This is a genomic window from Arthrobacter sp. TJ-270, from assembly GCF_058269075.1.
On record NZ_JBZCNB010000006.1, the window covers coordinates 1 to 224,048 of the forward strand.

General features: G+C 64.1%; 218 protein-coding genes, 2 tRNA genes, 1 rRNA gene and 3 riboswitches (1 of these 224 running past the window's edge). Of the genes, 121 read left to right on the forward strand and 100 right to left on the reverse strand.

Annotated elements, in window-relative coordinates; genetic code table 11:
- Nucleotides 1-218 precede the first annotated feature (218 nt).
- The 4 genes from rrf to AC4D2M_RS11845 all read left to right on the forward strand — a co-directional run bounded on the left by rrf (nt 219) and on the right by AC4D2M_RS11845 (nt 2,951).
- Nucleotides 219-335, forward strand: a 5S ribosomal RNA gene (gene rrf / locus AC4D2M_RS11830).
- Between the two features lie 82 nt (nt 336-417).
- Nucleotides 418-900, forward strand: a complete 483-nt coding sequence (locus tag AC4D2M_RS11835) for an SRPBCC family protein (protein ID WP_490892082.1) — start codon at nt 418-420, stop codon at nt 898-900.
- Nucleotides 897-2,288 (forward strand): FAD-binding oxidoreductase, encoded by a 1,392-nt coding sequence (locus AC4D2M_RS11840; protein WP_490892083.1) that lies wholly within the window; start codon nt 897-899, stop codon nt 2,286-2,288. The genes AC4D2M_RS11835 and AC4D2M_RS11840 overlap by 4 nt, the downstream gene beginning before the upstream one ends.
- 120 nt (nt 2,289-2,408) lie before the next feature.
- On the forward strand, nt 2,409-2,951 hold the full coding sequence (locus tag AC4D2M_RS11845) for a hypothetical protein (protein WP_490892084.1): 543 nt from the start codon (nt 2,409-2,411) through the stop codon (nt 2,949-2,951).
- 109 nt (nt 2,952-3,060) lie between these two features.
- Here AC4D2M_RS11845 and AC4D2M_RS11850 read toward each other — a convergent pair whose 3' ends face one another.
- The 4 genes from AC4D2M_RS11850 to otsA all read right to left on the reverse strand — a co-directional run bounded on the left by AC4D2M_RS11850 (nt 3,061) and on the right by otsA (nt 7,979).
- Nucleotides 3,061-4,419 carry a DUF4032 domain-containing protein gene (locus AC4D2M_RS11850; protein WP_490892085.1) on the reverse strand — a complete coding sequence of 453 codons (1,359 nt, stop codon included), beginning with the start codon at nt 4,417-4,419 and terminating at the stop codon, nt 3,061-3,063.
- A 109-nt stretch (nt 4,420-4,528) separates the two neighbouring features.
- Nucleotides 4,529-5,617, reverse strand: coding sequence for an ABC transporter ATP-binding protein (locus AC4D2M_RS11855; protein ID WP_490892086.1), 1,089 nt, complete (start codon nt 5,615-5,617; stop codon nt 4,529-4,531).
- 138 nt (nt 5,618-5,755) lie between these two features.
- Nucleotides 5,756-6,541 (reverse strand): trehalose-phosphatase, encoded by a 786-nt coding sequence (gene otsB / locus AC4D2M_RS11860; protein ID WP_490892087.1) that lies wholly within the window; start codon nt 6,539-6,541, stop codon nt 5,756-5,758.
- Nucleotides 6,534-7,979, reverse strand: a complete 1,446-nt coding sequence (gene otsA, locus AC4D2M_RS11865; RefSeq protein WP_490892088.1) for an alpha,alpha-trehalose-phosphate synthase (UDP-forming) — start codon at nt 7,977-7,979, stop codon at nt 6,534-6,536. Before otsA ends, otsB begins: the two co-directional genes overlap by 8 nt.
- Before the next feature lie 133 nt (nt 7,980-8,112).
- Here otsA and AC4D2M_RS11870 point away from each other — a divergent pair, with 133 nt between their 5' ends.
- Nucleotides 8,113-8,952 (forward strand): DsbA family protein, encoded by an 840-nt coding sequence (locus AC4D2M_RS11870; protein ID WP_490892089.1) that lies wholly within the window; start codon nt 8,113-8,115, stop codon nt 8,950-8,952.
- Between the two features lie 108 nt (nt 8,953-9,060).
- A tRNA-Thr gene (locus tag AC4D2M_RS11875) sits at nt 9,061-9,137 on the forward strand.
- Nucleotides 9,138-9,215: 78 nt separating this feature from the next.
- Here AC4D2M_RS11875 and AC4D2M_RS11880 read toward each other — a convergent pair.
- Nucleotides 9,216-9,494 (reverse strand): DUF3040 domain-containing protein, encoded by a 279-nt coding sequence (locus AC4D2M_RS11880; protein WP_490892090.1) that lies wholly within the window; start codon nt 9,492-9,494, stop codon nt 9,216-9,218.
- Nucleotides 9,495-9,852: 358 nt separating this feature from the next.
- Nucleotides 9,853-9,949: riboswitch (SAM riboswitch) on the forward strand.
- A gap of 10 nt (nt 9,950-9,959) precedes the next feature.
- Here AC4D2M_RS11880 and AC4D2M_RS11885 point away from each other — a divergent pair.
- A complete protein-coding gene (locus AC4D2M_RS11885; RefSeq protein ID WP_490892091.1) occupies nt 9,960-11,198 on the forward strand; it encodes a cobalamin-independent methionine synthase II family protein in 1,239 nt (412 codons plus the stop codon).
- A gap of 101 nt (nt 11,199-11,299) precedes the next feature.
- On the opposite strand, the gene AC4D2M_RS11890 is transcribed toward AC4D2M_RS11885, so the two are convergent.
- The 10 genes from AC4D2M_RS11890 to AC4D2M_RS11935 all read right to left on the reverse strand — a co-directional run bounded on the left by AC4D2M_RS11890 (nt 11,300) and on the right by AC4D2M_RS11935 (nt 18,270).
- Complete coding sequence (locus AC4D2M_RS11890) at nt 11,300-12,193, reverse strand: HNH endonuclease (protein ID WP_490892092.1); 894 nt, start codon at nt 12,191-12,193, stop codon at nt 11,300-11,302.
- Nucleotides 12,194-12,288: 95 nt separating this feature from the next.
- Nucleotides 12,289-12,888, reverse strand: a complete 600-nt coding sequence (locus tag AC4D2M_RS11895) for a uracil-DNA glycosylase family protein (protein WP_490892093.1) — start codon at nt 12,886-12,888, stop codon at nt 12,289-12,291.
- Between the two features lie 148 nt (nt 12,889-13,036).
- Complete coding sequence (locus tag AC4D2M_RS11900; RefSeq protein WP_490892094.1) at nt 13,037-13,933, reverse strand: DNA/RNA non-specific endonuclease; 897 nt, start codon at nt 13,931-13,933, stop codon at nt 13,037-13,039.
- A gap of 59 nt (nt 13,934-13,992) precedes the next feature.
- Nucleotides 13,993-14,304, reverse strand: a complete 312-nt coding sequence (locus AC4D2M_RS11905) for a hypothetical protein (protein ID WP_490892095.1) — start codon at nt 14,302-14,304, stop codon at nt 13,993-13,995.
- 58 nt (nt 14,305-14,362) lie between these two features.
- Nucleotides 14,363-14,974, reverse strand: a complete 612-nt coding sequence (locus tag AC4D2M_RS11910) for a hypothetical protein (protein WP_490892096.1) — start codon at nt 14,972-14,974, stop codon at nt 14,363-14,365.
- Nucleotides 14,971-15,417 (reverse strand): hypothetical protein, encoded by a 447-nt coding sequence (locus AC4D2M_RS11915; protein WP_490892097.1) that lies wholly within the window; start codon nt 15,415-15,417, stop codon nt 14,971-14,973. Before AC4D2M_RS11915 ends, AC4D2M_RS11910 begins: the two co-directional genes overlap by 4 nt.
- A gap of 76 nt (nt 15,418-15,493) precedes the next feature.
- The gene (locus tag AC4D2M_RS11920; protein ID WP_490892098.1) at nt 15,494-15,835 is read right to left on the reverse strand and encodes a hypothetical protein; all 342 of its coding nucleotides are present in this window, start codon (nt 15,833-15,835) and stop codon (nt 15,494-15,496) included.
- A gap of 42 nt (nt 15,836-15,877) precedes the next feature.
- Entirely contained in the window at nt 15,878-16,297 is a 420-nt protein-coding gene (locus tag AC4D2M_RS11925) for a hypothetical protein (RefSeq protein ID WP_490892099.1), read from the reverse strand.
- Nucleotides 16,298-16,417: 120 nt separating this feature from the next.
- Entirely contained in the window at nt 16,418-17,269 is an 852-nt protein-coding gene (locus tag AC4D2M_RS11930) for an NAD-dependent epimerase/dehydratase family protein (protein ID WP_490892100.1), read from the reverse strand.
- Nucleotides 17,266-18,270: an aldo/keto reductase family protein gene (locus tag AC4D2M_RS11935; protein ID WP_490892101.1), complete on the reverse strand. Its 1,005-nt coding sequence runs from the start codon at nt 18,268-18,270 to the stop codon at nt 17,266-17,268. The genes AC4D2M_RS11930 and AC4D2M_RS11935 overlap by 4 nt, the downstream gene beginning before the upstream one ends.
- A 111-nt stretch (nt 18,271-18,381) precedes the next feature.
- Here AC4D2M_RS11935 and AC4D2M_RS11940 point away from each other — a divergent pair, with 111 nt between their 5' ends.
- Entirely contained in the window at nt 18,382-19,455 is a 1,074-nt protein-coding gene (locus AC4D2M_RS11940) for a lipid II:glycine glycyltransferase FemX (RefSeq protein ID WP_490892102.1), read from the forward strand.
- A 55-nt stretch (nt 19,456-19,510) separates the two neighbouring features.
- A complete protein-coding gene (locus tag AC4D2M_RS11945; RefSeq protein WP_490892103.1) occupies nt 19,511-21,118 on the forward strand; it encodes a threonine/serine exporter family protein in 1,608 nt (535 codons plus the stop codon).
- 6 nt (nt 21,119-21,124) lie between these two features.
- Here AC4D2M_RS11945 and AC4D2M_RS11950 read toward each other — a convergent pair whose 3' ends face one another.
- Nucleotides 21,125-21,862: a uracil-DNA glycosylase gene (locus tag AC4D2M_RS11950; RefSeq protein ID WP_490892104.1), complete on the reverse strand. Its 738-nt coding sequence runs from the start codon at nt 21,860-21,862 to the stop codon at nt 21,125-21,127.
- Between the two features lie 127 nt (nt 21,863-21,989).
- Between AC4D2M_RS11950 and AC4D2M_RS11955 the strand changes: the two genes are divergently transcribed.
- From AC4D2M_RS11955 to groL, 4 genes are all read left to right on the forward strand, one after another.
- Nucleotides 21,990-22,295, forward strand: a complete 306-nt coding sequence (locus tag AC4D2M_RS11955; RefSeq protein ID WP_490892302.1) for a DUF3263 domain-containing protein — start codon at nt 21,990-21,992, stop codon at nt 22,293-22,295.
- Nucleotides 22,296-22,332: 37 nt separating this feature from the next.
- Nucleotides 22,333-23,016 (forward strand): LytR C-terminal domain-containing protein, encoded by a 684-nt coding sequence (locus AC4D2M_RS11960; protein ID WP_490892105.1) that lies wholly within the window; start codon nt 22,333-22,335, stop codon nt 23,014-23,016.
- Nucleotides 23,017-23,140: 124 nt separating this feature from the next.
- Nucleotides 23,141-23,347, forward strand: a complete 207-nt coding sequence (locus tag AC4D2M_RS11965; protein ID WP_490892106.1) for a cold-shock protein — start codon at nt 23,141-23,143, stop codon at nt 23,345-23,347.
- Between the two features lie 301 nt (nt 23,348-23,648).
- The gene (groL, locus tag AC4D2M_RS11970) at nt 23,649-25,283 is read left to right on the forward strand and encodes a chaperonin GroEL (RefSeq protein WP_490892107.1); all 1,635 of its coding nucleotides are present in this window, start codon (nt 23,649-23,651) and stop codon (nt 25,281-25,283) included.
- Nucleotides 25,284-25,383: 100 nt separating this feature from the next.
- On the opposite strand, the gene AC4D2M_RS11975 is transcribed toward groL, so the two are convergent.
- The 6 genes from AC4D2M_RS11975 to AC4D2M_RS12000 all read right to left on the reverse strand — a co-directional run bounded on the left by AC4D2M_RS11975 (nt 25,384) and on the right by AC4D2M_RS12000 (nt 32,471).
- Nucleotides 25,384-25,674 (reverse strand): WXG100 family type VII secretion target, encoded by a 291-nt coding sequence (locus tag AC4D2M_RS11975; RefSeq protein WP_490892108.1) that lies wholly within the window; start codon nt 25,672-25,674, stop codon nt 25,384-25,386.
- A 173-nt stretch (nt 25,675-25,847) separates the two neighbouring features.
- On the reverse strand, nt 25,848-27,242 hold the full coding sequence (locus AC4D2M_RS11980) for a sensor histidine kinase (RefSeq protein WP_490892109.1): 1,395 nt from the start codon (nt 27,240-27,242) through the stop codon (nt 25,848-25,850).
- Nucleotides 27,243-27,313: 71 nt separating this feature from the next.
- The gene (locus AC4D2M_RS11985) at nt 27,314-28,024 is read right to left on the reverse strand and encodes a response regulator transcription factor (RefSeq protein ID WP_490892110.1); all 711 of its coding nucleotides are present in this window, start codon (nt 28,022-28,024) and stop codon (nt 27,314-27,316) included.
- Between the two features lie 61 nt (nt 28,025-28,085).
- Entirely contained in the window at nt 28,086-29,729 is a 1,644-nt protein-coding gene (locus tag AC4D2M_RS11990; protein WP_490892111.1) for a DNA repair helicase XPB, read from the reverse strand.
- Complete coding sequence (locus AC4D2M_RS11995; RefSeq protein ID WP_490892112.1) at nt 29,722-32,112, reverse strand: helicase-associated domain-containing protein; 2,391 nt, start codon at nt 32,110-32,112, stop codon at nt 29,722-29,724. The genes AC4D2M_RS11990 and AC4D2M_RS11995 overlap by 8 nt, the downstream gene beginning before the upstream one ends.
- 83 nt (nt 32,113-32,195) lie before the next feature.
- Entirely contained in the window at nt 32,196-32,471 is a 276-nt protein-coding gene (locus AC4D2M_RS12000) for a hypothetical protein (RefSeq protein WP_490892113.1), read from the reverse strand.
- A gap of 180 nt (nt 32,472-32,651) precedes the next feature.
- Here AC4D2M_RS12000 and AC4D2M_RS12005 point away from each other — a divergent pair, with 180 nt between their 5' ends.
- Genes AC4D2M_RS12005 through AC4D2M_RS12015 form a run of 3 tightly spaced genes read left to right on the forward strand, consistent with a single transcriptional unit; the run spans nt 32,652 to nt 34,909 of the window.
- Nucleotides 32,652-33,035, forward strand: a complete 384-nt coding sequence (locus AC4D2M_RS12005; protein WP_309070157.1) for a cold-shock protein — start codon at nt 32,652-32,654, stop codon at nt 33,033-33,035.
- A 5-nt stretch (nt 33,036-33,040) separates the two neighbouring features.
- Nucleotides 33,041-33,589: a DUF3027 domain-containing protein gene (locus tag AC4D2M_RS12010; protein WP_490892114.1), complete on the forward strand. Its 549-nt coding sequence runs from the start codon at nt 33,041-33,043 to the stop codon at nt 33,587-33,589.
- 33 nt (nt 33,590-33,622) lie between these two features.
- A complete protein-coding gene (locus AC4D2M_RS12015; RefSeq protein WP_490892115.1) occupies nt 33,623-34,909 on the forward strand; it encodes an MFS transporter in 1,287 nt (428 codons plus the stop codon).
- Here the strand turns inward: AC4D2M_RS12015 and serC are convergent.
- Nucleotides 34,906-36,033, reverse strand: a complete 1,128-nt coding sequence (gene serC / locus AC4D2M_RS12020; RefSeq protein ID WP_490892116.1) for a phosphoserine transaminase — start codon at nt 36,031-36,033, stop codon at nt 34,906-34,908. The genes AC4D2M_RS12015 and serC overlap by 4 nt on opposite strands.
- A 239-nt stretch (nt 36,034-36,272) precedes the next feature.
- Between serC and AC4D2M_RS12025 the strand changes: the two genes are divergently transcribed.
- The 8 genes from AC4D2M_RS12025 (at nt 36,273) to AC4D2M_RS12060 (ending at nt 43,158) form a co-directional block, all read left to right on the forward strand.
- Nucleotides 36,273-36,977, forward strand: coding sequence for an iron-dependent transcriptional repressor DtxR (locus tag AC4D2M_RS12025; protein ID WP_490892117.1), 705 nt, complete (start codon nt 36,273-36,275; stop codon nt 36,975-36,977).
- 122 nt (nt 36,978-37,099) lie between these two features.
- Nucleotides 37,100-37,288: riboswitch (cyclic di-AMP (ydaO/yuaA leader) on the forward strand.
- A gap of 4 nt (nt 37,289-37,292) precedes the next feature.
- A complete protein-coding gene (locus AC4D2M_RS12030) occupies nt 37,293-38,324 on the forward strand; it encodes a M23 family metallopeptidase (RefSeq protein WP_490892118.1) in 1,032 nt (343 codons plus the stop codon).
- A 152-nt stretch (nt 38,325-38,476) separates the two neighbouring features.
- Nucleotides 38,477-38,628: riboswitch (cyclic di-AMP (ydaO/yuaA leader) on the forward strand.
- Between the two features lie 5 nt (nt 38,629-38,633).
- Entirely contained in the window at nt 38,634-39,440 is an 807-nt protein-coding gene (locus tag AC4D2M_RS12035; RefSeq protein WP_490892119.1) for an NlpC/P60 family protein, read from the forward strand.
- A gap of 27 nt (nt 39,441-39,467) precedes the next feature.
- Nucleotides 39,468-40,292, forward strand: coding sequence for an NlpC/P60 family protein (locus AC4D2M_RS12040; RefSeq protein ID WP_490892120.1), 825 nt, complete (start codon nt 39,468-39,470; stop codon nt 40,290-40,292).
- Between the two features lie 203 nt (nt 40,293-40,495).
- Nucleotides 40,496-40,996: an HNH endonuclease gene (locus tag AC4D2M_RS12045; RefSeq protein ID WP_490892121.1), complete on the forward strand. Its 501-nt coding sequence runs from the start codon at nt 40,496-40,498 to the stop codon at nt 40,994-40,996.
- Entirely contained in the window at nt 40,993-41,610 is a 618-nt protein-coding gene (mobA, locus tag AC4D2M_RS12050) for a molybdenum cofactor guanylyltransferase (protein ID WP_490892122.1), read from the forward strand. Before AC4D2M_RS12045 ends, mobA begins: the two co-directional genes overlap by 4 nt.
- 13 nt (nt 41,611-41,623) lie before the next feature.
- Complete coding sequence (locus AC4D2M_RS12055; protein WP_490892123.1) at nt 41,624-41,908, forward strand: DUF6457 domain-containing protein; 285 nt, start codon at nt 41,624-41,626, stop codon at nt 41,906-41,908.
- On the forward strand, nt 41,905-43,158 hold the full coding sequence (locus AC4D2M_RS12060) for a molybdopterin molybdotransferase MoeA (RefSeq protein ID WP_490892124.1): 1,254 nt from the start codon (nt 41,905-41,907) through the stop codon (nt 43,156-43,158). The genes AC4D2M_RS12055 and AC4D2M_RS12060 overlap by 4 nt, the downstream gene beginning before the upstream one ends.
- A gap of 39 nt (nt 43,159-43,197) precedes the next feature.
- Here the strand turns inward: AC4D2M_RS12060 and AC4D2M_RS12065 are convergent, their stop codons facing one another.
- On the reverse strand, nt 43,198-45,555 hold the full coding sequence (locus AC4D2M_RS12065) for an FdhF/YdeP family oxidoreductase (RefSeq protein WP_490892125.1): 2,358 nt from the start codon (nt 45,553-45,555) through the stop codon (nt 43,198-43,200).
- A 150-nt stretch (nt 45,556-45,705) separates the two neighbouring features.
- Here AC4D2M_RS12065 and fdhD point away from each other — a divergent pair, with 150 nt between their 5' ends.
- From fdhD to AC4D2M_RS12080, 3 genes are read left to right on the forward strand one after another with little or no spacing between them, the layout of a single operon-like run.
- Entirely contained in the window at nt 45,706-46,536 is an 831-nt protein-coding gene (fdhD, locus tag AC4D2M_RS12070) for a formate dehydrogenase accessory sulfurtransferase FdhD (protein ID WP_490892126.1), read from the forward strand.
- A gap of 29 nt (nt 46,537-46,565) precedes the next feature.
- Nucleotides 46,566-47,639 (forward strand): LLM class flavin-dependent oxidoreductase, encoded by a 1,074-nt coding sequence (locus AC4D2M_RS12075; protein WP_490892127.1) that lies wholly within the window; start codon nt 46,566-46,568, stop codon nt 47,637-47,639.
- A gap of 27 nt (nt 47,640-47,666) precedes the next feature.
- Nucleotides 47,667-49,586, forward strand: coding sequence for an ABC transporter ATP-binding protein (locus AC4D2M_RS12080; protein ID WP_490892128.1), 1,920 nt, complete (start codon nt 47,667-47,669; stop codon nt 49,584-49,586).
- Between the two features lie 27 nt (nt 49,587-49,613).
- Here the strand turns inward: AC4D2M_RS12080 and yczE are convergent, their stop codons facing one another.
- The 3 genes from yczE to AC4D2M_RS12095 all read right to left on the reverse strand — a co-directional run bounded on the left by yczE (nt 49,614) and on the right by AC4D2M_RS12095 (nt 51,060).
- A complete protein-coding gene (gene yczE / locus AC4D2M_RS12085) occupies nt 49,614-50,255 on the reverse strand; it encodes a membrane protein YczE (protein ID WP_490892129.1) in 642 nt (213 codons plus the stop codon).
- A gap of 82 nt (nt 50,256-50,337) precedes the next feature.
- A tRNA-Arg gene (locus AC4D2M_RS12090) sits at nt 50,338-50,411 on the reverse strand.
- 52 nt (nt 50,412-50,463) lie between these two features.
- On the reverse strand, nt 50,464-51,060 hold the full coding sequence (locus AC4D2M_RS12095) for a hypothetical protein (RefSeq protein ID WP_490892130.1): 597 nt from the start codon (nt 51,058-51,060) through the stop codon (nt 50,464-50,466).
- Between the two features lie 159 nt (nt 51,061-51,219).
- Between AC4D2M_RS12095 and AC4D2M_RS12100 the strand changes: the two genes are divergently transcribed.
- From AC4D2M_RS12100 to sucD, 4 genes are all read left to right on the forward strand, one after another.
- A complete protein-coding gene (locus AC4D2M_RS12100; protein WP_490892131.1) occupies nt 51,220-52,764 on the forward strand; it encodes an alanine/glycine:cation symporter family protein in 1,545 nt (514 codons plus the stop codon).
- Nucleotides 52,765-52,932: 168 nt separating this feature from the next.
- Nucleotides 52,933-55,377 carry a DNA helicase PcrA gene (gene pcrA / locus AC4D2M_RS12105; protein WP_490892132.1) on the forward strand — a complete coding sequence of 815 codons (2,445 nt, stop codon included), beginning with the start codon at nt 52,933-52,935 and terminating at the stop codon, nt 55,375-55,377.
- Between the two features lie 264 nt (nt 55,378-55,641).
- A complete protein-coding gene (gene sucC / locus AC4D2M_RS12110; protein ID WP_490892133.1) occupies nt 55,642-56,811 on the forward strand; it encodes an ADP-forming succinate--CoA ligase subunit beta in 1,170 nt (389 codons plus the stop codon).
- A 31-nt stretch (nt 56,812-56,842) separates the two neighbouring features.
- On the forward strand, nt 56,843-57,745 hold the full coding sequence (sucD, locus tag AC4D2M_RS12115) for a succinate--CoA ligase subunit alpha (protein WP_490892134.1): 903 nt from the start codon (nt 56,843-56,845) through the stop codon (nt 57,743-57,745).
- Nucleotides 57,746-57,877: 132 nt separating this feature from the next.
- Here the strand turns inward: sucD and AC4D2M_RS12120 are convergent, their stop codons facing one another.
- The 5 genes from AC4D2M_RS12120 to AC4D2M_RS12140 form a co-directional block, all read right to left on the reverse strand.
- Nucleotides 57,878-58,066: a DUF1918 domain-containing protein gene (locus AC4D2M_RS12120; protein ID WP_490892135.1), complete on the reverse strand. Its 189-nt coding sequence runs from the start codon at nt 58,064-58,066 to the stop codon at nt 57,878-57,880.
- 130 nt (nt 58,067-58,196) lie between these two features.
- Nucleotides 58,197-58,985: an IclR family transcriptional regulator gene (locus AC4D2M_RS12125; protein ID WP_490892136.1), complete on the reverse strand. Its 789-nt coding sequence runs from the start codon at nt 58,983-58,985 to the stop codon at nt 58,197-58,199.
- A 99-nt stretch (nt 58,986-59,084) separates the two neighbouring features.
- Nucleotides 59,085-60,788, reverse strand: coding sequence for a BCCT family transporter (locus AC4D2M_RS12130; RefSeq protein WP_490892137.1), 1,704 nt, complete (start codon nt 60,786-60,788; stop codon nt 59,085-59,087).
- Nucleotides 60,785-61,573, reverse strand: coding sequence for a creatininase (locus AC4D2M_RS12135; RefSeq protein ID WP_490892138.1), 789 nt, complete (start codon nt 61,571-61,573; stop codon nt 60,785-60,787). The genes AC4D2M_RS12130 and AC4D2M_RS12135 overlap by 4 nt, the downstream gene beginning before the upstream one ends.
- 87 nt (nt 61,574-61,660) lie before the next feature.
- Nucleotides 61,661-62,911: a M24 family metallopeptidase gene (locus tag AC4D2M_RS12140; protein ID WP_490892139.1), complete on the reverse strand. Its 1,251-nt coding sequence runs from the start codon at nt 62,909-62,911 to the stop codon at nt 61,661-61,663.
- Between the two features lie 188 nt (nt 62,912-63,099).
- Between AC4D2M_RS12140 and AC4D2M_RS12145 the strand changes: the two genes are divergently transcribed.
- From AC4D2M_RS12145 to AC4D2M_RS12160, 4 genes are all read left to right on the forward strand, one after another.
- Nucleotides 63,100-63,723 (forward strand): TetR/AcrR family transcriptional regulator, encoded by a 624-nt coding sequence (locus tag AC4D2M_RS12145; protein ID WP_490892140.1) that lies wholly within the window; start codon nt 63,100-63,102, stop codon nt 63,721-63,723.
- A complete protein-coding gene (locus tag AC4D2M_RS12150; protein ID WP_490892141.1) occupies nt 63,720-65,285 on the forward strand; it encodes an MDR family MFS transporter in 1,566 nt (521 codons plus the stop codon). Before AC4D2M_RS12145 ends, AC4D2M_RS12150 begins: the two co-directional genes overlap by 4 nt.
- Nucleotides 65,286-65,326: 41 nt before the next feature.
- Nucleotides 65,327-65,773 carry an SRPBCC family protein gene (locus AC4D2M_RS12155; RefSeq protein WP_490892142.1) on the forward strand — a complete coding sequence of 149 codons (447 nt, stop codon included), beginning with the start codon at nt 65,327-65,329 and terminating at the stop codon, nt 65,771-65,773.
- Between the two features lie 229 nt (nt 65,774-66,002).
- Nucleotides 66,003-66,740 carry a sigma-70 family RNA polymerase sigma factor gene (locus AC4D2M_RS12160; protein WP_490892143.1) on the forward strand — a complete coding sequence of 246 codons (738 nt, stop codon included), beginning with the start codon at nt 66,003-66,005 and terminating at the stop codon, nt 66,738-66,740.
- Between the two features lie 5 nt (nt 66,741-66,745).
- On the opposite strand, the gene AC4D2M_RS12165 is transcribed toward AC4D2M_RS12160, so the two are convergent.
- Nucleotides 66,746-67,711, reverse strand: coding sequence for a glycosyltransferase family 9 protein (locus tag AC4D2M_RS12165; RefSeq protein WP_490892144.1), 966 nt, complete (start codon nt 67,709-67,711; stop codon nt 66,746-66,748).
- A 118-nt stretch (nt 67,712-67,829) separates the two neighbouring features.
- Here AC4D2M_RS12165 and AC4D2M_RS12170 point away from each other — a divergent pair, with 118 nt between their 5' ends.
- From AC4D2M_RS12170 to AC4D2M_RS12200, 7 genes are read left to right on the forward strand one after another with little or no spacing between them, the layout of a single operon-like run.
- Nucleotides 67,830-68,354: a D-glycero-alpha-D-manno-heptose-1,7-bisphosphate 7-phosphatase gene (locus tag AC4D2M_RS12170; RefSeq protein WP_490892145.1), complete on the forward strand. Its 525-nt coding sequence runs from the start codon at nt 67,830-67,832 to the stop codon at nt 68,352-68,354.
- Nucleotides 68,351-69,412: a glycosyltransferase family 9 protein gene (locus AC4D2M_RS12175; RefSeq protein ID WP_490892146.1), complete on the forward strand. Its 1,062-nt coding sequence runs from the start codon at nt 68,351-68,353 to the stop codon at nt 69,410-69,412. The genes AC4D2M_RS12170 and AC4D2M_RS12175 overlap by 4 nt, the downstream gene beginning before the upstream one ends.
- Nucleotides 69,409-70,410, forward strand: coding sequence for a glycosyltransferase (locus AC4D2M_RS12180; RefSeq protein ID WP_490892147.1), 1,002 nt, complete (start codon nt 69,409-69,411; stop codon nt 70,408-70,410). Before AC4D2M_RS12175 ends, AC4D2M_RS12180 begins: the two co-directional genes overlap by 4 nt.
- A complete protein-coding gene (locus AC4D2M_RS12185; RefSeq protein WP_490892148.1) occupies nt 70,407-71,723 on the forward strand; it encodes a glycosyltransferase in 1,317 nt (438 codons plus the stop codon). The genes AC4D2M_RS12180 and AC4D2M_RS12185 overlap by 4 nt, the downstream gene beginning before the upstream one ends.
- Entirely contained in the window at nt 71,720-72,412 is a 693-nt protein-coding gene (locus AC4D2M_RS12190) for a D-sedoheptulose-7-phosphate isomerase (RefSeq protein WP_490892149.1), read from the forward strand. Before AC4D2M_RS12185 ends, AC4D2M_RS12190 begins: the two co-directional genes overlap by 4 nt.
- Nucleotides 72,409-73,809 (forward strand): PfkB family carbohydrate kinase, encoded by a 1,401-nt coding sequence (locus AC4D2M_RS12195; protein WP_490892150.1) that lies wholly within the window; start codon nt 72,409-72,411, stop codon nt 73,807-73,809. Before AC4D2M_RS12190 ends, AC4D2M_RS12195 begins: the two co-directional genes overlap by 4 nt.
- Nucleotides 73,810-73,836: 27 nt before the next feature.
- Nucleotides 73,837-74,550 (forward strand): SDR family oxidoreductase, encoded by a 714-nt coding sequence (locus tag AC4D2M_RS12200; protein ID WP_490892151.1) that lies wholly within the window; start codon nt 73,837-73,839, stop codon nt 74,548-74,550.
- Here AC4D2M_RS12200 and AC4D2M_RS12205 read toward each other — a convergent pair.
- Nucleotides 74,516-75,694: a glycosyltransferase family 9 protein gene (locus tag AC4D2M_RS12205; RefSeq protein WP_490892152.1), complete on the reverse strand. Its 1,179-nt coding sequence runs from the start codon at nt 75,692-75,694 to the stop codon at nt 74,516-74,518. The genes AC4D2M_RS12200 and AC4D2M_RS12205 overlap by 35 nt on opposite strands.
- Nucleotides 75,695-75,717: 23 nt before the next feature.
- Complete coding sequence (locus tag AC4D2M_RS12210; RefSeq protein WP_490892153.1) at nt 75,718-75,915, reverse strand: YegP family protein; 198 nt, start codon at nt 75,913-75,915, stop codon at nt 75,718-75,720.
- A 163-nt stretch (nt 75,916-76,078) separates the two neighbouring features.
- On the opposite strand from AC4D2M_RS12210, the gene AC4D2M_RS12215 reads away from it, so the two are divergent.
- From AC4D2M_RS12215 to rfaE2, 7 genes are all read left to right on the forward strand, one after another.
- On the forward strand, nt 76,079-76,318 hold the full coding sequence (locus AC4D2M_RS12215) for a hypothetical protein (RefSeq protein WP_490892154.1): 240 nt from the start codon (nt 76,079-76,081) through the stop codon (nt 76,316-76,318).
- 6 nt (nt 76,319-76,324) lie between these two features.
- Nucleotides 76,325-76,669, forward strand: coding sequence for a DUF8129 domain-containing protein (locus AC4D2M_RS12220; protein WP_490892155.1), 345 nt, complete (start codon nt 76,325-76,327; stop codon nt 76,667-76,669).
- 16 nt (nt 76,670-76,685) lie between these two features.
- The gene (locus AC4D2M_RS12225; protein ID WP_490892156.1) at nt 76,686-76,910 is read left to right on the forward strand and encodes a hypothetical protein; all 225 of its coding nucleotides are present in this window, start codon (nt 76,686-76,688) and stop codon (nt 76,908-76,910) included.
- 30 nt (nt 76,911-76,940) lie between these two features.
- Entirely contained in the window at nt 76,941-77,876 is a 936-nt protein-coding gene (locus tag AC4D2M_RS12230; RefSeq protein WP_490892157.1) for an NAD(P)/FAD-dependent oxidoreductase, read from the forward strand.
- Between the two features lie 99 nt (nt 77,877-77,975).
- Complete coding sequence (locus AC4D2M_RS12235) at nt 77,976-78,899, forward strand: Rieske (2Fe-2S) protein (protein WP_490892158.1); 924 nt, start codon at nt 77,976-77,978, stop codon at nt 78,897-78,899.
- 104 nt (nt 78,900-79,003) lie between these two features.
- Nucleotides 79,004-80,416, forward strand: a complete 1,413-nt coding sequence (locus tag AC4D2M_RS12240) for an aldehyde dehydrogenase family protein (RefSeq protein ID WP_490892159.1) — start codon at nt 79,004-79,006, stop codon at nt 80,414-80,416.
- Entirely contained in the window at nt 80,413-81,936 is a 1,524-nt protein-coding gene (gene rfaE2, locus AC4D2M_RS12245) for a D-glycero-beta-D-manno-heptose 1-phosphate adenylyltransferase (protein ID WP_490892160.1), read from the forward strand. The genes AC4D2M_RS12240 and rfaE2 overlap by 4 nt, the downstream gene beginning before the upstream one ends.
- Before the next feature lie 7 nt (nt 81,937-81,943).
- Here rfaE2 and AC4D2M_RS12250 read toward each other — a convergent pair whose 3' ends face one another.
- The gene (locus tag AC4D2M_RS12250) at nt 81,944-83,038 is read right to left on the reverse strand and encodes a VIT1/CCC1 transporter family protein (protein WP_490892161.1); all 1,095 of its coding nucleotides are present in this window, start codon (nt 83,036-83,038) and stop codon (nt 81,944-81,946) included.
- 228 nt (nt 83,039-83,266) lie between these two features.
- On the opposite strand from AC4D2M_RS12250, the gene AC4D2M_RS12255 reads away from it, so the two are divergent.
- The 3 genes from AC4D2M_RS12255 to AC4D2M_RS12265 are packed head-to-tail and all read left to right on the forward strand — an operon-like array spanning nt 83,267 to nt 85,249.
- The gene (locus AC4D2M_RS12255; RefSeq protein WP_490892162.1) at nt 83,267-83,668 is read left to right on the forward strand and encodes a YidH family protein; all 402 of its coding nucleotides are present in this window, start codon (nt 83,267-83,269) and stop codon (nt 83,666-83,668) included.
- 1 nt (nt 83,669) lies between these two features.
- Nucleotides 83,670-83,996 carry a DUF202 domain-containing protein gene (locus AC4D2M_RS12260; protein ID WP_490892163.1) on the forward strand — a complete coding sequence of 109 codons (327 nt, stop codon included), beginning with the start codon at nt 83,670-83,672 and terminating at the stop codon, nt 83,994-83,996.
- A gap of 59 nt (nt 83,997-84,055) precedes the next feature.
- Nucleotides 84,056-85,249: an AI-2E family transporter gene (locus AC4D2M_RS12265; RefSeq protein ID WP_490892164.1), complete on the forward strand. Its 1,194-nt coding sequence runs from the start codon at nt 84,056-84,058 to the stop codon at nt 85,247-85,249.
- Between the two features lie 64 nt (nt 85,250-85,313).
- Here AC4D2M_RS12265 and AC4D2M_RS12270 read toward each other — a convergent pair whose 3' ends face one another.
- Nucleotides 85,314-86,846 (reverse strand): sodium:solute symporter family protein, encoded by a 1,533-nt coding sequence (locus AC4D2M_RS12270; RefSeq protein WP_490892165.1) that lies wholly within the window; start codon nt 86,844-86,846, stop codon nt 85,314-85,316.
- A 140-nt stretch (nt 86,847-86,986) separates the two neighbouring features.
- Here AC4D2M_RS12270 and AC4D2M_RS12275 point away from each other — a divergent pair, with 140 nt between their 5' ends.
- The 5 genes from AC4D2M_RS12275 to AC4D2M_RS12295 all read left to right on the forward strand — a co-directional run bounded on the left by AC4D2M_RS12275 (nt 86,987) and on the right by AC4D2M_RS12295 (nt 91,919).
- Nucleotides 86,987-87,565, forward strand: a complete 579-nt coding sequence (locus AC4D2M_RS12275; RefSeq protein ID WP_490892166.1) for a helix-turn-helix domain-containing protein — start codon at nt 86,987-86,989, stop codon at nt 87,563-87,565.
- Between the two features lie 122 nt (nt 87,566-87,687).
- Nucleotides 87,688-88,095, forward strand: coding sequence for a VOC family protein (locus AC4D2M_RS12280; protein WP_490892167.1), 408 nt, complete (start codon nt 87,688-87,690; stop codon nt 88,093-88,095).
- Between the two features lie 116 nt (nt 88,096-88,211).
- Nucleotides 88,212-89,195, forward strand: a complete 984-nt coding sequence (gene speB / locus AC4D2M_RS12285; protein WP_490892168.1) for an agmatinase — start codon at nt 88,212-88,214, stop codon at nt 89,193-89,195.
- On the forward strand, nt 89,195-90,877 hold the full coding sequence (locus tag AC4D2M_RS12290; RefSeq protein ID WP_490892169.1) for a thiamine pyrophosphate-binding protein: 1,683 nt from the start codon (nt 89,195-89,197) through the stop codon (nt 90,875-90,877). The genes speB and AC4D2M_RS12290 overlap by 1 nt, the downstream gene beginning before the upstream one ends.
- A 34-nt stretch (nt 90,878-90,911) precedes the next feature.
- Nucleotides 90,912-91,919 (forward strand): nitronate monooxygenase, encoded by a 1,008-nt coding sequence (locus AC4D2M_RS12295; RefSeq protein WP_490892170.1) that lies wholly within the window; start codon nt 90,912-90,914, stop codon nt 91,917-91,919.
- A gap of 18 nt (nt 91,920-91,937) precedes the next feature.
- On the opposite strand, the gene AC4D2M_RS12300 is transcribed toward AC4D2M_RS12295, so the two are convergent.
- Together AC4D2M_RS12300 and AC4D2M_RS12305 are read right to left on the reverse strand one after the other, a co-directional pair.
- The gene (locus tag AC4D2M_RS12300) at nt 91,938-92,945 is read right to left on the reverse strand and encodes a LacI family DNA-binding transcriptional regulator (RefSeq protein WP_490892171.1); all 1,008 of its coding nucleotides are present in this window, start codon (nt 92,943-92,945) and stop codon (nt 91,938-91,940) included.
- 104 nt (nt 92,946-93,049) lie between these two features.
- Nucleotides 93,050-94,531 (reverse strand): family 43 glycosylhydrolase, encoded by a 1,482-nt coding sequence (locus AC4D2M_RS12305; RefSeq protein WP_490892172.1) that lies wholly within the window; start codon nt 94,529-94,531, stop codon nt 93,050-93,052.
- 291 nt (nt 94,532-94,822) lie between these two features.
- On the opposite strand from AC4D2M_RS12305, the gene AC4D2M_RS12310 reads away from it, so the two are divergent.
- From AC4D2M_RS12310 to AC4D2M_RS12345, 8 genes are all read left to right on the forward strand, one after another.
- Nucleotides 94,823-96,163 carry an ABC transporter substrate-binding protein gene (locus AC4D2M_RS12310; protein ID WP_490892173.1) on the forward strand — a complete coding sequence of 447 codons (1,341 nt, stop codon included), beginning with the start codon at nt 94,823-94,825 and terminating at the stop codon, nt 96,161-96,163.
- Between the two features lie 130 nt (nt 96,164-96,293).
- Nucleotides 96,294-97,193 (forward strand): carbohydrate ABC transporter permease, encoded by a 900-nt coding sequence (locus AC4D2M_RS12315; protein ID WP_490892174.1) that lies wholly within the window; start codon nt 96,294-96,296, stop codon nt 97,191-97,193.
- 11 nt (nt 97,194-97,204) lie between these two features.
- Nucleotides 97,205-98,158 carry a carbohydrate ABC transporter permease gene (locus AC4D2M_RS12320; RefSeq protein WP_490892175.1) on the forward strand — a complete coding sequence of 318 codons (954 nt, stop codon included), beginning with the start codon at nt 97,205-97,207 and terminating at the stop codon, nt 98,156-98,158.
- A 3-nt stretch (nt 98,159-98,161) separates the two neighbouring features.
- Nucleotides 98,162-99,478, forward strand: a complete 1,317-nt coding sequence (locus AC4D2M_RS12325) for an arabinan endo-1,5-alpha-L-arabinosidase (RefSeq protein WP_490892176.1) — start codon at nt 98,162-98,164, stop codon at nt 99,476-99,478.
- Nucleotides 99,479-99,492: 14 nt separating this feature from the next.
- The gene (locus AC4D2M_RS12330; protein WP_490892177.1) at nt 99,493-100,176 is read left to right on the forward strand and encodes a YesL family protein; all 684 of its coding nucleotides are present in this window, start codon (nt 99,493-99,495) and stop codon (nt 100,174-100,176) included.
- 128 nt (nt 100,177-100,304) lie between these two features.
- Nucleotides 100,305-101,807, forward strand: coding sequence for an arabinosylfuranosidase ArfA (arfA, locus tag AC4D2M_RS12335; RefSeq protein WP_490892303.1), 1,503 nt, complete (start codon nt 100,305-100,307; stop codon nt 101,805-101,807).
- The gene (locus tag AC4D2M_RS12340) at nt 101,807-102,799 is read left to right on the forward strand and encodes an arabinan endo-1,5-alpha-L-arabinosidase (protein ID WP_490892178.1); all 993 of its coding nucleotides are present in this window, start codon (nt 101,807-101,809) and stop codon (nt 102,797-102,799) included. The genes arfA (AC4D2M_RS12335) and AC4D2M_RS12340 overlap by 1 nt, the downstream gene beginning before the upstream one ends.
- A 9-nt stretch (nt 102,800-102,808) precedes the next feature.
- Nucleotides 102,809-104,710: a glycoside hydrolase family 127 protein gene (locus AC4D2M_RS12345; RefSeq protein ID WP_490892179.1), complete on the forward strand. Its 1,902-nt coding sequence runs from the start codon at nt 102,809-102,811 to the stop codon at nt 104,708-104,710.
- 63 nt (nt 104,711-104,773) lie between these two features.
- Here the strand turns inward: AC4D2M_RS12345 and AC4D2M_RS12350 are convergent, their stop codons facing one another.
- Nucleotides 104,774-106,435 (reverse strand): catalase, encoded by a 1,662-nt coding sequence (locus AC4D2M_RS12350; RefSeq protein WP_490892180.1) that lies wholly within the window; start codon nt 106,433-106,435, stop codon nt 104,774-104,776.
- Nucleotides 106,436-106,584: 149 nt separating this feature from the next.
- Here AC4D2M_RS12350 and AC4D2M_RS12355 point away from each other — a divergent pair, with 149 nt between their 5' ends.
- The 3 genes from AC4D2M_RS12355 to AC4D2M_RS12365 all read left to right on the forward strand — a co-directional run bounded on the left by AC4D2M_RS12355 (nt 106,585) and on the right by AC4D2M_RS12365 (nt 108,652).
- On the forward strand, nt 106,585-106,788 hold the full coding sequence (locus AC4D2M_RS12355; protein ID WP_490892181.1) for a hypervirulence associated TUDOR domain-containing protein: 204 nt from the start codon (nt 106,585-106,587) through the stop codon (nt 106,786-106,788).
- A gap of 74 nt (nt 106,789-106,862) precedes the next feature.
- Nucleotides 106,863-107,489 (forward strand): FMN reductase, encoded by a 627-nt coding sequence (locus tag AC4D2M_RS12360; protein ID WP_490892182.1) that lies wholly within the window; start codon nt 106,863-106,865, stop codon nt 107,487-107,489.
- A gap of 74 nt (nt 107,490-107,563) precedes the next feature.
- Entirely contained in the window at nt 107,564-108,652 is a 1,089-nt protein-coding gene (locus tag AC4D2M_RS12365; protein WP_490892183.1) for an NAD(P)/FAD-dependent oxidoreductase, read from the forward strand.
- Nucleotides 108,653-108,661: 9 nt separating this feature from the next.
- On the opposite strand, the gene AC4D2M_RS12370 is transcribed toward AC4D2M_RS12365, so the two are convergent.
- The 3 genes from AC4D2M_RS12370 to AC4D2M_RS12380 are packed head-to-tail and all read right to left on the reverse strand — an operon-like array spanning nt 108,662 to nt 111,599.
- A complete protein-coding gene (locus tag AC4D2M_RS12370; RefSeq protein ID WP_490892184.1) occupies nt 108,662-109,783 on the reverse strand; it encodes an FAD-dependent oxidoreductase in 1,122 nt (373 codons plus the stop codon).
- Nucleotides 109,776-110,462: a class I SAM-dependent methyltransferase gene (locus AC4D2M_RS12375; RefSeq protein ID WP_490892185.1), complete on the reverse strand. Its 687-nt coding sequence runs from the start codon at nt 110,460-110,462 to the stop codon at nt 109,776-109,778. Before AC4D2M_RS12375 ends, AC4D2M_RS12370 begins: the two co-directional genes overlap by 8 nt.
- Entirely contained in the window at nt 110,463-111,599 is a 1,137-nt protein-coding gene (locus AC4D2M_RS12380) for a type III polyketide synthase (RefSeq protein ID WP_490892186.1), read from the reverse strand.
- 184 nt (nt 111,600-111,783) lie between these two features.
- On the opposite strand from AC4D2M_RS12380, the gene AC4D2M_RS12385 reads away from it, so the two are divergent.
- From AC4D2M_RS12385 to AC4D2M_RS12400, 4 genes are all read left to right on the forward strand, one after another.
- On the forward strand, nt 111,784-111,975 hold the full coding sequence (locus AC4D2M_RS12385; RefSeq protein WP_490892187.1) for a hypothetical protein: 192 nt from the start codon (nt 111,784-111,786) through the stop codon (nt 111,973-111,975).
- Between the two features lie 16 nt (nt 111,976-111,991).
- Nucleotides 111,992-112,765: a hypothetical protein gene (locus AC4D2M_RS12390; RefSeq protein WP_490892188.1), complete on the forward strand. Its 774-nt coding sequence runs from the start codon at nt 111,992-111,994 to the stop codon at nt 112,763-112,765.
- A 76-nt stretch (nt 112,766-112,841) separates the two neighbouring features.
- Nucleotides 112,842-113,498 (forward strand): hypothetical protein, encoded by a 657-nt coding sequence (locus AC4D2M_RS12395; RefSeq protein WP_490892189.1) that lies wholly within the window; start codon nt 112,842-112,844, stop codon nt 113,496-113,498.
- A 63-nt stretch (nt 113,499-113,561) separates the two neighbouring features.
- Nucleotides 113,562-115,976, forward strand: a complete 2,415-nt coding sequence (locus AC4D2M_RS12400; protein ID WP_490892190.1) for a Tex family protein — start codon at nt 113,562-113,564, stop codon at nt 115,974-115,976.
- Nucleotides 115,977-116,080: 104 nt separating this feature from the next.
- Here the strand turns inward: AC4D2M_RS12400 and AC4D2M_RS12405 are convergent, their stop codons facing one another.
- Nucleotides 116,081-116,827 (reverse strand): transglycosylase family protein, encoded by a 747-nt coding sequence (locus AC4D2M_RS12405; RefSeq protein ID WP_490892191.1) that lies wholly within the window; start codon nt 116,825-116,827, stop codon nt 116,081-116,083.
- A 355-nt stretch (nt 116,828-117,182) separates the two neighbouring features.
- Between AC4D2M_RS12405 and AC4D2M_RS12410 the strand changes: the two genes are divergently transcribed.
- A complete protein-coding gene (locus AC4D2M_RS12410) occupies nt 117,183-117,614 on the forward strand; it encodes an acyl-CoA thioesterase (RefSeq protein ID WP_490892192.1) in 432 nt (143 codons plus the stop codon).
- 80 nt (nt 117,615-117,694) lie between these two features.
- On the opposite strand, the gene fdhA is transcribed toward AC4D2M_RS12410, so the two are convergent.
- Nucleotides 117,695-118,912: a formaldehyde dehydrogenase, glutathione-independent gene (gene fdhA / locus AC4D2M_RS12415; RefSeq protein WP_490892193.1), complete on the reverse strand. Its 1,218-nt coding sequence runs from the start codon at nt 118,910-118,912 to the stop codon at nt 117,695-117,697.
- 199 nt (nt 118,913-119,111) lie between these two features.
- Nucleotides 119,112-119,573 (reverse strand): DUF4383 domain-containing protein, encoded by a 462-nt coding sequence (locus AC4D2M_RS12420; RefSeq protein WP_490892194.1) that lies wholly within the window; start codon nt 119,571-119,573, stop codon nt 119,112-119,114.
- A 150-nt stretch (nt 119,574-119,723) separates the two neighbouring features.
- Between AC4D2M_RS12420 and AC4D2M_RS12425 the strand changes: the two genes are divergently transcribed.
- From AC4D2M_RS12425 to AC4D2M_RS12465, 9 genes are all read left to right on the forward strand, one after another.
- A complete protein-coding gene (locus tag AC4D2M_RS12425; protein ID WP_490892195.1) occupies nt 119,724-120,482 on the forward strand; it encodes an SDR family NAD(P)-dependent oxidoreductase in 759 nt (252 codons plus the stop codon).
- A gap of 6 nt (nt 120,483-120,488) precedes the next feature.
- Nucleotides 120,489-120,782, forward strand: coding sequence for a DUF503 domain-containing protein (locus tag AC4D2M_RS12430; RefSeq protein ID WP_490892196.1), 294 nt, complete (start codon nt 120,489-120,491; stop codon nt 120,780-120,782).
- Nucleotides 120,783-120,844: 62 nt separating this feature from the next.
- On the forward strand, nt 120,845-121,105 hold the full coding sequence (locus AC4D2M_RS12435) for a DUF1508 domain-containing protein (RefSeq protein WP_490892197.1): 261 nt from the start codon (nt 120,845-120,847) through the stop codon (nt 121,103-121,105).
- Between the two features lie 24 nt (nt 121,106-121,129).
- Nucleotides 121,130-121,855: a triose-phosphate isomerase family protein gene (locus AC4D2M_RS12440; protein ID WP_490892198.1), complete on the forward strand. Its 726-nt coding sequence runs from the start codon at nt 121,130-121,132 to the stop codon at nt 121,853-121,855.
- A gap of 27 nt (nt 121,856-121,882) precedes the next feature.
- On the forward strand, nt 121,883-122,932 hold the full coding sequence (locus AC4D2M_RS12445; protein ID WP_490892199.1) for a nucleoside hydrolase: 1,050 nt from the start codon (nt 121,883-121,885) through the stop codon (nt 122,930-122,932).
- A gap of 92 nt (nt 122,933-123,024) precedes the next feature.
- Nucleotides 123,025-123,882: an ECF transporter S component gene (locus tag AC4D2M_RS12450; RefSeq protein WP_490892200.1), complete on the forward strand. Its 858-nt coding sequence runs from the start codon at nt 123,025-123,027 to the stop codon at nt 123,880-123,882.
- A 3-nt stretch (nt 123,883-123,885) separates the two neighbouring features.
- Nucleotides 123,886-124,641, forward strand: a complete 756-nt coding sequence (locus tag AC4D2M_RS12455) for an energy-coupling factor transporter transmembrane component T (protein ID WP_490892201.1) — start codon at nt 123,886-123,888, stop codon at nt 124,639-124,641.
- The gene (locus AC4D2M_RS12460) at nt 124,638-126,140 is read left to right on the forward strand and encodes an ABC transporter ATP-binding protein (protein ID WP_490892202.1); all 1,503 of its coding nucleotides are present in this window, start codon (nt 124,638-124,640) and stop codon (nt 126,138-126,140) included. The genes AC4D2M_RS12455 and AC4D2M_RS12460 overlap by 4 nt, the downstream gene beginning before the upstream one ends.
- Before the next feature lie 127 nt (nt 126,141-126,267).
- On the forward strand, nt 126,268-126,753 hold the full coding sequence (locus AC4D2M_RS12465; RefSeq protein ID WP_490892203.1) for an ester cyclase: 486 nt from the start codon (nt 126,268-126,270) through the stop codon (nt 126,751-126,753).
- Between the two features lie 182 nt (nt 126,754-126,935).
- Here the strand turns inward: AC4D2M_RS12465 and AC4D2M_RS12470 are convergent, their stop codons facing one another.
- The 3 genes from AC4D2M_RS12470 to AC4D2M_RS12480 all read right to left on the reverse strand — a co-directional run bounded on the left by AC4D2M_RS12470 (nt 126,936) and on the right by AC4D2M_RS12480 (nt 130,118).
- Nucleotides 126,936-127,211 carry a hypothetical protein gene (locus AC4D2M_RS12470; RefSeq protein ID WP_490892204.1) on the reverse strand — a complete coding sequence of 92 codons (276 nt, stop codon included), beginning with the start codon at nt 127,209-127,211 and terminating at the stop codon, nt 126,936-126,938.
- 190 nt (nt 127,212-127,401) lie between these two features.
- Nucleotides 127,402-128,817, reverse strand: coding sequence for a ferredoxin reductase (locus AC4D2M_RS12475; RefSeq protein ID WP_490892205.1), 1,416 nt, complete (start codon nt 128,815-128,817; stop codon nt 127,402-127,404).
- Nucleotides 128,814-130,118, reverse strand: a complete 1,305-nt coding sequence (locus AC4D2M_RS12480; protein WP_490892206.1) for an aromatic ring-hydroxylating oxygenase subunit alpha — start codon at nt 130,116-130,118, stop codon at nt 128,814-128,816. The genes AC4D2M_RS12475 and AC4D2M_RS12480 overlap by 4 nt, the downstream gene beginning before the upstream one ends.
- 162 nt (nt 130,119-130,280) lie before the next feature.
- On the opposite strand from AC4D2M_RS12480, the gene AC4D2M_RS12485 reads away from it, so the two are divergent.
- From AC4D2M_RS12485 to AC4D2M_RS12505, 5 genes are all read left to right on the forward strand, one after another.
- Nucleotides 130,281-131,213: a LysR family transcriptional regulator gene (locus AC4D2M_RS12485; RefSeq protein WP_490892207.1), complete on the forward strand. Its 933-nt coding sequence runs from the start codon at nt 130,281-130,283 to the stop codon at nt 131,211-131,213.
- A 191-nt stretch (nt 131,214-131,404) separates the two neighbouring features.
- Nucleotides 131,405-131,920, forward strand: a complete 516-nt coding sequence (locus AC4D2M_RS12490; RefSeq protein ID WP_490892208.1) for a hypothetical protein — start codon at nt 131,405-131,407, stop codon at nt 131,918-131,920.
- Nucleotides 131,921-132,019: 99 nt separating this feature from the next.
- On the forward strand, nt 132,020-133,618 hold the full coding sequence (locus AC4D2M_RS12495; RefSeq protein ID WP_490892209.1) for an AAA family ATPase: 1,599 nt from the start codon (nt 132,020-132,022) through the stop codon (nt 133,616-133,618).
- The gene (locus AC4D2M_RS12500) at nt 133,557-134,648 is read left to right on the forward strand and encodes an NAD-dependent epimerase/dehydratase family protein (RefSeq protein WP_490892210.1); all 1,092 of its coding nucleotides are present in this window, start codon (nt 133,557-133,559) and stop codon (nt 134,646-134,648) included. The genes AC4D2M_RS12495 and AC4D2M_RS12500 overlap by 62 nt, the downstream gene beginning before the upstream one ends.
- A gap of 30 nt (nt 134,649-134,678) precedes the next feature.
- Nucleotides 134,679-135,062, forward strand: a complete 384-nt coding sequence (locus AC4D2M_RS12505; RefSeq protein ID WP_490892211.1) for a VOC family protein — start codon at nt 134,679-134,681, stop codon at nt 135,060-135,062.
- A 161-nt stretch (nt 135,063-135,223) separates the two neighbouring features.
- Here the strand turns inward: AC4D2M_RS12505 and betT are convergent, their stop codons facing one another.
- The 6 genes from betT to AC4D2M_RS12535 all read right to left on the reverse strand — a co-directional run bounded on the left by betT (nt 135,224) and on the right by AC4D2M_RS12535 (nt 145,781).
- Nucleotides 135,224-137,356: a choline BCCT transporter BetT gene (betT, locus tag AC4D2M_RS12510; protein ID WP_490892212.1), complete on the reverse strand. Its 2,133-nt coding sequence runs from the start codon at nt 137,354-137,356 to the stop codon at nt 135,224-135,226.
- A 472-nt stretch (nt 137,357-137,828) separates the two neighbouring features.
- The gene (locus AC4D2M_RS12515; RefSeq protein WP_490892213.1) at nt 137,829-139,463 is read right to left on the reverse strand and encodes a GMC family oxidoreductase; all 1,635 of its coding nucleotides are present in this window, start codon (nt 139,461-139,463) and stop codon (nt 137,829-137,831) included.
- Entirely contained in the window at nt 139,464-140,981 is a 1,518-nt protein-coding gene (locus AC4D2M_RS12520; RefSeq protein ID WP_490892214.1) for an aldehyde dehydrogenase family protein, read from the reverse strand.
- Between the two features lie 98 nt (nt 140,982-141,079).
- Nucleotides 141,080-141,706, reverse strand: coding sequence for a TetR/AcrR family transcriptional regulator (locus AC4D2M_RS12525; RefSeq protein WP_490892215.1), 627 nt, complete (start codon nt 141,704-141,706; stop codon nt 141,080-141,082).
- Nucleotides 141,707-141,752: 46 nt separating this feature from the next.
- Complete coding sequence (locus AC4D2M_RS12530) at nt 141,753-142,460, reverse strand: hypothetical protein (RefSeq protein WP_490892216.1); 708 nt, start codon at nt 142,458-142,460, stop codon at nt 141,753-141,755.
- A gap of 72 nt (nt 142,461-142,532) precedes the next feature.
- Entirely contained in the window at nt 142,533-145,781 is a 3,249-nt protein-coding gene (locus AC4D2M_RS12535) for a DEAD/DEAH box helicase (protein WP_490892217.1), read from the reverse strand.
- A 38-nt stretch (nt 145,782-145,819) separates the two neighbouring features.
- Between AC4D2M_RS12535 and AC4D2M_RS12540 the strand changes: the two genes are divergently transcribed.
- Entirely contained in the window at nt 145,820-146,344 is a 525-nt protein-coding gene (locus tag AC4D2M_RS12540; protein WP_490892218.1) for a DUF488 domain-containing protein, read from the forward strand.
- Here AC4D2M_RS12540 and AC4D2M_RS12545 read toward each other — a convergent pair.
- On the reverse strand, nt 146,341-146,829 hold the full coding sequence (locus AC4D2M_RS12545; RefSeq protein ID WP_490892219.1) for a MarR family winged helix-turn-helix transcriptional regulator: 489 nt from the start codon (nt 146,827-146,829) through the stop codon (nt 146,341-146,343). The two genes, AC4D2M_RS12540 and AC4D2M_RS12545, sit on opposite strands and share 4 nt — an antisense overlap.
- 46 nt (nt 146,830-146,875) lie before the next feature.
- Between AC4D2M_RS12545 and AC4D2M_RS12550 the strand changes: the two genes are divergently transcribed.
- On the forward strand, nt 146,876-147,796 hold the full coding sequence (locus tag AC4D2M_RS12550) for an EamA family transporter (protein WP_490892220.1): 921 nt from the start codon (nt 146,876-146,878) through the stop codon (nt 147,794-147,796).
- A gap of 37 nt (nt 147,797-147,833) precedes the next feature.
- A complete protein-coding gene (locus AC4D2M_RS12555; RefSeq protein ID WP_490892221.1) occupies nt 147,834-148,292 on the forward strand; it encodes a DUF3817 domain-containing protein in 459 nt (152 codons plus the stop codon).
- Nucleotides 148,293-148,302: 10 nt separating this feature from the next.
- Here the strand turns inward: AC4D2M_RS12555 and AC4D2M_RS12560 are convergent, their stop codons facing one another.
- Entirely contained in the window at nt 148,303-149,652 is a 1,350-nt protein-coding gene (locus AC4D2M_RS12560; RefSeq protein WP_490892222.1) for a DUF2254 domain-containing protein, read from the reverse strand.
- 69 nt (nt 149,653-149,721) lie between these two features.
- On the opposite strand from AC4D2M_RS12560, the gene AC4D2M_RS12565 reads away from it, so the two are divergent.
- Nucleotides 149,722-150,018, forward strand: a complete 297-nt coding sequence (locus AC4D2M_RS12565; protein WP_490892223.1) for a hypothetical protein — start codon at nt 149,722-149,724, stop codon at nt 150,016-150,018.
- A gap of 3 nt (nt 150,019-150,021) precedes the next feature.
- Here the strand turns inward: AC4D2M_RS12565 and AC4D2M_RS12570 are convergent, their stop codons facing one another.
- Both AC4D2M_RS12570 and AC4D2M_RS12575 read right to left on the reverse strand, forming a co-directional pair.
- Nucleotides 150,022-150,525 (reverse strand): MarR family winged helix-turn-helix transcriptional regulator, encoded by a 504-nt coding sequence (locus AC4D2M_RS12570; protein ID WP_490892224.1) that lies wholly within the window; start codon nt 150,523-150,525, stop codon nt 150,022-150,024.
- A 41-nt stretch (nt 150,526-150,566) separates the two neighbouring features.
- Complete coding sequence (locus AC4D2M_RS12575; protein ID WP_490892225.1) at nt 150,567-151,073, reverse strand: MarR family winged helix-turn-helix transcriptional regulator; 507 nt, start codon at nt 151,071-151,073, stop codon at nt 150,567-150,569.
- A gap of 187 nt (nt 151,074-151,260) precedes the next feature.
- Here AC4D2M_RS12575 and AC4D2M_RS12580 point away from each other — a divergent pair, with 187 nt between their 5' ends.
- Together AC4D2M_RS12580 and AC4D2M_RS12585 are read left to right on the forward strand one after the other, a co-directional pair.
- A complete protein-coding gene (locus tag AC4D2M_RS12580; protein ID WP_490892226.1) occupies nt 151,261-151,596 on the forward strand; it encodes a hypothetical protein in 336 nt (111 codons plus the stop codon).
- A 29-nt stretch (nt 151,597-151,625) separates the two neighbouring features.
- Nucleotides 151,626-152,474: a serine/threonine-protein kinase gene (locus AC4D2M_RS12585; RefSeq protein ID WP_490892227.1), complete on the forward strand. Its 849-nt coding sequence runs from the start codon at nt 151,626-151,628 to the stop codon at nt 152,472-152,474.
- 44 nt (nt 152,475-152,518) lie between these two features.
- On the opposite strand, the gene AC4D2M_RS12590 is transcribed toward AC4D2M_RS12585, so the two are convergent.
- From AC4D2M_RS12590 to AC4D2M_RS12600, 3 genes are all read right to left on the reverse strand, one after another.
- The gene (locus tag AC4D2M_RS12590; RefSeq protein ID WP_490892228.1) at nt 152,519-153,583 is read right to left on the reverse strand and encodes a spore photoproduct lyase family protein; all 1,065 of its coding nucleotides are present in this window, start codon (nt 153,581-153,583) and stop codon (nt 152,519-152,521) included.
- A gap of 98 nt (nt 153,584-153,681) precedes the next feature.
- Nucleotides 153,682-154,521: a glucose 1-dehydrogenase gene (locus AC4D2M_RS12595; protein ID WP_490892229.1), complete on the reverse strand. Its 840-nt coding sequence runs from the start codon at nt 154,519-154,521 to the stop codon at nt 153,682-153,684.
- A 158-nt stretch (nt 154,522-154,679) separates the two neighbouring features.
- Complete coding sequence (locus AC4D2M_RS12600) at nt 154,680-155,219, reverse strand: hypothetical protein (protein ID WP_490892230.1); 540 nt, start codon at nt 155,217-155,219, stop codon at nt 154,680-154,682.
- A 135-nt stretch (nt 155,220-155,354) separates the two neighbouring features.
- Between AC4D2M_RS12600 and AC4D2M_RS12605 the strand changes: the two genes are divergently transcribed.
- The 7 genes from AC4D2M_RS12605 (at nt 155,355) to AC4D2M_RS12635 (ending at nt 161,417) form a co-directional block, all read left to right on the forward strand.
- Nucleotides 155,355-156,089, forward strand: coding sequence for a glutamine amidotransferase (locus tag AC4D2M_RS12605; protein ID WP_490892231.1), 735 nt, complete (start codon nt 155,355-155,357; stop codon nt 156,087-156,089).
- 183 nt (nt 156,090-156,272) lie between these two features.
- Nucleotides 156,273-157,481 carry a glycerophosphodiester phosphodiesterase family protein gene (locus tag AC4D2M_RS12610; protein ID WP_490892232.1) on the forward strand — a complete coding sequence of 403 codons (1,209 nt, stop codon included), beginning with the start codon at nt 156,273-156,275 and terminating at the stop codon, nt 157,479-157,481.
- 125 nt (nt 157,482-157,606) lie between these two features.
- Nucleotides 157,607-158,281, forward strand: a complete 675-nt coding sequence (locus AC4D2M_RS12615) for a haloacid dehalogenase type II (protein ID WP_490892233.1) — start codon at nt 157,607-157,609, stop codon at nt 158,279-158,281.
- A 124-nt stretch (nt 158,282-158,405) separates the two neighbouring features.
- A complete protein-coding gene (locus AC4D2M_RS12620; RefSeq protein ID WP_490892234.1) occupies nt 158,406-159,314 on the forward strand; it encodes a nuclease-related domain-containing protein in 909 nt (302 codons plus the stop codon).
- Nucleotides 159,315-159,390: 76 nt separating this feature from the next.
- On the forward strand, nt 159,391-159,726 hold the full coding sequence (locus AC4D2M_RS12625; protein ID WP_490892235.1) for a putative quinol monooxygenase: 336 nt from the start codon (nt 159,391-159,393) through the stop codon (nt 159,724-159,726).
- Complete coding sequence (locus AC4D2M_RS12630) at nt 159,719-160,942, forward strand: NAD(P)/FAD-dependent oxidoreductase (protein WP_490892236.1); 1,224 nt, start codon at nt 159,719-159,721, stop codon at nt 160,940-160,942. The genes AC4D2M_RS12625 and AC4D2M_RS12630 overlap by 8 nt, the downstream gene beginning before the upstream one ends.
- A 40-nt stretch (nt 160,943-160,982) precedes the next feature.
- Complete coding sequence (locus AC4D2M_RS12635; RefSeq protein WP_490892237.1) at nt 160,983-161,417, forward strand: SRPBCC family protein; 435 nt, start codon at nt 160,983-160,985, stop codon at nt 161,415-161,417.
- Between the two features lie 9 nt (nt 161,418-161,426).
- Here AC4D2M_RS12635 and AC4D2M_RS12640 read toward each other — a convergent pair whose 3' ends face one another.
- Both AC4D2M_RS12640 and AC4D2M_RS12645 read right to left on the reverse strand, forming a co-directional pair.
- Nucleotides 161,427-162,095 (reverse strand): class I SAM-dependent methyltransferase, encoded by a 669-nt coding sequence (locus AC4D2M_RS12640; protein WP_490892238.1) that lies wholly within the window; start codon nt 162,093-162,095, stop codon nt 161,427-161,429.
- A complete protein-coding gene (locus AC4D2M_RS12645; protein WP_490892239.1) occupies nt 162,095-163,108 on the reverse strand; it encodes an NAD(P)/FAD-dependent oxidoreductase in 1,014 nt (337 codons plus the stop codon). Before AC4D2M_RS12645 ends, AC4D2M_RS12640 begins: the two co-directional genes overlap by 1 nt.
- Nucleotides 163,109-163,173: 65 nt before the next feature.
- On the opposite strand from AC4D2M_RS12645, the gene AC4D2M_RS12650 reads away from it, so the two are divergent.
- Complete coding sequence (locus tag AC4D2M_RS12650) at nt 163,174-163,755, forward strand: helix-turn-helix domain-containing protein (protein ID WP_490892240.1); 582 nt, start codon at nt 163,174-163,176, stop codon at nt 163,753-163,755.
- A gap of 66 nt (nt 163,756-163,821) precedes the next feature.
- A complete protein-coding gene (locus AC4D2M_RS12655) occupies nt 163,822-164,475 on the forward strand; it encodes a GntR family transcriptional regulator (protein ID WP_490892241.1) in 654 nt (217 codons plus the stop codon).
- 20 nt (nt 164,476-164,495) lie between these two features.
- Here the strand turns inward: AC4D2M_RS12655 and AC4D2M_RS12660 are convergent, their stop codons facing one another.
- The 5 genes from AC4D2M_RS12660 to AC4D2M_RS12680 all read right to left on the reverse strand — a co-directional run bounded on the left by AC4D2M_RS12660 (nt 164,496) and on the right by AC4D2M_RS12680 (nt 169,574).
- Nucleotides 164,496-165,236, reverse strand: coding sequence for a maleate cis-trans isomerase family protein (locus AC4D2M_RS12660; protein ID WP_490892242.1), 741 nt, complete (start codon nt 165,234-165,236; stop codon nt 164,496-164,498).
- On the reverse strand, nt 165,229-166,653 hold the full coding sequence (locus AC4D2M_RS12665; protein WP_490892243.1) for a dihydroorotase: 1,425 nt from the start codon (nt 166,651-166,653) through the stop codon (nt 165,229-165,231). The genes AC4D2M_RS12660 and AC4D2M_RS12665 overlap by 8 nt, the downstream gene beginning before the upstream one ends.
- The gene (locus AC4D2M_RS12670; protein ID WP_490892244.1) at nt 166,650-167,426 is read right to left on the reverse strand and encodes an aspartate/glutamate racemase family protein; all 777 of its coding nucleotides are present in this window, start codon (nt 167,424-167,426) and stop codon (nt 166,650-166,652) included. The genes AC4D2M_RS12665 and AC4D2M_RS12670 overlap by 4 nt, the downstream gene beginning before the upstream one ends.
- Before the next feature lie 9 nt (nt 167,427-167,435).
- Nucleotides 167,436-168,806 carry an MFS transporter gene (locus AC4D2M_RS12675; RefSeq protein WP_490892245.1) on the reverse strand — a complete coding sequence of 457 codons (1,371 nt, stop codon included), beginning with the start codon at nt 168,804-168,806 and terminating at the stop codon, nt 167,436-167,438.
- A gap of 231 nt (nt 168,807-169,037) precedes the next feature.
- Nucleotides 169,038-169,574 carry a GNAT family N-acetyltransferase gene (locus tag AC4D2M_RS12680; protein WP_490892246.1) on the reverse strand — a complete coding sequence of 179 codons (537 nt, stop codon included), beginning with the start codon at nt 169,572-169,574 and terminating at the stop codon, nt 169,038-169,040.
- A 111-nt stretch (nt 169,575-169,685) separates the two neighbouring features.
- On the opposite strand from AC4D2M_RS12680, the gene AC4D2M_RS12685 reads away from it, so the two are divergent.
- On the forward strand, nt 169,686-170,690 hold the full coding sequence (locus AC4D2M_RS12685) for a copper resistance D family protein (protein WP_490892247.1): 1,005 nt from the start codon (nt 169,686-169,688) through the stop codon (nt 170,688-170,690).
- A gap of 13 nt (nt 170,691-170,703) precedes the next feature.
- Here AC4D2M_RS12685 and AC4D2M_RS12690 read toward each other — a convergent pair whose 3' ends face one another.
- The 3 genes from AC4D2M_RS12690 to AC4D2M_RS12700 form a co-directional block, all read right to left on the reverse strand.
- Entirely contained in the window at nt 170,704-171,366 is a 663-nt protein-coding gene (locus AC4D2M_RS12690) for a class I SAM-dependent methyltransferase (RefSeq protein ID WP_490892248.1), read from the reverse strand.
- Nucleotides 171,367-171,472: 106 nt separating this feature from the next.
- Nucleotides 171,473-171,736: a hypothetical protein gene (locus AC4D2M_RS12695; RefSeq protein ID WP_490892249.1), complete on the reverse strand. Its 264-nt coding sequence runs from the start codon at nt 171,734-171,736 to the stop codon at nt 171,473-171,475.
- A 111-nt stretch (nt 171,737-171,847) separates the two neighbouring features.
- On the reverse strand, nt 171,848-175,429 hold the full coding sequence (locus tag AC4D2M_RS12700; protein ID WP_490892250.1) for a proline dehydrogenase family protein: 3,582 nt from the start codon (nt 175,427-175,429) through the stop codon (nt 171,848-171,850).
- A gap of 265 nt (nt 175,430-175,694) precedes the next feature.
- Here AC4D2M_RS12700 and AC4D2M_RS12705 point away from each other — a divergent pair, with 265 nt between their 5' ends.
- Nucleotides 175,695-176,621 (forward strand): LysR family transcriptional regulator, encoded by a 927-nt coding sequence (locus AC4D2M_RS12705; RefSeq protein WP_490892251.1) that lies wholly within the window; start codon nt 175,695-175,697, stop codon nt 176,619-176,621.
- A gap of 34 nt (nt 176,622-176,655) precedes the next feature.
- Here the strand turns inward: AC4D2M_RS12705 and AC4D2M_RS12710 are convergent, their stop codons facing one another.
- Nucleotides 176,656-177,699, reverse strand: coding sequence for a matrixin family metalloprotease (locus AC4D2M_RS12710; protein WP_490892252.1), 1,044 nt, complete (start codon nt 177,697-177,699; stop codon nt 176,656-176,658).
- 204 nt (nt 177,700-177,903) lie between these two features.
- On the opposite strand from AC4D2M_RS12710, the gene AC4D2M_RS12715 reads away from it, so the two are divergent.
- Nucleotides 177,904-178,554, forward strand: coding sequence for an SDR family oxidoreductase (locus AC4D2M_RS12715; RefSeq protein ID WP_490892253.1), 651 nt, complete (start codon nt 177,904-177,906; stop codon nt 178,552-178,554).
- 64 nt (nt 178,555-178,618) lie between these two features.
- Here AC4D2M_RS12715 and AC4D2M_RS12720 read toward each other — a convergent pair whose 3' ends face one another.
- The 5 genes from AC4D2M_RS12720 to AC4D2M_RS12740 all read right to left on the reverse strand — a co-directional run bounded on the left by AC4D2M_RS12720 (nt 178,619) and on the right by AC4D2M_RS12740 (nt 185,669).
- Nucleotides 178,619-182,152, reverse strand: a complete 3,534-nt coding sequence (locus AC4D2M_RS12720; RefSeq protein ID WP_490892254.1) for a TM0106 family RecB-like putative nuclease — start codon at nt 182,150-182,152, stop codon at nt 178,619-178,621.
- 103 nt (nt 182,153-182,255) lie between these two features.
- Complete coding sequence (locus AC4D2M_RS12725) at nt 182,256-182,978, reverse strand: endonuclease/exonuclease/phosphatase family protein (protein ID WP_490892304.1); 723 nt, start codon at nt 182,976-182,978, stop codon at nt 182,256-182,258.
- 44 nt (nt 182,979-183,022) lie between these two features.
- Nucleotides 183,023-184,174 carry an alcohol dehydrogenase catalytic domain-containing protein gene (locus AC4D2M_RS12730; protein ID WP_490892255.1) on the reverse strand — a complete coding sequence of 384 codons (1,152 nt, stop codon included), beginning with the start codon at nt 184,172-184,174 and terminating at the stop codon, nt 183,023-183,025.
- A 20-nt stretch (nt 184,175-184,194) separates the two neighbouring features.
- Nucleotides 184,195-184,968: a maleylpyruvate isomerase family mycothiol-dependent enzyme gene (locus AC4D2M_RS12735; protein WP_490892256.1), complete on the reverse strand. Its 774-nt coding sequence runs from the start codon at nt 184,966-184,968 to the stop codon at nt 184,195-184,197.
- On the reverse strand, nt 184,965-185,669 hold the full coding sequence (locus tag AC4D2M_RS12740) for an HAD family hydrolase (protein WP_490892257.1): 705 nt from the start codon (nt 185,667-185,669) through the stop codon (nt 184,965-184,967). The genes AC4D2M_RS12735 and AC4D2M_RS12740 overlap by 4 nt, the downstream gene beginning before the upstream one ends.
- A gap of 110 nt (nt 185,670-185,779) precedes the next feature.
- Here AC4D2M_RS12740 and AC4D2M_RS12745 point away from each other — a divergent pair, with 110 nt between their 5' ends.
- Complete coding sequence (locus AC4D2M_RS12745) at nt 185,780-186,142, forward strand: hypothetical protein (protein ID WP_490892258.1); 363 nt, start codon at nt 185,780-185,782, stop codon at nt 186,140-186,142.
- On the opposite strand, the gene AC4D2M_RS12750 is transcribed toward AC4D2M_RS12745, so the two are convergent.
- A complete protein-coding gene (locus AC4D2M_RS12750; RefSeq protein ID WP_490892259.1) occupies nt 186,139-186,735 on the reverse strand; it encodes a TetR/AcrR family transcriptional regulator in 597 nt (198 codons plus the stop codon). The two genes, AC4D2M_RS12745 and AC4D2M_RS12750, sit on opposite strands and share 4 nt — an antisense overlap.
- 54 nt (nt 186,736-186,789) lie before the next feature.
- Between AC4D2M_RS12750 and AC4D2M_RS12755 the strand changes: the two genes are divergently transcribed.
- Entirely contained in the window at nt 186,790-187,932 is a 1,143-nt protein-coding gene (locus AC4D2M_RS12755; protein ID WP_490892260.1) for an MFS transporter, read from the forward strand.
- A gap of 15 nt (nt 187,933-187,947) precedes the next feature.
- Here the strand turns inward: AC4D2M_RS12755 and AC4D2M_RS12760 are convergent, their stop codons facing one another.
- The 9 genes from AC4D2M_RS12760 to AC4D2M_RS12800 form a co-directional block, all read right to left on the reverse strand.
- Complete coding sequence (locus tag AC4D2M_RS12760; RefSeq protein ID WP_490892261.1) at nt 187,948-188,604, reverse strand: response regulator; 657 nt, start codon at nt 188,602-188,604, stop codon at nt 187,948-187,950.
- Nucleotides 188,601-189,722, reverse strand: a complete 1,122-nt coding sequence (locus AC4D2M_RS12765) for a sensor histidine kinase (RefSeq protein ID WP_490892262.1) — start codon at nt 189,720-189,722, stop codon at nt 188,601-188,603. Before AC4D2M_RS12765 ends, AC4D2M_RS12760 begins: the two co-directional genes overlap by 4 nt.
- Complete coding sequence (locus AC4D2M_RS12770) at nt 189,719-190,462, reverse strand: DUF2306 domain-containing protein (protein WP_490892263.1); 744 nt, start codon at nt 190,460-190,462, stop codon at nt 189,719-189,721. Before AC4D2M_RS12770 ends, AC4D2M_RS12765 begins: the two co-directional genes overlap by 4 nt.
- Complete coding sequence (locus tag AC4D2M_RS12775; protein ID WP_490892264.1) at nt 190,416-191,411, reverse strand: ornithine cyclodeaminase family protein; 996 nt, start codon at nt 191,409-191,411, stop codon at nt 190,416-190,418. Before AC4D2M_RS12775 ends, AC4D2M_RS12770 begins: the two co-directional genes overlap by 47 nt.
- Nucleotides 191,412-191,859: 448 nt before the next feature.
- Nucleotides 191,860-192,582, reverse strand: coding sequence for an SDR family NAD(P)-dependent oxidoreductase (locus AC4D2M_RS12780; protein WP_490892265.1), 723 nt, complete (start codon nt 192,580-192,582; stop codon nt 191,860-191,862).
- Nucleotides 192,583-192,599: 17 nt separating this feature from the next.
- A complete protein-coding gene (locus AC4D2M_RS12785) occupies nt 192,600-193,364 on the reverse strand; it encodes an SDR family NAD(P)-dependent oxidoreductase (RefSeq protein WP_490892266.1) in 765 nt (254 codons plus the stop codon).
- Nucleotides 193,357-194,739, reverse strand: coding sequence for an MFS transporter (locus AC4D2M_RS12790; RefSeq protein ID WP_490892267.1), 1,383 nt, complete (start codon nt 194,737-194,739; stop codon nt 193,357-193,359). The genes AC4D2M_RS12785 and AC4D2M_RS12790 overlap by 8 nt, the downstream gene beginning before the upstream one ends.
- The gene (locus AC4D2M_RS12795; RefSeq protein WP_490892268.1) at nt 194,736-195,626 is read right to left on the reverse strand and encodes a polysaccharide deacetylase family protein; all 891 of its coding nucleotides are present in this window, start codon (nt 195,624-195,626) and stop codon (nt 194,736-194,738) included. The genes AC4D2M_RS12790 and AC4D2M_RS12795 overlap by 4 nt, the downstream gene beginning before the upstream one ends.
- Before the next feature lie 34 nt (nt 195,627-195,660).
- Nucleotides 195,661-196,686, reverse strand: coding sequence for an asparaginase (locus tag AC4D2M_RS12800; protein ID WP_490892269.1), 1,026 nt, complete (start codon nt 196,684-196,686; stop codon nt 195,661-195,663).
- A gap of 179 nt (nt 196,687-196,865) precedes the next feature.
- On the opposite strand from AC4D2M_RS12800, the gene AC4D2M_RS12805 reads away from it, so the two are divergent.
- Nucleotides 196,866-197,948, forward strand: a complete 1,083-nt coding sequence (locus tag AC4D2M_RS12805; RefSeq protein WP_490892270.1) for a LacI family DNA-binding transcriptional regulator — start codon at nt 196,866-196,868, stop codon at nt 197,946-197,948.
- 9 nt (nt 197,949-197,957) lie between these two features.
- Here the strand turns inward: AC4D2M_RS12805 and AC4D2M_RS12810 are convergent, their stop codons facing one another.
- From AC4D2M_RS12810 to pxpA, 5 genes are read right to left on the reverse strand one after another with little or no spacing between them, the layout of a single operon-like run.
- Complete coding sequence (locus AC4D2M_RS12810; protein WP_490892271.1) at nt 197,958-198,938, reverse strand: 5-oxoprolinase subunit C family protein; 981 nt, start codon at nt 198,936-198,938, stop codon at nt 197,958-197,960.
- Nucleotides 198,928-199,830, reverse strand: coding sequence for a 5-oxoprolinase subunit B family protein (locus AC4D2M_RS12815; protein WP_490892272.1), 903 nt, complete (start codon nt 199,828-199,830; stop codon nt 198,928-198,930). Before AC4D2M_RS12815 ends, AC4D2M_RS12810 begins: the two co-directional genes overlap by 11 nt.
- Nucleotides 199,827-201,185: an acetyl-CoA carboxylase biotin carboxylase subunit gene (locus AC4D2M_RS12820; protein WP_490892273.1), complete on the reverse strand. Its 1,359-nt coding sequence runs from the start codon at nt 201,183-201,185 to the stop codon at nt 199,827-199,829. The genes AC4D2M_RS12815 and AC4D2M_RS12820 overlap by 4 nt, the downstream gene beginning before the upstream one ends.
- On the reverse strand, nt 201,182-201,421 hold the full coding sequence (locus tag AC4D2M_RS12825) for an acetyl-CoA carboxylase (protein ID WP_490892274.1): 240 nt from the start codon (nt 201,419-201,421) through the stop codon (nt 201,182-201,184). Before AC4D2M_RS12825 ends, AC4D2M_RS12820 begins: the two co-directional genes overlap by 4 nt.
- 44 nt (nt 201,422-201,465) lie before the next feature.
- Nucleotides 201,466-202,227, reverse strand: coding sequence for a 5-oxoprolinase subunit PxpA (gene pxpA, locus AC4D2M_RS12830; RefSeq protein WP_490892275.1), 762 nt, complete (start codon nt 202,225-202,227; stop codon nt 201,466-201,468).
- 95 nt (nt 202,228-202,322) lie between these two features.
- Between pxpA and AC4D2M_RS12835 the strand changes: the two genes are divergently transcribed.
- Entirely contained in the window at nt 202,323-203,807 is a 1,485-nt protein-coding gene (locus AC4D2M_RS12835) for a PucR family transcriptional regulator (protein WP_490892276.1), read from the forward strand.
- A 19-nt stretch (nt 203,808-203,826) separates the two neighbouring features.
- Here the strand turns inward: AC4D2M_RS12835 and AC4D2M_RS12840 are convergent, their stop codons facing one another.
- From AC4D2M_RS12840 to AC4D2M_RS12870, 7 genes are all read right to left on the reverse strand, one after another.
- The gene (locus tag AC4D2M_RS12840; protein ID WP_490892277.1) at nt 203,827-204,183 is read right to left on the reverse strand and encodes a hypothetical protein; all 357 of its coding nucleotides are present in this window, start codon (nt 204,181-204,183) and stop codon (nt 203,827-203,829) included.
- Between the two features lie 31 nt (nt 204,184-204,214).
- Nucleotides 204,215-205,498: a multidrug effflux MFS transporter gene (locus AC4D2M_RS12845; protein ID WP_490892278.1), complete on the reverse strand. Its 1,284-nt coding sequence runs from the start codon at nt 205,496-205,498 to the stop codon at nt 204,215-204,217.
- 95 nt (nt 205,499-205,593) lie between these two features.
- Nucleotides 205,594-206,544, reverse strand: coding sequence for a 3-hydroxyacyl-CoA dehydrogenase family protein (locus tag AC4D2M_RS12850; RefSeq protein ID WP_490892279.1), 951 nt, complete (start codon nt 206,542-206,544; stop codon nt 205,594-205,596).
- A gap of 4 nt (nt 206,545-206,548) precedes the next feature.
- Complete coding sequence (locus tag AC4D2M_RS12855) at nt 206,549-207,016, reverse strand: ribose-5-phosphate isomerase (RefSeq protein ID WP_490892280.1); 468 nt, start codon at nt 207,014-207,016, stop codon at nt 206,549-206,551.
- Nucleotides 207,009-208,748: a dihydroxyacetone kinase subunit DhaL gene (gene dhaL / locus AC4D2M_RS12860; RefSeq protein ID WP_490892281.1), complete on the reverse strand. Its 1,740-nt coding sequence runs from the start codon at nt 208,746-208,748 to the stop codon at nt 207,009-207,011. Before dhaL ends, AC4D2M_RS12855 begins: the two co-directional genes overlap by 8 nt.
- Nucleotides 208,749-208,806: 58 nt before the next feature.
- Nucleotides 208,807-209,802, reverse strand: coding sequence for a sugar phosphate isomerase/epimerase family protein (locus AC4D2M_RS12865; RefSeq protein ID WP_490892282.1), 996 nt, complete (start codon nt 209,800-209,802; stop codon nt 208,807-208,809).
- An 83-nt stretch (nt 209,803-209,885) separates the two neighbouring features.
- Nucleotides 209,886-210,908, reverse strand: coding sequence for a LacI family DNA-binding transcriptional regulator (locus AC4D2M_RS12870; protein WP_490892283.1), 1,023 nt, complete (start codon nt 210,906-210,908; stop codon nt 209,886-209,888).
- Between the two features lie 190 nt (nt 210,909-211,098).
- Here AC4D2M_RS12870 and AC4D2M_RS12875 point away from each other — a divergent pair, with 190 nt between their 5' ends.
- The 12 genes from AC4D2M_RS12875 to AC4D2M_RS12930 all read left to right on the forward strand — a co-directional run.
- Nucleotides 211,099-212,418, forward strand: a complete 1,320-nt coding sequence (locus AC4D2M_RS12875) for an ABC transporter substrate-binding protein (protein ID WP_490892284.1) — start codon at nt 211,099-211,101, stop codon at nt 212,416-212,418.
- Nucleotides 212,419-213,336 (forward strand): carbohydrate ABC transporter permease, encoded by a 918-nt coding sequence (locus tag AC4D2M_RS12880; RefSeq protein ID WP_490892285.1) that lies wholly within the window; start codon nt 212,419-212,421, stop codon nt 213,334-213,336.
- Nucleotides 213,336-214,232 (forward strand): carbohydrate ABC transporter permease, encoded by an 897-nt coding sequence (locus AC4D2M_RS12885; protein WP_490892286.1) that lies wholly within the window; start codon nt 213,336-213,338, stop codon nt 214,230-214,232. The genes AC4D2M_RS12880 and AC4D2M_RS12885 overlap by 1 nt, the downstream gene beginning before the upstream one ends.
- 25 nt (nt 214,233-214,257) lie before the next feature.
- Nucleotides 214,258-215,442, forward strand: a complete 1,185-nt coding sequence (locus AC4D2M_RS12890; RefSeq protein ID WP_490892287.1) for a Gfo/Idh/MocA family protein — start codon at nt 214,258-214,260, stop codon at nt 215,440-215,442.
- Between the two features lie 17 nt (nt 215,443-215,459).
- Nucleotides 215,460-216,464 carry a sugar phosphate isomerase/epimerase family protein gene (locus tag AC4D2M_RS12895; RefSeq protein WP_490892288.1) on the forward strand — a complete coding sequence of 335 codons (1,005 nt, stop codon included), beginning with the start codon at nt 215,460-215,462 and terminating at the stop codon, nt 216,462-216,464.
- A gap of 24 nt (nt 216,465-216,488) precedes the next feature.
- A complete protein-coding gene (locus AC4D2M_RS12900) occupies nt 216,489-217,184 on the forward strand; it encodes a ThuA domain-containing protein (RefSeq protein ID WP_490892289.1) in 696 nt (231 codons plus the stop codon).
- Nucleotides 217,169-218,275, forward strand: coding sequence for a Gfo/Idh/MocA family protein (locus AC4D2M_RS12905; RefSeq protein ID WP_490892290.1), 1,107 nt, complete (start codon nt 217,169-217,171; stop codon nt 218,273-218,275). The genes AC4D2M_RS12900 and AC4D2M_RS12905 overlap by 16 nt, the downstream gene beginning before the upstream one ends.
- 133 nt (nt 218,276-218,408) lie before the next feature.
- Complete coding sequence (locus AC4D2M_RS12910; protein WP_490892291.1) at nt 218,409-219,767, forward strand: ABC transporter substrate-binding protein; 1,359 nt, start codon at nt 218,409-218,411, stop codon at nt 219,765-219,767.
- A 74-nt stretch (nt 219,768-219,841) separates the two neighbouring features.
- Nucleotides 219,842-220,780, forward strand: a complete 939-nt coding sequence (locus tag AC4D2M_RS12915; RefSeq protein WP_490892292.1) for a carbohydrate ABC transporter permease — start codon at nt 219,842-219,844, stop codon at nt 220,778-220,780.
- Complete coding sequence (locus AC4D2M_RS12920; RefSeq protein WP_490892293.1) at nt 220,780-221,709, forward strand: carbohydrate ABC transporter permease; 930 nt, start codon at nt 220,780-220,782, stop codon at nt 221,707-221,709. The genes AC4D2M_RS12915 and AC4D2M_RS12920 overlap by 1 nt, the downstream gene beginning before the upstream one ends.
- 45 nt (nt 221,710-221,754) lie before the next feature.
- Nucleotides 221,755-223,296, forward strand: a complete 1,542-nt coding sequence (gene arfA, locus AC4D2M_RS12925; protein WP_490892294.1) for an arabinosylfuranosidase ArfA — start codon at nt 221,755-221,757, stop codon at nt 223,294-223,296.
- Between the two features lie 61 nt (nt 223,297-223,357).
- A protein-coding gene (locus AC4D2M_RS12930) for an aldo/keto reductase (protein WP_490892295.1) crosses the window boundary here: on the forward strand, nt 223,358-224,048 show its 5' portion. The gene runs 203 nt beyond the window's last position; the window shows 691 of its 894 coding nt (coding positions 1-691); it begins with the start codon at nt 223,358-223,360; its stop codon lies off the right edge, out of view.

Consider the following 224,048-nt stretch of genomic DNA (forward strand, 5'->3'; position numbering starts at 1 on the left):
TTGACACCACAAAACACATGAAATGCTACGCGTCCACTATGCGGTTCCCAACCAACAACCCCGCACCCCTTGTTCACCTTTGCTGCCTCCGGGCGGTAAGGGAGTGAAGGGGTGCAGGCCAGGTACGGCACCACCATTTACAACTGCATAAGCACCACCAAGTTGTAACCACTAGTTTTCCCGCCCCCCACATCCGACGGGGGAGAGGGTAAAAGGGTTACGGCGGTCATAGCGTGGGGGAAACGCCCGGTCCCATTCCGAACCCGGAAGCTAAGACCCACAGCGCCGATGGTACTGCACCCGAGAGAGTGTGGGAGAGTAGGACACCGCCGGACAACACTCAAGGCAAGGGCCTCACCAGGATGGTGAGGCCCTTCCCGTTTAACCACACCCCACCAACCACACTAAAGTCGCACTATGGACAGCCTCTTTTCCCATGGCGACGCCGGCCCGGCCGACGCTGCTTCCAGTACCCCTCCTGAGTCACTCAAAGCCGAGGTGACTGTTCCCCAGACTGCGGACGATTCCTTCGCCGGTTTCACTGATGGGATCCACCTATGGTGGCCTGCAGACCAGACCCGCTTCGGAGAGGGAACCCACCCGGAGTTCACTGACGGCGAGCTCGTCGAGGAGGACGCTTCCGGAAACTCTTCTTTGTGGGCAACCCTCCTTGAAACGCCGTCGGTGACAGATCTACAGCTTGCGTGGCACCATCAGGGCAATGCCAATCTCTCGAGCCATGTCGGAGTGTCGTTCACTTCCGACGGCGCGGGCACGCGCGTCAGCGTCGTCCATGATGGCTGGGCCACCGGGGAGCTCGGTCATGAACAGTTCGCTGCCGCTCCCAAATGGTCGGCCGTGCTGGCGTCCTACAGACGCTTCATGGGAGGCTCGGCATGACAGCAGACGCCGATCGTCCCAAGGCTCCTACCCTGGTCACAGAACTTGTCGCCAAGATGGAACGGTCCCGGGTGCTGACCGACGGTGACGCTCTCAGAAGCTACTCGCGCGACCAGGGCCCCGTAGCGGAGCCCGCCGAGCCGGCCGTCGTCGTGCTGGCGGAGAGCACCGCGGAGGTGCAGCACGTTATGCGGTGTGCACAGCGATGGGGTGTTCCTGTCGTCGCGAGGGGGACAGGCACCAGCCTTTCGGGCGGTGCGCATGCCGTGCCGGGGTGCATCGTGCTCAGCCTCGAACGAATGAACCGCATTCTTGAGGTACGCCCGCAGGACGAGCTCGCCGTCGTCGAGCCTGGAGTAATTAATGCTGACCTCAATATCGCCGTCGCGCCACACGGCCTGATGTACGCACCTGATCCAGCGAGCCATACGATCTCCACGCTGGGCGGCAACGTCGCAACGAATGCAGGCGGCCTGCGCTGCGCGAAGTACGGGGTGACCCGCGATTCCGTACTGGCCCTCGACGTCGTGCTGGCCGACGGCACGCTCATTCACACCGGACACGCGACCTTCAAAGGGGTAGCCGGATACGACCTGACCGCCCTCTTCGTGGGGTCCGAGGGGACGCTGGGCATCGTCGTCGGAATCACGGTGCGCCTGAAGTACCTCCCCGTCGAAACGCGTACCCTCGCTGCCTTCTTCCCAGACCTCCCGGCAGCAGCCGCCGGCGTCCTGGCCATCGGCGCGGCGCGCGTTCAGCCGGCCATCCTGGAACTCCTCGACGGCAACACACTGCGCATCCTTGATACAGCATTCAATTCGAACCTCGCTGCCAGAGGTGGTGCTCTCCTGCTCGTTCAGACCGACGGTTTCGGTGCGGAGGCGGAAGCCGTCGTCGTGCGCAAGGTGCTTGCCCAGGCGGGTGCCACGGTGGAGGCGGAAGACGATACGGAAGCGGGGATGCTCCTCGACCTGCGCCGTAATGCCAGGGGTGACGGCGTCGACGACGACTTCCGGGTCGGTGAGGACGTGGCTGTCCCGCGCTCCCAGCTCGTCCACTACGCTGCCGAACTCGAGCGGATCGCGCGCGAGCACCGTGTGCGTCTCCGTCTCGTTGCCCACGCCGGAGACGGAAACCTTCACCCCACATTCTGGGTCTCTCGAGAGGAGAGCGAGTCAGGGGTCGAGAGACTTCACAGGGCACTGGACGAATCGGTGCGGGTTGCTCTGGCGCTCGGTGGAACCATCACCGGGGAACACGGAGTCGGGCAGTACAAACTGCGGTGGCTCCCCTGGGAGCAGGGCCCGGAGGTTCTGGACCTGCAACGGCGGATCAGAGAGGTGTTCGACCCCGCCGGAATCCTCAACCCGGGCAAGGCGATACCCTGACAGGCAACCATGGGCGACGGCGGCTCCTACCGACTACGGTTGTGTCCTGCGGATAGACTGAAATCAGCCAGCGCCGCGGCAGGGGCCAGTGGCGTCACACCTGAGAAATGGGGAAATACCGTGTCAGACAACACCACCGGTCAGCCGGGCCAGAACGGCGGCCAGGACGACTCCTCCCGCTACCCGGCCGGACAGCAGTGGCAGCAGCCGACGTCGTCGAACGAGCCCCAGGGCCAGCAGCCCCCCGGCTACGGGCAGCCCTACGGCCAGCAGTCTCCCTCTGGTTACGGGCAGGCACAGGGTTCGCCCTACGCGACGCCGGGTGGATACGGCGGCGGTTACGGCCAGCCGGCAGAGAACCCCGGGAAGACCCTCGGCATCGTTGGGCTGATCTGCGCCATCATCTGGCCCATCTCCATTGTCGGCCTGATCATTTCCATCATCGCAATGGTGAAGTCGCGGAAGGCCGGGATGGGCAACGGTTTCGCCCTCGCCGGCATCATCATCGGCGCGATCGGAGTCATCACAGGCATCATCGCCATCATCGGCCTGATCGCGCTCATTCCTTTCTCGCAGGAAGTAATCGAGTTCTGCCAATCCGCGGGTCCCGGTGTTCACGAGTTCCAAGGTCAGCAGATTGACTGCAGCCAGCTGAACCCGTAGCGAGCACGGACCAAGTCAGCGATACTTCAAAGAAAAAGCGTCCGCGGATCGGGGCACAAGCCCTGAACCGCGGACGCTTTTCTCTTGTGTTGTTAGAGCGAGAGCCGGTCTAACTTCCTTCCTGCGCCCCGCCGCTGATGATGTTCAGCGTATTGGTGTCGGCGGTCAGCATAATCGCGGCTTCGTCGCGACGGTGCCGCAGGACGGAGTCAAGATAGGACTGCACGGCTTCGGCGAGCGGAACGTTGCGGTCCTGCTTCTCGGACATGTACCAGCGGTGCTCCAGCACCTCGTGAACCACCTCCGCAGGCTCAAGCTTCCCGCCCAGCTCTCGGGGGACCGCGCGGACGATCGGTTCGAAGACGTGGGAGAACCACTGGTGCGCGCTGATCTCCTCGTCCAGGTCGGGGGAGTTGTCTGCCCGGTACGCGTCCATGTCGTTGAGCAGGCGCCGCGCCTGGTTTTCCTGCGCGTCGATGCCGGTGAGGCGGATGAGGCGGCGGCTGTGGTGCCCGGCGTCGACCACTTTCGGCTGCAGCTGGATCTGGGAAGTCTCGGAGACGGTCTTGATCGCGTACTCCTCGACGTCGAATCCGAGCTCGTTCAGGCGACGGATTCTGGCATTGACGCGCCAGCGTTCGACCAGCTCGAAGGACTCCTGCTCCGTAAGCTCGGTCCACAGGCGGCGGTAGCTGTCCATGATGAGCTCACTGGTAGCCAGCGGATCCACCTTCTCCTCGATGAGCCCGCCCTCGGCGAGGTCCATCAGCTCACCGGCGATGTTGACGCGTGCAATCTCAAGGTCGTATTCACGCTGGCCCGTGGACAGCTCGGGGTACAACTCGCCGGTCTCGGCGTCCACAAGGTAGGCGGCGAAAGCCCCGGCGTCGCGCCTGAAGAGGGTGTTGGACAGCGACACGTCGCCCCAGTAGAAACCGATCAGGTGAAGACGGACAAGGAGCAGCGCCTGGGCGTCGATCAGTCGCGTCAGGGTGTCCTTCCGCAGCATCTGGGAGAACAGTGCGCGATACGGCATAGAGAACTTCAAGTGGCGCGTTACCAGGACTGGATTCAGTTCCTCGCCATCGAGCGTCTTCCGGCCGGAGATGACGGCCACCGGCTCCACGCACGGTACATCCAGGCGCTGTAGCTTGCGGAGCATGTGGTACTCGTGCCGGGCGATGTGCTCACTGGTCTCCTTCACGGCGATCACGGATCCACCCAGATGTGCGAAACGCACGATGTGCCGGGAGATGCCTCGAGGAAGCGCGGCGAGGTACTCAGAGGGCCATTCTTCAAGCGCGAGGTGCCACGGCAGGTCGAGCAACTCGGGGTCGGTCGCCGCTGCGGTGATGTTGAGCGATCCCAGCGAGCCTTCGTCGAGTGCGCTGCGGGTCCGGGGCAACTTGCCGGGCTGATCGTAGTCCGTTGGCTCGTGATGCCAGTTGGCCTGGTTCGAATCAGTCATGGTGATTTTATCTGTCCTAAAAACGACGGTGGCCCCTTTCGGTTGAGTTTACCGTCAACCGAAAGGGGCCATCGCGGGATGTTTACCGAACCGCTAAGAGGGCGGGATGTTACACGTGGTCAGCCAGGCGGAGCCCGTCCTTGGTGTCGAACAGGTGCGTGTGACCCTTCACCGGCCGCACGTACACGGTGTCGCCCTTCCTCGGAGGGCGGCGTCCGTCGACGCGTGCCACGATGTCGTGATCCTGGCCGTTGAGCGAGGTGTGTCCGTAAAGGTATGCGTCAGCGCCGAGTTCCTCGACGACGTCAACCTCAACCCGCAAGCCTTCACCGGCGCCGACGAGGCCCAGGTCTTCGGGACGGACACCCAGAGTCACGGTGCTGCCGTGTGCGTTGCCCAGGACATCGCGGGGAATCGGGTAGGTGGTGTCACCGAACTGTACGCCGGCCTCCGTGGTGGGCAGCTCGAGCAGGTTCATGGCCGGGGAGCCGATGAAGCCGGCAACGAAGACATTCTTCGGGCGCTCGTACAGGTTGCGCGGGGTGTCGACCTGCTGGAGGATGCCGTCCTTCAGGACTGCGACACGGTCACCCATGGTCATGGCCTCAACCTGATCGTGGGTGACGTACACGGTGGTGACACCGAGGCGGCGGGTCAGCGAAGCGATCTGCGTACGGGTCTGAACGCGGAGCTTGGCGTCGAGGTTCGACAGCGGCTCATCCATGAGGAAGACCTGCGGGTTACGCACGATTGCGCGGCCCATTGCAACACGCTGGCGCTGACCGCCGGAGAGAGCCTTTGGCTTGCGGTCGAGGTAGTCCTCGAGGTCGAGAAGCTTCGCGGCTTCGCGGACCCGCTGGGCACGCTCTTCCTTGGCGATGCCCGCAATCTTCAGCGCGAAGCCCATGTTGTCGGCAACGGACATGTGAGGGTACAGCGCGTAGTTCTGGAAAACCATCGCGATGTCGCGGTCTTTCGGGGGAACGTCGGTGACGTCGCGGTCACCGATGAGGATGCGGCCGGAGTTGACGTCTTCCAGGCCGGCCAGCATGCGGAGTGAGGTGGACTTTCCGCAACCGGAGGGTCCGACGAGAACGAGGAATTCGCCGTCTGCGATCTCGATGTTGAGCTTGTCTACAGCGGGCTTTTCAGTGCCCGGGTACAGGCGCGTAGCCTGGTCAAACGTTACCGTTGCCATTTTTTCTTATCCTTTTCACGGGCAGGTACGTGCCCGACGATCCGTAGTGAATGGAAATATTCAATTGGAGCGATTCAGTTCGCAGGCCGAGTTCGACCTACCGTGAACTGGGTCACAAGAAGAGAGTATGGCACGAAGTCAGGCAGAGGCGCCAGCACCGCGTAACGTGACCAACTCCTGCAGCACCTCAACGAGCTGTTCCGGAGAGGTGATCCGGTAGGGCGCAGCCGTCTGCCCGTCGCCGACCTTGATACCGACATCCGGTGCGGTGAGGATGTTGAAGGCATGCTCGTCGGTGACATCATCACCGGCAAAAACGACGGCGGTGGCGCCCGTCAACTCGCGCAGTGACCGCAAGCCTTTGCCCTTGTCAGCCTGCACAACGGACAGCTCAAGGACATTCTTGCCGTGGCTCAGGTGGACACCTTCCAACGAGGACAGTTCGGTGCGCGCAACCGAAGCAGCTGACTCGGCCGTCTCGGCATCAGCGGTCCTGGTATGGAGAACGACGCCGGCCGGTTTCAGTTCCAGCAGCGTGCCGGGGTGGGCATCGACAACCTTCCGAATGGCATCGGTGGCATTTCGGAGTATCTCGGCTTGTGAAGGAGTCAGCTCGAGTGGCGCACCGTCGGGGCCGGTCCAGGTTTCGGCGCCGTGGCTGCCGATGAGCAGGGTTTCCGGTTCGGGGGAGGCAACCAGGCGCAGGCTGTCCAGCGCGCGCCCGGAGATGAGCGCCGTCGTCGTGCGTGGAAGTTGCGCCAGTTCACGCAGAGCTGCCGCAGATCCGGGCAGTGCGCGGGCATCCTCCGCACGGTCAACCAACGGCGACATGGTGCCGTCGAAGTCGAGGGCGATCAGCAGCGTGTCCGTGGCGGCCGCCGTCGCCAGCGCGGAAAGCAGTTCTGGGCTCAGCGATTCAGACAAGGAGTTCCTCCCGGGTGCCGTTCTGCAGTTCGGAGAGGAACGCCTTTGACCAGCGTTCGACGTCGTTCTGCAGCACTTGGCGCCGCATGGTCCGCATGCGGCGGCTTGCCTCGGACGGGGTCATCTCGAGCGCGGCGAGAATGGCACTCTTGAGCCCGTCGATATCGTGTGGGTTAACCAGAATGGCCTGACGCAGCGTGTCTGCCGCCCCGGCGAACTCGCTGAGCACCAGTGCACCGCGGTTGCCCGTCCGCGCCGCGACGTACTCTTTCGCGACCAGGTTCATGCCGTCGCGCAGCGCGGTCACAAGCATGACGTCGGCAGCCAGGTACAGCGCGACCATCTCCTCCACGGGGTAGCTGTGGTGGAGGTAGCGGATGGCTGTGTTGGCGATGGTGTCGTAGGTGCCGTTGATGCGTCCGACGGCGCCTTCCACCTCTTCGCGGAGCAGCCGATACTGTTCCACCCGTTCCCGGCTGGGGCTTGCCACCTGAATGAGCGCAGCGTCCTCGACCTGGACCATGTCGTCGGCGAGGAGTTCCTCGTATGCTTTCAGGCGGTGACCGATGCCCTTGGTGTAGTCGAGGCGGTCAACACCGAGCAGAATGTGCTTGGGATTCCCGAGTTCACGGCGGATTTCCTGGGAGCGTTCGATGATGTCCGGGCGGTTCGCCAGGTCGACGATGCGCTGCACGTCGATGGAGATCGGGAAGGCCTCGGCCCGCGATACGTAGTCAGGTGCACCGTCCGCGCCCTTCACCTGCACCTGCTGCTGACGGACCGCGAGCCCAAGGAAGCGGCGCACGCAGCGCAGGAAGTTGCTGGCATCGCTCGGCCGTTGGAAGCCGATCAGGTCGGCGCCGAGCAGGCCTTCGATGACCTGGCGGCGCCACGGGAGTTGCGCATAGATCTCCAGCGGAGGGAAAGGAATGTGGTTGAAGAAACCGATCTTCAGATCCGGTCGGGCTTCGCGGAGGAGCTTGGGAACGAGCTGGAGTTGGTAATCCTGCACCCACACGGTGGCGCCTTCGGCTGCTACGGCTGCGGTCGCCGCTGCAAAGCGCTCGTTGACCTTCCGGTATGAATCCCACCAGTGGCGGTGGAACTCGGGCGGTGCTATGACGTCGTGGTACAGCGGCCAGAGCGTGGCGTTCGAAAAGCCTTCATAGTAGAACTCGACTTCATCTTCGCTCAGGGGGACGGGAACGAGCCGGATGTCAGTGTGGTCGAAGGCTTCGAGGGTCTCGTCAGCAGCACCATGCCACCCCACCCACGCGCCGTCGGCCTTCTCCATGACGGGAGCCAGCGCGGTGACCAGCCCGCCGGGTGACCGCCGCCAGGTGCCGTTGCCGTCGTCGTCGGTCACGCGATCAACCGGAAGCCGGTTGGACACGACAATGAACTCGAACTCACCGTACGTTGTGTCACCTGATTGCATACTGTCTCCCTGACGATGGTAGGCCTACTTATGACTTTAGCTGGTTGGGCGGCGCGGCCGCGCGGCGGGGAAGCGCTCAGCTACGTCGCCTAAAGTGGGTCGAAGACGGAACCGATGTGAACAACGAGGACTGATGACGCCCAGTAATCCCAGACCCAGCAAGGCCCAGCGGAAGTCGGAGGCGCGGCAGGAGATGGAGACGCGGCAGCAGCGGGCATCCTTCCTCATCAAGTGGGGAGTTGTGGCGGCCGTCGTTGCCATTCTCGTGATCGTCGGTCTCATCGTCGCCGGGAACATGCGCAACGAGGTCCCCGATGCAGGTCCGGCCCCTGAACATGGCAACGAGTACGGCGGGATCGCACTGACGTCCACGACCGAGCTTGCGCCCACCACCGTGGACACCGTCGACGTCGCCACACTGCCGGAGGAAGCGCCCAGCCCAGCGGGGCCGCCGCCCGGTGTGGCTGCGACCAGTGCTGACGAGCCGGTGCAGATAGTGGCCTACATCGACGTGAACTGCGTGCACTGTGCCAACTTCGAGCGCACTCACGCGGAGCAGATACAAACCTGGCTCGATGAGGGCGCCATCACTTTCGAGTACCGGAACGTTGCGTACCTCGACCCCAACTCGCAGACGGACTATTCCTCCCGGGGTGCTGCCGCCCTTGCCTGCGTTGCGGATAGCTCGCCGCCGGCCTACTGGGACTTCTCAACGGCACTGTTCGGTAATTTCGAGAACGGCGAACTGTCCGATGCGGAACTCGCGGAGATGGCCACAACTGCCGGTGCCGGGGACATCACGGCCTGCCTCGATGACAATACTTTCCGACCGTGGGTGAAATTCGGAACCCAGGCAGCCGAAACCTACGGGGTCAACGGCACTCCCACTGTGTTCGTCGACGGTGAGGAGGTACCGGACGCGGTGAGCGACTTTGCAACGGTCACCCGGGAGAAGGTCGAAGCCAGGAACTGAGAATTTCCAAGCCCACTGATTTCCCGCCGACCGCGGCGCTGGGCTAATCTTGTGTAGCGCCGTTGGAAGTTCATTTACGACGACGGCGCCTGCTGGCTCAGCCAGTCCGCCTCCTTAGCTCAGTTGGCCAGAGCACCTGTCTTGTAAACAGGGGGTCGCCGGTTCGAATCCGGCAGGGGGCTCCACTAAGAAGGCTGGTTGACTGCCGCAACACCGCTAGCTCCGCGAGGCCTCGTTGCCGGCCGACAGACCTAACCGGGACATTAGGGGAAGCGGCGCGTGCTCCAACCGCTGAAGAAGAGGTAAGCTCCCGCGCCTGCTGCGAGGAAACCCAGGACACCGAGAATGGTCAGCTGCATGCTGATTCCAGCGATGATTAGTCCGAAGCCGGCCAGGATGGTCAGCAGCCCATAAACTTCGCGCGCGCCGATACGCTTGGATGGTCCCGCGTCTTGTAACTTGTGGGCCAGATCGGGGTCCTCTGCCGCGAGCTCCTCTTCGAGCTCCCGTAGGCGTCTACGCTCTTCATCCGATAGCGGCATCAACGGCCTTCTTGTCCCTGGTCTTGCGGAGCTTCACCGACAGGGAACGGCGCGTAACAGCGACGGACCCGGCGATGACTTTCATAATGCTTGCTCTGTATCCAGTATGGTCCTTGCCCGGGGGAGAGCACAGAGCGACCTATGGATCTCGAAAGTGGGAATTGGTCAGGCTTTAGCAGCGCTCATCCCATTCACCGCTCTAAGCTTCGTGGGATGCTTCGTTTCGGTTCATGACGGGGTGTTTTTGGGTGGGGGCTGACAGTGCCACCATGATGGTGGGAGCCTCTTCTGTTGGTGCTCGGCCTGTGGCCGTGGAGAGGGCGTGCCTGCGTCACCGGTGGATTTAGAGCCCTAAACCCCACCATCCAGAGCAGCTGAGAGACCTGCCTCCCTGACGCTGCAGCTTCCCCCGGACCTCCCATCCGGAACGGTGCTAATGGCAGGACCGATGGAAGGAACAGCACCATGACAACTGACCGCATTCACACCAGCCACGCCGGTTCCCTGCCGCGCACACCGGAACTGATCGCCGCCAACGCCGCCAGAACCCTCGCTGAGGATGGCTTCACCCTGCAGCGAACCCCGGAATTCGAGGGCCTGCTCACCTCCGCCGTGGTGGACCTCGTCCAGTGGCAGAAGGACCTCGGAATTACCATCCCGGGGGATGGCGAGTACGGCAAGGCCATGTCGAATGCCGTGGACTACGGCGCCTGGTGGACCTACAGCTTCCAGCGTACCGCCGGTCTTGAACTGACGGACTACAACCCGATCCTCGCCGATGCCGTGCGCAGCGAACCCGGCGCGATCAAACTGACGTCGTTCGCGGATCGGCGCGACTGGACTCGCTTCGCAGCAGCGTATCAGGACCCTGAGAGCGGAATCCAGCTTGGCAAAAACGCCACGGCGTTCCCCTCCGCTACCGGTCCAATTTCATACATCGGCCAGGATGCACTGGCCTCGGACATAGCGAACCTCAAGGTAGGCCTTGACGCGGCGAACGTCCGAACGGGGTTCATCACCGCACTTTCGCCGGGGTCGGCGAGCAGGATCGGCAACGATTACTACGCCAGCGAGGAAGAGTTCATCTATGCATGGGCCGACGTGCTGCGCGAGGAATACCGGGCCATCGTCGACGCCGGTCTCATCGTCCAGATCGATGACCCCTCCCTCGCTGAGAACTGGGATCAGATCAACCCCGAACCCAGCGTCGAGGACTACCAGCGCTTCACCCGCATTCGGGTGGAGGCCCTCAACTACGCACTGCGGGGCCTGCCGGAGGACCAGGTCCGAGTGCACGTGTGCTGGGGATCCTGGCATGGTCCGCACACGACGGATCTAGAGTTCCGGCACATATTGGACCTTGTGCTGAGCATCAACGCCGGGTCGTACTCCTTCGAGGCCGCGAACGCGCGCCACGAACACGAGTGGGCCCTTTGGCAGGACACCACGCTGCCGGACGGAAAACTCATAGTGCCCGGTGTCGTCTCCCATGCGACGAACGTGGTTGAACACCCTGAGCTGGTCGCGCAGCGCATCGAACGCTTCGCGAGCTTGGTAGGGCGCGAGAATGTCATCGCCTCGACCGACTGCGGCCTCGGAGGGCGACTCCACCCGCAGATCGCCACAGCCAAGCTTGAAGCTTTGGGCCGCGGGGCGCAGATCGCCTCAAACAAGTTGTTCGGCCGTTCAGCGACGCTGATCTAACCGTACAAAACACCCTAGGGAACTCTGAGCGGGACGACACGTCGTTGATGTGTCGTCCCGCTGCATGTCGTCTGGGGCGGCGGATGCCGGTCCGGAATCGTTCATTCTGTAACAGAGCGAGCTTGGGCGATCCTTAGTGCAGCGTCCTGCGCTCGCTGTTGCTCCGCGGTGACGACCACTCCCGGCAAATGCCCCGCGGTCGCGATCATGGCGCGCAGCTCGGCAAGGGTATACGGGGTGGGGCGTCTACTGTGAGCCATGTAGTGGCAGTTCGGGCACAACGGGACCAGATCGGTGATCGGGTCGATCTCATAGTCGGGCCCAAGTAAGGAGGCCGGCACCGTGTGGTGGACGTGAATGAATCCGGCGCCCTCAGCGCCATACTTGGCCTCGTAATCGAAACCGCAGGCATGACAGTTCGGCCCGTGATGGGCGATCGCGACGGCTCTCGTTTCGGGACTGCGCTCGTACCGGTTGGTCGGAACGCGAATCAACGCGGCCTCCGGATATGAGCCCGGGAGCGGGTCCAGGGTATTCGCGCTCGGAGACGCACCGTCCAGAACATGTTCTGCCCAGACCGCCCTCATTGCCGCCTCCGCGTTGGACTGGATCTGCTTGCCCGAGGTGATTGCTGTCTTCCAATCGATGTTGGGAATCCGAGCCACCAGTTCATCCATGCGCAGCTGTTCGCCCTCGGGCAGGAGAAGGTCGAACTGCACGCCGACATGCAGGCGGGGGCTGTCACTGTTCGGATCGGAAAGTGTCACCGCTGACGGTTGATCAATCGTGAATCCGTGCCCGATCAAACCTCGCTGGTTGGGCCTACCCCCATGCACGAACAACCAGGTTTCAGTACCAACAGGCAAGGGCTTCCCGATGACGAGCGGCCAGCGCTCCACATGCCACCCGGAACGCCGCACCTCTGCAACTATCGTTGGATAGAACCCACCCCAGTTCCCCCTATCCGGGTCCCAGCCCAGAAGTACTGCCGTCATGAGGTCAGTGTGTCACTCAGGCGGCAGACTTGCGACGGCGCTGCGTTCCTGGCGGTTGACGGCGCAGGCGGGCGCTTCGGATGAGGTGACGTTTGTCAGCCGACCAGACGCTTTGCGCGTTCGACGGCCTTTCTAAGCTCGTCCTGCTTTGCCTTGCGGGACAATGACTGCGGGCCGACACCCGGGGCCTTGATTACGGTGACCCGGGGGACCCGGTCTTGTAGATGCTTGTCCCAGGTCTGCTGTACGGCATCACTGCAGAGCAGGACAACCTCCAGTCGCGGCAGAAGGCGCAGCACAGAGCCCAACGCCTTTGCGCCTGCCGTCCGGTTGTCAGCATTGGGGTTCGACACGAGGAAGGGAACCATGTTCCACATCAGGACGCCTTCGTGTAGACCGGCGGAATCGCGCTCGATCCAGCATCGCTCTGCGGCGCTGTCGGGGTTGTCGACGGACACGAAACCTGTTCCGCTTTCGGAGAGCACTTCCTCCTGCGGGCGGTCCAGCACGAAGAGAACGCGTGCCTGGTCTCCGGCGTCAGCCGGGTCGAAGTGGGGAATGGGTGTTGATCTGATGGCTGCGTAGCTGGCTCGCCATTGCTCCAGGCTCTGAACGTGCGGTGCAGTCGCCAACATGGATTTGCGGTTCTCGAGGACCGCATCGTCGGCCAGGGCTTGCGGGTGGTCGAGGTACATACCTCCACTGTATCCGGTGCGTTCGCTTCGTCTTACGGCTTTCTCGGACCAATCAGCCTGAATGACACCCTATCGCCACGATTATGCTCAGAGGAAGCGTTGGGATGTGCGCCGATTCACATGGCGGCGGTGTCCTACTGTTCCGGCTTCAGCCTTGCAGGTCGAAGTCCAGGTCGAGGCACTCCGGAGTGGACAGCTCCCTCCACACCGACGTGATGACCGCTGTTGGCAGCTCAGCCGAAATAGGCATGCGGTCCGCCTTTACAAGCTGTGCCATCCTCAGCCCGGTGAGAGCGGCGATGTCTCGGATAGGCACCTGAAAGGTGCGGAAGGGGCCCAGCGGCGGAGCCTCGTCCAGAGCTCCGGGTAGCTCGACGTCCGGCAGATCCTGCAGTTGAGGGGTCTGATCCACGACGTAACCCGTAGCGGCAAGCGAGCCCTCGAAGAGGAAGGCAGCGACCTTGAAGTAACGAAGCGGTATCTCAGTTCCCCGATACACCGGATCACGGTCACTGAAGATGGGCCCAGTAAAAACAACAAGGCGCCGAGCATTGCCGGCGGCGTTCTCCAACAGATAGGTTTCAAGCCCAAGCCACAACTCAAGACCCTGATTGAACCCGGCAGCCTGCGGGGCGGCGTTCGTGTAGAAGAAGGTATCGGTATTCGCTTGCTCCGCTTCTGCTCGGGTCTTGCCCCAAACAGCTGACGCGCGACGCGCCAGGTGCCCCCGGTCAATGTCATTCCGGGCGTAGACTCTCTCGCCGGTCTGCAGGTCAGCGCTCAATCGAGGATCCATGCGCCAGCCAATGCCCGAACGGTCGAGGTTCATCAGCGTGGCGCCATCGATACCGAGTCCGGCGACAGCTGCCAGGCGCTTGTCGGGTCGCATCAGCACCGAGAAGTGCGTGTAGGGGAGCAGGACGGTTTCGGAGCCCGTCAGCGAGGGCAGCAGCACCTCAAAACCGAGGAACTCCTCATCGAAGCCGAGGCGACCGGCGAGGTCCCCGGCCGTCAGCGGCTGCGGTTCAGGCAAAAGAGCATCCATTGCCGGAACATATCAGTAACAGGTGACCGGGCGGTGAACGCAGTCCGTCGGGGAAGATATCAGGCCGCCCGGACCCAGCTGATGCTGTGTCCCCAACCGCCATGATCCACATCGATCAGCTCGCCGTTATGGTCGCAGCACATATCCACCGGCTCGCCGTAGCCCTCGCAGTCACGGTCGGTGCAGCGCTCGGACAGTATGCCGGCGTACTCATTGGCGAACTCGAGTTCCCACTGATCGACCTGGCACAGGGCCCATGCATCACCCTCCGCAGCGAGGCTGCGGAGTTCCTCTATGGTGTATCGGCGACCCTTCTCGGGGTGGCGGACGGTGCTTGTGGAGATGCTTGTGGAGATGCTTGATGTGTTCATGCGACCAAGGTACTTCGTGCCACTGACATTCTTGCGGGACGACCCCGGTGAGTCTGAATCAGCCACGGTCCGCTGGCTGCAGGGCCGACCGAACGGCCACCATGTTGTCCCCGTATTTGGCGTCATAAGCGTCCTGGAGAGTGCCGTCGTCGTACACCACCGTGACAAACACGTAGCCGTTCTCAACCCACGAGCTGAGTATCTCGGCGCCCTCCGTCTCGTGGAGGTCCCGCTGCAGCGCTTCCAGCTCAGTGGCCTCGCCTGCTCCGCCGTTCGCAGGTTCCGTGCGCGGATCGATGTCCGCCGGAGGGTCGTACAGGGCCAGTGGAACCGGCGGCCGCGTGAGGGCGAAAGCCTCCCCATCCCACGTCCCGTGAACGGCGTAGGTACCCCATCTCACATCGCCCGACCTCTCCCAATGCTCGACGGCGTCCCAGTCCCATCCGATGATTTCCGGCCCGGAACACTGTGGAGGATAGGACTCCATGACGGGTCCGAGACAGAGCATCACGGGCCCGGCTTCATCCGAAATCACCAGGCCCTGCCCAATCAGTTCCTCGGAAGCCGGCGGCAGCGGCTCTTCACTCGCGTTCTCGCCCGGCACTGCCACCGCGCCACAACCCGTGAGCAACAGCAACGCCGCCATCATGCTGACCGCGAGATTCCTCACCAGACTGTTTCCAGATCCGCATGAACTGCAGCAAGCAGCCGTTCCCTGTCATCCAGCAGGTCAACTGGCCGTTCGCCATGGAGTGAGCCGTTCGGTACACAGAACCACTGCAGAATATGGCGGTCTTTCCAGCCACCGTCCAGGCCGATCTGGGCCACTTCGGCGACTATCGACCGGATCGCGTGCGCTTCCATGTCGAACTGGAACCCCGGGTACAGGACACGTCCGGCCTTGGTCGCCACACCAAGAATCTTCCGCTCGGCGGCGAGGCAACCTGCCGGCGGGAAATGCGGACCAAGGAGCGCATCGACCTCCGCTCCACTCAGCAGGCCGAACTCCACCTCGATCGCGACCCATCTGGCACACGCAGCCCTAATGGACCGCGAAACCGCGTCCTGATAAGCAGTCGCATCACGTACGTCCCGGGGAGAGCCGCCTCTCATAGGGAAAAGGTACTGCGACCGTCCGGTCAATAGAACACTTGATGGACAATCGAAACCTAAACGCTACCTCCGGCGTTTACGACGAGGGCGCGCACGCCTCATTCAGGGCGTTCACCGAATCGGCCGGCACCTGGTCTCCAGCCTCCGCGATGTCGCGCAACGGGTCTGTGATCTCGGCAGGAAGCCCGGCTGTTCCGGCTGCGTCAACCAGTCCTGCAAGCAGATCCTGGTCTTCAGCGCTGATGTTTCCGTCCCTCACCAGGGAGCACACCTGTGATCGGACTTCTTCCGCGGCGGCGCCAGCCACCTGGGATGCCGCATCGCCGGCTATCCCGCCCGCAGTTTCCTCAATCTGGTTGCAGCCCACGAGCAGGGCACTGAAAGGCACGAGCAGGCATAGCGCAGCGATTTTTTTCACGGTTTCAGTCTACCGGCGCGCATCCGGTCGGGAGCGCGGGGATTAACGGTCCAGGTCCTCCGGCTCGAACTGACTCAGCGGCGATCCGCCGAAGTTGGCGACGTCGTCGCTTGCGTCCACTTCCTCATCGCTCATCGGGTCGCCGAAATCGACATCCGCAGCGGCTTCACCGATGGTCGGCTCTTCCGGCGGCACCTGCTCGTCACCCCGGCGGAAGCGCGCCTCCTCCGTCTCGTCGCGCAGGCTCTGGTCGCTTTCCTCAAGACCGACGCCGACTCCGGGTTCATCCTGGAGCAGCGGATCCTGCTGCCAGTTCTCCGGATCATTCTCGGCAGCAGAGGGGTAATTGTCCGGCCGGCCGTCCTGCACGGGGTCGAGAGCCTCGGGTGCGATTGACTCGTTGGCGGCGTCCGGCTCTTCGCCTACTACGTTCAGTTCCTCATCGGGGAGATTCTCAGTCATGACCGGTCCTTTCGACGATTGCTTTTGGAGCGGCGCTCCGTAATCAGTAAGCCTACTGAGCATTTTCGGTGGAGGCTAGCTGCGGTGGTGCTTCCCGCTGTCTGGAAGCACCACTCCGACCTATCCGCCTGCGTGGTCCCGCCAGCTGTGCTTGGGCTCGAATCCCAGGAGGCGCCGCGCCTTGTCTATCGACAGAAGGGTCTCGTGCTCGCTGACCTCCTTGACGACCTCGACGTCGGGGAATACCTCCGCTGCCAGAGACGCGCTCGAACGGCTCATCACCGTATCGGACGCCGCGATGATGAACCTGTCGAAGCCATCCTGAGCAGTCTCAAGGGCTCGTAACACGGCCTGAGCGCCGTCCCGTCCGTCGATGTACCCCCACAGGTTCCACTTTCGGAGGAGCGGATCCGAATCGAACGAGGGGAACGCCGCATAGTCCTCCGGGTCCATGACGTTGGAGAACCGCAGGGCCGTAATACTCAGCGTCGGGTCCCAGCGGGTGAGCTGGATGGCCATCTGCTCCTCGAGGTGCTTGACGAGCGAGTAGGTGCTCTCCGGTCGGGCGTCATACTCCTCATCGACCGGGATGTACGGAGGGTCCTCCTCAAAGGGAAGCCCGAGAACGGTCTCGCTGGAGGCGTACACGATCCGTTGAATTCCGGCCCTCCTGCAGGCCTGGAATACGTTGTACGTCGCCAGCATGTTGTTACGGAAAGTGGCGGCATCGGCCTGCAAGCCGGGAGCGGGGATTGCGGCGAGATGAACGACGGCATCGAAGCCGGAGCGCTCACCGTCCACTCCGATGAAGGCGTCCACGACGTCGCCGTAGTTGGTCAGGTCAATCGAGAGGAATCCCGGTCCGCGCTCGCCGTGCAGGTCGAAGCCATGGACTTGGTGTCCGGCCTCCCGCAGCCCGGTAACCACGCTGCGTCCAAGCTTGCCGGTGGATCCGGTGACCGCGAGCCTCATGCCTGGCGAGTTTCGGGGGAGGTTGTCTTGGCGGGGTCCGTTTCGGCAAGGTCTCCGATCGCCTCATCGATCTGTTTCATGAGCGCGGGCTCAAGCCTGACACCCGCGGCTGCAACGTTCGATTCGACCTGTTCCGGACGCGAAGCACCGATGATCGCCGACGCGACGTTGGGGTTCTGCAGCACCCATGCGATGGCAAGCTGCGCCATGCTGAGGCCGGCCTCGTCGGCTAGGGGCTGAAGCTTCTGCACACCGGTGAGCACCTCGTCCGACATCCAGCGCTTGATCATGTCCGCGCCGCCCTTGTCATCGGCAGCCCTCGAACCGTCCTCGGGTGCCTGGCCCGGCTTGTACTTTCCGGTCAGGACACCCTGGGCCACAGGCGACCACACAATCTGGGAGATTCCGAGTTCCTCCGAGGTCGGCACCACCTTTTCCTCGATGACCCGCCAGAGCATGGAGTACTGGGGCTGATTGGAAATGAGCTGGAAGCCCAGTTCCCTGGCAAGGGCATGCCCATCCCGCAGTTGCTCCGCCGTCCACTCACTTACGCCGATGTAGAGCGCCTTGCCCTGCCTCACAACGTCGGCGAACGCCTGCATCGTTTCTTCCAGGGGTGTTTCGAAGTCATACCGGTGGGCCTGGTATAGATCCACATAGTCCGTCTGCAGCCGCTGAAGGGAACCGTCGATCGACTCCAGGATGTGCTTGCGGGACAGGCCGGTGTCATTGTGGCCCTTGGGGCCGGTTGGCCCGTAGACCTTGGTGAAAATCTCCAGCGACTGCCTGCGCTCACCCTTGAGGGCCTCGCCAAGCACGGTCTCAGCCGCGGTGTTCGCGTATACGTCTGCTGTGTCGAACGTGCTGATGCCTGTGTCGAGCGCCGCGCGCACGCACTGGGTGGCGACGTCGTTCTCCACCTGGGAACCGTGCGTCAGCCAGTTTCCGTAGGTGATTTCCGAGATCTTGAGTCCGCTGTTTCCGAGGTATCTGAATTCCATAGTTTCGATGCTATCCATCCTCTTCCCCAGCGGTATAGGGCGCAGTCAGCTCCCTGGGGACAAACGGCTACACTGAATCGACGCCTGCCGACCAGTTTGTGATTGAGGACCATGGGTACGTTTACTGCGCGATTTGCCACTGAGGAAGAACGCAAGAACTGGGATTCCCTGGTCCTAACCAACCCCAACGGCGGCAATCTGCTGCAGTCTGCCGCTTTTGCCGAGGTGAAGTCCCACCATGGCTGGAAACCGCTGTTCCTTGTCTTTGAATCCGCGGAATACAACACGTACAACCTCGTCCTCGAGAAGGAAGTTCCGCTGCTCGGAAGCCTCTGGTACCTGATCAAAGGCCCCGATGTCGCTGCTCCCGAAGACGTTCCGGCAGTGCTGGACGCCTGCAAAGAGTTCGTCCGGAACTCCAGCTTGTCGGTCTTCGCAGTAAAAATTGAGCCCGACATCGTGGACAACGAGAACGTCCGCTTACTCTTCCGCCGCGCAGGCCTCGTCAAGTCCTTCAACCTGCAGCCGAACGACCACACCGCCATCCTCGATACCACTCCGGAACCCAATCAGCTGCTGCGCAACCTGCATTCCCGCGGCCGCAATGCTGTCCGGCGTGCCGAGCGCGAAGGTGTTACTGTCCAGCAGATGGAACCCACGGACGAAAACTTCCGGACGATGTACCGCCTCATGGCACACATCGAGGACAGGTCAGCGGCACGCCTCCGCTCGTTCGAGTACTACCGGCGCTTCTGGTCGAACTTTGTCTCCGCAGGGCAGGGCCGCCTGTACTTCGTACATGAGGCCGGCGAACCCTCGGTCGGCGCATTCGTGATCAACTACGGCCGCAAGGGCACGTACAAGGATGGCGGCTCCAAACCGGGGCGCTCGCAGTACGGAGATTCACATCTCCTGCAGTGGAAGGCGATCAATGACCTCAAGACCGAGCACAATATTGTTGAATACGACTTCTGTGGAACGCCGCCAAGCGATCAGCTGAAGGACAAAAGCCACCAGCACCACGGGCTCGGCCTCTTCAAGACGAGTTTCACGAAGTCCGTCACGGACTTCGTGGGCTGCTATGACCTGGTACTCAGCCCCATGAAGTACCGTGCATGGCAGAAGCTGGGCGAGCGGGTCATGCGTCAGATCTACTGGCGGCGCACACATCAACCGTTCTACTAAATCGCAATAAAACCCGGGCGCGAAGCGAGCTCGCGTCATGAAAGGTGCATAAGAAGTGGCAGACAAGACCGGTGCCAGCAAGCGCCGGAGCCCGGATACCAACCCCTCTCCGGTGGCCGAACAGCTGCCCGTTGTGAGGCCTCCGGTAACGCCGGGAAAGGCCAAGTCGAAGATTGCAAGGAAAGCCGGTGCTCCCGCCCAGCCCCCTGCAAATCCGACCCACGCTCTGCCGATCACCCCGCAGAACGCGCGTCCTGACCGTTCGCAGCTCGCGGCCCGCAAGATGTTGCGACGCCTGGTCCAGGGAGAGGCGCCGCCTACCCAGGCAATGAACCTCGTCGAGCGGCTCGCAGGCAGCCCCTACGCGAACCCCACCATTCAGGCGGGCGGGCCCGACGTCGGCGCCCGCCGCACGCTCGATTTCGCCCTCAGCCTCGCAGAGACGATGTTCCGGTACGGCGCAGGAGCGCTCGAGGTGGAGACGAGCATCATTGCCGTGACCGCCGCGTTCGGACTCGACAACATCGAAGTGGACATCACCAATCAGTCGGTTGTGCTGAACTACTCAGCCAAGGACCAGACGCCCACCACCGTCCTCCGGGTGGTGCGGTCCTGGACCAACAACTATGCCGGGCTGACGCGTGTCCATCAGCTGGTGACGGATATCGTCGACGGCGGCGTCGACCGTTCCGAAGCGATCCGGCGGCTGGACGAGATCACCCACCGACCCAAGCCGTTCCCGCGCTGGATGGTAACGGCCGCTTTCGGCGTCTTCGCGGCGGCGATCGTCGCCTTCATCGGCGGCGGTCCGCTGGGATCCCTCATCTCGTTCGCAAGCTGCATCGGCGTCGACCTGTTCTCACGGCAGTTGGGGCGCTGGAGGGTGCCCGAGTTCTTCGCGACGGCGACATCGGCGGCGCTGGTCACGCTGATCGCGATGCTGATGTGGTGGCTGAATGCGCCGATCTCGCCAGCCCTGGTAGTGGTCGGCGGCATCCTGCTGCTGCTGCCGACAGGACGGCTGGTCTCCGCTACCCAGGACGCTATCAACGGCTTTCCAGTCACCGCAGCAGGTCGGTTCCTTTCCGCTTTCTTTGTTTTCGCGGGCCTCGTGTCCGGCATCTCCGTGGCGCTTGTGCTGGGAAACCTCATCGGCATCCCGGAACTCGATGTGACGTCGTCGGATGGTTCGCTGTATCCGTTGCCTGTGGTTGCGGTACTCGTCTTCATAGCGGTCGCGATGATCTGTGTCGCCGAGCAGACGGACATGTCACTCGTTGTCCCTACCTCGCTCATCGCAACGGCAGGGTTCCTGCTCTACTCGCTGGTTGTCAGTCTCGGCGTCGGCTACAGGCTGGCACCGGCCATAGCGGCTGTGCTGATCGGCATGCTTGCCAGAGTGGTTGCCCTTCGGATGGGCGCTCCGCAGCTTGTGGTCGCGGTGCCTGCCGTGATGTTTCTCTACCCGGGACTCACAATCTTCCGGTCGATGTATGACCTCACGATCGAAACTGACCTGTCCGGCGCCGGTGCTATCGGGTTGTTCAACGCACTCACGATCATCCTCGCCATTGCCGGAGGCGTGGTCCTCGGTGACAATCTGGCACGGCCCTTGACCAAGAATCTGAGCAGCAATGAACGGCGTCGCAACCGCCGCCGCTGACTGTGACTAGCTGCGCAGCCAGTTCACAGGTTCGGCGCCCTGTTGCGCGAGGAGCACGTTCGCACGGCTGAAGGGCCGGGAACCAAAGAAGCCGCGGGAAGCGGACAGCGGGCTTGGGTGGGCGGACTCAATGAGCGGCGTGGAGCCGAGCAGCGGTTTGAGCTGTGCGGCCTCGCGGCCCCAGAGGATGGCTACGAGCGGCTGGTCGCGCGCAACCAGCGCCCGGACCGCGGCGTCAGTGACGGCGTTCCAGCCCAGCTTTCGGTGGGATCCTGTTTCTCCCGCGCGCACAGTGAGAACCCGGTTGAGCAGGAAGACTCCCTCGTCTGCCCAGCCGGATAGATCACCGTGGGTTGGAGCCGGGGCCTCAAGGTCCGCGGCGAGTTCCTTGTAGATATTCACGAGACTGCGCGGCAACTTGGTCTGACGGGTCACTGAGAACGCGAGCCCAACTGAGTGGCCGGGCGTGGGATAGGGATCCTGGCCCACGATGATGACCTTCACATGGCTCAGTGGATAGGTGAAGGTCCGCAGGATGTGGTTCGGGCCCGGCAGCACCTGAACTCCATTCCGCTGTTCGAGTGCCAACGCCCGGGCCAGTTCGTGAACCTGCGGCTGGACCGGTCTCAGAGCCTCAGCCCAATCCGTTGCCATGACGTCGTGGAGCGTTGCCGGAGCTGCGAACGGCAGAGCCGCCCCGGGCACCGGCGGGAAGGGCAGGGTGGGGGCGCCGTCGTCGTTCATGGCTCCATCTTGACCGGTTTCGGCACGCGGCCTCTACAGCCTGTACAAATGACAACGGTGTGATTCGGCACTACCATGGACGAAGTAGATCGCGCGGAAACGGTGGATTGGACGGTGCGTCGTGGGGATGCAGGGCCCGGTAGCGCAGACGAATCGTGAAGGCTCCACAGAAGCCCGGGTACCCGGTCTCGGTGAGCGCGAACAGCGCATGCTTGAGCTCGAGAGGCAGTGGTGGAAGTATTCGGGCGCCAAGGAGCAGGCTATTCGGGAGATGTTCGATCTCTCCGCCACGCACTACTACCAGATTCTCAACGCTCTCATCGATACCGAGGCCGCCCTTGCTCACGATCCGATGCTCGTGAAGAGATTGCGTAGACTACGTACAACCCGCCAACGAGCCCGTTCTGCGCGCCGTCTTGGCGTTGACGTCTAGCACTCACGCCACTCTCGAGCCAAGGATCCACCGCCACATGACCCAATATCCCCGCGACGAATTCGACCGGGTCCCAGAATCCGCCGCTCGGCAGGGAGTCCACCGTGAGCGCCGGGTGCCGCCTAAGTCAAGCGGCCTGGCCTTGAAGATTGTCGCAGGGCTCCTGGTGTTGGCGGTTGGGTTGGCCGCGTATTTCCTTTTCCCGCGCCTGGGTATCGGACAGGTCAGCGCGGCGACTTCCGAGACCAGCAGTTCCGCCCCGGAGCCGTCTGTTTCGGCCGAGGATGCAGCGAGCGAGAGGTCAGACGAAGATTCCAGTGCGGAGCCGACGCCCACGGACTTCGGGTCTCCGAGCGCGGAGCCGACGCCGACGGACTTCGGGTCTCCCAGCACTGAACCCACCCCGGAAGGAGAGCCGACCGCGGAAGAGACTGAATCGGAGGGTGTCGTCGATCGCGAGCAGCCGGTCGCCGTACTGAACGCAACGACGGTCGCCGGGCTGGCGAGCACCGCGGCTGGACGCCTGCAGGGCGACGGCTGGAACGTGACCCAGATCGGCAACTGGTCCGGTCAGCAGCTGCAGGGGTCGGTCGTCTTCTACAACGGCGAAGAACAGCGCGCCACGGCTGAGGCGCTTGCGGGCACCCTGGGAATCGGCATAGTGCAGGGCGATGCCGGGTTCGGCAATATCACCGTGGTGGTTGGTCCGGGTTTCCAGTAGGCATCCGGTTAAGGATCAATAACATTCATTGTGTTCTGCATCACCGGTCAGATGTTCTGGGATTAGATGTATCTCAGCCCCGCCACCACCAGCTAAGCGGGGATCTACATAGTGGGAGAACAACATGGCGCAGGGAACCGTGAAATGGTTCAACGCTGAAAAGGGATATGGCTTCATCACCGTCGATGAAGACGGGGCGGATGTCTTCGTGCACTGGTCGGCAATCGAGATGGAGGGCTACCGCGCACTCGACGAGGGCCAGCGGGTTGAATTCGAGATCGGTGAAGGACAGAAGGGGCCGCAGGCTGAGGCGGTGCGCCTCGCATCCTGAGCCGACCCACACAGTACCCGAACGACGACGGCGCGCTTCTCCCTGTTAGGGGCGGCGCGCCGTCGTCGTTGTTTTCTCTCAGGTGAAACAGCTTGCACTCGCGGGGTGTGAGTGCTAATTATTGAGTTAGCACTCAGGTGCGACGACTGCTAAGGCGCCGCCCCATGAGTGAACCAGGCAACCTCTGTGTTGAGGGCCGGTTCGGGAGGTACAGAGATCTTCCCGGATCTGCTCGTCCGTCGCGGGCATCACAGACCGGTAGCAGCATACGCATGACCGTCCCGAAAGGACCTACGCCGTTATGGCCAAGATCATTTCTTTTGATGAAGAGGCACGCCGCGGCCTCGAGCGCGGGTTGAACACCCTCGCTGACGCAGTCAAGGTTACGCTGGGCCCCCGCGGTCGCAACGTTGTCCTTGAGAAGAAGTGGGGCGCTCCCACGATCACCAACGATGGTGTATCCATCGCCAAGGAAATCGAACTCGACGATCCGTTCGAGAAGATCGGCGCCGAGCTGGTCAAGGAAGTTGCCAAGAAGACTGACGACGTCGCAGGTGACGGAACCACCACCGCCACCGTCCTCGCCCAGGCACTCGTCAAGGAAGGCCTGCGCAACGTAGCCGCCGGTGCTGACCCGCTGAGCCTCAAGCGCGGCATCGAGAAGGCAGTTGACGCCGTCACCGCCGAGCTCCTCGCTTCCGCCAAGGAAATCGAGACGAAGGAAGAGATCGCAGCCACGGCTTCGATCTCCGCCGGTGACCAGCAGATCGGTGACCTCATTGCCGAAGCCCTCGACAAGGTTGGCAAGGAAGGCGTCATCACCGTCGAGGAGTCGAACACCTTCGGCCTCGAGCTTGAGCTCACCGAGGGTATGCGCTTCGACAAGGGCTACATCTCCGGCTACTTCGTCACTGACGCAGAGCGCCAGGAGACGGTCCTCGAAGACCCCTATATCCTGATCGTCAACTCGAAGATCTCCAACGTCAAGGACCTCGTTGCTGTCCTCGAGAAGGTCATGCAGTCCGGTAAGCCGCTGCTGATCATCGCTGAAGACATTGAGGGTGAAGCACTGGCTACCCTCGTGGTCAACAAGATCCGCGGCACCTTCAAGTCCGTTGCCGTCAAGGCTCCGGGCTTCGGCGACCGCCGCAAGGCCCAGTTGGCTGACATCGCTATCCTCACCGGTGGCCAGGTCATCGCCGAAGAAGTTGGCCTCAAGCTGGAGAGCGCCACACTGGACCTCCTGGGTCAGGCACGCAAGGTTGTTGTCACCAAGGACGAGACCACAATCGTCGAGGGTGCAGGCAATGCCGAGGAAATCGCCGGTCGCGTTGCACAAATCCGCGCCGAGATCGAGAACTCCGATTCCGACTACGACCGCGAGAAGCTGCAGGAGCGCCTGGCCAAGCTGGCCGGTGGCGTTGCAGTCATCAAGGCGGGCGCAGCAACCGAGGTTGAGCTCAAGGAACGCAAGCACCGCATCGAGGACGCCGTACGCAACGCGAAGGCTGCTGTTGAAGAAGGCATCGTAGCCGGTGGTGGTGTGGCCCTGATTCAGGCCGGCGCCAAGGCATTCGCCAACCTCAACCTGGAAGGGGACGAGGCAACCGGTGCAAACATCGTTCGCATCGCCATCGACGCCCCCCTCAAGCAGATCGCTTTCAACGCAGGCCTCGAGCCCGGCGTCGTTATCGAGAAGGTTCGCGGACTGCCCGCAGGCCACGGCCTCAACGCCGCAACCGGCGACTACGAGGACCTCCTGGCTGCCGGTGTGAACGACCCTGTGAAGGTTACCCGCTCTGCTTTGCAGAACGCTGCCTCCATCGCGGGTCTGTTCCTCACCACCGAAGCTGTTGTCGCGGACAAGCCTGAGAAGGCAGCTCCCGCAGGCGGCGGCGACGAGATGGGCGGCATGGGCGGTATGGGCGGCTTCTAAGCCTCCCGCCTCACCGGCCGCTCCAAAGCGCAAAGACAGGCAGAAGGCCGTTCACCCCTCACGGGTGAGCGGCCTTCTGCCTTTCAGGTTGCTGAAGGGGCTAGTGCATGAACATGCGGGCGTTGCTGAGCTCAGCCTGCGTGTACTGCTCTGTTGCCACGCCGAGCGCCTGGTTGATGCTGGTCAACGACTCCTCAACCCTGGCCTGGGTAGCACGCCAGTCCGTCACCAGCTGCTGGAAGTTCTGCGATGCCTGGCCCTGCCACTCCGACTCAAGGGACCGCAGGCCCGACTGCATGGCGTTCACCTCCGCCTGAAGCCGCGCAATAGTGTTCTGCACATCTGCACTCTTGGCCGCCAATGAATCCGTGTTGACGTTGAAATAGGTCACCTGTTCCTCCTGTGTTTTCTCCTAACGGGATGCCCTTGCGCTCCTGACGCTAGAGCGCGGGGGCAGGCCGGCGGAGCCGGAAGAAGCCGAATGTGGGTAACCAGCACCCGCCCGGCTGGCTGTGGAGGAAAGGCCTGCGGTACTACAGAAGCACTGAAGTCGCGCCCGAAGAATCAGTCGTCCGCCGGAGGAACGCTCTCGGCGTCGAGCGGCAGTCTGATCGACAGGGTTGCTCCACCCCCGGGAGTCTCTTCGAGCCGCACGCTTCCGTCGTGCTGTGCAACGAGGGCGGCGACAATCGCGAGGCCCAGACCCGTGCCGCCGGTTTCCCGGTAGCGCGAAGAATCCGCCCGGTAGAAGCGCTCAAAAACGCGTGCGGCATCTTCCTCGGAGATTCCGGGGCCGTGGTCGCGAACCTCAAGCACGGAATCGCTCCTGCCGTGGATGACCGGAGCGACGCCGACCGCAACCTCGATCGATGATCCTTCGGGCGTATAGCGCAGCGCATTGGTCATCAGGTTCCCGACGACCTGGCGTAGACGGGCCTCGTCGCCGACCGTCGGGGCATGCCGGGCGGACCCGCCGTCGAGCCCTATCACCCTGATGGTCCGCTCAGGTGCGATGGCGCGCGCGTCCATGGCGGCGTCGTTTCCCAGCACGAGCAGATCAAGGGGCTGGGACTCCAGCGGCCGCTGCTCATCGATGCGCGCCAGGGTCAGCAGGTCCTCGACCAGCTGCCCCATGCGCTTGGCTTCACTTTCAATGCGACCCATGGCGGCCTTGACGTCGTCGTCATTCTGGAGGGCACCGTGGCGGTAAAGCTCCGAGAACCCGCGGATGGTGACCAGAGGCGTGCGCAGTTCATGCGAGGCGTCCGCAACGAAACGGCGCATCTTCCGCTCAGATTCCATCCTGGCGGCGAATGCCGACTCGATATGAGCGAGCATCGCGTTGAGGGAGCGGGAGAGCCTACCCACTTCCGTGGCGGGGCGCTCAACTTCGACGCGCCGTGAAAGGTCTCCGCCGGCGATTGCGGCCGCCGTTCGTTCCACCCGGCTGAGCGGTCGGAACTGCCGGGTGACAGCGAGGTAGGCGACGATCGAGGCCGCGGCGATCGAAAAGAGTCCGACCGTGAAGATGATGCGGCCCGCCTCGGAGACGGTGTCGTTCACTGTGGACATCGGGGTGGCAACAGCAACGGAGCTGTCGTCCTCGACCAGCGGGAAGACAATCACGCGCCACTCGCTCTCATTCCTGCTCCCGGGAACGGTGAAGCCCTTCTGGTCGAGTCTCTCAACATCCTCCCGGTCAAGGCGAGGAAGTGCGGGAACCTCTGAAAGGCCGGAGGGGTGGGTGGAGCGGACTGTGTCACCGTCAGCATCGAGCCATACGCCGTAGAAGCGGAACAGGTTCTGGCTGGTGTCGCTGCCCATGGCGCCGATGCTGTTGGTCACCGACTGGGCGTTAGCTTCGATGTCCTGGTCCATTTGAATGACCAAGCTGTTCCTCAGGAGTGACATTGTCACGATGCCCGTGATGGCAACGGTGAACACCATGAGCAGGGTCATGATGGCAATCAGCTGCGTGCGGAGTGAGGCAGATTTCCAACGACGAATCACAGCGGGTACGGAGCGGATTGCTAGCGCTTGTCAGCGGTGCGCAGTAGGTAACCGACCCCGCGCTTGGTCTGGATGAGCGCCGGGGCGTCCGGGTTCTTGTCGATCTTGCGCCGCAGGTAGGAGATGTAGGACTCAACGATGGAGGCGTCCCCGTTGAAATCGTATTCCCACACATGGTCGAGGATCTGCGCCTTCGAGAGCACGCGGTTGGGATTCATCATCAGGTATCGCAGGAGCTTGAACTCGGTGGGGGAGAGGTCGATGACCTGGCCGCCGCGGCGCACCTCGTGGGCGTCATCGTCCAGTTCAAGGTCATCGACGCGGATGACTGCGCCGTCGTCGTCGTGAGGCTGCGTGCGTCGGAGGACCGCGCGGATGCGGGCGACCACCTCGTCCAGGCTGAAGGGTTTGGTGACGTAGTCATCGCCGCCCACGGTGAGGCCGGTGACCTTGTCATCGGTGTCATCACGTGCGGTCAGGAAGACCACGGGGAAGTGTCGCCCGGCGGCGCGGAGCCGACGGGTGACGGTGAAGCCGTCCATGTCCGGCAGCATCACGTCGAGCACGGCGAGGTCGGGGTTATGGGTCTCGGCAGCGGCGAGGGCCTCGCGCCCGTTCGCGGCGGCGACCACGTCGAATCCCGCGAACCGCAGCGAGGTGGAAAGCAGTTCCCGGATGTTCGGCTCGTCGTCAACTACAAGCAGCTTGGCTTCAGGTCCTGATTTGTTCACGATTCCCAGTCTGCTCCCAGTTGCTGGGAGTTTTCTGGATGTTTCCCGAAAGCGAACGAGGTCAGCCCTTCGGTATGTCTGCCGCGTCCATGATCGTGTAGGCGTAGCCCTGCTCCGCCAGGAAGCGCTGCCGTTTGGCGGCGAAGTCCTGGTCCAGCGTGTCGCGAGCGACGACGGTGTAGAACCGCGCTGCCCGGCCGTCACCCTTGGGGCGCAGCAGCCGGCCCAGGCGCTGGGCCTCCTCCTGGCGGGATCCGAACGAGCCCGATACCTGGATAGCCACTGAGGCCTCCGGCAGGTCGATCGAGAAGTTGGCCACCTTCGATACCACCAGGGTGTGCAGTTCCCCGGAGCGGAAGGCACTGAACAGCCGCTGGCGCTCCTTCACCGACGTTTCGCCCTTGATGATCGGAGCGTCCAGCCGCGCACCGAGCTCGTCGAGCTGGTCGATGTACTGACCGATGACCAGGAGCTGCTCGCCCTTGTGGGAGGCGACCAGCCTCTCCACCACTGAGGTCTTTGTCTCGGAGGTGGCGCAGAGGCGGTATTTGTCGCCGTCGTCGGCCATTGCGTACGCAACCCTCTCATCGCGGGGCAGGTCCACGCGAACCTCGACGCAGTCCGCGGGTGCTATGTAGCCCTGAGCCTCGATGTCCTTCCACGGTGCGTCGTAGCGCTTCGGCCCAATGAGGGAGAACACCTCGCCCTCGCGGCCGTCCTCGCGTACCAGGGTCGCGGTGAGGCCAAGGCGCCGGCGGGCCTGCAGGTCGGCGGTCATGCGGAAAATGGGGGCGGGAAGCAGGTGCACCTCGTCATAGACGATGAGGCCCCAGTCGTTCGCGTCGAGCAGTTCGAGGTGTGGGTAGAGCCCGCCGCGGCGCAGGGTCAGGACCTGGTAGGTGGCGATCGTGACCGGCCGGACTTCCTTGACGGATCCGGAGTACTCACCGATCTCGTCCTCCGTCAGCGATGTCCGCTTGAGCAGCTCGTCCTTCCACTGCCGGGCGGAGACGGTGTTGGTCACGAGGATGAGCGTGGTGGTGGAGCTCGTGGCCATGGCAGCCGCGCCGACGAGCGTCTTCCCCGCGCCGCAGGGCAGCACGACGACGCCCGAGCCGCCCGCCCAGAAGTTCTCCGTAGCCACCTTCTGATAGGGGCGCAGGGCCCAACCGTCCTCATTCAGCACGATGGGATGCGGCGTCCCGTCAACGTAGCCCGCGAAATCCTCCGCTGGCCATCCCAGCTTGAGAAGGAGCTGTTTCAGCTGCCCACGCTGCGAGGAATGCACCACCACCGTCTCACCGTCGATACGCGGACCGAGGAGGGGCTCGATCTTCTTCGCGTGCAGTACTTCCTCGAGGACAGGGTAGTCATTGGTGCGCAGCACGAGGCCGTGCTGCGCGTCCTTCTCCAGGCGGAGACGCCCGTACCGCGACATGGTCTCCTCGATGTCGACGAGGAGGGCATGCGGCACCGGGAAGCGTGAGTACTTCAGCAGTGTGTCCAGCACCTGCTCGGCGTCCAGCCCGGCAGCCCGGGCATTCCACAGGCCGAGCGGCGTGAGCCGGTAGCTGTGCATATGTTCGGGCGCCCGCTCCAGCTCCGCGAAAGCGGCAATGGCATGCCGGGCCTCGGTGGCCTGCTCGTGATCGACCTCCAGCAGGATCGTCTTGTCGCTCTGGACAATAAGCGGGCCATCAGGCATCCGTTGAAGCCCCTTCCACAGTTTCCACATCCATAATCCGGTGCACGGAGATCACGCGCTCGGTTTCCTTCTCCGGGTCGAAGACCCGTACGCGCCCGGCATGAACCGACAGTGGAACAAAGACCTGACGGGTGGAATTCCCGGAGCTGTCCGCAAAGCCCATCCGGACGGCCTGCTTGGTCCGGATAGCCGTTCGCAGCGTCTCCAGACCGATCATCGCTTCGCTTTCCGCTCCTGCTCCCGGGCCCGGCCGCGCGCCGCCGCGCAGTACCTTCATCTGCGCTTCGACGTCCCCTTCCGTGAGTACCCACGGGTTGGTTCGCACCGCGGACGACGCCGGCGCGGAGCCGCCTGCCGCCCGGGAGGCAGGCCTCTGCGCAGTTCCTCCCTCCAGCGCGGGAGAGTAACCGAGCTCACGAAGCGCGGTCGCGAGTTCTGTCGGCGTGGCCTGTGCCGTCACCACTGTCGGCGCAAGGCGGACGAGTCCCAGCGCCGCGGCCGCCGGATCCGAGAGGAGCGCGGTGAGCGCGGCGTCGTCGTCGCTGCGCACATAACTGGAGGCGGGGCCGACGCGCAGCGAACCATAACGTGAGGCGGTGTCCTCAATGAGGTAGCGCAGCGGTTGCGGAACGTCAGTGGCTGAGTGCTTCTGGAGGAAGGAGAGGATGCCCGCGGCGTCCTGGCCGTCGTCGAGCGCCCGGCGCACGGACTGGGCGGAAAAACGGTACACGGTTGCCGGGCCCTGCCCTTCGGCGGAAGCGAGCAGGGCCAGCTCTTGTGCCACGTGTGGTTCGAGGTAGCCCGGCGCCACGGCCGTCAGGTCGGCCTGCAGCATGAAGTGTGTGAGCGGTTCCGGCAGCGCATCGCGAAGGACCGCGACGGCGTCGTCGAACCGTTCCTCGGCGACCGCTCCTCCCAACTCGGTCAGGGCACCGGAGCCCAGCAGGCCCAGATGCCCCATCTCCTCGACCATGCCCGGAACCAGCCGTGTGAAGCGCCGCCGCAGGCGAGGTTGCTGCCAGGTGAGGCGCTCGATCAGGGAAGGAGCGTCGAGGACGCACGTGCGGCCGGCGTCGTGCCCGGCTTCCGTTGACAGCGCTAACGCAGCTGACAGCGTACGACGGCGGACAGCAGGCGCATCCGTGCGCGTCGCCTCCGAGGACAGGGCATTGACGGTACTGCCGGCGGGCAGCTGCCCGCCCACCAGTGAGGGGGCGCGTTCGGCGTCGAGCCAGGCACGCGCCAGGCGCAGCCACTGTTCGTGGCGTTCCGACAGGTGCCAGAAGCCGTCGGCCGTGACCATCCACCGCGAACTGTCCGGATCCAGCACGATGAGCCGGGCCAGCGCCGCCAGCTCGAGCAGCCATGCCACTTGTTCACGGTCAATCCGGAGGGTATCAGCGAGCCGCCGGATCTCGCGGACGCCTACTCCGCCGGTGCGGAGGGTTGCGATGGGCTCTGACTGCACAGAGGTCAGAAGCTCGGTGATAAGCCGAAGGGTCTCCGCGATCGCACCGAAGGCGGCGTTGTCCCGAAGGGTGGAGCGTACGGAGGTCAGCTGGGGAACCGGCGGCGAAACCGGCAGGGACGGAATCACCAGGCCGCCGCGCGCCGCTATTCCGACCTCCCGGGGCAGTTCCACATGGTTGGCGTCGAGGCGGATGAGCAAGCCACTCCCAAGCAGCCACTCGAGCGGGGATGCGGCGCCCGGTGCACCGGCTTTTGCCGAACCGACGGGAGAAGCCGCGAGCTTCTGCAGGAGCTCCCGCGTTTTATCCGGCGCAAGGTCCAGCACCGCATCCCAGGATTGCCTGAGTATCACTGCGAGGTCTTTTGCCGGATCCGCCGTGGACGCGGGCGGGCCTGCAGGAAGCGGGATGCCCGCGGCGCGCAGGGATTCAACTCCGGATCTGATGCGCTCGCCGTACTCCGGGTATTGCTGAGCCAGTGTTGCCAGCGGACGTCCCAGACCGGCGGGATAGGGTCCGAGCGCCTCGTGCAGGGTCTCCAGCGGGAAGTAGGACCTGCGGCTCTTCACCACTGGTCCGACTCTCAGGAGCGCCAGCTCCTGCAGTTGGGTGAGATACGGCTCAAGGGTCTTGGCGCTCATGGAAGCGATCGCCGCCTTCAGGCTTGCCGCCGTGCTTCCGGTGGGAGCATCGAGGTCCGTGCTGAGGACCACCGCCTCAAGCACCATCAGTTGCGGGGAACTCAGCCCTTCGAGTGCCCGCTGCACGCTAACCCGCGTTGAGGCGCGTGCCGCGAGGGCCGCGAAATCCGGTACGGGAGGGAGCACCACATCCGGGCGTGCGGCCATGAGCTTTCGGAGTTCGGCGTCACTACGGGAGGCCAGATCCTCGGCGAGGGCACGGATGGCGGACACCACATTAACGTTACTCGCACCGCGTGGCGACGCCGTTACGGCATCCTGGTGACTCAGCGGCGAGCCTGCACGTTCGAGGGACTTCAGCTGCGGCCGCGCGAGATGACGCTGACAACCACGTTGACGATCATCAGCAGGAAGCCGAGCGGGAGGCAGAAGTAGGCCGCCGTCATGAAGCCCGGCCACGGGTCCGCTCCCGCCCAGGCGGACAGGAGCACCACCACAAGGGAAAGGAGGCCAATAACTGCAAGAACAACGGCGGCAATCAGCAGGACAAGCCGCGCACGCTGGGTCCGTCCGGAACCGCGGACAGGGCCGGCGCCGTCGTTCGCCGGAACAGAGGGAGGATTGTGCGTCATGATGCTCCTAGCGTACAAGGGCGCTCCCCGCCCATTCCGCGCTCCGGTGCCGGGTATCCTACTAAGGCAGACTTTTTCCCTGCGTGTGCCTTGGCTGACTGGCAACTTCTCGATTGCGATCGATCACCGTTGCGAAGCACGGCCGGTATACGCCAAGCAGTTCGAGAACGAGGTAATTACGTGCCTATCGGCAAGGTCAAGTGGTTCGACTCTGAGAAGGGTTTCGGCTTTCTGGCGACGGATGACGGCAAGGAAGTCTTCCTGCATGCCTCGGCACTCCCCGCCGGAGTGACCGAGGTCAAGGTAGGCGCCCGGCTGGAGTTCGGCGTCGCGGACGGACGCAAGGGCCTCCAGGCGCTGTCCGCACGCATTCTTGACGCGCAGCCCTCCGTTGCCAAGGCAACGCGCAAGAAGGCGGAAGACATGGCCGTGATCACCGAAGACCTGATCCGTTTGCTGGATGATGTCTCCAACGGACTGCGTCGCGGCCGGTACCCCGACAAATCTCACTCCGCAAAGGTTGCCGCAGTGCTGCGCGCCGTCGCGGATGACCTGGACGTTTAAGTCCCATGACTGAATCCCCGGCGTCGACGGAAACAGCGGAAGCAGGACCAGCTGAATCAGCGGTCCCGGCAGTCCCCGCTGTTCCCGCGGCCAAGCGCAGGCCCATCCGGAAGCCGTCCAAGCCGGATGCTGTGCTGGCTGCGGCGGTGGAGACCGCGCGCAACGGTGTGCTCGAAATTGCAGGGGACACTCCAGTGGGGGAGCACCTGGGCGCTTTCCCCGAAGCCGAGCGACTGGTCACGCATCGTTTCGTCGCGAATGTTCCCGGCTACGTGGGCTGGCACTGGTTCGCCACCCTCGCGAGGATTCCCCGCGGCAAGGACGTGACCATCTGCGAAGTAGGCCTGCTGCCCTCGGAAGAAGCGCTCCTGGCTCCGGACTGGGTTCCGTGGTCCGAACGCGTGCGCCCGGAGGACACCCCCGACAACGTTGGAACCGAGGAGGACGCCGCGCCGGTTCCGAGTACCGACGTCACCGTTGACGGCGAAGCCGCGGACGAGCACGCCCCGGATGAAGACCCAAGCACCCCCGGAGACGACTCCCCGGTTGCCTAGGGTGGAAAGAACCGCAGGAAGGAGCCTTGCCTGATGGGCATGTTCCGATCCCTGCACATCCACAACTACCGGCTCTGGTTCATCGGTGCACTCATCTCCAATGTGGGTACGTGGATGCAGCGCACCGCCCAGGACTGGCTGGTCTACGACATCCTTACGGACCAGGACGCCGCGGCGATGGGAATCGTCATGGCCCTGCAGTTGGGTCCCCAGCTCTTCATCGCCCCGTGGGCAGGGCTGATCGCTGATTCAGTCGATCGCCGCAAGTTGCTGATCGGAACACAGAGCGCCATGGCGGTGCTCGGCGTCGGCCTCGGTATCCTCGTGGTGCTTGGGTTGGCGGAACTCTGGCATGTCTACGCGTTCGCGCTCGCACTGGGTCTTGTCTCCGCAATTGACGCTCCCGCCCGCCAGGCCTTCGTCTCCGAATTGGTGCGCGACGAATACCTGCCCAACGCCGTAGCCCTCAACAGTGCTTCCTTCAACGGTGCACGGATGTTCGGGCCCGCCATCGCCGGACTGCTCACGGTCGCCGTCGGCCCGGGCTGGGTGTTCCTGATCAACGCCGTGACGTTCGGCGCGATGATCTTTGTCCTTGGAACCATCCGCCGAAGTGAACTGCGCGTCCTCAACCGCTCCGCGCCCGGACGCGGCAAAATCCGGGCGGGGTTTCGCTACGTGCGGCAGCGCCCGGACCTCATGATGGTGATGTTCGCGATCTTCGTCGTCGGGACCTTCGGCCTAAACTTCGCGGTGTACATCGCCGCAATGGCGCGCACCGAGTTCAACACAGGCGCCGGAATCTTCGGCACGCTGTCCTCGATCATGGCGGTCGGTTCGGTGGCCGGCGCCCTGCTCTCCGCGCGGCGGGAACGGCCGCGCCTCAGATTCGTCTTCGGGGCGGCGGGAGCGTTCGGTCTGGCGTGCATGCTGGCGGCGCTCGCGCCCACCGTCTGGCTCTTCGGCGTCGCGCTGGTCCCTGTGGGGCTCTTCGCGCTCACCCTGATGACCAGCGCCAACGCGTACGTTCAGACGACTACCGTGCAGGAGATGCGCGGGCGGGTGATGGCTCTGTACTTTGCGATTTTCCTCGGCGGAACGCCCATTGGGGCGCCCATTGTGGGGTGGGTGACCAACGCCTTCGGTCCACGGTGGGGGCTTGTGGTGGCCGCCGTGTCAGGCTTCATCGCCGCTATTGCCGGGCTGGTCTGGGTGTGGCGGTCTCACCACGTCACCGTGCGGCTGGTTCACTCCGCCCCACGGCGGCTCAGGTTGACCCTGGCCGCCACGGCGCGAAACACGGCGGAGCGGAACGGCTAGGAGCGTTCCACCACGTAGTCGATGCACTGCAGCAACGCCGACACGTCGGCGGGCTCGATCGCCACGAAGGTTGCGATGCGCAGCTGGTTGCGGCCTAGCTTCCGGTACGGCTCGACGTCGACAATCCCGTTCGCCCGCAGGGTCTTCGCCACAGCTGAGGCGTCAACGGTGTCATCGAAGTCGACGGTGGCGATGACGTTGGAACGGTGGTCCGGATTCTGCACAAACGGGGTGGCAACGGCGGAGGCGTCTGCCCAGCTGTATACGCGGCCCGCGGAATCGGCGGTGCGCTTCGCGGCGAAGTCGAGGCCGCCGTTGCCGTTGAGCCATTCGATCTGCGCGTTCAGCGTGACAAGAGTGGCAAGCGACGGGGTGTTGTACGTCTGATTGAGCCGCGAATTGTCAATGGCTGTCTGGAGGTCGAGGAAATCTGGGATCCAGCGACCCGATGCCTTGATTGCAGCTGCCCGTTCCAGCGCTGCGGGGGAGAACAGGCCAAGCCAGAGACCGCCGTCGGACGCGAAGTTCTTCTGCGGAGCGAAGTAGTAGACGTCTGCCTGGGAGACGTCCACCGCAAGCCCGCCTGCCGCGGAGGTCGCGTCGATGGCAACGAGCGCGCCGTCGTCTGCTCCGCTCACGCGTTCAACGGGCGCCGCCACACCGGTGGAGGTCTCATTCTGTGGCCAGGCGTAGAAGTCGACGCCGGACTCGGCGGTGGGAGCCGGTCGTGAACCGGGCTCGGAGGTGATCACTGTGGACTCCCCGAGGAAGGGTGCCTTGGACGTTGCCGCAGCGAATTTGGACCCGAACTCACCGAAGGAGAGGTGCTGTGCGCGGGATTCGACGAGGCCGAACGAGGCGACATCCCAGAATGCAGTGGATCCGCCGACACCGAGGACAACCTCGTAGCCCTCAGGAGCGCCGAAGAAATCCATCAGGCCGGACCGCACCGATCCGACCAGGTTCTTTACGGGGGCCTGACGGTGAGAGGTTCCGAGCAGTGCGCTACCTGCACTCTTGAGAGCGTCCAGCTGCTCCGGACGGATCTTGGAGGGACCCGCGCCGAACCGTCCATCCTGCGGCAGCAGCTCGGCGGGGATGCGGATATCGGCGGAAGTGCTCATGGTTGCTCCAGGACGTTTACTTGTGATGTGGGGTCGCAGACCATTCTGCCCCAGCGATTCCGTCGCGGGTGCATTATGACCGCTCGGTTCGGTGGCAAACGACAACCGTCAAACGGGCCAACTAAATGGGTTAACCTTGTGGGGCGTAGGGATGACGACGGCGGCCCACCTTCCAGGGACTGCAGGCAACCGCTGCATCAACGCTCAATCCGCACCAGTGCCAAGGAGCTGAACCCCGCATGACGGACCTCATCGACACTACCGAGATGTACCTGCGGACCATCCTTGAGCTCGAGGAAGAAAACATCGTGGCCCTGCGTGCGCGCATCGCAGAGCGCCTTCGCCACTCAGGACCCACGGTGTCTCAGACGGTGGGCCGGATGGAACGCGACGGGCTGGTTGTGGTGACCGGCGATCGTCACCTTGAACTGACCGAACTCGGACGTCGGCGGGCCACCGAGGTGATGCGCAAGCACCGGCTGGCTGAACGACTGCTCTCCGATGTCATCGGTCTTGACTGGGCCTATGTCCACGACGAGGCGTGCCGGTGGGAACACGTCATGAGTGAGCGGGTCGAACGGCGCCTCTACGAATTGCTTGGAAAGCCGACGGAGTCGCCCTACGGCAATCCCATTCCCGGGCTTGAAGCGATCGGCGGAACGCCCTCCGAAACCGTGACCCTCGGTGTGTGTACCCTCAGCGAAGCCCTGGCGACGAATATCGCCGGGTCAGCTGTGACTCTTATCCGTCTGGCTGAACCTATCCAGGTCGATCCGGAACTGCTCACGCAGTTGGATGAGGGTGGCCTGCGACCCGGAGCGTCCATGACCCTGCAGGCGGCGGGGGATTACGTGTCCGTTCGGGTGCCTGGTGTGGAGGGCGCACTGGAACTGCCGCCGGAAGTCGCCTCACACGTTTTCGTGGCGGTTCATCCCCAGTCTTGACGAAATGAGGGGAAAGCTCTGGATTGCCTAAGGTTATCCACAGTTTGGTAACGAAACGATTACGCTCGACCTCACCGGTTTTATAGTTGATACCTGGCGCTGATACTCCAGCGTTACCTGGTTCGCATGCCTAACCCTGTCAGCGAACGCAGTGTTGAACAGATGACAGGGGCGGAGGACCCACCACCGGTTATGGCTCGCCATGGCCCTGGGGTGAAGTGCCGGGTGCTGCCATAACGGAAGTATCCCGAACCGAGTTTTCTCATACTCGAACCCGACAGCTAACTTCGCAGGCGAAAATGAGAAAGGGTCTCCTTGTCGAACACTGCTTCGGGGCGCCGCCGTGCAGGCACCCCGGTTGCTGAAGCACGGCCCCGCGACGCCCACAGGCGTCACCGCGCCGAGCGAACCGCCCACCTCACAGCCCGCCACGTCGCTGTGCCCCACCTCACAGCGCCCCACGTCGCTGCTGTGCCGGTCACGTCAGCTGTCCAGGAGTTCAAGACCCCGACGGCGGCGGTTGCTGCGTGCCCAGCTGCGCCGATGTCCCGGCGCGAGGCCCGCAACGTCTCCGAAGCCCCGGCACAATCCGCGCCTGGGGCCCAGTCCACTAATGGCCTCCGTCCCCGGGACGCGCAGCGGATCGAACGACGACGCCGCGCCGTCACCGTACGCCGGGATATTTCCCTGGCAGGGCTTAGCCAGAAGGTTGCCATTGCCGCCGCTGCATCCGGAATGGTCCTCACCGTCGCGCTGCCCACAACCGCAGCGGTTGCGCCTTCCGACGCACTGGCCGTTTCCGCTCCGGCTGAGCAGGACGAACCACAGCGGGTTCAGGCCGCCGCGGGTGCGGATGTCTCGTTCCACCGGGCTGGGCTGCACGGGAAGTTCGACCCCGACGCAAAGCTCGCCGAAATGGTCTCCGCTTCGGGCAGTGACATCGTGACCGCAGAATCCAAAGGTTCCCTCTCCGCGCCACTGGACGGCGGAGTAATGAGCTCGCCCTTCGGTACCCGAATCAGCCCCATCACCGGCACCGGTGAGCTCCACACGGGGCAGGATATGAGCGAAGCCTGCGGAACGGCCGTGAAGGCTGCAGCGGCCGGCACAGTGACCTTCGCAGGGTGGCACGCGCACGGCGGCGGCAATCGCGTCGTCGTGCAGCACGCCAACGGCCTTGAGACCACCTACAACCATCTGTCAGCGATGGACGTGACAGTCGGTCAGGTTGTTGACCGCGGCGAAGCTATCGCATGGGTGGGATCCACCGGTGCTTCTACCGGATGCCACCTGCATTTCGAGGTCCTTGTAGACGGCAAGAACGTCGACCCGCTCGGTTGGCTTTGAACGGTTTCAATATCGTCGTAACCGGGAACACACCGTTCCGTGATCGGAATGTGACATACCTCAATTTCTGGGGTAGCGTTCAACTCGTGCCGGATCGCAGGGGGTTCGGCACTCTCGCGCAGATCGCCTAGCTCTGCCACTGCACGAGGTCCGTTCGTAAATCGCATGGCAGGGGCGGGGGAACCAATTGCGGGCTTCTTTTCAGAAGTCCTTGGGGTTAAGTCGCAGGATTTGAGACGATCCGCGGCCGGGTGACTCCCATCCGAATCCGACAGCTCACCTCGCAGGCGTAGGGAGAGGCAATTTAACGTGTCAAACAGCTCTGCGCTGGGCCGCCACCGTGCGGTGCCGGTTCATACCAACTCGCTCGCAGCCATCTCGAAGGCTGTATCTTCGAACGCAGGTTCCGTAGGACGCCAGGCAGCGGTCATTGTGGCAGCTTCAGGCTTGGTCCTGACAGCCGGACTTCCGGCCCACGGCGCATCCGACGCCCAGCGTTCGGCCCAGGCTGTCAAGACGCTCAGCGCAGTCGCCGTTCAGCCCACCGCAGTCAGCGCTTCTGCTGATGCGGCTGTCACCTTCGAGCGTGCGGCCGTCGAGGCCGTAGCTGCTCCGGTTGTCGAAGCCGTCGAGGACGCTCCTGTCGCAGTGCAGACTGAGGTTGTTGAGGCCGCCCCGGTCCCGGTCGTCGAGACCGTTGTCGAGGTCGCAACGCCGGCCGTCCAAGTTGCGGCAGCAGCTCCGGCCCAGGCAAAGGTAGAGACCGCCGCCGTTGAGACTCCCGCTCCTGTCAAGGCACCCAGCGCCAGTGGCGTCGGTGCAGCGCTGGTCGGCTCGGCCTACTCCCAGATCGGTGTCGCACAGGATTGCACCGCGATGGTTGAGAAGGCCCTCCGCTCAATCGGCAAGTCCGTAGGCGACATCGCTCCGAGCGACTTCTTCGCCTTTGGATCCGTCGTTCCCACTCCCGCTCCCGGTGACCTCGTGGTCTCCGGTGGTCACGTCGCGATCTACGTCGGCAACGGCCAGGTCATCAGCGGTGGCCTGAACGGTATGAACACCGGTCTTCACAGCCTGTCCGATCTCTCTGGCTACAGCTTCGTCCGCGTCAGCTAAGAACCAGAAAACCTGGAGCTCACACATATGACCCCGAACACCCGTGCCATCGCGCGCCACCGCGCCGAAGTGCAGCGATCAGCCCCTCTCTCCACCATTGCGCGCGCCGTCAGCGACAACGCCGGGGGCGTAGGCCGCCAGGCAGCCGTCATCGCCGCAGCATCCGGACTGGTTCTTACCACCGGCGTCGCTGCAAACGCGGTGGAACTGCCATCGGAGCGCAACACCGTCACCACCACGCTCGAGGTTCAGCCCGCCACGGCGCCGGTCCAGGCACCTGCGGACGCTGAGATATCCTTCAACAAGGCGGCCGTCAAGGCTGTCGCCGCTCCTGAGGTGGTTGCCCCTGTAATTCAGCCGCAGGCGGAAACGATTGAGATCGCTCCCGCTGTGGCACCGCTTGTCGAGGCAGAGCCCGCGGTAATCGAGCCCGCAGTAGCAGTGGAAACAACGGCCACTGTCGCCGCGCAGCCAGCCGTCGCCAAGACGCCTGCCCCCGCAGCGGCACCCCAGGCGTCCTCGGGCGTAGCCGCTACCATCGCTTCTGCCGCGAAGGCGCAGCTCGGAGTGACCCAGGACTGCACCCGCCTCGCCAGCAACGCCCTCGCCGCTGCAGGCATCAACTTCCACGGGTGGCCGGCCGGTTACCTCTCCCTCGGCCGCACGGTCAGCGCCGCAGAAGCCATTCCCGGTGACCTCATTTACTATGCCGACGGCGGGATGGGACTGGCCCACATCGCTGTTTACATCGGCGGCGGCCAGGCCGTCCATGGCGGATTCAACGGCAACCAGACCGTCATCGCGCCTTCCGAACTCGGATCGGGCCCTGTGTTCATCCGTGTCGGCGGCTAATCCTCCGACAGATTCGTAAATGCCCCTCACCGTCTCCGGCGAGGGGCTTTTTCGTGCCCGTCCGCCGGGAAAAAGCGGGTGTGGCGATTGACGAACCATAAGCGGAACGGCTTACTCTTGCACTGTTAATCCGAAGTACCTTCGCTTTAGCTTCAGGGATTTCACGGAATCTCCTGGACAATGGTCGGCAAAGAGGAATGTGCATGCGCACTCTCGTTCTTAATGCTGGATATGAACCACTGGCGGTGGTCACCTTCCGCCGGGCGCTGGTCCTTGTTCTCACAGGGAAAGCCAGCGTCGTCGCGGAAGGGGAGGACCCGGTGGTTGGTCCTAACGAAGTCCTGTCCAGACCATCTGTCATTCTGCTTAACCGGTATGTGAAGATCCCCTACCGCAACAGCACGGTAGCAACGCGACGCGGCGTCCTCCGGCGTGATAATCATCTGTGCGCCTACTGCGGCAAGGCCGCATCCACAATCGACCATGTGGTCCCGCGCTCGCGCGGGGGAGAGGACAGCTGGGAGAACCTCGTCGCCTGCTGCCTGAAATGCAACAACGCGAAGGGGGACAAGACTCTCGGCTCCCTCGGCTGGTCGCTCCGTGTTGTGCCCAGGCCTCCCCGCGGGACTTCCTGGCAGATCCGGGAACTTGAGAAGCCCTCGCCACAGTGGAGCGAGTTCCTGCCCGCCGACAACGCGGCGTGAGCAGCCCGACCGCGGACCCGAGCGCCGCCGAGGAGCTGATGTTTGACGCCGTGGTGCTCAGCGGTGGCAGATCGTCCAGGTTGGGCGGGGTTCCAAAGTCTTCCCTGCGGGTCGACGGCACATCGCTGCTGGTACGTACCTGTGACGCGCTCGCTGCGGCCCGGCGTCTTGTCGTAGTGGGCGGTCCCTCGCCCGACCTGCCGGCAAGGGCGGAGCTGATCCGGGAGGATCCACCGTTCGGTGGGCCGGCGGCGGCGGTGCGCGCCGCCGTCGTGCATTTGGAAGACAATCCCCCGCCCTGGGTGCTGGTGTTCGCATGCGACATGCCGCGCATCAGCGACGCGCTGCCCGCACTTGCCTCGGGCGCCCTCGCAACCGGGTTATCGGTATTGGCGCACGACGGCGGCAGGGACCAGCCGCTCGCGGCTCTGTATCGCTGGACTGACCTCGCGAGTGCTGTCGACCGGCAGGAAGTAAGAAACCTGTCTATGCGCGCCCTCCTTGCTAGGGTGACATGGAGTCCAGTCGAGGTTCCCGCAGGCTCAACCATCGACATCGATACGTGGTCCGACGCCCGGCAATTCGGGGTGGAGGAGCCAGACGCGGGCAAATAGCGAGAGGTTCACCATGGAGGATCGGGATCGCCTGCTCAGGCAGTGGAGCGAAAAGCTTCTGGAAATGTTCGAACTTGAGGGTACGGAGGTGGACGTCGATGCCGTTCTCGCCCTGGCGGGCCAGGCTGCGCACTCCGTGGTCCGTCCAGCGGCTCCGCTGACCACTTTCATTGCCGGTTATGCGGCAGGAATGGCAGTTGGATACGGCCAGGCGGACAGCGCCACAGCCATGAGGTCGGCGATGCAGGCCGCACACTCCGCCTGTCCGCCCATCGCCGAGGCGGAGGACCGCCGGTGAGCGGTCCCGGGCGCAACGTAACCTGGCAGGAAGCACGGCAGCTCGCGTACGAATCCGCCATCCCGAAGACCGCGCAGACCGTGAACCTTTCGGATGCTCTTGGCCAGACCCTGGCGGAACCCGTTGTGGCGCTGCAGCCTATCCCGCATTACGCATCCTCGGCGATGGATGGCTGGGCGCTGAATGGTGAGCCGCCCTGGACGCTGATTACGCCCGTTCAGAAGGACGAGAGTCCCTGGCACCGCGCACATGAACACAAGAAGTCCGGGTACGCCACACTGGAACCCGGCCAGGCAACGTTCATCCTCACCGGCGGCGTTGTCCCGCCGGGGGCAACCGGAATCCTGCGTACCGAACACGGAGCAGTCCGCGACGGTGTGTTGACCCGGAACGAACGTGCGCGTCCCGACGAACCCGCGGTGAATGAACACCTCCGGCCGGCGGGCGAGGAGGCAGACGAAGGAACCGAGACCATCGCAGCCGGCTCGGTGCTCAATCCGGCACAGATCGCCCTCGCCGCCGTTTGCGGATGGGACAACCTCCCAGTACTTCGCGCCCCGCGCGTCTCCCTTCTGCTGACCGGCGACGAGGTCATCGAAGCGGGACTGCCTGAGCCCGGCCAGGTCCGCGACACCTTTGGTCCGCAGCTGCCCGGCCTCGTCTCGATGCTGGGTGGCCACGTGGATACCGTGGCCCGCGCACGCGACGATCTTGACGATGTCGTCGCCGCGATCAGCGCGGAAGCATTGGACGAACTTTCGCTGGCGCGTGCGTCGGGCGATGTTCTGATCAGTACCGGCGGCACCGGGGCGTCCGACGCCGACCACATCCGCCGCGCGCTGACCGTGCTGGAAGCCGAATTCATCATCGACGGCATTGCGATGCGGCCCGGACACCCTACCCTTCTGGCGAGACTGCCGGACGGGCGCTTCTTCGTCGGCCTGCCAGGAAACCCACTGGCCGCGATGATGGCCCTCCTGACGGTCGGCGGACCCCTCCTCGCCGGCCTGCGCGGGGCCGCCTTCCCGGAATCGCGCTCGATCCTGGTCGGTGAGGCATTCGAGCCGCTGTCCGGACGCACCCGGCTGGTGCCCTACCGTCACGAGAGCGGCCGAGGAATGCCGACGGTCCACCACCGTTCGGGCATGCTGCGCGGACTGGCCGACGCCGACGGTGTCCTCGTTATCCCGGAGCAGGGCTGTGAACCGGACGAGAAGATAACCGTGCTGCCCCTCCCGTGGTTCAGTTAGCTGGAAACCAGTAGCCGAAGCACGGGAGGCGGCCCCCGATCAGACGGTTGACGGCATATTTTCCTGCGCGTTTTCCTCGCTGCTGCCGCCGGCCGGGCCATCCGTTGCAGGTTCCAGCCGGACAATGACGCCCTTGGAGACAGGTGTGTTGCTGCCCTTGACGGTGTCGTCGAGCGGCACCAGGACGTTCCCCTCCGGGTAGTACACGGCGGCGCAGCCCCGGGCAGTCGGATAGGACACAGCGCGGAACTTGCGCAGAACGCGGTCCTTGCCGTCCGCGTATTCGCCATGGACGTCCACCAGATCGCCGTCCTTGAAGCCGAATTCCGCAAGGTCCTCCGGGTTAACGAACACTACATGGCGGCCTTTCTTAATTCCGCGGTACCGGTCGTTGTAACCGTAAATGGTGGTGTTGAACTGGTCATGCGAGCGCATGGTCTGCAGGATCAGGCGCCCAGGCGGGCAGTCCATCGGATCCAGTTCATTGACCGTGAGCAGCGCCTTGCCGCTCGGAGTGTTGAACTTCCGCGAGTCGCGGGGCCCGTTCGCCAGCAGGAAGCCATCCTTCTCGCGGATGCGCCGGTTGTAGTTCTCGCAGCCCGGCACAACATGGGCGATGTGGTCGCGGATGCGGTCGTAGTCGTCTTCAAAGCCCTGCCAGTCAGCGGCAACGCGGTCGCCAAGAGCGGCCCGCGCCAGGCGGCTTACGATGGCGACCTCGGAGAGCAGCCCGGGCGCTACCGGTTCAACCCTGCCCTCGGAGGAGTGAACAGCGCTGACGGTGTCCTCAACCGAAACGAACTGCGGGCCGGTTGCCTGAATATCGATTTCGGTGCGGCCAAGCGTCGGCAGAATCAGGGCTTCCTCACCGACCACAGTGTGTGAACGGTTGAGTTTCGTGGATACCTGCACGTTCATCTCGAGGTTCTGCATGGCCGCTTCCGTCGCCGCGGTATCTGACATCGCGGCCACAAAGTTCCCGCCGAGTGCCATGAAGAACTTGATATCACCGTCGCGCATTCCCCTGACGGCGGCCACCGCGTCGACACCGTGCTCGCGCGGGGGCTCGAACCGGAATTCCTTTCCGAGCGCGTCGAGGAACGCTGGCGGCATCTGCTCCCAGATGCCCATGGTGCGGTCGCCCTGCACATTGGAGTGCCCACGAATCGGGGAGGCCCCCGCGCCCGGCCGGCCGATGTTGCCGCGCAGCAGGAGCAGGTTGATCATCTCCTTGATGGTGCCGACGCCGTTCTTCTGCTGGGTGACGCCCATCGCCCAGGTGATGATGACCTTCTTGGATTTGATGTACCGGTCGGCGAGCTCGTCGATCTCCTCCGAACGCAGCCCGGTTGCCTCGAGCACCGTCTGCTCATCCAGCTTCGCCAGATGTTCGCGCAGCTCGTCCAGCCCCTCGGTGTACTGAGCGATGAAATCGTGGTCCAGCACGGTACCGGGATTCCGGTCCTCAGCTTCAAGCACACGCTTGGACAGAGCCTGAAGCAAAGCCATGTCCCCACCGGCGCGGATCTGCAGGAACTGATCTGCGAGGTCGGTTCCACGGCCGACCACGCCCTTGGGCTTCTGGGGGTTCTTGAACCGGCGCAGGCCTGCCTCCGGCAAAGGATTGACGGCCACGATCTGGCCACCGTTCTCCTTCTGCTTCTCCATTGCGCTCAGCATGCGGGGATGGTTGGTGCCGGGGTTCTGCCCGATCACAATCATCAGATCGCAGTTGAGATAGTCGTTGTAGGCAACGGTCGCCTTGCCGATCCCGATGGTCTCGCCCATTGCGACGCCGGACGATTCGTGGCACATGTTCGAGCAGTCGGGCAAATTGTTGGTGCCCAGTCCGCGGATGAACAGCTGGTAGATGAATGCTGCTTCGTTCGAAGCACGGCCACTGGTATAGAACGCGGCTTCATCCGGGGACGCGAGGCTCTTGAGCTTCTCGGAAACGATGGTGATCGCCTCATCCCAACTGATCGGCCGGTAGTGGTCCTCGCCGGCGGTCTTGTACACAGGCTCGGTGAGCCGACCCTGCATGCCTAGCCAGAATTCGGAACGCCCGCGCAGCTCGCTGATCGAATGCTCGGCCCAGAACTCCGACGAAACCGTCACCGGGGTGGCTTCCCACGTGACTGCCTTGGCGCCGTTCTCGCAGTACTCGAAGGTGCTGCGGTGGTCGGAGGGGTCCGGCCATGCGCAGCTCATGCAGTCGAATCCCTGCTTCTGGTTCATCCTGAGCAGGGTGCGCGCGCTCCGATCGAGGCCCATATGTTTGATTGCCGGCTGCATCGAGTGATAGACGCCCGGCAGCCCGGCGGCCCAGTCCTTGGGCTTACCAACATCGAGATCGTTCTCGTCGGCTTCCTCGACGGGAGGGTTTGAGCGAGTCATCGCGCATCCTTTCTAGGCCGCTTCTCAGCGTTGAGTGGTCCTACGTGACCATTGTCGCTCAGAAGCCACGCACGGTATACCGGATGTGCCGGTGGCTGGGCGGCGAGCGGTGAACTAGGCTCGACCCAAACTTATTCGGAAGGCACGTCGATGACGCGAGTGATGGATCGGCGCAAAATCATGCGCTACAGGCTTGACGGCCCGGTCACCCAGAGGGAGGACCGGCTGGCCGGTGAGGAACCGCTGGAGATCCGGCTGGGCGGCCGCGCCTTCAGCGTCACCATGCGTACACCCGGAGACGACTTCGACCTCGTGGCAGGCTTCCTCGTGTCCGAGGGAGTGGTCGCCAAACAGGGTGAGGTACTGGCGCTCCGCTACTGCGCGGGCGTTGATGAGGAGGGTCGGCAGACGTTCAACGTGGTGGAGGCGCAGCTCCGGCCGGACGTTGCCCTGCCGGACGCGTCGATGGATCGCCATGTCTACACGTCCAGTTCGTGCGGCATCTGTGGAACGGCCTCGATCGATGCGGTCCGGAAGTCGGCCCGTTTTGACGTGCACGACGACGGCGGCACGGTGGACCTCGCGGTCCTTGCCTCCCTGCCGGATCGGTTGCGGACAAGCCAGAAGCTCTTCGACCGCACGGGGGGTGTCCACGCCGCCGGCCTGTTCTCGCGCGAGGGCGAGCTCCTGTGCCTCCGCGAGGACGTGGGCCGTCATAACGCAGTGGACAAGGTGGTCGGCTGGGCGCTGCGCGCCGATCTGCTGCCGCTGCGGGGAATGATCCTGCAGGTCTCGGGCCGGGCCTCGTTCGAACTGGTTCAGAAGGCCCACCTCGCAGGGATACCGACTCTCGCGGCGGTGAGCGCGCCGTCGTCGTTGGCTGCTGATCTGGCGGAAGAATCCGGGATCACGCTTGTCGGCTTCAGCCGCGGGCAGACACTGAATTGCTACACCCACCCGCATCGCATTAATACGGAATAGGGGCACCGCGGCCGGGGTTGCACTCCAGTATGGAACTCGGCATCTTCAGCTTCGGCGATATTCACCCAAACCCCGTCACAGGCGCCAGGGTTTCGCCCGAACAGCGAATGGCCGACCTCCTGGAGCGCGCGCGGCTCGCCGATGAGGTAGGCCTGCACTATTTCGGTATCGGGGAGCACCACCGCCCTGACTATGCGGTGTCCTCAGTGGTCCCCGTGCTTGCGGCTGCAGCGGCTCAGACCCGGACGATTCACGTCGGATCAGCGGTAACGGTGCTCAGCACCGAGGATCCGGTACGCGTATTCCAGCAGTTCGCCACCCTCGACCTGCTCTCCGGCGGACGGGCGGAACTGACAGCGGGACGTGGATCCTTCATTGAGTCCTACCCCCTCTTTGGTGCCGCACTCGAGGATTACGACGAACTTTACGAGGAAAAGATCGACCTGCTGCTGCGTATCGACGCCGAGGAGCGGGTTACCTGGTCCGGGCGGTTCCGGCCGCCCCTCCAGGATGCGCTGATCCTGCCCCGGCCGACCCGCGCGCACCTGGACATCTGGATCGCAACGGGTGGCACGCCGTCGTCGTCGGTCCGCGCTGCGCGGCTCGGAAAGCCGGTTATCTACGCGCTGCTGGGCGGCGCCGTCGGCAATTTCGCGCAGCACGCCGCCCTGTACCGCGAAGAGTTCAGCGCAGCCGGGGGAGGCGCGCCGCGGGTCGGGGTAAGCGGCGTGGGGCTGGTGCTCCGCAACGGAGCGAAGGAGACGTTCCGTCCGCACTGGCTCGACAGCATGACGCGTATCTCGGCCGAGCGCGGCTTCCCCAGACCGAGCGGGGTCACCTACAACATGCAAACGGCACGGACCGGTGCGCTTTACGTTGGTACGCCGGAGGAGGTGGCGGAGAAGATCGTCCTGACGCACGCCGCTATGGGCCACGACCGGCACATCCTCCAGCTCGATTTCTCATCCGTTCCACAGGAACAGGTTCTGGAATCAATCGAGCTGCTGGGAACCGAGGTATTGCCGCTTGTTAATGACGCCCTCGGCGTACAACTCCGCGACGATCCGGCACCCCGGACGGAAAGTGTCAGTCGCGGGACCTAAGCTTGGAATCCACTACGGGAGGCATCCATGAGCATGGAAGGCGCGGCCTGGAGTTCCCTATACCGGATCTCCTCCGCCAAGAACGGCAACAACAAATTTTCCAAGGAAACGCTGAAGCGGATCCTTTCCTTCGCCGTACCCTACAAGTTCAAGCTGGTGCTGTTCATCGCGCTGTCCGTGGTGTCTGCGTTCCTGGCGGTCGCCACACCCGTTCTGGCCGGACAGGTAGTCAACGCCATCATCGCCGAAGAGGCAGCCAGCACTATCGTGTGGCTCGCAGTCGTCATTGCGATCGTCGCCGTTGCTGACACCCTCGTGGGATTGCTGACCCGCTGGTATTCAGCGCGGATCGGCGAGGGAGTGATCCTGGATCTGCGCACCGCGGTCTTCGACCACGTGCAGAAGATGCCGATCGCATTCTTCACCCGTACCCGTACGGGCGCACTCGTGAGCAGACTCAACAATGACGTGATCGGTGCGCAGCAGGCGTTCAGCGGCACGCTGTCCGGGGTGGTCAGCAACCTCGTGGCTTTGATCCTCACCCTGATAGTCATGCTGAGCACGTCGGTGCTGGTCACGGTGCTCGCGATCATCATGCTGCCCATCTTCCTGTTGCCCGCACGCAGGATGGGCAGCAGGCTGGCGTCGCTTCGGCGCGAGGCCGCTGACTACAACTCCACCATGAGCACGCAGATGACCGAGCGGTTCTCGGCCCCCGGCGCCACCCTCGTGAAGCTGTTCGGCCGCCCCGACGAGGAGTCTGAGGAGTTCCGCGTGCGCGCTGCCCGGGTCAGGGATATCGGTGTCCGGACAGCAATGCTGCAGTTCGTATTCTTCTCCGCGCTGATGCTTGTTTCCGCGCTCGCCCTCGCCCTGGTGTACGGGTTGGGCGGCACCCTGGCGCTCAGGGGCGCACTGGACACCGGTGAAGTGGTAACGCTGGCCCTGCTGCTCACGCGCCTGTACGCGCCGCTGACCTCGCTTGCGAACGCGCGCGTTGAAATCATGAGTGCTCTGGTGAGCTTCGAGCGGGTATTCGAGGTGCTCGACCTCGACCCGCTCATCAAAGAGAAGCCGAACGCAGAGACTATTCCTGGCGGTCCGGTGGCAGTCGAGTTCGACGACATCCGCTTCGGCTACCCGTCGGCGGACCGCGTCTCGCTGGCCTCGCTGGAAGAGGTATCGACACTGGATACCCGCGGCGGTGAGGAAGTGCTGCACGGCATCAGCTTCCGTATCGAGCCAGGTCAGACCATGGCCCTGGTAGGCACCTCCGGTGCCGGCAAATCGACCATTGCACAGTTGCTGGCCCGGCTGTATGACGTCGACGCCGGGTCGGTCCGGATCGGTGGGAAGGACGTCCGCGATGTGACGTTCGAATCTCTGCGGCACACCCTGGGCATGGTGACGCAGGACGGACACCTCTTCCATGAAACCATTGCCTCCAACCTCAGGCTGGCACGCCCCGATGCATCCGACGGTGAGGTCTGGGACGCGGTTCGCCGCGCCCGCCTGGAAACGCTGATCCGCTCCCTGCCTGACCAGCTGGACACGATGGTGGGGGAGCGCGGGTACCGGCTGTCCGGCGGTGAGAGGCAGCGGATGACCATCGCACGACTCCTCCTCGCACAACCGCGTGTCGTCATCCTCGACGAAGCCACCGCAGCACTGGACTCAACCTCGGAAGCGGCAGTCCAGGCGGCGCTCACCGAGGCACTGGAAGGACGCACGGCGCTGGTGATCGCCCACAGGCTGTCCACCATCCGCAGCGCGGACCAGATCCTTGTAGTCGAAGACGGACGCATTGCCGAGCGCGGTACGCATGAGGAATTGCTTGCCGAGGGTGGGCGGTACGCCGAACTGCACCGCACCCAGTTCGCCGTGCAGAAAGCCGTTGCACCGGACGAGCCTGCCGAAGCCCTGTCGGTCTCCGGACCCGGAGCCTGATACACCGTCCCTTCCGGAACGGCGGGGCTACGGCGTCACACCGGATGGCGATGCACGGCCGCCGAGCCGTGGTTCGCCCGGTTCCTCCGGCACCTGGAGGCGAGGCAGTGTCAGGTTGACGAGCGGCCCCACGAACAGCGCAAACGCCACGGTGCCCACGCCCACGGTGCCGCCCAGAACCCAGCCGATGGCGAGGACCGAGACCTCTATGCCTGTACGCACGGCCCAGATGGGCCAGCCCCAGCGCCTATGAATTCCGGTCATGAGCCCGTCACGCGGGCCGGGGCCCATGCGCGCGCCGATATAAAGGCCCGTGGCAACCGCGAGAAGAACCAGCCCGCCGGTGAACAGGAGAATCTGCACCCAGAGGACCGTCTGCTGCGGGATCACTGCCAGGCCAACCTCCGCGCTCGGTCCGACCAGCAGGACATTCAGCACGGTTCCCGATCCGGGTTTCTGGCGGATCGGAATCCATAGGAGCAGTACCACCAGCCCGATGAGGTTGGTGGTCAGACCGAACGGGACGCCGCTCTGGACGGACACACCCTGCCCCAGCACATCCCACGGAGATACACCGATCCCGGCGCGAATCATCATGCCGATGGAGAACCCGTAAAGGAACAGGCCAACGAGGAGCTGCACGATGCGGCGCACCCAGAGAAGAGACATTCTCCAAGTATCGGCTACGTCCGCGTCCTGATGCAGCGGGAAAGACAGTGCAATGGGCAGGGGTAACCATGTGGACCAAATGTGCCCCTGGCCGGAATCGAACCGACGACCTTCCCTTTAGGAGAGGGACGCTCTATCCTACTGAGCTACAGAGGCGGGCACTGCGGATCACTAACAGTGCCGCAGGCGGTACCAGCTTACAGTCTTCCTAGCTCCCCGACCGCACACTACGGGGCAGCAGGACCGCGACCAGGCCAGCGAGGCAGCTCGCGGCGAACAGCACCCACCGCGCAACCGTGAGGGTGGACGCGAGGGCCACCGAACCGGCGTCGGGTCCGGCAAGAACGGAGTCGATCGCAACGTTCTCCCACAGGTCCACCACCACAAACAGAAGCACAGGGCTCCATAGCACCCAGCGGAGCCACCGCCGCGAGACGTTGAGCTGCACCAGCAGGAGCCATGCCAAGCCGAAGAGCAATGGGAACAGTGTGCCCGCAGTCTTGTGCACGTAGCTCAACTGGCCGAGCGCAGCGGGGTCCATCGCCGAACGCAACTGGTCGATGTACGCCGCATCGTAGCCACCGATGAGCATGTCGGGCATGCTGAGCCCGCCGGACAGCTGCGTCATCTGCGAGAGCGTGAGCAAATGGAAGTACCAGAACAGGAAGAGCGCCGCCGCAACCGCCGGTATGAGGATGAGGTTGCCGTTGTGGCGGGGCGAGACGTCCGGTTGGCTGGATGAAGCGGGCATACCGGCTGCCGCCGTCCCGTGCTTGCGCGCGATCTGTGCCCTCGTTTTGCCCATGGCTCAATGGTAGACGGTCACCATGCACCAACACTTCCTGAAAATCCAGTCAGGATTTGGTATCAATTTGATATCGATGAGCGCACACCGTGTGCTGTGATTGCAATCACAGCACGAACCGGGTTTCTTTAACGGATGGCAATCAACCAAATACTACCCATGACTTCCGTGGCCGATGAGGTGGGATGGCTCGCAGCCATCGAAGACTCTATCGATGCGGTCTTCGAACCGATCGCTACCTGGTTCGCCGCCGTCGTCTTCGTCCCGATCACAATCGGCGAAGTAAGTTTCCCAGTGGTGGTCGCGTGGCTGATCGCCGCGGCCGTCATCTTCACCATCTACTTCGGCTTCATCCAGTTTCGTGGACTGAAGGTTTCCTACGAAGTTGTCCGCGGGCGGTACTCGTCCAAGGATGATCCGGGGGAGGTCCCGCACTTCCAAGCTTTGACCTCGGCGCTGTCCGGCACGGTCGGGCTGGGAAATATCGCCGGTGTCGGCGCAGCAATGGCGCTGGGCGGACCCGGTGCAACCTTCTGGATGATCCTCGCGGGACTTCTCGGAATGTGCACCAAGTTCGCGGAGTGCACCTTGGGCGTCAAGTACCGCGAGGTCCACGAGGACGGCACCGTATCCGGTGGCCCGTTCAAGTACCTGCCGGTGGCCTTCACGAAGTTCGGTAAGTGGCCCGCAAAGATCCTGACCGGAATCTTCGCCGTCGCCATCCTCTTCTTCGGTGTAGCAGGCGGCAACATGTTCCAGGCCAACCAGACTTTCGCGCAGGTACAGGAGGTGACCGGCGGTGAGGATGGTTTCCTCGGAAGCGCAGGCGCAGCCCTGATCTTCGGCCTCGTCCTTGCCGGCCTTGTTGGCCTGGTGATCCTGGGCGGCATCAAGTCCATCGGTGCCACCACCAGCAAGCTTGTTCCGGCCATGGGTATCGTCTACGTCACCGCCTGCCTTTTCGTCATCATCGTGAATATCGATCAGGTCCCGGCGGCGTTCGGAGCGATCATCGCAGGCGCCTTCGCACCCGCGGGAATGGCGGGCGGCATCGTCGGTGTCATGGTCGTCGGTTTCCAGCGCGCTGCGTTCTCAAACGAGGCCGGCCTCGGCTCCGCTGCAATCGCTCACTCCGCGGTGAAGACCCGCCGTCCCGTGAGTGAGGGTTTCGTGGCGATGTTCGAGCCACTCGTGGACACCGTCATTATCTGCACCATGACCGCACTGACCATCGTCATCGCGAACGCTCCCAGCCTGCAGGCCGGGATCGATCAGGTGCAGGCCGGCGAAGGCGCCCCGGATGGCGTCATCCTGACCTCGGATGCCTTCGCGACTGTCATCGACTGGTTCCCGATCGTACTTGCCATAGCCGTAGCGCTCTTCGCGTTCTCGACCTTGATCACGTGGTCCTACTACGGTCTGAAGGCCTGGGAGTACCTCTTCGGTCGCGGCAAGGCTTCTGAGGTTCTCTACAAGGTCATCTTCCTGTTCTTCACCGTTACCGGAACCGTGCTGACCTTCGGGCAGGTGCTCAGCTTCGCGGACTCCGCGCTGTTCGTCTGCGCCTTCGTGAACCTGCTCGGTGTGTACATGCTCCTGCCTGTGATCAAGCGGGAGATGAAGGACTACCTGGCTGACCGCAAGAGCGGGAAGCTCCTGGACCTGGGCATTGAGCCCGAGGACCGGAGATCCACCGCGAAGTAAGCGGCTCCTCATCCCCACCGGTGCCCGCCGGATCCTTTGATCCGGCGGGCACTGCCATGTCCACCCCCCTCCGCACGCCCGTCCCAGCCCCCGGCCGGCGGAGGAAAAAGACCAGCACGACGACGGCGGACATGTTCTGTCCGTGCCAGCACCTAGACTTAAAGCACCATGGACTTGCTTTTCGATCCGCACCTCAGCACCCCTTCCGCAGGCAGGCGCGGCGCGCCGTCGTCGTCCTCTCCTGACGCCACGGAGCATCCACGCCGTGGCGGCCATGTCGATGAAGGCCGCGCCCTTGAGCTGCTCGAGGGGTTGAATCCGCAGCAGGAGGAAGCGGTCAAGCACAGTGGCTCGCCCCTGCTGATTGTGGCCGGAGCGGGCTCGGGAAAGACGCGCGTACTCAGCCACCGAATCGCGTATCTGATGGCCACCGGCCGGTCACATCCCGGTCAGATTCTCGCGATCACCTTCACCAACAAGGCTGCTGAGGAAATGCGCGAGCGGATCGAGGGGTTGGTGGGCGATGTCGCGAAGCGCATGTGGATCTCCACGTTCCACTCCTCGTGCGTACGCATTCTGCGCCGTGAGGCAACGTCCATCGGTTTGAACTCCAATTTCTCCATCTACGATTCCGCGGACACTCTTCGGCTCATCACGCTGGTGGCCAAGGGGCTGGACCTGGACCCCAAGCGCTTCGCACCCAAGGCCATCCAGCACAAGATCTCGGCGCTGAAAAACGAGCTGGTTGACGAGGAAGAGTATGCTTCCACAGCCAACTACTCCGATCCTTTCGAGCAGGCGGTCGCAGAGGTCTACAAGGGGTACGCACAGCGTCTTCGCCAGGCCAACGCTATGGACTTCGATGACCTGATCGCACAGACCGTCTTCATGTTCCGTGCCTTCCCCGGCGTGGCCGACTACTACCGGCGGCGCTTCCGCCACGTCCTCGTGGACGAGTACCAGGACACCAACCATGCCCAGTACGCGCTGGTCCGGGAGATCGTGGGCGTCGCGGGAGAAACCGTGGAGGAGCCCGCAGAGCTGACGGTCGTGGGTGATTCAGATCAGTCCATCTACGCATTCCGCGGTGCGGACGTGCGGAACATCGTGGAGTTCGAGAAGGACTACCCCAACGCACGCACCATCCTGCTGGAGCAGAACTACCGCTCCACCCAGAACATCCTCAACGCGGCCAATGCAGTCATCTCCCGCAACCCCAACCGACCGGAGAAACGGTTGTGGACGGCTGAGGGCAACGGCGAGAAGATCATTGGCTACGTCGGCGAAAATGAACATGAAGAAGCACGGTTCATCGCGGACGAGATCGACCGGCTCCAGGACGAGGAGAACCTGCGGCCCGGAGACGTCGCCGTGTTCTACCGAACCAACGCCCAATCGCGCTCCATAGAGGAAATACTGATGCGCGTCGGTCTGCCGTACAAGGTGGTCGGCGGTACACGCTTCTATGAGCGCAAAGAGATCAAGGACGCGCTTGCGTACCTGCGTGTGCTGGTAAACCAGGACGACGTCGTCAACCTCCGCCGTATCCTCAACGAACCAAAGCGGGGAATCGGTGACCGCGCGGAGTACGCCATTGCGGCGCTCGCCGAACGCGATCGCGTGAGTTTCATGGAGGCACTTCGCCGGGCCGACGAAGCACCCGGCATGGCGACGCGCTCCGTCAATGCGGTTGCCTCGTTCGTGAAGCTCATCGATGATCTCGCGGAGGTGTCAGCAGGGTCCGGCGCGTCCGCGGCGCTGGAGGCGGTCCTCGAGCAGACGGGATACCTCGCGCAGCTGCGGACCAGCACCGACCCGCAGGATGAGTCGCGCGTGGAGAACCTTGCGGAGCTCGTTGCGGTGGTTCGTGAATATGAGATCGACAACCCCGAAGGGACCCTGGGCGACTTCCTGGAACAGGTGTCCCTGGTGGCTGACGCTGACCAGATCCCGGACGCCCCGGCCGGTGCGGGCGAGGACGTGGAGAAGGCCGTGGAGGAAGCGCGGAAGCAGGGCGTCGTTACCCTCATGACCCTGCACACCGCCAAGGGCCTCGAGTTCCCGGTGGTCTTCCTGACCGGCATGGAACAGGGGATCTTCCCGCACCAGCGCTCCGCTACAGACCCCAAGGAACTCGCGGAGGAGCGCCGGTTGGCCTACGTCGGGCTGACCCGTGCCCGGAAGCGGCTGTACATCACGCGCTCCGAGGTCCGGAGCCTCTGGGGACAGAGCCAGTACAACCCGGCCAGCCAATTTGTCGGAGAGGTCCCTGAAGACCTGATCCACTGGAAACGGGAGGGCGCCGCGAAACCGGCCTGGACCAGCACCCAAAGCATCAGCGGGCCCCGGTTCAGCGGCTCCTACTGGGGCGCCGGCGCGGCCTCCGGCAACGAGTCAGGACGCGGGCTTCCGGGGAAAGCCGCAGGTAGGGTGCAGCCCCAGAAAGAAGTCGTCGCTGTCGCTGCGGGAGACAAGGTCAACCACACCACGTTCGGCAACGGCACGGTTCTTGCGGTCGAAGGCGGCGGGGACAAGATGGTCGCCAAAGTGCGGTTCGACATCGGGGAAAAGCGGCTCCTGCTCCGTTACGCTCCGCTGACCAAAGTCGGGTAGCAGGGGGTGCAGCCAGCACCGGTGGAGCGTTGCGGCGTGCCTGGATAAGCGCCGCCGTCGTGGGTGTGTGGGGTGTGCGCACGGCAGGGCTGGCCGCCCTGCGCCGTAATTGCGGCGCGGAACGGTAACCGAAAGGGTTACTTTTCTACAACTCATAGAACTGTGTGCTTACTCACGAAACCGGTAGTCTGTGAAAGGCGTTCCGAGCCAAGGGGCTAGAGTTCCCTGTGTAAACCTACTTCGACGTAGAAGGACACTAGATAAGTGGACCTGTTTGAATATCAGGCGCGCGATCTATTTGAGGCTCACGGCGTTCCCGTGCTTGCCGGCATCGTGGCGCAGACCCCGGAAGAAGCAAAAGCAGCAGCCGAGAAGATTGGCGGCGTTGTCGTCGTCAAGGCGCAGGTCAAGGTTGGCGGCCGCGGCAAGGCTGGCGGCGTAAAGGTAGCCAAGACCCCGGATGAGGCTTACGAGCACGCATCCGCGATCCTCGGCATGGATATCAAGGGCCACACAGTCCACAAGGTGATGATTGCGCAGGGCGCAGACATCGCTGAGGAGTACTACTTCTCGGTGCTGCTGGACCGGTCCAACCGCAACTACCTTGCCATGTGCTCCGTTGAGGGCGGCGTGGAGATCGAACAGCTCGCGGTCGAGCGCCCCGAAGCGCTGGCACGGATCGCGGTTGATCCCGCGGTTGGTATTGACCGCGCCAAGGCTGACGAGATCATCGATGCCGCCGGGTTTGCTCCGGAACTCCGCGAAGGTGTCGCCAACACCATCCTGAAGCTGTGGGATGTGTTTACGAAGGAAGACGCCACCCTGGTTGAGGTGAACCCGCTGGTCAAGACCGGTTCGGGCGAGATCCTCGCTCTCGACGGCAAGGTCACGATCGACGAGAACGCTGGCTTCCGCCAGAAGGGCCACGCTGACCTCGAGGATAAGGACGAAACCGATCCTCTGGAGGCCAAGGCCAAGGAAAACGACCTCAACTACGTCAAGCTCGACGGCGAAGTAGGCATCATCGGTAACGGTGCCGGGCTCGTGATGTCCACCCTCGACGTCGTCGCCTACGCAGGTGAGGCGCACGGCAACGTGAAGCCCGCCAACTTCCTCGACATCGGCGGCGGCGCTTCTGCCGAGGTCATGGCTGCGGGCCTCGACGTGATCCTGAACGACAGCCAGGTCAAGAGCGTCTTCGTGAACGTCTTCGGCGGCATCACCGCATGTGATGCGGTAGCCAACGGCATTGTGAAGGCTTTGGAGATCCTTGGCGACAAGGAGAATAAGCCTCTCGTGGTCCGTCTCGACGGCAACAACGTCGAGGAGGGCCGCCGCATCCTCGCTGATGCCAACCATCCGATGGTCACCATCGCCGACACCATGGACGAAGGCGCCGACAAGGCTGCCGAGCTGGCCTACGCCGCTCGCTGACCGGTCGCGACCACAGGACTAAGGAACACACATGTCTATCTTTCTGAACAAAGACTCCAAGGTGATTGTCCAGGGCATCACCGGCGGCGAGGGCACCAAGCACACCGCACTGATGCTGAAGGCCGGCACCCAGGTTGTCGGTGGCGTCAACGCCCGCAAGGCCGGCACCACCGTCACCCACGGTGACGTGGAGCTGCCCGTTTTCGGCACCGTGAAGGAAGCGATCGCCGAAACCGGCGCTGACGTTTCCATCGTTTTCGTCCCGCCGGCGTTCACCAAGGACGCCGTTGTTGAGGCGATCGACGCCGGAATCGGCCTCGTCGTCATCATCACCGAGGGCGTACCAGTACAGGACTCCGCGGAATTCTGGGCGCTGGCGAAGTCCCGCGTGGACGCCGACGGCAAGCAGGTTACCCGCCTGATCGGGCCCAACTGCCCCGGCATCATCACCCCCGGCGAATCGCTGGTCGGTATCACTCCGGCCAACATCACTGGCAAGGGCGGGGTGGGCCTGGTTTCCAAGTCCGGCACCCTGACCTACCAGATGATGTACGAACTGCGCGATCTCGGTTTCTCCACGGCGATCGGCATCGGCGGTGACCCGGTGATCGGAACCACCCACATCGACGCACTCGAGGCGTTCGAAGCGGATCCGGAGACCAAGGCGATCGTGATGATCGGCGAAATCGGCGGCGACGCCGAAGAGCGCGCGGCCGAATTCATCAAGGCGAACGTAACCAAGCCGGTTGTCGGCTACGTTGCAGGCTTCACTGCACCCGAGGGCAAGACAATGGGCCACGCAGGTGCAATTGTGTCCGGTTCCGCCGGCACTGCCCAGGCGAAGAAGGAGGCCCTCGAGGCCGCCGGCGTCAAGGTGGGGAAGACCCCGTCCGAGACCGCTCGCCTGCTGCGCGAGGTTTACGAGACGCTCTAAGGGCTTGACCCGTAAAGAACCTTCACGACGGCGGCCGTCACCTTTCCCTGGAAAGGTGACGGCCGCCGTCGTTGTCTGGGTCTCTGCCCCGCCTACTTCATCCTCGCTCCAACGCGAAGCAGCCGGGACCGGTTATGTATCGGTGGAGCGAATCTCCGTGCCGGGACCGGGAAAGACCAGTCCCTGGGATCCGTTCGACCAACGGACCAGGTACGGCGGGGCTCCGCCCTCACCACGGGTCTCCAGTACCTCACCCTCCCGTTCGGCGTCATCCACGTGGACGCCGTGGACAAGGATGCGGTCGCCGATTGATGCCTTCATTTGCCAGCCTCCTCACGTGTGCGGATACCCCTAGTATCCGCTTCCGACCGGACGCTGTCTGCGGCTTGCGGGCAAGTGATGCGTTGCAGCGCTATGCCCGTGCTCACCGCCGGGCAGCGGGCACACCGGCTCACTGGGAGGCCCGGCCTCCGAGTCTCCGCGTCACGTCTTTTGCCGCCAGAACGCAAGCGGACACCAGAGCGCCGAGCTGATCCCGGTCCACCCGGAAGCGGGGCGCCGAAATCAGAACTGCAGCCGCTACGTTTCCCCGGTGGTCGTGAACCGGGACGGCGATCCCGACCTCCTCGGCGGAGGTTTCACCGTAGTTCACCGCATAGCCTTGACGGTGCACGTCCCGCAACCGCGCGAGGTACGCGTCGAGGCTGGCTTTGTCCGGGGAGGGGTGGACAACCGTCTGGCTGAGCAGCAACTGCCGAACGCGGTCCTCCTCCTCAAGCGCAAGGAATACCTGGACACTGGCGCTGTATGCGGTGCCGTAACTGGTACCGAGCGGCGAGGTGTGCTTGACGTTGTTTTTGCTGACAACCTGCTCCACCGTGATCGACTCAGTTCCGTTCCATAACACCAGCGCTGATGTTTCACCGGTTTCTCCGGTCAACTCGCTCAGGACAGGGTGGGCGACTTTCCGGACGTCCAGATCCGCCAGAAGGGGACCGGCGAGCGTGATGATTCCCAGTCCGAGCCGGAAGCGGCGCGAGAGCGGGTCACGTTCGACGATATTTTCGTTCTCCAGGCTCGCCAAAATTCGCGAAACCGTGCTTTTGTGCAGGCCTACCTGCACCGCAATCTCAGTTACGCCCTGTAGCGGCTCTTCTATGCTGAAGCACCGCAGCACGTCGATCACGTTGGAAATGACGGAGGCGCCCTTGCTGTCCCTGGTTTCTGGTTGTGCTGTCATGATGTCTTTCATCATCCCCTATCAGTTACTTCTTCGACGGAAATGCCAATGGCGTCACCCATCTGGGTGACGCCGTCGGCCACAGGGACAGTGACGCATCTAGTTCAGATGTGAACTGCTGTCAGAGGCTACGAGTGCAGGCGCTTTAGCTTCTTCCTGCCGGGACTTCGCCAGAGAAGGTGGAACCGTCATGGTTTCAGTGCGGCGAAGCCGCTTGATGAAGTTGATGACCATGATGATCAGGATGAAGGCCAGCGGGAAGGCGCCGATAATGGTGCCGGTCTGCACCGTCCCGATGACCGAAACTCCGCCGAGGACCAGCAGGGCTACGGTGACCGATGCAATAGCTGCCACGAGCAGCACCCGGAACCACTTGCTGGGGCTCTTTGAGGAAGCAACGAACCCTGAGAGGGCGTGCACTCCGGAGTCCAGTGACGTGATGTAGTAGGTGGCCACCAAAATTGTGGAGACGACCATCAGGATCGTTCCGACAACCGGCACAAAATCGAGCATCGCGAACAGGCCGCTTTCGGTGCTTTCCGCGATCTGACCCGAGATGGCACCGTTGTTGGCGTTGTCGTAAAAGTGGGCTGCACCACCCAGCACGCCGATCCACACCATCACGATGACGGAGGGGATGACGGTGACACCAATGACGAACTCCCGGATGGTCCTGCCCTTGGAGATCCGGGCAATGAACGGGCCAACGAAGGCGGAGAACGCGATCACCCAGCACCAGATGAATACGGTCCACCACCCATTCCAGCTGTCCTGCCAGCTGCCGATGCCCGCACTTGCGACATCGGACTCCGCCCAGAAGCTCATGGCGACGAAATTCTGGAAGTACACGCCGAAGGTCTGCAGCACGGAGGACAGCAGGTAGACAGCAGGACCGAAGAGCAGGACCGAACCGACCAGCACGATGCTCAGGACCGAGTTCACCTCGCTGATGCGCTTCATGCCCTTGCTGATGCCGAAGTACACCGAAATCGCCGTGAAAACGGCGAAGACAGCGACAACCGCGATCCAGACCGGCATGCCACCGCTTATGTTCGTGAAGGACGTCAGGCCGAAAGTGAACTGGAGCGTGGCGAATCCGAACGAGGTGGCCAGGCCGAGCACGCAGGCCAGGATAGCGAGCACCTCGACGGCCACCCCGATGCTCCTGCGCGACTTCACGGGGAAGAAGTCGACGACGGTGTCGCGGAAGGTGAGTTTCTTGCCGAGGTTGAAGTGTGAGTAGGCCAGGCAGATTGCGACGATGCAGTACATCGCCCATGCGGTGAGCCCCCAGTGGAAGTAGGACCACGCCATGGCGCCGTCCTGCGCGACAACGGCGTCGCTCCCGCTGAACAGCGGGCTCTCCTCCTTGAGCATGATCGGCTCAGCAACGGACCAGAAAATCAGCCCGATGCCCTGTCCGCAGGCGAAAAGCATTGAGTACCAGGCGAACTTGCTGTAATCCGGCTTGGCGCCTGCGCCGCCCAGACGGATATGTCCGAAACGACCGAAGGCAAGCCAGGCACAGATCCCGAGCGCAAGGACCGAGAAGAGCACGAAGAACCAGGTGAAGTATTCAGTGACGAAGGTCCGGGCGGTGCCGATGGCTCCCGCCGCGGCGTCGGGGGCGGCGATGGTTCCAACGAGGATAGCGACCACGAGAACCGCTGCCAGCCATTTGATGACAGTGTCATCCACCGCCCTTCGCTTCTTCTGGGCGGGGGTCTCCACCTCCTCTTCGGTATCGGTTTGGACGCCCTCGTTCGGCGCCGTGGTGACCGCCGCTTGCCTGTTCCAGATCATCTTTGATCGCTCCTGAACTCATGGGTAATAGCGCCGGCCATGCTGCTCGACGCCCTTTTTAGTAGGATTTCTCCCTTTTCCGCTGAGGCATTGGCGGCAGAAGATAGGCATCCGGAGCCGGGAGTGAGCTCTGGACGTACCGGAAGGAGGTCATAGTTCGGCAGGACGGCTGGAGGGAAATCCTCGACCCTGCCCATATCGACCCGTTCCGGGTAAAGGTGCAACATCAGGGATGTTTCAAGCACACCGCCGTGCTCTACATCCCATCCGCTGAACCCTTCCGGATACAGCTCGCCGATCGTTTCCTCGTCGACGAAGTCCCAGTACGACAGCAGCATGACGCGGCGGTCATCCATGCCGGCGAGCTGCAGTTCGCGGACAGCCAGGTCCACTCCCTCATACAGGAACTGGTAGTTCTCAAAATGCCCGTTGACGAACACGATCCTGCGGGCTCCGTGGCGTGCCAGTTCCAGGGTGAGCGACTTCGCGATGGCGGCAACGGTGGCGCCGTCGAGGCTCGTAGTCCCTGGAAGATGGTTCCCGCCGCCCGAGCGCTGCTGGGACTTGTAGCCGTACATGATGGGCGCCGCGACGAGCGCACCGATCTGTTCGGCGACCGCACCCGCCATCGCCCGCGACAGCAGTACGTCCACGTTCAGCGGCATATGCGGTCCATGCTGTTCAACCGCGCCGGCGGGGATGAGAATGATCCCGTCCTCGGCGCTGATCTTCTCGGAGTAGGTGAAAGCGTCGAGTTCTTCCATATACACGGTGGTGCGCGCCATGTGCGGTCTCCTGCTAGTGGGCAAAATCTGAAAAGAACGACGGCGGCGCTTGCGCCGGATGCGGGCGCCGCCGTCGTACCTGCTTGCTCAGGCCTCGATGATGTTGTGCTCGGGCCCGAAGGGGAAGCCGGTGATGTTCTCGGCCCCGTCTTCCCCGATAACGAGGATGTCGTGCTCGCGGTAGCCGCCGGCGCCGGGCTGACCATCGGCCACGGTGATCATGGGCTCCATGGACACAACCATGCCGGGTTCGAGAACGGTATCGATGTCTTCGCGCAGTTCGAGGCCTGCCTCGCGTCCGTAGTAGTGGGAGAGGACGCCGAAGGAGTGGCCGTAGCCGAAGGTGCGGTTGGCGAGCAGGCCATGCCCGATGTAGATCTCATTCAGCTCGGCGGCAATGTCCTTGCAGACAGCGCCGGGTTTGATGAGTTCGAGTCCCCGCCGGTGCACCTCGACGTTGATGTTCCACAGCTCCAGGCTGCGCTCGTCCGGCTGGCCGAGGAACAGTGTGCGCTCCAGGGCGGTGTAGTAGCCGCTGGTCATCGGGAAGCAGTTGAGCGACAAGATGTCACCGCGCTGCAGCTCGCGCGTGGTGGCCCAGTTGTGGGCGCCGTCCGTGTTGATGCCGGACTGGAACCACACCCAGGTGTCGCGTACCTCCCGGTGGGGGAAGGTGCGGGCGATTTCGTGCACCATGGCCTCGGTACCGATGAGCGCGACCTCGTACTCGGAGATGCCCTCCCGGATGGCAGCCTTGATCGCCTCGCCGCCCAGATCGCCGATCCGGGCCCCGTGCCTGATGACCTCGATTTCTTCCGCGGACTTGATCATGCGCTGGCGCATGGCGTCCTGGGACACGTCGAGCAGTTCCGCACCGTCGAATGCCGCCTGGATGCGTTCGCGGGTCATCGTCGGCAGGGCGTCATCCTCGACTCCGAGTCGACGGGCCGTGACGCCACGCTGGCGAAGTGCCTCCTGCAGTCCGAAGTAGAAGTTGTCGCGCTTCCAGTCGGTGTAGACGATGTTCTCGCCATAGCTGGTGCGCCACGGCATACCGGCGTCGATATTGGCGGTGACCGTGACCGAGGCATCGGCGGTGACAACCAGAGCGTAATTACGGCCGAACGTCGTGTAGAGGAAGTCCGAGTAGTACTTGATGCCGTGATAGCTCGTGAGGATGACGGCGTCGAGCTCCTTAGCCGCCATGATCCGGCGCAGTCCGGCAAGGCGGCGTTCGAACTCGGCGTCCGAGAACGTCAGGGCCTGCTTGGTGCCATTGTGCAGGACCTTCAGGCGATCGAGGTCCGCGACATTGATGACAGACGGGCTCAGGGTCATGATTTCTCCTTTGAAATGTGGGGAGTTGGAAGCAATATGGGGAGTCATGTCTGGGTTGCATTCAGTGCAACCCTGTTGCACCAGCGTAGATGTGGTTCGGGTCACAGTCAAGCGCCTCCTGGAAACGGGACTTGCACCCCTGCAAGATTGCAGTTGTGCAAGTCCGGTGAAACTGGCAGAATAGTTTGGTGAGTCAACTAATTTCCCTACGGGAACGCAAGCGCACCGAGACCTGGGCAGCCCTGCACGACGCCGCCACGCGCCTCACGCTGGAGAAGGGTCCGGAGGCTGTCACGGTCGAGCGGATTGCCGCCGAGGCGAATGTCTCCCCGCGAACGTTCTTCAACTACTTCAGCACCAAGGAAGACGCGATCCTCGGGCTGCAGGAACCGAGCATCGATGAGGGACTGCTTGAACAGTTCTCTCCGGAACACGACCTCATCCAACAGGTATCGCGGCTGTTGATCGCCGGCGTGCATTCCGCAGAGGGCGGGGAGCAGGACGCCAGCCGGCGCACCGAAGTGCTCACCGCGTATCCGGTCCTGCGCCAGCGCCGGTACGCCTATTTTCTTCGCGTGGAGCAACTGGTGCGCGAGGTGGTGGCCGCCGCGCTGATCGGCTCCGGACGATGGCAGGCCGCGCTGAGCCGCTATTCCGCCGAAGATGTTGCGCGCATGATCGTCCTCGTGGCCGGAGCGCCGACCCGGTACGCGTTCCAGCAGTCAGCGGATACGCCCAAGATTGAAAACCAGTTTTCCGCACTCGACGGCGCCACTGTGCTGCTCCGAGAGGTTTTGGAGGAGATCCGATGACCAGCACCGTCCCACGCAAGGAAACAGGTTTGCTGCTCCTGTTTGTCGGCCTGATGCTTTCGATGCTCCTTGCAGCCCTGAACCAGATGATTCTCAGCACGGCACTGCCCACGATCGTCGGTGAGCTCAACGGCGTCGATCAGATGCTCTGGGTCATTACCGCGTACATCCTCGCAGCGACTATCGTGATGCCCATTTACGGCAAGCTCGGAGACCTGCTCGGCCGGAAAAACCTACTGCTGCTCGCGATTGCCATCTTCATGGCGGGATCGATTGTCGGCGGCCTCGCACCGAATATGGAGTGGCTGATCGCCGGACGCGCGGTTCAGGGCCTGGGTGGCGGCGGGCTGATGATTCTCTCCCAGGCCATCATTGCGGACGTCGTTCCTGCCCGGGAGCGGGGCAAGTACATGGGCGCCATGGGCGGCGTGTTTGCCTTCGCCTCGGTGGCGGGCCCGTTGCTGGGCGGCTGGTTCACGGAGGGTCCAGGCTGGCGCTGGATGTTCTGGATCAACATGCCCCTGGGTCTTGCGGCGGTGCTCGTGGTCTTCTTCTTCCTCCACCTTCCGGCGCGTGAGCGGGCGCACCCGCACGTCGACGCCGCCGGCATGGTGCTGCTTGCCATTGCGACGACGTCACTGGTTCTGGTCGGTACGTGGGGCGGCACGGAGTATCCGTGGTTGTCGGCGCCGATCCTCGGGCTGATTGTTCTCGCCGTCGTGACGGCAGTGCTGTTCGTCGCGGTGGAGCGGCGCGCAAAGGAGCCGATCCTGCCGATGAACCTGTTCCGTGAACGCAACTTTGTCCTCACCACCGCGGGCGGACTGCTGATCGGCGTGACCATGTTCGGTGCCATCGGCTACCTGCCTACTTACCTGCAGATGGTGACGGGTGCGAGCGCCACCAACGCCGGACTGCTCATGATCCCCATGATGGGCGCGCTGATCGTGACCTCCACCGGCTCGGGGTTTCTGGTCAGCAGAACCGGCCGCTACAAGTGGATGCCGATCGTGGGCTCCGTCGGCGTCACAGTGGCGCTGTTGCTGCTTTCAACCATTTCACCGACGACGCCGGTCTGGCAGATCTGCGTCTTCATCGCAATCATGGGTGCCGGGCTGGGCCTGAGCATGCAGATCCTGGTGCTGATCGTCCAGAACACTTTCCCGAACCGCGTGGTCGGCACGGCGACGGCCTCCAACAACTATTTCCGGCAGATCGGTGCAACTCTTGGATCGGCAGTTGTCGGCAGCCTCTTCACTGCGCGGGTGGCGGAGTTGCTGAGGGAGCGGCTGCCTGCGGGCGGGTCGGCACTTGAGGGAGGCGCGAATTCGCTCACCCCGGAACTGGTCAGCGCGTTGCCGGAAGCTCTGCAGTCACCCATCATCCAGTCCTACAACGACGCCCTCACGCCGCTGTTCCTCTACATGGCTCCGCTTGGCGTGATTGCAGCAATTCTGCTCGCGTTCGTCCATGAGAAGGCGCTGTCCACCGTCATCGAACGGGACACCCGGGTAGAGCGTGAGGCGGGTATTCCTCCCGAGTCAGTCGAGACGAATCGCTGAGCCGGCGCAGCAGGGGCGGTCGCAGCAGGGACAATGATGGCATGGCTAACCCGTACCTGATCCGCCGCGAGCGGTTCATCCCCGCCCCTCCCTCCGCGATTTTCGACGTGCTCGTCACGCCGGCACTGCACAGCGTCATCGACGGTTCAGGGACGGTTACGGGCGAGCAGCCAAACGGGCCGCAGCGGCTCTCCGCCGGCGCCCGCTTCGGGATGGACATGAGAATCGGGGCGCCCTACAAGATACTCAACACCGTCGTCGAGTTCGAAGAGGGAAAGCGGATCGCGTGGCGCCACTTCGCCCGCCATATCTGGCGCTACACCCTGCGGGAGCACGACGGCGGCACGCTTGTCATAGAGGAATGGGACGCGCGCGGTGTGCCCGGCAGGGCGGTTCTGAAGCTCCTCGGGTTCACGAGGAAACATCCAGCGTCCATTGAGCGCACCCTCGAGAACCTTGAGAAGTACGTTGCGGAGCGGCACCCATAGAGTGTCGAAGAGAAGTAGTCAATACCTTAGCCGAGAAACGATTAGAAGATTTCTTGGATAACAATCCGATAAACGCGTTGCCCTAACAGCATGCTTATGTTCTTCTGAAGAGAACCGCCCCACGTCTTCTTCAAGAGGTGAAAGTATGCGCGCTGCCGCCCGTACACGGAGTATCAACACCCGCGATGTCCCAACGAAATCGCGGTGCCAGGGCAGGCTACAGGCGGCGATGCAGGAAGAAATCGCGCTGGAACACCTCCATATCGCTGAGGGAATCGCGAGGGGATATTCCCCGTTCGCCAAGGATGCTGCTGATGTCCGTCAGGTTGCCTATGAGGGCCTGATGAAGGCGGCAAGACGCTTCGACCCGGGACTCGGTATCGACTTCGCTGCCTACGCCGTTCCAACAATCAGGGGCGAAGTGAAGCGGTATCTGCGGGACTGCTGCTGGATGGTCCGGCCGCCTCGCGAACTCCAGGACCTGAAGTCAGCGGCCGTGAAGGCGGAATCGGAGCTTGCGCAACGCCTGGGTCGCGAGCCGTCCCTGAGGGAATTGTCCGAGCATCTTGAGAAGGATCCGGCGATTGTGGGTGAAGCTTTGAGCTGTCGCGGAAGCCAACGCCCCGAATCGCTCGACACTTCTGCGGAGGGACAGGTATGGGCGGAGATCCTGCCCGCTGACGATGACCAGTATGCCCGCAGCGATGACGTGCTTACCCTGCGTGCCGCTGTCCGTGAGCTCTCGACGCCGGAGAAGGAACTGCTGTACCGGCGGTACTTCCACGAGGAGTCCCAGGACCGGATCGCCCGTCGGCTGGGGATGACCCAGATGCAGGTCTCGCGTCTGCTGTCCCGAACACTGGTGAAACTGCAGAAACGACTTCTTGATGAGGGCGGTGCTCGGGGCGCGGAAGCAGCGGGTGCGATTCGGATGGCCGCAACGGACAAGATGGCCCGCATCGCCTGAATGTCCTACCGGGGAATGCCCAGCTCCGCAGCCGCGCGCAGTACGTCCTCAGGTGTCACCGCAAGAATTGCCGGATCAGGGTCGCTCGCGAAGGTTTCACCGCGGCGCACGGACTCGTCCGTGAGCACAAGGTGCGGCCCGGGAGGCGGCCCCCATTCGGATACGGGAGCGGGCCCGAACAGCACCACGGACGGCCGGGCATATGCCGAGGCAAGGTGTGCGGCACCCGTATCGGCCGAGATAACAAGCGCAGCGGAGGAAACCAGGGCCGCGAACTCGAGCAGCCCGAGCCGTCCGGCCACAACATTCTCGCCGGGAAGCCCGGCAGTCTGAGCGACGGCTTCGGCACGGGCCCGTTCGCCCGCACTGCCGGTCAGCAGCACCCGATGCCCCGCGGACGAGAGCGCACGGGCGACCTCCGCGAACCGCTTGACCGGCCAGAGACGGCTTCCGTAGGCGGCGCCCACATGAATCACGACGGCGCCCGCCGCCGGGCTCGCGACCGGCGGCTGTAACAGGCGGTAATCCAGTGGATCCGCCTCGATGCCGTGCTCCGTGACGAGGCGGGCCCACCGGTATCTTTCATGCACTCCGTCTTCCCAGTCCGGCCCGAACCAGCCCGGAGCGCGGTGCCCGATCCGACGGGCAGCATCCAGCGCTTCAAGCCTGCCGCGGCTTTCCGGACCGTTCCCATGCAGGTTCACGGCGACGTCGACCCTGCCCGGGCGCAGGGCCAGCGGCTCATCAAGCCCGGAGGTGGGCAGCAGCGCGTCCACAGCTCCGGTCAGCCGGACAATCGGCTCCAGCCAGGACTGGGCGGCATACAGGATGCGGTGCTCCGGGAACGCGCGGCGCAATCCCCGCAGCGCAGGCACCGCAACCAGCAGGTCGCCCAGTTTCAGTGCGCGAAGCGCCAGTACCTCGGGGCGTCCGTCCGGCTCGAGCGCTTCCACGGCGGTGTCAGGCAACATGGGAATATCCTGCCAGAAGGCATTGGCCGCGCGGGGCGGAAGCGTGAACCGGGAACCTCAAGCGAACTTCTCCGCTGAGAAGTGTTTAGGTTCCCTCTTCGCAGGGAACAGTGCCTGTATGAGAAGCGAGCCCAAAGCCGTTCTCCTCGACAGAGACGGCACCATCGTGGTGGACGTGCCGTATAACGGCGACCCGGACCGCGTTGTGGCCATGCCCGGCGCGGAAGAAGTGCTCAACACCCTTCGTGCTGCGGGCGTGTCGCTGGGCGTGCTCACCAACCAGTCGGGAATCGCGCGGGGGCTGCTCACCGCCGCCCAGGTGGAGGCGGTGAATCAGCGCGTCGAAAACGTCCTCGGTCCGTTCGACCTTTGGGAAATCTGCCCACATGGGCCCGACGACGGCTGCAGCTGCCGCAAGCCCGCACCCGGCATGATTCTGCGAGCGTGCGGGAAGCTTGGCCTGCACCCGTCCGAGGTCGCCTTCATCGGGGACATCGGCTCCGACGTTGAGGCAGCTGCCGCTGCCGGAGCAACAGGTGTTCTGGTTCCCACACCGGTCACCCGGCAGGAAGAGATCGACGCCGCACCGCTCGTTGCGCACAGCCTTGCTGAAGCAGTCGCACTGCTCCGGGGGGCCACATGACGGGCCGCATCCTCGTGGCCCGTCTGGACAGCGTGGGCGACGTGCTCCTGTCCGGACCGGCTGTCCGGGCGGTAGCAGCAAGCCATCCCGCCGGCGTCGTCATGTTGTGCGGCCCCCAGGGGGCGCCTGGGGCGAGGATGCTCCCGGGAGTGTCCGACGTGATCGTCTGGGACTGTCCATGGATCACAGCGCCGGCGCCGGGCGTCACCGAGCAGCACCTGTCGACCCTGAAGGACGACGTAAGAGCTGCGGGTGTCACCGAGGCCGTCATCCTGACCTCGTTTCACCAGTCGCCGCTGCCGCTGGCGTTGCTGCTGCGGCTGGCCGGTGTCCGGCACATCACCGGCGCCTCCGTCGACTATGCGGGCAGCCTGCTCGATGTCCGGTTGAAACCCGGCGAGGATTTTCCCGAGGACCAGCCGGAGGCTGAGCGTGCGCTGCGGATTGCCGCTGCCGCCGGTCATCACCTGCCCGACGACGACGACGGCCGGCTCCGCGTATGCGATATCCCCGACGTGACACAGCTGGTGGGTGCCGAGCCATACATCGTTCTGCACCCTGGTGCCGCGGTCCCTGCCCGTGCCTGGCCGCCCCTGCATCATGCTGCGCTCGCCGAATTGCTCACGGGCGGCGGGTACCGCGTGGTAGTGACCGGAGGAAACAGCGAGCGTGAACTGACGGCCACTGTGGCCGGTCCTGACGGCATCAACCTCGGCGGGCAGACCGACCTTCCCACCATGGCCGGCGTACTCGCCGGAGCTGACGCCGTCGTCGTCGGAAATACCGGCCCGGCGCATCTGGCTGCAGCGGTGGGCACACCGGTGGTCAGCCTGTTCTCGCCCGTGGTGCCGGCGGTCCGGTGGGCGCCGTACCGTGTGCCGGTCGAGCTGCTCGGGGAGCAGAACGCGCCCTGCAGGTTGACCCGGGCCCGCGAATGTCCCGTTCCCGGGCACCCCTGCCTCGCCAACGTAAGCCCCGAGGAGGTCTTCGCCGCCGTGCTGCGGCTGACCTCGGGTGTCCCGTCCCTGGCCAGCAGGAGAGAAACGAGGAACGCATGAGAATACTGCTCTGGCACGTGCACGGCGGGTGGACCGATGCCTTTGTGCGCGGACCACACGAATACCTGTTGCCCACCACGCCGGAGGGCGGCCCGTGGGGGCTGGGCCGGGCAGGCCGGGACTGGCCCGCCTCCGTCCGCGAAGTGGCGCCGGAGGACCTGCGCGAGTGGAACCCCGACGTCGTCGTCCTGCAGCGGCTTGGAGAGCTCGAGGAGGTGGAGCGGCTGCTCGGCCGCCGGCCCGGCCGCGACATTCCGGCGGTCTTCCTCGAGCACAACACCCCCAAGGGCGACATCCTGACAACGCTGCATCCGCTGGCTGGGCAGAGCGAAATCCCCATCGTTCATGTCACCCACTTCAACCAGCTCTTCTGGGACAACGGCATGGCGCCCACCATGGTCGTGGAACACGGCATCGTGGACCCGGGCCCGCTCTACACCGGCGAGATTGCGCACGCCGCGGTGGTGGTCAACGAGCCGGTGCGGCGCGGACGGGTGACCGGAACCGATCTCCTTGCACGGTTCACGCGGGTTGCTCCCCTCGACATCTTCGGCATGGGAACCGCGGATCTGCCCAACGCACTCGGTTTGGGAGCCGACGAGCTCACCGTATGCGGTGACCTCCCGACGCCGACGCTTCACGCGGAGCTCGCCCGTCGCCGGCTGTACATCCACCCGCTGCGGTGGACTTCGCTGGGACTGGCGCTGCTGGAGGCCATGCATCTGGCGATGCCCGTGGTTGTGCTGGCCACCACTGAAGCGTCGCGCGCGGTGCCGCCGGAGGCAGGCGCCATTTCCACCGACGTCGACGAACTCTGCGCCGCGGTCCGGTTGCTGGTCGAGGATCCGGAGGTGGCCCGCGCGCGTGGAGAGGTGGCGCGGCAGGTAGTGCTCGAGCGCTACGGACTACCGGGGTTCCTTCAAGCGTGGGACGAGGTTCTGGGCCGGGCCACGGAGCGTATGCGCGTCCTTGCAGTTTCTGAGAGGAGACCACAATGAGGATTTCCATGGTGTCGGAGCATGCGAGCCCGCTCGCCGCGCTCGGCGGAGTGGACGCCGGAGGACAGAATGTGCACGTCGCTGCGCTGTCGCTGGCGCTCGCCCGGCGCGGACACAGCATCACCGTCTATACCCGGCGGGACAGCACGGACCTGCCCGAACGGGTGCAGGCGGCGCCCGGTCTCGAGGTTGTCCACGTTGACGCCGGCCCGCCCGCCGCCATTTCCAAGGACGAGCTGCTGCCTTACATGCGGGCGCTCGCCGACGGTATTGCGGCGGACTGGGGCTCCCGCCCGCCGGACCTCGTGCACGGCCACTTCTGGATGTCGGGACTTGCGGCACTCGATGCGGCCCGGCGGGAAGACTCGGGCTACGCCGTCCCGGTGGTTCAGACCTTCCACGCGCTGGGGACCGTCAAGCGGCGGCATCAGGGCAAGGAGGACACCAGTCCGCCGGAGCGCGCCTGGTTGGAACCGTCCGTGGGCCGGCAGGTGGACCGCGTGATCGCGACCTGTTCGGATGAGGTGTTCGAGCTGAAGGCGATGGGCGTCGAGGGTACCCGGGTATCGGTGGCGCCATGCGGGGTGGACCTCACGCTGTTCGGCGCAAACGGTCCTGTTGCACCACGTCACCGGGCACATCGGATCATGACCGTCGGACGTTTGGTTCCCCGCAAGGGCGTGGACCTGGTGATCCGCGCCCTACGGATACTCGCGGACAGCGGAGTGTTCGACGTCGAACTGGTCATCGCGGGCGGCGGAGGTGACGCCAAGCGCCTCGAAGAAGATCCGGAAGCCAGGCGGTTGATGGCACTGGCAACGGAACTGGGCGTCGCGGATCGGGTAATTCTGGAGGGCCAGGTGCCCCGCGAACGGATGCCGGAGCTGCTTCGCAGCGCTGACGCCGTGGTCTGTGCACCCTGGTACGAGCCGTTCGGGATTGTCCCGCTCGAAGCTATGGCCTGCGGTGTTCCGGTGATCGCCGCTGCCGTGGGAGGCCTCATCGACACCGTCGTCGACGGGCAGACGGGACTCCACGTGCCGCCGCGGGATGCGGGTGCGCTCGCCGATGCCGTCCGCCAGGTCATTGAAAACCCCGAGGCTGCAAAGGAGCTTGGGAAGGCGGGACTGGCGCGGGTCCACGCCCGCTACTCCTGGGACCGCATCGCTGCTGACACCGAAAAGGCCTACCAGCTCACCCTCAACCAGGCTGGCGGGAGCCCGCGGTCCGGCCGCAGCGCTTCCCGGTTGGCCCAGGCTGCAACTCTGCCGTCCAGTTCACATCTGCAAAGCACAGGAAGGAGCGCACGATGAGCGCTGAACACCTTGCCACCGTCCGGGCCGGGCGCAGGCAGCCGCTGATCGCAGTTCCGCCGCATCCCCCTTCGGCGCCGCCCGACGCAGCCGGATCCGGGGCCCTCGATGCGGTAATAGGACACCTGGAGCAGGTACTCCCCGCAGTTGAGTCCCTCATGGCTTCTGCCGCCCACCTTGCCGAATGGGGTGTGGACCTCGCCGAACGCCTTATGGCGGGTCAGCGACTGCTCGCCGCGGGCAATGGAGGCTCGGCCGCTGAAGCCCAGCACCTTACGGCGGAGCTGGTGGGCAGGTTCGACGGAGACCGTGAAGCATTCTCCGCGATCTCCCTGCACGCTGAGTCCTCGTCTGTGACGGCGATCGCCAATGACTATGGATACGAGAACATGTTCGCCCGTCAGGTGCAGGGCCACGGCCGGGAGGGAGACATCCTGCTGCTGCTGAGCACCAGCGGCAGCAGCCCGAATCTCCTGCGCGCCGCCGAAGCCGCACGCACGATCGGTGTCACGAGCTGGGCTCTCACAGGCCCCGGCCCGAACCCGCTCACCGCGCTTTGCGATGACCATGTGGCCGTGAACGCCCGGTCGGCCAACGCGCAGGAGGGCCACCTCATTGCCCTCCACGCGATCTGCCGGGCATTCGACGCTGAAGTAGCACGCTGCCGGGCGACGGAGGCGGGATCATGAAGATTGTCGTAGTGGGCGACGTTCTCCTCGACGTCGACCTGTCCGGGGAAGCCAGCCGACTGAGCCCCGACGCGCCCGTCCCCGTGGTCGACGTGGCTGCCGCGAAGCGCCGCGCCGGTGGTGCCGGCCTGGTTGCACGCATGCTGCAGCAGGATGTGCAGGAGCGTGGGCAGGGAACAGCGCTTGAACTCGTCACTGTGCTCTCCGACGACGACGCCGCTTCCACCCTGCGCGAAGAGCTCGCCGGCATAACGCTCGTGACCGGCCCCTCCGGTGCGCCGACTCCGGTCAAGACGCGGATCCGGGCTGGGAGTCACCCGGTTGTGCGGTTCGACGAAGGATGCGGGGAAGCGCCGGTGCCGCCGGTGACAGGGGACATGCTGCGTGCGGTGGAGACGGCCGACGTCGTGCTGGTCTCCGACTACGGGCGGGGGCTTGCCGTGAACGACCAACTGCGGGAGGTGCTGGGGCGGGTCGCCGGTCGCATCCCGGTTGTCTGGGATCCCCACCCGTCAGGGCCGGACCCCGTGCCGGGAGTGGCCGCCGTGACCCCCAACCTCAGCGAGGCGTTGAAGGCGGTCGGAGCATCGCCGGGTGGCAGGACCGACGTCGTGCGTGCGGCAGCGGACGCCGCCGCCTTGCTGGAGCGGAGGTGGAAGAGCAGGGCGGTCATCGTGACTCTGGGGGAGCGGGGCGCCCTGGTCCACCGTCAGGGTGAGGGCGCCGAGTTGCCGCACCTGGTTCCGGCTCCCGCGATCGTCGCGACGGACCCCTGTGGCGCCGGTGACCGTTTCTGTTCGGCGCTTGCGCTCGCACTCGGCGCGGGCGCGGGTTTGGAAGAGGCAACCCACTCGGCCGTCCAGCAAGCGGCCGGGTTCCTCGGCCGGGGCGGGGTGTCAGCCCTCGGGGAGGATCCGGAACCGACGCAGCTGCACGGCCGCGCTGTCGATGCGCTCCGCGTTGTCCGTGAAACCCGGGAGGCCGGCGGCACGGTGGTGGCAACAGGGGGATGCTTCGACCTGCTGCACGCCGGCCATGCGCGCACGCTCTCTGCCGCGCGGCGGCTGGGGGACTGCCTGATCGTCTGCCTGAACTCGGATGACTCGGTCCGCCGGCTGAAAGGCCCGCAGCGCCCCATCATGGGCGAGGAGGACCGGGCAGAACTGCTCTCCGCGCTCGAATGCGTCGACGCCGTATTCGTCTTCGGCGAGGACACGCCGGAAGGGGCGCTCGCGACCCTGCGTCCCGACATCTGGGTCAAGGGCGGCGACTACTCCGCCGCCCAGCTCCCCGAATCCGCACTCGTGCGGTCCTGGGGCGGGCAGACCGTCACCGTCCCGTATATCCCTGCACGTTCAACCACGTCCCTGGCCGCGGCCCTCGCCGAGGTCGGGTAACCCAGCAAAGGACACTGAGAGGATCACATGACTACTTCTACGAACACCTTCACCTTCAACCCCGGCCGCGTACTGGTCACGGGCGGAGCGTCCGGGCTGGGCGCCGCGGTCGTGGCCCGCGTGCTCGACGCCGGCGGTACGCCCGTCGTGCTGGACCGGGACAACAGCCGCGTATCCGGCGTGAAAGCGCTGGAGGTCGACGTCGCAGACCGGGAGGCAGTGACGGCGGCTGTGCAGCAGGCGGCTGACATGCTCGGCGGCCTGGACGCCGTCGTCACCGCCGCCGGCATCGACCGGTGCGGACGGCTCGAGGATGTAGCCGCGGCGGAGTGGGAGAAGGTGCTGGCGGTCAACCTCACCGGAACGGTGTCCACCGTGCGCGCCGCGCTGCCGTACCTGAAGACCAGCCACGGGCGGGTGGTAACCATCGCCTCGACGTTGGGCATCCGTGCGGTCGCCGATGCCACGGCCTACTGCGCTTCGAAGTTCGGCGTGGTTGGTTTCAGCCATGCGCTGGCTGCGGAGATGGCGGGCGAGGTCGGAGTCACCACCATGATCCCCGGTGGCATGGAGACCAGGTTCTTCGACGACCGCGATGAGAAGTACAAGCCGCAGGACAACTCAAGGCTCAACGACCCCACCCGGGTAGCTGACGCAATTCTCTTCGCGCTGTCACAGCCGCGTGGCTGCGAGGTTCGGCAGATGCTTATCTGCCACGAAGAAGAGGGGTCGTGGCCGTAAGGTCCCTGACGTCCTCGTACACCGCGTCGGGCTGGATCTGCTGGACTTGCGAGTCATCATGCTCGCAACGTTCCGCGGTCCAGCCCACCTGCGTTACGTCCACCCCGCATGCGGGGCACTCCGTGGTCCACGCCAGGTGCACGCGGTGCAGCATGCGTCCCATAGCCCCGGCGCTGATCACGTTACCCGCCCAATAGATCCCCACCGTGGGCGTACCGACCGCCTGAGCGAGGTGCCTCGGCCCGCTGTCATTGCCGACGACGACGGTCGCCGCCGAGAGTACGCCCGCCAGTTCGCTGAGGGACAGCTGCCCCGCGAGCGAACGGATCCGAGCTTCGCTTTGCCCGGCCTGGGCTGTCCCGGCCTGCGCCTGTGCGCGCCGGACGATGTCGGCCGCGAGCGGTGCGTCGCCGTCGTCGCCGACAAGCACCACATCGCTGCCGTCCCGCGCTGCCCGCGCGGCGATGGTGGCAAAGGACGACGACGGCCAGCGCCTGCGCGGATCCGTGGCACCCGGATGAATCACCAGCAGGGGCCGGATTCCGGCGCCGGTAAGCGAACGCCCCACAACCGCTTCTTCTTCGGTGACTGCGAACTGCGGTTCGAGGCAGACCGGGGCAGCACCGGCGAGGCCCACCACTTCGAGCGCTCGCAGAAATTCGTTCTGGTAGTAGACGTAGGGCAGGCTGCGTTCCAGTTCCACGGCGTCCGGTGTTCTGGTGCCGATGGTATGCCTTGCGCCGAGCTTGAGGAGGAACGGATTGGAGTTCCGGCCGCCACCGTGAACCTGGACGGCAAGGTCGAACTCGCGGGAGCGCATGGCTGTGAAGAAGTCGGCAGTTGCTCTACCGTCCTCGGGACCGGGACGCACCCCTGAGGCGTAGGGGAGCGCCTCCACCCCGGACACCGGCCCGGGTCTGTTTCGGAGGAGTTCGGCGTGGAGCGGGACTCCCAGGAGGGTGATCGACGCTTCCGGATATGCTGCGGCCAGGGCGCTCATCGCGGGGTAGGCGAAGAGCAGGTCGCCCAGACCTCCGCCGCGCAGGACGGCGATGCGCTCGACGTTCTGGAACCTTTCCATGAGGGGGCCGACCCCTGTGCCCATCGCCGCAGATTGCCGGTTCGCTGCCAGGCTGTTGGCCATTGTCACCTCAGAATCGGGAGTTGTTACTCGCTGTCGTCACCGTCGGTCAGGTCCTTGATCAGCGCAGTGGATGCGCAGTCGCGGATGCCGTTGATACCGGACACGGCTGTCGGCTTGTCGTCGTAAGACTCGCTCGTCATCAGGGTTGCGCCGTCGTCTCCGGTCAACCGGAACCGGTAGCTGGTCTCATCATCCAGGTAGAGCTCGAACTTGCCCGCCATGTCAGGACTCCTTCGTCAGACTGAGTGGTTTGTGCTGTCCGTAGATTATCAGTGCGCTTACCAAGACGGCGGTCCACAATGATCGACAAGATGAAGATAGTAAGCATACTGTTTATTGGTGAGGGGTAATCCGCCCCACGGTTCGAGCGGAAGGAGACCGATCATGGCAAAGCACAAGCTGTGGGCAATGGCAGCTGCGGCAGGTATCAGCGCCGTGCTGCTGGCCGGGTGTGATGATCCGGGCGGGGGAGACACTCCGGGAGAGGTCGAAGACACCGAATTCGACGACAACGTCGGAATCGACACCGACCTCGAGGACAACTCCGTCGGGGAAGATGAGCTCGAGGGTGACACGGGCGAAGAGGGACAGCCCGACGACGTAGCTACTGAACCTTCGGAGTGATAACCCATGACACAGAGCGACTCGCCACGGCACGAAGATCTTCCCCTGCCGGATTATGACCACCTCCCGCTGGGTACCCTGCCCACCCGCATCAATGGACTGGACGAACCGGCCGTAGCCCAGCTGCTCGAGTATGAGCGTGCGCACGGGGACCGGCTTCCGGTTGTTCAGGTTCTCGAGCACCGGTTGGACGCTCTACGCAACGGCGCCGAGCCAAGTGGGCCCGAGAACCCGGACACCCCGGAAAGAACCAGTAACAGGGGCGGATCGCCCGTAAGCCCGGCAACCTCCGGACCGCCGGTGAATCCGCCTTCCCAGGGTGACCCAAGCAACCCGGCTCAGCCACGCTGAGCCAGGAGGAAAAGCCATGACCGCAGACAACCAGGAACCCGGCGAGGCTGACCCCGCCGAGACGCAGGAAAAAACCGTCGAAGAGATCGCTGAGGACGTAAGGTCCGAGATCCGGCTCGGCCATGTGGAGGACGACGTCACCCATGTCCTCGAGGAGCGGCTCGAAGAGGCTGGGGTGCACCTGCGCCCGGAGAAGGTGGACGAACTTGCGGAAGACATCGAAAATGACGTCTCCACGTAGGCGCCTGCCCCTGACTGGGAGGCGCCCGGCGTGAACACATCAGACACTTACGACGTCGTTATCATCGGAGGCGGTGCGGCCGGCCTGAGTGCCGCCCTCCTTCTGGGTAGGGCGCGGCGCCGGGTCGCCGTCGTTGACTCCGGGAAGCCCCGCAATGTTCGCGCGGAACACATTCATGGGTATCTCACCCGTGATGGTATCCCGCCGGCGAAGTTCCTCGAGCTGGCGCGGGAGGACGTGCGACGCTACGGCGTTGAGCTGATCGATGCCACGGTGGAGGAGGTCCACCCGGATCGACGGGTCTGCCTTGCGAACGGTCGCGTCCTGAACGCCCGACAGGTCATTCTGGCTTCCGGGCTGACGGATGTTCTGCCCGAGGTGGAAGGTGCCGACGCGCGCTGGGGCACGGACCTGTTCCAGTGTCCGTACTGCCACGGTTGGGAGCACCGGGACCGGACGCTGGCTGTGCTCGGAACTGCGGAGTCCTCGGTACAGCAGACGCTGCTCGTCCGGCAATTCTCGAGCGACGTCACGCTGTTCACCCATGAGATGGATCCCCTCGACGGCGACGCGGCAGCGTCCCTGGCATCAAGCGGCGTGAAGGTAGTTGAGGGTCGCGTGCGGGCGCTGGTCGCAGCAAGTGAGTCCCTGACCGGCGTGCGCCTGGAGGACGGTCAACTCGTGCCGTGCGATGCCTTGTTCTATGAACCCGGCTCAACCGTTGACACGTCGATCGTGCGCGTCCCGGACTGCCAGACGATGGAAAACGGCTGCGTCACCACCGACGACTCCGGCCGCACCACCGTCGAGGGAGTGTGGGCCGTAGGCAATGCAGCCGATCCGGCAGCCCAGGTGATCGTTGCTGCCGGTGACGCGTACCGGGTGGCAGTAGCCGTGAACGCCGAACTGATTGAGGCCGACGTCGACGAGGCTCGGCGTGAGCTCGCAGGGAGCTCTGCAGAATAGGGGTGCTTGCGTCTTCCCCTTCCGCGTGAGCTGGGCTAGCGTCGGACTATTCACTGCCCCACCGTCTTACTGACCCACCGTCCGAAAGGAGTGGTCGTCATGGACATGGCTACCATCAACACTTCGCTTGATCACGTCATAGGGCGCGTGGAACGCGCTGAGTTCCTCGATGCCCCAGCCAACAAAGTTGCGGGCCTCGTAGGTAAATGGCTGAAGCCCGGCCCCATCAAAAACCTGCTCAGCGGCACCGGGACCGGGCATCCCGCCCACCCCATCCTGATCCTGGTACCGCTCGGATCATGGGCATCCGCCTTCTTCCTGGATTTCATCGGCGGGAAGGACACCGGTACTGCCACGGCAGCGCGACGCCTGATCGTTCTGGGAAACCTCAGCGCACTGCCCGCAGCCCTGACCGGGCTCAGCGACTGGGCCGACACCCAGGGCGCAGAGCGCAGGGTAGGGCTCGTCCATGCAGGCCTGAACGTGGCTGCCGTGGGCGTCTTCTCGGCCAGTGCGGTTGCGCGTGCCGCGAACGCCAGAGGGGTAGGGGTTTTGACGGCAGCCGTGGGCATGGGTCTGGTGTCGGCGTCCGGATGGCTCGGTGGGCACCTTGCCTATGCCCGTGGCGTGGGAACCGACACGACGGCCTTCGAGGTGCCGCCGTCGGACTGGACCGATGTAGCCGCTGTGGAGGACATCAGCGACAAGCCCATGCGCGTCGACGCCGGTGGAGTGGCCGTGCTGGTTATCCGCCACGCGGGTGAACTGCGGGCCATTTCCGACCGCTGCACGCACCGCGGGGGACCCCTGCACGAGGGAACCATCGAGGACGGGTGCGTGGAGTGCCCCTGGCACGGAAGCCGTTTCCGCCTGACAGACGGCCAGATCGACCGGGGCCCTGCCACCAGGCCCCAGCGTACCTTCGAGGTCCGAACCCAGGACGGACGGATCCAGATCCGGCCCGCGTCCGACCCCGGCAGCCTCCGGACAGAACCCGTGACGGGGAGCGCGGGCAGCTCCTGATCGAAGGCGGATCGCCCAAAACAGGTTCCGCAGAAGCTGTGTGAACCGCTGCTCGGATGGGTACTCCTCTGGCACGAAGCGATTCGCCAGCCAGAAGGAGCGCAATGACGAGCGAGCCCCAGACCATGATCCGCGGCAGTGCCGCCGAGTCGGACCTGACCATCTGCGATCCCCGGGATGGCAGCGCCGTGGGGACCGTGGAATCGGCCGGACGGGAGCAGGTTGCGCTCGCCGTCCAGCTGGCCAGATCGGTGCAGCCTGAGTGGGCCGCGCTGGCTCCCGCTGACCGGGCAGGCATGGTCCGTACCGCAGCGAAAGCCCTGCGGGAGGGTGCTGATTCCCTTGCAGAGCTGAACAGCAGGGAGACCGGGCGTCCCCGTGAGGAGGCGCTGGCCGGTATCGAGGCAGGGGCTGCGACGCTCGAACAGTACGCGGAGCTCGGGCCGCTTCATCGCGGGCACAGTCTCCGTGGCTCCGCCCTTGCCTCCGACTACACCGTTACCGAGCCGAGAGGGGTGGCGGCACTCCTCACACCGTGGAATGATCCTGTGGCAGTTGCTTGCGGTCTACTGGGGGCTGCGCTGGTTACCGGCAATACCGTCCTGCACAAGCCGAGCGAACGGTGTCCGCACCTTGGCCTGCTGCTGGGGAAACTGCTCTCGCCGTGTTTCCCGGCTGGAGTCCTGACCACCCTTACCGGAGGACCCGATGTCGGGGCCATGCTCACCACGGAAGAGGGCATCGACGTCTACGCGCATGTGGGGTCAAGCGCTGCCGGGGCGCGCATCGCCCGCGCAGCTGTACTTACCGGAGCCCACGTGATCCGGGAGAACGGCGGCAATGATCCCCTGTTGATTGACCGCGACGTCGACCCGGTCTGGGCAGCAGAGCAAGCCGCCATAGGGGCATTCAGCAACAGCGGTCAGATATGCACTGCCGTGGAACGCATCTACGTTCACGACGCGATCGCAGACGAATTCTGCGACGCGCTGGCGGCGGAAGCCGGTCGGCGCAATGAGTCCGGCAGTTTCGCCCCGCTTGTTGACCGCCGCATGCGCGACGCCGTGGATTCCCAGGTTCAGGCCGCCGTCGGAATGGGAGCCGAAGCCGTGGAAGGCGGCGCAATCCCGGACGGGCCGGGAGCGCACTACCCGGCGACCGTCCTGGTGAACTGCACCGAGGAGATGGATGTCATGGCGGAGGAGACCTTCGGCCCGGTGGCGCCGGTTACGCGCGTGGGCAGTTTTGACGAAGGGCTCAGGCTCGCCGCGGCCGGTCGGTACGGCCTGGCCGCGAATGTCCTGACCGGAAGCATCACCAACGCGCAGAAGGCTGTCGCAGCGCTGAAAGTGGGTACGGTGAAGGTCAACGCCGTCTTTGGTGGCGCTCCCGGCGGATCAGCGCAGCCGCGCGGCGAGAGCGGAGAAGGATTCGGCTACGGACCGGAACTGCTGGACGAGTTCTCCACGGTGAAGGTGGTGCACATCGAGGCACCCGGGAAGTCTTCCCGGTCATGAGCGGGTTGCAGGAGACCCGAGGTCTGACCGAGTGGGTGCCCGTTGAACTGGCCCGCGTTGCACCGGTCGTCACGGTGGTCGGGGACGTAATCCTGGACGGTTGGTGGACCGGCAGCATCGAGCGGTTCTGCCGTGAGGCTCCCGCACCCGTGGTGGACGTGCGTCGACGCGAGTACGCACCGGGCGGCGCGGCGAACACTGCCATGAACCTCGCTGCTCTCGGCGCACGGGTGCGTCTGGTGGGCCTCGTGGGAACCGACGACGCCGGGGCGCGCCTGCGTGCGCTGCTTGACGACGCCGGCGTGGACACTACGGGACTTGTAACCGCGGATGGATTCAGGACAACTACGAAGAATCGGATCATCGGTGGCGATCAGGTGATGCTGCGGCTTGATGATCAGGACGGGGCGCCACCGGAGGAGTCGGTCGCCGCACTGGCCGCGGCGATTCCGGTGGCGCTGCAGGGTAGCAGCGCCGTCGTTGTCTGTGACTACGGCACCGGGGCACTGGGGTCTTCCGTACGCCAGGCGCTGCGGGGCAACGCCGGCGGGATGCTGACCGTCGTCGACGCTCACAATCCGCGGCCGTGGTCCGAACTCAAGCCCGGCATTGTCACGCCCAATGCGCAGGAGGCGGCGCGTCTGCTGGGCACGGGCTTCCCATCGGCTGCCGACGACCGCGCCGCGCTCGTCACCGAACGCCGCGAGGAGCTTTTCGCGGCGACGGGAGCGAGCGCCGTAGTCGTCACGCTTGATCGGGACGGCACGGTCCTGCTCTCGGGGAAGGGGCAGGCGCACCGAACCTGGGCGCGGCCCGCGTCGGAGAAACAGGCATCGGGGGCGGGGGACACCTTCGTGGCGTGCCTGACGGCGGCGCGGGCGGCGGGCATGCCCATGACGGCGTCGCTGGACCTTGCGCAGGCTGCGGCCGACGTTGTGGTCGGACGGCCGGGGACCTCCGTGTGTTCCACCGCGGACCTGGCGCAGTACCTCGGCGGCCTCTCGTCGGCGATCCTGCCGCTTGATGAGCTGCTGCAGCAAGTGGCGGGGGAGCGTGAGCACGGCCGGCGGATTGTGCTGACGAACGGGTGCTTTGACGTGCTGCACCGCGGGCATACCCGCTACCTGACGCAGGCCAAACAGCTGGGCGATGTCCTGGTTGTGGCCCTGAACGGTGACGAGTCGGTGCGGCGCCTGAAGGGGCCGGACCGGCCGATCAATGCCCTGTCCGACCGCGCCGGTGTTATCGCGGCACTGAGCTGTGTGGACTACGTGACGGCCTTCGACACTGACACCCCGGTGCCGCTGATTGAGGCACTGCGCCCGGATATCTACGCCAAGGGCGGTGACTACTCCTCGCAGATGCTCGAGGAAGCGCCGGTGGTGGAGCGCTGCGGAGGAGTTGTGCGCATCCTCGACTACGTTCCCGAGCGGTCGACGACGGCGATGGTCGAGAGGATCCGGAGCGCTCCGGCAGAGTCGGCGACTGAGCATCCGGCTGCGCCGACGGCTGTGCCATGAGCCGCCGCTAGGCGACCGAGACGCCGAACACCAACCCCAGCAGGTAGGTCGCCGCAGCGGCCCCCAGGCCGATGGCGAGCTGGCGCAGCGCGCGCTTGAGCGGGGAAGCGCCGGAGAGCAGGCCGACGACGGCGCCGGTCGCCAGCAGCGCCAGCCCCACCAGGGTGCAGGCGGTCACAACCGCGGCAATCCCGGTGAGACCGAAGAGATACGGCAGGACAGGAATCACCGCACCCGATGCGAAGAAGCAGAAGCTGGCGGCGGCGGCGCCCATGGCGGTGCCGATGCTCTCGTAGTCCTCCCGGGTTTCCTTGCGCTCCGGTTGCAGGGACAGGCTAGGGTCGCAGTCGCAGGTGAACTGCCCCATGCGTTCAGCGGCCCGGTGCTCGGCCGCCTCCGGGGACATTCCCCGCGCGCGGTAGACCAGGACCAGTTCGTTGGCGTTGATATCGAGTTCCTTGGCTGCCGTCAGGGTGACCTGCGTGGGGCGCGACGCCGTCAGCAGTTCCCGTTGGGAACGCACCGATACGTACTCGCCCGCGCCCATCGACAGTGCACCTGCGAGGAGCCCGGCGATCCCGCTGAACAGCACGAACGCACTGGAGACTCCCGTTGCGCCGATACCCATGACGAGGGCGAGGTTGCTCACCAGGCCGTCATTGGCGCCGAACACTGCTGCCCGGAAATTGCCGGAGAGCCGGTTGCGCCCACGTGTCGCGAGGCCCCTCACGACCTCCTCGTGGATCTGTTCATCGGCGGCCATCGCATTGGTCGCGAACGGATCGGCTGCATAGGGGGAACGGCCCTCGGCGCGCTGGGCCAGGGCAAGCACGAAGACCGAGCCGAAGCGCCGGGCGAGGAAGCCCAGGATCCGGTTCCGCAGCGAGGGGCGCTGGGGTTTGCCGACGTCGTCGCCGAGGAGGGAGAGCCAGTGCTGTTCGTGCCGGCCTTCCGCCTGCGCGAGCGCGAGCAGGATTTCCTTCTCTTCACCGCCGCGCTTGCGTGCCAGATAGCGGTAGGTCGCGGCCTCCGCCCGTTCGTCGGCCAGATACTGCCGCCAACGCTTGATATCGGCGGGTGTTCGGGTTCCTTCGGGGGTCAAAGCCGGCTCCTGATTTCACACGGCCAGGGCTGATTCGGAGCTCCGGCCATTAACTGATGCATGGCCGAAGGTCTCGTTCGCCGCCAGTGCGGTGGATTGCCGGGCATCATCGCTGATTGCCAGTATGTCGACAGGCCGCGGAGCGCAAGCACTCCGGAACTACTCCCCTTCGCAATCATCCATGGTACCCGCATCGGGCGGTCCCGTCGCACTGGCTAGGATGAAGCGGTGGATTATGCAGGGAACGACAACGACGACGGTGGCCGGCGCGGCCTGGCCCGGCGCGTTCTGCGCGGCGGCAGTGAACCGGACCCTCGGTTCACGCTCGCCAATGAGCGAACCTTCCTGGCGTGGATCCGCACGTCGCTTGCACTCATGGCCGGCGGCATCGCCGTAGAGGCGTTCACCACCGACATCTTTCTTCCACAGGTCCGGACCACCCTCGCGGTTCTTCTGCTGCTGCTCGCCATGATCATCTCGTCGGTGGCATGCTTCCGGTGGCTCAACGTGGAACGGGCCATGCGCCATGGCACGCCCCTGCCGCTTCCGTTCCTGGCGCCTCTGCTGGCGCTCGGCGGGTCGGTGGTTGCCGCCGTCGTCGTTGTTTTTGTTCTGGTGCGGGGAGCCTAGAATGACCGCCCTGGGCCGGGACCCCGGACTGCAGCCGGAGCGGACGGCGCTTGCCTGGGGCAGAACCATGACCGCACTGGTCGGAGCGAGTCTGCTGTTCCTGCGCTGGGTCCCCGGGCATGGCCTGTTTGCCGTGGTCCTGGTCCTCGCGGCATTGGGGGCGGCGCTCGGAATTTACCTCAGCCAGCGACGCCGGTACGCAAGAGGCGTCGCCGGGGTTTCACGGGGCAGAGTGGATGCGGACGTCGTCGCGGTGATGTGCACATCGTCGGCGGTCCTCGCGATGGGCGCCTTGGGAGTTTACACCGTGCTGTTCCTGCCGCTCTAGGAGCGTGCACGTAGGGTAGAAGCGAAAACCCGCCGAATAACAGCAAGGAAGAAGCGCCCGTGGAGTACCGTCGCGACACCAGTGCAACACAGAACCAGGCGAGCCCGTGGAGAGACAGTCTTGGCCGGGCGAGCCTCCGCGCCGCTCAGCTCCTGTTGCTCCTCACAGCGCTGGTGGTGGCAATCTACGGATTGATCCAAATTCGCCTCGTAGTCATTCCGCTGCTGCTGGCGCTCATCCTGGCGGCCGCGATCAGTCCACTGGTCAATATGCTGCGGCACAAGGGCTGGCCGGGCGCGCTCGCAACGGCTTTCGCCTTCCTGCTGCTGCTGGGTGTCCTGGGTGGCGTGGTCACCGGAATCGTCTTCGCGGTTCGCGGCCAGTTTGATGAGCTGGTAGCGAGCGCCAACGAGGGATTCGATCAGGTCTATGACTTCATCCGGACCGGACCGTTGCCGATCGATGAGGCCCAGATCGCGGAGGCCCGACAGGCGGTGGTGGACTTCGCCACCAGCGCCACGGCAGGGTCCACCGCGCTCTCAGGCCTTACTGCGGCGGGTACGTTCCTCACCGGGGCCCTGCTGATGGCGGTCATTCTCTTCTTCTTCCTCAAGGACGGAGAGAAAATCTGGGCATTCATGCTGCGTGGATTCCGTGGCGAGCGGCTTCACAAGGCCCGTTTAGTGGGGTTCCGAAGCCTGGATGTTCTGGGCGGTTATGTACGCGGGACAGCCATCATTGCACTGGTCGATTCAATTTTCATCGGCCTTGCCCTGTTTATCCTCGGCGTGCCCCTGGCGCTCCCACTCGCCGTCATCGTCTTCGTCGGTGCCTTCGTCCCACTGGTGGGCGCCACTGTTGCCGGTGTACTCGCAGCACTGGTAGCACTGGTGGCCAACGGGCCGTTCGTGGCGCTGATGGTGATCCTCGCCGTCGTCGTGGTCAATCAGCTGGAAGGGAACTTTCTGCAGCCGGTGGTGATGGGGCGTTCGCTGAGCATCCATCCGCTGGTGATCCTGATTGCGCTGACCGCCGGCACCATCCTGGCGGGAATCATCGGCGCCATTCTCGCGGTGCCGGTAGCCGCGGTGGTCTGGGCCGCGATCAAGGTGTGGACCGGAGAGGACGATGGCGACGACGAACCCGAAGCCGTCGAGGGGGAGTCGGAGCCTGAAACCGCCCAGGATGAAACCAAGGCCGGCAACACCGCCGCATCCCGGGCTGTCACGGAGGGGTCCCCCGAGACCCGCTGAGTGCGCAGATAACCACGGAATGACGTCGCCGGAAGGCGGTTATCTGCGCACTCAGCGGCTTGTCTCAGCGCACGGCGGTAGCAGGTCCCTCGAGGGGGACCTCTTCCTGGACCTCGCCTGCCACACGCTTGTTCCACGCCGTCATGACTGCGGGGTCCGTCGGTCTGGTGGCAAGCGATACCACGACGTAGCACACAGCGGAGCTGATCAGCCCGAAGTAGATCGGCTCGTTCGCGTACACCCCGTCGCCGATTGCGAAGCCTGCATAGACGGCGAGGGTGCCGAGGGTGACCACTGAGCCCACGACCATGGACACCGCGGCGCCCGGGCCCGTTCCGCGCTTCCACACGAGGCCGCCGAGGATTGCGACCAGGAGGCCGCCGACCAGGATGTCGTACGCGATGGTGAGGGCGATGACGACGTCGTTCAGCACAATCGCGATGCCCACCGCCAGGATGCCAAGACCGAGCACCCACAGGCGGTTGCCCGCAACATCGTGCTCGGGGTCGGACCCCTTGCCGCCTTCCGCCGCGACCGTTGCGCCGCCGCGCAGACCGTGGTGCCGCCAGCCGCGGACGAAGGGAACGACGTCGGAACTTGCCACTGTGGCCGCGGCAATCAGCGCACCCGAAGCAGTGGACATCATCGCTGCGACCGCGGCGGCGAGGACCAGGCCGCCGGCTCCGATCGGAAGCACGTCAAGGGCGACCTGGGCGTAGACGTCATCGGTGTTTTCGAGGACCGGGAGCAGTACGCTGGCGGCCATGCCGATCATGGCGCCCGCGATGCCGTAGAGGATGCAGTAGATTCCCGCGGTGGTGCCGCCCCACCGGGCTACGCCCGGCGTTCTGGACGTGAAGACGCGCTGCCAGATGTCCTGTCCGATGAGCAGCCCGAGGGTGTAGACCACGAAGTAGGTGATGATGGACTGCGCACCGATGCCGGTGATGCTGAAGAACTCTTCTCCGGCGCGCTCACGAATACCGTCGAATCCACCGGCAGCCGAGAGTGAGAAAGGGAGCATGAGTGCGAAGACGCCGATCGTCTTGATGACGAACTGCGCCATGTCGGCCAGAGTGATGGACCACATGCCGCCGACAGTCGAGTAAATCAGCACAATGATTCCGCCGAGCGCGATGGCCAGCCACCGTTCCAGGCCGAACAGTACGACGAAGATGGTGGCGTAGGCTCCGGTCGAGGTTGCGCACAGCACCACCGTGTAGGCGAGCATGACAAACCCGGCGATCTTGGTTGCCTCATGCCCGTACCGCAGCGTCAGCATCTGGGAGACAGTGTAGATTTTCAGCTTTTGGATGGTGGGCGCGAAGAAGAGGCTGAGCACCAGGACTCCGGTGCCGATAGCTACAACGAGCCACATACCGGAAATCCCGAACCGGTATCCCAACCCGACACCGCCCACGGTGGACGCGCCGCCGAGGACGACTGCCGCCATCGTGCCGGTATAGAGCACCGGCCCCAGCCGTCGGCCGGCCACCAGGTAGTCACTGGTATTTTTGGTGCGCGACTTGCCCCACCAGCCGAACGCGAGCATCGAGGCCAGATAGACCACCACGATGGTGATATTGACGAATTCCATGGATCTCCTGAAGACGGAAAATTTCACCTATAGACAACAGATGTTGTCCTATACGCTATCTGTGACGGAACTAACAGGTCAACTGTGACGATGCTGATGCCGTCGGTATGCTCAAAGACCAGCCCCCGGAAGGACTCCACATGAAGGCTTTGCCAGTAGAACCAAGCAATGCGCCGGTGGCTATTGGCTCACGGATCCGATCAGCCCGTCAGGCGCAGCGGATGACGATCGAGCAGGTGGCCGATTCAACCGGCCTCACCAAGGGGTTCCTCAGCAGGGTTGAACGGGATCTGACGTCACCTTCGGTTGCGTCGCTGGTCACGCTGTGCCAGGTGTTGTCCATCTCCATCGGGGATCTCTTCACCGTGCCTGAAACACACCTCACCAAACTCAACGAAGCTCCGAAGATCAGCCTTGGCGGCGAAGGGATCAATGAACGGCTCATGACCGCACGCTCGGAGCGGCGCCTTCAAATGATCCGTGCCGTGATCGAGCCGTATGGGAAGGGGGAAGCGGACCTGTACTCCGTGGACTGCGAAGTCGAAACCCTGCACATCGTGGCCGGCCGCTTCGAACTGATCTTCTCCAATGACCGGTACGAGATGGAAGCGGGGGATACGATCACCTTCCCCGGACGGGAACCGCACACCTGGCTGAACCCGTCCGGTGAGGAAGCCATAGTCCTGTGGACGCTGGTTCCAGCGGCCTCCCGAAGCTAGGGTAAGCCATAAGCATGCTTTGTATGTTGGGAAAATCCTCCAATTCGAGAAGCGATGGGCTATACGTCATGAGAGCCGTCGCGGTAGCGTGAGCCCCACCCCTTCGACGGTCAGGATCACTCATGGACTGGACGCTGGAAGTTGTCATTGTGCCGGTTAGCGACATCTCACGCTCGATCGGGTTCTACCGCGACAAGCTGGGATTCGTTCAGGATTTCGAGACCAACACCGGCGGCATGCACTTCACGCAGCTCACCCCGCCCGGTTCCGGCTGCTCCATCGTGTTCGGCAACGGGCCGGGCATGGGCGCGATGCAGCCGGGAACGCTCAAAGGCCTGCAGTTGGTGGTTTCCGATATCAACGAGGCGCGGGATGCGTTGCTGGGCCGCGGCGTCGATGTCAGTGACATCACCGTTTTTGACAAGCGCGACGGCGGCACCTTCTTCGGCTTCGATGACCCCGACGGTAACTCCTGGGCTGTGCAGCAGATCAAGGCCCGAGCTAAAAAGCCACTGATCCCGCGCTACTAGACCGTTCTGCCTTGACTGAGACGCTCGCCACAAATTAGCCTTGCGCTAAACAGATGATGCCTATTGGGCAACTTATGCAGCAACGACGGCATGAGTGTGGAGCGAGGGAGATGTACATGGAAGAGCTGCGCGTCACGGCAGGGGGCCACCTTGGGCCGATCGATTCGGCCCGGATCCCGCGCTACGCAGGTGCCGCTACCTTTGCCCGGCTCCCGAGGATCGACCAGGTGGAGAAGGCGGATATCGCCGTCGTGGGTGTGCCGTTCGATTCCGGCGTTTCCTACCGGCCGGGCGCCCGGTTCGGCGCCAACCATGTCCGCGAGGCATCGCGCCTGCTGCGTCCCTACAACCCTGCGATGGACATCTCGCCCTTCGAGCGGGTGCAGGTCGCTGACGCCGGCGACATGGCGGTCAACCCCTTCAATATCAATGAAGCCATTGAGACGGTCCAGCAGAATGCGCTGGACCTAACGCGCGACGGCGCCAGCCTGGTCACGCTCGGCGGCGACCACACGATTGCGTTGCCGCTGCTGCGTGCCGCATCCGAGCGTGCCGCGGAGCCGGTTGCGCTGCTGCACTTTGATGCACACCTCGACACCTGGGACACCTACTTCGGTGCCGAGTACACCCACGGCACGCCGTTCCGGCGGGCTGTTGAGGAAGGAATCCTGGACACCGAAGCCATCTCGCACGTCGGGACGCGCGGACCGCTGTACGGGGTAAAGGACCTGGAGGATGACCGGCGCTTCGGCTTCGGCATCGTCACTTCCTCGGACGTCTTCCGCCAGGGCGTCGACGAGATCGTTGCCAAGCTCCGCGACCGGATCGGCAACCGGCCCCTCTACGTCTCCATCGACATCGACGTGCTGGACCCCGCTCACGCGCCGGGCACCGGCACTCCCGAGGCCGGGGGCATCACCAGCAGGGAGCTCCTTGAAATCCTCCGCGGTCTGCGCGGGATGAACCTGGTGGGCGCCGACGTCGTCGAAGTTGCTCCCGCCTACGATCATGCCGAGCTCACCGGCGTGGCGGCATCGCATGTGGCCTACGATCTGGTGAGCCTGATGGCCGACAAGATTTCCACGCGAAAGGACAGCTAATGCAGTCCGTTGACAGCGACGCCACAGTTCCCCCGCAGCCGCTTTCAGGGCAGCGCAATGGCGGTGACCTGGTGGTCGAAACCCTGAGCGCGCTCGGCGCGACGACGGTATTCGGCATTCCCGGCCAGCACGCGCTGGGCCTGTTCGACGCGCTGTCCCGCTCCGACCTCCAGTTCGTGTCCTCCCGGGTGGAGAACAACTCGGCGTTCGCCGCCGACGGGTTCTCGCGTGCAACCGGTGAAGTGGGCGTGCTCTTCCTCTCCACCGGTCCCGGTGCGCTCACCTCGCTCGCCGGACTGCAGGAGGCCTACGCCACCGGTGTACCGATGGTTGTCATCGCCAGCCAGATCCCACTGGAGGGACTGGGCGCGCGCCGTAAAGGCATGCTGCACCAGCTCGACGACCAGAAGGCATCCGCCGCCAACGTCACCAAGAGCCAGCGGCTGATCCAGCACGCCTCCGGCATCCCGTCGGCAATCCAGGACGCGTGGACCGAAGCCGTCTCCTCGCCCCAGGGGCCCGTCTGGATAGAGGTTCCGCAGAACGTCCTGCTGGATGCCGTCGTCGTTCCCCAGGTCGAGGACGCACTGGCCGAGCCGTTCGACAATCCGCCGCGCGTGGAACTGGTCCGCGAGGCGGTCAAGTGGCTCTCGGAAGCGAAGCGGCCGGCGATCGTGGCCGGCGGCGGTGCCCGCCGCGGAAAGGCCGAGAAGTGGCTGCTCTCACTGGCGGAAAAGCTCGACGCGCCGGTCATGTGCTCACCCGGCGGCAACGGCGCGTTCCCCTGGAACCACGAACTGTCACTTCAGTCGTGGGCTGAGGACCGCTATGTCACCGAGGTCCTGGAGGACGCGGATGTGCTGCTGGTCATCGGGTCCTCCCTCGGCGAGGTGACCTCCAACTACTTCACCCTGGAGCCACGCGGGCGCATCATTCAGATTGACGCCGAACCGAGGGTTCTCGAATCCAACCGGCCGGCCCTGGGTATCCGGGCCGACGCCGGGCAAGCACTCGCAGCGCTGGATGAAGCCCTGGAACCCGTCGAGCGCCGCACCGGCGACTACGATCCCCGGAAGCTCGTGGCTGAGACCCTCGCCAAGGTGCAGGCCCGGCTCGATTCACAGGATCTCGGCAAGGAACGCACCTTCATGGCCGACATCCGCGCGGCCGCGCCCGATGACATGCAGACCTTCTGGGACATGACCATCGCCGCATACTGGGCCTGGAGCTGCTGGGATTCGAGGGATGGGGAGTTCCACTCCGCGCAGGGGGCCGGCGGACTCGGCTTCGGCTTCCCCGGAGCCATCGGCGGCGCGGTCGGCCTGGCGTCGAAGGGCCTGCCGGCGCGTGTGCTCGCGGTGTCCGGGGACGGTTCCGCCATGTACTCGATCGCTGAACTGGCCACCGCACGCCAGCACGACCTGCCGGTCACCTGGCTGATTGTCGACGACGGCGGTTACGGCATCCTCCGCGAATACATGGAAGGCGCGTTCGGCAAGGCCACCGCAACCGAGCTCACCCGGCCGGACTTCGTGAAACTGGCCGAATCCTTCGGCGTTCCCGCGGTTCGCGTGGCACCCGAAAACGTGCGGGAGGCGCTCGAGGCGAGCTTCGCCGCGGAGGGGCCCAACGTCGTCGTAGTCGAGACCCTGTTGAAGCTCTTCGCTCCCACGCACCTGTAGGTTTGGAGGAACCCGCGACCATGGAGGAGCCGCCGTGTTCGACCTGCGCGAGCTGGACAGGCCCATCATCGGAGCGCCCATGGCGGGCGGCCCGACGACGCCGGAGCTTGCCGCCGCCGTGAGCAACGCAGGCGGCCTCGGATTCCTAGCCGCCGGGTACCGGACGCCGGAGGACCTCGAGGCGCAGCTGCGCGGTACGGCCGCGCTGACCAGCGGTCCCGTGGGAGTGAACCTGTTTGTGCCCGATGCGTTCCAGCCGGAACCGGCACTGCTCGATGCCTACCTTGACTCCCTGCGCCCCGAGGCCGCCGTGCTCGGAGTGCAAGTGGGCGAACCCCGCGCCGACGAAGACGGCTGGGACGCCAAGCTTGAAATCGTCTTGGACGCCAGGCCCGCGGCGGTCTCCTTCACGTTCGGGTGTCCGGACGCTCCGGTTCTTGCCAGCATGGCCGCTGCCGGGATCCTGCCGATAGTCACAGTGACCAATCCCGCCGAGGCGGAGTTAGCTGCAGCCGCTGGGGCACGAGCGCTCGCGGTCCAGGGGCCGAGCGCCGGCGGGCATCGCGGAACCTTTGACCAGCGGGCGGTGCCGATTGATCAGGCGCTTGAGGACACACTGGCCGCTATCCGTTCGACCGCGGCGGTGCCGTTCGCGGCGGGCGGGGGAGTGTCCGGTTCCAACGACGTCGTACGGCTGCGGAAGGCTGGCGCCGATGCGGTTCAGGTGGGTACCGCACTCCTCCTCGCGGACGAAGCGGGCACCAATCCGGTGCACCGGGCGGCGCTGAGCGGGGGTTTGTTTCCGGGGACCTCGCTCACCCGGGCCTATACGGGACGGTACGCTCGCGGGCTTACGAACCGGTTCATTCTCGAGCATCGGGACGCGCCGGCGGGATACCCGCACCTGCACCATGCAACGGCGCCGCTGCGGAAGGCCGCCGTCGCCCAGGGCAATGCCGACGTCGCGCACCTCTGGGCTGGGAGCGGATTCGCCTTGGCACGGACGGGACCCGCGGACGCCATCATCGAATCGCTGGCGTAAGTCGCGTACAACCAGCGCTCAGGCTGCCGTCGACTCCCTGGCCACCACTTCGAACTGCGTCAGGATCTCGCGCGGTGCGGGGCCCGAAGGGTTCTTGATGCGCTCCATGAGCACCTTGATCGCGGTCTCGGCGATCTCTTCACGTCCGGGATTGACGCTGCTGAGTGTGGGAATGGAGTAGCGGGTCTCGTCGAGGTCGTCGAATCCGATCACCGCCACGTCATCGGGGATGCGGCGCCCGGCTTCCTGCAGCACCCGCATGGCGCCCTGCGCGAGCGTGTCATTGAAGCCGAAGACGGCGTCAAACTCCACGCCGCGGTCCAGCAGGTCGTGCATCGCTTCGGCGCCGTTGGCACGGTGCCAGGTTCCGACATAGGCGACCAACTCGTCGTCGTACTCCATTCCGCGCGCCTCCAGCGCCTCGCGGTAGCCCTTGAGGCGGAGCCCGGCAGAACCAATGATCTCACCCTCATGGGCGCCGACGACGGCGATGCGCCGCCGCCCGGTATCCAGCAGGTGTTCCGTTGCGGCGCGGGCGCCTTCGATGTTCTGCATGGTCACGTGGTCACAGTTGCCGGAGAAGATCCGCTCGCCGAGCAGCACGATGGGCACCTCCGCGGTGACCAGCGAGGCATCCTCTTCACCCAGGCCGAGCGGGCTGAAGATCAGTCCGTCCGACATACGTAGGCGCGGGCTCTTGAGCACCTCCAGTTCGCGGTCGCGCTCGCCGCTGGTCTGCTCGATGAGCACCACCAGGCCGCGCGCCTCTGCGGCTCTGATCACGGCGTCGGCCAGCTCGGCAAAATACGGCAGGCGTAGCTGGGGCACGGCGAGCGTGATGGCGCCGGTATGTCCGGAACGCAGGCTCCGTGCGGTGAGGTTGGGGCGGTACCCCAACTCGGCGATGGCCTTCTCCACGCGCTCGCGTGTTGACGGCCGAACGTTGGGGTGGTGGTTGATGACGTTGGACACCGTCTTGAACGACACCCCGGCCACCTGGGCCACATCATGCAGGGTCGCCGCCATTGCTAGTGTCCTTTTCGTGTTGGAACCGGTGGGACACGCGATAATGTGTCCCACCGGCAGAATACCGCGTTGCCGTGCTTCGGTCGCACGGCAGTGCGTTGGGGCTAGCGGCCGCTCGCGCCCGGTGTCCGCACTTCAACCGCCACGGGTTCGGTTGTTGCGGTTCCGTGGGCGTTGGAGAAGACAGCCCGGACCAGCAAACCGTCCTGCTCAGCGGTGAGCTTCTTCAGCGTCAGCTGTGACCGCCGCAGGCCGTCGCCGGCGTTGATGGTGGCCGGCTGATCAGTCACGCGCTGCCAGGTGGCGCCGTCGTCCGAGGAGATCTCCCACTGCGCCACCGGCGCCGGAGTGCCCGTTGCCTCCGCGCGGAAGGTCACCTTACCGCCGACGACGGCGGCATCCGGCTGGGGAGCCTGCGTCACCTTGGGTAGCTCAACCGTTTGGTTGAACTCGGGCCAACCGTCAACCCAGTTGATCTTCTGAAGGCCCAGGGTGGGGAAGTACGGGATCTCCTCGTTGGCGCCGTCGTAATAGTGGAAGGCGAGATAGTCGCCGAAGACGGACTGGCCGCCCGGACCGGTGATGGCGCCGTGGGCGTCCAGCACGACCGTGCCGCCGCCACCGAACATGTCCCGGCCGTCCTTGTCGAGGTACGGGCCCGTGACCGACTCTGACCGGCCAACGGCGATTTTGTACGTTGAGTCGCCGCCGCGGCAGCAGGAGTCGAAGGAGACAAAGAGGTAATAGTAGTCGCCGTTCTTGGTGATGTACGGGGCCTCAATGGGGTTGCCCCACATGAACCGGTCAGCGATGTTCACGGTCTGGGACTGCCAGTTCTCCATGGGCTTTCCGCTGGGCCACTCGATCGGGACCAGGAAGATGCCGTACCAGAAGGAGCCGATGGCCATGTAGGGCTTGCCGTCCTCGCCCTCGACGATGCCGGCGTCGATCGCGTTGAAGGTCTTGCCCGGGTTGTTGGGGTCCAGCCCGGTCGCCGGGGAGGAGATCACCAGCCCCTGGTCCACCCATTCGTAATCGGGATCGTCGGGATCGAGCGTGGTGTTCGTGGCCAGCGCGGTGAGGGAGTTGCTGGTGCCGAACTGGGACGCGGAGTAGTACAGGTAATACGTGCCGTCGTTCTCGTAGATTTCGGGTGCCCAGAGGTTGTCAGGGAGGACGCCGCCGGCGAAGTGTTCGTCGATCCAGCCGGGGATCTCGTCCCAGACCGTGCCGGTGTACTCCCAGGTGGTGCCTTCATCGTGGGAGGACCAGATCTGGATTGTTCCGCCGTTCTCCCGGTTGATTCGGCCGGTGGAGTAGACGTACCAGGTGCCGTCGTCGTCAATGATGAGGGCCGGGTCATGGATGGGGGAGGTCTCTCCCACCACGGACTTGCCGCCGGGCAGGTCCTCGGTGAACGGAGTGCCCTGCCCGGTCCAGGTCTGAGGAGCGTTCTTGGTGGTGTCGGCCAGGACCGCCGGTGCGGTGGCTGTCCCGGTCAGGATCAGCCCAACACTCATTCCGAGTGCTGCGGTTGCTTTGGTAATGCGTTGGCGGAGCTGGCTTTGTGGTGATCGTGACGTCATTATCACGGTCCTTTCGGTCAGGATGCGCTGCAGAATTACAACGTTGAAAATATGACACGTGGTTCGGTGGGCGTCAAGGGTTGAATTTTGGTGGCCCTGCCACCGGGGTGGAGCAAGGGCGAGGGTGCAGATTTCCACGCGGACGCTCTGGCATTTTCAGAAAGGCCCATTGACGGACGGGTGTGATTTGTGTCATTCTCGTTTTCAACGTTGTAATCAACGTTGTAAGTGCAGCGTTGCTACCAGTTTGGACTGGTATCCCCTCATACCCCTAACCGGAAGGACCACGTGATGATGAAGTCACGTACCATCAGCAAGACCATCGCAGCAGCAGCGGTCGCAAGCTTCCTGCTCAGCGGATGCGCCGCTGCCGCGGGCGGCGGAGAAGACGGCGAAAAAACCCTCACCTTCATGTACCGCGGTGGGCCTGATGACAAGAAGGCCTACGAGCAGGCAGTCTCCCAATTCGAGAAGGACAACGGCGTTGAGGTCAACATGATCCTGACCACCGCCGACCAGTACAGCACCAAGCTCAAGGCAGCCATCTCCGGCCGGCAGATCCCTGATGTTTTCTACATCAGCCCGGGTGAAGTGCAGGCCTATGTGAAGAACGGCATCATCAAGGACATCACCGAGAACGTCGAGGGCTCAGAGAATATCGATCTCGACAACATCTGGGATTACGGTGTGGACAGCTACCGCTTCGACGGGGAACTCAGCGGCCAGGGCGCCATCTACGCGTTGCCCAAGGACATTGGACCGTTCTCGTTCGGCTACAACAAGACCATGTTCGAGGAAGCAGGCATCCCCCTTCCCGATCCCGATGAGCCCTACACCATGGAAGAGTTCGTCGATGTTTCCAAGCAGCTCACCAAGGACACCGACGGTGACGGCAAGCTGGACCAGTGGGGCACCGGCCTTAACGTGGTCTGGAACCTCCCGGCGTTCGTATGGTCCAACGGTGGCGACTGGCTGAACGAGGACCGCACCAAGGTCACCATCGACACCCCTGAATTCATCGAAGCACTCCAGTGGTTCGCGGACCTGCAGAACGTGCACGAAGTGACTCCGTCCGCAGGCGAAGCACAGACCCTCGATACCTACCAGCGGTGGATGAAGGGCGAGATCGGCTTCTTCCCCGTGGGACCGTGGGACCTCTCCACCTATGAGGAACTTCCCTTCGAGTACGACCTGATTCCTTACCCGGTCGGCGCGACGGGCGAACCCGCCACCTACACCGGAACCCTCGGCATCGCGGTATCCAACGCCAGCAAGCACCCTGAGGAAGCGGCGAAGCTCGCCACCTACCTCTCGGCGAATGAGGAAGCACAGCAGACCCTCACCGACGCCGGCGTCCAGATCCCCAACCTTGAGGACATGGCCGAGGAGTGGGCGAGCGACGACACCACCATGCCCGCCAACAAGGAGGAATTCCTCGAGGTTGTCCGTGAATACGGGCGCCCGCTTCCGAGTGAACTCACCTACAACGCCGAGTGGTATGACGAATTCTTCACCAACATCCAGCCCGTTCTGGATGGCAAGAAGACAGCGGCCGAGTACGTGAAGGAAGCGCAGCCCAAGATGCAGCAGTTCCTCGACGCGGCCAACCAGCAGGCAGGCATCGGTGGCTAGCTTCCGGGCACACCGGACCAACCGCTGACCAGACCGGGTGCCGCGGCCGCGCGAAGACCGGCCGCGGCACCCTTCCAGCCAGGCTCCTGCCGGGCGACCCCACACGTGCTTGAATCAACGAGGATTTCAGATGTCCACCACCACGCGCCGATCCCGGCTCCACCGGCAGGAACACCTGACTGCGCTGGCGTTCGTTGCCCTGCCGGTCATCGGGTTCCTGCTGTTCACCCTCTACCCGATGCTGTTTTCCATCTACGCTTCCTTCACCGACTGGAACGGGCTCACGGCTCCGGTGTTCAGCGGCCTCAATAACTACATCGCCATGTTTCAGGACCCCTACTTCCTGAAAGCCATGTACAACACCTTCTTTCTGATGATCGGGATCCCGATCGGGCTGGTGATCTCACTGGCCCTGGCGCTGGCCATGAACCGGAAAATGCATGGCACCACCTTCTTCCGCACCGTGTACTACGTCCCCGTGATCTCCTCCATCGCTGCAGTAGCCATCCTGTGGCAGTGGGCCTTCAACGGTGACTTCGGCCTGATCAATCAGATCTTCGCGCTCGTCGGCATCGACGGACCCAACTGGCTGCAGGACACCTCCACGGTCAAGCCCGCTCTGATCATCATGGCCATCTGGAAGGGCCTCGGCTTCTCGATGCTGCTCTATCTGGCCGCCCTGCAATCCGTGCCGCGCCACCTCTACGAAGCAGCAGCCCTCGACGGTGCCGGTGCCTGGAAGCAGTTCCGCCACATCACCGTTCCCATGGTCCGTCCGGTCACCTTCTTCCTGGTGGTCACGAGTGTCATCGCCGGATCCCAGGTGTTCGTCGAAATCAACATCATGACCCCGACCGGCGGCCCTGAGTTCTCCTCGGCCACTATCGTTTGGTACATCTGGCAAAAGGCCTTCGACAACCTGCAGATGGGTTACGCATCAGCCATGTCGGTCGTGCTCGGCCTCATGGTGTTCCTCATTACCTTCATCCAGTTCCGGCTGAACCGCCGCAACCAGTTCTCGATTGATTGAGGCAGGTCACCATGTCCTCCCAACGCGTCCTCCCCACCGCGCCGCCGCTCAAGCCCGAGCAAGGCCTCCCGGACGGCAAGTCCGCCCGCAACCGGCCGGCGTCGCCCAAGACCCGCGGTCTCTCACCTTCGGAGCGCCGGCACCGACTGATCAACGTCATCGTGACGATTGTGCTCTCGCTTGGCGCCATCGTGATGGTTGCTCCTCTGCTCTGGACGTTCTCCACGTCACTGAAAACCCGCGAAGGCGTCTTCGCACTGCCGCCGCAGTGGATTCCCGATCCCTTCGTCTGGGAGAACTACCTGCGGATCTGGTCAGCTGGACCTCTGCTCAGCGGTATCCAGAACAGCCTCATCGTGGCGTGCACCGTCACCATCCTCGGAACACTGTTCTCCGCTCTGGCGGCCTTCGCTTTTGCGAAGATGCGCATGCCGTACAAGAACGTGGTGTTCCTGAGTCTGCTCGCAGCGCTCATGGTGCCGTTCCCAACCCTGATGATTCCGCAGTTCACGATGTTCGCGTCCATTGGCTGGGTGGACACCCTGCTTCCGCTGATCGTGCCCTTCGTCTTCGGCAACATCATCATGATCTTCTTTCTGCGCCAGTACCTGACCTCGGTGCCGGATTCGATCATCGAAGCGGCAAGGATCGACGGCGCTTCCTACCTGCAGATCTTCTTCCGCCTCATCTTCCCGGTCATCAAACCCGCGATCGCCGCGCAGTTCATCCTCTGGTTCATGGCCGTCTGGAATGACTACCTGGCGCCGATCATCTACCTGAACTCGCCCGAGGTGCAGACCCTGCAGCTGGTCATCGCGAACTTCAACGCCCAGTACGCCATTCAGACCGACTACCCGCTCATCATGGCTGCGTCATTCGTCGCGCTGCTTCCCGTGCTGATCGTGTTCATCGTGTTCCAGCGGCAGATCATCGAATCCATCGCGCTCACCGGTTCGAAGGGCTGACCGATGTCTCTTCTGGAAAACCTGAAGCCCGCTCCCACTACCGGACCGGAGACCTGGGGGCCCCGCCACGCCCATGACCCCACCGTGGTGAGGGACGACGACGGCACCTACTACATGTTCTCCACCGACGCCGTCGCCAACTTCCACGACATCCCGGCCGGAGTGCACGTGCGCTCCTCCTCGGACCTCATCGAATGGACGTACCGCGGCACCGCGCTCGACGGTGTGCCGGCCGCGGCGTTCGAGTGGAGCGGTGCGAAGGGACTCTGGGCGCCGGAGGTTGTGCGCTGGCCGGCGCCGGCAGGGGAGGCCCGGTGGCACATGTACTACTCGGCCTCCACCTTCGGCTCCAGCACTTCGGCCATTGGCCTGGCTGTGGCAGGAAGCCCTGCGGGGCCCTGGGAAGACCGCGGCCTCGTGGTTCGCACACGCTCCGGACGGGACACGCAAAATGCGATCGACGCCGCGGTCACCTTCGACCGGCACGGCGACCCTTGGCTGACCTACGGTTCCTTCTTCTCGGGTATCCACACTCTGCGCCTCGACGCGGAAACCGGGCTGGCACTGACGGAGGGCGACCTCGGCACATGTATTGCCCGCCGGCATACCGACGTCGACCGGGCCATTGAGGGGGCCTTCGTCCAGTACCGCCAGGAGGATGACCGTTACGTCCTTTTCGTCTCCTACGACTCCCTGTTCAACACCTACAACGTGCGGGTTGCTCTAGCCGACGAGATTACCGGGCCCTACCGTGATGCGAACGGCGCCGAAATGACCGATATTGACGCCGCTCCGCACAGCGTGGGTACCAAAATTCTGGGCAGCTACCGGTTCGACGGCGACACCGCCTGGCTCGCGCCGGGCCACAACTCTGTCCTCACCGTGCCCGCCGATGAGCGAAAGGGCGAGCAGCAGTTCATGGTGCACCACGTCCGCTTCGCCGAGGATCCCACCCAGCACATGGTGCAGCTACGGCGGGTCTTCACCACCGCGAACGGTTGGCCGGTCGTCTCGCCGCAGCCCTACGCCGGGCCGGAGCGGGAAACTCTTCCGGAGCCTACGGAGATCAGCGGCACCTGGCGCGTGGTGCGCTTCGCCCCGGAGTCGACCGAACTGGTCGAAGCCCAGGCCATGACCGTGAAGGACCTCCGTGGCGCCACCTCCGACGGTGAACCCCGCCAGGTGCGCCTCACTGTGGCCGGAACCGGATTGGACGCTGTGGTCTTCGGCTCCTGGGACTTCTCCCGGAACCGGGCCGCACTGTCCTTCAGTGGAATCGACCAGTTCGGCGTTGTCTATGCCGGAACCCAGGGACCCTGACGATGGGCACAGGCATGGATAACAGCACCCCGGGATGGGCAGGACGCCTCATGGACTGGCTGCGGTTCGTCATGCAGCTGGTACTCCTGAATCTCCTCTTCCTCGCCGGGACCCTGGCCGGGCTGGTGGTCTTCGGGATCTTTCCGAGCGCCGTCGCGACCACCGTGCTGCTCGCACGGCTCCGCGCGGGAGACCCGGGCGACCGGCTGATCAGCGACTTCGTGACCGCCTACCGCGCCCAGTTCCTTCATGCCAACAAGGTGGGCAGCCTGTTCATGATCGCGGGACTGCTGGCTCTGCTGAACGCGGTAACCCTCCCCGGCGCGACGGCAGGCCTGCAGGTCGCGCTCAGCGCGCTCGCCGTCGTCGTCTCCGCAGCGGTGGCAGTGTCGGCGGGTGCCGCCGTCGTTGTTTGCTCCCGCCACCGTGATTCGGTGCGGCGGACCTGGCGCTACGCGCTGGTGCTTCCGCTGGCATCGCCGGGAATGACGCTGGCCTGGCTGGTGTCGATCGCCGGTGTCGCGATCCTGCTCAGCGGCGTCAGCGCGCTGCTGCCGCTGGTCGGTGCCTCACTGCCGCTGCTGGTTTCCAGCCTCGTCATCGGCCACCGGCTGGACACACTTGCCCAGAACGACGGCGGTGCCTCCGGGCGCCGAACCCGCCCGGGGAGGTCACGTCAGCTGACCCCAGCCATCTAGCCTTCCGTCCTGCCACCCGCTCTACCTACATCCCAGACCACTGCATAGATAAGGAATCACCCGTGACCACCACCACTACGCCCGACTCGACGGCGGCCACGACGCCCGCCGGAGGCACCGACCTTCCCGTGGAGGCGCCGACCACCATCCGCATTGACCGGTCAGCAGTCGTTGCGCCGATCAGCCGGCGAATTTTCGGCTCCTTCGTTGAGCACCTCGGCCGCTGCGTGTATGACGGCATCTACGAACCCGGCCACCCGACCGCCAACGAGGACGGCTTCCGCATGGACGTCATCGAACTCGTCCGCGAACTCGGCTCCACCACCATCCGCTACCCCGGCGGCAACTTCGTATCCGGCTACCGCTGGGAAGACGGCGTCGGCCCCCGCGACCAGCGCCCCGTCCGCCGCGATTTGGCGTGGCACTCCCTCGAAACCAACCAGGTTGGCCTCGAGGAGTTCGCCCGCTGGTGCAAGCTCACCGACTCCGAGCTGATGATGGCCGTGAACCTGGGCACCCGCGGCATTGAAGCGGCGCTTGACCTGCTCGAATACGCCAACCACCCCTCCGGAACCGCGCTGAGCGACCAGCGCATCGCCAACGGCGCCAAGGAACCGTACAACATCCGCATGTGGTGCCTCGGCAACGAGATGGACGGTCCCTGGCAGATTGGCCACATGTCCGCCGAGGACTACGGCAAGATCGCCGCCCGGACCGCCTCCGCTATGAAGACGGCGGACAAGGACCTCGAGCTGGTGGTCTGTGGCTCCTCCGGCTCTTCCATGCCGACCTTCGGCGAGTGGGAGCGCGTAGTCCTCGAGCAGAGCTACGACTACGTGGATTACATCTCCTGCCATGCCTACTACCAGGAGCGGAACGGGGACCTCGATTCCTACCTCGCGTCCTCGCTGGACATGCAGTACTTCATCGAGACCGTGGTCGCCACCGCTGATCATGTGAAGCACAAGTTGAAGAGCAACAAGACGATCAAGCTCTCCTTCGACGAGTGGAACATCTGGTACCTCGACGAGCACCAGGCATCGGACGAGGTCAATGACGAGTGGCGCGTTGCCCCGCGCCAGCTCGAGGACACGTACTCTGTCGCCGACGCGGTGGTCTTCGGCAATCTGCTGATCACGCTGCTGAAGAACCACGACCGGGTAGCCTCGGCGTCGCTCGCGCAATTGGTCAACGTGATCGCCCCGATCATGACCGAGCCCGGCGGCGACACCTGGCGGCAGACAACCTTCTTCCCCTTCTCCGTCACTTCGCGGCTGGCGAAGGGCGAGGTGCTGCGCCCGCAGATCGACGCCGGTACCTACTCGACGAAGGTCTACGGCGACGCGCCGCTGATTGACGCGGTCGCAACGGTTGACGCCGGTAACGCGGCGCTGTTCCTCGTCAACCGCAGCCAGACCGATACCATCGACGTTTCGATCGATGTAAGCCAGCTGGGCGTTGAGCTCATCAACGAGGCTGTCACCCTGCATGATGAGGACGTCTACGCCAAGAACACGCTTGAGGACCAGAACCGGGTGGGCCTGAAGCAGCTCCAGGGCGCAGTGCTCGACGGCGGCATCCTCACCGTGTCGCTGCCCCCGGTTTCCTGGTCAGCGATCGCGCTCGGCTAGTGAAGGTTCGCGCAGCGGCACGGCCCGCCATCCTGATCACCCTCGTGCTCGGGATGGCGGGCTGTGCCGCGCCGCCTGCGGGGGAGCAGGAGGTGACCGGCGACTACTTCACCCACGACCCGGCGCTGGTGGCCGGGTCAGGAGATGGCGACTGGTTTGTCTACTCCACCGGCGACGGCCAGACCGCGGACGGCAACATCCAGGTCCGCCGCTCCGAGGACGGCGAGCACTGGGAATACGCGGGAGAAGTGTGGCAGGAAAAGCCGGAATGGCTGTCGGAGGCGGTTCCCGGCGTCGACAATCTGTGGGCCCCGGAACTCTACGAGCATGACGGCACCTGGTACCTCTACTACTCCGCGTCCACGTTCGGAAGCAACACCTCGGTGATCGCGCTGGCGACGAACACCACCCTCGACCCCGATGACCCCGCCTACGAGTGGGTCGACCAGGGGGAGGTTATCTCCTCGGAGGGGAAGAACTTCAACGCGATCGACGCCGGCATTGTCGAGGACGAGGACGGCACACCCTGGATGAGCTTCGGCTCCTTCTGGGGAGGGCTGCAGATAGTTGAACTCGAATGGCCGTCCGGACTCCTCGCCGATCCCGCGGCTGAACCGGTAACCATCGCTGACCGGCAGAGCCCACCCAACGCAATCGAAGCGCCCTACCTCGTTGCACGGGATGGCTATTACTACCTCTTCGTCTCGAAGGACTTCTGCTGCAAGGGTCTTGAGAGCGCCTACAACATGGCGGTGGGACGGTCCACTGACATCGAAGGCCCCTACGTGGACCGCGACGGCGTGCCCATGCTCGACGACGGCGGCACTCCGCTGCTGGCGAGCGACGGACCGCGCGTGGGCCCGGGCGGGCAGTCGGTGTCCGGCGACATGCTGGCCTTCCACTACTACGATGAAGCACTCGACGGCGCGTTCCGGCTCGGCCTGGTCCCACTGAACTGGGAAGACGGCTGGCCCACGGCGCGCTGGGACTAGGAACAGCCCATGAGACCCGAAACCGCTCAAGTTGCACCGGCCGCGCCGCGCTCAACGGACCGGCTGGCCCTGAGCCCCCTTGGCTTCGACGCTGTCACCTTCGCGCCGGACGGCATGCTCGGTTCCTGGCAGCGGATCAACCGCAGGGCGAGCCTCCAGCACTGCATCGCGCGGCTCGAGGAGTCGGGTGCGCTGCCGAACATGCGGGCGGCGGCAGCGCGCGAGCCGGGTAAGTTTAGGGGCTTCCACTTCGCTGACTCCGACATCTACAAGGTGCTCGAAGCCATCGGCTGGGAGGCCGGCCGCAGCGACATCCCGGAACTGCTGCCGTTCGTCGACGAGACCGTTGACCTGCTTGCCCGGGCACAGCAGGATGACGGCTACCTCAACTCCTTCTACGCCGAAACACCCGACCGGCAGTTCTCGGACCTCCGGTGGGGACACGAGCTGTACTGCCTTGGGCACCTGCTGCAGGCCGGTATTGCCTGGGCGCGAACCACCGGTCGGACGGATCTGCTGGACATCGGGATCCGCTTTGCGGAACTCGTGGAGCGTACGTTCCCGGCAGACGGCCGGCCGCCGGTGTGCGGGCACCCCGAGATCGAGACGGCGCTCGTGGAGTTGTACCGGCACATGGGCGATACGCGCTGGCTGGACCTTGCGCGCCGCATGGTGGACGCCCGCGGGCACCAGAGCGTCGGCGAGGACCGTTTCGGTTACCACTACTTCCAGGACCACACGCCGGTCCGCGACGTTCCAGGCGCCACCGGACACGTGGTGCGCCAACTCTACCTGGCCGCCGGAATTGCCGACCTCTACACCGAAGACGGCGACGAGGACCTGCTCGCGGCGCTGAAGCGCATCTGGTCCGACGTGCACCTGCGCAAGATGTACATCACCGGCGGCCTCGGGTCCCGGCACCGTGACGAAGCATTCGGTGATCCCTTTGAACTGCCGCCGGACCGCGCGTACTCGGAGACCTGTGCCGCCATCTCCAGTGTCCAGTTCAACTGGCGGATGCTGCTGATCACGGGTGAGGCGCGGTACGCGGACGAGCTCGAGCGCGCCCTATACAACGCGGTTGCGGGTTCCACCTCACCGGCCGGAACAGACTACTTCTACTCCAACCCGCTGCACGTCCGGACCGAGCGCGACGGCGAACACGAGCAGGCGCCAGCACGCCGGGCACCCTGGTATGACTGTGCCTGCTGCCCGCCGAACCTTGCCCGGTTGCTTTCGTCGCTGCACGCCTACGCGGCAACAACCGACGACGACGGCGGACTCCAGCTCCACCTCTTCGAATCCGCCGATATCCGGCTTCCGCAGGCGTCCGTGTCCGTCGCGACAGGATACCCGTTCGACGGCCGCGTTCGTCTCGAGATCTCGGGTTCCCTGCCCTCGCTGGCACTGCGGATACCGGCCTGGGCCGAACGCCATGCGCTGTCGGTTAACGGAACGGAGCACCACGTGGTGCCGGTGGACGGCTACCTTCGGCTGTCCGACGTCGGACCCGGAACCGTAGAGCTGGTGCTGGACATGCCGGCCCGGCTCCATGCCCCGCACCCGCACCTTGACGCCGCGCGGGGATGCGTGGCCGTGACGCGGGGACCGATCGTGTACGCGCTGGAGCAGACTGACCTGCCGAACGGCGTCGTGCTTGAGGATGTGGTGCTTGAAACCTCAGGTGAGCCCGAAGTGGGTGCCGCCGCGGCGCTGGTCCCCGGCGATGTCAGCGTCCCGAAGGTGAGCGTCAGCGCGACGGTGCGGCCGCCGTCGTCGTCGGAGCCGTATCCGGTGGTGGGCACGTCCGCTCCTGAACAGACCGGGTCCTTCGCCGTCGACCTGGTGCCGTACTTCCGGTGGGGCAACCGCGGCCCGGGCGGCATGCGCGTCTGGATCCCGACGCTCTAACCAAGCTATAGCGAGCGCAGGAGGCGTCGCCATGATGCCGACGCCTCCTGTGCTGGAACCGAACTAGCGAGTCACCACCACGTGCTCGTTGGGCACGCAGTGAGTCATCGTCAGGCCTTCTACGTTGCGCGGTCCGTTGTTGCCCAGAATCTTCAGCCGGGCCAGTTCCTCCTCGGACAGCGTCTGGCTGGCGAGCGGCGGCAGGTCCTTCACCTCGTCCAGCCCGATCCCGAGGCCTTCCCCGACGCGGGCGCCGAGCTCGTCATCGACGAGGTAGAAGTGCCACAGCATGCGTTCCTGGACCGCACGGTCAGCCTGCCCGATGAGCGTCACGAAGTTGCCGACGAGGTCATCCTTCTCCCACTGCTCGAGCAGCTGGTAGCGCTGGCCGGCCTGCAGATAGTCGTTGGTCAGCGGGATGCGCTGGCGGGTCAGGCGCCCGGTGATCTCGGGGCCCTGCTCGTCGTGCGTGGGGTAATGACCCTCGCGAAGCCCGCCGGTGACGGAGGGTTCGTAGTTGACGTGCGGGTTCTGCCCCGGGCCCAGGTCCGTCCCATAGGACATCTGGCCGCCGCGCTGGTTGGTTGCGATCGGCGCGTTCTTCGGCGAGTTCACCGGCAGCTGCAGGTAGTTCGGGCCCACGCGGTAGCGCTGGGTGTCGCTGTAGCTGAAGGTCCGGCCCACGAGCATCTTGTCATCGGAAAAGTCCAGCCCATCAACGAGGACGCCGGTGCCGAAGGAGATCTGCTCGTTCTCGTTGTGGTGATCGGACACGTTCCGGTTCAGGGTCATGGTGCCCACAAGCTTCGGCTCGAAATCCTGTTCCGGCCAGGTCTTCGTGTCATCGAGCGGATCGAAGTCGAGTTCGGGATGGTCGCCGTCATCCATCAACTGCACGTACAGGTCCCACTTCGGGTAATCCCCGCGCTCGATGGCCTCGTAGAGGTCCTTGGACGCGTGTCCGAGGTCGGTCGCCTGGATGTTGGCGGCGTCCTCCTCGGTCAGGCTCTTCACGCCCTGGTGAGGCTGCCACGTGTACTTAACGAGCTTCGTATCACCGTCCGCGTTGACCCACTTGTAGGTATTGACCCCGAAGCCCTGCATATGGCGGTAGTCCGCGGGGATGCCGCGCGGGCTGAAGAGGTTCATCAGCATGTGCATTGACTCCGGTGTCTGCGACATGAAGTCGAAGATGCGCCCGGGTTCCTGGCGGAACGTGATGGGGTCCGGCTTGAGGGAGTGGATGACGTCGGGGAACTTGATGGCGTCGCGGATGAAGAACACGGCGAGGTTGTTGCCGACGAGGTCCCAGTTGCCGTCCTCCGTGTAGAACTTCACCGCGAACCCGCGTGGGTCACGGGCGGCCTCGGACGAGTCACGGCCGCCGATGACCGTGGAGAAGCGGATGGCGACGTCGGTCTTCTTGCCGGGCTCGGAGAACAGCTTCGCCCGTGTGTACGTCGCGATCGGCTCGTCCCCCCACTTGCCGGTTGCCTCGAATTCACCGAACGCCACCGCACCACGGGCGTGGACTACCCGTTCAGGGATGCGCTCCCGGTCGAAATGACTGATTTTCTCAAGGAACTGGTAGTTCTCGAGGGTGGCCGGTCCCCGAGCGCCGACCGTGCGCGAATTCTGGTTGTCATAGACCTGATGGCCCTGACGGTTCGTCAGGATGGCGCGGTCATCATCCTCGGCGGGCGGCTGGCTGGCGACATCTGTCATGGGTCTCTCCTCGCAGCGGGCTATCAGAGCGCGACCTCCTTCGCGGGAAGCCGGAAAACCAGCGTAGCGACTATTCGACCCCGAGGGCAGCCACCCTTTTGGGCAGTTCAGGGGTGGTGTACGCCGGACGCGGATGACAGGCTGGGGTCATGGCATACAGCAAGGGAACCAAGGTCAGCTGGAATACGTCCCAGGGAAAGACGTCCGGCACGGTGGTTGAGAAGAAGGACAAAGAGTTCACTTTCGAGGGCCAGAAGTTCAACGCATCGAAGGACGAGCCGTACTACATCGTCGAGAGCGAGAAGACGGGAAAGAAGGCCGCCCACAAGGAAAGCGCACTCGACAAGCAGTGACGGGAATGTTTTGCGGGGTTTGCCGGTTCAACTAGATGCAAACGCATGAATAGTAGCGAACTGGAGGACCGGCAATGGAAACACGCCGTGTAGTAGTGGTGTCTGGCGGTATGGGGTCGCCGTCGTCGAGCCGAATGCTGGCGGACCAGCTTGGCGAGGCAGCGCGCCGTGAACTCGAACGTGCCGATGTGAACGCCGAGCTCACCACCATTGAGCTTCGTGAGCTGGCCGTGGACATCGCAAACAACATGGTTACAGGTTTCGCTCCCCCTGCGCTCGCCGACGCCCTGCAGTTCGTTGCGGATGCGGACGCGCTCATCGTTGTCAGCCCCGTCTTCTCCGGCTCCTACAGCGGTCTGCTGAAGTCCTTCTTCGACGTTCTCGACAACACCGCATTGGACGGCATGCCCGTGCTCATCGCGGCGACCGGCGGCAGTGTCCGCCACTCGCTCATGCTCGACCACGCCATGCGCCCGCTGTTCAGCTACCTCCGCGCCCGCGTTGTGTCCACCGGCGTCTACGCCGGGCCCGAGGACTGGGGGATCGGATCCAACGGTGCGCCCGCCCTGGACCAGCGCATCAGCCGCGCCGCCGGTGAACTCGCCGGCATGATCGAAGGCACGACGACGCCGCGCCGCCCCCGTGGCCTGCAAGCGTCCCCGCCGTTTGAGGAACTCCTCGCACAGGTGCAGGGCCGCTAGCTTCCGCCGGTGCCCGCGGGCGCAAACAGCGGTGCGGGCTGCGCCGGGGGCCGCATACGTGTTTTGCTGGGACCATGACACGTGTCGCAGTGGTAGGTGCAGGGATTGTCGGGCTCTCTACAGCCCATGCTCTCCAGAAGGCGGGCGCGGACGTAACCGTCTATGAGTCCGGGACGCCGGGTTCAGGACAGTCAGCCGGGGAGTCGCGGATTTTCCGGCATGCCCACGATGACGTCCGGCTGGCCGCGTTCGTCAGCCACAGCCGCGCACTCTGGCGTGAGTGGGAGGACGAGTTCGGCGTGGAGCTGGTGTCCGATGCCGGTGCGGTAGCAATCGGCGACAGCGTGGAGGACAAGCTCCGCGTTCTCAGCGACCTTCCACACATCCGCGTGGCGCTGCTGGCCCCTGGACAACTCGCACCTGCGTTGCCGATCCTTGCGGACTTCTCAGGCAAGGCCATGCTCGACGTCGACGGCGGCGCGATCCACACCCACGCAACTTTCCGGGCACTTACCGGAAAGCTGGAAAATGCTCTCGTGGCGGACCACGTGCTGGCCGTGCAGCACACCCCCGATGGAGATGTGGAGATCCGTACCGGGACCCGCGTCGACCGGTTCGATCATGTGGTCCTGTGCGCCGGCCGCGGCACGGCTGCTTTGGCACGCGGCGCGGGACTGGACATCCCCGTTGAACTTGCCGCGCACGCCCGCGTGACCTTCCGGGTGCGCGATGACGCCGGGGTTCCGCTGCCCACCTTCCAGGACAGCAGCGGGGTGTTCGGGGAGACCGGTGTTTACGCGGCGCCCTCCGCCGATGACCGTTCCTACTCGGTTGGCCTCAGCGAAACCACGGAGGTGCGCCAGGACGGGAGCGTCGTCGACCCGACTGCCCTGGAGTCGCTCGCGGCCCGGGCATCAGCGTACGTGCGGCACGCGCTGCCCGGCCTGGATCCGGAGCCGGCCGGCTACGTCCACTGCTGGGTGACGCGCCTGCCGTGGGGTGACGACGGCGTCGGCGTCTGGTCGGTGGGGAATCTCAGCGCCGTAGCGGGTCACAACCTCTTCAAACAGGCGCCGGCACTGGGGGAGGCACTGGCAGAAACCGCACTGTCCGGCGTCGTGCCCGATATTCTGCGGCCGGAATCGCAGCTCGGCAAATCCTGAGAGGCGCCCCTAGTGCATGGTGAAGGTGCGGGCCACGGCGTCGTGCACGGTCGGCACCCCGGCAATCCTGCCCATGATGCGATTCCGCACCGACAACACCGCGGAGGGCAGGGGACGGCCCAGGATCATGTTGATGTGTGCCTGCCGCGAGGCCGCCAGCGCCGCGCGGCGCCGCTCCTCGTTGAAGCGGCGAAGCCCCAGCCCGACGTCGGTACCCGCCAGCGAGGCCACCACCAGCGGAACAAGCTGCGCGGCGTCGAGCCATCCCAGGTTCATGCCCTGCCCGCCGATGGGCGACACCTCGTGCGCGGCGTCCCCGATCAGCGCGATACGCCCCTGCACGAACCGGTCGGCGACCCTGCGGCGTACCGTGAAAGAGCTGAGCATCGTGTTGTTCCGGGTATCCACCGGGACGCCCGTCCGGTCGGCCACCAGACCCGCAATCGCCTCAGCTGTGGGGTGCTCCACCTGGAACGGCATCCGCACCACCCAGCGTCGGACCCCGCCGGGCAGCGGGAAGGACTCCACGATGCCGGCGGGCTCCAGATAGAGTGCAGCGGTGCTCCCGTCGCCGGTGCTGTCCGGAAAATCACCCATGACGTAGGCGTCGGGATACGGGCGGACGCTCGCGCCGATCCCGGCAGCGCTGCGCACCGTGCTCCGGGCCCCATCCGCGCCGATCAGGAGCGCAGAACGGTGGGTGCCGGTCCCGGTAACGGTCAAAACTTCATTCCCGACGTCGTGGACCGCCTCAACCGTCTCACCCCGGCGCAGGGCAGCGGGCGCCAGTTCAGCCAGCCGCTCCGACAGGATGCGCTCGGTCTGCTCCTGCGGTATCGCGAGGACGTAGCGGTGCATGCCCGGCAACCGGGCGAAGGAGAGCTCCGCCACCGTCCGTCCGCGGCTGCGTGCAACGCCGCCCGGAATCTGCACTCCCGAGGCGATCAACGTATTCGCAACCCCTGCCTGCTCCAGCGCCGCAAGGGCCGGCGGGTGGATGCCGATCGCGCGCGAGTGGGAGCTGCGCTCGGCACGCCGCTCCAGGACTTCCACCTCAACGCTCGCCTGCGCCAGCAGGATCGCGGTGAACAGCCCCACCGGCCCGCCGCCGACTATCAGGACATCAGGCACGGTGCACCAGCAGGTTGCGGAACGGGACCTGCCGCTCAACGCGCCAGTTTCCGGGCACGACGGCGCGCAGCTCCTTCGCAAGGTAGCTTCGCCGAATGGAGGTCAGCCCGTCCTCCCGGATGTAGGAGCCTCGCAGCGGCAGGGTGGCCACCGCGAACAGCGCGAACCCGAGCCGGGTCCGCTCGATGTCGCTGTGCAGGGCAAGCCGGGTGCTCAGCCGCTCCGAGTCGCTGAGCAGCCCGCGCAGTTCCTCGGGGGAGAGGTGGTGGAGAACATGGTTGGAGGTGACGACGTCGAACTGTGCGCCCTCCTTGACCAGCTCGGAACTGAAGGCTTGCCGGAAGGTGAGTCCCGGCGTCGTCGGCTGGCTGCTTGCGAAGGCCTGCGCGCGTTCGTCCGGGTCAATCGCGGTAATCTCCAGCGCGTATCCGTCACGGGCGGCCCAACGAACGAAAGCGCGGGGCACGTCGCCGCCGCCGGAGCCGATGTCCAGCAGCGTGTTGGAGCGCGACGTCGACAGCACGGGCCGGATGTACCGCACCCAGGTGCGGTGCCAGCCGGCAACCGAGCGGTTGACGAGCCCGAACTGGGCGTAGGTGCGGTTGAGCGTAGCAGGATGGCAGTCCGGCTTGTCCATCTCCTCGGTTGCGGTGAGGTCGCGGTGGGCGAGGAAGGCCATTCAGGCTGCTGTCTTGGTGAAGAGCGCTGTTTCCACCGTGAGCCCGGGACCGAAGGCCATGGAGCAGATGCGCTCATCGGCCTGTCCGCCGGGCTGGTCGAGGATGTGCTTGAGGACGAACATCACGGTGGCGCTGCTCATGTTCCCGTAGTTACGGAGGGTTTCGCGGGCGGGGATCAGCTGGTCGTCGCTGAGCTTCAGCTTGGCCTGCACCTTGTCCAGGATGCTGCGGCCGCCCGGGTGGATGGCCCAGTGCTCGATGTCCCGGTACTCGAGCCCGATGAGGTCATCGTCCCGCTCCAGCAGCGGAGCCAGTGCACCGACGATGTGCTCGTCGATGATGTGTGGAACGTAGGTGCCGAGGACCATTTCGAAACCCTCGTCGCCGATGTTCCACGCCATCGACTCCTCGCCGACCGGGGTGAGCGTGGTCTCGAAGAAGTCGAGGCTGAGCACGCTGCCTTCGGGGTGCGGGAGGTCGGTGCGGGCGCTGATGACGGCGGCCGCAGCGCCGTCGGCGAAGAGGGAGGTACCCACAATGGTGTCGGGGTTGTTCGAGGACCGCACATGCAGGGAGCACAGTTCTGCGCTGACCACGAGGACCACGGCCTTGGGGTCGGCCTCGCAGAAGGACTTCGCTGCCCGCAGGGCGGGGAACGCCGCGTAGCAGCCCATGAAGCCGAGGTGGAAACGCTGCACTGATGGGTCAAGCCCCAACGCCCGGACAATCTTGTAGTCCGGTCCCGGGTTGAAGAACCCGGTACAGGACACCGTCACCACGTGCGTGACGTCAGCCGCTTCGACGCCCTCTGCCGCATCGAGCGCCTTCTGCGCGGCCTCGATGAACAGCTTGGTGCTTTGTTCGGCGTAGACCTCGTTGCGGGCTTTCGTGCCGGGGCTGAGGATCGTCATGGTCGCCGAATCGAAGAACAGCGGAGTCTCACTGTGCCGTTCGAGGGTCAGTTCATCCACCGCCGTGTACCGGGTGTCAATGCCGGACGAATCGAACGCCGCGGTGACCAGCCGCTGGCCGAGCCGGTTGAGCCCGGGCTGCGCAGCGAAGACGTCCCGCACCTGGGACTGCACCATGACGGTAGTCGGTACGGCGGTTTCGAGGGACCTCATCAGCACTGTCATAGTTCATTGTTAGGTGAGCGAGTAACCGAACACAATACGAAGCAGGCTGAGGATCGTTGTGACGCCTGCCCGTTGTGCCTACCAGCGCTCGCAGCACGTGGGGGTAGCGTGAAGGTATGGCACTGCACCAGAGCGTACGACGACGACGCTCCTGCCCGGCGCGAATCCTGCAACTCAGTGGGATGTGGGTGGCCTCAACCGTCCTGCTGGCCGGCTGCAGCACAACACCCGCGGACAGTGGCACGGCGGCTTCAGCATCTGCGGAAGCATCGTCCTCGGCAACCCCGTCTCCCGCCGCCTCTTCAACTGCGTCCTCGACCCCGTCTCCGTCTCCTTCTCCGTCACCGTCAACGACGCCCACGCCGGAACCTGTTGAGCTTCCCCGCGGCGGAATGGAACTTTTTCCGGACTACCGGCTCGTCGGGTTCAGCGGACACCCCTATTCGGAAGCCCTCGGCAGGCTCGGCATCGGCGCGATCGATGAGCGGGTTGCCGAGATCGACGCACTGGGGACGGAACTGGCCGGCGGACGGAAGGTGATGCCGGTGCTGGAACTGATTGCCGTGGTCGTGCAGGCTGACCCGGGCGCCGACGGTGCATACCGGACCCGCGCATCCGACGACATCATCAGCGAATACCTTGAAGCCGCCCGCCGCCATGACGGGATGCTGCTGCTGAACGTCCAGCCCGGGCGGGCGAGCATGGCCGATGAAGTGCGGGCGCTCGAGAAGTGGCTGGTGGAGCCCGACGTCGGCGTGGCCATCGATCCCGAGTGGGATATCACGGCGGAGCAGCTTCCCGGCCATTCCTACGGGCACACCACCGGGGAGGAGATCAACGAGATAGCGGCGTATATCGATGCCCTCGTGAGGGAGAAGAATCTCCCGCAGAAGGCGCTGGTGTTCCACCAGGTGGCTCCCGGCGTCGTCTCCAATGTGGCCGCGATCGAGGAGTACCCGGGCATCGCGGTGATTCGGAGCGTTGACGGCATTGGCGCTCCGAATTCGAAGATCGAGACCTACAACCTCCTGATGGAGGACATACCGCCCACGGTCCATGCCGGTTTCAAGCTCTTCTTCGAGGAGGACGTGGTGCTCGGCCCGCTCATGACACCTCCGGAGATTCTGGCGCTGACGCCTCAGCCCGAGTACGTCCTCTACGAGTAGATCCTGCCTGTAAGACCCATCCGGAAACGCTGTGTCGCCGAACACAGGTAAACGGGTCTTACGAGGATGGTGGAACATGGCGGTTCGGCGGGCGGCACTTGCTGGAGGGGCGATGATCGCTGCGCTCCTGACCAGCGGATGCATGGCCGTCGAGGAGAACCCGCTCGACGTCAACTCACCCCGATCACAGGAGAGCGTCACCCAGAAGAGCGTCAGCAACCAGCTGGCCACAACGGACTTCGGCGATGACCCCCTGAACCTCGCGGAGAACGGCGCCACCCTCTGCTACACCCAGCCCGACATCGGCTACCAGGAATTCACGGTCCTGGTCCATAACGAGGCGCTCGAAACCTTCACGCTGGACGACGTTACTCTCCAGGACCCAGTAGACCTCACCCTCGTGAGCGCCGAGGTGTCCACGGCCAACCGGGACGGTCACCACAAGGCCCACGGCGACGACGACGGCGGCGCTCATGGCACGCACAGCGCCGAACCCGCACCTGCAGCTCCTTCCGCCAAGGCCGAGCCCGCCGGCCCGGTCGAGCCTGTCCCCGCAGAGGGCTACAACATCACCACGCACGAGTACGTGAACCTCGTGGTCGCCGTTTCAATCGCGGAGGGCGCCGACGTCGGCACTGCGCAGGGTGTCACGGTCGCGTACTCAACCGGTGGCGAGGAATTCACAGGGACGCACCCGCTGGTGGTCGAGCTGGACCGCGAAAGCTGCTCCTAGCATCTTGCGCACATCAGGACCGGTCCCGGTCTGTTTGCGCCAGGCGCGCCGGTCAATGCCACAATGGCAGGCGTGACCGCACCAAACAGCACCCCTCCCACCATCTTCGAGCAACTCGCTGAGGAACTCGGCGTCCAGCAATGGCAGGTCAAGGCAGCAGTCGAACTGCTCGACGGCGGATCCACGGTGCCGTTCATCGCCCGTTACCGCAAGGAAGTCACCGGGACCCTCGACGACGCCCAGCTGCGCGAGCTCGAGGAGCGGCTGCGGTATCTGCGCGAGCTCGAGGAGCGTCGGGCAGCTGTCCTTGAAGCGATCGAGGCGCAGGGCAAGCTCACCGACGAGTTGCGTGCCGCCGTCGTCGGTGCCACCACCAAGGCCCGCCTGGAAGACATCTATCTGCCCTTCAAGACGAAACGGCGGACCAAGGCGCAGCTTGCCCGGGAAGCGGGTCTGGAGCCGCTCGCGGAATCGCTGCTCGCGGATCCGTCGCTCGACCCGAACGAGGAAGCGAACCGCTACCTGAACGGCGCCGTGGCCACCGCCGAGGACGCCCTCGCCGGGGCCCGTGCACTGCTCGTGGAACGAGCAGGCCAGGACGCCGACCTGCTCGCCGACCTTCGGGAACGGCTCTGGAAGCAGGGGAGGCTGCGCTCGCAGGTGGTATCCGGCAAAGAGGCCGAGGGCCAGAAGTTCGCCGATTACTTCGACTTTTCACAGGCGCCGTCCGCCATGCCCTCACACCGCGTCCTGGCGCTGTTGCGTGGCGAGAAAGAGGGCGTCCTGCAGCTGGCCCTTGCCGAGGCCGATAGCACCGACGCCGAGGCCGCCCTCCGTGCCCGGCGCCGCTTCGAGAACTCCGTAGCCGCATTCCTCGGTGTCGCAGACCAGGGCCGGCCTGCGGATGCGTGGCTGATGGCGACTGTCCAGCAGGCGTGGCGCCGGCTGCTCGCGAAACTCTCGATCGACCTGCGCGTCCGGCTCTTCATGGAGGCCGAAACCGAAGCGGTCCGGGTCTTCGCAGCCAACCTGCGCGATGTGCTGCTTGCGGCACCCGCGGGCAGCCGCACCACGATCGGTCTCGATCCCGGGTTGCGGACCGGCGTCAAGGTGGCGGTGGTGGACGGAACCGGCAAGGTCCTCGAAACTGCGACCATCTACCCGCACGCTCCGGCGAAGAAGTGGAATGATGCGCTCGCAACGCTGTCGCGCATGGTGGCCAGTCACGACGTCGACCTCATCGCGATCGGCAACGGCACCGCTTCCCGTGAGACAGACAAGCTCGCGTCTGAACTGATCTCGCTGATCTCCGGCCGGACCCTGCACAAGCTTGTGGTGTCCGAAGCCGGGGCGTCCGTGTACTCCGCGTCGGCGCTGGCGTCGGCGGAATTGCCTGAGCTCGACGTGTCGCTGCGCGGCGCCGTCTCGATTGCCCGGCGGTTGCAGGACCCGCTGGCCGAACTGGTGAAGATTGACCCGAAGTCCATCGGCGTGGGCCAGTACCAGCACGACGTGAGCCCCGTAAAACTTGAGCGCTCGCTCGATGCGGTGATCGAAGACTGCGTCAACGCGGTCGGTGTGGATGTGAACACCGCCTCTCCGTCGCTCCTGACCCGGGTGGCAGGCGTGGGGCCCCTGCTCAGCGAGAACATCGTGGCCCACCGCGATGCCCACGGGCCCTTTGCCCGCCGGCGCGACCTGTTGAAGGTTCCGAGGCTCGGTGCGAAGGCGTTCGAGCAGTGCGCCGGCTTCCTCCGCATTACAGGCGGTGACGAACCCCTGGACGCCTCGAGCGTGCACCCGGAGGCCTACCCCGTGGCCCGGCGGATGGTGAACGACGCCGGTGGCTCACTTCGGTCGCTGAATCTCGCCGAGTACGTGGACGAGACCATCGGCCTGCCAACACTGCAGGACATCCTCGCGGAACTGGAGAAACCGGGACGGGATCCGCGGCCGGCGTTTGTCACGGCGTCGTTTTCCGACGTGGAGAAGATCTCGGACCTGCGCCCCGGAATGGTAATCGACGGTGTGGTGACCAACGTTGCTGCCTTCGGCGCGTTCGTTGACGTCGGTGTGCACCAGGACGGGTTGGTCCACGTCTCGGCGATGGCTGACCGTTTCGTCAGCGACCCGCACGAGATCGTGAAGTCGGGCCAGGTGGTGAAGGTCAAGGTGTTGGAGGCCGACCCTGAGCGCAAGCGGATCTCCCTCAGCCTGCGGTTGAATGACGACGCCGCTCCGCGTGGCGCCAAGCCCGCCCGGGAGGCGCGTGCGCGCGCGGGAGAAGACCGCCGTCGTCGTTCATCCGGCGGGGAGGGCGGCAGTCCAAAGCCCGGCACTTCCAAGCCGGGCTCGCCGCAGCAGCGCGGCAATGCCAAGCTTGGCAGCTCCAAGCAAGGCCCCCGGGCAGATCAGGCTCCGGCCAACAGCGCCATGGCGGAGGCGTTGCGCGCTGCGGGACTGGTGCCGCCGCGCTGAACCCAGTCCGCCCGGCCAACGCACCGCACTCAGCGGAGGGCGCAGGCGCAAAAGAACCCCGCAACGCGCATGTTGCGGGGTTCTTTTCGTACGTAGCTGAAGCCTTAGGCAGGCAGCTGCAGAACGTGACCGGTGAAGATGAGGTCAGCGTGAATGACGGTGTCAGCGTTGGCCTGGTAAAGGGCCTGCCAGCCGCCTTCGACGCCGAGCTTCGCAGCGATGCCGCTGAGGGTATCGCCGGACTGGATGGTGTAGGTCTCACCGGAGAGTGCAACGGCGGGAGCAGCGGGGGCCTGAACAACCGGAGCCTCAACGACGGGTGCCGGAGCGTGGACCTGTGCCTGAACAACCGGGGCCTCAACAACGGGTGCCTGAACAACCGGGGCCTCAACAACGGGTGCCGGAGCAACCGGAGCCGGAGCCTGGACCGGTGCCTGAACCTGCGGAACAGACTGAGCCTGAACGGGAGCAGGTGCCGGAGCGGCGGGGATCGGGGTCGGGTTGGCACCGGCGGTCAGGCCGAGCTTGGCCGAGCATGCGGGCCATGCGCCCCAACCCTGGCCTGCGAGAACGCGCTCAGCAACGGCGATCTGCTCTGCACGGCTGGCGTTTTGAGGCAGGCCCTGGCCGCCGAAGCCGGCCCAGGTGGACGGGGTGAACTGCAGTCCGCCGGAGAAGCCGTTGCCGGTGTTGATGGCCCAGTTGCCACCGCTTTCACACTGTGCAAGGGCGTCCCAGGTGCTGGCCGGAGCAGCGTTGGCTGCACCAGCGGATGCACCGAGACCGATACCGACGAGGGCGGCAGCTGCGAAGCCGCGGCGCACGTTAAGGCTGAGTTTCTGGTTCTTCATGGGTACGATGCTCCAAAAGGCCACCTGCACTCGTTCCGTCCCCGGACATCTTTGCGCCGTTGCTCACCCTTGACTGATCAGTGGTCTTGTCTGTGGTGTCTGCCGGACGAGCAACGTGCGGTGGAGGGGCAGCACCAGGGCATTATGTGGCAGACGTAAACGGAGTCTGCTTTGTGATTTCCCGAAAGTGGGTACGTCCCCACCGTAGAGTGTTTTCTAATCGTTGCCAAATCGAGACGTTTTGGTGCTTGACGAAAAGCGTCGGAGAACTCCTTGATCGGAGTGGTGTAAACACCGTTGACCACTGTAAAACATAGGGATGGATGCGTACCAGTCGGTAACCTGTGAAATTCCCATGAGATGGGGGGATATGGACGCCTATGGGCACATCAACAATGTCCAGGTGGCGCGACTCCTGGAAGAGGCGCGTATCCATGCGTTCGGCCCACCCGGGGGAACGGGGGCGCCGGGTGAGGATCCTCCGGTGCCGCTCTTTTCCTCCATCGGATCAGACGTGCAGGCGCTCGTGGTGGAGCATCGCATCAGGTACACGGCCACGCTGGATTACCGGAACATGCCGTTGAAAATCGAGGTATGGATCGCAGACCTGAAGGCAGCAAGCATCGACATTGCCTACCGTATCCAGGATCCCGTGACGAATCGGGTGTGCGTGAAGGCCCAGTCCACGCTGGCGTTCATAGATGGCGAGTCAGGCTCCCTGCTTCGCATCACCGCCGAGCAGAAGGAGCAGCTGGCGCCTTACATAGGGCCGGGGCTGTTCAGGTGAAACCGCTCGAATGAGCTGGCAGGACACACCCCGTTCGGTGGTTCATTTGGGGCGTGTCCTGCCGACTCAACGAGGCGCGTCTAGGCGGCGATGTATCCGTTCGGGTTCAGCACGTACTTCGTCGCTGCACCCTTGTCGAACTCCTCGTAGCCCTGCGGTGCCTCCTCCAGGGGAATGGGCTTGGCGTTGACGGCCTGGGCGATGTGCGCCTTGTCATGCAGGATCGCCATCATCAGCTGACGGTTGTACTTCATGACCGGACACTGGCCCGTGGTGAAGGACAGTGACTTTGCCCAGCCGGTGCCGAGGGAAAGGGACAGCGACCCGACCTTCGCAGCCTCGTCGATTCCGCCCGGATCGCCCGTGACGTAGAGTCCCGGGATGCCCAGCGCGCCACCGGCGGCGGTGATGGACATCAGCGAGTTCAGCACCGTCGCTGGAGCCTCGTGCGAGGCGTCCTTGCCGTGACCGCGTGCCTCGAAGCCGACGGCGTCGACACCGCAGTCCACTTCCGGCACTCCGAGGATCTGCTCAATCTGGTCCTTTGGCTCGCCCTTGGAGACGTCCACCGTTTCGCAGCCGAAGCTGCGTGCCTGCGCAAGGCGCTCCTCGTTGAGGTCAGCCACAATAACGACGGCGGCACCCAGCAGCTGCGCGGACAGTGCGGCGGCCAGCCCGACGGGGCCCGCGCCGGCGATGTAGACGGTGGAGCCGGTGGTGACGCCGGCCGTGTACACGCCGTGGTAGCCCGTGGGGAAGATGTCCGAGAGCATGGTCAGGTCCAGGATCTTCTCCAGCGCCTGGTCCCGGTCCGGGAACTTCAGCAGGTTCCAGTCGGCATAGGGAACCAGAACGTACTCAGCCTGGCCTCCGACCCATCCGCCCATGTCCACATAGCCGTAGGCGCTGCCCGGACGGTCCGGATTGACGTTGAGGCAGATGCCGGTCTTGCGCTCCTTGCAGTTCCGGCAACGGCCACAGGAGATGTTGAACGGAACCGAACAGATGTCTCCTTTCTTGATGAACTCGACGTCGCTGCCAACCTCGACTACCTCGCCGGTGATCTCGTGGCCGAGCACGAGGTCCGACGGGGCGGTTGTCCGCCCGCGGACCATGTGCTGGTCCGATCCGCAGATATTGGTGGCTACGGTCTTGAGGATGACGCCGTGATTCACCTGCCTACCAACGTTCGCAGGGTTGACGCCCGGACCGTCCTTCAGTTCGAACGTGGGGTAATCGGTATCAATGATCTCGACCTTGCCGGGGCCTTTATAGGCCACGGCCTTGTTTCCTGACATGGTGATCCCTTCAGAGTTGGCGGTCGTTCGTCGTCGAACGTCCCTTCCGCAAGGCCATGGCTGACCCCAACTGTCAGCAGGAGGCCTCGCGGTCAGTCTAGGACCGGGACCCCCTGGAGGGCATCTGTTTTCATTAACATTCCAGTCGTACAAGACACGCCCCGCCGCGTTCTGCGGGCGGAGCGTGCTTGCGGTCGCGCTACTGGATGGCGCGGTTTTCCAGGTGTCGCAGGGCATAGGCGACTCCCAGTCCTCCGGCGAGGAGGCCGAGGATCAGGTTCAGCCAGTTGGTCGCGGCGTTCGTGGACAGGATGTTGGCTGCAGAATTACCGACTATCAGTCCGTAGAGCCACATGACCAGCAGCACGGCACCACTACCGATCAGGAAGTTGCGGGCCGAAAGAACTCCGCGGCTCATCCAGATTCCGGCGGCACCCAAGGCGAGGTACACCAGGTTGAGCAGCACGGAGACCTGGAACGCGCCCAGAAGCATCGCCTCGGAACCGAATGCGAATGCCATGGACGAATATGAGGTGGTGATGCCCGGAATGAGCCCGAGAATCCCCATCAGCAGGAAAACTACTCCCATCCCCATCGCTGCACTGCGAACGTGGTCGCGGGTTACATGGAAATCATGCGCGTGGTGTGATGCGGTAGTCATCTCCCCTCCTAATGTGTGAATATGACTCTTCGCTGTGCCGCGAGGCGTCGGGGGAGGCGCACCGCATGCACCGCTGTTGGAGGAGCGCAAACCGCGCTCAACCAGCACTCTCATTTTACTGCTGGATTACCCACCTGATAAGGGAACACAATGGCTGACAGGGCAATGATCACGGGCGCGACAGCGGGCCTCGGGGCTGAGTTCGCGGAGCAGCTCGCCGCGCAGGGCAATGCGCTCGTGCTGGTCGCCAGGGACTCCGCGCGGCTGGAGGAAAAAGCCGCCGCACTGCACTCCCGATTCGGCGTCGCCGTCGAGGTGCTGGTAGCGGACCTGCACGACGACGACGGCGTCCGCCGCGTTCTCCGCAGGCTGCGGGCCGGGCAGGACCCCGTTTCAACCCTGGTCAACAACGCCGGCTATGGCCTTCCCAAATCCTTTGAAGACAATCCGCTCGAGGAAGAGCTCAACCATGCGGCAATCCACCTCACTGTTCCTCTGGCGCTCAGCCACGCTGCGCTGCAGGGCATGCTGGCCCGGGGCTCCGGACGGATCGTGAATGTGGCGAGCGTTGCCGGGTTCACGCCGCGCGGCACCTATGGCGCCCTGAAAGCGGCCATGATCAACTTCAGCCAATGGGCAAACTTCGCCTATCGCAGGCGTGGAGTTACCGTGATGGCGCTCTGCCCAGGGTTCGTTCACACCGAGTTTCACCAGCGCATGGGTATGGATAAAGGGTCCGTTCCGCGGTGGATGTGGCTCAATGCGGAGGAGGTCGTTCAGGCTGCGCTGAAGGACCTCTCCGCGGGCAAGGCCGTCTCCATCCCCAGCATGCGCTACAAGGTGCTGGCGTTCATCGCGAGGAACGCGCCGTCGTCATTGGTGGCGCCCCTTGCCGCCCGCGGCAGGTGAGCGGCCGTGTGGGTGGGATTCACCGAGTTCGACCTCCTGCTGGGCGACGTCCACTCCCTGAAGGGGAAGCGCTCGCTGATTCGGCCGCTCGTTGCTGAGGTGCGGCGACGCTTCGACGTCTCCGTGGCGGAAGTCGGTTCCCAGGACCTGCACCGCCGCGCGATGGTGGGGGTGGGCCTTGTCTCAGGCGATCGCAGGCATGTTGTGGAGGTCCTCGATGCGGTTGAGCGATTCGTTGCGGCGCGCCCGGAGGTTGAACTCTTAAGTGCTCGTCGCCGAATCGTGACCGGCGACGACTAACCAAATTGCAAGCCAGCTTAGTATCATGGAGGGTCGAGACGTACTTACAGGGAGGTAAGAACATGTCTGGATTTTTCAAACTGGTAGACGCCCATGATCATGGGTACCGGCTGAAGCTTATGGCGGGTGATGGCACCCTGGTGGCTGTCTCCGCGTATTTCCCCACCAAGCAGGCGGCCGTCGAGGGAATTGACGCCATTCGCGAGATCGCTGGGACCGGACCGGTCATGGACCACACCCGCAGGAACTCCTCCGCCGTCCACGAATCCGACCGCTCTGAACACCCAGCACACGCGGCCGGAAAGAGGCGACTTTCAGCCTAAGCGTCGCGCGGACCAGAACCCTACATGAAAACTATCGGCATCAGCACCAAGATGTACCTCGGCTACGCCGCCTCGTGCATCTGGCTCGAAGAGGTGGTGCGTATTGCGCAAGCCAGCCCGGCGGTACGGGACGGGCACGTGGAACTGTTCGTGGCGCCGTCGTTCCCGGTGCTTGAGACTGCACTCCGGCTGACGCGGGACACGGCCGTGAAAGTCGGAGTTCAGAACGCCAGCGATCAGGACACCGGCGCCCTGACCGGCGAGGTGAGCCCTGCGTTCCTTGCGGAGATGGGCGTGCAGCTCGTTGAGCTGGGCCACGCCGAACGACGCCGGCACTTCGGGGAGGATGACGGCGTGACGTCCGCGAAGGTAGCGGCTGCGCAGCGGAACGGGCTCACGCCGCTGCTGTGCGTCGGTGAGCTGGAGCGGACGTCAGTGGAGGACGCAGCCCAATTCTGTCTCGATCAGGTGGCGACGGCCGGTGTCAGCGCTGCGGGCCCGGCACCGATTCTTGCCTACGAGCCGGTGTGGGCCATCGGTGCTGCGGAACCGGCAGGGGCCGATCATGTGCGGGCCGTGGTAGCCCGTATGAAGGCTGAACTGCCCGACGGCGTCGCGGTGATTTACGGCGGCAGTGCCGGCCCTGGGTTGTTGCCGCGTCTGCGGCCTGAGGTGGATGGACTGTTCCTCGGGCGGTTCGCGCATGATCCGCGGAACCTCGAGCTCATCCTCGCGGAGTCGGCAAACTAGAGGGGGCCGGGTTGCTACGGTAAACCCATGACTGCCCAGCCCGCCCGGCTCCTCCTTGACGTCGACACCGGCATTGACGACGCCGTCGCCCTCCTCTACCTGCTGGGCGTGCCCGATGTGCACATTGAGGGGATCACCTGTACGGCCGGCAACGTATCTGCGCGTCAGGTTGCGGCGAACACTCTGGCGTCGCTTGAGCTGGCCGGGGTCACCGGCGTCGCGGTCGCCCTCGGCCGCGAAGTCCCGCTTGAGATTCCGCTGGTCACCACCGAGGAGACCCACGGCGACCAGGGGCTCGGGTATGCGGTACTGCCGCCGGCCAGGCAGGCTGTGTCCGGCCGGTCTGGAATTGACCTGTGGGTGGAGGCGGCCCGCGCGAATCCAGGCGAACTCACGGGGCTCGTCACCGGTCCCCTCACCAACCTGGCGCTCGCGATCCGGCAGGAACCCGACCTGCCGCACCTGCTCAAAGGGCTGGTAATCATGGGCGGATCCTTCAACTACCGCGGCAACACCACGCCCGTTGCGGAATGGAACACCCATGTTGACCCCCACGCTGCCCGCGAGGTCTACGCCGCGTACGATGGTGTGCCCACGGAGAAGCTGCCGATCATCTGCGCGCTGGAAACCACCGAGCGGATAGAGTGCCGGCCTGAGCACATCGAGCGGTTGGCAGCCGCCGCCGGAGTGCCGCCCGAATTGCTCCACACCGACGACGCCGACGGGTTGCGCAGTTCCTCATCGAACCCGGTCATCGCGTTCCTTTCCGACGCCCTTCGCTTCTACATGGAGTTCCACCGGCTGTACAACCAGGGCTACATCGCCCACCTTCACGATCTCTTCGCCGCAATGGTCGCCACGGGCGAGGCAAGCTACAGCGCCCGGGAAGCGCATGTGGACGTCGAAACGGAGTCAGCGTTGACGTTCGCGCAGACCGTGGGTGACTTTGCGGGATTCCGCAAGCTCCCGCCGAACGCCCGTGTGGTCACCGGTAATAACCCCGACGAAGTCTTCGAGTTGATGATCGAGCGAATTGCTTCCCTGGCCCGCAGGGTCGCTTCAGCCCAGGCCCGGTAGACTTGTGAGCTGCCGGTGGATCCCGCCGGCCTGCGCCGAGGTGACATGAGGTGCGCTCCCACGTAAATGCTTCACCGTGCGTAAGGAACGCCATGAATTCTTCCCTGACGCTGCCCTCCCAGGCCTCTGCGCCGTCGTCGCGCTGGATGCTCCTGGCTGCCGGCGCCGTAGTCATCGCAGCCACCTACCTGTACCTGGTTCTGGTCCAGCCCACCGAGATTGCCGGGGGAGCAGGATCGCCTGCCGGGCTGATCACCCTTGTGGGATTCCTCGGCGGCGGCGCCCTGCTGGTGGCCGGCATCCTGCCCAGGCTGAACACCCAGGCTGTTGTGCTGATGCCGATCGGTATTGCGCTGAACATCTCGTTCGGCCAGCTTGCCGGTACCCTCGGACTGCCGATCTACCTCGATGCGCTCGGCACGGTGCTCGTCGCCGTACTGGCCGGACCAGCTGCGGGCGCGGCGACCGGTGTGCTCAGCAACGCCATCTGGGGTCTGTTCAACCCGTTCGCCCTGCCGTTCGCGGCTGGTTCCGCGGCTATAGGCCTGCTTGCCGGTCTGGCTGCGCGGTGGGGCATGTTCCGCCGCATCTACCTGGTGCCGATCGCCGGCCTGCTGACCGGCGTCGTCGGTGGTCTGCTGGCTGCTCCCGTTGCTGCCTTCATGTTCGGTGCGGCCGGGACCATGGGCACGAACGCCATCGTGGCGGCCTTCCGTGCGATGGGCGACACCCTGCTGGTCGCCGCTACCAAGCAGGGGCTGACGTCGGACACGATCGACAAGCTCATCGTGTTCACGGTCGTGGCGTTGATTGTGTACGCGCTGCCGCGCCGCACCCGCGACGCCTTCCCGTTTGTGCGGCGCCACCGGGTGCTGCTCGGTCAGCCCTCGCCGATTGCACAGTCCGCTGACGCAGGCGTACCGGGCGGAAGCACGGCCGGAAGGAAGTAAGGGTTGCGGTTCCGCCGCCGAATCTTCAACCCGCTCACCGAGCTGACCGTCGCCGGGCTGCTCGTTGTGCTGGTGCTTGTGGTCGACGCCTGGCGTTTCTCGCTCCTGATCCTCCTGCTGGCGGTCCTCCCCGCGGCGGCATCGTCCGGGCGCGCGGAACGCATCGCCGTCGTCTTCGGAGTGCTGGTGGGGCCGATGCTCCTCTTTGTCCTGCTGCTCCATGGGCTCTTCTATCCCGAGGGCGACACCGTGTTGCTCGACCTCGGAATAGCCGCCGTCACCGCTGAGGGACTCCAGTTCGCGTTGTCCATGGGCACCCGCATCGCGGCTTTCGCCGGTCTGCTCCTCACCGCGGTGCTGTCCATGGACGTGTCCGAACTGCTGAGCACCCTCACCCATCGGGGGTGGAACCGCAAGCTGGTGTTCGTGCTGGGGGCAGCCCTCGGACTCGCGCCGCTCGTGTCCGAAAGAGCCTCGCGGATCACGAGGGCCCAGCAGTCGCGCGGCCTCGTGGTTACCCGTAGCCCGCTGTCGAAGCTGCGGGCGCTCGTGATGGTGGGGCGGCCGCTTATCGCCGGGTTGCTGATGGACGCCGCCGACCGGACCCGCGCCCTGGAGGCCCGCGGTTTCGCCGGGACCATGCCGCGCACCAGCTACCGCGCTGACACGGACACCGCAGCTCAACGGACAGTTCGCTGGGCGATGCTTGCCGTCGTCGTGCTCTTCAGTGCCTGGTGGTATCTGGGGAGGCTGGTGTGATTTCTCTTGATCTGCGTAGCTTCACGTACGACGACGGCGCGGGGCTGGCTGACATTTCCCTCACCGTTGGCGCGGGGGAGAGGGCACTGGTTGTCGGTGCTTCCGGTTCCGGGAAGAGCACCCTTGCGAGGGTGGTTGCGGGGCAGTTCGATAGCGGCCAGGGACATCGATTGGTCGGCTCCCTGACGGTCGCGGGGGAGCGTCTGGTTTTTGAGGGTTCGGACTCCGATCCGCGCATTGATCCTGCCGCGTGGGCTGCGCACGTAGGTTTCGTCGGGCAGCGGGCACACGCCCAGTTGTCGATGGTTTGCGCGACGGTCGCTGAGGAAATTGCCTTCGGTCTTGCCAACCGCGGCGTTTCGTCTGAGCAGATGCATCAGCTCGTGGAGCGTGCCGCCGAGCGGGTCGGCTTGAGTGATCTGCTCGAGCGGGATCCGCGGCGATTGTCCGGCGGGGAGCTCCAGCGCGTGTGTATTGCGGCCGCCGTCGTCGGTGGTCCCGGCCTTCTTGTGCTGGATGAGCCGTTCAAGGGGCTTGATGCTACCGGTCGCCGGGATATCGAGGCGCTGCTGAACGAGGTGGCGCAGAGTGGGACCGCTCTCCTGCAGTTCGAGCCGATGCTTCCGTCTGGTTTTGCTCCCGGGAGCCGGGTTCTGGTGCTTTCTGACGGCACTGCGGTCATTGACGGTGGGAGCGCGGCAGATCTGCGGCGGTACGGAGTAGGGACCGAAGGCACGATTTCAGATCCGGCTCCATCGGGTGCGCCGGCCGCGACCGGTGCGATGCCAGCCATTCGCCTCCGCGACCTCACCTTCGGTTATGGCACGGAGCCGGTTCTTTCGATAGCGGAACTGACCATTCTCCGCGGTGAGGCGCTGGCGGTGCTCGCTCCGAACGGGTCAGGTAAGTCGACGCTCCTCCAGCACCTGAACGGACTGCTGCAGCCGTCGGCTGGCATGGTGCACGTGGACGGGCAGGACATTTATGGTCGAGTCACGGGGTCTCTTGCTGCGAGCGTCGGCTACCTCTTTCAGGACAGTGACCAGCAACTCTTCGAGCGCACGGTGCTGCGGGAGGTGTCGTACGGACCGCGAGCGGCCGGGAAATCGGCGAAGGAAGCGAGGCAGCTCTCGCTAGGGGCTTTGAACGACGTCGTGCTCGCGGATGTCGTCGACGCTCATCCGCACGATCTCTGCTTCCGCGACCGGAGACTCCTCGCGCTGGCATCGCTGATGGCGAGGGGACCTGACATTTGGGTGCTCGATGAGCCGACGGTGGGCCTGGATCTACGCGGACGGGACGTCTTGGCGAGTCTCATCCGGCGCCATGTAGGTGGTGACGGAACCCTGGTGATGGCGACGCATGACGAGGCTTTCGCTGAGGCTGTCTGTTCGCGTGCAATCAGGCTCGATGGGGGAGCGGTTGCCGGTAACGGTGCTGGTTTGACCCGATCTCCGGGTCGCGAAGCGACTCAAGCGGATGGGCGGCCCAGGGAATAGCGGCGCTCACCGCCAGTCGGACTTGTTCACTATTCAGCGCCTGTCCAGAGGGGTAGAATCACCCTCCTCCGATGCCCGGGGGTGGCTCGGTTGAGTTCTACCGAACCGAGTTGAGGAAGGAATCACCATGGGCGAGCAGAACGTGAATGTGGACCACGCTGGTGCCCCGGAACAGGCGGGAGAACCGGTGGCCCTGCAGGTGATGCGCCGGATGTTCCGGGAGGGCTTTTCCACTGGCAATGGAGCTGTCGCCGAGGAGCTGTGTTCCCCGGACCTCGTCGCCCATCAGTTCGGCATGGCAGGCACCGGCGCGGAAGCGGTTGAGCATGTGAAAGCGGCTATGAAGGACGTCCACACCATTGTGCCGGACATGACCTTCACGATCGAGGACTGGGCGGAGTCGGGCGACCGCATCTGGGTGCGTACCCGGGGACGGGGCACCGCCACCGGCCCGTTCTTCGGTCCTCCTAGCAACCGACCGATAGACATAACTGTCATAGACGTGGCGCGCATCGTGGATGGCAAGATCGTAGAACACTGGGGCGTACCTGACCGGTTCGCAATACTCGCCCAAACCGGGGTCCTCGACCGGCTGGCAACACCGAGTCCTTAGCATCATAAACTCGTGCAACTGGGGAACGGCGCCCAGCGTCGTATTCAGACGCGCCCGCGGTACCGGCTGATCACGACTTCAGGAACGCAGGCAAACGTGGAGGGAACGGACACAATGTCCGCTCCCTCCACGTGAGCGTGGTTTCTTCACCCGCCTCTCACACTTGGCGCAAGCACCTAAGGTCAGTGGTGCCCGGCTTCCGTTGTCCCGAACATCAGGGTGCGGCGCGGAATGTCGTAGTACACGGTCTCCGCCGAAGCGAGCAAGTCCTGAAGATTATCGGCGTCATCGGCGTCGATGGTGAGAACTTCCTCCCAGGCTCCCTGGTCAAGGACCAGTTGCAGAGTCCATGATCCGGGCTGGCCTGGATCGCCAGCTACCCAGCTGAACTGATAGTGGCTGAGCTGCCGGACTTTGATGCTGTCGTCGGTGATGGGCTGATTCAGATTCGGTGCCATGGTGATCGGTTCCTCCTTGCACGACCCACCCGGGGCGGTGGGTGCTGTGGCCTGTTCTGACAGGTACCGGAAGGGCCCGTTCGTAGTGCTGTGGAATGAATCGGGCTCACCCGGATGCTCCTAAAGTAGTGCCCGCAGCAACAGCGGTAAACACCCCTGATGCTGTCCGGCTTAGAGCAGCTGGAAGCGGCTAGGCATCGATCACCAAATCGGTGCGCGCAGTGGAGCAGCAGGGCAGGAACTTGCCTGCATCGATCTCCCGTGCGCGGATCCCGCCCTGGTGGTTCATCTCGACCTCTCCTGCAAGCTTCACTACCTTGCAGGAGCCGCACATGCCTTCCTTGCAGTTCGCGCTGATCCTGACGCCCGCACGCTGGGCGACCCCGAGGATGTGTTCGGTGGGGTCGATGCGCACGTTGATGCCTGTGCGCATGAAGGAGAGGGTGAGGTCTCCCGTTCCGACCGTGTCGAAGCTCGAAGCATCAGGGGACACGGCCTCCGGCCCCGCGTCCGAACTGCCGTCGGCGGCTTCGGAATAGGGCGCGTCCGAGTCCACGGTTTCCAGCGGCATCCCCGTGGCCTCAAGGGGCCCCCCGGCGTTATAGCTGGGCTCGTAGAGCCCGAACGCTGTGGGCTGGCTTTCATAGTAGTCCTCGGCGGAATCAGCGATTTCTTCAGCGATTTCCTCTGCAATGTCCACCGCAAGCGCGACTTCCGCCTGATATTCAAGGATCGTCTGGCGGTTTCCAGTGAAGAATTCCATGTAGATGGAGGTGTCGTCGACGCCGACCTTCCGCAGGAGCTCGGTGGCGGTGTTCAGGTAGCCCTGGGGGCCGCAAGCATAGACCTGGCGGCCGTTGGCATCGGGGGCAACCTCGTCGAGCATGGCCGCCGTCAGCCTTCCGCTGAGCCAATCCCACTTTTCGGGTTTACTGCGGTCGCCCAGCGCGTAGAAGACCTTGACTCGCGAGTCCACCGAGGCAATGTAGGCCAGCTCCTGGTGGAAGGCAAATCCTCCAGCCTCCGCTCCGTGGTAGAGCACCACGACATCGGCCGTTCCGGGCAGTGAATGGATGGTCCGCACCATCGACATGATTGGGGTGATGCCTGCGCCGGCGGCCAGCAAGAGGTATCGTGCCCGGCGGTCGGCATCGGGCAGGTGGAACGCCCCGACCGGCCCGAGCATCTCGAGGACGGTGCCGGGTTTGATGTTCTCGTGCACCCAAGGTGAGACGAGCCCAGTGGGGTCTCGTTTTACTGTGATGTCGAAGGTCCACGGCTGCGTGGGCGAACTGGACAGCGAGTAGCTGCGGTCCACCGGGTCCTGGTCCTCGCTGTTGACGGGAAAAGCGACGTTTACGTACTGGCCCGCACGGAACGCGAGGGGCGCACCGTCGCAGCGGCGGAACACGAAGGTCATCATCCCGCCCACCTCGGGAACGATCTCGACACATTCGGCCATAAACTCCTGCGGATGCCAGGGGCCCAACGCGTGGGCGGCGCGGGCAGGTCCCTCGGAGCTGCCCATCACCCTGTTCCACGGCATCTCAAGACCGCGGATGCGCTGCGGTTCCAGGATTTCAGTCTCCGTGCCGAGTTCAATCATGCCAAGTGCTCCTGCACACGCTTCACGTACCAGTTGATGAACGCCTCGACCTGGTATTCGCTCTTCATGTACGGGCCGGGCTCATAGGCGGGGCTGCTGGCGCCCTTCTGGCACAGCTCCACAAACGCCTTGTCCTGCAGATTGGTCTGCTTCCAGGTGTAGGTGAGCTTCTCCAGGTCGTAGTCGACACCTTCCTCGGCGTCGTCAGCCACCAGCCAGGTGGTGCGTACCAGCGTCTGGTGTTCGTTGACGGGGAAGGCGCCGAACGTGATGACGTGGTCCCCCTGGAAATGGAACCAGCTGTTGGGCTGCAGGTGCATCGAGCAGCGGCCAAGGCGGAAGTCTCGCAAGTCACCCAGCAGCTTCTTGGAGAGCCTGCGCCCATCGGGGGAGAACGATTCGCCTTCACCGTCGAGCGATTCCCGTGAGATGCGGATTCCCGCTACGCGCGTGTCAAGCTCCTCGACGACCTCGTAGGGAAGGCCATAGCGGCGGCAACGCTCTTCGAGCGAGGACTGCGCTTCCTTGTTGCGGTCCCACACTTCCTCGAGATGGGCCGGGATCAGCCCCTCCGTCAGGCCCCAGGTGGGAAAGAGAGAACAGGCGAGCTCCGGGTGGCCGTCGCAGTGGTAGCACTCACGGTTGTTCTCCATGACGAGCTTCCAATTGCCCTCTTCGATGATGTTCTGCTGATAGGCGATTTTCGACTTCGACAGATCGTGGGGCGCGAGGTAAGGCTCGAAGATCTTAGAAGTTTCGTCGAAATCCGCCGGCGGTTCATTCGCAATGCAGACGAAGATGAGTCCGGCGACCATGCGGCTGTGGGCGCGCTTGAGGCCGAAGCAGCCCTTGTCGAACTTCGTTTCCCCAGGTGCCGAGGCGTGGATCAGATTGCCGTCGGGCGAGTAGGTCCAAGAGTGGTAGCCGCAGACCAGGTTTCCCGTTGTTCCCGCGGGTTCGGTCAGGACGCGAGCGCCGCGGTGGCGGCACACGTTGTGCAGGACGTTCACGCCGCCGTCGTCATTGTGCAGCACGATCAGGGAGTAGGGCCCGTAGTCGACGGTGACGTAATCGCCCGGCTCCGGGAGCTCGGCGATGCTGGCTGCAAAGATCCAGTGCCGGCCAAAGATTGCCTGCATGTCGACGTTGAAGATTGTCGGATCGGTGTAGAAGGGGGCATCGAGGGAGTATCCCACGCGCCGGAAATTGAACAACTCGGTGATTTCCGCTAGCTGCTCGGCAGGCAAGGATGAAGCGAGCTTCCCTCGTGAATTGAGGGGCACGTTCACTGGAGCGGACATCTGTTTCCTCCGGGATGGATGGGTAAGTATGGGATACGTGGAGATCACGGCCTGGTGGAGTCCAACCGGCGTGTTAGCGAAATCACTGTACTCATAAGATTAGGGACGTTTGGGCTGCAGTAAAAGCGCAAGATTTCGGAGATAACAGTGCATCATTAGTGCATGATCGATCCACGGCTCATAACACTTCGGGTGTTTGCCCGGTGCGGCACTGTTGGAGCAACCGCGCAGCTCACGGGTTATTCTCCCTCGGCCGTCTCCGCGCAACTGCGGGAACTCCAGCGCATGCTTGGAATGCAGTTGCTGACGAAGGATGGCCGGGGTGTCCGACTGACCGCCACGGGCCGCTTTCTTGTGGAGGGCTCGGACACACTCATTGCGGAATGGGAGAGCCTACGGGCCGCGGCCATGGAGGCCGGCGACCAGGTGCAGTCCCGTTTTGGCCTTGGCGGATTCTCCACGGCGGCCGCTCAACTGCTCGCTCCGCTGGCCGCCACCCTGCACGCAACACGCCCTCTGCTTGAGGTGCAGGTACTCGAGGCCAACCCGGCCCGCTGCTTCGACTTGTTGGTCGCCGAGCGAATCGACCTCGCGGTCATCGTCGCCATGCAATCCGATACCTATGTTGAGGACGATCCGCGCTTCGAGCAGACCGTTCTCCTCGACGATCCCCTGGACGTAATCATTCCCTCCGACCATCCGTTGGCATCGCGGGAAACGGTGACGCTCCCAGAGTTGGCGTCGGAACCCTGGATCACCGAGGCCGCAGGTTCCACCTACCATTCCCTATTCACTGCGGCGTTCACGGCAGTCGGGGTGACACCGCGGATCGCCCACGAGGCCGTTGAATGGGAAACGCAGATCGCCTTCGTTGGCGCGGGGCTGGGCGTGGGCCTGCTGCCACGACTGGCGCCCCTGCATGGTGCCGAAAACGTGGTTCGACTGCGCATTACTGGCAAGGGGAAGCCCGCGCGCCGCATCGTCGCTGCCGTGCGCAGGGGTAGCATCACATCGCCCCTGATTAAGGAGTCGCTCGGCATCCTGCAAGTCAGCGCCAAACGGATCCTCACCGCCCGACCCGAAGACAATCACTGAAATCTCCTGGGCTGGATCCGTTGCAGACGGGTGCGGCGGAGTCAGTGTGAGGGTTCAAGTTGGCGCCGATCAAGTGGTGTGGAGCGATTTTCGCCACGACGGTCTGCCAGCTTCTTAAGACGGAGCGGAGAACTTCGATGACGATGACGTAATCACCTCGGTCGGAACGCTTGGTAGGTAGGATCCGGGGAATGATGATCTCCTACCCGTACTGGCTCCGGTTTCGCGGCCAAAAGTTCGGCGTTGTATGGCAGACCGATGATGGAACCGGCCAAGTCGAAGGAGATACCGACTGCGTGCTTGTCAATGACGGTCGCATAGTTTCCGTGCGCAGCCCGGAGGGGTTCGCGACCGTGGCGCAGCAATACGGTTTGCAACTGGAGGAGGGGAGTGACGAACCTCAGAACCTGGATGGACTGGAACGGCTGCTGGAGTTGCCGGCATCCGATGGGATCTGCACGGAATTACTCAACGCGTGGAACCTGTTCAACGACATCGCCCGCAGCGTCGGTGCGTCCCTAGACGACAGCGGACCAGAAGCATCCAAGTGCTACGACAAGCTCTTCTATGGCACCAACCTGGAAAATATCACCCCCGTTGGCGAGCGCTACAGCCCAGAATTCACGGATGAAGAGCGTATCCTCGTCGCGGAGATCCTCAACCGTGGACGGACCATTTTGGCCGCTCGCGTCACGAAGCGCGACTAAGCCTCAGGGCTCAGCTGTCGTTGAACCCCCGTTGGTGACGGTCCGAAGGATGGAAAGCACGCAGGGAGGCGTCCTTGACGGGGCTGTTAGCCTCCTAGCATGGGGGAAGACGCGGCGAAGTTTGTCAGTGATTTTGGTGCGATGGTGCGGCTTGTGCAGTCGGCTCAACCTACCTCTGAGCGTGGTCGGGAATTGGTCAATACTCTGGCTGCGCACCTCGGCGCTCCGCCGTCGTCCCTTCCCATGGTTGTCGAGGAAGTGTCCGTTCACCGGTTCATGGACGCCGATATTATCCTCGCTTCGCTCGTGGGTGAGGGCAGTAGGCTGACCGGTATCGGGGGCGGTGACCAGCGGCACCATATGTCCCTGAGCGACATGGTCCAGCAATCCGACATCTACCCAAATTTCCCGCTTTCACAGCCCGACTACGCAAATCTTCCAGTCGGTCCTGACGAACAGCGGCAGACTGTTGCTTTCGGTCTTCGCCTCTTTCACCACAACGGCGAACCGATCGCGCTCCTACAGCGCAAAGCGGAACCCCGATATGGACGGCAAGCTGCTTCCTTGGAAGCGCTCTGCGCGGATGCGGCGGTCACAGCGGACTTCCTCGCCGTATTCCGACGTCGTATGGAGCGGGAAAGCGTCCTTCAAGGACAGATACTGTCCTTCACGATTGAGGAGTTCGGTCCTAGTAGCTCGGGGGTGACCTTTCACAGGAGGCCCGAGCTGGCGAGGAGCCAGATCGTGTTGCCTGAGGGTCTCCTCGCCAGGATCAGCGACCATGCCCTCGGGATTGCCGCTCACAGGAACGAGTTGGTGGCAGCCGGACAACATCTCAAGCGGGGGATTCTTTTGTACGGCCCGCCTGGCACGGGCAAGACGCACACGGTTCGTTACTTGTTGAGCGCTAGCGAGGGGACGACGGCCATCATCTTGTCCGGCGGCACGCTCGCTCACGTGAGTGAGGCAGCCCGGATGGCACGAGCTCTTCAACCGTCCATCGTGGTGCTCGAGGACTGCGACCTCATTGCGGAAGACCGCAGCTTCGGCCATGGTCCGCAACCCCTGCTCTTTGAAGTGCTAGACGTCATGGACGGCCTCGATGATGATGCCGACGTCACGTTCGTGCTCACGACTAATCGTGTGGACATGCTCGAACGCGCGCTCGCACAGCGTCCCGGCCGTGTGGACCTTGCTGTCGCGATTCCCCTTCCGGATGAGGGTGAACGTGCTGCCCTATTGCAGCTTTACGCGCCCAGCGAAGCATTTAGCGTCGAAACTATGCGCGCGGCAGCGGAAGCAACTGAGGGAACGACGGCGTCGTTCACTAAGGAACTTGTTCGCCGCGCAGTCCTCGCTTCAGCATCCGAGGCAATGCCATTGGGCGACCATCACCTGCTGACTGCAGTGGATGAGCTCATGGCTGACGGTGCCGCCCTCACTCGGAGCCTGCTTGGGAGCAACCGACAACCAGCCGAAAACGGTCCAGGGGAGGAGAGCATCTCCTCCTTCGGATATGTGCCTAATGCCCAGCACTATTCCGGGTCCTACGCGCCGGCGTATCCCATGCGTATGACTTTCGAGGATCAGCCAGGTGTACAGGACGTCAACCGCCCGTGGGTCGACCGCGTCGAAGATGAAGAGTCCGCCCAGGAAGACGACACAGCTATCGATCGCGAGCATCATCCCGAACAGTGACTGGCTTGCAGGTGAACTGGTTGACCCTTTCCTGCCCTGTCGGTTGACTGGCCATATGCGAAACGTCCTGGTGCTTGGGGGAACTGGCTGGCTTGGGTTTGAGATTGCCAAGCAGATGTTGGCGAACGGCGATTCGGTGACCTGCCTGGCACGCGGTAAGTCCGGTCAAGCACCTGCTAGGGCGGTCTTCGTGCAGGCTGATCGGCAATCGTCGGATGGCTACGCGGCAGTAGCCGATCAGTCGTGGGACGAAGTGGTGGAGCTTTCGTATGAGCCCCGACTTGTGCAGGGGGCCCTCGATGCTCTCGCAGGAAGGGCAGAGCACTGGACTCTGGTTTCATCAGTCTCCGTATATGCCACGAATGCCGATGCTGGTGCTGATGAATCCGCACCTCTGCTCGAGCCGATAGACCTAAAAGATTACGGGCAAGCGAAAGTCGCCGCTGAGCAGGAGTCACAGGAGACCGTGGGTGATCGGCTTCTCACAGTCCGGCCAGGACTGATTGCTGGCCCGGGAGATGGCAGCGACAGGTTTGGCTACTGGGTCGGACGATTCGCTCTCGCAGGCGGCGGGCCGGTGCTATCACCTCTAACTGACGGTCGAGTGGTACAGGTAATCGATGTCGAGGATCTCGCCATCTTCATAGCCAAGGCCGCTAGAGAACCGATTAGAGGTGTCATCAACGCCACCGGTGACCAGCATGCTCTCTCAGATGTGCTCGCGCTTTCTGCAGATGTTGCCGGCTTCACCGGAGACATAGTGGCCGCTGGCGACGAATGGCTCATGGAACACGATGTCCGGTTCTGGGCGGGTCCCCGGTCAATGCCGCTGTGGATACCAAAAGCTGATGTCGCATTTGCACAACGAGACAACACCGCCTTCCATGCTGCGGGCGGCGTCCTAAAGGGTCTCCGTCAAACCGTGCAACGTACCGTGGAATTCGAGCGAAAGCTTGGTCTTGACCGTGAACGTAGGTCCGGTCTGAGCCGATCGGAAGAGCTTGAGTTGCTGGACCAGCTTTCTCGATAAGCACGACGTGCTCTACGGCAGGATGGAGGCATGCACATCACGCGGCTGGACCACTTCGTTCTGACAGTTCGTTCCCTCGAAACGAGCATCGTTTTCTATGAGCGACTTGGCTTCAAGCACGTCACCAGCGATGGTCGCCACAGCCTCTTCTTCGGCGACAGCAAGATCAATCTGCATCCTGCGGCGCATCCCTACCTACCGGCAGCCGCCGCGCCAACTCCTGGCAGCGACGACCTCTGCTTCGTGGTCGACGCTCCGCCTCACGAGATACTGACGTTCCTGCAAGACGCTGGAGTCACAATTGAGGAAGGTCCCGGTGAACAGTTGGGTGCCCTCGGCCCGATGACGAGTGTCTACATCCGGGACCCTGACGGGAACCTTCTTGAGTTCGCCACATACGCGGGGAAGCCATAGTTGCGCATTTCTGAGGTGCCCGCTTGCGAGCACACCCCCTCGAATCAAGAGCGACCCTAAGTATGCGCACTTCGCGCAAACGCAGAGGGAGGCTGCCGTCTCAGCGACGACAGCCTCCCTCGGATCTATCTGCCTAGGGCGCTACAGAGGGCAACGTCGACTCACTTTGTCTCCTCCGGGTGAGCGAAGTCGGATTCCCAGTTGTCCTTGGCAGCCTGGTCCTCGGTGACGGCCGTGGTGCCGGGCACCGCACGGTTCAGGTGCAGGAATTCGAGGTGGGTTTCGTAGTGGTCCAGGACATCGGTGATGACCTGTTCCTTGCTGTAGCCGGCAAGGTCGTAGCTGTGGCTGCCCTCGAGGGAGAAGACCTCCATCCGGTAGTACTTCGGTTCGAGCCCGGCATTTCCGGGCGCGTATGACGGGGTGTCGTACTGGACCGGGTAGATCTGGTACTTGAACGGGCGCTCGTCACAGAGCCTCACCAGCAGGTCGACGTGGCGGATGCCGCAGGTCTCGACAACGCCGGTCGTCAGGGTCACATTGGCGTCCTGCGCCTTCAGCTCGTCGTGCACCTCCTGCAATGCGGGCAGCGCCACGGTGTCCACGAAGCGGTTCGCCTGCTTCGGCCCCGGGTAGGTCATGGCGCGGTTGAGGCGCTGGCGCCAGTTGCGCGACGACGATCCGTCCCCGCTGTGGCCGGAGATGATCCCCGGCAGGCTCGCACGGTAGCTGTCGGCCAGCGAGTTCTCCACGCGCAGGGCCTTGTAAAGGCCCAGCATGATGAACAGCAGCAGGATAGAGAGCGGTAGACCCATGATGATCGTGGCGTTCTGCAACGTCGTCACACCGCCGACGGTCAGCATCGCGAGCGTCAGGAGTCCGGTCACCAGGGCCCAGAAGACGCGCAGCCACTTGGGCCCGTCGGCATTGGCGTCCTTCAGGTGGCTCGTGAAGTTGGCCATGACGAGCGCACCTGAATCGGCGGAGGTGACGTAGAAGAGCAGCCCGGTGAAGGTGGCCACGCCGATGATCAGCGGAGCCGCGGGGTACTGCTCGAGGAGGCCGTAAAACGCCCGCTCCGGCTGGGCCATCGCCGTCTCCCCGAAGGCGGCATTGCCGTTCATCACGATGTCAAGGGCGCTGTTGCCGAAGATTGAGATGAACACCAGGATGAACGCGAAGGGGACCATGAGGGTGCCCAGCACGAACTGGCGGATGGTGCGGCCGCGGGAGATACGCGCGAGGAAGAGCCCGACGAAGGGAGCCCAGGCAATCCACCAGGCCCAGAAGAAGAGTGTCCAGCCCTGCAGCCAGTCACCGGGCCGGTCATAGGCGAAGGCGTCCAGCGTCATTGCCGGGAACCGGCTGAGCACGTCGCCGGTGTTCTGGACGATCCCGTCCAGCAGGAAGCTGGTCTTGCCGGTCAGGAGGATGAACACCATCAGGGCGAGGGCAAGGAGCACGTTGAGCTCGGCGAGCCGGCGGATTCCCTTTTCGACGCCGGAGAGCACGGATGCGGTGGCCATGACAACGGCCACCACGATCAGGCCGATCTGCACGGCGACGTTCTCGGGCAGTCCGAACATGAGGCTGAGGCCGTAGTTGAGCTGCACGACGCCGATGCCCAGGGAGGTGGCGATGCCGAAGATGGTTCCGAGGAGGGCTGCGATGTCCACGCCGTCGCCGAGCGGACCGTTGATCTTCTTGCCGAAGATGGGGTACAGCGCGCTGCGGATACTCAAGGGAAGATTATGCCGGTAGGCGAAGTAGCCCAGGGCCAGTCCCATGAGCGCGTACAGGGCCCAGCCGGTGATGCCGTAGTGGAACAGGGTGAGGACCATGGCATGCCGGGCGGCCTCGACGGTGCTGCCGTCACCCTGCGGGGGAGCCAGGTACTGAGTCACGGGCTCGGACACCGAGAAGAACATCAGGTCGATGCCGATGCCCGCTGCGAAGAGCATCGACGCCCAGGTGAACATGCTGAACTGCGGCTTCGAATGGTCCGGACCGAGCTTCGTCTTGCCCACCCGGGTCAGGGCGATGACCAGCACGAACACCACCACGACGGTAACGATCAGGAAGTAGTACCACCCCATGTTGGTGGATACCCAGGTGACCATGGACCCGATCAGGGCCTCGGCGCCAGCGGCGTCGCTCATGGCCCAGATGGCGATCGCGAGGATCCCTGTGGCCGATCCGATGAATACGGTCCAATTGACGCGGGTTCGAGCCGCGGGGGGCGTATCACCGCCTCCAGTAACTGTTGCGGGCGGAGCGTCGGCTATCTGACTCATATCGTCCCTCTCATTGGTCCCCGCACATTATGGCGGTGTTTCGTTCGGGCGGCGGCCGTGCCGCTTGAATCAATACTCTTGTTGCGTTCCAATTTTTGGACTCCTAAGTCAGAAAGCACGATGGTGATTACCCGTGACCGCCATTGGACACGGGTGAAATCGACGGCAGGGCAGCGGTTGTGGGCCCCCGGCCGTTTCCCCCAAGTGTTTTTGCCTAGTCTGGCTGTGCCTACGCCGGCTTCCCCGTGAGAGGAGCCCAAGCAACTCCGCCCGGTGTGGCGTAGGTCATATGAGGAGATTAGTTCACATTGAACATGTGTTCAAGACTTCTGAATAACGAATGTTCAAGAATAATCCCCTTCGGGCGGCAGGCCCGAGCTGATGTGGAAAGACCCGGTGGAGGGAGCATGAGGAACCGCTCCACCGGGTTCGCCTATCCGGCTCTGGAGCCCGCTGTGGGGCGTGCTGGCAGTCAGGCCAGGGCCGCGCTGAGCTCCGCCTCCGCCGTTTCGCCGTTTCGACTGGCGCGGATGAGGTCCGCGCAGCGCTCTCCAATCATCATGACGGTGATGTTGGGGTTCACGGTGACGTGTTCGGGCATAACAGAGGCGTCGGCGACGCGGAGTCCGGTGACACCCTTGACCCGCAGTTCCGGGTCGAGCGGCGACATCTCGTCCTCGGCCGGCCCCATACGGACGGTGCCGACGGGGTGGTAGACGGTGTTGTGTGTCTTGCGGATGTAGTCCTGCAGTTCCTCGTCGGTCTGCGCTTCGATACCGGGCGAAAGCTCCCGGCCGGTCCATTCGACCATTGCAGGCTGGGCGGCGATTTCGCGGGCCTTGCGGATACCGGAGACCATGACGCGCATGTCGTGGCCCTCCGGATCAGTGAAGTACCGCGGATCCACCATCGGCTTGTCGCGGAAGTCCCGGCTGCGCAGCCGGACGGTGCCGCGGGAACGGGCGTGAGTGACGTTCGGGGTGAGGCTGAAGCCGTTCTCCGTGGTCGGGTACCCGTACCGCAGGGTGTTCATGTCGAACGGGACCGAGCCGTAGTGCATCATCAGGTCCGGGCGGTCCAGGCCTTCCTCGGTGGGTGTGAAGATGCCGATTTCCCACCACTGCGTCGAGGTCTGTGCCATCGGCTGCTTGGCCTCGAACTGCACGACGCCTTCAGGGTGGTCCTGCAGGTGCTCGCCGACGCCGGGGGAGTCCGCCAGAACCTCGATGCCGTGCCCGGCGAGGTGCGCGGCGGGGCCGATGCCGGAGAGCATGAGCAGCTTCGGCGAGTCGATCGCCCCGGTGGACAGCACCACCTCGCCACGCGCGGAGAGCCGGTGAGTCCGGCCGAACGCCGAATCCACAACATCGACGCCGGTGCAGCGCTTGTCCGCATCGAACACCAGTTGGCGGGCGCGCAGGCCGGTCAACAGGGTGAAGTTCTCACGCTCGATGATCGGGTGGATGTAGGAGACCGAACTGGAGGATCGGGTGCCGTCTGCACGGCGGTTGATCTGGAAGAAGCTCGCGCCGTTGATCACGGTGGTGCCGGTGTTGAACTTGGCACGGGGGATGCCGGCCTGCTCACAGGCATCCAGGAGTGCGACGCCGGTGGGGTCCGCCGGGGGCACATTCATCAAGTGCACGGGTCCTGAGTCGCCGTGGTGCGGCGCGTCCGGGCCGGCGTCGTCGTTGGTTTCCAGCCGCTGGTACAGCGGCCAGGCGGCCTCGGCGTTCCAGCCGGTGGCGCCGTACTTGGACTCCCACTCGTCCAGGTCTTCGCGCGGTGCCCAGAAGGCGATGCAGGAGTTGTGGCTGGAGCAGCCGCCCATGACCTTGGCGCGGGAGTGGCGCATGAAGGAGTTGCCGTTCTCCTGCGGTTCGATCGGGTAGTCCCAGTCGTAGCCGGATTCCAGCAGTTCCATCCAGCGGTCAAGCTGCAGTACTTCGGCTATCCCGCGGTCGTCCGGGCCGGCCTCCACCAGCGCCACGGACACGGCCGGGTCCTCGCTCAGCCGGGCGGCGACTGCGGCGCCGGCGGATCCGCCGCCGATGACGATGTAGTCGAACTCTCGGTCGTTGAGGTTCTCGACGTTGTCGATATGCATCTAGCTCTCCTTGCCGTGCTCAGCGAACCAGCCCGTCACCTGCGGGTTGGTGTTCTGGTAGATGTGCTTGGATTCCTGGTATTCGGCCAGGCCGGTCGGCCCGAGTTCGCGGCCGACGCCGGACTGGCCGAAGCCGCCCCACTCGGCCTGCGGGAGGTAGGGGTGGTAGTCGTTGATCCAGACGGTGCCGTGCCGCAGCCGGCCGGCCACACGCTGCGCCTTGCCGGCGTCCTGGGTCCAGACCGCCCCGGCCAGCCCGTAGATGGTGTCGTTGGCGGTCGCGACCGCTTCATCCTCGGTGCGGAAGGTCTCAACGGTCACTACCGGACCGAAGGCCTCATCGACGACGACGGACATCCCCTTCTGCACGCGGTCCAGGACGGTTGGCTGGTAGTAGAAACCTGCGTCGTACCGCTCTCCTTCAGGCGCCGCGCCACCGCACCGCAGCCGCGCGCCTTCCTCCACTCCGCGCTGGACATAGGTGTGTACCTTTTCGCGGTGGGCCGCGGAAATCAGCGGCCCGGTTTCGGCAGTTTCATCGAACGGGCCGCCGATGCTGATGCCTTCAGCGCGGCGGACCAGCTCATTGACGAAGCGCTCGGCGATCGATTCCTCGACCACCAGCCGCGCCCCGGCGGAGCAGACCTGCCCGGAGTGCACAAATGCGCCGTTCAGCGCATTGTCGACGGCGGCATCGAAGTCCGCGTCGGCGAAAATCACGTTGGGGTTCTTGCCGCCGAGCTCCAGCGCCACCTTCTTCACGGTGCCTGCGGCAGCCGCGGCAATGCGCTTGCCGGTTTCCAGCCCGCCGGTGAAGGAGACCAGGTCGACGTCGGGGTGTTCCGAGAGCGGTGCGCCCGCCTCCGCGCCGGCACCGGTGACGAGGTTGGCGACGCCGTCCGGCAGGCCCAGGTCCTGCAGCAGCTGCATGGTCAGGATGGCAGTGGACGGGGTCAGCTCGGAGGGCTTGAGGACGAAGGTGCAACCGGCGGCCAATGCGGGCGCTATCTTCCACGCCGCTTGAAGCAGGGGATAGTTCCAGGGCGTGATCAGGCCGCAGACACCGACCGGCTCGTAGACAATCCTGCTGACGACGGCGGGGTCCCCGGCGTCGACCACGCGGCCCGACTGTTGCCCGGCCAGCCTTCCGAAATATTCGAAGCAGGCGGCGATGTCGTCTATGTCTATCCGGCTTTCGATAATCCGTTTCCCGGTGTCCAGCGATTCGGCGCGGGCGAACTTCTCGCGGCGGTCACGCAGTTCCGCGGCTACCTTGAGGAGGAACGCGCCGCGCTCGGGCGCAGGGACCGCGGACCAGACGCCGGAGTCGAAGGCTGCACGGGCCGCAGCAATGGCGCGCTCGGCGTCTTCCCTGCCGGCCTCGGAGACCGTCGCGACCAGTTCGCCGTCGGCCGGGTTGCGAATTTCACGCACCGCGCTGGACGCGGCCGGCTCCCACGAGCCGTTAATGAACAGGGTGGATGCGGTATCCGTTTTGGACTGTGTGGCGTAGCTCATACAATTCAGATTAGGGGATATTGAACAAACGTTCAAGGGTAAATCTGAACGAATGTTCAATGACAGTCACAAAGCCGCTTCCGCGGATGCGGCAAGCTTTAGGACTCTTCGGGCTCGCCCAGACCGCGCTCGTTCTTGCGCGAAGGGGCGAAGGCGATGTCCTCCGTGTGGGCGATATTCCTCTGGATTGATGCCTTGTCCACGCCGAGGAGAGCAGTTAGCCACATGCCGTTCTGGACGACGACGATGTCCGCTGCCCGCTCCCTGCACTCATCGCGGGAGAGCTCGGGATTGGCATTGCCTATCAGAGTCGCGAGACCGTCGAGATACCGCTCGAACGCCTCCGCGTTGATCTGTGCAAAGTCCTCACTGGCCTGAGCGAGAGCCCAAAGGTGGAGGCGCAGAGACAAATATCGCGTGGTCAGAAGTTCGGCGCCCGCAACGCGCCGGAGAGACTTGCGGAGCTGTTCGTCCGGGGGCGAATCAGGGTCAGGCTCGACCAGCAGAAGGTCGTGCTCGTCGATCCGATGCAAGGCGGCACGGATCAGGCAGGACTTGTCTTCGTAGTAGTAGTTGACCAGCCCCAGAGCTACGCCGGCTTCGCGTGCCACGGCGCGCATGTTGACACCTGAGATGCCGTGGCGCGACAGCAGATCCATCGCCGCTTCGAGAATGCGCGACTGCCTGTCAATCTGTTCGCCGGATCTAACGGTGTCTGTACCCACTTGGCCAGACTATTGCGAAACCCGGATGAGTGCATCTCGCAACCAATTAGGGAAGGTCGCGGTCCGGCAATGCTGCCTCTGAGTGTCGATGCCGGTCTGTCCCCGGCCAGTCCAGCCAGTCGAGGGCCTCCTGCACGATGGGCCGGGGGACAGCGTGGGGTCCCTGAAACTCCCGGTAAGTGGTGTCATAGCCCTCTGCTCTGAGGGTGGGCACGAGCCGACGGCTGGTGCGGTCAATCGGCAGAACCCTGTCGGCGTCGCCATGCGAAACGAAAAGACGGGGTTCGCCGTTACGCGGTACGAGAGGAACGAAACCTGGTGAGAATGCCACGACGTTGGAGAACAGTTCCCCGTTGGCCAGGCCCAGTGCCAGCGCGTAGGAGGCCCCGTCGGAGAACCCTGCCACCGCGATGCGGCGCGGATCCACGGAAACCAGCGTGAAGATTTGTTCCAGGGCGCGGTTGATTACTCGGACATCAGGGCCGAAACCGCCGCGAACACCGTCCCAGGTGGAGTCCCGTGACGACGGCGCTGCCATCACGATCCCGCTCGTCTCACCAAGACCGCCCAGCAGGGAAAGTCCTCCCGCGGCTTCACCCCCGGCACCATGCAGCAGGACAATGAGCGGGGCTTGTTGCCCGGGCTTCAGGCCTGGCGGGATGTAGAGCAGCGCGTCCCGTGCACGTTCCAGGCCCAGAATCTGCTGCCCGGGAACCGGCGCACGGCTTGGTTCCCCTCGGGGCCTGGCACTCAAGAGAGCGGAAATCGATGATGCTTTCCGGGGACGGTCCATCTCTATGAGCCCTTCGGCCTCGATGCGTCGCGGCTACCCCGCGAGCAGTTCCTTGATGTCATCGGCCGTGAGCGCTGAGCTGAAGACGGCGTCGTCGTCCATGACCGAGCTGAACAGCTTGGCCTTCTGCTCCTTCAGCTTCATCACCTTCTCCTCGATGGTGTCCGCGGAGACCATCCGGTAAACCATTACGTTCTTGGTTTGGCCGATACGGTGGGTCCGGTCAACCGCCTGGGATTCACTGGCCGGGTTCCACCACGGGTCCAGCAGGAAGCAGTAGTCCGCTTCCGTCAGGTTGAGCCCGAAGCCGCCGGCCTTGAGGCTGATCAGGAACACGGGCGCGGTTCCGTTTTTGAAGGAATCGATGACCTCACCGCGCTTCCTGGTGGAACCGTCAAGGTACGCGAATTCAACTCCCTGCTGCTCCAGCCGAGCGGCCGCGAGCTTGAGGTAGGACGTGAACTGGCTGAACACCAGGGCGCGGTGGCCCTCAGCGAGGACGTCCTCCAGTTGCTCGAACAGGACGTCGAGCTTCGCCGACGGCACTCCCTCATACTCAGGCTCCACCAGCGAGGCATCGAGGCTGAGCATCCGCAGCAGGGTCAGGGACCGGAACACGATCATCCGGTTTCGGTCCAGGTCATCGATCAACCCGAGCAGTTTCTGGCGCTCGCGCTGCAGGTGCGTCTGGTAGATCTTCCGGTGGCGTGGATGGAGCTCGACGGATAGGACCTGCTCCTGCTTGGGCGGCAGGTCCGATGCGACGGCCTCCTTGGTGCGCCGCATCATCAGCGGTCGAATCCGGCGACGCAGCCGCTGCAGGCGCTCCGTACTGCCCTGCTTCTCGATCGGATTGCGGTACTCCTCCGTGAAAGCGCGCGACGACGGGAACAACCCCGGAGCGGTGATGTTGAACATCGCCCACAGCTCCATGAGGTTGTTCTCCATCGGGGTGCCCGTGATGGCCAGCTTGAACGGTGCGTCCAGGTCCTTGGCGCAGCGGTGGACCTTGGCCGCATGGTTCTTCACGAACTGCGCCTCATCCAGGATGAGCCCTGCCCATTCCTGCTTGCCGTAGGCATCATTGTCCAACCGGAACAGAGCATAGGACGTGATGACGACGTCGGCGCCATCCACCTGCTCGGCTACCGGCGTACCGCTCTTGGCCTGTGTGTCCGCGATTCCCCGCACCGTCAGACCTGGGGCGAACCGCTGCGCTTCAGCTATCCAGTTCGGCACCACGGAGGTGGGCGCAACAACGAGGAAGGGCCGCTGCTCGCCGTGGTTCTTCGCGTGCAGCAGCAGTGCGAGAGTCTGCAGGGTCTTGCCGAGGCCCATGTCATCGGCGAGAACGCCGCCGAGGCCGTGACTCCAAAGGAACGCGAGCCAGTTGAAGCCATCAATCTGGTAAGGACGCAGTGTGGCGTGGAGCCCTTCCGGGAGCGGAGTCTGTTCCACCTCGGTCAGTTCCAGCAGGCCGTTGACGGCCAATTGCCACGCCTGGGCCTGCTCCGTCTCCTCGGCCAGGTCTTCGAACTCGGCCCACAGGCCGGCCTGGTAACGGCTGATCCGCAGACCCGTTTGCCATTCATTGAGCATCCGGGCTTCATCGATGAGTTCACGGAGCTGATCGAAGATGGGCTGGTTGAGGGACAGGTAGCTGTTGTCCACCAGCTTGATCCGGTTGGCGCCCTTGGCCAGCGCGGTGAAGATGTGGTCGAACGGGATTTTCCGGCCCTGCACCGTGACGAGCACGCCAAGATCGAACCAATCGCGGTCTTCCGTGTCTACCGTGGTGATCAGGAGCTGCGGGGTTTCGGTGAGTTCCTCGAACGTCGGCTTGCTGCCCATCACGTCGACGCGCAACGAATCGAGGCGCTCCAGCCGGGGGAGGACCATCTCCGTAAAATCCACCATTTCCATGCCGGTGTAGACCCGCTCCCTCACCATGCGCCCGCCCAGGGCTTCCCGTGCAGCCTGCAGGGCGGCGGTTTCGGCTGCAGCGTCACGGTAGCCGCCGTCGTCGTCGGTGTTTTTCAGCGGTTTGCGGGTTTCGGTGTTGCCGGCCTGGTACGCCCAGTCCCAGGAAAGATCCAGTTGGTCCTCGTCGAAGGTGGCGGTGAGGACCAGGACCGGCGGGATGATTTCCGGGAAGATGACGGAGCCGTCGCTGCTGACCACCTCGATGGACTGGATGAGCCGGGGATAGAAGCCCGCGAGGAATTCCTGCTTCTCTGTCTCCGGGATGCGGACGGGCCGCGTGCGCTCGAGGAGTTCGCGGTTGTGGTCGGTGAGTTTGCGGGTGGTCGGTGCCAGCGTGATGGTGCCGTCCTCCGACGCGGTGTACACCCCGTGGTTGGAGATGACATGCGCCGAGTCCGGAGGGTGGTTCTCACCGTCGATGTTAATGGCCGGGCAGAGCTGGACGGCGCCGTCAACAGTGGTGGCATCGAGCAGCAGCACCGCTTGGGAAGCGAGCTGAACCGTCACGCTCTTTTTCGACCCGACGAAGGCGATTCCGAGCCGCTGCGCCTCCTGCAACAGTTGCCAGAGCAGGGGGTTGCTGAAATCGTCCAGGTACAGCCAGGAGTCATTATTGCCGAAGTAGGTGACGCCGGTTCCGCGGTGCAGCGCCGGGAACTGGGCGAACCAGCGGTGCTGATCGGGGTCCAGTTTCAGCCCGTACGTCTGGTAGCTGATGTTTCCCCACGCCAGATTGTTTTTGACCCAGTTGCCCTTCACGTTCCGGATGACCGGGCGGACGCCGAGCTTGAACCCGCGGTAGGCGCGCCGCTGGTCCCATTTGGCTCCCGTGGTGGGGCGCAGCTCGAACTGCAGGCCCAGGGCGGTGGGCGGAACGGCGGCCAGCGCGCCGTCGTCGTGCTCATGGTTTGAAAGCAAGCCCGAGAGCGATTCCTGCCAGCCCGCCGGGCGGGCAGGGGACGGTGGTGCCGTCAGCTCCTGATTGGCGCGCAGGTTCTCCATATTGGAACGGAGCGCGACGGCGGCAACATGCTTGCAGTCCAGCCCCACCGGACATGTGCACACACTGTCACGAAGGTGGTACCGGCCGTCACCCTTCCGGGCGAGATACAGCTGCGTGCGGTACGGCGCCGGTGAGCTGCCCATGACCCGCGCGTGCACGGTCTTGGACTCCGGTTCGAAGGTGAGTCCCTGCACCAGGGACTCCTTGGCATAGCCCTGCCCCCGCTGGAAAGCGGCGCCGCCCACCATGCGAATGATGTCCGCGACATCGATCATGGGATAAGGGGATTCGGGCATGAATTCATGCTCTCACGCACTCCTGACAGACTGGATCCATGCGGCTATTTACCGTCGGGCACGGGACAGCGGACCGGGACCAATTCGGCGCTTTGCTCCATGGCGCCGATGTCCAGGTGCTGGCGGATGTCCGCCGCTTCCCCGGCAGCCGCCGCAACCTCGACACCCGCAAGGAAGCCCTCGAGGAGTGGTTGCCGTCCGAGGGTATCGACTATGTGTGGCTTGAGGATCTGGGCGGGCGCCGTCGTCATGCTGCGGGTGAACCGGAAACGGACGGGTGGTGGCGGGTTGCGCAGTTCCGTGCCTATGCCGCCTATACCCGGACGAGCGAATTCGAGGCAGCACTGGCGGACCTGCGTGCCATTGCAGCGCAGCGTTCCACCGCGATCATGTGCAGCGAAAGCGTCTGGTGGCGTTGCCACCGGCGCATTGTTGCGGACGTGCTGGTCCTGCTCCATGGGTTCGAGGTCCATCACCTCATGCATGACGGCCGGTTGACGCAGCATGAGCCGTCCGCCGGCCGGGTTGCGGACGGCGCCGTGTACTGGGATGTGCAGGACTAATCGGCCAGCCCGGTCCCGAGTTTCTTCAGCAGTTTCGCGAGCGTGCGGAGTTCGTTCCCGGAGAGCGGGGCTAGCAATTCTTCTTCGGTGGCCAGGTGAGTCGGAAGGGTTGCATCGACGATTTCCCGTCCCTTCCCGGTGAGAGTCACTTCAGTCCCGCGTCCGTCGACACTGCTCTTCGCCCGCGTGATGAGCCCTCGTTCCTCGAGTCTGTTCAGGCGCTGCGCGACGGCGCTTGAGGTAATCATTGCGCTCGAGGCGAGGTCCTTGGGGCTGAGGGTGAAGGGGGTACCGCTCCGCCGCAGGGTGGCGAGAACGTCGAAGGATCCGGAGTCGAGCCCGTGCCGCGCGAAGTTCTCCTCGAGCCGGCGCTCCACCTGCTGGGAAGCGCGGGAGAGACGCCCGATGACGTGCATGGGGGAGACATCGAGATCCGGCCGTTCCCGTTGCCACTGCTGGACGATGTCATCGACATGGTCATTCATGGGTCCACTCTAGACAGTTTGCTAAGCACTTAGCTACAATTGCTAAGTGCTTAGCAAAATCGGTTGGACCTTAATTCTCACAGCCTTGGCGCCGATGGTGTGGGGCAGCACCTATCTGGTGACCGTCTCCCTGTTGCCACCGGGTCTTCCCTTGACCGCCACGGTGCTTCGGGCACTCCCGGCAGGACTGCTTCTCCTGCTGCTGGTCCGGCGGCTCCCGCGTGGCTCATGGTGGTGGAAGGCAATGGTGCTGGGTGGCCTGAACATCGGGGTGTTCTTCGCCCTGCTCTTCGTCGCGGCGTACCGGTTGCCCGGAGGGATTGCTGCCACCGTGGGCGCCGTGCAGCCGCTCATCGTGGCGGGATTGGCAACGTGGGTGCTCAAGGACCGGCTGCCGCTGAAAGTGGTGCTTTCGGGCATCATCGGAGCTGCCGGCGTCGCCCTCCTGGTTCTCCAGTCCCAGGCTCGCCTGGACGGTGTGGGGGTGCTGGCAGCACTCGGCGGTGCCGTGTCGATGGCCACCGGCGTCGTGCTCGCCAAGAAGTGGGGCAAGGCTGAAAAGCCGCTGACCATGACGGCCTGGCAATTGGTAGCCGGCGGACTCCTCCTGGTCCCACTGATGCTGGTGGTGGAAGGTCCGCCGCCGGCACTGTCCCCGGCGAACCTCGGCGGCTATCTCTACCTCTCGGTTGTCGGCACGGCGGTGGCCTACGTGCTGTGGTTCCGCGGCATCCAGCGCCTGCCCGTCACAGCGCCCTCGTTCCTGGGGCTGCTCAGTCCAGTGGTGGCCGCGCTCCTTGGCTGGCTGGCGCTCGGCGAGCAGCTGTCACTGCTGCAGGGGCTCGGCGGCCTTCTGGTCCTCGGATCCATTCTCGCGGTCAGTGTGCGTCCGCCGTTCACTCGACGGACACCGGCGCCGGGCGTTGGCCGGTCCGCTGTAGTCTGCGTCGGGCCGGCGCTGCGATAGATTTGAAGGACCGCACCCCCTTGACCAGGAGACACCCATGACCCCTCGTATCCTCTTCCGCAGCGTCGCCGTCGCGGAGGCGATCACGTGGGCCCTCCTCCTGGCGGGCATGTACCTGAAGTATGCGGCGCAAACCACGGATGTGCTTGTCTCCGTCGGCGGTGCGCTCCATGGTTTCGTGTTCCTCGCGTACCTGGTGAGCACCACATTTGTCTGGGTCAACCAGCGATGGAGCGCAGGTACGGGCGTTCTTGGACTGCTTGCAGGCGTGATTCCCTTCGCGACCGTTCTTTTTGACTGGCAGCTTGAGCGCCGCGGAAAACTCGACGGCGGATGGCGCCTCGCGGCCGGAAAGGAACGGCCGTCCGGTCCGGTCGAGAACCTGCAGGCGTGGGTGCTGCGCAACCCGCTCACAGCGGTGTTGGCGGCGATCGCAGGCGTCAGCGTTGTGTTTGCCGCGCTCCTGATCGCCGGTCCGCCTGTTCAGGTCGGCTGACGGGGCGGTGTCAGACAGCGAGCGCCCTGCACTCCTGGAGGAGTTCCTGCCTGTCCACGGGATCGAGTTGGCTACTGGAGAGGGCGCGGGTGACCCGCTGTCGCTGTTCCCGGATCTCCTCGCTGTACCGGCCTGAAGGATCGCTTTGGTCTGCCTCATCCAGTAGCTCCACCAGGCGGCGGGCGACGCGCGGATCATCCATGCCGTAGGTGCAGATCTGGGACACGACCAGCTCCAGCAGCACTCCAAAGGTCCGCCTCGGGAGGAACACCCGCACGCGTCCTTGGCTATCGTTCTTCACCCGGTGCCCCTGGCCCTCCCGGGCAAGCTTGGACAGGCCGGCCGAAAGGTGCCCCAGAGCGTGCACACAAGTCGTCGGATCGTTGACGCTGGGGGACATCGCCCGCACCGCCACGTCGAGAAGCTGCTGCATCGGGAAGCCGACATCCTGCACCGAGTTCCGTTCGAAACCGACTGTGATCGATTCTGTGACCGCGTGCCGGAGGCTTTCTTGCTCCTTCATACTCCAGGCGTTCACCGGGGTCCCATCAAGTCTCCAGGCATGCGCGAACGGGATTCCCTCGACAAGGAAAGTTCCCGGCGGCCCATAAAGGGCAATGATCGCGTCGAAGCGCTCGGCAACCTTCAGGAGCGACGGTTCGTTGGCCTGCACCATGAAGCCGGAGCTTCTTGCCTGGACATCCAGTGCACCGACCGGCGGATCGAGCTCGTGGTGGAACGCCTCAGAATCCGATCCCTCCTCGCCCACCATCGACAGGAAGTCGTCGCGAACATCCACAAGTATTCGTTCCACCCGCAGCTGCCGTGAAAGATGACCGAGGAAAAGGACGAGTCCAATGACAGTCGCCAGCGACGAAAGGAACGACAGCGTCACGGCGATTTCCGGCACGAACATCGCGGACTGCCCTATGTCGTCCCTGATTGTCCGCAGGACCGTCAGGGCGAAGGCGAAGGTTGCCAGGAAAAGGGCGAGGGTGTTGTGGACGAAACGGTCCCTCGTGAACGTGCGGAGCAACCGGGGTGAGTACTGGCTGCTGGCTAGTTGCAGCGTGACTACCGTCAGGGAGAAGGTGAGCGAAGTGACCGTAATGGTCGACGCGGCGATCGCTTCCATCAGCGAACGGGCAGCGGGCGCGCCTCCGCTGAACAGTAGCGCGGACAGGGCGGGTGGCATCTCGTCGTCGAGCTGGTGATCCAACCACGTCAGGAACTGGGCGAGCACCACAGAGACAGCCACCGCGGCAAGCGGCACGGGCCAGAGCTGCGTCCGCAGGTAGTCGCTGACCACCCGGGGAGTCAGGTTCGTTGCGATGTGCCGAGATGATTCACTGCGTCCCATGATTGAACACTAACAAGTCCAGGGTGTGTCGGCTTGCGCGGAAATAGCAAGCCTGCTTATCATTTCGGGGTGCTTCAAACTTCAACAAGTCCCCGGCCGATAGCTCGATACGATGGCGGATTCGGCATTGCTGAAGAGATAAGGGAGTCGGCCCGCCGGATCCGTGATCTGGAGCGGGTTCGAGCAGAGCTTGCGCGGACGCTGCTGGATGTTCAGCAAGCCTGTGAGACTGCCAAGGACCCCAACCACGCGCAACGACTGCTCTCTGCGGCCGTCGGAGATCTCGAGGAACTCGACGCCAGGTTGTTCGAGGCGCGCACCTTTCACTCTACTTCTGAGACGCCCGAAGGCCTGCTCGCAGTCTGATCCTTAGCCGGTGGTAAGGTCGTGTCCGCTCCGCTTATTATGCGGTTGGCCGCTGGAAATCATGCGCAGGCTGGGGCGGTGGTCACCCGGGTCAGCGATCCCGCCGAGGCCCCGGATGTGGGCGATCAGTTCCTGGCGCAGGGCGGCGTCTGATCCGTCCGGCGCCTGTGCCTGCGCGTCCAGCAGGGTCTGTGCCTTCCGCAGGGTAGCCTCGCCCGCCGGGGTGAGACTGACAATGAAGACGCGCCGGTCGTCGTCGCTCCGTGTCCTGAAAATCAGGCCACGGGTCTCCAGCCTTTCGAGAAGCTTTCCGGCGGTTTGCGCCTGAACCCGCAGTTCCCGTGCCAGCTCCACCTGGGTGATGGAACTGTTTCGGCCCAGGACTCGAAGCATCAGGAGCCCGGCGTGTGTTGTTCCCAGCTCGCGCAGTAGCTCGTTCTCGCGGTTAGCGCTGAGCCTGGCGGCCATATTGAGAAGCCGGTTTGTTGGCCACTGCGCGATATCCATGATGCTTGTCTCTTCCGGTCGCCGGGCGACGAATCCTGTGGCTAATGGTGCGGGGTGTCCTGCTGCTCCACGGCCTGCGTCATGCGTTGGAGGAAGCGGGTGACGTGGAGCGCCTCTTCGGGGCTGAGCGATTCAGCGACGTCGTGCATCCGCTGGTGCATCTCGCCGAGCGTCTCCCGCACTTCAATATCTGCGTTGCCGGTCGGAATGATCTCGACGGAACGCCGATCCGTAGGGTGCGGCCGACGGAGGAGGTGTCCGCTCGCAACGAGGCGGTCGATAAGCCCTGTCGTGGACGCGGTCGAGATCCTCAGCATGCGTGAAAGGTCCTTCGGGCTGATGCATTGGCCGGCCTTTTGAGCCCGCATGGCGTACCTGATGGCGAGAAGATCCGTTTCGTTCATTTTCATGGCGTCGCGCGTCCGGCGTCGCATTTCAGCTTCCGCTGCCCGGTAGACGCGCAGGGCATTCAGCACTTCAACGCTGCCGGGGTTCGCCTCGTCGGCGTACCAATAGCCTGCGCCGTCGGGGTTCACTGCGGGTTCCATAACGACTAGTTTATCGTCCGACTACAAGCTAGGTCACCTAGCTTTTCTCAAGGAGGACTTGAGAATTGAGGAGAATCTCAAGAATCACCGTGTATTGCCCGGGTTTCTCAACGTAGACAGGACGTTATAAGGTCGTATATAACTAGTTGAACTAGTTACTATTCTTCCTACTGAGATGGAGCAGCCGATGTCTACTGTCGCCCAGAAGCCGCCCGTGGCCCCGGCCCCCATTGCAGTGGCGAACCGCGTTCAGCTCGTCGACGAGTTGTGGATGGACGCAAGCTTCACTGACCCAGCGTTCGACGACGGCGCCTCCGACACTGAGCGGATCGTCGCAGCCGCCGGAGCGGTCGAGTCACTCGAGTGGGAACTGGACCGGGCTCAGAGCGCGCTCGCGTCAGCAGTCGAGCGAGCCGCATCCAATGGCTTGTCCGTCGAGAAGATCGCCGAGTCTGCCGGGCTGACCAAGGAAGACGTTGCCACTATGCTCTGGGCCGCTCGTTCCGAGCGCAGCCAACCGTGAGCGGCACAGGGAGCAGTTCCTCACCCCCTATGCCCGGCAGATCGGATATCGCGGACCGCTGGCAACTACAACGAACGATTGGCTCCGGCGCCACCGGAGTTCTGTGGGCAGCCACGGACCTCGATACTTTCACCGACGTCGCCGTGAAAGTGGCCCGGCGCAGTGGGCACACCTTCACGGAAGAAGCTCAGCTCCAGATGTCTCTGGATTCCCCCTACATCACACGCGTGCTCGACTGCGGCGTGACTGACTGCGCTGACGAGGGACCTGTTGAGTATCTTGTGCAGGAACTGGTCGGCGGACTGAACCTGCGCGACATACTGCGACGCACCACTCCGCACAACGTCGATGTGACGGCCTGGGCGTACGGGCTGCTGCGCGCCCTGCAGTCCCTGCATACGGCGGGCATCGTGCACCGGGATATCAAGCCGTCGAACATCATGATCCCTCTTACTGCCGGCGGCTCACCGTCGCCCCAGCCCAAGCTCGTTGACTTCGGAACGGCTGCCCGCGGCCCGCAGTGCGACGACGACGCATCGTCCCAGGGCACCGTCCTCTACATGAGCCCGGAGCAAGCCCACGGCACGGGCGTCGGCGCTCCAAGTGACATGTACTCCCTCGGCCTGGTGCTGCTTGAATGCCTTTCCGGGCACCGAGCCTTCAGCCTTCCCACAGTCGAATCGCTCGTGGCCCGTACCCTGCGCAGCCCCGTGATCCCCGACCACGTCCCGACCCACTGGCGCCGCCTCATCCGCGCGATGACCTCCATGGACCCGGCCCTGCGCCCTACGCCGGCCGAAGCGCTCGAAATGTTGACGAACCCCAACGCCGTGGCTGCACTCTCACGCCACGGGACGGAGCTCGCGCTGGCGGTGTAAGCCCGTCTTCGCCGGCTTACCCTCACGGCACGTTCTCCCGGGCGTCAAAACGCGTAGCGGATCCGGCAGTACGGTGCGATTTCCTCGATCAGTGCGGTCAGTTCTCGGACATAACGTGCCTTGGTTCCTGAACGGTATCGGACATTGGTGAAACCGTTCGAGGAGACCTTCGATTCCTGCAGGTCCGGCCGCCACAGCACGCTCTCGGCCTGAGGATGCCAACCCAGGTTGACCTCGTGGAGGCGTTCGTTGTGGGTCAGGAAGATAACTTCGGCAGCGAGCTGGGCTTTCGCCGCAGGCGTCAGCATGGCGTCGAGTTGGTGCAGGAGCTCGTGCCAGTCACTGAGCCACGTGTCCGTGACGATAACGGGGGAGAAGTTCACGTGTACCTCGTACCCTGCATCGACGAAGTCATTGATGGCCGCCATGCGTTCGGCCACGGCCGAGGTGCGGACGTCGATCGACTTCGCCAGGTCCGCGGGCATGAGGGAGAACCGGATTCTCGTATGCCCGCCGTGATCCCAGTCCAGCATCGCGGGGTTCACGTACTTGGTGGCGAAGGACAGCTTGGCGGTAGGGAGGTCGCGGAAGAGAGTGACCAGGTCCTCAACGTTGTCGCTGATCAATGCGTCCACGGAGCAGTCACTGTTCTCCCCGATGTCGTAGACCCAGAGTTCCGGGTCGCACTGGTTGGGCTCCAGCTTCATGCCCTGGCGCGTGGCATGCCGCTCGAGGGTGCCGGCAATCTGGTTGATGTTCGCGAACACCGTCACCGGGTTGCTGTACCCCTTGTGCCGGGGAACGTAGCAGTAGGCGCACGCCATGGCGCAGCCGTTGGCGGTTGAGGGGGCAATGAAGTCCGCGGACCGCCCGTTGGGCTTGACGGTCAGCGCCTTCTTGACGCCGAGGACCAGCGCCTCGGTCTTGATTCGGGACCAGCGGGGCACGTTGGTCTCATCACCGTGCACCTCAGGGATATTCCAGTGGTTTTCCACCAGAACGACGTCGGCATCCGGCCACCGTTCCACGATCTCCTTGCCGCGGGGCAACTCCAGGGCAGCAGCCTGCGCATAGATGCGCCGAATCTGCAGCAGCCGGTTGAATTCCATGGTTCATCCTCCATCACGTTGAGTTGGCAGGACACACCCCTTCTGCCCGACCATTACCGGTGTGTCCTGCCAACTCAAACCCGTTCGAACCGGGCGCGTCAGAGGATGGGTCGGCCGCCGGTGACGGCGATGCGCGCGCCGGACATGTAGCTGCCGTCGTCGGACGCCAGGAGGACGTATGCCGGGGCTAGCTCAGCAGGCTGCCCGGCGCGGCCCAGGGGAGTATCATCGCCGAACTGCTCTACCTTTTCAGGCGGCATGGTGGCGGGGATGAGCGGGGTCCAGATGGGCCCGGGAGCAACGCTGTTCACGCGGATACCCTTCTCGCCGAGCATCTGCGCGAGGCTTGCGGAGAAGTTCGCGATGGCTGCCTTCGTTGCGGCGTAGGGTGCCAGCGAGGGGCTCGGCATGTCCGAGTTGACGGATGAGCTGCCGATGATCGACGAGCCTGGCGCCATGTGCGGCAGGGCGGCCTTGACCAGGTGGAACATCGCCGCGACGTTCACCTTGAACGTGTACTCCCACTCCTCCTCGGTGATCTCATCGAGGCTCTCGTGGCTCATCTGGTACGCCGCATTGCTGACAAGGACGTCTACCTTGCCGAATTCCTGCACGGCCAGCTCGATGATGTCCCTGCAGTGTTCGGAATCCGAGAGGTCACCGCGTACCAGAACCGCTCGCCGGCCGGCATCCTCGATGTGGCGGGCCGTGTCCTCGGCGTCGTCGTCCTCGCTGAGGTAGGAGATGAGGACGTCGGCACCTTCACGCGCGAAGGCGATGGCCACGGCGCGACCGATTCCGCTGTCGCCGCCGGTGATGACTGCCGCCTTGCCGGTGAGTTTGCCGCTCCCGCGGTAGCTCTCCTCACCGCAGTCCGGCGTAGGGTCCATCTCCGACTGAACGCCGGGTACATCCTGCTGCTGCTTTGGCTGGCCCATGTTTCTCCTCTAAATATTCGCTGTTGGTATCCGGAACTTTTGTGCACCTGTGGCGACCCAGCGACGCCGGAAACCACCAGAGCTGCGTGAAAGTCCCACGGGGGTTAACCGAAGAGGCCCGCCGTTTGGGGGAAACGACGGGCCTTGCTTCTTGGTGTCTAGCGGTTGAAGAGTCCGCCAAGCACGTTCGTGGGGCGCTGCTGCTCACCCTGGTTTGCACCCAGCACAATCACTGCGCCGCTGAGGGCGGGCAGGACCCACTGAAGAATCTTCAGCTGCTGCTGTGCTTTGGCAAGTTCCTCGGGCGCTCCCGGGTTGGGCTCTGTTGAGCCTTCAGCGCCGTGCTGGCTCAGCTCACCCACCTTCTTTCCGAGCATGCCGGAGTAGAGGGACGCTGCCATGCCGACGACAGTAATCGCGGACTTGACGACGGTATTGGCGACGGCGCCCGACTGTCCGGCCAGGCGGCCCTTGTTCGCGGCGATGAGCCCGATGCCGCCGATCGCGTGTGCGCCGAACGCTGCAATCTGCACCGGAGTCCAGCGAGCCCACCCGATCGTGGAAAGACGAGCGCGCTCCGTGGGGTCCTTGGCTTCGGCTGCCGCGCCGTTCAGGCCGACGGCGCCCATGAGCGACCCGCCGAACCAAGCCGCAGCACTGAGATCGTGAAGGGATCGTACAAGCGTGTTTCCTGCCATGATGCTCTCCTTAGACTTGGGATGCCGTAGACCGTCAAGGAATTAATGGGAAGACGGCACCGTTAATTTCTATCAGCATGCTTACCATTTTGCGAGGGGTCGGCTGAAAAATCTGCCGGGCAGTACGATCAATGGGTGCTACCGTTCCTGCTTCTGGGCACCCGCGCCGAGGATACGGCGGCCGAGGGTGAATACCGCAGCTTCCTCCGCTTTACCGGGCTGACGCCGTCGAGTCTTCATCGAATCCGTGTGGAGCAGAAACCTCTGCCCGATCTCCGGCTCGAGGACTATTCCGGTATCTTCCTCGGCGGCAGCCCCTTCAACTCTTCCGACCCGGAGGACGCTAAATCTTTCACGCAGCATCGTGTGGAGCGTGAACTCGGTGAGTTGCTCGACCGGGTTGTCGACTCCGACTTCCCGTTCATGGGCGCCTGCTACGGGGTCGGAACGCTGGGGCGGCACCAGGGCGCGGTGATTGACCGAACCTTCGCGGAACCGATCGGTCCGGTGGAGATCACAATGAACGACGACGGCGCATCGGACCCGCTACTGGCCGGCCTCCCGCCGCGCTTCGATGCCTTCGTTGGGCACAAGGAGGCTTGCGCAACGCTTCCGGCCGGCGCGGTGCTGCTGGCGTCGTCGGCGTCGTGCCCAGTGCAGATGTTCCGGGTGAAGAGAAACCTCTATGCCACGCAGTTTCACCCCGAACTGGACGTAGAGGGTCTCGTTCAACGCATCCGCATCTACCGGCATGCCGGCTACTTCCCGCCGGATCAGGCGGAAACCGTCATTCAGCGCGCGAAGGGCTCGTCAGTGACCTGGCCGCCGCAGATCCTCACCAACTTCGTGCGGCGTTACTCCCGCCACTAACCCGTCGATTTGGCAGGACACACCCCGTTACGCGGGCTCTCACGGTGTGTCCTGCCAACTCAACGCGGGGTGTGGGCGCGGCTTTCACTCGCAGTTCACCCGGCGTTGACCAGGTGGACCACAGCACCATGAAACATCGGGGGAGGGGACCACCCACACTTCATCCGAAAGGGACTGAACCTTATGGCTTTTCGCCTGACCAGGACCATTGCCACCGCCGTTGCCGGACTGACACTCGCCACCGTGCCCGTCGCCGTCGCACACGCTGTGCCCGCCGAGAAGGCGACCGACGCCCCGATCCTCATCGGACACCGGGGAGCTGCCGGCACCGCACCGGAGAACACTGTTGCCGCGTTCAAGGACGGACGTGCGTCCGGTGCCGACTTCTTCGAGATCGACGTGCAGCTGAGCGCCGACGGCGTTCCGTTCCTGTTCCACGACAACACCCCTGCGCGCACAACCAACGTTGAAGAGGTGTTCCCCGGCCGCGAGAACAACCCGATCACGTCCTTCACCTGGGCGGAACTTCAGCAGCTCGACGCCGGCTCCTACTTCAGCGACAAGTACGCAGGGGAGCGCATCCCGCATTTCGACGACGCGGCTGAGATCGCAACCGTCAAGACCGGTGTGTACATCGAGATCAAGGCGCCCGTGAACTCGCCCGGCGTCGAGCAGGTTGTCGCCGATGAACTCTACAGCGACCCGAAGTGGACGCAGCTGGTTGCCGCGGACAAGATCCAGGTCATCGGCTTTGATGAGGCTTCGAATCGCCGCTTCGCAGCAATCGCTCCGGACATCGAGCTGCAGCAGCTCACCAGCGTGGTTCCGCCGCGTGCGGTTGTTGAGTCGTGGGCGACCTTCGCCGATTCTGTGGGTACCAACTACCGGACCCTGACACCGCAGAACGTTGCGGACGTGAAGGGCGCCGGACTGATCCTCGGCGTGTACACGGTGAACTCGCCCGAGGCGGTGCAGTACTCGCTGGATCTCGGCGTCGACGCGGTGACCACAGACTTCCCGATCCAGAACCACCGTTTCCTCAAGGGTCAGCCCGTGTTCCCGGGAGCCGGCGTCGAAATCGCCGACTCGGTGAACAACCCGGTCGGCAACGATGTGCAGCCCGAGAACGGCGAGCACGTGGTCCTCCGCAACACCTCAGGCGCGAGCATCGACGTGAGCGGCGCAATCATCCGGGATGCCGCGAATAACATCCTGACCATCGGCGAGGGCTATGTCCTGGCGCCCGGCGCGGAGCTTCGCGTGTACACGGGACCCGGAACGAACTCGGCTGAGGCCTACTACAACGGGGGCAGCGCTTCGGTGCTGAACAACGGCGGCGATTCGGTTGCCCTGTGGATCGGCCCGCGTCTGCAGGACGTCTTCGCGAACTAGCGGTTCCGTTTCCCTGACTGCGCCTGTCCGCCGGACTCCACACCGGCGGACAGGCGCAGTCGCATTTCTCCTACCTGGCGGCCGTAAGCCTGTTCCCGGCCGCTTCCTCCTGTCATGGTTGCACCATGACCAATCAGCCACGAACCATCATTTTCGACGTCAATGAAACCCTGTCCGATATGAGTCCGCTCGCCGACGCGTTCGACGACGAGGGGCTGCCCGTGCTGGCGGCGCGCGTGTGGTTCGCGGGGATCCTGCGGGACGGCTTCGCCCTCACCGTGACGAACGATCATCCCGGCTTCGCCGACCTCGCCAAGGACAGCCTCCAGCGGCTGTGCGCTGACACGCTCGGCGCGGGGGACCACACTGCCGCGGAGGACAACATCATGGGCGTGCTGACAACACTTTCCGTGCACGACGACGTCGTCCCCGGCATTGAGGCGCTCGCCGGCCTTGCAGAGCTGGTCACCCTGAGCAACGGCGCAACGTCGGTGGCGGAAGCGCTTTTCGAGCGGGCAGGAATCCGCGAACACTTCGCCAGACTGCTCAGCGTCGCCGACGCCGACCGTTGGAAGCCCGCTCAGGAAGCCTACGAGTATGCTGCGGCGGAACTCGTTCGGGAGCCGGGGGAGCTCCTGTTGGTTGCGGTTCACCCCTGGGACATCCACGGCGCGCACCGGGCCGGATTGGAGACGGCGTGGATCAACCGATCCGGTACGGCTTACCCGGCATACTTCGAGACCCCGCACCTTGAGGCGAGCAGTCTCCCGGAGCTCGCCGAGAAGCTGCGGACGGCTTAGGTCACCTCCCTACAGGGCCATTCCTGCGCGGCTCCCTACCTCCAGAACTGATTCAGTTTTGCGGATTTCCTGGTCCAAGCCTTGGAATGCGGTCCTAGTCTGAAAAGGATCGAATGGGGGGAACATGTCGACAGATGCGGCTGCAGGAGCAGGTGCTGCCGAACAGGCGCGGCGGGCTCGGGAGCGGGTCGAGAAGCTGAAGCAGGAATTGGTGCGCGCCGAGCAGCAGTTGCACGCCTGGGAGGCGGGGGCGCTGGGAGAGCGACTTGTCGCTGAACGGCTGGCCGAGCTCGAAGGTGAGGGTTGGCGCGTCCTTCACGATGTCCATTGGCCGGGTCGACCCAAAGCGAATCTGGATCATGTGCTCGTTGGGCCGGTCGGCGTCGTCGTTCTGGACACAAAGAACTGGACCGGCACCGTTGAATTGCGCGGCGGCGAACTGCGGCAGAACGGGTACCGGGCTGCGCGGATCGACACTGTGCTGGACCAGGCTAGCGCCGTCGCAGCGCTGCTGGAACCACAGCATCGGTACCTCGCTGTCGGCTGGATCTGCTTGATCGGACAGCCCGATGTTGCAGGTCGTTCGAATAGCGGCGTCCGCATTGAAGCGGCGGAGACGTTCATACCGGCGTTGCGCTCGCTGCCCACCGTGCTGGATATCGTTGCAGTCGACGTCATCGCGCGGTATCTCAGGGAGATGCTGGCCGGTGAACGAAGCCCCGGCTTGTGGACTACACAGGAACTGCATGCAGCTGACGGCGGTGCCTCGCAGACACTCCAGCGACGTCGGGTTGGAATGCGCGACCAGGTGGCCACGGGGCGGTCCCCGGCCCGCCCGCCGACCTCCAACCGCCGGGGGAGCACGCGCCGGAGATCGAAGCGTCCCGGGCTTGCTGGAGTTGTGATCAGGTTGTCTCTGGTGGTGATCGGCATCATGACTCTGTTGAACATCATGGACGGCTTCACGGAGCGTTCCCAGCCGGCTCCGCTGCCGGCTCCGACGTCAACGCTGCTGGTTCCGGGTGGAAGCTGATCACTCCTGGGGGACTGCGGCGCTCGCCCGGGACGCCTAGCATGGTGCAGGAACCACTCGAGCGGAAGGCATCAGCATGATCTTCATCGTCGTCAAATTCAACGTGAAGCCCGACTGGAGCGAGCGCTGGCTCGATCTCACCCGCGAGTTCACCGAAGCCACCCGCGCCGAGCCCGGCAACCTCTGGTTCGACTGGTCGCGCAGCGTGGATAACCCCAACGAGTTTGTCCTCGTTGAGGCCTTTGAAGACGATTCCGCCGGCGCCCACGTGACCAGCGACCACTTCCAGCAGGCCATGAAGGACATGCCGCAGGCGCTCGTCGAAACTCCGCACATCATCAGTGAACAGATCTCAGCCACGAACTGGAACCGCATGGGTGAGCTCACCATCGAGAGGAGCGATCATGTCTGAGGACAGCGGAGAATCCCAGGGACAGGGAGACCTGCAATACCAGGTGCTGATCATCGGCGGCGGAAACGCCGGTATCTCCCTCGCGGCACGCCTCAAGCGCTACAAGGTCAAGGGAATCGCCGTCGTCGATCCCACTGAACAGCACCAATACCAGCCCTTCTTCTCCCACATTGCCGGCGGTACAGGCAAGGCGGAGATGGCCGTGCGGTCACAGAAGTCCGTGATGCCGAAGGGCATCACCTGGCACCGTGACTCTGCCACAGCCATAGAGCCGGCAACGAAGACCGTGACGCTCGCCTCCGGCAGGACTCTCACGTACGGACACCTCGTCGTCTGCCCTGGAATCCAGAAGAACTGGGACGGAATTCCAGGTCTGCAGAGCGCCTACGATTCCCCGTACGGAGCGACGAACTACAGCCTCGACCTCGCCGTGAAGGCATGGCGCCTGCTGAGCAACCTCCGGTCCGGAACAGTGGTCTTCACCATGCCCGACGGCCCCATCACCTGCGGCGGCGCCGCCCAGAAGCCCATGTACCTCGCGTGCGACTACTGGCGCTCGCAGGGCGTCCTCGACAACATCCGCGTGATCCTCGCCGTCCCGACGAAGACCGTCTACGGCGTCGAAGTTGTGGACGAGGAGCTGAACCGGAAGATCACCGAGTACGGCATCGAACTGCGCTGCAGCACGGAACTCACATCGGTCGACGCCGACAACCGGGTGGCCACCCTGCGTGACACCGCCCAGGGCACGGAGGAACAGATCCAGTACGACGTCCTGCACGCCGCACCGCCGCAGTCCGCCCCGGACTGGATTCGCGAAACCGGCCTGGCCGATGACGACGGTTTCGTCGCCGTCGACAAGAAGACCCTCCGACACGTCACTCACCCAACGGTGTGGTCGCTGGGTGACGCGGCGGGGACCCCGAACTCCAAGTCGGGTGCGGCCCTCCGGCAGCAGACCAAGGTCCTCGCGAAGAACCTGAAAGCTGTGCTCAAGGGCAGTCAGCCCAGCCAGGAGTACAACGGCTACGGAGCCTGTCCTTTCACGGTAAGTCGCTCTACAGTGGTGCTTGCCGAATTCGATGACACCCGCGCACCCAAACCTTCCGTTCCCGGCTGGAAGGGCCTCGCGAAGGAGAAGCGGCTGACGTGGCTGGTGGAGCGGTACGGGTTCATCCGGTTGTACTGGTACGCCATCTTGAAGGGCAGGGCGTAGGCTTTCAGCGCTGACGCCCCATCACGGAGAGAGGATCCGCATGTCCCACCAGATCACTGTCACCCGCACCTTCGCCGCCCCGAGGGAACGCGTCTTCGCAGCGTGGACCGACCCCGCGGACTTCGCCGTCTGGTTCGGAAGTTCGCAGGTCCACGTGCCACGCGACTCCCTCGTGCTCGACGTTCGCCCCGGCGGTAGTTGGCACGCCGTCATGGAGCTGCCGGACGGCAACACCATCAACTGGGAGGGCGAGTACACCGAGGTGACCCCGCCGGAACGGTTGGGCCTGACCATCACCGACCGGCCAGGCACGGACCCGGGAGCGCCCATCAGCGTCACCTTCGCCGACGTCGACGGCCGTACGCAGATGACCCTTGTGCAGGACGCCCCCGACTTCTCCGCGGAGCAGCGCGAGCAGACAGCTGCGGGCTATCAGGCGTTCTTCGACGACCTGGAGGCGCTCGTCGTCTCCTGACCGCTGTGTCTACGTCAGGCGCCGGCCCCGGTAGACGGTATCGGCGACGGCGAGGGTTTCGCCCTCCGGACCGCTGGCCTTACGCGGACGTGCCTCAATGACCTGGTGCTCCCAGCCGTCGTCGAGCATCTCCGCGATGTCCTCCGCGGTGAAGTACAGGTCGGGCAGGTTAGGGCGGGATGCTTCGGACTGCAGGTCCGACGGGTGGTGACCAACAATCAGCAGGGTTCCACCCGGCGCGACGGCGCGGGCCAGGTTCCGGAACAGGTGCTCACGCTGGGCGGTGGGCAGATGCATGTACTGGGCGGTGACGAGGTCAAGGGAGCCCGACGGAGGGGCCCAGGCCGTGAGGTCATGATGTTCCCAGCGCACCGGAGAAGTGCCGGATTCTTGCCCCTCCCGCTGCTCCCGCTCGTGCTCGGCCGCGCGGGAGAGAGCGACCCTCGAGATGTCGACGCCGGTGACCTCCCAGCCGCGCGCGGCCAGCCACAGCGCATCCGCGCCTTCACCGCAGCCGACGTCGAGCGCGGTACCGGGACGCAGGCCCTCGGCTTCGGCGACCAACTGCGGGTTCGGGCGTCCGCTCCAGATGCGCTTCTTCTCCGCGTACCGGGCGTCCCAGAACGCTTCGTCGAATTCGCGGGGACCGTGATCGTGGGCCTGGTGGTGTGTATGCATCAGGAAACCTCCGCTCCTATCCTGCTCCCTGCGGGGGCGGCCGCGGAAGAGGACCGGTAAGTCTCGAGATCCCGCTGGAGTTCCTCGGCCATGAGGTGGTTATTGATGGCCACCGCTGCTGCCGAGCCCGCTGCGGCGGACGGCAGGACCTGCAGCATCAGGTTCGCCACGTTCCCGGCGGCCCAGACGCCGTCGACGTCGGTGGCCCCCATCTCGTCCACCGCAAGATGCTCGCCGACACCGGCTGGGTGCTGGACCGGGTTGAGACCCAGGCCTGTGAAGATCCCGGTATTGGCAACGAAGCGCGGTGCAACCGCCAGGGCCTCTACCGGGACCACGAGATCGCCGGTGAGTTCCACGCCGCTCAGGGCGCCGCCGTCGTTCTCATTGAGGACGCGGGTCACGCCGCCGTCCACGACCTCGATCCCGCGCGCGGCGAGGTGCTCCCACTCTTCCTCGGTCGGTTCAACGGTGTCGTTCAGGAAGAGTGTGATGCTGCTGCTCCACTGGCGGAACAGCAACGCCTGGTGGACCGACATGGCGCGGGTACCCAGGACTCCGATGCGCTGGTCGCGGACTTCCCACCCGTGGCAGAACGGGCAGTGCAGGACCTCCCGGCCCCACCGTTCGCGGAGTCCGGGAATGTCCGGCAGCACGTCGGTCAGTCCGGCGGTGAGGAGCAGCCGGCGCGAGGAGAGCACGGTCCCGTCGTCGAGCGTGGTGCGGAAGCGGAGGTGGGGATCAGCGGTGCGGGCTGCGTCAACGACGGTGCCGGCGATTATGGCGCCGCCATAGGACTGCACGTCGGCTTGACCGGCGGTCACGAGGTCGAGCGGGTTCATCCCCTCACGGGTGATGAACCCGTGCACGCCGCTGGCGGGGGAGTTGCGTGGGTGGCCCGCGTCGACCACGGCGACACTCCGGCGGGTGCGCCCGAGCATCAGTGCCGCGCTGAGGCCGGCGGCTCCGCCGCCAATCACGACGACGTCGAAAGAGTTCAGTTCAGGTGTCATGGTTTCAGCATGGAACGGGCAAACGCGACTAGCAAGGAACCTTGCTGAAGTGGCAAAATATGGGTATGAGTGACGAGATTGGAGAAGCCCTCGCCGCGGTGGGGCCCCGGCTTAGGGCGCTCCGGGTGAAGCGGGACGTGACCCTTCAGGCGCTGTCCGAGTCGACGGGCATTTCGGTGAGCACGTTGTCCCGGCTTGAATCCGGACAACGTAAACCGAACCTGGAATTGCTGCTCCCGCTGGCCCAGGCGCATCAGGTGCCGTTGGATGAACTCGTGGGTGCACCGACTACGGGTGACCCGCGCGTACACCTGCGTCCGATCGATATGGGGCGTGGAACGGTGGTACCACTGACCCGCCGGCCGGGCGGCATCCAGGCCTACAAGCACGTGCTGCACGCCGACATGCCGCTCGAGGAACCTGACCTCAAGGTCCATGAGGGGTACGAGTGGCTGTACGTGCTGAACGGTAACCTTCGCATGGTCCTGGGTGAACTCGACCTGGTGCTGCCCGCCGGGGAAGCGGCGGAGTTCGACACCCGGGTACCGCACTGGTTCGGGAAGGCGGACCGTCACGCCGTGGAGTTCCTCAGCCTGTTCGGGCGGCAGGGCGAGCGGATGCACTTGCGGGCGAAGACAACGAATTGAGGCAGAGGATTCACCATGAACCGGTAGTGTGGATTTCGCGCGAAGACGGCGGTGAAGGGACAGTACATGAGTGTTCAGGGCGGACTGTATCGCCATGACCTTCCTCTGCGTGAGATCGTCGGGAACGAGATCCGCAGCCGTATCTTCAACGGAACGTTCCCGCCTGGTACGCGGCTGGTGGAACGTGACCTTGCAACCGAGTTTGAGGTCTCCAGGTTCCCTGTCCGCGAAGCGATCCGGATCCTTCATCGGGAAGGCCTTGTCGAGACACTGCCAACCCGCGGCATCGTGGTCAAGCGGCTCGAGCGCAAGGAAGTCGAGGAGATCTTCGACATCCGCGAGGCGCTGGAGGGCCTGGCGTCGAAGCTGGCGGCGGAGAGGGTGGCTGCCGGTGAGCCCAACGACCTCCAGAAGTATGTCGAGCTATCCCGTGAAGCGCTCGCCGAGGGAGATCGGGAGGCCGCCCGCGCGGCGAACTCGGATTTTCATGACGCGATCATCGATTTCTCAGGCAGCGCGACCCTGCGTGACATTCTGACGCCCCTGATGGGGAGACTGCACTGGCTCTTCGGGCAGGTATCCAACCTCGATGCCGTATGCAACGAGCACAGTGACCTATGCGCGGCGATCAATTCCGGTGACCCGGCGGCAGCAGCCGAAGAGGCGTTACACCACGTCCAGTCCTACCGGGACCAGACGCTGAAGCACCTCTTCGGCTGACCGCAGGGGCAGAGCAGGCACTAGAGCAACAGGCGTCCCCAGCGCTGGTCAAGGCCGGGAGCCCCGGCCATGGTGAGTGTCTTCCACAGCGTCACTGCCACCGAGTCGAGCACGGGCAGGCCGGTCTCCGCCTCGACTTGCTCGACCACCGGCGCGCCGTACAGATTGGTGCAGAGGTAGATCAGAGCGTCTGGTCGGTCCTGCCGCGATGCCAGGTCACGGGACGGTTCGAGCAGGTCCGACGGCGGAACCCTCCCGAAGGACTCGTTCACGGACAGCCCGAGGTGCCGCTCGGACACCACCTCGATGCCCTCCGTGGAATACCGTCGAGCGATTGCATCGTTGACGTCCGCTGTGTAGGGCGTGATCAGTCCGATCCGCGTTGCCCCGAACGCCTTGAGGGCGTCCAGGTAGGCGAGCGTCGAGGTGGTGGCCGGGACACCTGTTTCAGCGGTGATCTGACGCACCATCTCGCGGTCTGCTGCTGGGCCCAACCATGATCCGGCGGTGCCGTTCCATGCGATCACATCGACGTCGGCTGTCTGCAGGAGCCGCGCCGCGGCAACCATCGTGGAATGGTCAAACTGCCTGTTCGAACCGTCGTCCAGCGCAATCCGCGTGACTTCGACACGCGTGAAGTGCACGGTGACGTCGGTGCGGTCCCCGAGAATCCGATAGGTCTGCGGTTCAAGGCACGTATTCGACGACGGGACAATCATCCCGATGCGGGTCGATCGTGAAGTCTCAGCCAGCTCATACATGCGACAGGACCTCCTGCCTGATGCCCTGCATCTCGCGCGGTCCCTGCCTCCGGATAAACCGGCCAACGGGTCCCGGGTCGCTGAAGACGCCGTCGTCGAGCACTACGCGGCCGGCGGAAATAACCGTCGATGGCCACCCAGCGAGCTCCAGGCCATGGAAGGGCGAGAAGTCCGTCCCCATGTGGAGCGCGGCGCCGTCGACAGTCCGGACTTCCCGCGGATCGAACAGAACAATATCGGCGTCGTATCCGGGAGCAAGGACTCCCTTGGAAGCCAGCCCATTGATGCGCGCCGGTGCGGCGGCGAAGAGTTCCACGAACTGTTGCAGTGGCATTCCCCGCTCCGTAACCAGGGAGGTGAACGTCGCCGGCATCCGGGTCTCGACGCCGGGAAGACCGTGCGGCATGAACCGGATGTCGTCCTTGCGTGAGGACTTCTGGCCCATGTCGTAGCACGAATGGTCCGAGGAGACGGTGTCGATTCCGCCGGCGAGAGCCCGGTCGACAAGCTCCTGAACGGCCTCCCTGCTGCGCATCGGGGGACAGCAGGCAAACCGCTCGGGGAACTCCGAGCCATAAACGCTTTCGTCAAGGCTCAGATAGTGCGGGCAGGTCTCGGAGTAGGCGCTGAACCCGCGGAACCGGGCGTCCTGTACCAGCTCGACTGCTTCGGAGACCGTCTGGTGCACGAAGTAAACCGGTGCGCCGGTGTACTCGGCCATGGCCAGGACTTCGCGAACAGAGGCGATCTCCGCCAGTTCCGGCCGGGTACGGTGCAGGTTCTCGATCCCGGTCTCTCCGCGGCCTGCGTGGTCACCGGTGCAGTCAGCGATGATGGCGTCGTGCTCGGCGTGTATGTAGGTTAGCCCGTCGAGACGGACCATTTCCTTCATGACGCGCAGGATGGTGTCCTCATCCGCCATGGTGGAACCGCGATTGGTGGTGTACATCTTCACCGACCGGATGCCGAGTTCCGACAGCCGCTCAAGCTGGGCCGGGACGGTGTCGTCCCAGGTGATGACCGAACCGTGCAGCGCAACATCGCAGCGCGCTACCTGTGCCAGGCGCAGCTTGTTCTCCGCAGCCTGCAAGGGAGTTTCGTTCAGTGAGCGCGGGATGCCGAAGTCGATGACCGTCGTAGTGCCTCCCCAGAGCGCGGCGATGGTTGCGGACTCGAAGGTGTCCAGTGATGAGTATGCACCGGTGACCTGTTCGATGTGGCAGTGCCCATCCACTCCGCCCGGAATGGCGGTGCGGCCTCGCGCGTCGATCATGCGGGCAGCCTCGGGGAGTTCGTCGGGAGGGGTGGCACCGTCGTAGATTGCGGCGATGCGCCCGTCCAGCACGCCGATGTGGCCGGTGACCGTATGGGTGGCGTTGACTATGACGGTATTCGTGACGAGCGAGTCCAGTCTCATTCCGGACCACGTTCCTTTCCATGAATCTCGTGCCCGCGTCCAAGCGTGCGGGTAATGGCAACTGATAAGCCGGCATTCGGTTTCGGCGGAGGGGGTGCGAAGCTGCCGGCACGGTGGCTTCCACCTGCGAGGGCGACGAGCACTTCGGCCTGCTTCACGCCGGCCGAAATGCCATCCACAACCGGCACGGGAATCTGGTTGCCTACTTCCCTTGCCAACCCGGCCAGCGGAGCGCCGGCGAGGATGACGACGTCGGCCCCGTCTTCGCGGACCACCTGGCCTGAGAGCTCGAGCAGGTGGGGAGTGAAGTCCTCCTGGACGGAACCTATTCCGGTGAGCGGGTCGGTCAGGGAGCGGATGGAAGCCAACCGCCCCCCGAGACCGTTCCGTTCCACGCACTCCCGGTACCAGGCCGTGATCCGGTGGGAGATTGCCACAATGGAGAACCGGGTGCCCTGAAGGGCCGCGGTGTAGAGCGCGGCCTCCGTGATTCCCACGACCGGGATGTCCACGAATTCCTTGAGCGCCGGCATGCCCGGGTCGCCGAAAGCGGCAACGACGACGGCGTCCACGTTCTCGTGTTCCTCTGCGATCACCTGCGCCACAGCCCCCGCTGCGAGCAGCGATTCCATGCGGGTTTCGATGTATTCCACGCCGAAGGGCGCCGTCCGCAGGATGATTTCGGTCCCGGGTGACGCTGCCCGCTGTGCCTCAGCGAGGATCAGAGCGGACACCTTTTCGCTGATGTTTGGATTGATGACCAGGAGTTTCATGGTGTGTTCCTAGACCGGCAGGCGGCGGCTGTAGTCGAGGGTGATCACCGAAACGAACATCACGATGGCTGCACCGACGAAGTAGAGCAGTGCCCAGGTGTAACCGCCGGTGGCTCCGACGATGAAACCGATGGCCATGGGGGTGATGAAGCCGTTGACGTTGCCGGCAAGGTTCATTGCACCGCCGAGGACGCCGGCGTTGCCGCGGCCACCGAGCAGGGAGGGGATGCTCCAGAAGAGGCCGACCCAGCGCAGGAAGAACAGCACCACGGACAGGAGCACGACGGCGGTAATCGGGTCATTCACGAGGGTGACGCCGACCAGTCCTGCGACGACCACGAGGCTCGAGAAGCCGAGCAGCGTGCGCATCACCTTGTTGGCCGAGGCACCCTTGGCGCGCCAGGCGTCGGCGATGTTGCCGCCGAGGATTTCGCCCACGAAGCCTGCGCCGAAGATGACGAAGGTTCCCCAGCCCACTCCGGCGAGGTTGAAGCCCTTGGCCTCGGAAAGGTAGAGCGGGCCCCAGGTGAGCAGGCCGTAGAAGACACCGTTGAAGCCGAACCAGCCGAAGCACATGGCCCAGAAGGACTTGAACTTCAGGTAGGGGAGCAGGCCGCGCTTGCCGGGGGCTCCGGCGGCTGCTGCCTTCGCGTCTTCCTCTGCGTGGGACGCTTCGATCAGGTCCACTTCGGCCTGGTTGATGCTTCGGTGTTGGCGGGGGGTGTCGCGGATGTACCACCAGGCGAGGAAGCCGAAGAGAGCGGTGGCGATGCCGGCTGCGAGGAAGGCACCGCGCCAGCCGCCGGTGAGGCCGATCAGGCCGGCAATCGCGATGCCCCCGATGCCGGCGCCAAGGGGAGCGCCGGCGTCGAGAATGGTGGCGCCGCGGCCGCGTTCGCCGGTGGCCATCCACTGGCCGTTGAGCTTGCCGCCGGCGGGCATGATCGCCGCTTCGGTGACGCCGATCAGTGCGCGTGCTGTGAAGAGGCTGGCGAAGTTCCACGCCAGGCCGGAGGCAGCCGTGGCAAGGCCCCAGCCCACGCAGGAGCCCGTGACCATCTTGCGTGCACCGAGGCGGTCAACGAGCCAGCCGCCGGGTACCTGCATGAGGGCGTAGGCGAAGAAGAACGCGGAGAGCAGAACGCCGATGGACTCCGGTGAGAGGTTGAACTCTTCCTGGATGAGCGGCATGGCCACGGAGATGGACCCGCGGTCCACATAGTTGAGGGTGACGAGGATGAGCAGTAGGACGAAGAGCTTCCACCGAATTTTCGTGGGCTTTTTGCTTTCGGTGGTCCTGCGGGCCGCGTCTCCCGAGGTGTCGGATAGATCCTGAGGTGGCAGATCCACCGTCGAGGTCAGATGGTCGTCATTGGCCATGTCATGAATTCCTTAGAACGTGCGAACGGGTGTTGGGTGCCGCGCCGCCTCAACTGACTCGTGGTCCGGCGGATACACTCAATCGAACTTGGGATCCCAAAAACGACAGTAGGCGTGACGAAGCGCACTGTCAATGGATTCAGGGAATAAGTTTCTTATAACAGAAGGAATATTCCGCTGGACGGAAACGGCGCCTAGGGTGGGCGCGGCCGAATTAAGCGTAGGCCGGTTCTAGGAGAGCGGGCGCTCCATCACGAAGTCGGTCTCGACGTTGCTGCCCAGCTGGAACGTCTTCGCGCCGACTCGGGCGAACCCGTGCTTTTCATAGAAGCGGACGGCGCGGGCATTGCGGTCATTGGTGCCAAGCCAGATGCCTTTGGCGTCGGTTCCCTTCGCTGCGATTTCCAGCGATGCCTCCATCAGGTGCGACGACGAACCCTGCCCGTGGTGGGACGGGTGCACATAGAACTTGCTCAGCTCAATCGTCGGGAAGATCGACAGGGAGGAACGCACCTGCTGATCCTTCGGTAAGGCCTTCACGAGCATGCTCCACGCAAGGAGGTGCCCGTCTTCACGCAGGCACAGCAGGATCTTGTCCGGGTCCGCGATGTGCTGGTTGAACCGCTCCTCGGAGAGCTCCGTGGCGATGAAGTGCGCAATGTCCTCCGGGCGGGAGGTCGGCGGGCAGGCGAGCGGGAAGGTGACGGCCGCGAGGGTGGCGAGCGGGCCGGCGTCGTTCGCGGTGGCATGGTCAATAACAACGGTCACGGAGCTAGGTTAGCGCCGATCGTTGTCCGCGCGCTCGGATGTCCTCGGGGTGGCGGGAAGCTGGCTTAGGATCGCTGTACCGATCTTTTCCTGACTTTCAAGAAGGCAGCCATGCACGTGTTGTCCCGAAGAAGGCCTGCTGCCGGCGCGCCCTCCCGGCGGGTCGTAGCCATAGTCCTGCTGCCGGTGCTGTTGGTAGCGCTGATTCCGCTGGTCATCCTGGCCCTGTTCGACGACGCCGGTGCGGCTGGGTTTGTCGGGTGGACGCTGCCGTTGACGCGGGGACTGGTGCACCTTTCGAGCCTGGCAGCGATTGCGGTTCTCTGTGTCGGCGTTCTTCTGCCCGTTCAGGACGGTGCAGAAGAACTGTCCCCGTTTGCCGAGCGGCTGGGGCGGCGGGGGAGTGTGGCTGCGCTCGCCGCCGTCGTCGCCTGTTCTGTGCTGCTGCTCTGGACCTACTTCGAGGTGGCTGGTGCCGGTCCGCTGGAAGCGGATTTAGGTGACTTCGGGGCCTTCCTGAATGAGCTCGCCTCAGGACGCGCGCTGGTCGCACAGATCGGTTTTCTGCTCGCCAGTGCTGTGCTCGCGTGGGTTGCCCGGACTCTCACCGCCCTTCGGATGGCACTGTTTCTCGCGGTGGCAGGCACGACGACGCTGGCCCTCGGCGGTCATGCCGCCTCCGAAACCGGTCACAGCCTGGCGATGTTCAGCATGACGGCGCACATCGCGGCGGCGTCACTGTGGGTGGGAGGGCTCGCAGGTGTGGCCTGGCTTGCGGTAGCTGTCGGTGACCGGCTGCACGCTGTCGCTCAGCGGTTCAGCAGGCTCGCTCTGATCTGTGCAGCCGTAGTGGCGGTCAGCGGGGTGGCGAGTGCGCTGGTGCGCGTGCCCGATCTGACGGTGTTGCTGTCGTCGCTCTATGGACTGGTCCTGCTCCTGAAGGTGACCATGCTGGGAGTGTTGATCGGGTTCGGGGCGGTGCATCGGCGTCGGCTTCTTGCCGGGGACTCCTTCGGCCGGGCAGACTTCAGCAAACTGGCCGGCGGTGAACTTGTGGTGATGGGGGCTGCCTACGGCTTGGCGATTGCCCTGGTGGGGCTGGAGCCTCCGACCTAGGGACCGTTCCGGGTCAGGGTGCAAACGCGTGCCCGAGGATGTGCGCTACGGGCGGCGCCAGCGGTTGGACCGAGAAACCGAACCGCTCGTTATCGCGGACCTCGAACCCGGCAGCGATGATCGACTCCAAGGTATTCCGGTTGGGGTGACAACCTCCGGCAACGCGTTGCCAGAGTGGCGTCAGCAGATCCTCCACGGCAGCGAGGATCCTACGTTCCGAGCGGACATGCTCATAGAAGGCCAGCATTCCGCCCGGGCGCAGGACCCTGCGCGCCTCCGCCAGGGCAGCGGACTGGTCCGACACACTGCACAGCACCAGGCTGGCAACCACCGCATCGGCGCTGCCGTCCGCGGCCGGGATACTTTCCGCCGTTCCCGTGACTACTCGGACAGAAACCGCAGCGGACGCCGCCCGACTCCGAGCCAGGGACCTGAGGTGATCATCAGGTTCCACCGCCAGAACCTCGGTGACTGTGCGCAGGTAATGCCCGAAGTTTGATCCCTCGCCGGCGCCGATCTCAATCACCTTGCCGCTGAGGTCCTGAAGCAGTGCACGCCGGTGTTCGGTCGCGCCCCTGCGGTTTATCCCCTCGACCGCTCGGGCATAAGCGCGGGCGAAACGGGGATGCTGCAGGTCTGCGGGCCCCGTCTCGGTTTCCGGATCAGGAACGGTCACTGATCTGCTTCAGTCGGTTTCCGGGCCGTCGCAGAAGTAGCAGCCGTCGTCACCGGCATGCCTGACACGCGAAGACTTCCGCACCGCAACGCGGGACGTCTGCGGGCTAGAAATTGTCAATGAAGACCCCTGCCGGGGGAAGGACGTATTTTGGGCTGCGTGAGCCGGAGCTTGTTGCGACCAGTGTCCAGGTGACGGTGCTGCCGTCGTATGCGGGCAGAATATTTCCCTGCATGACGAAGCGTCCGTCTTCTTCCCGGCCCGCGGGTGCCCACCATCCGTTGAGGGGGCAGTGCTCCCCGGTCTTCGCTTGCCGGGTCCTGTGGGTTCTCGTGCCGTGCACTACTTTGTGCGGGGAATGCTTCTTCATCGCTGAATCTGACCTCGTTGTCGGTTTCGAACGTGCTATGTAACTAATATGTCACGGATCGTGCCGCCGGGTCCATCCACTGTGCCAGAGCGGACGGACCCGGCTGATGCTTTAGGTCAGAGCTCCGGTGAGGTTGTTCGGGGTACCAAACCGGTGCGCCGTGACGGAGACTGCCTGCTCCCGCAGGAAAGGGAGCAGTTCCACCCGGCCGGCGGCCACGACGTCGTTGGCGTAAATGGCGACGTCGGGCTTGCCGTCGGCGGCCTCAGCTGTATCAATGGCGGCGGCTCCGATGAGGCGGATACGTACTCCCGATTCCGGTCCCGTCTTGGCTGCGTAACGCTGGACGCGTGTGGCCCAGGCCTCAGCACCTTCTGCCACGATGACGATCCCGGAGTCCCGAAGTGCCCGTGCCGCGACATCGGGAAGCGGCTCAGGTGTGCTCACTGTGAGTGCGCTGGGCGCCGGTTGCCCGTTCCAGGCGGTCACACCTGCTGAGGCTACGCGCAGCAGCTCTGCCAGACCGCGTCCGGACGTTGCCGCCTCGTAGCGGATGGTGGCCGGTAGCGGCCGGTAGCGGAAGATGTTCCGCTCCGCGTGGAGTCCGGAGACGTCGCGGGCCGCGCCGAATTCCTTCTCCCATGCTACGGCGTCCGACGCCAGCGCTGATTCGAGCCAGACCACATCGGCGGCGGTGATGGTTCCGGTGCTGATCGCTTCGGCGGCTGCGGTGATGATCTGCCGCGCCGGTGCAGCGAGCGTGGCTGCAGGAGTTACCTCGATCGGCGCATCCTTCCATTCGCCGAGGCCGACCAGGTAGTTCGGGCCGCCGGCCTTGGTGCCTGCGCCGACTGCGGATTTCTTCCACCCGCCGAACGGCTGACGGCGCACGATCGCTCCGGTGATGCCGCGGTTGATGTAGAGGTTTCCGGCCTGGACGTTGTCGAGCCAGTACTTCAGCTCATTGGGCTCCAGTGAGTGCAGGCCGGATGTGAGCCCGTAGTCAATGTCGTTGACCATGCTGACGGCTTCTTCGAGCGTGTCAGCGGTCATGATGCCCAGGATGGGTCCAAAGTATTCGGTTCTGTGGTACTCGCTTCCACGCTTGACGCCGGTGCGCACACCGGGGCTCCAGAGCTTGCCGCTGTCGTCGAGCTGGCGTGGTTCGAGCACCCAGGACTCTCCGGCGCCGAGTTCGGTCAGTCCGTCGAGCAGCTTGCCGTTGGCCGGTTCGATGACCGGTCCCATTTGGGTCCGCGGGTCAACGGGGTACCCGACGTGCAGGGACCGGGCGGCGTCGAGGAGCTGCTGGTTGAACCGCCGCGAGGTGGCGACGGATCCGACCAGGATGACCAGTGACGCTGCCGAGCATTTCTGCCCGGCATGCCCGAACGCGGACTGCACGGCGTCGCGTGCGGCGAGGTCAAGGTCGGCGCTGGGGGTGACAATGATGGCGTTCTTGCCGCTGGTTTCCGCGAGCAGGGGCAGGTCCTTGCGGAAGGAGCGGAACAGCTCCGCGGTCTCGTAGCCGCCTGTGAGGATGAGCCGGTCAACGGCCGGGTGGGATACCAGTGCGGTACCCACTTCGCGCTTGGTTACCTGGACGTACTGCAGCACATCGCGATCGATCCCTGCTTCGTCGAAGGCCTCCCAGAGGGCTTCGACCATGACGGCGCCGCAGCGGCGAGCCTGCCGCGCTGGCTTGATGATGACTGCCGAACCGGCGGCCAGGCCCGCAAGGACGGAACCGGCCGGGATGGCGACGGGGAAGTTCCACGGCGGAGTGACGACGGTCAGCTTCGAAGGGACGAACTTCGCACCGTCGACGTTGTCCAGTTCCTTGGCCAGCTCGGCGTAGTAGTGGGCGAAGTCGATGGCCTCGGAGACCTCTGGATCGCCCTGGTCGAGGGTTTTCCCGCACTCGGCTGCCATGACTTCGAGCAGTTCTGCCCGGCGCGCTTCGAGGCGGACGCCGGCCCGGTGGAGGACAGCGGCGCGCTCAGCCCCGGTCAGTGAGCCCCAGGAGGTTCCGCGGGCAAGGGCTGTCTGGATGACGGTTTCGAGCTCTTCGCTGCTGCTGAGCTCGTGGGCGTCCGCTGTCGCCTCGCCGAGCGTGGAAGAGGGAACCCGGTCGAGGATCGCCCGGCCCCAGGCGCGGTTCGAGGGCAGGTCGGGGTCGGTGTCAGGCGTGTTCACGAAGCCGGCGGTTGGCCCGCCGTACCCTGGAGCACCTGTTTCGAGCTCGGCGCGCGCAGTCACTTCGGTCAGGGCAGCTTCGGCGTCGAACCGGGCGCGGTTCTGGATCCGGTTGGGTCCGGGGACGGTGTCGGTGAGGGCAGCGAGCGAGGCGAGGAAGCGCTGCTTCTCGCGCTCGAAGAGGGCTTCGTTCTTGTCCAGTTCGAACACGGCGGACATGAAGTTTTCCTGGCTCGCGCCTTCTTCGAGGCGGCGGATCAGGTAGGCGATTGCGACGTCGAACTCGGCCGGGTGCACCACCGGCGTGTAGAGCAAGAGAGATCCGACGTCGCGCTTGACTGCTTCAGCCTGACCGGTGGCCATACCGAGGAGCATCTCGAATTCGATGCCCGAGGTGATTCCGCGTGCCTTGCCCAGCAGGTGGGCCAGTGCGACGTCGAACAGGTTGTGCCCGGCGACCCCGATGCGGACATTCGAGATCCTTTCCGGGGTCAGTGAGTAGTCGATGACCGCCTTGTAGGAGGTGTCGGAGTCCTGCTTGGTGCCCCAGGTTGCCAATGGCCAGCCGTGCAGGTCGGCGTCGACCTGTTCCATGGGAAGGTTGGCGCCTTTGACGACGCGGACCTTGATGGGGGCGCCGCCGTTCGCGGTGCGGGCCGCTGCCCACTCCTGCAACCCGATCATGGCGCCGAGAGCGTCAGGCAGGTAGGTCTGTAGCACGATCCCTGCCTCAAGGTTGTGGAACTCGGGCTTCTCAAGCAGGCGGGTGAACACCGCGACGGTCATGGCGAGGTCCTTGTATTCCTCCATGTCAAGGTTGATGAACTTCTGCGGGGAGGATGAGGCCGCAAGCCTGAACAGCGGACAAAGCGTCTCCACGATGTGGCTGACCGCTTCGTCGAAGGCCCAGTGGTTGTGCGGTGCGACGGTGGAGGAGACCTTGATGGAGACGTAATCCACGTCCTCACGGGCGAGGAGCTTGTGGGTGCCCGCGAGCCGGCGCGATGCCTCACCTTCGCCGAGGATTGCCTCGCCGAGCAGGTTCACATTGAGCCTGATTCCTTCCCGCCTGATCTTGGAGATCGACCGGCCAAGCTTGGCCTCGGTTGCATCCACGATCAGGTGGCCCACCATTTCCCGCAGTACCTTGCGGGCAATAGGAATGACGACGCCGGGAACCACCGGAGCCAGATATCCGCCAACAGTGACGGCTGACTTCATGTACCACGGCAGGAAGGAAGGGACCTTCGGGACCAGGGTCTTCAAGTTCCTCGCAGCAACCGCTTTGTCCTCGGGACGGATGACGCCGTCAACGAAACCGACGGTGAACTCGAGCCCGTGCGGGTCCTTCAGGACACCGGCCAACTGGGCGGCGGCGGCGTCAACCGGAACCTTGGCGCCCTCAGACAACCAGTGTCGGACCAATGACACGGCTTCTTCTGCCAGGTCACCGGGGCGGACCTGCTCGGTGCTGCTGGTCCCTGTTGCTGCGGTCATAGGGGGTACTCCTCGAAGATGGCGTTTCGGCGCATGGCCGGGCTAGGGCGGGTGAGGTAAAGGTTATTGACTTTGCCCGTTCAGGCTCGGTCTGGGTGTATTTGGTTTGGGTGCCATCACGAGTGGATAGCGTCCCGGGAAAGCTTCACGGACCTGACGTCTTTGGAGGAACGCGTGAGGCTTGACTTTCAGTATGACTCTGCGCCACTTTTAGGAAAAGTAACGTTTTCCGAAACTTAAGCTTCGGAAAAATCGAATGGTTGAGATGCTCGATATTCAGAGGCTGCGTCTCCTGAGGGAACTCAGCATCCGTGGAACTATCGCTGAGGTTGCGGCCGCCCTGCGCTACAGTCCTTCCTCGGTTTCCCAGCAGCTTTCCCTGCTCGAGCGGGAAGCCAAAGTGACGCTGTTCCGCAAGAGTGGGAGGCGGCTTCAACTCACGTCGCACGCTCTGGTCCTGGTGGAGCATGCTGAGGAGTTACTCGAAGGACTTGAGCGTGCGGAGGCCGCGTTGGCCGTCAGCCGGCCGGTCGTTTCAGGCACCGTGCGTGTGGCCGTTTTCCAGACGGCGGCACTTGCCCTCATGCCGAACATGCTGCGCACCCTTCGGGAGACGCATCCACTGGTGCTGGTGAAGATGGTGCAGCATGAACCGGAGACTGCGTTGCATGAGACGTGGGCGCGCGAGTTCGACCTGGTGGTTGCCGAACAGTATCCAGGGCACGCCGCTCCTCACTATGAGAGCCTCGATCAGGATCTGTTGACGCGTGATGACATTCGGTTGGCGGTGCCGACGGACCTGACTGCGGCACCCGAAGACTTTCACCGGGTTCAGGACCTGCAGGATGCGATGGGGTTGCCGTGGGTGATGGAGCCTCGTGGAGCTGCCTCCAGGCACTGGGCGGAGCAGCTGTGCCGCCTGGCGGGATTTGAACCGGATGTTCGTTACGAGAGTGCAGACCTGCAAACTCATGTCCGCTTGGTGGAGTCCGGAATCGCCGTCGCGTTCCTTCCGCAACTGGTGTGGACGCAGCGAGAGCACCGGCCACGCCTGATCGAACTGCCCGGCAGGCCGACGCGCACCATCTTCACAGCCGCGCGTCGCTCGAGTGCCGGTGATCCGGCTATCGGGGCGATCCGACAGGCGTTGAAGGCGGAGGCAGCGGCGCTCGGTCTGGATGCTCCGCCGTAGGAGTTCCTCCGGTCGTTGTCGGGGGCGGAACCATTCAGAGTTCCGGTACGCAGGGTCCAGCGCCGAGCTTCGCGAGACCGGCACGATCGCCGTCGGCCAACTCGGAGATGGGGCTGCTCTCGTGCATGAGCTGAGTCGGATCGGCTACATGGTCCAGCCCGAGCACGTGCGCCAACTCGTGGACGATGACGGCCCTCACCTGGTTACGACCGTTCGGATGATTCTGAAGGATGTTGGTGAGGTCGGGTGCATCGAGCATCGTCTGGCCAGCGACATAGACCACCGGCTTCCCTGGCCGCTGCGCGATCTCGCTGCCTCCCAAACCGGCGACGTCACCAGCGAGTTCCGGAACCTCTGCAGGACTGGTCCACGTCACCAGGATGGGCGCCCAGCGCTCGCCATACAGCTCCGGCTGGTAGGGGTCGCGTTCTTCCGTACTGGGAGCTTCGGTAGTCGGGCCATCGAAAACGAATGTCAGACCGGTCGCTGCAGCCACTTCGGCAACCGCTTCCTGTACCAAGCCATCTGTGCCCGCAGGTGCGAAGTCGGGACGGACCACGTAGTGCACGGGACGGCAGGGATCGTAGGCGATGAAGTCCTGGTCGAGGTCCCCGTGGGGAAAAAGCGTGTATTGAGTAGACCCCGTCGAGGGCGGGGGAGTACCCAGTGGAGTATCTGCTGCCTCCACTCCGCGGGGTGGAACGTTCGACCACGGCAGGTTCGGCGTCAGATCCGGAAGGATTTCGCGTTGGAAGACAGCCGGCGACAGATAGAGCGCGATCACGAACGCTATCAAAGCGCCCGTGCGCATCCGAAGTTTGAAAGCGGAGGACCGCGTACGACGACGGCGCGGCACCCGGGCGTGCTGCTGCCGTCGTCCGCTGGATTCAGCCGCGTAGGAGCGGAGCTGTTCGTTGAGCGCTTCTTCCAGCGCCCATTGCGGCACGCGTCCGGAGTGGGATTGCTGGAATCCCGGCTGTGCTGGTTCAGAGGACGATGATGGTTCCCTTCGCGGCTTTCGTCCCGTCGACGGCGGATCGTCGTCTCTGTGGAACCACTCGCGGTCCAGTACCCCCATGGTGATGTGCTTCTTTCCCTCTGTAACTTTGTCCCCGTGAATAGCTTCTTCGACCGCTTGAGCGCTGTGCCCTCAATTGCGGCAATCCTGCTTAAATGCTGAGCGCTGGGTTCGGACTTCGTACCCGCTTCAATTCTGGTGCCGGAATGACAAGCGGCTTTTCGGTGTTGGGCCGAACAAGACACCCAACGAAAAGGAGCGGTCATGTCACGAGTTGCCATCATTGGAGGCCACGGGAAGGTGGCCTTGCACCTGTCGCAAATTCTGTCCGGTGCCGGTCACGAGGTGAGTTCGATCATCCGCAATCCGAACCAGTCCGGCGATATTGAAGAGGCAGGCGGGAAGCCCGTTGTGGCGGACGTGACGCAGTTGTCGGTCGGCGAGCTGGCAGACGTCGTGCGCGGTCAGGACGCAATTGTCTGGTCGGCGGGAGCTGCCGGAAGCAGCCCGGAGGACACATATGCTATCGATCGGGATGCGGCGATCCGTTCGATGGATGCGGCCAAGAAGGCCGGGGTCGACCGGTACGTGATGGTTTCCTACATGGGTGCGCGGAAGGATCATGGCGTACCCGAGGACAACGGGTTCTTCCACTATGCGGAGGCGAAGGCTGCGGCGGACGAGTACCTCCGCGGGACTGATCTGGCGTGGACGATTCTTGGCCCAGGCGCTCTCACGACGGATCCGGGTAAGGGAGCGATCGAGGTTTCGAGTGAGCCGCAGCAGGATTCGGTGGCGCGTGAAGACGTGGCGCAGGTTGCAGCCGCTGTCCTGAGTAACCCCGGTACGGTCGGGAAGTTCATTCAGTTCAACACCGGCGAGACACCGATCGCGGAGGCGCTTGAGGTGGTGTGACGCCGTCGTCGTTCTAATGCTGCCCCCGCACGGTTTCGTGCGGGGGCAGTGTTTTCTCCAGCGCTCACAGTGGATCAATCTGATGTTGGCACAAACCGATGAACGCTCCGAGTTCCTCGAAGTGCTCAGGGCGCGACGGTAAGTGATGCGTGAGCCTGGGGGAGCGGATGATGACCGCACGCCACTGCCCTCGGGAAACGGCCACGTTGATCCGGTTTCGGTTCAACAGGAACTGAATGCCACGGGGCGCCTCGGAAGCGGCTGAACAAGCCATGGAGACAATCACCACGGGCGCCTCCTGGCCCTGGAACTTGTCTACCGTTCCAACGCGAGTACCAGTGAGACCCGCGTCTTTGAGCTTCCGCCTGATCATCTGGACCTGGGCGTTATAGGCGGCAACAACCAGCACGTCTGCATCGGTGAGAGCTCGTGGCGCGTTGGCGGCGTCATCCCACCGCAGGCCGATGTGTCGCTGAACCTGGCGAACTACCTCTTCGGCTTCTTCGGAGGAAGCACTGGAATTCCCTGTGTGGTCGACCAGGATGCATTCAACTCCTGCGGGAGTTCCCTCGAGAACCCGCTTGGTGGCGAGCACTGCGGACTCAAGCTTGTCGTCATAGGCGAGTCGCGACACGGCTTCACACAGTTCCGGGTGCATTCGCCAACTGTCGGCGAGGAAGTATCCGAGCTCAGGGCGCAGGGTCGCGCTTCCCCGCGATAGCCAGCCCAGCGCCGACTCATCGACGGGCTCAGGATGGTTCGCCTGTGTCACCTGAGGCAGTTGCTGCGGATCGCCCAGCAGAAGTAACCGCTTTGCTGCCCGTGACACGGCCAGAGTGTTGGCGAGCGAGAACTGGCCCGCCTCATCAATTACCAGTAGATCAAGCGATTCCGGCGGAACCTTGCTCCCCGTCATCGTCCATGCCGTGCCGCCGACCAGCGCACCTTCCGATCCGTCGAGAAGTGCGGCGACGTCGTCGTCCGTCCTGCGGGTCCAGGGTGCCTCCGGGTTGTCGGTTCTCTTGGCGATCTGGTGGGCGGGTACGCCGGCCTCCAGCGCTGCGTCGATCATGTGCTCGATGACGGCATGGGACTGCGCCACTACGCCGACCTTCCAGCCGCTGGCCACGAGAGCGCGAATCACATGGGAGCCTACGTACGTCTTGCCGGTGCCGGGCGGCCCCTGGACGGCAAGATAGGAGTGATCGAGTAGCTTAACGGCGGCAGTGATCGCCGGAACGTATTCGTGGTCGACCACCTCGGGAAGGCTGGCTCGGCCGGTCAGCCTTGGACGGGCTTTACGGAGGATCTCGAGCCCCGGACTCTTCGGAAGCTGAGGAAGTGCGAATCCGACGCGCCGCGCAAGATCGGCCAGGGCAACCCGAATGGAGGTGGTGGGGATGGGCCTGTCCGGGGTCAGCGCTATTGGCGTCTGGCTATACGGTTCGCCACCGCGCTTGAGCTTCTCGCGCACAATAAGGTGCTCGCCGTCCCGGTCGGCGTAAGCGTCGAGGACTTCCGTGTCGAACCAGCCCTCCCTGCCGCCGACCTTCCCATCGAAGGGTTCCAGCCCCTCCGGAAGTGGTTCGCCGTACATGCGGAACCACTTGCTTCCGGGCTTGAAGTCTGAGCCTTCTGACGAGATTCCGCAGACGTCCAGGACCCGGACGTGGTTGCTTCGGGCGTTTGGCCTTGTCCAGTCTTGCTTGATGCTCGCGTGGCGCACGATGAATACGTCACGGGTGTCTGACCAGTCATCGATGGGGGAGCCCAGGCGGTCGAAGTGCTCCCACCAGAACTGCTTGTCCTCCCTACGGTGGTACCCGACAGCGGCAGCGACCATGGCGATTGCCTGTTCGTCATCGGTTCGCGCCCGGTCAGTTGGCAGTGACGCCACGTAATCCAGCAGCACCCGTTCTTCGGCCGACGGCGGTTCTGACTTGTCCACCTTCGGCTCCTGCGGCTGCGCAAGACCGATGCTCCGATCAGCAGCGAGGCCGAGTAACCAGTTGCGCAGTTCAAGGGTGGAAAGGCAGTCATACCGGTTGTAGTCGCTGATCCCGGCGAGGATTTCCTCGGCGCGCCCGGCGTCCCCACTGTCCCGAGCCTCGCAGTACTGGGCGTATGCAACCACGGAGGCACCGGCGTCCGTCACGTCTCCCGACCGCAGGTTGCTGCCCATATACAAGGGCTCGAGCTTCTTGATGCTGTACGAGCGGTCTGAGATCCGCAGGCTCGTGCGCACCGTCTCATACAGGTCAACGAGCACACCATCGCGAAGGAGAGTATCCACCGCTTCCTCACCGATCAGGTGAATAAGCGAAAGGTTCCGCAGCGCAGTCTTCTCGTAGGCCGCGTAGTGGTAAATGTGCATGTTCGGATAACGACGGCGGCGGTCGGCTACGTAGTCGAGGAAGCTTGCGAAGGCCTGGCGTTCCTGGGCGCGGTTGTGTGCCCAGAACGGAACGAACGGCGGCTCACCACCGGGCGTGGGAGAATTTTCGACGACGCCGAAAAGGTACTCAATGCCCCAGCGGCCGGTGAGCGGGTCCTGCCAAAGCGGATCGCCCTCGAAGTCGAAGAAGATGTCACCATCATCGGGTACGGGCAGGTTGCCGAGGCTGTTGTCTTCGAGCACCCGGTAGCTCAGGGTTTGCGTTCCGCCGTGCTTGTCCGTGTATGCGATGCTTCCGTCGGTGTCGCATACACCGGTCTGCATTCGGGCCTGGTCGCGCAGCGCAAGAAGGCTTTCATCTTCCTCGGCAACGTCCATTGAGGCCAGATCGTCAACGGTATAGATGCCGGCCTTGTGCAGCTTCGCCCGCCGGGTGGTGCTCATCCGCCCGACCAACAGCAGGTCCCGAGTCTCCTCAACCTTGAGTTGGCAGTACTCACACCGCCCGCATGCCACATGGGATCCGCTGCCCCACTGCACAGGCTCCTGCCGGCTCCGATGTTGCTCCATCAGGTCGAGGAATCGGTCCTTCCGCTCCCGGTATGCGGGTAGAAGGTCCGCCAGGCGATGGTCACTGTGCTGGTCGTTACCGAGCACCAGTGTGACCAGCGGGGCGGGCTCAATGCCCGCTTTCAGCAGTTGGTCGCCGTACGCCGCGAGTTGCAGGAGAGCCCCTACCTTTGCGTGGCGGGCGAGCTTGGTGTCCCAGACGGCATACGCACCGTCAACCTTGACGAGGAAATCGGATCTCCCATGGAACTTCCCGTCGAAGAAGGCAGCCTGAAAGACAACGTTCGCGCCGCTCCGTAAGGCCTGGATGGACTCCTCGTGCTTCTGAACCAGCAGGGAGCGTTCCATGGATGCGGCGGGTACGACGTCGTAAACGCCACGCCGGCGAGCCGGATCCCACTCTCCGAACTCGGCGAGGAATTGTTCGAGGATCTTCCGCTCGTGAACGTCACCGAGCTGAGCAGTGCGCTCGAGCATCTCATCGGCCTCGAACTGCGGCTTCGCGCTGCGTCCCAGCTTCTCATCGAGCGTGCGCAGGGTCCGGTACTCACACACGGAGGCGTTGACCAGATCCGTTGCCGAGAAGACAAGGTCCGGCTCACCGTCGGGGGTAGTGGGATCGAGCAGGAACATGGCGCCTCCGTGAACTGGGCTTTGAATCTATCGAACCATGTGCCGCCGACATTCCGGATCACCCGGGCTCGCACAGCCGGAACAGGGCAGATCCGACCCGCCGTTAGGGAACTGCTGGGCGAGTAACGTCCGTTTCCTCGGGTGGTGTATCGCCGTTCGTCCGGTAGTCGGCCAGCACGAGGATCGGCAAATGATCGGAGGCACCGCGGGGCAGGGTCTCGACCTTCTCGATGTCCAGGCCGCGTGACGTCGCGAAGTCGAAATGCCCGCGGAACACCATGCCCCTCGTGTAGGTCCGACGGTCACTGAGGGAGAGGTCGTAACCGGATTCGCTCATGTGCGCAGTGAGCTTCTGCGTGAAGAACGGGTAGTTGAAGTCGCCGACCATCAGAGTTGCGAAGCCGTCCCCCATGCTGAGCAGTTCGGCGTGCGCGGCGTTGATCTGGTGCCTGCGCAGCGAGTTCAAGGCGGTTAACGGGGCCGCGTGAAAGGAGCCGGCGACGAGCGTGTTCTCTGTCTCCAGGTCGAGGAACTTCGCGCCGATCAGTCGCTCGTGAGCGGGTGTGAGCACCCGGTCGTGGAGAGACTTCTTCAGGGAGAATGCGTCGGCTCGCACCATGTCGAACCGGGCCCGGCTGTAATACATCGCGAGTCCAAGGCGGTTTTCCTTGGTGGCGGTGGCCATCTGAAGGTTACCGACGATGTCGGGCAGATCCGACGCGTCGCATTCCTGCAGGCACAGCAGATCGACCTCGTAGTCCTCGACCAGAGATTCCAGTTCCCCGCTGGCTTTATGCTCCCGAAGGTTGTAGCTGATTGCGCGTATCAGGGCGCACTCCTTAATGGGTGAACGGCCAAAGCACGCTTAGTCTAGGACAGCCGATCAGAAAGTGACGGGTCGTGACGGGGACCGGGGGAATCGAACAGGATTACCTGCCGAATGGCCTTGCCGTCGGCGAGCTGGTCCATTGCCTCATTGATGTCCTCCAACTCAATGCGTGAGGAAATCAGGGCCTCGACCGGCAGTTTCCCTTCCCGCCAAAGCTGTGCGAACCGCGGGATATCCCGTTCCGGAAGTGCGGAACCGAGATAGCTGCCCGTTATGGTCCGCGCTTCAGCGGTGATGCCGAGTGGCGCAATGGATGCGCGCGCATCCGGCGAAGGGAGCCCTACCGTGACGGTAGTGCCGCCGACGTCGGTAATCTGCACCGCGGTCTCGAACGCCCGGGCGTTGCCGGCCGCTTCAATCACCACGGGAGCCTTCAGACCGGCGTCGAGTGCTTCCTGCGGCGTGTAGACGGCGGTTGCCCCGAGTTCCCTGGCGGCGTCCAGCTTGGCGGGTACAGCGTCGACGCCGATCACGTCACCTTTGCCCAGAGAAATTGCCGTGATCAGGGCTGCCATCCCGACTCCACCCAGTCCGACGACCACCACCGTGTCGCCGTCCTCCGGTTTGCCCGTATTGATGACGGCGCCGCCGCCGGTGAGCACAGCGCACCCCAAGACGGCGGCAATTTCCGGTGGGACGTCGTCGTCGACCTTCACTACGGACTTGCGGTTGACGACGGCGTGAGTCGCGAATCCCGAGACGCCGAGGTGGTGCTTGATCTCGTCACCGTTGCGGTGGAGGCGCTGCCCGTCGTCGAGCAGGACACCCGCGTTATTGGCCGCGGAACCAACCGAGCAGGGGAGCTTACCGTGCGTCTGGCAGTTCCTGCATGCCCCACAGCGCGGCAGGAAGGCCATAACCACCCGATCACCAAGGGAAATCCCGGTGACACCGTCGCCAAGCTGTTCGACCCGCCCGGCAGCTTCATGCCCAAGCAGCATGGGGACAGGGCGAACCCGGTTGCCGTCGACAACGGACAGATCGGAGTGGCAGAGGCCGGCGGCCTCAATCCGTACCAGGATTTCGCCGGGACCCGGTGCATCCAGCTCTACCTCACCGATGCTGATGGGCATGGAATCGGCGTAGGGGCGTTCCCGGCCGATTTCCTCAAGAACCGCTCCAGTGATTTTCATGAGTGCTTTCGTTCGACGGGTCAGGTAGTGGAGGCCAGACGCCGACGCAGCTCCGCGGCGAGGCCGTCGTCGTCGGACCCTGTGGGCAGGGGTTCGCGGCCCCAGAGCCACAACAGGATGTCGTGGGGCTCACCGCTGATGATGGTATCGGGAGAGCCGCCTGCTTCGCGGGAGACTTCGACGTCGCGGGGCAGCAGGATCACCGACCAGGCTTTCCCTCCACTCTCGAGTACCAGGTTTCCGGTGACTCCTTCCGGAACGTCATCAGCGCCCTGGGCGGAACGCCCACGCTCGAACATGACGGTGAGGACCTCGTCGATCCCGTCGAGCGCGAGTCCCGTCTCCACCGGCTGAGGGTCGCCAAGGGCGGCTTCAAGATCGTAGCGGTGGATGGCCGTTTCGTGGGTGAGCCGGCGAATCCAAAACCCGACGGTCTGGTCCTCCTTCACCCACGACTCCGCGGCGTCGGACGGGCTGTGGGAATCAAACTCGCTGGTGAGCCGCTCGTAGCAGGTCTTCAGGATCTCAACCGGCCCAAGCTGCAGAATCTCGTCAGGAACCCACCGGCCCTGCGGCTTCACGCCTGTGCGGATGGTCTCGGCCTTCTGTAGGTAGACGAGCGCGGTGTGGCGCGCCAGTTTCTCGATGTCCCACTCCGGGCACGCCGGCACCCGCGCTCCGACCTTACCTGCAAATTCGGCGGACCTGGTGAGCTCCAGCAGGCGCGAGAAGTCCCGCTCCATCAGCTCCCGATAGCGGTCATAAGTGAGCGCGTCGGGGTAGTCAGGCTTCACTGGCCGCTTCCCTTTCCCAGCTCCGGGACCTCGCCGGCGATGATGGCATTCAGCAGCTCCCGAACATTCTCGAACACGTAAGCCGCTCCTGCGTCGCGCAGCTCAGCTTCACTCGTGCCACCTGTGGTGACGGCGATGGTGGGGACGCCGAGCTTGTTCGCGGTAACCACATCCCAGACGGCGTCACCGATGAAGACGGCGTCCTCCGGCTTGAGGTCGGCAACGCGCAGCGCCGACTCGAGGATGTCCGGGGCCGGCTTGCTGATGCCCGTATCGGTAGCGTTGGTGGCCCCGGTGATGGCGCCGTCGGCTCCAATAACCTTCCTCAGGACGCCGAGCTCCTCCTCCGAGGCGGAGGTGGCCAAGACGACGGCGAGACCCGCGTCGGCGCAGTGCTGCAGCAGGTCGCGGGCGCCGTCGAACGAGCGCAGGGCCGGCCACTGGGCCGAGAACAGCGCGCCATGTGTGTCCTCCAGGGCCTCGTCCTGGTCCTTGTTCCGGTCTTCGCCGATGAGGTGCTCAATGAGGGTGGTGCCGCCCATCCCGATGGTGCGGTGGATGGTCGCCATGGGAACGTCGTGGCCGAAGCGCCGGAAAGCCTGCCACCAGGCGAGGGTGTGCAGGTAATTGGTGTCGACAAGGGTTCCGTCTACATCGAAGAGGACGCCTCGGGCCCCGCCGTCGTTCTGTTCTGTCATCATGCCGCCTTGATGGGTCTGAAGTGGAATAGGATGTGCTCCAATACGGGTGCATCGGCGGTAACTCACCAACAGAATCCCGGACTACCCACCTTGTCTCAGAAGGAATGCCCATGTCGAGTTACTCCAGCCAATATCGTGCCCCGTATCCCAGCGAGCAGCCGTTCGCGAGCACGGGCGCCCGCAAGCCGTCAGCCATGAATTACGCCGGTTCTGACTATGAGGGTAAGCGCGCTGCGCAGCTTTCGCTCGCCTTCGGCGTCCTGGGAATGTTCATGTTCTGGTTTGTCTTCGGCCCGATGGCGATCAGCAGCGCGAACAAGGCCGAGCGCATGGGCGAGTCGGCAGCGGGAGGGCGCCTGTTGGGATGGGTCGCCATCATCCTGGGAGTGCTGAGCATCGTGCTCATCGTCGCGTGGGTCATGTTCTTCGCGGCCACCTTCTCGTCCGCGTTCCAAAGCGGGATGACCCTCTAGGGCTTCCCCTGCGGGTGAAGTTTCAACCCGCTGACGACGGCGGCCGCAGCGTTCCTGCCGATATCGATCGGATGAGCCGGGTTGCCGCGAAGGAAGCTCGCAAGTGTGCCGTTGTAGATCAGCAGGACTGCTTGTGCGAGCTGGTCGGCCTTGGGGCCCGCGAGTGGCTGTGCGAGGGTGTGCAGGCGTTCGTTCAGCAGGGCTGTGTCTGCTTCGATCAGCGCTGAAACGCTGGTGTCCGAGCCCTGGGTCTCCGCAGCCGTCGCCAGGAATGCGCACCAACGGGCGTTGTGCTGTGTTTCGCGGAATAGGTGCAGCGCGTCGAAGACCGCGAGCAGGCGCTCCTCGTCCGAGTCGGCCGCGCCCATCGCCTCATCCCAGCACGCCTGCCACGAGTTCAGCCGGCATTGCAGACTCGCCTCGAGCAACCCCTCCTTGCTGCCGAAGTGCGCGTACAGGGTGGCTACGGAAACCCCTGCTTCCGCCAGCACGGCATCCACACCGGTACTGGAAATCCCGTTGACGTAAAACAGTCGATCGGCCGCATCGAGCAAACGCTGGCGGGCCGACGCTTTCACCGGTTGTGTTCCCATGACATCAACTATAACGTTGGTTCTACTAGAACGCTCGTTATACTTGGAGGTCCAGTGCGTCACGCATTCCCATTTATCGTCAGTGGCACTGCCCTCATCGCATCCACGTACGGGCTGGCGCGGTTCGGCTACGGCTTGTTCGTTCCTTCGTTCACGGAGGCCTTCTCGCTCTCGCCGACGCTGACCGGAGTCATCTCGAGCGGCAGCTTCGTGTCCTACTGCGTTGCCGCAGCCATCGCGTACCGCGCGGCGTCGGCGCCCCGAGCCACGGTCACCCTTGCAGGCATGACGGCGGCGGGCGGAAGCGCCGGGGTGGCCATGTCGAATTCGCCGTTGATGCTGGCGCTGAGCATGTTGATCGCAGGAGCCGGTGCCGGTTTCGCTTCACCGGGTCTCGTGACTCTTGTCGAGGAGAAAGTGCAGACCGCGACGGCCCGGGCGCAGGCGGTGGTCAACTCAGGAACAGGATTCGGTGTTGTCATCGCCGGCCCCATCGCGCTCTTGTTGAGTGAGCAATGGCGCACCGCCTGGTGGATCATCGCGTGCTTCAATGCCGTAACCGTAACTGCCGTCCTCTTGACAGCGCCCAGGGGCACGACGACGGCGGCATCTCCTGCAGGTGCCTTCGCCTTCCGGGACCTGCGTCCACTGCGCCCGGCAGCGGCGGCGGCCCTCCTCGCCGGTGTTGCGAGCGCGGCTGTGTGGACCTTCGGGCGATCACTCGTCACCACGGAAGGGCACATGGCGGAGTCCGCGGCGACAATCTTTTGGGTGTGCCTGGGAGCAGCTGGAATTGCCGGAGCGTTCTCGGGAGATTTGGTGGTCCGCTGGGGATTGCGGAAGGCATGGGCCGCCACCGCTGCGGGAATGGGCCTGGCTTCTGTGCTTATCGGTGCCCTACCATTCAGCGGGCCCGCCGTGTATATCGGAGGAGCCCTGTTCGGCGGAAGCTATGTGGCGCTGAGTGGGGTGCTGATCGTTTGGGCAACGGAGGCAATCCCTGCACGGGCGGCGGCGGGAACGGCAGTGTTGTTCATTGTCCTGGCTCTCGGTCAGGCCTGCGGAGCCATCCTGATCGGCGCGTTGCTGGGCGCAACGAGCCCGGCTCTCGCGTTCGCCGTCGCCGCAGCGCTTGCCGGCGTCAGCCTGATCCCCACGAGCCAGAGAGAACGGGCCCCCGCACTCGAAGGCGCGTAAAGCGGGCTGGTTCGATCAGCCTCGCGAGTGGTTCCTGTCGTGAGCCCACTTGGCGACTTCCACACGATTGCGCGCTCCGAGCTTCTGCATGAGGCTCGCGAGGTGTGTCTTGACGGTGCTGAGCGTGATGTGCAGTTCGCTCGCAATTTCGCTGTTGCTTCGTCCGCGGGCCACCGTTGCCAGCACCTGCTCTTCGCGTGCGGTGAGGGGCTCGAAAGGTTCCGGTGGCGCTGGGGCGGGGGCCGAGCCCGCGAACGCTTCCAGCAGCCGAACTGTCACACTTGGTGCGATGAGGGCATCTCCGTTCGCGGCAGCGCGCATGGCCTGCGCCAGTAGATCGGCGCCGGCGTCCTTGAGGAGGAAACCGCGGGCACCGGCACGCAACGCTGCGTACAGGTACTCGTCATGATCGAACGTTGTGATGATGACGACGGCGAACGGGTCGTCGACGTCGGGCCCCGCGAGCGCACGAGTCGCCTCGATACCATCCATCAACGGCATTCGGATATCGAAAAGGCAGACGTCGGGGCGTAGGCGACGTGCCAGTTCGATCGCTCGCCGTCCATCAGCGGCTTCACCGATCACTTCAATGTCGGGCTGCGCGTTGAGGATCATGGTCAGGCCGGTTCTCACGACCTCCTGGTCGTCTGCGATGAGGACACGGATGCTCATGCCGGCCGTCCCGTTCTTGGCAGTACGGCTGCGACGGTCCAGCCGCTCTCGCTCGTCGGTCCGGCGGTGCAGGTACCGCCAAGCAGCGCGGCTCGCTCCTTCATTCCTGTTATTCCGAATCCGGGAGTGGACAGCCCGCCGCGAGCGCCGTCGTCGTGCACCTGCAGGCGCACCTGCTGCTCGTCCGCATCGACGGCGACATCGACGTGGGTTGCCCGGGTGGCATGGCGCCGTGCGTTGGTCACGGATTCCTGTGCGATGCGATAAACGGCGGTCATGACGGGCGACGGAAGGTCGTTCACCTGACCGGTAAGTCGCAGGTTCACGATCGGGCCACCATTCTCCCTCCGGGTGAGACGTTCGAGATCCTCGATACGAGGACTCGGATGCATGTCGGTTGCATCGTCGAAGCGAAGCACACGCAGCATGGTTCGTAGCTCGGCTAAACTGCTCGATGCTTCGGATTCGATCACCCGGAGGGCGTTTGTCGCGGCTTCAGGATCGGATGCCGCCGTAGCGAGCCCTGCCTGTGCCCGGATTGCTATGGCTGAGACGTGGTGAGCGACGGTGTCGTGGACGTCACGGGCGAGCCGTTCCCGCTCGAGCAACCTGGCCTGCTCAATCTCCCGCGAGCGCACGCTGGCACGAAACCTCACCGCAAGACCCAACGAGATGACAGTGATTATGAGGATGTGTGCTCCGATGACATCTTCCAGAATGAAGCCGGTCACCACTTCGGTGACCCACAGATGCACCAGGACGACGGCGACACCCACCACTATCGAGCGCCCCGAACCCCACCGCGAGAGTGCGTAGAGGAGGACGACGAAGAAGGCTGCGGCAATCGGTTCGCTGTTGCCCAGGATGACTACTCCCAGGGCGGTGGCGGCCATTGCCGTGATGAGCATTTCGAGTGGCTTGGTGCGGCGCCACAGGAGGGTCGGGGCGATCACCACAACAAGGATGAGCATCGGCCAGGACGCATTCGGACTGAGCAAGCCTTCCAACAAGGCGGCCAGCGCGACCGCACCGATGAGGGCGTAATCGCGCCACACCCGCGCGGGAGGTCGAGGTGAAGCGGGCGGGGCGGTCCACACCGAACGCAGGTGCGCCATCATGTCCACATCATACGAGCGGGTTGGGCCGAGGCGGATCCACCGGAAGTACGAGGCGGCAGGGGCCGCTTTCGCCGGTGAATGACGTACTCCGCGATCGCGACGTTGATGACCCAGCCGAGACCCATCAGAACCGCGGTTGTCAGTCTGTCGGGAGGGCCAATGAGGAGTGTCCACGGCAGAAGGGTGAATACCTGGGTTCCGGCACCAAGCCCGATGGCGTACGCCCTCGTCATCCAGGCACTATGCCGGGGAATATCGCGGTGCAGAACGGCGAGGACACCCAGGACGATGCTCACCGCCATAGCCAGCCCGAAGAGCAGCCTTAAGGTGGCGAGAGGGGCGTTGGCGCCGTCGGGGTGGGTGTAGAAAATCGTCATCCACACGCCGGAGAGTGCAGCCAGGAGACCTAGCGGGGCGAGGAACCGGCCGGATCGCTGATGCCAGTTTGGCCGCCCGCGGCGTAGGGACGGAACGAACTGGAAGGCTCCGAGGATTGAATAGACACTCGCGGTGACGATGTGAATGAGAACGGGGACGGGTGACGTGAAGAATCGCGCATTGGCCTCGGTGATCTCGGCCCCGGAAGTCAGTTCAGTGATGCGTGCTGCGCCGGCAATCACCGGCACGAGACTGAGCAGGATCAGTCCGGTCGGCACCTTCCAATAGCGCTTCCTGGGATGTCGGCGAGTCGCCTCAAGGGCGCTGCTCGCCGCAGACGGTGCGGGGGAGGGGATGGTCATGACAGAAGTCTCGCCCCAGGGGCGGCGGTAGCTCATCAGGCGAAAGGCCGGAATGTGCCCGCTCCTTCGGTGGCCCCTCACCGTACTTTCGGTTGATGCGGACTAGCGAACGAGCGGCTGTCGCTGTTCCGGAAGGCACGGACAACAGCGCGCGGAGCGCTCCCTCGTCGATGGCCATGATGACGTCACCGGATTCGCGCAGGGCGGTGGGCACATCTTCCACGATCACTTGCGCACGGCCGCAAAGCGCCGCGTCCACTTCTCTGACGTGCGGTTCGTGAGAACCTACCGCGACGACGGCGGCATCAGTGCGTATGAGGGAGGAGTCGAACAAGGGCTCGCTCGCCGACGTCGCGCACACGATGACGTCGGCTGCAGCCACTGCTGCTGTTGCGGCCGGCGAACCGGAAGCGACAACGTCGCCTGCTGCCGACGGCGGCAGGTCCATCCGGTGAGGGCTGCGAACGATGTAGGTGACGTTCTCGATTTCTCGCCGCCCTCGCATGACTTCCCTGATGGTGTTGACGTGCCCCACGCCCTGCTGTCCGGCACCGAACACGGCCAACCGCAGCGGCGTGGAACGCTGGGTGAGGAGAGGAAGGATACCGGCTATGGATACCGCGGGCGTGCGAAGGGTGGTCAGCGCCGTCCCATCCAGGACAGCCTGCGGGGTGAGTGTGTCTGCGTCGAAGAGCAGGTAGAGCGCCTGGATGCGCGCGAGGCCCCTGTCAGGATTATCCGGGGCGACGGTGGCCACCTTCACGCCTGCATAGTCCGCACCTTCCGCGGGCATGATCAGGAACTGTCCTTCGGTGAGAGGCACGATGCTGCGGGCAGGATCCGTTGCGGGATCCAGCTCAGTGACCAACGCATCGACGATGGCTGACGTTGCTAGAGCCGGGCTGAGCAGGTTGAGGACCTCGGATGCGGCTATGAATTCAAGTTGCACGGTCGTCGCATGCTTTTGGTGATAGCTATCAGGCGGGAGGTTTGAGAGGGGCGATCACACTTTACCTCTGGTAGCCGAGCCGGTACGCGAGCTCAGAAGGTGCGTCCCAGCGTCTCCGCTCCTGCCATGAGGACCGCTCTGCCCAGGCCGCTTGCATTCGGAAGCTCACCGTCAATACGCGCGCGGAGGACTGGCAGTACTGAGGTTCCCACCTTGCCGGCGCAAGCCTCCCACAGCTCCTTGACTGTGCTGCAGTTCTGAACGGCACCCGTCGCTGAGCGGAGACTCCAACCGTCCCCGGCTATCTGGACAGAAGGTGCACCGGGGACAGCCCTGCAGAGGCTATTGATCGTCTGGGCGACGATGTGCTGAGAGCGAAGAGTGTGTTCTGCTCCCAACACCTCGTCGGCCACCACTATTCGGCCGCATGCACCGCACATACTGCCTCCTACGGCATCACGTCGCCGGAGTTGGGGCCAAGAGTCTGGCCGACAAAGAGGTTCCCACCCGGATCGCTCGCCAGGAGAAGCGCAGTAGGAGCCACTTCGGACGGTGTGCCGAAGCGACCCAACGGCAGTTCACGCATCTTCGCTGCCTTCCAGTCCGCGGAGATACCTTCCACCAGCGGCGTTTCGATAGGGCCGGGAGCTATGGAGTTCACGAGAACGTTGTTCGGTGCCAGTTCGAGGGCCAGGGATTTGGTCAATCCGATCACTCCGGCTTTGGCTGCGCTGTAGTGGCTCAGTCCCATGCCTCCCTTGATGCCGAGTTGGGAGGAGATGTTGATGATCCTTCCCCAGCCCGCTTGTTGCATGTCGGGGATTACCTCCCGGCAACAAAGGAATATGCCTGTGAGATCGACAGACAGAGTTTCATTCCACATGTCCAGGGACATGTCCTTCAACGGTGACTCCGTGAGGAGACCCGCACTGTTGACGAGTACGTCAATCGGGCCGAGCCTCTCACGGGCGGCGGCGAAAGCAGCCCGGACGCTGGATTCGTCGGCGACGTCGACGGCAATTGTGTCCGGTCCCGGCGCCCGGTCCAGCACGGCAACTGAATCCCCGTTGGCCTCGAAGGCACTGGCGATGGCAGCACCGATACCGCTGCCACCCCCAGTGACCACTACCGCACGTCCGCCGGGTTTGATCTCTGTCTCCCCAGCACTCATGGTCTCCACCCTTTCGGTTAGGCGCGCATCTTGACTGTCAGGCCGCCATCGACGATCAATGACTGACCGGTGATGTAGACGGAGTCATCCGAGGTGAGGAAGCCGATCACGCTGGCAACCTCCTCCGGCCGGCCGACCCGACCCCACGGGATATCCTTGCCGGCCCGCTTGAGGCCCTCAGGTCCGAGGGAGTTGACGGGATCGAGTGACTGCGGCGTCTCGATGAGTCCCGGGATCACCGCGTTGGCACGGATCTGCCGTGGGCCCAACTCAACCGCCACGCTCCGGACCAGCCCCAGCACCCCGGCCTTGGCAGCCGCGTAGTGGGCATGTTCTTCCCAGCCATAGACACCGCCGGCGATGGATGACACCGCCACCATCGCGCCGCCGTCGTTCATCCGGGAGGCCCCGGACCGCAGCGTCCGCAGCACACCGGTGAGATCGACGTCTAGCATGTCGGTCCACTTCTCATCCGTCAGTGAATCCAGGGCCGCGTTGCGAAGAATTCCTGCATTGGCTATGGCGTAGTCCAGGCGGCCGAAGGACGACAGCGCTTCCTCGGCGAAAGCCTCCACCGAGTCGGTGCTGCGAACGTCGACTTCCTTGATCACGGCCCGTCCGCCGGCGTCTTCGACCAGCTTCAGGGTCTCCTCCGGATCGTGCGGGTCACCGGGGAACGTCCCGATGACCACCTGCACATTCTGCGTTGCATAGTGTGCGCTGAGGGCACGGCCGATGCCGCTCGCGGCGCCGGTAATGATTGCGGCTTTCGAATCAGGCACTGGGATCCTCAAGGAGTTCGCGGGGGATGGGCTTGGCTGCAATCATGAGCAACCCGGAAAGGAGAGTGCCCAGCGCGCCGACCCACAGGGCGGCGGCTGTGGTCCCGGCGGCCGCCGTCACCAGGGTGAAGAGCGCACCGCCGAGAATGATGCCAGGCTGGCTCATGGCACCGATGAAGGCCAGGCCGGTGGCACGGCAGCTCACCGGGTAGCACTCGGCCATGAAGTACTGGATGGCGGCGTAGGGACCAACGAGGAAGAACAGCCCGGTTCCGTAGCTCAGGATGATGAGGGTCGGAGTCGATGCGAGGGGGCTCAGCATTACGGCGAAGGAGATACCGGAAATGATCCAGCCGATGATGATCGTCTTCTTGCGGCCGATGACGTCACCGAACCAGCCGTGGAAGACATAACCGAAGTAGGCCAGCGCATTGATGACGATGAGCATCCAGAATGCGTCGGCGAGTTCGACGCCGCGGGAGTTCACCAAAACGGAGGAACCGAGGATGCTGAACACCATGATGCCGAAGAAGTTGATGATCCAGGCAAGCGAGAAGACGATGGTGTTCCGGCGGAGGGCAGGCTCCCAGATGCGCTTGAGCGGAGCCGATGAAGAGTGCTGAACGCCGAAGGATCCGGCCAGTGCGTGTGCTTCATCGGTTTTGCCGTGCTTTTCGAGGGCAGTCAGTTTTTCGTGGAGCTCGAACTGCGGGGTTTCTTTGAGCTTCTTGGCGATCAGCCAGACAGTGATGGCGGCCGGTACTGCGGCCATGATGTAGAGCGCGCGCCATCCAAGGGAGGGCAGGAAGGCAAAGGCAAGAGCGCTGGCGAGCAGGAAGCCGAGGGGCCAACCGCCCTGGATGAATGAATAGTAGAAGCCGGGGCGCTTGCGCTTCTTGGTGTCCTCAGTGACCTGGTACACCTCATTCATGTAAGTGGCGTTGACTGCCTGCTCGGAGAACCCGAGCCCGCCGAAGGAGCGGACAATCACGAGCATGGCGTTGCTGAGGAAGCCCAGAGTGGCGGGGATGGCGGCGGTCACAGCGGACACGATCGCCGTTCCGCCGACCGTGACCATCATGCCCTTGCGCCGGCCGAGCCGGTCGATGACAGGTCCGACGCCGAAACAGACGATGGCTGTGCCGACCGCGATCCAGGTGTTGACCGCGTAGGCCTCAGTTTCTGTCCAGCCGAACTCCTCCTGCATGGCGGGAAGGAGGGTCCCGAACAGGCCGTAGTCGAAAACGGCAATGGTCCACGCCAGCAGCGCAAGCCAGGTGGCGATGGTGGTGTTTTTCTTGGTGAAGACGGGCAGTCGACGCCGCTCGCCATCCCTCGGCGTCGTGAGGTCGATCCGATCTGTGGAGATGCTCATTGTGCGCTTGCCTTTCGGGGATTGCGGGATAGGAAGGAATCGGCAATCTGGTTGAAGTTCATCCAGGTCACGTCGTCGTGGCCGTTGATGTGCTCGATGAGGCGTTCGAGCATGAGGAGGACCTGGGGGCGGCCGGAGACATCCGGGTGGATGGTCATGGTGAAGGTGGCCTGGTCCATTTCGCGGTAGACCCAGTCGAACTGGTCCCGCCACATCTGCTCGATGTCCCGGGGGCTGACGAAGCCGTGGGAGTTCGGGGCCGCCTTGATGAACATCATGGGTGGGAGGTCATCGAGGTACCAGTTGGCGGGAATCTCCACCAGATCCGTTTCCTCGCCGCGAACCAGCGGCTTCATCCAGGTCTCGGCGGGCTTGGTGTAGTCGATCTTGGTCCAGCTGTCGCCAACGCGGACGTAGTACGGTTCGAAATCGCGGTGCATGAGCGAGTGGTCGTACTTGATGCCCCGCTCGAGCAGGATCTCGTTGGTGACGTTCGAGAATTCCCACCAGGGCGCAACATAACCGGTGGGTCGCTGGCCGGAGACCTTCTCGATGAGTTCGATGGAGCGGTCAAGAATCGCCGTTTCCTGCTCGCGGGTCATGGCGATCGGGTTCTCGTGGGAGTACCCGTGCACCCCGATTTCCTGTCCCGCATCGACGATCATCCGGGTGAGGTCCGGGAAGGTCTCGATTGAATGACCCGGGACAAACCAGGTTGAGGGGAGGCTGTATTTCTCGAAGAGCCGGAGCAGTCGCGGACCGCCGACTTCTCCACTGAAGAGGCCCCGGGAGATATCGCAGGGAGAGTCTTCTCCTCCGTAGGAACCGAGCATGCCGGCCACGGCATCGACGTCGACCCCGAACGCTACCTGTATTTCTTTACTCATGAATTCACCTCTCATGGACGGTATTGCTTGACTTTCAGTTGGTCTGGCGCGGGTTGCCCCGCTCAGCGAACACTTCGGCGATGTGGGCTGGGGGCGTGTGCAGGCGAAGGAGCAGTTGGAGCAGTGCCAGCGCCTGTGCCGGTTTGAGGATGCCCGCCGGGATAGCCCCGGCCGCTTCCAGGTCCTTGCCGCCGCCTCCGCCGTAGAAGGGCAGGACGGGCCCCGCTTGAACCCGGGTACTGGTGATCACGGGAACTCCTGCCGCAACGGCCTGTTTCACCACTGCGACGAAGCGGCGGTTCGAGTTGCCGTTCCCAGTTGCCTGAAGCACGATTCCCCTGGATCCGCCGTCCAGCGCGGCGCGGAGGAGAGATCCGTCGGCGCCGGGATGGCAGGCGACGACGTCCACCCGGGTTTCCGGCAGCGAGTCGGGCTCGGTCCAGGGGAAAGGAACCAGCCGGCCTTCCGACGGTGCAAGCTCCACAGTGCCGTCGGCTGACACCCGTCCGATGGGGCCGTCGTCGGGATCTCCGAACGCCTGAAGATCCGAAGTATGGATCTTTCGGACGCCTGCGGCGCGGAAGATGCCTCCGTTGAAGACAATCAGTGCGCCCTGCCGGCGGGCGTCGCTGGACGCTGCGACGGCGACAGCCTCCCGGAGATTCTCCGGTCCGTCGGGATCGGGGTGGTCGGCCGGCCGTTGCGCACCGGTGAACACAACAGGCCGCTCGTCGTCGTGCAGCAGGTCCGCCAGGTAAGCCGATTCCTCCATGGTGTCTGTCCCGTGGGTCACCACCACCCCGACGGCGTTTTCATCCGCGAGGGCTTCCCTGATAGCCGCGCAAATGCCGAACATATCGGAGAACGTCAGTGCGTAGGACCCGACGCGCATGACGTCGACAACCCGAACGGGCAGTTCGGTCTTCAGGCCGGCGCTGGCCAGCAAATCGTCGCCGCCGTCGGACGCCAGCGTGGCACCGGAGTCGGGGGTGTTGCGGGAGACGATCGTCCCGCCGGTCGCAAGGAGGACCACGTGGGGGGTGGTGACATTCGTGTCCACGGGCGCTCCTCGGTTAGAAGGTTGCCCAATCGTTTGGGTTGATGATGCGGAGAATGTTGGCCAAACGATTGGGTAGGTGTGAGAAAGACCTTATGATGTGACGTGTACCACGTCAAGGAAAAGTGGATTATTTTCCTGTTTCCGTGATTGGGTACTCCCAGTCGATAGGGAGCGGTGAGATGGATCAGGACAGACGGAGCCAGTCGGCGGTCACCCTGCGGGATCTGGCGGACGAGCTTGGTTTGCACTTGTCCACAGTGTCGCGGGTGCTTCATTCCTCCGATGAGGTAGCCCGTCGAGCCGCATCCGCAGGTACGGCAGAGAAGATCCGTGATCTGGCGCGTCAGCGGGGTTACTCTCCGGATCCTCAGGCAGCCAGCCTGCGGACCAGGAAAACCCGCGCAATCGGTGTCATCGTGCCTCGGCTCTCGGACCTTGTCCTCGCCACGATGTACGAGGGCGTCGAGGAAACTGCAGCCGCCAACAACTACTCGACCTTCGTCACCAACTCCCACGACAATCAGGATGAACAGCGGCGGAAGGCAGAGATCCTGCTGGCGAGGCGCGTGGACGGGCTGATCCTCGGCGACGTGCACGCGGACAGTCAACTGATGCATGATCTCTCCACACGCGGCGTGCCTTTCGTGCTGATGAACCGCAGGCATCCCGGATACCCTTCGTCCACCTGCGACGACTTCCGCGGCGGCGTCCTCGTCGCAGATCACCTGTGGGAGCAGGGCCATCGCAGGGTCGCCGTCATCGCCGGTGAGCCCTACGCCAGCACCGCGATTGACCGGACCGGTGGCTTCCGGTCGCGGTGGGAGGAGCTGGGCGGAACACTGCCCGAAAACGCCGTCGTCTGGTCCCGCTTCGACACCGAGGGTGGCCAGGCTGCCGCGGAAAAAATCACCAGCGATTCAGGGCCAATCCCGACGGCAATTTTCGCCGTCAATGACTTCGCCGCGATCGGCGCTATGGGAGCGCTGCGGGCGGCGGGGCTGGTTGTCGGCCGGGATATCGCCGTCGTTGGTTTCAACGACACTTCGTTGGCAGCCCGGCTGCCCATCCCGCTCTCATCCGTCCGCTCGCCCATGATGGACATCGGACGAAAGGCTGTCGACATGCTGCTTCGCGTGCTGCATCACGAATCGCCTGAGTCCGCCGCCCTGCGCCCCGAACTGGTGGTCCGCGAGAGCAGCGCCCAGGTGGTCAGCGCCGCAGGAACCACACCGACGACGACGGCGGTGCCCGCACGTCTGTAGGCCGGCTGCTCACTGTGCCCACTCCCAGATCTTCGCCCGGCGGGCGTTCATCTCACGGCGCGCAGCCAGTGCCTCATCCATCGTGACCGACTGGAAGGCCGTCGTCGTGCCCGGTGCGCTTCTGGCCAGCAGGTCCATGTCCGCGCTGATCACGGTGGCCACCATCGCATAGCCGCCCCCGGAGACCGCGTCCCTGTGCAGGATGATTGGCTCCTTGCCGCCAGGGATCTGGATGGATCCCACGGCATAGCCGGCGTCGACGATGTTGGACGGATCTGACCCTGCGCCGAAAGGTTGCTGGCGGGGTATCCACGTGAGTTCCGGACCGGCGTAGCGCAGTCCCATCCGGTCCGCGACCGGGGTGAGGGTCCATTCCGCAGTGAGGAGCGTGGACAGGCCCTCCTCCGTCAGCCGGTGGTCGTACAGACCGGGAAGTACCCGCACTGTGACGTTCCGTTCGAAGCTGGGCCGCTGTTCCTCCTCGATCCGAGCGGACGAGGCTATTTCATCCAGCGGAGTGTGCTGTGCACCGACCGGGACAGTATCCCCGGCCTGCAGCGCCCTGCCCTTGAATCCGCCCATGGCTCCGAGCGTGTACGTTGAGCGGCTGCCAAGCACGGAGGGGACGTCTATTCCGCCCTGAACCGCGATGTAGTATCTGGTTCCGCCGGCCAGCATGCCGAAGGAAAGAACATCACCAGCGCTGAGCTGCAGCCTTGTCCACTGTTCCTGGACGGCGTCGTTGACGCGAACCTCCACCGGTGCGCCGGTTACAGCGACGACGGCGTCCCCCTCAGTCACCAGCTTCGGTCCGATGTAGGTGCACTCAAGCACTGCTTCCGTCCCGGTGTTGCCCACCAGCGAGTTCGCCATCTCGCCGGACAGCTGGTCCATAGCGCCGCCCTGCGGGATTCCAACATGGTAATACCCGGGTCGTCCCCTGTCCTGCACGGTCGTTGCCAGGCCCGGTTCGAGGATGTTAAACGCCATTGAGCTGCTCCATGATGTCCTTGTTGTACTGTGCCGGATTGTCCAGCGCACGCTCCAGATCGAACGTCACCGGCGCCTGGCGGTAGCGGAAGGTGCCCGCTTCCACCTGGGACTGAATCTCCCGATACTCCGTTTCATCGATCGGGCGGAACTTCACGATGTCTCCCGGGCGGAAGAAGATCATGAAATCGCTGAAGTCTTCGAGCCGCTGGGCCGGATCAAATATCGGTGCGGCTGCGATGCCGAACATCTGGTAGCCGCCGGCTCCGCGGACAGAGTAGATGCACGCGAAGCATCCTCCGTGTCCCACGGTGAGTGCCGGAGTATCGGTGCGGGGACTGAGGTATTTGGGGACCTCCAGTTGCTGGTCCTGCGGGACGATCTGGAACATGAACGGAAGGCCTGCGACAAACCCGACCATGGACACGAGCCACGCGGACTCGTGGTGCCGGCGGATGAATTCGGCCGCAGACTCCAGATTGTTTTCCTCGGCGGCGAATTCGAGGTCAGTCCCCTCGGGTCGTTGATGACCTTTGCGGAACCTGGCGCCCGTTTCATTGGTGTAGGGGTCGTCGTACCAGACGGGGACCTCAATGACGCGCGTTTCCAGGACCCGCGAGGAGGCATGGACAACCTTGTCCTCCAGCTTCCGGACGGCTGCCTCCAGATCGGAGGGGAGGATGATGTCGGGGTCGAACCGGATGAGGAGTGATGCGTTGGCGGGACAGATGTCGGTGATACCGGCGATGTCCTCCTCTCCCAGTAAGGCAGCCATGGCAGTGGCCTTGAAGTTCGCTGCCAGGCTCATCCCCTCGGCGATCTCTACGAAAAGGAACTCATCGCCTCCCCACGTGTAGCGGGCTGTCGGCGGGACGGATGGGGCACTTGTCATGTGAGCGCTCCTGACAACTCGGGCGTGGACTCGATGAACTTCGAATGGTGCTGGGCGGAAATGACCTCGTCGCGTGCCAGCAGGGCCTTCAGTAACGGCAACGTCGTTTTTACTCCCTCTATGTGCACTTCGTGCAGCGCATTGGTTGAGCGGGCGATTACTTCGTCACGGCTGCTGTCCCACACAATGAGCTTGGCTAGCAGGGAGTCATAGAACGGCGCGACGACGGAGCCGGACACCACCCCGGAATCGACGCGAATGCCCGGCCCTCCGGGCCAGTCAAGGCGCTGGAGCGTCCCAGGGCTCGGCATGAACCCGTTGTCGGGATCCTCCGCGTTGATGCGGAACTCGAAGGCGTGGCCGTTGAACCGGATGTCTTCCTGCTGCAGGCGGAGGGACTTGTCCCGGGCCACGAGAATCTGTTCACGGACCAGGTCCAGGCCGGTGATCATTTCTGTGACCGGGTGCTCAACCTGCAGACGGGTGTTCATTTCGATGAACGCTGCCTGCTCGGCATCCGGGTCGTAGAGAAACTCGATAGTGCCCAGGCCCTCGTAACCACACTCCAGGGCCAGCTCAATGGATGACTGGTGGATCGTCGTGCGCACATGGTCGGGCAGCCCGGGGGCAGGGGCCTCCTCGACGATTTTCTGTTGCCGTCGCTGCAGTGAACAGTCGCGGTCGCCGATGTGAATGACGCGCTGTCCATCGCCGAGCACCTGCACTTCCACATGGCGTGCCCGCGGGACGAACTGTTCGAGATACACCGCCGGATCACCGAATGCTGCCTGTGCCTCTGCGCGGGCGATGCTGATGGTCGATTCCAGGTCCCGATCTTCCGTGACCAGCCGGATTCCGCGTCCGCCGCCGCCTGACGAGGCTTTGACCACCAGTGGGTAGCCGACTTCCGCGGCTATGGCGAGCACATCCGGGCCCTCTGTCACAGGGCCGTCGCTGCCGCGAAGCGTGGGCACTCCTGCCTGCTTCGCCGCCTGCCGGGCCCTGGCTTTGTTGCCCATGAGCTCAATCGCTGAGGCAGGAGGCCCGATCCAGGTCAGCCCGCTTTCCGTCACAGATTGGGCGAAGGAAGCGTTTTCGGACAGGAAGCCGTAGCCGGGGTGCACTGCATCGCACCCGCTTTCCGTAGCGGCGCGCAGCACTGCGGAGGTATCGAGGTAGCTCTTGCTGGCGGGGGCGGGACCGACGATGCGCACTTCGTCGGCGAGCTTGGCCGCGTACGACTCCGCGTCGGCCTCACTGGCTGCCAGGACGCTCTGGATGCCGAGACTTCGTGCGGAACGGATGATCCGAACCGCAATCTCCCCGCGGTTTGCTACCAGTATCTTTTGCATCATTCGGAGGCGACCGTGGCGATCACAGCGCCGGGGTTCACGGTCCCGGCGTCCTCGACGAAGAACTTTTCCAGGGTTCCCGAGACATCGCTGCGGATTTCGGAGAACTGTTTCATGATTTCGACGACGCCGATGGTCTGACCAGCTTCGATGCGCTGGCCTTCCTCGGCGTAGGGCTCCTTGTCGGGGCCGGGCTTGCGATAGAAGATTCCCGGCAGGGGAGAAACGATGTCAGGCATGGTTGTCCTTTCTGGACAGGGCTGGGTTGCTGCGGTCGGTTTGGTCAGTTGGTGCTGCCGGTGCCGGAGAGAGCCTCGCGGACGGCTTCGGCTACGGCTACCGAATTCGGAGCGTCGGAGTGGACGCAGATGCTCTGGAATTCGATGTTCAGGAGCGTGCCGTCGGAGGCCGCTACCTTTCCGTCCGCCAATACGCGCCGCACCCGTTCGGCTGCCGCTGCTGGATCGGTGGGTTCGGGCCGTCGCTGGATGAGCAGTTCGCCGTGCGGGCCATAGTTCAGGTCCACATACAGCTCACCGACAAACTGCACCCCGGCGCCCTCGCAGACTTTCTGGTGCTCGGTGCCGGCCAGGCCGTAGAACGGAACCTCATAGAGCGCGGCGACCTTCGCGGCTGCTTCCATCAGCGACGCGTCACGAGCCAACATGCCGTACAGCGAGCCGTGGGGTTTGATGTGGTTCAGTTCCAGGCCGGCACTCCGGAGGAACGCGCTGAGCGCTCCAACCTGATACAGCAGAAGGTTCTCCACTTCCGCCGGCGTCAGCTTCATTTCCCTGCGGCCGAAGCCGACGATGTCAGGCAGGCCGGGGTGCGCACCGACCCGGACACCGTGTTCCTGAGCCGATGCCACGGTTGCTGCCATCGCATCCGGGTCGCCCGAGTGGAAGCCGCAGGCGAGGTTGGCGACGTCGACGATTCCCATCAGGTTCTCGTCGTTCCCGAAGGTATGGAGGCCCAAAGACTCGCCCATATCGGAGTTGATCGTCAGTGAAGTCGGCGTGGTCCCGCTCACAGTTTCAGTCATGCGGTTCAGCCTAGGGTTGCGGGCCCGCGCAATATAGTAGGCAACCAGCCGTTACATCCGGCGTAAAATGTGCAGATGCCTATCCGGCCAGTCCTGTGATCATCGCCGACCTCCTTGCTGCCGACTCCTTGCAGCTGCGTCTGCACACGCCGTCGAGCGCGCAGCGGCTGGCGCAGGAGATCAGCTGGTGCGCCCCCACAGAGATCATGGATCCCACTCCGTTCCTCAGTCCTAACGTGCTGCTGTTGACGAACGGCATCGGCCTCAATGTGGAGGATGACCGTACGTGGGCGGCCTACGTGGAACGGCTGGTGAAGGCGGGGGTGTCCGCTATCGCCTTCGGTACCGGGACGGCGCACAGACTGGTGCCGCCGGGGCTGGTGCGGGCGGCCTCGCGGCAGGAACTGCCGTTGCTGGAGATACCGCGGGTCGTGCCGTTCCTGCAGGTGCACCGCCATGTCACCAATGTGCTCCAGATCGAATACTTCGCATCCACCACTCGTTCGTGGGAATTGGCGGAGATGTGTGCGGGGCTGGCGTCGTCAGGGGCAAGCCTCGGTGAGATTCTCAGTGCGTTGGCGGAGGAGACCGGGGCGGAGTTGGCAATCTTCGATGTCAGCGGGGCCGTAATTGCCAGTTGTCCCGAGAATGCCGCCTGGACGCATTCCGACCTTGAAGGGGTGGCGGCCGGCCGACGTGAAGGAGTGGTTCCACTGCCGATGGGCGGTGGGGACTCGTTCCATTTGGTGGCCCGCGGCAGTTCCGCGGAGCATCCGGTCGCAACTTTGCTGGGCCCGACGGCTTCCATTGTCGCAGTGCAGTTGCAGGCGGCCCTGAGCGCGGCGTCGCACAAGGAGCAGGAGCTTGAGCGGCTGCTCGACATGGTTCCTGACTGGAACGGGGTGGCGCTGGAGGAGTTCAGCCGAGGCTTCAGCGCTACCGGCTTGGATCCGGCGGCCGACACCTACGTGATTACGGCGGCCGCGGGCCATGCCAATCTGTCTCACGCGTGGCGGCTGCGACTCATCCTTCAGGAGTTGTTCGGTGAGATGCGACTGGTAGTGAGATCAGGCGTTCTGTATGCCTTCGCTCAGGGTCCGGTGTGGGGTGTTGAGGCTACGGCCGACGTCGTGCTTTCTTTGTTTCGCCGCCTGCAGGAGGAGATGCCGCGCCAACCGTTGGCGCTGAAGGGTCCGTGCAGCAGCGTGGACGAATTCCGGCTGGGCGTGTACCAGGCGGGTGAGCTGGTGCACACCGTAAAGCAGCCCACGCTGGCTCCGGAGCTCACGATCGGCGCGCTTGTCGCTTCCAGCGTCACGCGGGGCGCCCGGACAAGTGCCCAGAAGCTGCTCAGTCCCGTGATTGCCTATGACCAGGAGCATGCCGGCCACCTTATGCACACGCTCCGGGCGTACCTGGCGCATGACTGTCAGCCATCACGCGCCTGTGCCAGCCTGTTCATCCACCGCAATACGCTCGGCCAGCGGCTCGCAAAGCTTGAGCGGCTGCTGAACCTTCCCCTGAACACGTTGGAGGGCCAGGCCACCTGCTTGATGGCCCTCCGGATCCTTGAAGCGTAGGTGGGCGCTTACCTGACCCTTACTGCCAGAACACGGCGATGATGATGTTGAGCAGCGTGAGACCACCGATCGCCCCGAGAATCCCGGACGCCACAGCGTCCTTCTTCCGGTTGGTGAAGGCCAGTACGACGACGGCGATCATCACCAGGAGCTTGACGCCGATTTTGATGTTGTCGACTTCCGCGAGGTCACCGGCTTCAATGACACCAACCAGTCCGAGTCCTGTGATCAGTTGCAGCCAGCTGCCGTGCATGATGCCCGGGGTAACGACGGCGCGGCCGGTGCGCATGCTACGGATTTGTGCGATGACGCCTCCGAGGATGGCGGCGAGACCGACGAAGTGGAGGACGAGAAGCAGGTTACGCAGAAATTCCATGGAACCAGCCTAAACGGACGGAAGCTCACGGTTATGCGCTCGTGTCGGCGCGCATTTGCGAGGGCGCCGACTGCGTGCTCCGAACTCCTGTGAGCAGAAGTACGGCCGCTCCGACTGCGCAGCAGAGCATCACGACGGCGGTGGGCACCGGAGAGGAGAGCCCGAATGCACCGGTCACCGGCGCGATAACCGCGGCACCGGTCATGTTTGCTGCACCGAGTAGGGACGCAGCGGTACCTGCGCGGAGGCCATGGTGCTCAAGTGCCGTCGCCTGCAGCGCCGGATTCAAGAGCCCGAACGACGTCGTGAATCCCATAATCGGTGCCATCAGGCCCCAGACGCCGAACTGTGGGGTGAGGCTGACGCTCAACAGCGTCACGGTCGCGGCGACAACGAGGGCAACGGCGCCGATGTGAAGCACCAGCACAGGAGACGTGCGCCGGGCAATAAGACCACCTACCTGCGCGCCGGTCACCATGAGCGCACCCTGCCCGCCGAAAAACAGGGCGTAACCGGTGGGGGTCAGGCCGTAGACCTCCTGAAGCAGGAAGGCACTCCCCGCCATGAAGGACATCATGGCGGAGAAGAGCAGCCCGCCGGCCAGCGCAACGGAGCGGAATCGCCCATCCGCGAGGAGGGTGCGGTAGTTGTCAATTACCCGGACGCCCTTTCGCTGCAGCCGGCGCTCCAGGGGATTGGTTTCGTTGCGCAGCAGGATTACACCCGCCACGCACAGCAGCACCAGACCGTATCCCAGCAGAACCCAGAAGAGTCCGCGCCATCCGACGATCTGGAGCAGCTGGGCACCCAGTGCGGGCGATGCGACGACGAACACTCCCGACGCGATTGCCAGGCGCGCGAGGATGACGAGCAACTTCTTGCCGGAGTAAAGGTCCCGAACGATGGCAAGGGCGATGACGGCGCATGCCGCTGAGCCCATGCCCTGGAACGCGCGGCTTGCTATGAGCCATCCCATCGACGGTGCCAAGGCGCACGACGTGGTCGCGACGCAGTAAACGACGATCATCACAGTCAGGGGCCGGGCGCGTCCGACGGCGTCGGACACCGGGCCTGATGTCAGCTGGCCGACGCCCATGCCGATGAAGGCGGCGGTCAGGGTCAGCTGTACCGCCGACTCAGGGGCATCGAACTCCCGCCGTATTGCCGGAAAGGCGGGAAGATACAGGTCCATGGTCAGAGGCCAGATCGCCTGCAGCATTGCGAGGGCGGCCACGAGGAGTAGGACGCGGGGGCGCGAGCCTGCCGGTGAGCTATTGGACTCCGCGATCGCCCGTGAGGGCTGCGACTGTTTCACGGAGTACCTTCCGTCGGGAGAGCGCTTTCCCAGCTATCCTACGCCCTAGTGCTGTGTTTGGTAGGGGCGGGCACGGGGCATTCGGCACCCGCGCTTCAGCGCAGCGGAGCGGGGCCGAGGTCGTCGATCAGCTTCTGCATTAGGACGTAGGCCTTGTTGCGGTAGGCAATGAGCTCCGGAGTTCGCTCTGCAGGGACGTCGAGGAATCCCGCACCGGTCTTGGTACCCAGCTTCCCGGCATCCACCAGGTCCGTAAGGATTTTCGGAGTGGCAAACCGCTCCGGGTAGTCCGTCTGCAGGGATTTGTAACAGAAGTTGTAGACGTCCAGTCCGGCCATATCGGCGATGGCGAACGGCCCGAAGATCGGGAGCCGGAAACCGAAGGTTGTGCGCACTAGTGTGTCAATGTCGTCAGGTGTTGCCACGCCTTCCTCCACAAGTTGGGCAGCTTCGTGGAACAGGGCATACTGCAGGCGGTTCAGTACAAACCCGGTGACGTCCTTGACGACGGCGGTTTCCTTGCCTGTAGCGTGCACGATCTCCCGGGCGGCGGTGACCACCGCTTCATCTGTGCCCGCGTGCGGAATGATTTCGACGCCGGGAATGAATGGGGAGGGGTTGGAGAAGTGCACGCCGAGGAAGCGCTCCGGGTGCTTGACCGCCTTGGCCATCTCCCCGATGGAGATGGTGGAGGTGTTCGAGCCGATGATGGCGTCCGGACGGGCGGCAGCACTGATGCGTGTGAGGATGTCGTGTTTGATTTCGATGACTTCGGGTACGGCTTCTTCAATGAAATCCGCGCCGGCTACAGCCTCCTCGACGGAGGCAGAGGCAGCGAGGTTCTTCTCAATTGTCTCGGCTGCGCCTTCGGGGAAGAGGTCGGCTGCCACAAACTCCCGCGCCTCAGCGATCACGCGGTGTAGATTCTTTTCAGCGATCTCGGCCGACACATCAGAGAGCGCTACTGTGGCCCCGGAGAGCGCCAAAACCTGGGCGATTCCGCCGCCCATGTAACCTGATCCGACTATTGCAACTTTTCGAGTCATTCGCTTAGTTCTCTTTCGGTTCGTAGGAGCAGATGGCCTCGACCTTGGCGGCGGAGGAGCTGTTTTCATCGAAACGGTGGGTCAACCATTCATTGACCAGCTTCTTGGCGAGTTCCAGGCCGATGACCCGCTGGCCGAAGGTGAGGACCTGTGCGTTGTTGCTCAGGACTGAACGTTCCACCGAGTAGCTGTCGTGCGCTGTGACCGCACGGATCCCCGGCACTTTGTTCGCGGCGATCGCGACTCCGAGGCCGGTCCCGCAGATCAGGAGCGCCCGGTCCGCCTCGCCTGCCGCCACTTTGCGGGCGGCGTCGACGGCGATGTGCGGGTATGCAGTGGAGTCGTCGCTGCCGACGCCGACGTCGAGCACGGATTCCACGCGATCGTCCGTCTCCAGGAGGACCTTCAGAGCGGTTTTGAATTCGACTCCTGCTTCGTCATTTCCGATCACGATGCGAAACTTCTCACTCATGGGTGGGCTCCAGTTCAGTAGTCAGGTCCTGGGCAGTACGTGCCAACGCTTCGGCGATCAGGGCAAAGGACACGGCGCCCGGATCCGCATGGCCGATGCTCTTCTCGGCGAGCGGCCGTGCGCGGCCCTTCCGCGGACGGAGGGAAGCGGTCTCTTCGGCAGCGGTGGTAGCGACTCCGGCAGCAGCGATGAGGGTTTCCGTGACGGTTGCACCGTTGCGGACGCGCTCCGTGAAGGTTTCCACGTAGGGAATCAGCCCGTCCACCATGGTCTTGTCTCCGGCTTCCGCCTTACCGAGGTTGCGGATCGCGGTGCTGAAGGCGGAGGCGGCGGCCAGGGCGTCGTCGGGCCCGTAGGTTTCCCGGTTCCCCAACGAATGCGCGAGCGCGATGAGGCCGGAACCCCACAGTGCACCCGAGGTTCCACCGGCCTTTTCCGACCAGGCTTCACCCGCCGCGGTGAGGACGTGATCCACGCCCGCGGAAGCGGTGGCCGCCCGCCCCGCAGCATCGGCGGCAGCATCGATTCCCCGGCGCATACCGATGCCGTGGTCGCCGTCGCCGGCCGCAGCGTCCAGTTTGCCGAGTTCCTCCTCGTGTTCCATGACCACCGCGCGCGCTGTTTCAAGCAGTGCCACGGCGCCCGCGCTCAGCGCAGCGGCCGCCGGTGTTGCCTCCTCGACAGGTGCTTCCGCCTCAGCCGCAAGTTGCTGTACGTCGCGGTGGGCCCGGGCGGCAACATTGCCCTTGCGGAACGCTGGAGTATCGGCAGGAGCGGACCAATAGGTCTCAAGTTCCTCGTCGAGCCACAGCAGCGTCAGGGAGACGCCAGCCATGTCCAGGCTGGTGACCAGCTCACCGCACTCAGGTTCGATGACCTCGAGTCCAGCCTGGACCAGCAGCTTCTCAATTCGGCCGTAGAGAAGGAACAGTTCGTCGTACTTCACCGTCCCCAGCCCATTGACGATCACAGCAACGCGACTGCCGGCGTCGTCGGGCTTGTCCTGGAGGAGTTTGGAGACCAGCAGGTCGGCCAGCTCCGATGCAGAGGGCATGGGGTGATCAGCGATTCCAGGCTCCCCGTGGATGCCCAGTCCGAGAGACATGTGTCCCGGTTCCACGGAGAACAGCGGCTGGTCGGCACCGGGCAGGGTGCAGCCGTCAAAGGCGACGCCGAGGGTACGCGTGCGGTAGTTGGCCTTCCGGGCAAGCCGCTCCACGTCGTCGATGGTGAGGCCGGCTTCGGCTGCGGCGCCTGCCACCTTGAAGACTGTGAGGTCCCCGGCAATACCGCGGCGGTTCTCCAGTTGGTCGATGGGTGCGCTCGCGATGTCATCGGTAACGAGCACCGTCCTGGTTTCTATCCCTTCGGCGTTGAGCCGGAGCTCCGCCTGCCCGAAGTGCAGCACATCGCCGGCATAGTTGCCGTAGCTGAGCAGGACACCGCCGCCGTTGCTGGCCGTCTTCGCAACGCGGTAGACCTGGCCGGCGGCGGGGGAAGCGAACATGTTGCCGCAGGCTGATCCGGCGGCGAGCCCCTTTCCAACCAGGCCGGCGAAGGCGGGATAGTGGCCGGAACCGCCGCCGATAACAAGGGCAACCTGGCCCTCGTCCATCTCGGTGGACCGGACCACACCGCCGTCGACGCGGGTCACGTACCGGCGGTTCGCAGCAGCGAAACCGTCGAGGGCATCATTGGCAAAGGACGCGGGATCGTCAAAAATGCGTGTCATCGTTTCCTCATTGAATCCGTGAAGGCGGGTAAATCCCGCGGTTGATTCGCCGGCTGCGTCAGTGTGCGGTCTGGCGCGCCTTCTGACGGCCTTGCGCGACGAGGGGCGTGCCGAGGACATAGTCCTCGGTCCTGGGAAGGATCTTCTTCCGCAGGTATTCCTGGTTGCTGGCCGAGATGCTCAGGCCGTCTCCGCCGTAGTGCTCCGCGCAGATAATGCCCTGGAAGCCGGAGGCGAGCGCCGTGCGGACTGCTTCCCGGTAGTTGATAACGCCTGTTTCCATCAAAGTCGGCACGGTAACGAACTGCCCGAGCGCCAGGTCCTCATCCCGGCTGTAGTTCTTCACATGCCAGTAGTTGGCGTAGGGCATGGTCTTGGCAACGAGCTCCTGAATGGGCTCAATGGGGCGATGGAGGCGTACCAGATTGCCGAGGTCGGGGTTGAGCCCGACGTTGGGCAGGTCAATCTCCTGGACAAGCCGGACCGCCGAGTCGCCGGTGCCGAGGTAGGTGTCCTCGTACGTCTCGAGGGACATCAGGAGCCCCAGGTCCGCAGCGTGGTTGCCGAGTTCCCGGAGCCTCTTGACAGCCTTGTGCCACAGCTCGGGATCATCTTCGGGATCCTTATGACCATCGACTGTCCAGAACCACAGCTGTTTCTTCTGCTCAGGGGTGAGTGCCTGGTGCAGCCCGAAGGAAACAACTTCGCAGTCGAGCTGTGCGCCGGCTTCCAGCGTGCGATGGCTGTAGGCGAGGTTGTCTTCCCAATTCTGCTCGTCGATGACGCTGCGACGGATTGCCGAGATGGCGGGCGCTCCGACGCCGACATTGTCAGCTGCAAGCTTGAGCTCGTTGAGGCGCTCGCTCGAAAGATCACCGGGGCGGATCCAGCTGTCGAGGAGGTCAACGTTGCTGAAGCCGGCATCCCGCACCTCCCGGAAGACGTTCTCCCACACGGCCGGCTCAGCGTCCTGCATAGTGACACCGTCGGTTCCGTGGTGGGGGAACTGCAGCAGTGCGGCGGTAATGGGCCAGGTATCTGCGGTATAAACCATGAAGCACTCCCTCGTAAATCGTATTTCCTATAATTTTTTGCGAGATAAAGGGCGCGCTGGCTCACGTTTAGTGCGCCGCGTGCCTACTGCGGGGGTGCCGTCGATTCCCTGACGAGCAGCCGGGTGGCCAACTCGATGCGGGATGAGTCCGGTTCCTGGCCGTCGATCTGGCGCAGTAGTGCCCGGGTGGCGGAACGGCCGATTTCCCTCAGTGGCTGCTCCACCGTTGTCAGCTGGGGCATGGCCTGTTCGGCGAAGGACGTGCCGTCAAATCCAACGATGCTCAGCTGGGCCGGCAACTCGAGGCCGCGGCGGCGTGCCTCTTCCCACACTCCGCTCGCAATAGTGTCGTTCGCCGCGAATATCGCGGTGGGCGGCTCCGGCAGTTCAAGCAGGCGGCTCAAGCCCTCCATGCCGAAGGACCGGGTGAATTCCCCGGGAATGACGTATTCGGGGCGCACCTCGAGTCCGCGTCCCAGTAGGGCCGCCATGTACCCGTGCTGACGATCCTGACTGCATTCGGCGCGAGGTGGTCCGCCAAGGTGGGCAACCCGTCGATGTCCGAGATCCAGCAGGTGCTCTGTGGCAGCCTTGCCGCCGGCCCAGTTGGTTGCACCCACGCTGACGACGTCGGCACCGGGAGGGTTGAGCGGATCCACCAGGACTACGGGGATGCCGCGTTCCTGGAAGGTGAGCAGATCACTGCCACCCCACTTCGAGGTGACGAGCAGCAGGCCCTGCCGGCCGGCGTCGAGCATTCGCTGTACCCTTTGGGCCGCGCTGACGGCCTCCAGCGACATGGCGGAGAGTACCACTTCCGCACCGTTCTCGCTGGTGCATTCAAGGATTCCATCCATCACCTCGGCGTAGTAGGCGGTGTTAACGCTTTCCACGACCACGTCGATCATGACCGAATCGGTGCGTCGCCGCGGCGTTGCAGAGCGGTAATTTAGACTGCGCATCACCTCAAGCACACGGTCGCGAGTGGCGGCAGCGACGTCATCCCTGCCATTGAGAACTTTCGAAACTGTGGGGATGGAGACACCGGCAACCTCGGCTACCGAGGCCAGGGTGGCCTTTGACCTGACCGTGCTGGAAGCTGCCATCCCGTCTCTCTTTCTCCGTGGGTCCAGATGCTACCGGATTATTTCGTCGAGACCATTGACCTCTCCGGTGTGATGCAGATAACTTTACACCAACCGAAACATCTTTCGAAACATTTCGAAAGAGCGGGACATAGAAGGTTCTTATCGACCGGTGCCAGCGTGGGCCCGGATCCGAGGAAGGAATTATCGAATGAAGCACCGCAAACTGTCAGGCATCGTCGCCGTCGCCTCCGCCCTGACACTGTCGCTGACCATGTCCGCCTGCGGAAGCAGCGGCCCCCAGGACACCACCGCCAGCACGGGTTCGCCCACATTCTGGGCGCTGACCGGTGCCAACGAGTCGATCATTGAGCCCTCCATCGAGTCGTGGAACGAGGAACACAACGACGCTGCAATCAAGCTGGATTTCTTCGCCAATGACGCCTACAAGACCAAGGTCCGCACTGCGATCGGCGCCGGAGAAGGCCCTACTCTCATCCACGGTTGGGGCGGCGGCGTGCTGAAGTCCTACGTTGACGAGGGCCATGTGATGGACCTGACGCAGTTCCTCGAGGAGAACCCCGAGGTGAAGGAACGCTACATTCCCGCGGTTTTGGAGAACGGCGTGATCGATGACACCACCTACGCCCTTCCCTACACCGGCATGCAGCCTGTGGTGCTGTATTACAACAAGGAAGTCTTCGAGCAGATCGGGGCGGAGCCGCCCCAGACCTGGGATGAGCTGATGGACCTCGTGCCGAAGTTCAACGAGGCCGGCATCGCACCCTTCTCCCTTGGCGGCCAGTCCAAGTGGCCCAACCTGATGTGGTTCTCCTACCTGGTGGACCGGGTCGGCGGACCGGAGGTCTTCCAGGCAATCCTGGACGGCGAAGAGGAAGCCTGGTCTGATCCCGCGGTTATCGAGGCCCTCAGCATGATTCAGGAGCTGGTCGACGCCGGTGGCTTCGTCAACGGCTTCTCTTCCGTAGCGGCCGACGGCGGTGCTGACGCCGCTCTGATGTACACCGGCAAGGCAGCCATGCTGCTTCAGGGTGGCTGGGTCTACCAGACGATGAAGAACGATGCCCCGGAGTTCGTCTCCTCCGGAAACCTGGGCTACAGCACCTTTCCGGCTGTAGAGGGCGGTAAGGGCGATCCGGAAAATATTGTCGGCAACCCGAGCAACTTCCTGTCGGTCTCCGAGACCGCTACGGAGGAGCAGAAGGCAGCCGCCCTGGAGTACCTCAAGGACGGCGTCTACAACGAGGAGTACACGCAGAACCTCGTCGAGTCCGGCGCCATCCCGCCGACGGTCGGCGCGGAGGACCTGCTTGCAGAGTCCGAAGACAAGGACTTCCTCACGCAGCTCTACGGCATGGCGACGGGCGCACCGAACTTCCAGCTCTCCTGGGACCAGGCGCTCAGCCCTGAGCAGGGCAGCGCGATGCTCGCCAACCTGGACCGTATCTTCCTCGGTGAAATTACTCCCGAGCAGTTCGCGGAGACGATGAACGGGACCTTGGAGCAGTAAATGGCTCTGCAGACCGAAACCCGGTCCGCGTCACCAGCGCGGGGAGGCCGCAGCGCGGCCTCCCTGGGCTGGTTCGCCGTCCCGGCCCTCGTGTTCTTTTTGATCTTCGCCATAATCCCCCTGATCGGTGTGGTTTTCCTCAGCTTCACCAGCTGGAATGGTCTCGGCGACATCACCCTCACCGGTCTCGACAGCTGGGTCACGGCCCTGACCAGCCCGGTCACCATGAACGCCATCTGGGTAACGGTGAAGATCATGTTCTTCTCCCTGATTGTGCAGATTCCGATCAGCCTGCTGCTTGGAGTCTTCACTGCCGGCACCCAGCGCTACCGTGCACTGCTTGCCGTGATCTACTTCGTTCCGCTGCTGCTCTCCTCGGCGGCCGTAGCGATCGCCTACAAGGCGCTGCTGGACCCGAATTTCGGGATGGGCCCGGGCCTGGGTCTTCCGATTCTCGCCCAGGACTGGCTGGGCAATCCGGATCTGGTGCTCTTCGTCGTCGTCTTCGTGATCGCCTGGCAGTTCGTGCCGTTCCACACCCTTATCTACCAGGGCGGTGTGCGGCAGATCCCGGCCAGCTTCTACGAGGCGGCACAGATTGACGGCGCCGGCCGGATCCAGCAGTTCTTCCACATCACCCTGCCGCAGCTGAAGTACACCATGATCACATCCTCCACACTGATGGTGGTCGGGTCGCTGGCCTACTTCGACCTCATCTTCGTGTTGACGGCCGGCGGTCCGGGTTACGCAACCCGCCTGCTGCCCCTGCACATGTACCTCACCGGTTTCCAGGCCAATGACATGGGTGCGGCCAGCGCGCTGGGAGTCATCCTCGTCGTCGTCGGGCTAGGCCTTGCGATTCTCGTTCAGAGCTTCGGCGGCCGGAACCGCTCTGCAAGCCAGTTGGAAGGTGCCTGATGGCAGTCACAACGGAAACACCGCAGGCAACAACCAAACGCCACGGCTCAGCAGGCCAGCAACGACGACGCTGGCGCTCCGGCCACCGCCCCAACATCCTCGGCGGTCTGGGCGGCTGGATCTGGCTCGCGGTCATCATCCTGCCGATCTACTACGTGGTGATCACCAGCCTGAAGAACCAGGCCGGCTTCTTCGGCAGCAACCCGCTTGCTCCGCCGATGGATCCGACGCTCGCCAACTACGCGTTCGTCCTGGAGCAGGGCTTCACCCAGTACTTCGTGAATTCGACGATTGTCACGGTGGGCACTGTGCTGCCGGCGCTCGTTATCTCCTTCATGGCCGCTTACGCGATCGTGCGGGGGCAGGGCCGGTTCATCACCTGGACCAACACGCTCTTCCTGATGGGGCTGGCGATTCCGCTGCACGCGACGATCATTCCGATCTACTACATGATCACCCGTGCCCGGCTCTATGACACCCTGCTGGCCTTGATCCTGCCCTCGATCGCGTTCGCCATCCCGATTTCGGTCCTGATTCTCTCGAACTTTCTGCGTAACGTGCCCAAGGAACTGTTCGAGTCCATGAGGCTCGACGGCTGCTCCGAGTTCAGCATGATGTGGCGTCTCGCACTTCCGCTGACCCGCCCGGCCGTGGTGACCGTCGGAATCTACAACGCCCTGCACGTCTGGAACGGCTTCCTGTTCCCGCTGATCCTGACCCAGAGTCCGGACAAGCGCGTGCTGCCGCTGTCACTCTGGGCGTTCCAGGGCGAGTACACGATCAACATCCCGGCGGTGCTTGCCGCCGTCATGCTGGCAACCCTGCCGCTGCTGGTGCTCTACGCGGTGGCGCGGAAACAGTTGGTCAGCGGGCTCACAGCGGGCTTCAGCAAGTGAATGATCGAGCAAACGAAGGACTTTCATGACTTCCAATACCCCTCCACTCCGGGTGGGCATGGTGGGCTACGCGTTCATGGGCGCCGCCCACTCACACGCCTGGCGCACGGCTCCGCGGTTCTTTGACCTGCCGCTGCAGCCTGAACTTTCAGTCCTGGTGGGTCGCAACGCCGACGCCGCCGCCAGCGCTGCCTCACGCATGGGCTGGAACGAGACCGCCACCGACTGGCGGGAAGTGATCCAGCGCGACGACGTCGACCTGATCGACATCTGCACTCCCGGGGACACCCACGCCGAGATCGCGATCGCCGCGCTCGAGGCCGGGAAGCACGTCCTGTGTGAGAAGCCACTGGCCAACTCGGTGGAAGAAGCCGAGCGGATGGCGGCCGCCGCCGAGGCGGGCTCGCACCGCGGCATCCTGTCCATGTGCGGGTACAGCTACCGCCGCACGCCGGCGCTGACCCTGGCACGGGAACTGGTGCAGGAGGGGCGCATCGGTACCATCCGCCATGTCCGCGCGCAGTACCTGCAGGACTGGCTCTCAGACGAGCTCACCCCGCTGACGTGGCGGATGGACAAGGAGAAGGCCGGATCAGGCTCCCTGGGTGACATCGGGGCGCACATCATCGACGCGGCCCAGTGGGTAACCGGTAAGCAGATCAGCGGCGTCTCGGCTCTGATGGAGACATTCGTGACCGAGCGCCCCGTCGGGGGCGACCTGGCGGGTCTCGGCGGGCGCGGTGACGCTTCGGGGGAGCGCGGACCGGTGACGGTCGACGACGCCGCCGCCTTCACCGCGCGGTTCGACGGCGGCGGCATCGGCGTCTTCGAAGCCACACGGTTCGCGCTGGGGCGTAAGAACGCCATCCGGCTGGAGGTCAACGGATCCGAGGGCTCGATCGCGTTCGACTTCGAGGACATGAACGTTCTGGAGTACTACGACGGCAGCAATGACAGCCGCACCTCTGGCTTCCGCCGCATCCAGGTCGGCGAACCGGACCACCCGTACACGGGCAACTGGTGGCCGGTGGGCCACGGCCTCGGCTATGAGCACGGGTTCACGCACCAGGTGGTGGACCTCGTGACTGCACTCGCGGACGGAACCCAGCCGTCGCCGTCGTTCGCTGAGGCACTGCAGGTGCAGCGGGTGCTGGCCGCGGTGGAGCAGAGCGCCACCAATGAATCGCGCTGGCAGCGGATCGAGTCATGACAGAAAGGGAGAACCGAATGCGTCCAGTAACCCTGTTCACCGGCCAGTGGGCGGACCTGCCGTTCGAGGAGGTCGCGCGGCTCGCGGGCCAGTGGGGCTTCGACGGGTTGGAAATCGCCTGCTGGGGCGACCACCTCGATCCGGAGCGCGTCCTCGAGGACGACGCCTACCTCCGCGACCGCCTCGACATCCTCGAGCGGAACAACCTGCAGGTCCATGCGATTGCAAACCATCTGACCGGGCAGGCCGTGTGCGATGACCCGATCGACGAACGCCACCGCGGTATCCTCCCCGATCGGGTGTGGGGAGACGGCGAGCCGGAGGGGGTCCGCCGTCGTGCTGCCGAAGTCATGAAGGCCACTGCCCACGCGGCCGCGCGGCTCGGTGCCGGCACGGTAACGGGCTTTACCGGCTCCTCGATCTGGAAGTGCGTGGCCATGTTCCCGCCCGTGCCGAATTCGATGATCAACGACGGCTACGAGGACTTCGCGGACCGTTGGGATCCGATCATGGACGCGTTCGACGACGCCGGCGTGCGGTTTGCGCTGGAAGTGCATCCGTCGGAGATCGCCTACGACTACTGGAGCGCCAGGCGGACCCTGGACGTCATGGCCGGCCGGAAGAACTTCGGGCTGAACTTCGATCCTTCACACTTCATCTGGCAGGACCTTGACCCGGTGATGTTCCTGGAGGACTTCGCCGACTCCATCTTCCATGTACATGTGAAGGAATCCGTGCGCCAACTGAACGGGCGCAACGGCAGGCTGGGGTCGCATCTGCCGTGGGGTGATCCACGGCGGGGCTGGGACTTCGTCACCGCCGGACACGGCGACGTGCAGTGGGAGCCGATTTTCCGGATGCTCAACTCCATCGGCTACAGCGGGCCGGTCAGCGTCGAGTGGGAGGACGCAGGCATGGACCGGCTCGTCGGAGCACCGCAAGCACTCGCGCTGGTTCGCCAACTGGGCGAGATAGCCCCTTCCGCCGCCGCCTTCGACGCCGCATTCTCGACCGGGCGCTGACCCCTACCAAAAGAAAGACGTGACATGACAAACAAGAACGCCCTGATAGTCCGCGGCGGGTGGGACGGCCACCAGCCCGTGGAAGCCACCGAGCGCTTCATTCCGTTCCTCCGCGAAAGCGGTTACGACGTCCGCGTCGAGGAATCCCCCAAGATCTACGCCGATCCCGAGTACATGGCCACCGTGGACCTGATTGTTCAGTGCAACACGATGAACACGATCGAGAAGGACGAGTTCCGCGGGCTGCGCGCGGCGATCGAAGCCGGAACGGGGATGGCCGGGTGGCACGGCGGCATCGCCGACTCCTACCGGAACGAGTCCGACTACCTGCACCTGATCGGCGGCCAGTTCGCCTGCCATCCGGGCAAGCATCCGGACGAGTGCATCGGCGAGCAATCCGACAACTACGTGCCGTACCGGGTCAACATGCTGCCCGCCGCGGCGGACCATCCCATCACCCAGGGGATCGGGGACTTCGACCTGGTCACCGAGCAGTATTGGGTGCTCGCGGACGACTACATCGACGTCCTCGCCACCACCACGCAGGCAGTGCGCGAGTGGGACCCCTGGAACCGCCCGGTCACCTCTCCTGCGATCTGGACCCGTCAGTGGGGCAAAGGCCGCATCTTCGTCAGCACCCCCGGCCACCGGGTGGAAATCCTCGACGACCCGAACGTACGCACCATCATCGAAAGGGGCATGCTGTGGGCAAGCCGTTGAACATCGGCATCGTTGGCTGCGGAGCCATCGTTGCGAAGTACCTGGAGACATTCCCGCAGATGGATTCCTTGAACCTGGTCGCGGTTGCCGATCTTGATCCTGCGAGGGCACAGACGGTCGCCGACTCACAGCCCGGTGTGCGGGCGGTGAGCGTCGATGAGTTGTTGGACGCCGACGACGTGGACGCCGTCCTCAACCTGACCATTCCCGCTGCGCACGCCGAGGTGGCGCTGCGGGCGATCGACGCCGGGAAGCACGTCTACGGGGAGAAGCCGCTCGCCGCGACCACCGAGGAGGCGAGGGAGGTGCTCGACGCTGCAGAGGCGGCCGGCGTCAGGGTCGGTTGTGCGCCGGACACGGTGCTGGGCACCGGTATCCAGACGGCACGCAAGGCGATTGATGACGGGCTGATCGGTGCTCCGATTTCGGCGACGGCCACCATGGTCACGCCCGGCCACGAGCGCTGGCATCCCAATCCGGACTTCTATTACCTTCCCGGCGGTGGTCCGCTGCTCGATATGGGTCCGTATTACGTGACGGCGCTCGTCACGCTTCTGGGGCCGGTTTCCTCGGTGATCGGGGCGGCGAGCCATACCCGCACGTCACGGACGATCGGTTCCGGGCCACGGGCTGGGGAATCTGTTCCCGTTACCACTGACACCCATGTGACTGGCGTGCTGGTGCATGAGTCGGGTGCAATTTCGACCCTGGTGATGAGCTTCGATGCCGTGCAGACCCGGTCGCCCAATATCGAGATTCACGGCGAGACAGCGAGCCTTATTGTCCCTGACCCCAACTACTTCGACGGTGATGTGGAGATATGCACGCTTGCCGAGCGCGACGCCGGTTTCAAGGTGCTGCCGGTCAGCGCGGGCTACCGGGACTCGGGTCGCGGGTACGGGCTCGGGGACATGGCGGAGACCCCTGAGGGGGAGCAGCACCGCGCCAACGGCAACCTTGCCTACCACGTGCTCGACGTTATGGAGTCGCTGCTGAACTCCGCGGCTACCGGTACATCGGTGCCCCTCAAGAGCCGTGCGGATCGGCCTGCTGCAGTGCCGCTGGCGGAGGTGCCGCAGCCGGTGGCGTAGAGGCTTGGCAAATTTTTTCCGACCCGGGCTAGGAGGATGAACGCGTCAGAAGAAGCACATGTCTCTCGCAGCAACTGCGGCACACATGCCGCCGACAACGGTGTCTTTGCACCGCGAAAGGACCAGCAACACAATGAGTAAGAGAAGAGCCCTGCTTGGAGCGGGGATGTCTGCGGCACTTGCCGTAACACTGATCGGCTGTACCAATAACAACGGTGGCGGAGGCGGCGCCGGAGCGAGCAAAACCAACTGCACTAACGAGATAAAGGTGCAGGACGTTCCGGTTGTCACGTACTGGGCCTGGTTCGAGGACACTGCGCAGACCGTCGACAATTTCAACGAGAGCCATGACGACGTACAGATCTGCTGGACGAACGCCGGTCAGGGCGCCGATGCGTACACCAAGCTTTCGACCTCGCTCCAGTCCAAGTCAGGGGCTCCCGACATCGTTCAGATCGAGTACGACTGGCTGAACAGCTTCCTCATCCAGGGCGGCCTGGTCGACATGACCGAGCATGGGATTGAGGAGTACAAGGACAACTTCACCGAAGGGGCCTGGCGCGACGTCTCGAGCGGCGAAGGCGTCTACGCCGTGCCGGTCGACCTCGGTCCGGTCGGAATGTGGTACCGGGCGGACATTTTCGAGGAGCACGGCATTGCGATTCCGACCACCTGGGAGGAGTACGCTGCAGCGGCCGAGCAGCTGAGCGAGGCTACCGGCGGAGAGACTCTGATCGGCAACTTCGCACCCAATGGGCAGGGCCAGCATTACGCTCTCCTCGACCAGGCCGGCGCCGCACCGTTTGAGTTCGACAACGGCAATCCGACCGAAATCAGCATTAACCACAATGACGAGGCAAGCAAGAAAGTCTTTGACTACTGGCTCGATCTGGTTGATCGCGACCTTGTAGGTACCGATCAGGCGTGGACCTCCGAGTTCAATACCGCTCTCGGCGGCGGCCGGTATGCGACCGCTATCTACCCGGTCTGGTACAACATCCACATCCCCGCTTTCGAAGGTGCCGAGGCGGATGCCGAGTGGCGTGCCGCTCCGATTCCGCAGTGGGAAGGTGCCGACCCCACGCAGGTGAACTGGGGCGGCAGCACGCTGGCCGTCACAGCTCAAGCTGATGATCCGGCACTTGCCACGAAGGTCGCTGCCGAGCTCTATGTTCCCCAGGAGAACAAGGAACTCGGGGTCGAGGTGGGTGGGCTCTTCCTGGCCTATCCCGAGATGATCGAATCCGACTACTTCCAGGACCGCCCGTACGAATTCTATGGCGGCCAGCAGATCAACAAGGAGGTCTTCGGACCGGCTGCTCTCGCTTATGAGGGTGTGACGTTCTCGCCGTTCTCGCAGTACTACTACGACGAGTCACAGCGTCTGCTGTCCGAGGCGATTGCAGGCAACATGTCGGCATCTGAAGCCGCGGATGAGCTCCAGACGTCGCTTGAGACCTATGCCACAGAACAGGGTTTCACCCTGAAATGAGTCAGGCCTGTGCGGGTGGGGTACCACCTCGCCCGCACAGCGGTCCTCCCATTTGCGTCCCAAGGAAGTAACACATGTCAGCCACCACACCGCTACAAAAATCCGGGCGTCCCCCTGCTGTGAAGCGGGGGACTACTTTGGAGCAGAAGCACGCGCGATTCGGGTGGGTCTTTCTCGCTCCGTTCGCGATCGTGTTTTTGGTCTTCCTCGTCCTGCCGCTCGCCTATGCATTCTGGATGAGCCTGCACACCAACACCCTTGCGGCAGGCGAGCAGTTCGCCGGGCTGGCGAACTACGTCACTGCATTCAACGACCAGCGCTTCCTGGCGGGAATGGCGAGGGTAGCCGCGTTCGCCGTCGTTTTCGTGCCACTGCAGATCGGGCTGGCGCTCATCCTCGCGCTCATCCTCGACGACGTTCGAACCAGACTGTCCCGTTTCTCGCGGCTCCTCATCTTCGCGCCTTACGCCATCCCCGGAGTAATTGGAGCACTCATGTGGGGGTTCCTGTATAGCCCGTCGTTCGGGCCTCTGGTGACATTCTTCGAGTTCCTTCAGATGCAGGCGCCGGACATGCTCAGCCGTGACTCGATTTTCTGGTCGCTGACCAACATCGTGACGTGGCAGTGGACGGGTTACTACATGATCATCGTCTACGCGTCGCTGCAGTCGATTGACCCCTCGATCTACGAAGCCGCTCGTATTGACGGAGCGTCGAAGCTGCAGACAGCGCTGCAGGTCAAGGTGCCGATCGTCGCGTCCTCACTCGTGCTGGTGGTTGTGTTCTCACTGATCGGGACGCTGCAGTTCTTCACCGAACCGCAGGTGCTCGCACCCCTGGCCGGCAACGCCATAGACGCCGCGTACACCCCGAACCTGTACGCCTACAATCTGGCGTTCTCGTATCAGCAGTTCAACTACGCGTCGGCCATCTCCTTCGCGCTAGGGCTTCTGGTCTTCCTCGCCTCCATCATTTTCCTGATCGCCACTCGCAAGCAGAGCGGACTCCGCTGATGACAACTTCACCTGCACCTCTCCTTGATGACGCCGTAACCCCTTCGGGTCCACGAAAGAAACGGGGCAGCGGCAAGCCCCGGCGCGAGAAGTCGGTCGGCCTGCACATTCTCCTTGCCGTCGCGTCCCTCTATTTCCTCCTTCCCATGTGGTGGCTCTTTGTTGCAGGGACAAAGAGCACCCAGGGGCTGTTTACCGGCACCGGAGGACCACTGTGGTTTGACCAGGACTTCGCCCTGTTCGACAACATCGCACAGCTCACGACCTACAACAACGGCATCTACCTGAAATGGCTGGGGAACTCCTTCCTGTACGCGACTGCGGGCGGTATCGGCGCAACACTCCTCGCCGTCCTGGCGGGCTATGCGTTCGCGAAATACCGCTTCCGGGGGCGAACAGTCAGCTTCATGATCCTGCTGGCATCGGTGATGGTACCGGCGACGGCGCTGGTTATCCCGACGTACGTGCTGTTCAATAACCTCGGCCTCACCAACACCATCTGGGCGGTGATCCTCCCATCATTGTTGAGCCCCTTCGGCGTGTATCTGATGCGCGTCTATGTTCAGGACGCAATCCCGGACGAATTGCTGGATGCTGCCCGGGTGGATGGGTCAGGAGAATTCAGGACCTTTGCCACCATCGCGCTGCCCTTGATGCGGCCGGCCGTTGTGACTGTCATGCTGCTCTCCGTCGTCGGAGGCTGGAACAACTACTTCCTGCCGCTCGCCATGATTTCAGACCCGACATTGCTTCCCGTCACTGTGGGTCTGAACGCCTGGCAGGTGCAGTCGAACTCCGCCACCGCCAGCAGCCTGGTGTGGCACCTGGTGACAAGCGGAGCCCTGATTTCCGTGATACCGCTCATCATCGCCTTCCTGATGCTGCAGAAGTACTGGCAGGGCGGACTGTCACTCGGCAGCCTGAAGTAGTCGCGGTACCGCTTGAACGTCATCCACCAACCATTGAGGAGCAGTATGCCTAACGCCCGTGTGACCGTCGACCCGAACTTTGTCATCGGCCCCATCAACCGCCGGCTCTTCGGGTCCTTCATCGAGCATATGGGTCGCGCCGTTTACACCGGTATCTACGAGCCCGGCCACCCTACCGCCGACGAGGAGGGCTTCCGTCGGGACGTCATCGAACTGGTGAAAGAACTGGGCGTTACCGGCATCCGCTACCCGGGCGGCAACTTTGTTTCGGGATTCCAGTGGAGGGACAGCATTGGTCCCAAAGACCAGCGTCCCCGCCGGCTGGATCTGGCGTGGCGATCGAGTGAGACGAACCAGGTGGGGCTGCACGAATTCGCCTCCTGGGTCGAGAAGGTGGGCGGTGAACTCATGTACGCAGTTAACCTGGGCACCGCCGACACGAAGGACGCACTCGATGTGGTCGAGTACTCGAACATCCCGAAGGGTTCCACGCTGGCCGAAGAGCGGATAGCGAACGGCCGGCCGGACCCCTTCGGCATCAGGATGTGGTACCTCGGCAACGAGATGGACGGTCCCTGGCAGGTCGGCCACTCATCGGCTGAAGACTATGGAAAGAAGGCGTCGCGCACAGCGAAAGCGCTGCGCCAGTTGGATCCGGAGGTGGAACTCGTGGCCTCAGGATCCTCCCATCCGACAATGCCCACGTTCCCCGTCTGGGACCGGGTGGTACTGGAGCACGCCTACGACGACGTCGACTACATCTCCTGCCACGGCTACTACGAGGAAAAGAACGGAGACCTCGGCTCTTTCCTGGCCGCCCCCGTGAAGATGGACCGGTATCTTGACGTGGTCATCGCGACCGCTGACCACGTCAAAGCGGTCAAGCGCAGTGAGAAGACACTCAACATTTCCTTTGATGAGTGGAACGTCTGGTACTTGGGCGACAACCTCCGGCGATTCCCGCGTCAGGCAGACCGGTTCTACCGCGCCGACGAGATCGAGGGTGATAGCTGGCCGGAGGCTCCCCGGCTCGCCGAAGACGTCTACTCCGTGGCGGATGCGGTGGTGGTCGGCGGGCTGCTGATCTCCCTGCTTCGGCATGCCGATCGCGTGACGTCGGCGGCTATGTCAATGCTTGTGAATGTGATTGCACCGATCACTACGGAGCCCGGTGGTCCCGCCTGGCGGCAGACCACCTACTATCCGTTTGCGGTCACGTCCAGGCTCGCGGCCGGCGTCGCCCTCGACGTCCGGGTTGAAAGCGAGCAGTATGAGACGGACGAGCTGGGCAGCGTGCCGCTCGTGGATGCCGGGGCGACGTACGACGCCGGGAGCGGACGTGCTGCGGTTTTCCTCGTCAACCGGTCCCTCTCCGATGCCATCACGGTCACCGTGAACTTGGCCAAGCTCGGTGATGTAGCCCTGCTGGAATCGCAGATGATCTCCGATGCGGACGTGTACGCCAGAAACACGAAGGACGCCCCGAACCGAGTGCAGCTCAAGCCAAATTCGACGGCGACGTACGACGAAGGCCTCCTCACAGTGACCCTGCCGCCTGTCTCCTGGACTGCGGTGGCGCTGGGCTGATCCGGTAAAACTCGACCAAGAGCAACCATTAATGAAACGACCGAACAAAGGAACCGAACATATGAAGACGCGCAAAATTTCCGACGTCGAAGTCAGTGCCATCGGATTCGGCGGGATGCCGATATCCATTGAGGGACGGCCGGACGAAGCCCAGGCCATAGCCACTGTGCACGCGGCACTCGATGAGGGCATCACCCTGTTCGACACCGCCGACGCGTACCACCTCCACGCGGACGAGGTGGGGCACAACGAGTCCCTCATCGCCCGGGCGGTCGCGAGCTGGGGCGGGGACACTTCGGACGTTCTGATAGCCACGAAGGGCGGGCACCTCCGGCCGGGTGACGGCTCCTGGACCCTCAACGGCAGGCCCGAATACATCAAGAAAGCCGCGGAAGCGTCTCTCAAACGGCTCGGCATCGAAGCCATCGGTCTCTACCAATTCCACCGCCCGGACCCGGAGGTTCCCTACGAGGACTCCGTCGGAGCAATCCGGGACTTGCTGGACGAGGGAAAGATCCGCCTTGCGGGAATCTCGAATGCGACCCCGGAGCGCATCCGGCTGTCCCAGGAGATCCTAGGCGGACGCCTCGCTTCGGTGCAGAACCAGTTCTCACCGGCGTTCCGGAGCAGCGAACCTGAGCTCCGGTTGTGTGACGAGCTTGGGATTGCCTTCCTTCCGTGGAGCCCCCTGGGAGGCATCGCCTCGGCCGGCGCGCTGGGCGATCGCTTCAGCGCATTCCGAGAGGTGGCCG

What these genes read in the sequence shown, in the direction of transcription:
- AC4D2M_RS12185 (WP_490892148.1), top strand. Translation starts at nt 70,407, where the DNA reads ATGAGGATTTCCATGGTGTCGGAGCATGCGAGCCCGCTCGCCGCGCTC.
- AC4D2M_RS12810 (WP_490892271.1), bottom strand. Translation starts at nt 198,938, where the DNA reads ATGGCGTTTAACATCCTCGAACCGGGCCTGGCAACGACCGTGCAGGAC.
- AC4D2M_RS12720 (WP_490892254.1), bottom strand. Translation starts at nt 182,152, where the DNA reads ATGTTCCTGCTCGATCCCACTACCCCCGACGGTGAGCCGGACCTTGTC.
- AC4D2M_RS12645 (WP_490892239.1), bottom strand. Translation starts at nt 163,108, where the DNA reads ATGACACCTGAACTGAACTCTTTCGACGTCGTCGTGATTGGCGGCGGA.
- AC4D2M_RS11870 (WP_490892089.1), top strand. Translation starts at nt 8,113, where the DNA reads ATGACGCCCAGTAATCCCAGACCCAGCAAGGCCCAGCGGAAGTCGGAG.
- AC4D2M_RS12750 (WP_490892259.1), bottom strand. Translation starts at nt 186,735, where the DNA reads ATGGGAACACAACCGGTGAAAGCGTCGGCCCGCCAGCGTTTGCTCGAT.
- arfA (WP_490892294.1), top strand. Translation starts at nt 221,755, where the DNA reads ATGCCTAACGCCCGTGTGACCGTCGACCCGAACTTTGTCATCGGCCCC.
- betT (WP_490892212.1), bottom strand. Translation starts at nt 137,356, where the DNA reads ATGAGTCAGATAGCCGACGCTCCGCCCGCAACAGTTACTGGAGGCGGT.
- AC4D2M_RS11890 (WP_490892092.1), bottom strand. Translation starts at nt 12,193, where the DNA reads ATGACGGCAGTACTTCTGGGCTGGGACCCGGATAGGGGGAACTGGGGT.
- AC4D2M_RS12610 (WP_490892232.1), top strand. Translation starts at nt 156,273, where the DNA reads ATGGCTTTTCGCCTGACCAGGACCATTGCCACCGCCGTTGCCGGACTG.
- AC4D2M_RS12765 (WP_490892262.1), bottom strand. Translation starts at nt 189,722, where the DNA reads ATGATGGCGCACCTGCGTTCGGTGTGGACCGCCCCGCCCGCTTCACCT.
- AC4D2M_RS12710 (WP_490892252.1), bottom strand. Translation starts at nt 177,699, where the DNA reads ATGGGGGTACTGGACCGCGAGTGGTTCCACAGAGACGACGATCCGCCG.
- AC4D2M_RS12670 (WP_490892244.1), bottom strand. Translation starts at nt 167,426, where the DNA reads ATGAAACTCCTGGTCATCAATCCAAACATCAGCGAAAAGGTGTCCGCT.
- AC4D2M_RS12855 (WP_490892280.1), bottom strand. Translation starts at nt 207,016, where the DNA reads ATGAGTGAGAAGTTTCGCATCGTGATCGGAAATGACGAAGCAGGAGTC.
- sucD (WP_490892134.1), top strand. Translation starts at nt 56,843, where the DNA reads ATGTCTATCTTTCTGAACAAAGACTCCAAGGTGATTGTCCAGGGCATC.
- AC4D2M_RS12320 (WP_490892175.1), top strand. Translation starts at nt 97,205, where the DNA reads ATGTCCTCCCAACGCGTCCTCCCCACCGCGCCGCCGCTCAAGCCCGAG.
- AC4D2M_RS12215 (WP_490892154.1), top strand. Translation starts at nt 76,079, where the DNA reads ATGGCAAAGCACAAGCTGTGGGCAATGGCAGCTGCGGCAGGTATCAGC.
- AC4D2M_RS12125 (WP_490892136.1), bottom strand. Translation starts at nt 58,985, where the DNA reads ATGACAGCACAACCAGAAACCAGGGACAGCAAGGGCGCCTCCGTCATT.
- AC4D2M_RS12640 (WP_490892238.1), bottom strand. Translation starts at nt 162,095, where the DNA reads ATGCATACACACCACCAGGCCCACGATCACGGTCCCCGCGAATTCGAC.
- AC4D2M_RS12135 (WP_490892138.1), bottom strand. Translation starts at nt 61,573, where the DNA reads ATGGCGCGCACCACCGTGTATATGGAAGAACTCGACGCTTTCACCTAC.
- AC4D2M_RS12745 (WP_490892258.1), top strand. Translation starts at nt 185,780, where the DNA reads ATGTCGAGTTACTCCAGCCAATATCGTGCCCCGTATCCCAGCGAGCAG.
- AC4D2M_RS11980 (WP_490892109.1), bottom strand. Translation starts at nt 27,242, where the DNA reads ATGACCCTGCTCATGGTGTTCACCGTTGCCATCACGGGCATCGTGACA.
- AC4D2M_RS12900 (WP_490892289.1), top strand. Translation starts at nt 216,489, where the DNA reads ATGACAAACAAGAACGCCCTGATAGTCCGCGGCGGGTGGGACGGCCAC.
- AC4D2M_RS12650 (WP_490892240.1), top strand. Translation starts at nt 163,174, where the DNA reads ATGAGTGACGAGATTGGAGAAGCCCTCGCCGCGGTGGGGCCCCGGCTT.
- AC4D2M_RS12380 (WP_490892186.1), bottom strand. Translation starts at nt 111,599, where the DNA reads ATGACAGTGCTGATGAGGTCCCTCGAAACCGCCGTACCGACTACCGTC.
- AC4D2M_RS12165 (WP_490892144.1), bottom strand. Translation starts at nt 67,711, where the DNA reads ATGTTGCCTGACACCGCCGTGGAAGCGCTCGAGCCGGACGGACGCCCC.
- AC4D2M_RS12715 (WP_490892253.1), top strand. Translation starts at nt 177,904, where the DNA reads ATGTCACGAGTTGCCATCATTGGAGGCCACGGGAAGGTGGCCTTGCAC.
- AC4D2M_RS12795 (WP_490892268.1), bottom strand. Translation starts at nt 195,626, where the DNA reads ATGAGTAAAGAAATACAGGTAGCGTTCGGGGTCGACGTCGATGCCGTG.
- AC4D2M_RS11955 (WP_490892302.1), top strand. Translation starts at nt 21,990, where the DNA reads ATGCAGGGCCCGGTAGCGCAGACGAATCGTGAAGGCTCCACAGAAGCC.
- AC4D2M_RS12040 (WP_490892120.1), top strand. Translation starts at nt 39,468, where the DNA reads ATGACCCCGAACACCCGTGCCATCGCGCGCCACCGCGCCGAAGTGCAG.
- AC4D2M_RS11895 (WP_490892093.1), bottom strand. Translation starts at nt 12,888, where the DNA reads ATGTACCTCGACCACCCGCAAGCCCTGGCCGACGATGCGGTCCTCGAG.
- AC4D2M_RS12560 (WP_490892222.1), bottom strand. Translation starts at nt 149,652, where the DNA reads ATGGGACGCAGTGAATCATCTCGGCACATCGCAACGAACCTGACTCCC.
- AC4D2M_RS11965 (WP_490892106.1), top strand. Translation starts at nt 23,141, where the DNA reads ATGGCGCAGGGAACCGTGAAATGGTTCAACGCTGAAAAGGGATATGGC.
- AC4D2M_RS12180 (WP_490892147.1), top strand. Translation starts at nt 69,409, where the DNA reads ATGAGAATACTGCTCTGGCACGTGCACGGCGGGTGGACCGATGCCTTT.
- AC4D2M_RS12195 (WP_490892150.1), top strand. Translation starts at nt 72,409, where the DNA reads ATGAAGATTGTCGTAGTGGGCGACGTTCTCCTCGACGTCGACCTGTCC.
- AC4D2M_RS12535 (WP_490892217.1), bottom strand. Translation starts at nt 145,781, where the DNA reads ATGCCCGAATCCCCTTATCCCATGATCGATGTCGCGGACATCATTCGC.
- AC4D2M_RS12485 (WP_490892207.1), top strand. Translation starts at nt 130,281, where the DNA reads ATGATCGATCCACGGCTCATAACACTTCGGGTGTTTGCCCGGTGCGGC.
- AC4D2M_RS12170 (WP_490892145.1), top strand. Translation starts at nt 67,830, where the DNA reads ATGAGAAGCGAGCCCAAAGCCGTTCTCCTCGACAGAGACGGCACCATC.
- AC4D2M_RS12410 (WP_490892192.1), top strand. Translation starts at nt 117,183, where the DNA reads ATGAGATGGGGGGATATGGACGCCTATGGGCACATCAACAATGTCCAG.
- AC4D2M_RS12130 (WP_490892137.1), bottom strand. Translation starts at nt 60,788, where the DNA reads ATGATCTGGAACAGGCAAGCGGCGGTCACCACGGCGCCGAACGAGGGC.
- AC4D2M_RS12815 (WP_490892272.1), bottom strand. Translation starts at nt 199,830, where the DNA reads ATGACAAGTGCCCCATCCGTCCCGCCGACAGCCCGCTACACGTGGGGA.
- AC4D2M_RS12275 (WP_490892166.1), top strand. Translation starts at nt 86,987, where the DNA reads ATGAAGGCTTTGCCAGTAGAACCAAGCAATGCGCCGGTGGCTATTGGC.
- AC4D2M_RS12825 (WP_490892274.1), bottom strand. Translation starts at nt 201,421, where the DNA reads ATGCCTGACATCGTTTCTCCCCTGCCGGGAATCTTCTATCGCAAGCCC.
- AC4D2M_RS12470 (WP_490892204.1), bottom strand. Translation starts at nt 127,211, where the DNA reads ATGGCACCGAATCTGAATCAGCCCATCACCGACGACAGCATCAAAGTC.
- AC4D2M_RS12840 (WP_490892277.1), bottom strand. Translation starts at nt 204,183, where the DNA reads ATGGAATTTCTGCGTAACCTGCTTCTCGTCCTCCACTTCGTCGGTCTC.
- AC4D2M_RS12025 (WP_490892117.1), top strand. Translation starts at nt 36,273, where the DNA reads ATGACGGACCTCATCGACACTACCGAGATGTACCTGCGGACCATCCTT.
- AC4D2M_RS12280 (WP_490892167.1), top strand. Translation starts at nt 87,688, where the DNA reads ATGGACTGGACGCTGGAAGTTGTCATTGTGCCGGTTAGCGACATCTCA.
- AC4D2M_RS12080 (WP_490892128.1), top strand. Translation starts at nt 47,667, where the DNA reads ATGAGCATGGAAGGCGCGGCCTGGAGTTCCCTATACCGGATCTCCTCC.
- AC4D2M_RS12200 (WP_490892151.1), top strand. Translation starts at nt 73,837, where the DNA reads ATGACTACTTCTACGAACACCTTCACCTTCAACCCCGGCCGCGTACTG.
- AC4D2M_RS12885 (WP_490892286.1), top strand. Translation starts at nt 213,336, where the DNA reads ATGGCAGTCACAACGGAAACACCGCAGGCAACAACCAAACGCCACGGC.
- AC4D2M_RS11840 (WP_490892083.1), top strand. Translation starts at nt 897, where the DNA reads ATGACAGCAGACGCCGATCGTCCCAAGGCTCCTACCCTGGTCACAGAA.
- AC4D2M_RS12015 (WP_490892115.1), top strand. Translation starts at nt 33,623, where the DNA reads ATGGGCATGTTCCGATCCCTGCACATCCACAACTACCGGCTCTGGTTC.
- AC4D2M_RS12635 (WP_490892237.1), top strand. Translation starts at nt 160,983, where the DNA reads ATGTCCCACCAGATCACTGTCACCCGCACCTTCGCCGCCCCGAGGGAA.
- groL (WP_490892107.1), top strand. Translation starts at nt 23,649, where the DNA reads ATGGCCAAGATCATTTCTTTTGATGAAGAGGCACGCCGCGGCCTCGAG.
- AC4D2M_RS12400 (WP_490892190.1), top strand. Translation starts at nt 113,562, where the DNA reads ATGGCAGGCGTGACCGCACCAAACAGCACCCCTCCCACCATCTTCGAG.
- AC4D2M_RS12555 (WP_490892221.1), top strand. Translation starts at nt 147,834, where the DNA reads ATGACCCCTCGTATCCTCTTCCGCAGCGTCGCCGTCGCGGAGGCGATC.
- AC4D2M_RS12675 (WP_490892245.1), bottom strand. Translation starts at nt 168,806, where the DNA reads ATGGCCAATGACGACCATCTGACCTCGACGGTGGATCTGCCACCTCAG.
- dhaL (WP_490892281.1), bottom strand. Translation starts at nt 208,748, where the DNA reads ATGACACGCATTTTTGACGATCCCGCGTCCTTTGCCAATGATGCCCTC.
- AC4D2M_RS12665 (WP_490892243.1), bottom strand. Translation starts at nt 166,653, where the DNA reads ATGAGACTGGACTCGCTCGTCACGAATACCGTCATAGTCAACGCCACC.
- AC4D2M_RS11950 (WP_490892104.1), bottom strand. Translation starts at nt 21,862, where the DNA reads ATGAACGACGACGGCGCCCCCACCCTGCCCTTCCCGCCGGTGCCCGGG.
- AC4D2M_RS12760 (WP_490892261.1), bottom strand. Translation starts at nt 188,604, where the DNA reads ATGAGCATCCGTGTCCTCATCGCAGACGACCAGGAGGTCGTGAGAACC.
- AC4D2M_RS11885 (WP_490892091.1), top strand. Translation starts at nt 9,960, where the DNA reads ATGACAACTGACCGCATTCACACCAGCCACGCCGGTTCCCTGCCGCGC.
- AC4D2M_RS11930 (WP_490892100.1), bottom strand. Translation starts at nt 17,269, where the DNA reads ATGAGGCTCGCGGTCACCGGATCCACCGGCAAGCTTGGACGCAGCGTG.
- AC4D2M_RS12500 (WP_490892210.1), top strand. Translation starts at nt 133,557, where the DNA reads ATGAAGAGTCCGCCCAGGAAGACGACACAGCTATCGATCGCGAGCATC.
- AC4D2M_RS12575 (WP_490892225.1), bottom strand. Translation starts at nt 151,073, where the DNA reads ATGGAACCCGCAGTGAACCCCGACGGCGCAGGCTATTGGTACGCCGAC.
- AC4D2M_RS12700 (WP_490892250.1), bottom strand. Translation starts at nt 175,429, where the DNA reads ATGACCGCAGCAACAGGGACCAGCAGCACCGAGCAGGTCCGCCCCGGT.
- AC4D2M_RS12445 (WP_490892199.1), top strand. Translation starts at nt 121,883, where the DNA reads ATGACTGCCCAGCCCGCCCGGCTCCTCCTTGACGTCGACACCGGCATT.
- AC4D2M_RS12220 (WP_490892155.1), top strand. Translation starts at nt 76,325, where the DNA reads ATGACACAGAGCGACTCGCCACGGCACGAAGATCTTCCCCTGCCGGAT.
- AC4D2M_RS12740 (WP_490892257.1), bottom strand. Translation starts at nt 185,669, where the DNA reads ATGATGACAGAACAGAACGACGGCGGGGCCCGAGGCGTCCTCTTCGAT.
- AC4D2M_RS12695 (WP_490892249.1), bottom strand. Translation starts at nt 171,736, where the DNA reads ATGAAGAAGCATTCCCCGCACAAAGTAGTGCACGGCACGAGAACCCAC.
- AC4D2M_RS12730 (WP_490892255.1), bottom strand. Translation starts at nt 184,174, where the DNA reads ATGAAAATCACTGGAGCGGTTCTTGAGGAAATCGGCCGGGAACGCCCC.
- AC4D2M_RS12910 (WP_490892291.1), top strand. Translation starts at nt 218,409, where the DNA reads ATGAGTAAGAGAAGAGCCCTGCTTGGAGCGGGGATGTCTGCGGCACTT.
- AC4D2M_RS12505 (WP_490892211.1), top strand. Translation starts at nt 134,679, where the DNA reads ATGCACATCACGCGGCTGGACCACTTCGTTCTGACAGTTCGTTCCCTC.
- AC4D2M_RS12770 (WP_490892263.1), bottom strand. Translation starts at nt 190,462, where the DNA reads ATGACCATCCCCTCCCCCGCACCGTCTGCGGCGAGCAGCGCCCTTGAG.
- AC4D2M_RS12375 (WP_490892185.1), bottom strand. Translation starts at nt 110,462, where the DNA reads ATGGCCTTCCTCGCCCACCGCGACCTCACCGCAACCGAGGAGATGGAC.
- AC4D2M_RS12465 (WP_490892203.1), top strand. Translation starts at nt 126,268, where the DNA reads ATGGGCGAGCAGAACGTGAATGTGGACCACGCTGGTGCCCCGGAACAG.
- AC4D2M_RS12315 (WP_490892174.1), top strand. Translation starts at nt 96,294, where the DNA reads ATGTCCACCACCACGCGCCGATCCCGGCTCCACCGGCAGGAACACCTG.
- AC4D2M_RS12880 (WP_490892285.1), top strand. Translation starts at nt 212,419, where the DNA reads ATGGCTCTGCAGACCGAAACCCGGTCCGCGTCACCAGCGCGGGGAGGC.
- AC4D2M_RS12480 (WP_490892206.1), bottom strand. Translation starts at nt 130,118, where the DNA reads ATGTCCGCTCCAGTGAACGTGCCCCTCAATTCACGAGGGAAGCTCGCT.
- pxpA (WP_490892275.1), bottom strand. Translation starts at nt 202,227, where the DNA reads ATGACTGAAACTGTGAGCGGGACCACGCCGACTTCACTGACGATCAAC.
- AC4D2M_RS12120 (WP_490892135.1), bottom strand. Translation starts at nt 58,066, where the DNA reads ATGAAGGCATCAATCGGCGACCGCATCCTTGTCCACGGCGTCCACGTG.
- AC4D2M_RS12000 (WP_490892113.1), bottom strand. Translation starts at nt 32,471, where the DNA reads ATGACGCACAATCCTCCCTCTGTTCCGGCGAACGACGGCGCCGGCCCT.
- AC4D2M_RS12630 (WP_490892236.1), top strand. Translation starts at nt 159,719, where the DNA reads ATGTCTGAGGACAGCGGAGAATCCCAGGGACAGGGAGACCTGCAATAC.
- AC4D2M_RS12240 (WP_490892159.1), top strand. Translation starts at nt 79,004, where the DNA reads ATGACGAGCGAGCCCCAGACCATGATCCGCGGCAGTGCCGCCGAGTCG.
- AC4D2M_RS11855 (WP_490892086.1), bottom strand. Translation starts at nt 5,617, where the DNA reads ATGGCAACGGTAACGTTTGACCAGGCTACGCGCCTGTACCCGGGCACT.
- AC4D2M_RS11835 (WP_490892082.1), top strand. Translation starts at nt 418, where the DNA reads ATGGACAGCCTCTTTTCCCATGGCGACGCCGGCCCGGCCGACGCTGCT.
- AC4D2M_RS12570 (WP_490892224.1), bottom strand. Translation starts at nt 150,525, where the DNA reads ATGGATATCGCGCAGTGGCCAACAAACCGGCTTCTCAATATGGCCGCC.
- AC4D2M_RS12390 (WP_490892188.1), top strand. Translation starts at nt 111,992, where the DNA reads ATGGAACTTTTTCCGGACTACCGGCTCGTCGGGTTCAGCGGACACCCC.
- AC4D2M_RS12190 (WP_490892149.1), top strand. Translation starts at nt 71,720, where the DNA reads ATGAGCGCTGAACACCTTGCCACCGTCCGGGCCGGGCGCAGGCAGCCG.
- AC4D2M_RS11960 (WP_490892105.1), top strand. Translation starts at nt 22,333, where the DNA reads ATGACCCAATATCCCCGCGACGAATTCGACCGGGTCCCAGAATCCGCC.
- AC4D2M_RS12270 (WP_490892165.1), bottom strand. Translation starts at nt 86,846, where the DNA reads ATGGAATTCGTCAATATCACCATCGTGGTGGTCTATCTGGCCTCGATG.
- AC4D2M_RS12780 (WP_490892265.1), bottom strand. Translation starts at nt 192,582, where the DNA reads ATGAGTGCTGGGGAGACAGAGATCAAACCCGGCGGACGTGCGGTAGTG.
- AC4D2M_RS12325 (WP_490892176.1), top strand. Translation starts at nt 98,162, where the DNA reads ATGTCTCTTCTGGAAAACCTGAAGCCCGCTCCCACTACCGGACCGGAG.
- AC4D2M_RS12540 (WP_490892218.1), top strand. Translation starts at nt 145,820, where the DNA reads ATGCGGCTATTTACCGTCGGGCACGGGACAGCGGACCGGGACCAATTC.
- AC4D2M_RS12065 (WP_490892125.1), bottom strand. Translation starts at nt 45,555, where the DNA reads ATGACTCGCTCAAACCCTCCCGTCGAGGAAGCCGACGAGAACGATCTC.
- AC4D2M_RS12850 (WP_490892279.1), bottom strand. Translation starts at nt 206,544, where the DNA reads ATGACTCGAAAAGTTGCAATAGTCGGATCAGGTTACATGGGCGGCGGA.
- AC4D2M_RS12920 (WP_490892293.1), top strand. Translation starts at nt 220,780, where the DNA reads ATGACAACTTCACCTGCACCTCTCCTTGATGACGCCGTAACCCCTTCG.
- AC4D2M_RS12150 (WP_490892141.1), top strand. Translation starts at nt 63,720, where the DNA reads ATGACCAGCACCGTCCCACGCAAGGAAACAGGTTTGCTGCTCCTGTTT.
- AC4D2M_RS12790 (WP_490892267.1), bottom strand. Translation starts at nt 194,739, where the DNA reads ATGAGCATCTCCACAGATCGGATCGACCTCACGACGCCGAGGGATGGC.
- AC4D2M_RS12355 (WP_490892181.1), top strand. Translation starts at nt 106,585, where the DNA reads ATGGCATACAGCAAGGGAACCAAGGTCAGCTGGAATACGTCCCAGGGA.
- AC4D2M_RS12100 (WP_490892131.1), top strand. Translation starts at nt 51,220, where the DNA reads ATGACTTCCGTGGCCGATGAGGTGGGATGGCTCGCAGCCATCGAAGAC.
- AC4D2M_RS12870 (WP_490892283.1), bottom strand. Translation starts at nt 210,908, where the DNA reads ATGGCAGCTTCCAGCACGGTCAGGTCAAAGGCCACCCTGGCCTCGGTA.
- AC4D2M_RS12345 (WP_490892179.1), top strand. Translation starts at nt 102,809, where the DNA reads ATGAGACCCGAAACCGCTCAAGTTGCACCGGCCGCGCCGCGCTCAACG.
- AC4D2M_RS12305 (WP_490892172.1), bottom strand. Translation starts at nt 94,531, where the DNA reads ATGACGTCACGATCACCACAAAGCCAGCTCCGCCAACGCATTACCAAA.
- AC4D2M_RS12365 (WP_490892183.1), top strand. Translation starts at nt 107,564, where the DNA reads ATGACACGTGTCGCAGTGGTAGGTGCAGGGATTGTCGGGCTCTCTACA.
- AC4D2M_RS12045 (WP_490892121.1), top strand. Translation starts at nt 40,496, where the DNA reads ATGCGCACTCTCGTTCTTAATGCTGGATATGAACCACTGGCGGTGGTC.
- AC4D2M_RS12075 (WP_490892127.1), top strand. Translation starts at nt 46,566, where the DNA reads ATGGAACTCGGCATCTTCAGCTTCGGCGATATTCACCCAAACCCCGTC.
- AC4D2M_RS12450 (WP_490892200.1), top strand. Translation starts at nt 123,025, where the DNA reads ATGAATTCTTCCCTGACGCTGCCCTCCCAGGCCTCTGCGCCGTCGTCG.
- AC4D2M_RS11925 (WP_490892099.1), bottom strand. Translation starts at nt 16,297, where the DNA reads ATGACTGAGAATCTCCCCGATGAGGAACTGAACGTAGTAGGCGAAGAG.
- AC4D2M_RS12580 (WP_490892226.1), top strand. Translation starts at nt 151,261, where the DNA reads ATGTCTACTGTCGCCCAGAAGCCGCCCGTGGCCCCGGCCCCCATTGCA.
- pcrA (WP_490892132.1), top strand. Translation starts at nt 52,933, where the DNA reads ATGGACTTGCTTTTCGATCCGCACCTCAGCACCCCTTCCGCAGGCAGG.
- AC4D2M_RS12260 (WP_490892163.1), top strand. Translation starts at nt 83,670, where the DNA reads ATGACCGCCCTGGGCCGGGACCCCGGACTGCAGCCGGAGCGGACGGCG.
- AC4D2M_RS12405 (WP_490892191.1), bottom strand. Translation starts at nt 116,827, where the DNA reads ATGAAGAACCAGAAACTCAGCCTTAACGTGCGCCGCGGCTTCGCAGCT.
- AC4D2M_RS12010 (WP_490892114.1), top strand. Translation starts at nt 33,041, where the DNA reads ATGACTGAATCCCCGGCGTCGACGGAAACAGCGGAAGCAGGACCAGCT.
- AC4D2M_RS11935 (WP_490892101.1), bottom strand. Translation starts at nt 18,270, where the DNA reads ATGGAATTCAGATACCTCGGAAACAGCGGACTCAAGATCTCGGAAATC.
- AC4D2M_RS12360 (WP_490892182.1), top strand. Translation starts at nt 106,863, where the DNA reads ATGGAAACACGCCGTGTAGTAGTGGTGTCTGGCGGTATGGGGTCGCCG.
- AC4D2M_RS11990 (WP_490892111.1), bottom strand. Translation starts at nt 29,729, where the DNA reads ATGCCTGATGGCCCGCTTATTGTCCAGAGCGACAAGACGATCCTGCTG.
- AC4D2M_RS12625 (WP_490892235.1), top strand. Translation starts at nt 159,391, where the DNA reads ATGATCTTCATCGTCGTCAAATTCAACGTGAAGCCCGACTGGAGCGAG.
- AC4D2M_RS12140 (WP_490892139.1), bottom strand. Translation starts at nt 62,911, where the DNA reads ATGACCCTGAGCCCGTCTGTCATCAATGTCGCGGACCTCGATCGCCTG.
- AC4D2M_RS12160 (WP_490892143.1), top strand. Translation starts at nt 66,003, where the DNA reads ATGCAGGAAGAAATCGCGCTGGAACACCTCCATATCGCTGAGGGAATC.
- AC4D2M_RS12095 (WP_490892130.1), bottom strand. Translation starts at nt 51,060, where the DNA reads ATGGGCAAAACGAGGGCACAGATCGCGCGCAAGCACGGGACGGCGGCA.
- AC4D2M_RS12600 (WP_490892230.1), bottom strand. Translation starts at nt 155,219, where the DNA reads ATGGCAGGAAACACGCTTGTACGATCCCTTCACGATCTCAGTGCTGCG.
- AC4D2M_RS12210 (WP_490892153.1), bottom strand. Translation starts at nt 75,915, where the DNA reads ATGGCGGGCAAGTTCGAGCTCTACCTGGATGATGAGACCAGCTACCGG.
- AC4D2M_RS12585 (WP_490892227.1), top strand. Translation starts at nt 151,626, where the DNA reads ATGCCCGGCAGATCGGATATCGCGGACCGCTGGCAACTACAACGAACG.
- AC4D2M_RS12225 (WP_490892156.1), top strand. Translation starts at nt 76,686, where the DNA reads ATGACCGCAGACAACCAGGAACCCGGCGAGGCTGACCCCGCCGAGACG.
- AC4D2M_RS12205 (WP_490892152.1), bottom strand. Translation starts at nt 75,694, where the DNA reads ATGGCCAACAGCCTGGCAGCGAACCGGCAATCTGCGGCGATGGGCACA.
- AC4D2M_RS12175 (WP_490892146.1), top strand. Translation starts at nt 68,351, where the DNA reads ATGACGGGCCGCATCCTCGTGGCCCGTCTGGACAGCGTGGGCGACGTG.
- AC4D2M_RS12475 (WP_490892205.1), bottom strand. Translation starts at nt 128,817, where the DNA reads ATGATTGAACTCGGCACGGAGACTGAAATCCTGGAACCGCAGCGCATC.
- rfaE2 (WP_490892160.1), top strand. Translation starts at nt 80,413, where the DNA reads ATGAGCGGGTTGCAGGAGACCCGAGGTCTGACCGAGTGGGTGCCCGTT.
- AC4D2M_RS12290 (WP_490892169.1), top strand. Translation starts at nt 89,195, where the DNA reads ATGCAGTCCGTTGACAGCGACGCCACAGTTCCCCCGCAGCCGCTTTCA.
- AC4D2M_RS12310 (WP_490892173.1), top strand. Translation starts at nt 94,823, where the DNA reads ATGATGAAGTCACGTACCATCAGCAAGACCATCGCAGCAGCAGCGGTC.
- AC4D2M_RS12615 (WP_490892233.1), top strand. Translation starts at nt 157,607, where the DNA reads ATGACCAATCAGCCACGAACCATCATTTTCGACGTCAATGAAACCCTG.
- AC4D2M_RS12655 (WP_490892241.1), top strand. Translation starts at nt 163,822, where the DNA reads ATGAGTGTTCAGGGCGGACTGTATCGCCATGACCTTCCTCTGCGTGAG.
- AC4D2M_RS12300 (WP_490892171.1), bottom strand. Translation starts at nt 92,945, where the DNA reads ATGGCGGCGACCCTGCATGATGTGGCCCAGGTGGCCGGGGTGTCGTTC.
- AC4D2M_RS12515 (WP_490892213.1), bottom strand. Translation starts at nt 139,463, where the DNA reads ATGCATATCGACAACGTCGAGAACCTCAACGACCGAGAGTTCGACTAC.
- AC4D2M_RS11850 (WP_490892085.1), bottom strand. Translation starts at nt 4,419, where the DNA reads ATGACTGATTCGAACCAGGCCAACTGGCATCACGAGCCAACGGACTAC.
- AC4D2M_RS12685 (WP_490892247.1), top strand. Translation starts at nt 169,686, where the DNA reads ATGCACGTGTTGTCCCGAAGAAGGCCTGCTGCCGGCGCGCCCTCCCGG.
- AC4D2M_RS11900 (WP_490892094.1), bottom strand. Translation starts at nt 13,933, where the DNA reads ATGGATGCTCTTTTGCCTGAACCGCAGCCGCTGACGGCCGGGGACCTC.
- speB (WP_490892168.1), top strand. Translation starts at nt 88,212, where the DNA reads ATGGAAGAGCTGCGCGTCACGGCAGGGGGCCACCTTGGGCCGATCGAT.
- AC4D2M_RS12330 (WP_490892177.1), top strand. Translation starts at nt 99,493, where the DNA reads ATGGATAACAGCACCCCGGGATGGGCAGGACGCCTCATGGACTGGCTG.
- AC4D2M_RS11880 (WP_490892090.1), bottom strand. Translation starts at nt 9,494, where the DNA reads ATGCCGCTATCGGATGAAGAGCGTAGACGCCTACGGGAGCTCGAAGAG.
- serC (WP_490892116.1), bottom strand. Translation starts at nt 36,033, where the DNA reads ATGAGCACTTCCGCCGATATCCGCATCCCCGCCGAGCTGCTGCCGCAG.
- AC4D2M_RS12705 (WP_490892251.1), top strand. Translation starts at nt 175,695, where the DNA reads ATGCTCGATATTCAGAGGCTGCGTCTCCTGAGGGAACTCAGCATCCGT.
- AC4D2M_RS12425 (WP_490892195.1), top strand. Translation starts at nt 119,724, where the DNA reads ATGGCTGACAGGGCAATGATCACGGGCGCGACAGCGGGCCTCGGGGCT.
- AC4D2M_RS12490 (WP_490892208.1), top strand. Translation starts at nt 131,405, where the DNA reads ATGATGATCTCCTACCCGTACTGGCTCCGGTTTCGCGGCCAAAAGTTC.
- AC4D2M_RS12435 (WP_490892197.1), top strand. Translation starts at nt 120,845, where the DNA reads ATGTCTGGATTTTTCAAACTGGTAGACGCCCATGATCATGGGTACCGG.
- yczE (WP_490892129.1), bottom strand. Translation starts at nt 50,255, where the DNA reads ATGTCTCTTCTCTGGGTGCGCCGCATCGTGCAGCTCCTCGTTGGCCTG.
- AC4D2M_RS12805 (WP_490892270.1), top strand. Translation starts at nt 196,866, where the DNA reads ATGGATCAGGACAGACGGAGCCAGTCGGCGGTCACCCTGCGGGATCTG.
- AC4D2M_RS12915 (WP_490892292.1), top strand. Translation starts at nt 219,842, where the DNA reads ATGTCAGCCACCACACCGCTACAAAAATCCGGGCGTCCCCCTGCTGTG.
- AC4D2M_RS12890 (WP_490892287.1), top strand. Translation starts at nt 214,258, where the DNA reads ATGACTTCCAATACCCCTCCACTCCGGGTGGGCATGGTGGGCTACGCG.
- AC4D2M_RS12865 (WP_490892282.1), bottom strand. Translation starts at nt 209,802, where the DNA reads ATGGTTTATACCGCAGATACCTGGCCCATTACCGCCGCACTGCTGCAG.
- AC4D2M_RS12875 (WP_490892284.1), top strand. Translation starts at nt 211,099, where the DNA reads ATGAAGCACCGCAAACTGTCAGGCATCGTCGCCGTCGCCTCCGCCCTG.
- AC4D2M_RS12350 (WP_490892180.1), bottom strand. Translation starts at nt 106,435, where the DNA reads ATGACAGATGTCGCCAGCCAGCCGCCCGCCGAGGATGATGACCGCGCC.
- AC4D2M_RS11905 (WP_490892095.1), bottom strand. Translation starts at nt 14,304, where the DNA reads ATGAACACATCAAGCATCTCCACAAGCATCTCCACAAGCACCGTCCGC.
- AC4D2M_RS12895 (WP_490892288.1), top strand. Translation starts at nt 215,460, where the DNA reads ATGCGTCCAGTAACCCTGTTCACCGGCCAGTGGGCGGACCTGCCGTTC.
- AC4D2M_RS12155 (WP_490892142.1), top strand. Translation starts at nt 65,327, where the DNA reads ATGGCTAACCCGTACCTGATCCGCCGCGAGCGGTTCATCCCCGCCCCT.
- AC4D2M_RS12545 (WP_490892219.1), bottom strand. Translation starts at nt 146,829, where the DNA reads ATGAATGACCATGTCGATGACATCGTCCAGCAGTGGCAACGGGAACGG.
- AC4D2M_RS12395 (WP_490892189.1), top strand. Translation starts at nt 112,842, where the DNA reads ATGGCGGTTCGGCGGGCGGCACTTGCTGGAGGGGCGATGATCGCTGCG.
- AC4D2M_RS11940 (WP_490892102.1), top strand. Translation starts at nt 18,382, where the DNA reads ATGGGTACGTTTACTGCGCGATTTGCCACTGAGGAAGAACGCAAGAAC.
- AC4D2M_RS12595 (WP_490892229.1), bottom strand. Translation starts at nt 154,521, where the DNA reads ATGGGCCAGCCAAAGCAGCAGCAGGATGTACCCGGCGTTCAGTCGGAG.
- AC4D2M_RS12660 (WP_490892242.1), bottom strand. Translation starts at nt 165,236, where the DNA reads ATGTATGAGCTGGCTGAGACTTCACGATCGACCCGCATCGGGATGATT.
- fdhD (WP_490892126.1), top strand. Translation starts at nt 45,706, where the DNA reads ATGACGCGAGTGATGGATCGGCGCAAAATCATGCGCTACAGGCTTGAC.
- AC4D2M_RS12620 (WP_490892234.1), top strand. Translation starts at nt 158,406, where the DNA reads ATGTCGACAGATGCGGCTGCAGGAGCAGGTGCTGCCGAACAGGCGCGG.
- fdhA (WP_490892193.1), bottom strand. Translation starts at nt 118,912, where the DNA reads ATGTCAGGAAACAAGGCCGTGGCCTATAAAGGCCCCGGCAAGGTCGAG.
- AC4D2M_RS12820 (WP_490892273.1), bottom strand. Translation starts at nt 201,185, where the DNA reads ATGATGCAAAAGATACTGGTAGCAAACCGCGGGGAGATTGCGGTTCGG.
- AC4D2M_RS12495 (WP_490892209.1), top strand. Translation starts at nt 132,020, where the DNA reads ATGGGGGAAGACGCGGCGAAGTTTGTCAGTGATTTTGGTGCGATGGTG.
- AC4D2M_RS12520 (WP_490892214.1), bottom strand. Translation starts at nt 140,981, where the DNA reads ATGAGCTACGCCACACAGTCCAAAACGGATACCGCATCCACCCTGTTC.
- AC4D2M_RS12420 (WP_490892194.1), bottom strand. Translation starts at nt 119,573, where the DNA reads ATGACTACCGCATCACACCACGCGCATGATTTCCATGTAACCCGCGAC.
- AC4D2M_RS12440 (WP_490892198.1), top strand. Translation starts at nt 121,130, where the DNA reads ATGAAAACTATCGGCATCAGCACCAAGATGTACCTCGGCTACGCCGCC.
- AC4D2M_RS12235 (WP_490892158.1), top strand. Translation starts at nt 77,976, where the DNA reads ATGGACATGGCTACCATCAACACTTCGCTTGATCACGTCATAGGGCGC.
- AC4D2M_RS12055 (WP_490892123.1), top strand. Translation starts at nt 41,624, where the DNA reads ATGGAGGATCGGGATCGCCTGCTCAGGCAGTGGAGCGAAAAGCTTCTG.
- otsA (WP_490892088.1), bottom strand. Translation starts at nt 7,979, where the DNA reads ATGCAATCAGGTGACACAACGTACGGTGAGTTCGAGTTCATTGTCGTG.
- AC4D2M_RS11915 (WP_490892097.1), bottom strand. Translation starts at nt 15,417, where the DNA reads ATGAGAGGCGGCTCTCCCCGGGACGTACGTGATGCGACTGCTTATCAG.
- AC4D2M_RS12590 (WP_490892228.1), bottom strand. Translation starts at nt 153,583, where the DNA reads ATGGAATTCAACCGGCTGCTGCAGATTCGGCGCATCTATGCGCAGGCT.